Source organism: Devosia sp. Root105, assembly GCF_001424865.1.
Lineage (GTDB): Bacteria > Pseudomonadota > Alphaproteobacteria > Rhizobiales > Devosiaceae > Devosia_A.
In genome coordinates this window covers 1-226,694 of record NZ_LMCR01000015.1, presented here as the reverse complement: position 1 = coordinate 226,694, position 226,694 = coordinate 1, and the positions used below count along the sequence as shown (strand labels likewise).

Below are 226,694 nucleotides of genomic sequence, written 5' to 3'. Positions count from 1 at the left end.
CCGCCGCGCCGGCGACACCAGCCACCGAGCCCGAAGTTCCCTATGGCGGAGCCCACTCGGCGCACGGCGACATGCTGACGGTGGGCGCCGTCGACGACGCAGCCAACGGCTTCACCACGACTGAGCTGCTGACCGAGTGGGAGACCGGAACCGTCTCGACGCTGCCCGATGGACGGGTGCTGCGCAGTTTCGTCATCGAGGCGGTGGACAAGGAAATCGAGATCGCGCCGGGAGTGAAGTTCCCGGCCTGGACCTATAATGGCCGCGTCCCCGGTCCGGCGCTCCGGGCCAAGGAGGGCGAGCGGCTGCAGATCACCTTTCGCAACTTCGGCTCGCATCCTCACTCCATGCACTTCCACGGCATCCATGCGGCGCGGATGGATGGGGTGCCCGGGGCGGGGCTGATCAATCCGGGCGAGAGCTTCGTCTACGAGTTCGACGCTTTCCCGTTCGGCTGCCACCTCTACCATTGCCACGCGCTGCCGCTGCGGCGGCACATGCACAAGGGGATGTACGGCGCGTTCGTCATCGATCCCGATCCGGCGCTGCATCCGGAGGCGGCGGAGCTGGCCAGCGGGCGGCTGCTCGGCACGCCCGAGAATGCGCGCTGGCAGGAGCTCATCATGGTGATGAACGCCTTCGACACCAATTTCGACAGCGAGAACGAGTTCTACGCGGTCAACTCGATCGCCCACGCCTATGCCAAGGCGCCGATCCGCATCGAGAAGAGCCGACCGGTGCGGATCTACCTGATCAACGTGACCGAGTTCGATCCGATCAACTCCTTCCACCTGCACGCGAACTTCTTCGACTATTACGATACCGGCACGAACCTTTCGCCGACCCTGAAGACCGTCGACCTGATCATGCAGTGCCAGGCGCAGCGCGGCATCCTCGAGTTCAGCTACATCAGGCACGAGCCGGGCCTCTACATGTTCCACGCGCACCAGAGCGAGTTCACCGAGCTCGGCTGGATGGGCATGTTCGACGTGGTGGAGGCGTGAGATGAGCGACATTGCCGAGACCTCTGATGTCGAGCGGAAACTGTCGGGTTGGGGGCGGTTGCTCTGGGTGCTGCTGCCGCTGGCGGTGCTGGCAGCGGCGCTGGCCTGGGCGTTCGCGGCCAACCCGCTGCGCAACCTCGATATCGGCGCGCCGCCGGTCGAGGGGCTGACGATCGAGCGGACGGTGCTCGACAGCGCCGGGCTCAGGATGGAGGTGCGGGCCGGCGGCTCAACCGATATGCGGATCGCGCAGGTGCAGGTCGACGATGCCTATTGGCTGTTCACCCAGGAGCCGGCGGGGCCGCTGCCGCGCGGCGCGACAGCCTGGATTTCGATCGCCTATCCCTGGGTGCTGGGTGAGGCGCATGCAGTGCGGTTCGTCACTGACACGGGGGCGACGTTCGACCATGAGATCGCCGTGGCCGTGCCGACACCGCGACCGACCGAGGCGGCGCTGGGCGGGCAAGCGATCATCGGGCTGATCGTCGGGTTGCTGCCGGTCACGGTGGGGCTGATGTTCTATCCGGCGCTGCGCGGCATCGGTCGCGAGGGGATGAACTTCCTGCTGGCGCTGACGGTGGGGCTGTTGGCGTTCCTGCTCGTCGATATGACCGGCGAGGCGCTGGAACTGGCCGGCGAGGCGGCGGCGATGTTCCAGGGGCCAGTGCTGGTGGTGCTGGCAGCGGCGGCGAGTTTCCTGTTGCTGATGGCAGTGGGACGCTGGCGCGGCGTGCCGGGCGGGCTGCAGCTCGCCGGCTTCATCGCGCTGGGCATCGGGCTCCACAATTTCGGCGAAGGGCTGGCGATCGGCGCGGCCTTTGCCTCGGGAGCAGCCGGGCTGGGGTTGTTCCTGATCGCCGGGTTTGCGCTGCACAACGTCACCGAGGGGATTGGCATCGCCGCACCGATCCTCAAACAGAAGGTGCCGCTCTGGGCCTTTGCCGGGCTGGCCATGCTGGCCGGCGGGCCGGCGGTGGTTGGGCTGTGGATCGGCAGTCTCGCCACGGCGCCACAATGGACGGCTCTGGCGCTGGGCGTCGGAGCCGGCGCCATCCTGCAGGTGATCATCGAGGTCGGCGCGTATCTCACGCGCAGCAATGCCGGCAAGGCCGGAACCTGGTTTACGCCGGTGGTGATCGCCGGGCTGATTGCCGGCGGCGTGGTGATGTATGTCACCGGCGCGGTGGTGAAGATTTGAGGATGCCCCGATCTCTCAGTCGTCGCTTCCTTCCCCTTGAGGGAGGATTGAGGGAGGGGTGGTGCGGTGATCACCGATGGAACCCCACCCCCAACCCTCCCCTCAAGGGGGAGGGGAGCTCGTGCCCTGCGGCAGGCCGAGGCGGGTGAGGAGGGCGGTGAAGCGGGGCTCGGCGCGGAGGCTTCGGAATTCCGGCTCGACCAAGAGGCCAATGGTCTCGGCGCGCTCCACCGAGGTTTCGAGGTAGGTGAGGGCAAGCTGCTTGTCGCCGAGCAGGGCGGCAGTGGCGGCGACCTTGTAGGCTTTTTCGCGCTCGGCCAGGAACTGGCGCTGCTGTTCATCGAGCATGGCGCGCAGCATGGCCTCGCCACCTTGCGGCAGGGCGGCGCGAGCGGCCTTGGCGATCAACTGGCGGCCGACGCTGCTCTCGACACTGGCGGCAATCTCGTAGCTATCGAGGAAATCGGCGTAGCGGCGCTGGTCGAGGTAGATGGTGGCGAGATAGGCCGGGACGGCGAGATAGTCGGGGTTGGCCTGCCGCAGCTGCTCGAGCATCGCAATCGCGGCCTCGGTATCGCCGGCATAGTAGTGGATCAGCGCCGCATTGGCGCGAATGGAGCGCGAGTCCGGTTGCAGCACCAGGGCGCGGTCGATCAGCGCGAGCGGGCGCTCGAACTTGCCCATCTGCATCGAGGTCAGGGCATACCAGTGCAGGGCCTGGGCGTTGTCCGGAGCCAGAGCCAGCGCCTTGTCGAACAGCTCTGCGGAACGGGCGAACTCGTGGCTGCCGTAGAAGGCGTTGAAGCCGAGCGCCGCATAGGCCTCGCCCGATTGCGGATCGAGGCTGAGGGCCCGCTCGGCCGCCTGCCTGGCCTTGGCGTAGGACTCGGCGGCGGGGGCCAGCGTGTACTGGCTGATCAGGTTGTAGACATTGGCGCGGCCGACTTCGGCGCGGGCAAAGGCCGGTGCAAGGGCGAGGGCGGCATCGAACTTCTCGATGGCGGTGGCGAAACCAGAGGCAGTGCGGCTGGTCCAGGCGATGACGCCCTCGTCATAGAGGGCGCTGGCTTCGGCCGGGATCGCAGGGGTGGGCCGGGCTGGCGGCTGGGCCGTGGCGACGAGGCCAATGACCAGCAGCGCGAGGATGGCGATGGCCGCCGCCAGCGGGAGCAGCAGCGGGCGGCTGATCGGGGGCGCGGTGGCGTCGGCCGGCGGCGGGGCAGCTACCGGGCGCGGCGCGCTGAGCCAGGCCTCGAGCTCGCTGACATAGGCGAAAACCGAGGTGCGGGTGCCGCCGGGGACGCGCCGGACGGGCAGGCCGCGGATGCTTTCCCAGCGTTTGACCGTGCGCTCATCCTTGCCGAAGAAGGCAGCGATTTCCTTCCAGCTGTTGAGGCGCTGGCTCACCCCTTCGGGGCCAGTCTGGTCAGGCATCTGCAAGCCCCGAACTCCGTCGTCCACAGCGGTCGCTCCACTCGATTACGGTCGAAGGCGCGGGGGGAGTCAACTGCGTCGCGGGGCATTTGATCGGGCGACCTTCTTTGGTTTCCGGAAGCATCGGCAGATGACGCTGGAGCCAATATCGGCTATCAACGATAGAGGCGGACGCGTGGCATGAGCCGGCGGCGCCTGAACCTTTCCCCCGCCGGCGGCATTGTCCTGCCGGATACCAGACATCCCGATCTATCTCTCAGCGTCGATGGCGGCGCCCGGGTCGTCTCATCGTTCAGCTTTGGAGGCAGTAAATGGCAGCGGTTCCATCCATTAGACTTCGCGACGGCAATTCCATTCCGCAACTGGGACTGGGCGTCTGGCAGGTCGATCCGGCGATTACGGCGCGCGTCGTCTCCGACGCGATCGAGGTCGGTTACCGCTCGATCGATACGGCCGAGGGCTATCAGAACGAGGAAGGCGTCGGCGAGGCCATCAAGCGCGTCAGCGTGCCGCGAAGCGAACTGTTCATCACCTCGAAGCTGCGCAATGGCGGCCACGCCCGCGACCTGGCGCTCTCGAGCTTCGATGCAACGATGAAGGCGCTCGGGCTCGAGCAGCTCGACCTGTTCCTGATCCACTGGCCGGTGCCGAGCCAGGGCAAGTATGTCGAGGCGTGGAAGACACTGGTCGAGCTGAAGACGCAAGGGCGGATCCGCTCGATCGGCGTCTCCAACTTCAACCAGGATCACCTCGAGCGGATCATCGGCGAGACCGGTGAGACGCCGGTGGTCAACCAGATCGAACTGCACCCGCGGTTCCAGCAGCGCGACAAGCGCGCGTTCCACAAACAACACAACATCTTCATCGAGAGCTGGAGCCCGCTTGGCTCCGGCCGGATGCTCGACGATGCGACGGTCAGCGCGATTGCCAAAAAGCACGGCAAATCGATCGCCCAGGTGATCATCCGCTGGCACCTGCAGGACGGGCTGATCGTCATCCCCAAGACCACGCATCGTGAGCGCATGGTGGAGAATTTTGACGTCTTCGGCTTCGAACTCGACGCGGATGACATGGCCAAGATCAGCGGCCTCGACCAGCGCGACGGGCGCGTCGGCGCCAACCCGGCGACGGCGTCGTTCCTGTTCTGAGTCACCGAGAGATCAACGCCTCAAAAGGCCGGGAGCGATCCCGGCCTTTTTCTACTCGGCAGCAGCGGCAGAGCGCTGGCGGAATAGCAGGTCCTTGGCGGCCAGCACGGCGCCGGCGGTGATCAGGAGGCAGGCGATCAGGATCACGTGGCTGTAGCTGGCATAGCCGGTAAGGATGAGGATCAGCGTCGAAAGCAGCGGGGCGGAGTAGGACGCGGCGCCGAGCACCTGGATGTCGCCGCGTTTCACCCCGATGTCCCAGACGTAGAAGGCGAGGCCGACCGGACCGAGCCCGAGTCCGATCAAGGCGGCCCATTGCCAGAAGTCGGTGGGCCACACCGTTTGCTCGAGCAGCAGGTGGCAGATCGCGGCGAGGATGGCGGTGACGAGGCAAAAGCCGGCGATAGCGTCACTGCTGACCGCGGCGAAGCGGCGCGACAGCACGGAATAGCTGGCCCAGATGACGGCAGCGCACAGTGCGGTGGCGTAGCCGAGGCTGTACTGCGCATCAAAGCCAAAGCCCTGGCCGCGGGTGACGACGAGGACGGCACCGGTAAGCGCCAACGCGCAGCCGGCGATGTGTTGCCATTTGAGCCGCTCGCCGGGGAGCAGGGCGGAGAACACCACGATCAGCAGCGGCCAGAGATAGTTGATCAGCCCGGCTTCAACGGGTGGGGCGTTCCTGAGCGCGAAGAAATAGCAGAAGTGGTAGCCGAACAGCCCGCCGACGCCGAGCAGCCAGACCGGCAGCGGCTGGCGCATCGCCTTGATGGCACCCGGCCGGATCAGCAGCAGCGACAGCCCGCCGATGGCGAAAGTGATGGCGGTGAGTTGGAAGGCCGGCATGGTGCCGCTGGCGGCGGTGAGGAAAGCAAGCAGCGACCACAGCAGCACCGCGACGAAGCCGATGAAGGTAGCGGTGGAGCGGCTCAGGTGGCTGGTCATCAGACGCTTCTAGCGCGCGTCCGCCGACTGGAAAAGAGCGAGGGGTTGCAGCCGCTGATGGCGCTACCTAATTTCGGCGCATGAGCTTGAGCATCACCGACCTCGCCGAACTGCGCCAACGCCTGACCAGCGGCTTCGGCCCCATCGAAAGCGAGGTGATGGCCGAGAAGGCCGCCTCGCTCGGCTATCACGGGCGGCAGGTGGAGAAAGCGATGGCGGCGCTCAAGGCGTTCGACGCAGTGCCGGGCTCAGCCGATGAACGCTTGATCCTGGTCAAGGCCGCGGCGCGCGACGTGTGGAAGTTCTTCGTGCAGCGCGAAGCCTGCGGGATGCGAGACCAGCGCGACGCCATCCGCCACTACGGCATTCCGCCCGAAGTGCTGGCGCGGCTGGGGGCAATCGAGAAATGACGCAAGGCCTCTATGTAAGTCGATTGATCCGGGCGGGCGATTTCCCTAGAATTTGTGAGATCGATTACATGCCTCATCTGTGCGGGGGCGTCGCGCGCGGATGGGCCAGCCGTTTCGAGTTCGATTGATTCGGCCGGGGAAAGCCGATGCTGGGCGATAAGGTTCGCAAGTCCCTCAGGGATCTCGACAGGCCACTCTCGGCGCTGCGTCCGGCTGCCGACATGGTGCCCCCCTTCCACAAGCTTGCCATCGACGTGATCTGGGCAGGGTTCCGGATCAATCCCGATGCGGTGCGGCCGTTCCTGCCCGATGGCCTGGTGCTGTCGCCGGCCAGCATCGGGGTGCTCGGCATCTACCAGGCGCCCACTGGCTACGGCATCGCGCCCTATATGCGTGGGCTGGTCGGGGTGTCGGTGGAGGGGGTGCGAGGTTCCGACATCGGCGAGGGCATGTTCGTGATGGGCAACATCATGGATGAGCCGGGCGCCGCGACGATGCGGAAGTTCTATTCGGGCGCGACGGTCGAGGGCGTGGCGCGGACCTGGCGCGATGGGGAGCTGTTGCATGGCGTTGCCTCGGTCGGCGGGGTCGACTGGTTGCGGGCGACGATCCGGCCAGGTGAACTGCGGCCGGCGCTGTCGGGCGTCGACAACTTCCTCGGGCTGACCGATGCCGGGCTGATCAAGCATGCGGACTCGACCGTGGCGGACCTGGCGGACGCAGACATCGTGACGCTGGAGATCACCGACGCGGCGCCCGACTACATGCGGGCGCTGCGGCCGGTCGAGCACGTGTTCGCGCTCGATGCGGTGCGCGTGAATTCGATCTGGAGCGAGCCCCGGGTGGTGGGGCGAACCGCTTCGGGCAATGCCGCCTCGGTGTTTCTCGCGCTGATCGAGGATACCGGCCGGGCTGCTGCCGTGGTGCGGCAGGATGGGACGCTGATCGAAGCTAATGCCAGCGGGCGGGCCTTGCTCGGACCGGATGGTTCGCGGGCAGGGGAGCCACTGCTGAGCGGCGTGCCGGCCGAGAAGCACGCGCTTTGTCAGGCGCTGAAGATGAGTTGCGCGCGCAAGGGGCCGCGAGTATCGGAACCGATCGCACTGACCCGCCCCGGCGGTGGGCACCTGCTCGCTTATGTGATGCCGCTCGAGCATGGCGAGCATGGCGGCGATGCCGCGCTGGTGCTGCTGGCCGATCCGCGCGGGCCGGAGCGGCGCGATGCCGCACAGATGCTGCAACTGTTCGGGCTGACCGGGGCGGAAGCCAGGCTCGCCGCGCTGGTGGGCGTTGGCCATGCGCCGCGTGGGGCGGCGGCGGAACTCAGGATTTCCGAGCATACGGCGCGCTCGACGCTGAAGACGGTCTACGACAAGCTCGGGATCAACAAGCAATCCGAGCTCGGCCACCTCGTGGCGCGGCTGCAGTATCTCTAGAGCCAGGTCATCGGTTTGCTGAACCGACGTGGTGTCTGTAAGTCTTTGATTTATCTCGCTTTCAGCCAGAAAAGTTTGCAACTTTTCCTGAAAGCGCTGTGAAAGCAATGCTACCCATAGGCGGTTGAACCCCTCATTTGTGGGGTGCGGGTTTTGCCGTGTGCTGCGCACTGTCCGTTCGAGAATGCATCTCAGGACAGACCGCCGTGCTCGACCTTCTCGAAAAACGCCATGCACCCAAGGCCCCCGAGCTCGCCGGGCTGACCGTGGGCGACGTGATCGCCATGCTCGAGACGTTTGACCCCTCGGCGCCGCTGATGGTGCAGGGCGAGAGCGGTGGCTTCGAAGAAGTACTGGGGTTCCGCACCACCGGCGTGGTGCTGAATGTCAACACCGCGGAGGGTTTTGGCCCGCATGACCTGCCCGATGACGGCGCCCGGGCCGACCTGGTCGCGGTGGTGCTGCGGTCAACCGAGCGGTAGTCCAGAACACCAGGGACAGTGAGAGCGTCTCCCTCTCCCCAAACATGGGGAGGGAGACCAAAACACAGGCTTCCGGGTAAGCGCCCGCCCAGCGAAGCGGCTCATAGCGCCAGCTTGAAGCCCTCGTGACTCTTCTTGAAGCCCAGCCGCTCGTAGAAGCGATGGGCGTCCAGCCGCTGCTTGTTCGAGGTGAGCTGGACGAGGCCGCAGCCGCGGGTGCGGGCCTCTGCAACGGCCCAGCTGATCATCTCGCCGCCAAAACCCTTGTTGCGATGCGCGGGAGCGATGTGCACCGCCTCGATCAGGCAGCGCCATTCGCCAAGCCGGTTGATACCGGGGATGAAGCTGAGCTGCTCAGTGCCGACGGCCTCACCGTCAAGCTCGGCGATGATCAGCCGCTGGTTGGGGTCGGCGGTGATGGCCTTGAAGGCGGCGAGGTAGCGCGGGTGCTGCGGCTCGTCGGGGCGGTCGTCAGTGGCGACGACGCTGTCATCGACGATCAGCCGGACGATGAAGCCGAGATCGTCAGGGGTCGCGTCGCGAAAGCTCAGCCGGCTCATTCGGTTCGTCCTCGAATCCATCGATGTGGAGATCACGCGTACTGGTGATGATCGAGTCGAGGAAGCCGGGGAAGCGATGGTCGAGATCGTCGCGCCGCAGGGTGACGCGGCGGCGGGTGCCTTCGGGCGTGACATTGACCACGCCGGCCTCGCGCAGCTTGCTTACGTGGTAGGTAATCGACGTCTTGCTGGCGAGATCGGTAAACTGCCCGCAGGTCATGCCAGTGCCCTCGCAGCGCGACAAATGCCCGATGATCGCCAGCCGCGTCTGGTCGCCGAGCGCGGTGAGCACGGTGGGCAAGGTGATCTGGTCGGCGTCCGGATGGGGCAAAGGCGGCTGAGTGTTCATGGCTCTCACCTATGCCATTTTCCGTCAAATTTCAATGATCGTTGAACTAGGGCTTGACGGGGGCGCTGACGAGGTTCATTTGTTCAACAATCATTGAACTAAGGATCTTCACATGGACACGCGGCTCATCTGGCTCGCGCTCGGCACCTTTGCCGTCGGCGTCGAGGGCTTCGTCATCGCTACGCTTCTGCCGGCCATCGCGGCCGATAGCGGCGTGACGATCACCCAGGCCGGTTATCTGGTTTTCGCCTATGCCATCGCCTACGCGGTGGGGGCGCCGGTGCTTTCGGCGTTCACCGGCCGGTTCGACCGGCGTCCGCTGCTGGCGGTAGTGGCGCTGGTGTTCGCCGCCGGCGCGCTGCTCGCGGCCCTGTCGCAGGGTTACGTTATGTTGCTGGTGGCGCGGCTGATCATCGCTGCTTCGGCCGGGCTCTACGCGGCGACCGCACAGGCCGCGGCAGTGACGCTGGCGCCGGCTGAACGCCGGGCGAGGGCCGTGGCGACGGTGGTTGCCGGCACCACCATGGCAGTGGCGCTGGGGGCGCCGATCGGGGCGTTTCTCTCGGGCTTTGCCGGGTGGCGCGGCACCTATTTCGCCATTGCCGGGGTCGGCGTGCTGACCGCGGCGGCGATCTGGCTGATGTTGCCCAGGGGCATAGAGGGCGACCGGCGCGGGCTGGGCGAGCGGCTGGGCGTGCTCAGCGTGCCGGGCCTGTTGCCGGCGCTGCTGACGATCCTGCTCTACATGACGGGGCCATTTGCGGCGTTCATCTACCTCGGACCGGTGACCACCAGGCTGATGGGGCTCGATGCCGGGCTGCTGCCCTTCGTCATGCTGGCCTATGGGCTCGGCGCGGCGCTGGGCAATCCGCTCGGTGGACAGCTGTCGGATCGGATCGGCGCGCAGGCGACGGTCACCATCGCGGCGGTGCTCAATATCGGCTTCCTGCTGCTGCTCGGCGCCATCCCGATGCTGCCACAGGCGGCGATCACCCCGGCCTATTTCGCCTTCATGGTGGCCTGGGGCATTGCCGGCTGGATGTTCGTGCCGGGGCAGGTGAGCCGCGTCGTTGCCCTGTCGCCGAGTTCGGCTCCGCTGGCCTTGTCGCTCAACGCCTCGTTCCTTTATCTCGGCACGGCGCTGGGCGCACTGGTCGGCGGCCTGGTGCTCGAGCACCTGCCGATCAATGAACTCGGGTTGGTAGCGGCGATCTTCCCGGCGCTGGCGCTCGGGGTGCTGCTCCTCAGCCGGCCGCGCGCCATCGCCATGCCCCGGCTTGGCTAAAGTCGAGGCCGCCGGGCTCGGCTGAAAGGCTTAGACCCCGGCGGCTTGACCGGCGTCGGGGGCTCTCCTAACCATCGTCGGGCGAGGGGTTTCCGACGATGGACGTGCGACTGCTGTGGTTGGCGCTGGGGGCATTTGCCGGCAGCGTCGAGAGTTCGCTCATCGTCAGCGTGCTGCCCGCCATAGCGGCCGAAACCGGCGTCAGCCTGGCGCAGGCCGGCTACCTGATCTTCGGCTATTCCATCGCCTATGGCATCGGCACGCCGCTGCTCTCGACCCTGTTCGGGCACCTCGACCGGCGCTCGGTGGTCGCCGGAGCCGAGCTGCTGTTCGGGCTGATGTGCCTGTTGCTCGGGGTGCTGCCCGGCTTCCTGCTGCTGGTGCTGGCGCGAACCTGCATGGCGCTGGGCGCGGGGCTGTTCACCTCGACCGCGCAGGCGACCGCGGTGGCCCTGGCGGCGCCGGGCAAGCGCGGTTCGGCGATTTCGACCGTGGTGATGGGCGGCTCGATCGCGGTGGCGGTCGGCGTGCCGGCCTCGGCGCTGGTGGCGGAGTTCCTTGGCTGGCGCGTCGCTTATCTGGGGCTTGGCGTCCTCGCGATCATCGCTTCGGCGACGATGTGGCTGAAGCTGCCTGGCGATATCCACGGCGACCCTCGAACTATCCGCGAGCGGCTGAGCGTGCTGAAGGTGCCGGGGATGCCGCTGACGCTGCTCGCTTCCGGCGTGATGGTGATGGCGAGCTTTACCTTCTTCAACTACCTGGCGCCGGTGACCACGGACCTGCTCGGGCTCGACCGCGTGCTGCTGCCGCTGGTGATGTTTGCCTTCGGCGTCGGCGCGGTGTTCGGCAATTTCTTCGGTGGCCGGCTGGCCGACCGGATCGGGGGCAGGCAGACCATGCTGGTGATCGGCGGGCTAATGGTTGTGCTGCTGGCCGCCGTACCGCTGCTGGCGATGCTGCCGCGGCCCGCCGTGCTGCCGGCGTTCCTTTTCCACATGCTGCTCTACGGCGTGGTGTCGTGGGGCTTCTTTCCGCCACAGCTGCACCGCCTGGCCGCGCTGGCACCGGCGGCGGTGCCGCTCTCGGCGTCGCTGAACCTCACCTCGATGAATCTCGGGGGGGCGCTCTCGGCGCTGGTGGGCGGCCTGGTGCTCGAGAACCTTGATATTGGCTGGCTCGGGCCGATCGGGGCGGTTGTGGCGGTGGCGGCGCTGGTGATCGCCTACCTCGCACCCGATCATCGGTAGAATAAGGCGTCGCTTCTGATGCCGGTGTGCGCTGACCCCCACCCTTGATCCCTCCCCGCAAGGGGGAGGGAGACGATTGCCTCGGCGCCGGTGTGAGGGTCTCCCTCCCCCTTGCGGGGAGGGGACAGGGGTGGGGGACGGCTATCACCGGCGGCAGCGGTCAGCCAGCTAAACCCGTCTGCCCTTGGGGCTGAGGGCCCAGGCGACGATCAGCACGATGACGGCGAGCGCTGCCGGCAGCACGGCGAGCAACTGGTTGCCGGCGACGAGCACGGCGGTGCCGGCCCACATGATCGAGCTCAGCGCCTCGGAAATCGTTGCGGTGCGCGAAGCGACCTGGCGACGGCGGAACATGGCGCGGCGCATCGGCACGCGGAACCACAGCTGGATGGCGGTGGCAGAGCCGGTCGAGATGGCGACGAAGATGGCGGTGGTCCAGGCCAGGTCCCACGAGGCGATCGCGACGAACAGCAGTATCGGGGCGAATACCACGGCGATTGAACAGAGCACCGCCTCGATCTTGGCGATCAGCACGGCGCGGGGGTGGATCGGCGCGGTGACGACGAGATCGTGCGCGTCTTCGCCGGAGATGGCCAGCCAGGAAAGGCCGCCGGCGAGCTGGCCGGCCGCCATGACGATCACCGGGATCACCACGACATAGGTGCCGGCGCTCTGGCCGTAGGAGACCCACAGGAACAGCGCCGGCGGAAACAGGTAGAGGATCTGCATCAGCGTCTGGCTGAGCAGCCAGGGGTCACGCAGCAGCAGCCGCCATTCCTTGACCCGCAGCGCGTGGCGCTGTGAGGCCCTGCGGAAGGGCCGGGTGGAGGCGGTCTGCTGCACCCGGGTGGCGGAAACGCCGGCTGCAGCAATCGCGTGCTGCGCGAAGCCGCCGGAGGTGAGACGGATCACCAGCGCCAGGGCGCCGAGGCCGAGGCCGAGGACGATGAGCATGGCGCCGAGATCGCCCATGGCGGCGCGGGCCGGCAGCCAGAGCGGGTTGCCGAGGTCGGGCGTCCCGGCGACAAACTCCGGCGATTGCAGCACCGAGAAGCGGTTCATGTTGCCGAAGCTGAGGATGGCGACGGCCTGGATGCCGATGACGAAGCCGGCGCCGACGATGCCGGCAATGATCTGGGCGATCAGCCGCGTGCGGGCCGGGCCGATGCTGCGGAACAGCCCGACCGTCACCAGCACCGAGATCGCCGCGGCAAGGGCGCCGAAGCCGGCGAGGACGCCATAGGCGGCGAGCCATTTCGGCCCTTCATAGGCGATCATCACGTTGATGATCGGGCTCGCCAGAAGGCAGGCCAGCAGCACCGTGGCAAAGGCAGTGGCCGCTGTGCGGACGGCGAAGACGCTGGCCGAAGACGCCGGGGAGCTGAGGATCAGGTCGAGGTCGGAGCGCGCGTAATAGGCGCGGGTAACCGATTCCAGCGCCTGGCTCAGCATCACCGTCCAGAACAGGAAACCAGTGCCGGTGACCATCACCAGCGTCGCCTTGTCGGCAACGATGCCCTGGCTGACCCACGGCGCCAGCAGCACGTTGGCGAGCAGATGCAGACCCAGGTAGAACAGCCCGAGCACCAGGACCAGCACGACGCTGCGGACCTTGCGGCCGCCGGTGGTCATGGCAAGCCAGTCGCGCCAGGCGAGGCGGAACTCGTGGGCGGCGAACCAGGGGAGCGTCGCGGGCGTGGTCATCAGGCCACCGCCGCGAGGTCGGCTTCTTTCTGGGCCACCAGGTCGAGGAAGATTTCCTCGAGCGTGGTTTCGCGGCCGATGCGGGCGCGGAGTTCGGCGAGCGTGCCTTCGGCGACGAGGCGGCCGTGGTTGATGACGCCGATCCGTTCGGCCATGCGCTCGGCCACCTCGAGGATGTGGGTGGTCATGATGACGGTAACACCGGACGCCACCTTCTGCTTCAGCACATCCTTGACCTGCCGGGCGGAGCCGGCGTCGAGGCCGGTCAACGGCTCGTCGAGGATGATGAGGCGCGGGTTGTGCACCAGCGCACCGGCCAGCGCGACCTTCTGCAGCATGCCCTTGGAGAAGCCGCCGCAACGTTCGTTGGCATGCGGCCTGAGGCCGAGCCAGTCGATCAGTTCGTTGGACTGGCGCTCGGCCTCGCGCGCCTCGATGCGCCAGAGGCCGGCGACGAACTCGAGATATTCCAGCGGGGTCAGCCGGTCATAGACCATGGGCTCATCGGAGACCCAGGCAACGATGGATTTGGCGGCAATCGGGTCCGTCGCCGTGTCGATGCCGTAGACCGAGATCGCTCCGGCATCAGGCTTCAAGAGGCCTGCAACCATGCGGAGAATGGTGGTCTTGCCGGCGCCGTTCGGTCCGAGCAGGGCGTAGAATTCGCCGGCCTTCACCGTTAACTCGAGATCGACGACCACCGGCCGGTCGAAGCTCTTCCGGAGCCCGGAAATGGCGAGGGCAAAATCGGGGGACGGCATGCGAGGCTCCGCTATGTTCGCCTGGAGCCTATCCATCAGCCGTTGAGAGGCGCTGAACTGGGCCGGTAAACAAAGAGTAGTTCTCGCTTGGTCGCGTGATCGAACCGGAAAAGTCTGCAACTTTTCCTGATCACGCTCCTATTGCAGGCCCACGGCGTCGACGATGCCACCGATGCAGCCGCCATCGGTGGGGCGGGCGGCGCGGATCAGCTTGCCAAGATTGGGGCTCTCGCCCGGCGCGCCCCAGAGGCCGATGGTGATCTCGCTGACGATGCGGCGCTTGCCGTCGTCGTCGCAGGCGATGCGGACGCGCTTGCCGGCATCGCGGCCGAAAGCATCGTCGAAGGCTTCGCGGATCTGGTCGCGGGTCAGGGTCTTGCCGATATTGTCGGCGAAGAGGTCGCGCACCTTCGAGGCGTTGAGCGCAGCGAGCAACTGCGTGGCGACGCTGTAATAGCTCCCCTCATCGCCGCCGAAGCAGGTGCCGTGCTTGATCCACTCGTGCCGCTCGAGTTGCGAGCGCGTGCCGGGCATCGCTTCGTCGAGGGTTTTCTGCAGCGCGGTTGGAAGCTCGACCGGGGGCAGGGCCGACCAGCGGCCGTCGCGATCGAGCTGTTCGAGCTGGCTCGATACCTCGCAATACTCCCCGGTCGGCCAGAGCCCGTGCAGCGAGAAATGGTTGGCATCGAACCGGGTACGGCTCTGCTGGCGACATTCCGGCTTGCCGGCAGCGCCTTCGCAGAAGGCGGGCTGCCAGCTCGCAGCCAGAATCAGGAACTGCTCGGAAGCCCTGGAAGGTGTTGTGGGTTCCGGCCTTGGCGCGGGCTCGGCCGGGGCCGGGGGCGTGGCGACCACCGGCGGGGGATCCGCCGGCTTCAACCAGAGGTACACCGCCCCGCCGATGAGGAAAGCCAGCAGCAGGGCGGTAATGAACCTCGGGTTCATCCGCTCAACGCTGCGTCACGTAGCCGTCGGGCACGCCCCTTGTAGCGAGCACGAACTGCCAGACCTGCAGCACCTTGGCGCGGAAGCCGCCGGCGCAGCAGAGCAGGTAGTACTTCCACAGCCGGTAGAACCGCTCCTCCTCGGGGTTACGATCTTTCTTCCAGTTGCGCTCGAAGTTCTCGTACCAGGCGACCAGCGTCTTGTCGTAATGCGGGCCGATATTGTGCACGTCGATGACGCTGAACAGCCCGTCGATGGCCTTGCCGATCTGCGCGATCGAAGGGATGACGCCGCCGGGGAAGATGTACTTTTCCAGCCAGGCTTCGATGGTCTCGGTCGACCACTGGCTGCCGATGGTGTGCATCATGAACAGCCCGTCGTCTTTGATGACGCTGCGCGCCTTCTCGAAATAGGTGCGGTAGTTCTTGTGCCCGACATGCTCGAACATGCCCATCGAGACGGCATGGTCGGTCTTGCCCTCGAACTGGCGGTAATCCTGCACCCGGAACTCGACCGGCAAGTGCTTGTAGCGCTCGCGGCCATAGGCGGCCTGGTCGGGTGAGACGGTGACGCCGACGCAATTGGCGCCGTATTTCTCTGCCGCAAAGCCCATGAAGGCGCCCCAGCCGCAGCCGATATCCCACACGGTCTGCCCAGGCTGCACGCCGATCTTGCGACAGACCATGTCGAGCTTGGCTTCCTGTGCGTCATCGAGATTGGTGACGCCCTCCGGCCAATAGCCGCAGGAGCCGGTCATGCGCTTATCGAGCGAGGCCTTGTAGGCCTCGGTCTCGTTGTAGTGCATGGCAGCGACGCGCTGTGAGCGCGTGATGTTCTGCATGTTCATGAAGCGCGCCTGGACGATCTGCCAGACGAGGTTGGTGGTGACGCGCACGCCATCGGGAACGCGCGAGCGCAGAACCCGGTTGAAGAACTCCGCCATGTCGGCGACGTCCCAGATACCGTCCATATAGGCTTCGCCGAGGCCAAGGGTTCCCTGGCCGTATAGTCGTTTCCAGAACTCTTCGGAGTGGATCTGAGGGTCCCACGGGTTAGGACCGTTCAGCGTGATATCTGCCTCCTTGAGGAGGACTTCCATTTGTGGGGTGGCTCCCATCGAATCCCTGCTCGCTTAATAGACAAACGCGGGAGAGCCAATGCCCCTAAGGCAGGCAAGTCAAGGGCGGCAGGGGTGCCTGCCGCCCTCAATGGATCAGAGGGTGATGCGGTATTCGCCGAAGCCGTTTTCGCTGGTCTTGCCAGTGGCCTCGATCTTCACCGCGGTGACGTCGGCGAGATGCTCGGCGGCCTTGGGGCCGGTCTCGAACAGCACGGTGCCGCCAATCGGGGCGAGCGACCAGTTGCTGTCGGCCTTGGGCTCGATGGTCTTCTGCTCGATGATGTAGCGCACGATGATATCGCGGTTGGTATCGGGGCCCTTGAAGACGATCTTGTCGGGGCCGATGCCCGGGAAGGTGCCGCCGCCACCGGCGCGATAGTTGTTGGTGGCGACGACGAACTTCTGGGCCGGATCGATCGGCTTGCCGTCGAACATCAGGTCGATGATGCGGCTCTCGGTGTTGCCGATATCCTCACCCTTGGGGCCGTATTTCGATGGCTTGGTGACATCGATCTTGTAGCTGACGCCGTCGATGACATCGAAGTTGTAGGCCGGGAAATCGAGGTTGATCAGCGGCTGGTCGGCGCCGCCTGATGCCACCTGGTTGAAGATGCCGGCCGAGCGATCGAGCCAGTTCTGCACGTCCTGGCCGGTGATCACCACGGCCTGGATGGTGTTGGGATAGAGGTAGAGATCGGCGACGTTCTTGATCGCCACCGGCCCCACCGGCACATCGGTGTAATAGTCCGGACCGCCACGGCCACCGGCCTTGAACGGCGCGGCGGCAGAAAGGATCGGCAGGGCCTCGTACTCGGTGCCCTTCAGCATCTGCGTGAGGTACCACTTCTGGGCGATGTTGACGATCTGGACGCTCGGATCGTCGGCGACCAGCGCGAAGTAGGAGTGGAGCGGCGCGGCCGTCTCGCCGACCGGGCGGCGAATATAGGCGAGGGTCTCGTCGTGATCGTCCTGCGCGGCGGCGAGGATACCGGCGACGCTTTCGACCAGCGGCTTCACCTTGCCCTCGACGCGCTCGAAGATCGGGCGGGCTTCGGCGGTGTGGGAGACAACGCTCCACTTGCCGTCATCGGCCTTTTCGAGCAGCAGGTCGATCAGGCCCATATGCGAACCCCAGAAGCCGGCCATGACGGCGGGCTTGCCGGCGAGGGTGCCGGCAGTGAGGTCGGCGCCTTCGAGGCCCTCGAAATCCTTGGAGTTGGGGAACACCAAATGCTGGTGGCCGGTGACGATGACGTCGAGGCCTTCGACGGCCGCCAGTTGCAGCGCGGCGTTCTCGGCCTTGGGCTGGCCGGTGTCGGCAGCGATGCCGGTATGGGCCAGCGCGATGACGAGGTCGGCCCCTTCCTCACGCATTTTGGGAATATAGGCCTTGGCCGTCTCGACGATATCGCGGGTATCGACCTTGCCGGCGAGATGGGTGTTGTCCCAGGTCATGATCTGCGGCGGCAGGAAGCCGATGAAGCCCAGCTTGATGGTCTGCTTGGCGCCGGCGCCGTCAACCAGTTCCTTCTCGATAATCTTGTAGGGCGCGACATAGGTGGTGTCGGCCAGGGGATCGGCGCCGAGTTCGCCCTTGGCGAGGTTGGCCGAAACGATCGGGAAGTTGGCGGCGGCGATGGCGGCGTCGAGGAACTCGAGGCCGTAATTGAACTCGTGGTTGCCGAGCGTGCCGACCTCGTAGCCGAGGGTGTTCATGGCGGCGATGATCGGGTGCGGCTCGTTGGTCAGGCCCTTTTCATAGGCGATGTAATCGCCCATCGGGTTGCCCTGGATGACGTCGCCATTGTCGATGAGGACCGAGTTGCCGGCTTCGGCGCGGATGGCGTCGATGATCGCCGCGGTGCGGGCGAGGCCGAGCGTGTCGTTGGGCGCATCGGCGTAATAATCATAAGGGAAAACCGCGACATGCAGGTCAGTGGTTTCCATCAGGCGGAGGTGGGCCTGGCCGGCGGCAGCCTGCACCGCGAAGGGGTGCAGCACCACGGCGGCGCCAAGCGTCGCCGAGCCGGCGAGGAAGGCGCGGCGGGAAATTGAGTAATTGTAGTTCATTGACGTCTCCCACAACATTTGAAGAAAGCGCGACCAGACGGAACGTCGGCTCTCCTGGCCGGTTATCCCGCATGGCGATCTGGGCTCAGATGCCGCCGCGACGTGACGTTGCAATGACGACGGCAATTGTGACAGTGGCCTTTCTGGACCGTTTGGTCAAATTTGCTGTCGCAAGACGAATGGCAGTATTGTTACTGGGCTGGTCCCATGGAGATTCCGGATGAAGTGGCAAGGGCGTGAGCGCAGTTCGAACATCGAGGACCGGCGCGGCCAGGGTGGCGGCAACATGGGCGGCATGGGCGGCGGCCGTATTCCGATCCCGATGGGACGCGCCGGCGGCGGCGGCCTTGGGCTGGTCGGCATCATTATCGTCCTGGGCATCATCTGGTTCGCCACAGGGCAAAACCCGATCGACATTCTCACGGGGGGTGGTGGCGGTACGACGACGTCGCAGAGCCAGCAATGGGCGCCGCCTCCGAGCAATGCCGGCGAGGACGAACTCGCCAACTTCGTCGGCGTGGTGGTCAAGGACACCGAGACCCTTTGGGGTGAGGTGTTCCAGCAGAACAACCTGACCTACCAGCCGCCCAAGGTGGTGCTGTTCTCGGGCGCCACGCAATCGGCCTGCGGCACGGCGCAATCGGCTTCGGGGCCGTTTTATTGCCCGAACGACAAGAAGGTCTATATCGATCTCAGCTTCTACGATCAGCTGCGCCGCCAGTTCGGCGCGCCGGGCGATTTCGCCCAGGCCTATGTGATTGCGCACGAGATCGGCCATGCCGTGCAGGATCAGACCGGGGTGCTGCCGGAGTTCAATCGGGCCCGCGCCTCGATGAGCCAGGGGGAACAGAACGCTTACTCCGTGCGGGTCGAGCTGCAGGCCGACTGCTATGCCGGGGTGTGGGCGAACTACGTCAACCGCGAGAACCTGCTGGAACAGGGCGATACCGAGGAGGCGATCACCGCCGCCAATGCCATCGGCGACGACACGTTGACCCGCGGGCAGGTAGCCGAGCGCAATTTCACGCACGGCACCTCGGCGCAGCGCATGGCGTGGCTGAAGAAAGGCATGCAGACTGGCGACGTGACCCAGTGCGATACGTTCAAGGGTTCGATCTAGGAACAGCAAAGATGGGGCTGATCCCCGCGGGTGCACTGCCGCATGTGAAGCGGTTCGGCTGGTCCGGCGTCCTGGCGCTGGGCGTGGTGATCGTCATGCTGGCGGGGATCAATCCGATCACGCTGATCAGCGGCAAGGTTTCGCCGCCACCACCGCCGACCTCGATCACCGGCGTGCCGGCGAGCTCGGCCAGCCTCGAGCAGATCGCCGCCTATCCGCCGATCGTCGGCAGCGAGGCGGAGCTGATGTGGCGGCGCTTCTTCTGGCAGACGGCGATCCGTTTTCCGCGGGTGACGATGAGCGTGGTCGAGAGCTCGAGCGCCTTCGGCTGCGGCATGGCGGGCAAGGACCTGACGGTGTTCTACTGTCCCGACAATCGGCTGGTGTATGTGGACACCAGCGCCTACGAGCGGTTGCGCGCTAAATTCCCGCTCGGCGCCGACTACGCCATGGCCTACCTGGTGGCCGAGGCCTATGGGCATCACGTGCAATGGGCGCTCGGGGTGTTTACCGACCTGGTGGCGCTGCAATCGCTGAAGGGGGCCGACCGGATCGCTGCGCTGGAGCGGCAGATCGACCAGCAGGCAGCGTGCTATGCAGCAATGTGGACGATCACCGCCGGGATCGACGAGCTGAACAAGAACGCGGCGGTGATGGCGGCGGTGGGCGCGGTAGAGGCCAATCGCGGCAATGCCATCATCAACCTGCCCCTTGGCCGGGTGGTGCCCGAGGTGCTGCAGACCGCGACCCCCGAGGCGAGGGCCTTCTGGTACGACAAGGGCTACGCCATCCCGGCGCCGGGCAGCTGCAAGCTCGAAAAGATCGCCACTGAAGGGCTGGTGTGAGATGAGCGGCCGACTCGACGGATTGCGGGTCGAACGATTCTTCGACGACGGCACCTATCCCAACAGCGTGCTGCCCTTGCTGTTGTACGAGGAGGCGTTGCCGCGTGCCCAAGCCGATGCCGAGGCGATGGAGGCGCTGTTTGCCGCCAATGGCTGGCCGCCGGCTTGGCGCGCTTCGGTGTTCACCTACCACCACTACCATTCGACGGCGCACGAGACGCTGGGCGTGGTGCGCGGTTCGGCGCGGCTGCTGCTCGGCGGGCCGGAGGGCCGCGAGTTCGACGTCGAGCCGGGCGATGTGATCGTCATCCCCTCGGGCGTGGCGCATCGACGGCTCGATTCGAGTGGCGATTTCCTGGTCGTCGGCTGTTACCCGCCAGGGCAGAGCTGGGACCTGCTGCGCGGCGAGGCGGGCGATCGTCCCACTGCCGACCACAATATCGAGCGGGTGCCGCTTCCACGCACCGATCCGGTGGGTGGTGCAGACGGGCCGCTGGCGAAGCATTGGCGAGTGGGTTAATCGGGCTCGGAATAGGGTGCGCTTCGACACGCCCGGGGCCTATTCGATGTCGCTCGATCTCACCACGCTCTATCTGGTCTCCGCCATGGTGACCGGCATGTCGGGGCTGCTGTTTCTGCTCGACATGCGCGGACGGCCCGATCCTCGCCGCAGCGGTGAGCCGGTGCCTCGAGCGCGCGACCTGTTCTGCCGCTATGGCGGGAGGAGTTCGCGGCGTTGCTGCCGGGAGCGAGCCCTGATGTTGCCGGCGTGGTGGCCGAGCGGGTGCTGCGGGCGGTACGCGGCGTCACGGTGTGGACGCCGGCCGGTCCGCTGCGGCCGACCACCAGCATCGGCATCTCGGCAGCCAACGTCGAATCGATCGATCTGGGAGCGCTGATGCGGGTCGCCGACATTGCGCTTTATCGCGCCAAGCGGGGTGGGCGAGACCGCGCCGAGGGTGCCGGCGACGCGCCGGTAGCGTTGCCGAAAACCCTGCTAAACGCGTGAATCTTCAATCGGTTCCGCGTTCCCGTTGGGTTCCCATCGGCCCTCAAAATGACCAGCAAATGATCGCCACGACGCCGTGATCCAGCCGGTTTGCGAGCACAATCAGGCTTAGTCTCTGTCCTCGCCGACAGCATTAAGGTTGTCGGCCGGACCCGGGCCACCGGGTGCCGATTTGAACCTCACATGGAAGGACAAAACTCCATGAAGAAGCTCCTGATCACCATCGCAGCCATTGGCCTTTCCTCGGCGGCTTTCGCCCAGGCGGCGGCAGTCACCTTCACGTCGGTCGATGCCGACACCAGTGGCGGTGTGAGCCTTGCCGAGGCACAGGTTGCCTGGCCTGATCTGACCCAGGAGGCGTTCGACGCCGCCGATACGAGCAAGGACGGTTCGCTCGACCAGGCCGAGTTCGATGCCTATGTAGCGACGCTTCCGGCTCCGGCCGCGCAGTAATTCGGCCAGCCATGGCTGAGAGGGGTCGCCCGGCCACCGGCGGCCCCTTTTTCTTTGGGCTCGGCGATTACTCGCCGGGCTTCACCTGTTCCGGCTGCAGCGCCATGCCCTTCTGCGAGCGCACCAGGTTCAGGAACCGGGTGAACAGGTAGTGGCTGTCATGCGGGCCGGGGCTGGCTTCAGGGTGGTACTGCACCGAGAAGATCGGCTTGCCCTCGACTTCAAGGCCGGCATTGGAGCCGTCGAACAGCGAGACATGGGTCTGCTTTACATTGCCGGGGAGGCTCTCGGTGTCCACGGCAAAGCCATGGTTCATCGACGTGATCTCCACCTTGCCGGTGGTCAGGTCCTTGACCGGATGGTTCGCGCCGTGGTGGCCCTGATGCATCTTCTGCGTCTTGCCGCCCACCGCGAGGCCGAGCAGCTGGTGGCCTAGGCAGATGCCGAACATCGGCTTGCCGGTTTCCATCAGCGTCTTGATCGTCGGCACGGCATACTTGCCGGTCGCGGCCGGATCGCCCGGGCCGTTGGAGAGAAAGATGGCGTCGGGGTTATGCGACATCACATCCTTGGCGGTGGCAGTGGCCGGAACGACGGTCACCCGCGCACCCTGGTCGGCGAGCTGGCGGAGGATGTTGCGCTTGGCGCCATAGTCGATGGCGACGACGTGGAACTCGGGGTTCTCCACCCGGCCATAACCCTCGGTCCGGGTCCAGGAGGTCTGGTCCCAGTGGTAGGTCTGAGCGGTGGTGACTTCGCGGGCGAGATCGAGCCCTTCGAGGCCGGGGAAGTTCTTCAACTCAGCCTGCATCGAAGGCTCGTGGAAGTAGCCATCGGGGGCGTGGGCGATGACGCCGTTCGGCATGCCGTTCTCACGGATGCGGGCGGTGAGTGCCCGGGTGTCGACGCCGGCGATGCCGATGATGTTGCGCTTCTTCAGCCAGGCGTCGAGCTTCTCGACCGCCCGGTAGTTCGACGGGTTGGTGATGTCGGCGCGCAGCACGCAGCCGCGGATGCCCGACAGCGCGGCCATGTTGACCGTCTCGATATCCTCGTCGTTGGTGCCGACATTGCCGATATGCGGGAAGGTGAAGGTGATGATCTGCCCGGCATAGGAGGGATCGGTGAGGATCTCCTGGTAGCCGGTCATCGCGGTATTGAAGCAGACCTCGCCGGCCGCGTGGCCGATGGCGCCGATGCCGTGCCCTTCGAGGCGGGTGCCGTCCTCGAGCAGCAGGAGGGCGGTCGCAGGTTTTTGCTGCCAGCCGGTCATGGCGGGGCTCCAAGGGTTCGGGTCGATGTCGGTTGAGGGCTCTCCTTAGAAGGGGCCCGGCCCAAGCGCAAGTGGCGCACGGGTATTATTGCGCTATATGGGGTGCGGCATAGAGGGGACAAGTCGCGGTGAGTGCGATCGAGCGTGAGATCGGTGGGGTATTCGTTCCGGTGAGCGACATCGAGCGGGCGAGGGACTGGTATCGGGGCCTGTTCGGGCTCGAGCCGGGTGGCGAGATCTTCTTCGGGCACATCCATGTGCTGCCGATGGTCGAAGGCAGCGGCCTGGTGCTCGACAGCAAGGGATTCGCCGGACCGCATGACAAGAAGCCGGCGTTTCACTTCAATACTTCCGACGTGCACGCGGCGCGCCAACAGGCAGTCGCCGCCGGCGCAATGGAGGTGGGACCGGTGACCGATGGGGTGTTCTTCACCTTCAAGGACCCGGATGGAAATCTGTTGATGGTGGCCGACGTGCCGCCTGCACCAAGGAGCTAGTGAATGCGTGAAGCGATCAGCGAAGGCTACAAGACGGCGCTGAAGGCCGGTGACAAGCGGCGCACCGCGACGCTGCGCGCCATCAATGCGGCGATCAAGGACAAGGACATTGACGCGCGCGGGCAGGGCAAGGAGCCGCTGGGCGACCAGGACGTGTTGGCACTGCTGCAGAAGATGGTGAAGCAGCGCGAGGAATCGCTCGGCATTTACGAGAAGGCCGGCCGTGAGGACCTGGCGGTGGTCGAGCGCGAGGAGATCGCCATCCTCAACGAGTTCCTGCCCAAGGGGCTGAGCGAGGCGGAGGTCGAGGCGGCGATCATCGACGCGATCAACAAGACCGGCGCCGCCGGCGCCAAGGACATGGGCAAGGTGGTCGCCTCGCTCAAGGCCGACTTCCCGGGCCGGATCGATTTCGGCAAGGCCTCCGTCAAGATCAGGACAGCGCTCGGCGCCTGAGGTTGTTTGGCGTGCCGGATGCGGTGCGGCGTCGTCGAGCTGACGCACTACGATCACCCCAACTACGATGTCATCCCAGCGAAAGCTGGGACCCAACTCGCAGCTGGCGCAGGTGGATAGATGGGTCCCAGCTTTCGCTGGGATGACAGCCGGTGGGTAGGTCCAGCGTCGAGCCCAACCAGCTTCGTCGATGCAGCCCAATCGTGAACGATCTACGCCGCCAGCCGCAGCTCCGGGCCGTGAACGCGGTTGCGGCCGGCGTCCTTGGCCCGATAGAGCAGCTCGTCGGCGGCGCGGAGCAGTGCGTCGAAGGTCTCCGGGCGCGGCGAAGCGATAGCGATGCCGGCGCTGACCGTGGGTGGGCCGAAATCGCCCGGCAAGGGCTCGGTGCTGGCGAATTCCAGCCGGATGCCGTCGGCAAGAGTGTGGACGGCGGCGGCGCTGGTGGCGTGGACGAGCAGGCAGAATTCCTCGCCGCCGAGGCGTGCCGCCACGTCCTTTGGGCCGAGGGCGCGCGACAGGATCGCGGCAAAGCGCACCAGTACTTCGTCGCCGATGGCATGGCCGAAGCGATCGTTGATGGTCTTGAAATCATCCAGATCGAGCATGATCACCGCGGTGGCCGGCGCCACCGGGGCGTTGCCGGCAAAGGTGAACAGCGCGCGGCGGTTAAGCAGGCCGGTCAGCGCATCGGTCATCGCCAGGTGGCGATGTGCTTCGGTGATGCGAAACTGGTGCAGCGCCATGGTCACGGCGCCGGCGGCAGCGAGCGAGGCGAGCAGCGCGATCGAGTTCAGGTCTTCGGCCCAGTTGTGGGGCCGCTCGGTGAGCACCCATTGTCCGCCGGCAAACAGCACGACGGCGCAGAGGGCGAAGGTCACGGCGGTCGAGCCGTAGAGCGCAGATTTGGCGAGCATGGCGAGCGGCGTGTTGGTGCGCGCCAGCCAGTGTTCGCGGCCGGCAGCGAGGAAGAAGCCGGCGGCGGCGACGTTCATCACGATGGTGCCGATGCCGCTGAAGCCAACGACGAACAGCGCGCTCATGACCCCACAGGCCAGCACCCAGGCCACCATGGCCGAGCGCCAGGGCGTCCGGCCGGAGGAGAACTGCGTGCAGCCGATATAGATGAAGGCGAAGCCGGCGAGCAGCAGCGAGAAAGCGATGCACTGCATGGCCGGATCGTAGGTTTCGAACCAGCCGTAGAGCATCGAGCCGGGCGCCACGAAGCCGAGGCCGAGGCCCCAGCTCAAGAGATAATAGTCCGGCCGCGAGCCCAGCCAGGTGATGACCAGCGTCAGCATCAGGGCGGTGGCGGAAAAGCCGATGGCGATGAGCAGGGACGTCTGGTCGAGCACTGGCGGAGTTTGGGTCGGACGCGGGGAGTAGCTGCGGGGAAATGCGCCCGCCGATGGTAAAAAAATACCTAGGTAGGCGCTCCGGCTAGGCCTCGCTGGTCGCGGCAGCGGAACCGCGGCGCTCCAGCCACCATGAGAGACTGGCGGTTCCCGCGGCGCAGAGGCTGGTGACGACGCCGACCGCCGGGATATCGGCATAGCTGACGCCGGCGCTGAGCAGCATGGCGCCGATGAAGGCGCCGCCGGCGATACCGATATTGAAGGCAGTCGAGATCAGCGACGAGGCGAGGTTGGGGGCCGAGTGGGCCGCCGCGATGACGCGGGCCTGCAGCGGGGTGGAGAAGGCGAAGCCGAGGATCGAGGTGCCGAGCAGGTTGACCGTCATCCACACCTTGTCGTGCATGGCGAACAGCATGGTGAAGTAGAGCAGCGCCTGCAGCAGCAGCACGGTCAAGAGCGTCGGCATCGGTTTCCAGTCGGTGCCGCGGCCGCCCAGGTAAATGCCCAGCATCGAGCCGATACCGCCGACCAGCAGGTAGATCGGGATGATGTCGGGGTGGAGCCGGGTAACGTTGAGCATGATCGGCACCTGGAAGGTGCCGAAGGCGAGGGCGCCGATCATCACGAAGGTGATGGTCAGGTACGAGAGCCAGACCTCCTGGTGGCGCAGTTCGCGTACCTGCTCGCCGAAGGTGGCGTGACGGTCACCCTCCTGGCGCTTGTCGCGCGGCAGCTTCAGGAACAGCACGACGGCGGCGATGGCGCCAAGCGCCGCGACGGCGAGGAAGGGAACGCGCCAGCCGAAATGCAGCCCAATGGCGCTGCCGCCGGGGAGCCCGAGGAGGTTGGCGACGGTGATGCCGGAGATGAACAGCGAGAAGGCGGCGCCGCGCCGCTCCGGTGGCACGAGGCCGACGACCACCACGTTGCCGGCGCCGAAGAACACGCCATGGGCAGCGGCGGAGAGCAGCCGCGCCGCCAGCAGGAGACCGTAATCGGGGGCGATGGCGCACAGCACCTGGGCAATCGAGAAGACAATCATCAGGCCGATCAGCACGCTGCGCTGCGAGAAGCGCGAAGTGAAGACGGTCAGCACCGGCCCGCCGACAGCGACGCCGATGGCATAGGCGCTGACCAGCAGGCCGGCGACCGGAATGCTCACCGCCAGGTCCTCGGCGAGCGGCGGCAGGATGCCGGAAATGACGAACTCGGCCGAGCCGACTGCGAACGCGGCCAGCGCCAGAGCGTAAATGGCGATCGGCATGACTATCCTCAAAATATCCGGGGCGGTCAGACCACGCCATGCCGCAGGAAGCAAGCCGGATAAGCAGCGGTGCCTAAACCCCAGACAAGGCTTGGCGGGACGGCAAAAACAGCTAACCTCCTTGAGGCAAACAACATTGGAGGCGGACCGATGGCTGTATCAAGTGACACGAAAAAGCGCTGGGCGTGGATCACTGGGCTCAGAGGCCTGCTGATGCTGCTGGCGGGACTCTATGCGGTGTTCTTTCCGGCCCAGGCGTTGGCGATACTGGTGATCGCCGGCGGTGCATTGTTGCTGGTCGATGGGGTGCTGGGGCTGTGGAGCCTCACCTTTGGTGGCGCCAAGACCGGCAATTTCTGGTTCGACGTGATCCGCAACGTGCTGGCCATCATCACCGGCGTGCTGATCTTGTTGTCGCCGTTCTTTGCGACGTTGCTGACGGCGACTTTGCTGGTCTATCTCGTGGCATTCCAGTCGATCTTCGTCGGGGTCATGGAGATTTGGGTAATCATCCGGGAGCGCGAACAATATGCGCGCATCTGGCCGGTGCTATTGTCGGGAACGCTTTACGTGCTGTTCGGCATCGCGCTGCTGTTCTGGCCGGTGTTCAGCGCCCTGGTGTTCGTGACGCTCGCCGGCATCCTTGCCGTCATCTTCGCGATCGGCCTGTTCGGGCTGGCGTGGCGGATGTTCAAATCGGCTGGTGACGCTGCGGGTACCAAGTCCGTGTGACCGAGGAGGAGAGAATGGCTACCGATAGCGCTTTACCCTGGCCGAGCATTTTCGCGGGCGTCCGCGGCGTGCTGATGCTGGCGGGCGGCATTTTCGCACTGATCTCGCCGCAACTGGCGCTGGCGACCCTGGTGTGGGTCGGCGGCGTGATCGTCATCATCGATGGCGCGCTGGGCTTGTGGGGCCTGCTGTTCGGCGGCCGCACCAGCTCGCGGCTCGGCGTTGCGATCACCCGGCATATCCTCGCGATCCTTGCCGGCATCCTGATCGTGGCGTTCCCGGCGATGGCGGCGGCGATCGGCATCTCGACGCTGGTGATCGTGGTCGGGATCATGATGATCCTGATCGGGGCGTTCGCGCTCTATGTCACCATCGCCGGGCGGGCGCTGCTACGGCAGGGGACGTTCTGGCCTGAGGTGCTCAGCGCCTCTGCTTACCTGCTGTTCGGCGTGCTGCTGCTGGTGATGCCGCTCAGCAGTGCCCTGGTGCTGGTGAGCATCGTCGGCGTGCTGATGATCCTCTATGGGCTGTTCCAGCTCTACATCGCCTGGCAGTTGAGGAGCATCGAGGTGAAGGTCGCCTGACCTGGCAGCGCGGGCGCTGCCCGGATCAATGCAGGTGCTGATGGATCAGCGCGGGGGAGTCGGGCTGACCGCCTCCCTCCCATCCGTGGCGCGTTCGATCTCGGTGTTGAAGGCGGCTCCCAGCACCAGGATCTGGGCGGAGTTGTACAGCCACAGCAGCAGCACCACCGCGGCGGACACCGAGCCGAAGGTCGCTTCGTAGTTGCCCCAGTTCTCGACATAGATCGAGAAGATCGCCCCGGCGAGCAGCCAGAGCAGCGAGGCGAGGATGGCGCCCGGCCAGATGTGGCGGAACTTGCGCGGGTGGCGATCGGGGCCCCAGCGATAGAGCGCGGCAAGTACGAGAACGCTGAGCAGCAGCAATACCGGCCAGCGCAGCGCCAGCGCCACGACCTCTTCGCCGGACGGCCATGGGATCAGGGCGGGCAGGCCAGCCACCGCCAGCAAGGCGAGGACCACGAAGACGGCGCCGCCGATGCTGAGGCCGATCGCGTAAGCCAGCGACTTGAAGAAGCCGCGCCGGGGCGCCTCGTTGCGGATGCGCGACATCGCGTAGAGCAGGGAATCGACCCCACGCGAGCCGCTCCATAAGGCGAAGGGTACGGTGATCAGCAGCCCGAGGCCGAGCGTCACTGGCGGCTGGCTGGCGAGCATGGTCAGTTGCTCGGCAATGATGCCCTGAGCCATCTGCGGGACGACATCGCCGACGGTTTCGATAGTGTCGGCGACCATCTGGCGGTTGGCGACGATGCCATAGATCAGCGCGACGGTGGCAATGGCGGGAAAGAAGGAGAGGAAGCCGAAGAAGGCCACGGCTGCGCAGCGCGGCGCGTTGTCACGTTCGAAGAAGAACGAATGGAGCGTCGCCAGCACGATGGCGCGCCAGCGTCCGAACCAGTTGCTCCCAGCGGTTGCGTGGCTTGTTGTCATCGGTGCCTTCCGCATCAAACGACGCCCGGCCGCTGAGGGTTGCCCAGGGATGGCATCCAGGCGGGATGGCGGCGCGTGACCTGGTAACCGATCTCGGTTGAAGTTTAGCTATCCGATAAATCTAACCTGAATTTTGCTCGTGCAGTGTTTTTTACAGGCAGGGGCTCACATGCAAATACGTACAAAGACTTTTGGCGCGAGCCGGCTGGTTGCGGCCGGCCTTTTTATCTTCTTCGGAGCGATAGCAGCATCGATCTTTGCACCCGGAGTGGCAGACTATTTGGCGACCGGGAAAATTGTCGGGCCATTGCGGGTGGTTAACTCATTGGAGCCAGGGCATCGGTTGCTGCTGGCTCATGTGCTGGTCGGGATCTCGGCGCTTCTCGCCGTCTCCCACCTGCGACGGTTGATCGACAACACGGTGGTGGTGCTGGATCACGAAGGGATCGAGGTGCGGCATGCACTCTGGGTGAACCGGGCCATGTGGCGAGATTTCGACACCGTCTCCACGAGCCGATTCCTTGGCGCCAAGGACGTCAGCATTCTGTTTCTGCCCGGACGAGACGCCAGCGGCCGCAAATTGTCGCGCAAGGTACGACTGCCGAACCCGATCCTGGGGGTCGATGCCAAGGCCGTACTGATGGAGGCGCTCGTGCTTGTTGCTGTGGATCAAGCTATGGCGCCATCGCCGAACACCTCGATGAGGGGGCCCGGAGCGCCGCCGATGGTTGGCCCGAGGCGGGCGGTATTCGGCAAGCGGCAGTGAACAGCTAGAGATGGGCGATGACACGGCGGGCGCGCGTGCTTACTTAGGGGCATGCGCTTTTCCGACGGCTTCCTCGATGAGATCCGGCAGCGCCTGCCGATCTCGCAGGTGGTGGGCGAGCACGTCATCTGGGACAAGCGCAAGAGTCAGCCGCAGCGCGGCGATATGTGGGCCTGCTGCCCGTTCCATGGCGAGAAAAGCCCGAGCTTTCATGCCGATGACCGGCGCGGCATCTACCATTGCTTCGGCTGTGGGGTATCGGGCGATCACTTCCGCTTCCTGACCGAAAAGGCCGGGATGAGCTTTCCTGAGGCGGTGGAAAAACTCGCCGGGATGGCCGGGGTGCCGATGCCGGCGCGCGACGAGCGCGACGAGGCGCGGCAGGAAAGCCGGCGCTCGCTCTACGACGTGATGGAAGTCGCCACCCAGTATTTCGAGGCGGCGCTCAGCCACAATATCGGAGCACGGGCCCGTGGCTATCTGAACGAGCGCGGGGTGAGCGCGGCGGCGCAGACGAAGTTCCGGCTCGGTTATTCCCCTGATAGCGCCAATGGATTGAAGGAGCACCTCGCGGCGAACGGCGTCTCGGCGCAGGAGATGGTGGATGCGGGGCTGGTGGTGGTGCGCGAGGAGTCCCCGCTGCCCTACGACCGGTTCCGCAACCGGGTGATGTTTCCGATCATGGATCTGCGCGGCAAGGTCATCGCCTTCGGCGGGCGGGCCATGTCGGCAGATGTGCCGGCCAAGTACCTCAACTCGCCCGAGACCGAGCTCTTCAAGAAGCGCATGACGCTCTATAACGGGCAGACCGCCCGCGAGGCGGCGCGCTCCGGCAAATCGGTGATCGTGGTCGAGGGCTATCTCGATGTGATCGCGGCGGTGACGGCAGGGTTCGACGGCACGGTGGCGCCGCTCGGCACGGCGCTGACCGAAGAGCACCTGCAGATGCTGTGGCGGATGAGCGACGAGCCGGTGCTGTGCTTCGACGGCGATGGCGCTGGGCAGCGGGCGGCGGCCCGCGCCACCGATATCGTCCTGCCGCACCTGCAGCCGGGGCGGACGGTGCGGATCGCGACGCTCCCCGAGGGGCAGGACCCCGACGACCTGATCAAGGCGCAGGGGCGCGACGCTTTCGCCGATGTGATCGACCGGGCCCGCTCCCTGTCCGATGTGATCTGGAGCATCGAGACCGGTGGCATCGTGCCGGAGACGCCGGAGGCGCGGGCGGCGCTCGAGTCGCGCCTGCGCGCCCGGGCCAACGCCATCGGCGAAGCCTCGGTGAAGCGGCATTACCTGCAGGCCTTCGACGAAAAACTTTCGGCGTTCTTTGCGCCAGTGCGCAACCAGCGCTGGGAGCGGCGCGATGGCGGCGGGCAGCGTGGCGGCTTTGACCGGCGCAATCCGCGCGGCGGTAATGCCGCTCCGGTCGGCAGTCGGGGTAGTCCGCGAGTCGTGGTGTCGGACACTCTGCGCAACTCTCGATTGCTGAAGCCGGGCAGGGGAGTGGACGCCACGCCGCGCGAGGCGGCGATCCTCGTCTGCCTGGTGAACCACCCGGCGCTGGCCGACAGCCGGCTCGAATCACTTGCGTCGCTGGAGCTCAGTTCACCGACCTCAAGGAACCTCTTGGGCACCATGCTCGACCTCGTGACCAGGGATCACGATATTAGCGCCGAGGCGCTGAATGCCGCACTTGGGGCGCGTGGCTTCGGTGAAGCGATCGAGAAAATGCGGGATTTGCTGGCCCGCCAAGGGGTTTGGCAGACCGGGGCAGAAATCGCCGATCCGGACGCTGAGATCGGATTACGTCATGCCCTGGCCTTGCATTACAAATCCGTTGAGCTAAATAAGGCCCTGAAGGCAGCCGAATTGGCGCTGGGCGACGACCCGAGCGAGGAAACATTCGAACGGCTGCGGGACATCCAGAACCAGATCACCACCGTCGATGGCACAGAGGCATTGATCGAAGGGTTTGGTTCGTTATCGGGGCGCGCGACACGAAGCTTTTAGTTAAGGCTGCGGGTACGCGCGATTTCGCTTATGGGCGAATCAGCACCGGTGACGAACAAGTGACGGCATATCGGAAACCGTCGCGCCAGCCCGTCCCTTTACGATGTCTCAAGCCGTGACCACTTAACGACTATCGGCGCCCTCCCGATCGGGCACCCGGAGCAGCAAGCTAGATGGCCACCAAGGCAGCGACCCAGACCAAGACCAAAGACGCAGAGAAGCCGGAAGTTGCCGGCGCAGCCGGTGGGGCAGAAGCCCCTGATAGCCCGCTGCTCGACCTATCCGATGCCGCAGTAAAGAAGCTGATCAAGACCGCCAAGAAGCGCGGTTACGTCACCTATGAAGAACTGAATGCCGTTCTGCCCTCGGAGGAGGTCAACTCCGAGCAGATCGAGGACATCATGGCGATGTTCTCCGATATGGGCATCAACGTCGTCGACGAAGATGAGGTCGAAGAGGCCGAGCCCGATACCCCGGAAGAGGAATCGACCGAGCTCGCCGAACGGACCGGCACTGCCGTCGCCTCCAAGTCCAACACCCGCGAAGGCAGCGACCGCACCGATGATCCGGTGCGCATGTATCTGCGCGAGATGGGCTCGGTGGAACTGCTCAGCCGCGAAGGCGAAATCGCCATCGCCAAGCGCATCGAGGCCGGCCGCGAGACGATGATCGAGGGCCTGTGCGAGAGCCCGCTGACCTTCCAGGCCATCATTATCTGGCGCGACCAGCTGGCCAACGCCGAAATTCTGCTGCGCGACATTATCGACCTTGAAGCGACCTATGCCGGCCCCGACGCCAAGCAGGCGGCCCCGGTGATGCCGTCCGAGATCGAGCGTCCCTCCGCGGTCAAGGAAGAGATCAAGCCGGCTGCCAAGGCGAAGCCAGCACCGCGCTCGGGCGATGACGAGGACGACTACGTTCCCGACGAGCCGCAGGCGCCGCAGGATCCGGTCGAGGAAGAAGACGACGACTTCGAGAACTCGCTGTCGCTTTCAGCGATGGAAGCCGAGCTGAAGCCGCAGGTGGTCGAGACCTTCGACCGCATCGCCGAAGCCTATGGCAAGATGCGCAAGATGCAGGACCGGCATGCCGAGGACCGCATGGCGGGCAACGCCCCGGCGACCGCCGCCGATTTGAAGAAGCTCGAGGGCCTGCGCTCCGAAGTGATCACCGACGTGAAGTCGCTGTCGCTGAACCAGAGCCGTATCGAAAGCCTGGTCGAGCAGCTCTACGACATCAACAAGCGCCTGGTGCGCCTCGAGGGGCGCCTGTTGCGCCTCGCCGAGAGCTATGGCGTCAAGCGCGAGAACTTCCTCGAGGCCTATTATGGCAGCGAGCTCGAGCAGAACTGGATCGAAGGCGTCGCAACCCTCTCGGGCAGGGGCTGGGCGGAATTCGCCAAGCGCGAAGCGGACACGGCGAACGAGCTGCGCGGCGACATCCAGACGCTGGCGACGGAAACCGGCCTCGATATCGCCGAGTACCGCCGGATCGTGCACAAGGTGCAGAAGGGCGAGCGCGAAGCGGCGATCGCCAAGAAGGAAATGGTGGAAGCCAACCTTCGCCTGGTGATCTCGATCGCCAAGAAATACACCAACCGCGGCCTGCAGTTCCTCGATCTCATCCAGGAAGGCAATATCGGCCTGATGAAGGCGGTCGATAAGTTCGAGTACCGCCGCGGCTACAAGTTCTCGACCTATGCCACGTGGTGGATCCGCCAGGCGATCACCCGTTCGATCGCCGACCAGGCCCGCACCATCCGTATTCCGGTGCACATGATTGAGACGATCAACAAGATCGTCCGTACCTCGCGCCAGATGCTGCACGAGATCGGTCGCGAGCCGACCCCGGAAGAGCTGAGCGAAAAGCTGCAGATGCCGCTCGACAAGGTCCGTAAGGTCCTGAAGATCGCCAAGGAGCCGATCAGCCTCGAAACGCCGATCGGCGACGAAGAGGATTCGAACCTCGGCGATTTCATCCCGGATGTGAACGCGATCCAGCCGATCGACGCGGCGATCCAGAGCAACCTGCGCGAAACCACGACGCGCGTGCTGGCGTCGCTGACGCCGCGCGAGGAACGCGTGCTGCGCATGCGCTTCGGCATCGGCATGAACACCGACCATACGCTCGAGGAAGTCGGCCAGCAGTTCAGCGTGACGCGCGAGCGCATCCGCCAGATCGAGGCCAAGGCGCTGCGCAAGCTGAAGCATCCGAGCCGCAGCCGGAAGCTCCGCAGCTTCCTCGACAACTAAGAGGGCGAACCCATGTCGTTCTGGAAGAACCTCTTCGGTGGCGGTGGCAGCGGATCAGCGGGCAAGTCGATCGAGCCGGCGGTGGTGGCGGAGGAGGCCTATAAGGGCTTTACCGTGAAGTCGCTGATCATGCCGGTGGGGAGCGAGTACCAGCTCGCCGGGTTGATCGAAAAAGAGATCGACGGCGAGCTCAAGAGCTACAAGTTCGTGCGCGCCGACCGGTTCTCGTCCAAGGAGGACGTGGTCAGCTTCGCACTCGCCAAGGGCCGGCAGATCATCGACGAACAGGGCGACGGGATCTACCGCCCGTAACGGCTGCCTTACCAGACAACAATGGCGCCCTGGGGATGCGGTCGCACCTCCGGGGCGCTCATACGTTACCCCCACGAGATTGCTGCGAGCGCTGAATTGCGCCGCCAACAGGAGTTCCCAGAGATGGCAAAAAAGCCAACCGCCCGCACCGAGTTCGTGCTGTTCGACATCGTCTACGAGGATGGCAGCCAGCGCTCCAACCGCAAGGTCGATGCGAGTCTGCTCGGCGGCCTCGATGGCGATGAGGCGGCCCGCACCGCCATCATGGAGCAGGACCAGGCCATTGCCGAGAGATCCGGATTGCCGCCGCTGCAGATCAAGAGCATCAGGCGCAGCGGCAAGTAGGCACCGGCGCGTTGCGGGCGGCGGCTGGTCTGACGATGGACAAATTCTCCTGCGCCGCCTAAGTCGGTCGCAAACAGCAAGGGGAGCCAAGGGTGTCGATCTGGAAGTACCGCTTCATCGGCCGTGATGCCGCCAAGGCAAATCAATCGATTGGCGAAAGTTTCTGCTGATGGATGAAGTTCATATCGCGTTCGCCGTCGACCGCGGCTACTTCAATCAAGTTGCTGTCACCATTGCATCGATAGTCGCAAATGCGGCAGCACCTGACGCGTTGCGCTTCTACGTCTTGCACGCCGACGACGAAAGCTGGGTGGCAGAACAGATGGCGCGGTGGACGGTTCCACATGTTCAAGCCGTCCGTGTTGATAATCCTTTTGATCCAAACCGAAACGTCGTGAGCTACATTAGCGTGGCAGCCATGCTGCGCATCTTGCTTCCGTTGGCTTTGCCGCATCTCTCTCGAGTGATCTACCTTGATGCAGACATCGTGGTGCTGCACGACGTCGCCGAACTCTGGCGCGCGGATATTGGGGAGGCGCCAATGGGGGCTGTCGTCGATTTGGGAGTACACCTTAATGCGATGCGCGGCGACCTTCACAACAACCCGTTGCCTCGGGAGGGAGTGGTAGCGCTCGGCCTTGACCCCTCCAAGCCGCAGTATGTGAACTCTGGTTTGCTCGTGATGAATCTCGACAAGCTGCGCCAGACCGACTTCGTCGGGAAAGCGCGGGAGATGGATGCAGCCAGGGGGCGTACTCTACCATATGTCGATCAAGACATTATCAACGCCTTGATGAAGGGCCAGATGGCCCTCCTTGACCCTCGTTGGAATGTCCTTGCTGGGGTCTACACTGGCAATTGGTTGAGGCGCCACCACTACGCTACCGAGCCGTTTCGGCCTGCCTTTGCGCTGCAGAAGGCCGAACAATGGGCGATTCACTATACTGGTCTGGAGAAGCCCTGGAACAGTGCAGAAGCGTGGCGTGGCGGCGAGGAGTGGTGGCGCTACGCTGCCAACAGCGGCGTGCAGTGGCAGCGTCCGGCTGCTCCCGCCCGGACCTTTGCGACAACTGCGACAGAAGCTTGGCTAGACTTCAGAGAGAAGCTGTCGGTCCTGCGTTTTCGCATTCAGAAGCGAGCTGGGTAGCCTGAGATACCGACGTCAATCAACTGCGTCTGCCGTCAGCGGTTCAAAGCCGCGCGGTGAGACCTGGAACCCGTCTCGTGCACCCAATCGCCAGTCTATCAATGGCAATGGCCGGTTGAGCGCCGGCCAAGGAGCGCGGCCCAGGGAAGGGTTCCGGTATCTGTCCGACCTCCAGTTCATGAAATGGAGGTATAGCCTCTCTTGCCCGTCGTTCCGGTCCGAACGGAGTATCCCGTCTCTCCACGTCCACACCTGCGGGTGGTGCTCGGGCGGCTCCACAGTGGAGTCGACATTTGGGTGTAGATTCTCAAACCGCGCTTTGAGCCGTCTCAGCCGTTGGCCGATCCACGAGCGCGACATGTAGACGCGAGAGAACGCCCCCTCGTCAAACCCGATGTGATAGAAGCTGCTTGCGGCCTCTCGCCAGTGACGGCCACGTTGGTAGGCGAACCGGTTTTCGGGGGAGTTGCGAAAGACCGCAAGGTGTCCGGACAAGTGCCCCGCGAGCCCTGATATTGCGTCGTAGCGATCAAGAAGATCATCCGTATAGAAATGTCGAATGCGCCCGAAGATCACGTCCAGATCGGCGTATCCAAAGCTTCGATAGTTCGAAATCTCGCTCGCGAAAGCGTGCCCCAGCATGGGCTTAAGGTCGTTGAGCTTGTACGCATTCGGCGCGTTAATTGGCACGCCGATCGCTCGGCTGATGGTATCGCAGAACTCCGTCAAGCTGATCGGGATGAAGTGGACGTTGTCTGGGCGGTTCTCCGGCAGATCCTGATCGGTGTGAATTAGCCAGTCGACCTCGGAATTTCGGCGGCAACTCTCAAGGTAGAGATTGATCCATACCGGCCACGGTCCAAACCACGGCGTAAACAGGACTAAACGCTTCATCGGTAGTGCTCTTGTGCCCGCGCCGATGCTCGTAGGTCATGCGGGCTCGCTGCCCCGGCGAACGGAATAACCACCCGCGGTCCGCGCAAGGCGGGGAGATCGCGGACCGCTAATCGTGCGAGGCGGCCAACGTGGTCGAGGTGCAAGCCGAGCACGGCCGTCAGGTCGCGCGCGGGCCGACCAGCCGAGGGGGCCCGCGTCACCGCGATGTTGCTCTCGCCGACACGGTCGGCGGCGTCGAGCTTGTCGGTCTGGATGCAGGGGCTCGGAATGGCCTGCAGCACGCGGCTGCGCAGCAGGTGATAGCCGCCACGCCCGAACAGGAAGCGGTCGATCCCCATCTGATTGCGTAACGGACTGGCCAGCGAGTGCCGGGCAGCCTCGCGGGTGAGGATGTAAGCAGCGCCGCCCATCTGCGAAGAGCAGAGCTCGCGCAGCTCGGTCGTGCCGACACGCTGCGACGCGCTGCCCAGCTTTACCGGACTGTGGAACGTCTCGAGCTTCAGCAGGTCAGCTCGGAGCCGAGCCGGCAGCTCCGGATCGAGGAAATCGCGCACCGGTGCGGCGAGTTGCACATCGTCCTCGAGAACCAGGGCGGCCGGCGCGTCGCTCTCGAGCAGGCGCTCCCAGCTGCGCTGGTGGCTGAGGCCACAGGCGAGGTCGCCCTCGGCCAGCCGCCACAGGCTGTGGGTCGTTGCGTGCCACTCGACCAGGTTACGTGGCACTTCATCCATGCGCACCGCCTCGATGCGCTCGGCAGCAATGCCGAGCTCAGCGAACTGTCGCTCCATGAATGCCCGGCGATCCGGGCGGGAGCTGAGGTTGATGTAGTAGACGGGGATGGTCAGCATCGCGTCTCGGCATGCACGAAGCGGGCAGGGGTTGTCCAGTGTGCCGCCGCCACGCCTAGAGCAGTCTCTGCAGGTCGTCGGCCAGCGGCAGCCGGTATTGCCGGGCGCCCCAAAGCTCGCCGCTGGCGGCGAAGGTGGCGATGAGCCTCAGGTGGTGGGCCCAGTGGCGCGATGCTCGACGCCAGCGTGGCTCGCGACGGCTCGTCTCAGGTGACGCGAACAGGGCGCGGTGCTCGTCGAGGTCGCTGCGACCGGGACCACGGCGGCCGTCGCTCGTCTGGTCGAGCTGGATGGCGAGCGCCGGCACCGATTGAAAGATGCTTGCTTGATAGAACAGGCTGCCGGGGCGCCCGAACAACAGCATGTCGGGCGACAGCATGTCCGCCCGAGGATGCACCACCAACCGTTTGGCGAAGGCCTTCGTCATCACATAGGCAGCCGCACCCATGCTGGATGACATCAGGCGTCCGCGACCGATCCCGACGGCCGTGCTGGGCACCAGGCGGCCGACCATTGCCGAGGTCTGCCGCGTTTCCATCTGAATGGCATCGACGCCGGCCAGCAGGTTCGGATCGTCGAGCACCGCGGGAAGCTGTTCCGACAGCAACACGTCATCCTCGAGGATCAGCGCTGCCGCGATGTCCTGCTCGATCATCAATTGCCAGATCTTCTGGTGGCTGCGGCTGCAGGCAAGCTCGCCCGGGTTGAGCGGTGAGCCGGGGATACCAGCGCAGTCGGCGGCCGTGACCGCCTCGATCCGGGTTCCAGCCAGTCCCAGGGCGTCGAGCTGCCGCTCCACGTGATCGCGGCGATCCGGGCGTGACGCGAGATTGATGTAAAAGATCGGCAGCGGCATTGCGGTGGCATGACGAACGGCGGAGCCGTTCCCCAGCGTCCCCCTGTCTACATCAGCTTGCGCAGGTTTTCGGCAATCGGGAACTGGAGCTTGCGCGCCCCCCACAGTTCGCCGCTGGACCCAAAGGTCACGAGCACCCGCGTGTAGTGCCGCAACTGAATCTTGAGCCTGCGCCAGCGGACCGCGAGGCTCTTGCGTCGCAGAGCGCCGGTCAGCCGATTATCGTCAAGATCGCTCTTGCCGGCGCCACGCCGGCCGTCGACCGTCTGGTCAAGCTGGATGGCCAGTGCCGGGAGAGTCTGGAAGATGCGTGCGTCATAGCAAAGCTCGCCGGCCCAGCCGAACAGCAGGTGATCGAGCGCCAGCCGATCGACGTCGGGGCGGGCCAGCAGGCGGCGCGCCAGCTTGGCGGTCATGATGTAGGCGGCCGAACCAAGGCTGGACGACATCAGGCGGTTCCGGCTGACACCGGGCACGGCGGTCGCGACGGCAGGACCGAGCAGAGCCTTCGTGTTGCCGCGGGACTCGAACTGAATGGCTTCGACCCCGCCAGCCAGGAGGGTCCGGTCGGCCAGCAGCGCCGGGACCTCGTCGGCCAACAGCACGTCATCCTCGAGGATCAGTGCCGCCGCGATATCCTGCTCAACCATCAGGCGCCAGATCTTCTGATGGCTGCGGCTACAGCCAAGCTCACCTGAACTCAGCGGCGAGCCTGGCGGCTGCTGGAAGTCGGACGGTGTCACCGCGTCGACGCGAGTGCCGGTCAGGCCCAGTGCTGCAAGCTGCCGCTCGACATGATTCCGTCTATCCGGGCGGGCGGCCATATTGATGTAGAAAATCGGCAGCAACCGTTGGCCCCACTGTTGAATTCGGAGACCGTAATACCACTGACGCGTCGGGCGTCAACGGTTGCTCTGGCCGTCCAGTGCTTTGTTTACTGCCGGCTTCACCACGGTGCCAAAGAGTTCGATAGCCTTCATGACCTTGGCGTGGGGAAGGGTACCGACGCTCAGCTGCAGGCCGAAGCGATCGTGCTTGAACCACTCGTGCTGCATCAGGATCTTGTCGATCACCTGCTGCGGCGAGCCCATGAAGTAGGCGCCCGAGGGGCCGGCGCCGGCTTCGAACTGGGCGCGGGTGGTGGGCGGCCAGCCGCGTTCGCGGCCGATGCGGCTCATCGCCTCGTGATGGGCAGGGAAGGCAGTATCGAGCGCGTCCTGCGAGTTCTCGGCGATGAAGCCATGCGAGGAGATGCCGATGGGCAGCTTCGCCAGGTCGTGCCCGACCTTCTCGGCGGTGCGGCGGTATAGCTCGGTGAACTGGGTGAACGCTTCGGGATTGCCGCCGATGATGGCGAGCATCAGCGGCAGCCCGTAATAGGCCGCCCGGGCAACCGAGTTCGGCGTGCCACCAACCGCGACCCAGAGCGGCAGGGGCTCCTGGACCGGCTTGGGATAGATGGCGAGGCCGGGGATCGGCTTGGTGTGCTCAGACCCCTCCCAGAGCACCTTGCCGCCTTCGCGGATCTTCAGCAGCTCGGCGAGCTTTTCCTCGAACAGCGTGTCGTAGTCGTCGAGCTCGTAGCCGAACAGCGGGAAGCTCTCGATGAACGAGCCACGGCCGGCCATGATCTCGGCGCGGCCATTGGAGAGCAGGTCGAGCGTCGCGAACTGCTGCCAGACGCGGATCGGATCGTCCGAGCTCAGCACGGTAACGGCGGTGGAGAGCCGGATGCGCCTGGTGACGGCGGCGGCGGCGGCAAGGATGGTCACCGGCGCCGAGGCGACGAAATCTGGACGGTGGTGCTCGCCCAGCCCGTAGAAATCGAGCCCGACCTCGTCGGCGAGCTTGATCTCTTCGAGCAGGTCCTTCAGCCGCTCGGCCGGCGACTGCAGGTGGCCGCCATTCAGCGGATCAGGAGTGTTCTCGGCGAAAGAGTAGAGACCGATTTCCATGGCGCAATCCTCGTGTGGTGCGCCCTGGAGCGCTTCACCGTTTCATTGAAACGTCGAAGCGCTCGAGATCCTGGATTTTGTGGCGCCTCTGATCGCGCTCTACATGGCTGGGCGTTTTGAGCCGCGCAAGAACGCACAGCCTTGTAACTCAGACGCTGCTGGTTGGCACGTAGGACGCAGCCGAAGACGAAACCGGAGCCGGCGGAGTGTGCCCGGCCTGGCGGTGGATTTCGGCGACGAGGCCGGCGGGCAGCTTCAGCTTGAAGGCCAACGCTTCAAGATAAGCCCGCTCGGCGGGGGTATCGGGCTGCATGGCGACAAGCGAGGCGGCATAGATTTCGGAAGCGTGCTCGGGTGTGTCGGCGCGGGCGACGACGGCGTCGATATCGAGCGGGCTCGCCAATTCGTCAAAGACGAACGCCTTCTCCTCGGAGGAGAGCGGCATGATCTCGAGGCGCTTGAAGATGCGCTCCTTCTCCTCGGCGTCGATCTGGCCGTCGGCCTTGGCGGCGGCGATCATGGCGCGCACCAGGGTCTTGCCCAGCTCCTCGCCCTGATAGGCGGCCTGCGGCGGCGGCACGAAAGCATCCTGCGTCGGGGCAGGGGCGCCATCCGAGGCGGCGCCGGCCTGCTGCTGGTTCTTCTGGTAGGCCTGCCAGGCGGAGTAGGCGAGCCCGCCGACCGCCGCGACCGCGCCCACTTTGGCCACGTTGCCGACCATCTTGCCCAGCCCGCCGCCCGAGAGCAGCATGCCGGCGGCAAGCCCGGCGGCGCCCGTCATCGCAGTCCGCTGGGCATTGGGGTCGGTCTGCAGGGCTTTGATGATACCGTCGATGTTGAACATGGCCTTCTCCCAGCTTTTTGGTTCCGAACGGGAGTTAGGTAGCGCGGCGGGGCTGCGCAAGGATGACAAGTTCGCGCAGGGCCAATGGTTGCCTTTCTCGGCTCGGTGGGTAGGTTGAGGCGGCGTTCAGTTGGGGAGGGCCAAGAGCCGATGGCGAGCGGTCTCGACGATATCGATCACAAGCTGCTGGCTCTGTTGCAGGTAGACGATCGGGTGCCGGTGGCGGAGCTTGGCAAGACGCTTGGCGTCGCGCCCTCCACCCTCAACGATCGAATCCGCCGGTTGATCAAGCTGGGCGTGATCAGCGGCTTCCATGCACATGTCGATCCCGAGAAGGTCGGCCTGGACCTCCTCGCCTACGTGTTCGTCGGCTGGAGCGATCCGGCGACCGAGAAGCTGTTCCTCGCTGCTATCGCCAGGTCGCCGGAGGTGCTGGAGGCACATCACGTCACGGGATCGTGGAACTACCTGATGAAGGTGCGGCTCAGGACAACGCGGGATCTCGAGGGGTTCTTTGCCCAGGTGGTGAAGGAAGTGCCGGGGGTGCAGCGGACGGAGACGCTGATCGTCCTGTCGTCACCCAAGGAAACGACGCTGATCGTGCCGCCCGAGCTCAAAGCGTGAGATGGAAAAGCTCGACCTGAAGAAGCAGCACAAGGCGCTTTACAACCCGCCCAAGGGTGAGTTCGAGATCGTCGACGTGCCGCCGCTGCACTATGTGCAGATCGATGGTGCAGGCGATCCCAACAGCGCGGAGGCCTACAAGACGGGCGTCGCCTGGCTCTTTTCGGTGAGCTACGCGATGAAGTTCGCGGCGAAGGCGGAGCTCGGCCGCGACTACGTGGTCGGGCCGCTGGAGGCGCTGTGGTGGGCCGACGACATGTCGACGTTTCTCACCCGCCAGAAGAGCGACTGGCAGTGGACGATCATGATCCTCCAGCCGGATTTCGTCACGACCAGGCAGTTTGAGAAGGCCGTCGAGAAGACGGGCAAGAAGCTTGGCGCGGCGCCGGCGAGTCTCAGGCTCGAGACCTATCACGAGGGCCTGTCGGTGCAGACGCTGCATATCGGCAGCTATGACGACGAGGCGCCGACGCTGGCGCGGCTGCATCAGGAATTTGTGCCGGGGAACGGGCTCAAGGAGACCGGCCACCATCACGAGATCTATCTCAGCGATCCGCGCAAGGTCGCGCCGGACAAACTGAAGACCATCCTCAGGCAGCCGGTGCGGCGGCTCTGATCCGGCCGGTTCAGCCGCGGTTCAGGCGCAAACCCGCACAGGGCCGGCGTCCGAACCGAGGAGGAACCCCATGCTGGTCCGCAGTGCTCTTTTCATCGTCTTCGCCAGCCTCGCGGCTCCGGCGCTGGCCAATGGGGTGATCAGCGAATTTCCTGCCGGCGGGGTGGTATTCAAACAGGCCGCCAACATCGCCATTGCGCGCGAGGACCTCTACCTGAGCGTGCGCGAAGTGCGGGTGCGCTACGAATACCGCTCGGACGCTTCGGCCGCCGAAACCCACACCATCGGCTTTCCGATGCCGCCGGTGCCGCTCGATGGTGGGCCGAGCTATCTGGGCGGGGGCAGCATCGAGCAACTGGCGGATCCACGGAACTACATGGACTTCGCCGTGAAGGTGGACGGCAAGCCGATCACGGCCAAGCTGCATGAGTACGCCCAGCTCGAAGGCAGGGACATCACGGCAGAGATCGAGGCCGCCGGCCTTGAGCCATTGCTACTGGCCGAACAGTTCGACGCGACCCGGTTCGATCGCCAGACGCTCGAAGCCTTCGTGGCGAAAGGTTGGTTCGCCAGTGCGCCAGAGAGCGCCGAAGAACTGTGGTGGCCGAACTGGAGCTACCAGGCGGTCTACGAGTGGGAGCAGGCGTTCGTTCCGGGCGAGACGGTGGTCGAGATCAGTTACGCGCCGCTCAATGGGTACCCCAGCGACTACGGCCAGGTCTATGAGGGCGGCGGCGAGTACGACGACCCGGAAACGGTCGCGGCGACCAGGGCGGAGTATTGCATCGACGATGCAGTGCTCAGCGCGCTGCAGCGCTATAAGGCGAAGGGCGGTTATGAGGTAGTGACGCAGGGTTACGTGCTGACCACGGGCAACTTCTGGAAGGGGCCGATCGAGGAGTTCAACCTGGTGGTCGACAAGGCAGACCCGGCGGAAGGGATGAAGAACCTCGACCTGGTCGCCTTCTGCCCGCTCGAAGCCAAAAAGATCAGCGACACGCAGTTCGCTTGGCAGGCCTCGAACTTCGAGCCCGACCGTGACATGCGGGTGCTCTACTACAGCTTCTACGATATCGAGCAATGAAGGAACCCCGGCAGCGGAACTGCCGGGGTTGAGGGAGCTTCGGGGGAGGATCCGAAGCTCAAGCTCTGCTTATTGACCGAGCTTACTGCGCGGCCGGGGCCTCAGTCGCCGGGGCCGGAGCCTCGGTGGCGGGCGCTGCCGGAGCTTCAGTCGCCGGAGCGGCTTCAGCAGGGGCCGGAGCCGGCTCAGCGGCCGGAGCCATCGGCGTGGTCTCGGTGCCCGTGGCCGGAGCCTCGGTCATCGGAGCCGGGGCCGGAGTGGCCGGAGCTTCAACCGCGGGGGTGTTGTTCACGGTCGTCGAGGTCGACGGGCCGGAATTGGCCGAGAAGACCAGGTAGCCAATGGCGAGCAACGCCAAGGCGACGATGATGCCAACGAACCAGCCAGTCGCGCTCGACTCGCGGGTGTAGACAGTGCGGTTGGCGTCATCGCTCGAGTAGACGGTATCGCGTTCGGGGACAGCCATGATCAAGCTCCTTTGTTTGAGTACCGTATGGGCCAAAAACGCAGCAGCCGGCGGAATCGTTCCCGCAAACGTGAGCGAATGCGAGATTGATTCAGCGCGATGTCGCAACCCGCTGACGAATCTGGCGATTTTGCCGCGCCAGAGATGAAGAAAAGCTGTCGCGGACCGCTCAGCTTTCAGCCGATTTTGCCGCTTTTTCGTCGCCGCGGTTTGCCTTGCCGATCGATTTGGTCTGAGCGGAGACGCGATCGATGAAGGCAAGGAACAGCGCCGAAACGACAAAGGCCAGGTGGATCAGGGTGAACCACATCAGCTTGTCGGCGGTATAGCTCGACACGTTCAGGAACACCTGCAGCAGGTGGATCGAGGAGATGGCGACAATGGTCGAGGCGACCTTGATCTTGAGCGAGCCGGCGTCGATCTCACCCAGCCAATGCACCGCATCGCCGTCGTCGAAGCGCGAGACGTAGTTCTCGTAGCCCGAGATGATCACCATGACCACGAGGCTGGCGACCAGCGCCGCATCGATCAGGGCCAGCATCTTCAGGATCGCATCGGCTTCGTCGATAGTGAAGACGTGGCTGACAAAATCCCACAGCTTCACCCCGAAGGTCGCGGCGTAGACCGCCAGCGCCACCGCCAGCCCGAGATAGAACAGCACCAGCAGCCAGCGCGAGGCGAGGATAACCGCTTCGATGACGAGTTCGAGACGCTTGGGCATGGTGGCTCCGGCAAGGTTTAGCGAACGAGGGATAGCGGATTTTTGGGGTGAGGCAAGGGGCAGGGGTGACGCAGTGGGGGATGGCGCTTAGCGCGCAAAACCTAACGGGCCGGGGATTGCTCCCCGGCCCGTTCGTCAGTTCAGGCGATTGCCCTTAGTTGCGGTCGGCAACCGTGATCAGCGAGGTGATGCGCTTGATCGAGACGCGGCGGTTGAGCTTTTCGGCCTTCTCCGTCTTCACCTTCAGGTAGCGCTCGCCATAGCCCTGGGTGACCAGGTTCTCGGGCGGCACGTCGTAGAAGTCGGTCAGGATGCGGGCGACGGTCGAGGCGCGCTGGTCCGACAGGATCAGGTTGGCCTGGTCGCCGCCCACGGCGTCGGTGTGGCCTTCGATCAGGAAGGTCTCGCCCGGGTTGTCCTCGAGGATCGCCAGCATGCCGTTGGCGACCTTGCTGAGCGCCCCGACCTGGCTGCGGGCGATGGTCGCCGCACCCGAGTCGAAGGTCAGACCGCCGACTTCGACACGACGCACCGAGTCACGGATACGGGCCGAACGCTTCACTTCCTCGATGGTGTAGATCTTGCGGACCTGCTCCACCGGCGGTTCGCGGAAGAACAGCTCAACCTCTTCCTCGTCGGCGTCGTCGGCATCGAGGATATAGTCGCGGATCGGGATGGTCAGGCGCAGCGGGGGCAGGTCGTCGCCCGGGTCGCGCCAGTTGCCGAAATAGTCGTCATCCTGTTCGAAATCGTCCTCGTCCTGGTAGGCGAGGATGTACTCGCGGCCGTCCGGCATGATGCGCGAACGCTTCAGCACGTTGCCCCACTTGTCGCGGATGGTGACGATCTGCACGCCGTTCGGGCGTTCGATGGTCTCCTTCACGCGGCCTCCCGGCAGGCGCTGGTAGTAGACCTCGTCCTCATCGCTGTCGCGAATGCGGTCGAAATCCTGGGCCGGGTTCGAGATGATCAGGTTGACGCCGATCTGGAAGATGAAGCCCGAGTTAGTGAAGTTGTTGCCGGGCTTGCCGCCGCCCTGACCGCCACCGTTATTGTTGATAACGGTGTTGTTGTTCGTCACGTTGGTCGTGTTGTTCGTGATGTTGGTCACATTCGTCACGTTGGTGACGTTGTTGATGATGGTGACGTTCTGCGGCACCTCCATCACCGGCAGGGCGTCGACGGCGATCTTCTCGCCTTCCATCTTGGCCAGCGACTGCACCTCGACCGGTGCGATGTCGGCCTGAGCAGCCTTGTCGTCGGTCGGCGGCGGAGCGGTCGGTTCTTCGGCAACCGCCGGCTGTTCGGCCGGCGCCTGGCCATCGACCACCTGGGTGGCGAAGTCCTTGGCGCTGTCGAGCACCGGAGCCGCTTCTTCGGGGGCAACGGTTTCGGGCAGCACTTCGACGGCCTGCGGGGTCACGGCTTCCTGGGCGCCCGGCAGTTCGGAGATCGGCGGAGTGGTTTCCGCCGCCGGCTGCACTTCGGGAACCGGGGGCAGGGTGATGCCGTACTGCGCCAGGCACTGGGCAACATCGGCAACCCCTAGCGCGGCGCAGATGTCGGCGAACTGCTTGTTGGCAGCATCGATGGTCGACTGGCCGGAGGCGTCGCCGGCTTCGAGCTGGCCGACGCCGACGCTGTAGAGCTCGACGGCAGTGCCCAACTGGTCCTGCGCGGCGGCAACCGGGTCGGTGGCGTTGGCGTCTGCAGGCTGGTCGGTCGGGCCGGCTTCCGCAGGCTGTTCAGCCGCCGGCTGTTCGGCGGGCTGCTCGGCTGCCGGCTGTTCGGCGGGCTGCTCAGCCGCCGGCTGTTCGGCGGGTTGCTCGGCTGCCGGCTGTTCAGCCGCGGGCTGCTCGGCCGGCTGTTCGGCCGGCTGCTCCGCGGGCTGCTCAGCCGCGGGTTCGGGCAGCGGGGGCAGGTCCTGGCCGATGCAGGACTTGATGTCCTGGTAGCCGTTGGCGGTGCAGAGCTCCTGGATGCGCGCCGCGGCAGCATCGGCGAGGGGCTTGGCGCCGGCATAGTCGCCGGCAGCGGCCTGGTTGAGCGCCGCCTGATACTGGTCGAGCGCCGCCTGCAGGTCGGCAACGAACTGGGCCTGTGCATCCTCGGCAGCCTTGGCGTCCTCAGCGGCCTTAGCCTCTTCGGCAGCCTTGGCGTCGGCATCGGCTTGAGCCGCTGCTGCAGCTGCCGCTTCGGCGGCCTGGGCATCCTGAGCAGCCTTGGCATCAGCTTCGGCCTGAGCCGCAGCAGCTGCTTCGGCAGCCTTGGCATCCTCAGCTGCCTTTGCGTCAGCATCGGCCTGAGCCGCGGCCGCAGCGGCAGCTTCAGCGGCCTTGGCATCCTCAGCGGCCTTGGCATCAGCCTCAGCCTGAGCTGCGGCGGCGGCTGCTGCTTCAGCAGCCTTGGCCTCCTCGGCTGCCTGTGCGTCAGCTTCAGCTTGCGCCGCAGCGGCGGCGGCCTCTTCAGCGGCCTTGGCCTCTTCGGCGGCGCGCGCTTGTTCAGCTGCCTGTGCGTCGGCCTCGGCCTGTGCGGCGGCTGCGGCTGCTTCCTCGGCAGCCCTTGCTTCCTCAGCAGCCCTGGCCTCTTCCGCGGCGCGAGCTTCCTCGGCCGCCTGGGCCTCGGCATCCGCCTGCGGGTCGGCCGCCGGTTGGCCGCCGCCAGTGATGGCCGCGATGCATTCCTGGACACTCGAGTAGCCGTTCACGATGCAGGTGTCGGTCAGCGCCTGCTGGGCGTTATTGATCGCGTCTGCGTCGCCGGAAGCCTGCGCCTGCTGCAGGGCCTCATATTCGGCCTGCTGCGCGAACGCGGCGCCCGGCACCAATGCGAGAACGGCGAGACTGGTGCCGGTTAGGAGCCAGTTTCGAAAGCGCATGGGTTTTATCCTTGTTTTGGAGTCAGTTGTTCGAAAAATGACGCAGACCTGCTGAACCGAACCTGAACGGTTGGGAAACCTGCGGCGAGATGAATTAGCCCATCATGTGCCGAACGCCCCTGATGCGCGTGCGGTTCCGTACCGCGACAGGACCGGTCAATCGTGGCACCAGTTGGGCCGTCGCACCCTTGCGAGCAATGGACGGATTCGGTTGCGGCAGCCTAGGCTTGGCGCGCCTATTCGTGCGATCCGATAGGCATTGGTCTGTTGGAGTCGATCTTGGGCGAGCTTCTGAGCTACTGGCCGTTTGTCCTCGGGCTCCTGGCGACCGGGGTGATTTCCGGCATCGCGGCGGGGCTGCTGGGCATCGGGGGCGGCGCCATCATCGTGCCGGCGCTGGCCTCGGCCCTGGCGCTGCTCGGCTATGACAGCGACGTGGTGCAGCACATTGCGGTGGGCACCTCGCTCGCCATCATCATTCCAACCGGCATTGCCAGCGCCCGGGCGCATGACAAGCGCGGTGCGGTGGACCATCGCATCCTGAAACTCTGGGCGCCGGTGGTGGTGGTCGCCACCTTTGTCGGCGGGCTGATGGCCGGCCTCTATACCGGCGATGTGCTGCGCATCGTGTTCGGCGTCGTCGCGTTGTTCATCGCTGCAAATATCGTCCTGCCGTTCCAGGAGCGGCTGATGGGGCACTTGCGGGATTCGGCTCTGACGCATCGGATCTCGGCGGCGGTGGTCGGCTATATCTCGGCGCTGATGGGCGTAGGGGGCGGCTCGCTGAGCGTGCCGACCATCCACGCCTTCGGCGCCTCGATGCACAAGGCCGTGGGCACCGGGGCGGCGATCGGGGTGTTCATCGCGCTGTCGGGCACGCTCGGCTTCATCATCTCGGGCTGGAGCGTCGAAGGCCGCCCGCCGCTCAGCCTTGGCTATATAAACATCGTGGCGCTGGTGCTGATCGGCGTCACCGCGGCGCTCTGCGCGCCCCTGGGCGCAGCACTGGCGCACAAGCTGCAGCAGCGCACCCTGAAGATCGCCTTCGCAGTGTTCCTGACCCTGGTCGGGCTGAACATGATCTGGAAGGCGATCGCGGGGTAGGGGCTACTTCGCCGGGGCGAGGGCCCACTTGGCAGACACGGAGGCCTCGTAGGTCAGTTTCCCGGGCGCGATCGCCATGGGAGCTGTACTCGGGTCGAGCACAGCCAGATCCGCGTACCCCTCTAAGGCGGTATGAGCCATGGTGTCGGGGTTGTAGCCCGTTCCCTCTTTGACATTGAGCAGGTCACCGAGAGTACCGCCCAGCGATTGGGCGTAGACTTCGGCTCGGCTGCGAGCTTTATCGGCCGCGATTTTCCGGACCTGCTCGACATACTCGGCCTCGCGCGAGCTGGCGAACGTTACGGAGTCGACTTCAATACCGAGCGCGCTGGCGCTGCTCAGGACTTCACCGATCCTATCGGTCGTTGCCAGTGTGGCCACGGCGTCGTAGGTGGCGCGGAAGCCGTCGAACTTGTCGCGGTCGGGGTCGGCGAAACTGGAAACAGGTTCGCCCTTCTTGTCCTTGGCGATCAAATAGACCTTGGCAAACTGAAAGCTCTTGGTCTCGACCGAGCTGTCGGCGATGCCCAGTTGGGTCAGCGCGGCGCGAAGCTGGGCGATCTTGTCGGAGATAAGCTTGGTCGCCTCTTCGGGGGATTTCCGCTTTTCCGAGAGACTGATCGCGATTTTCGTCAGGTCCGCGGCGGTTTCGATACGTCCGCTGGCCTCAATGTAGATGTATGGGCGTCTGTCGATCTCCTGCCGGACAATGGTGGGGTCCTGTGCGAACGCACACGTCGGCAGCAGCGCCAGTGCAAGCACCAACGCGGAACGATACAGTTTCACGGTAAAATCCCCATTGCCCCAGTCAATGCGATGATCTGCGGTACACTTGGCGGCGCAATTGTGGCCAAGTTGAACGGGGTGCCACAAAAGTTTTGCCCCGGCACCGGGCCGGGGCAATTGGCAGCTTCTACGAAGCTGGTCAGTCGGCAAAGTCCCAGGTGACCTGGACGTTGATCGAGTAGCTGAGTTCGCCACCTTCGATCGGCACGGCGCCGGCCGCGACGGAATCGGCCGAGGCTTTCATCATGTAGGGCTGCGGCGTGCCCATGCCCTGCACTTCGCTGATATTGCGGATGCTGCCGAGCTCTTCACCGGCGACCCCGGCATAAAGCGCGGCCTTGGCTTTGGCATCGGCGAAGGCGGCCTTGCGGGCCTCGTCGTAGAGCTTGGACGGGTCGGCGACCGAGAAGCTGACGCCGTTGATGGTGTTGGCGCCGACAGTTACGGCCTTGTCGAGCACCGAGCCGAGCGTCGCCAGCTCACGCACCCGGACGTTGACGTTGTTATAGACCTGGTAGCCGGTGATCTTGGGCGGCAGCTGGTAGCCATTGGCGTCACGCGCGTCGGAATAGACGTAGTTCGGGCTGACGGAGAAGCCCGAGGTCTGGATGTCGCGCGCTTCGATGCCGGCGGCCTTCAGCGTCTCGATCAGCTCGCCCATCGCCTTGGTATTGGCATCGAGCGCTTCACGGGCGGTGGCGCCCTGGCTGGTGACACCGGAATTGACGAAGGCGGTATCGGGCGCCGCAGTGACTTCGCCGAGGCCGCTGATTGAAAGGGTGCCGTTCACGGGTGTCTCCTGCGCGAATACGGGGGTGGCAGTCAGCGCGGTGGCGAGGAACAGGGGAATGAGGGCGGCAGTAATGGGACGCATGCGTCTCTCCTATGTGGCCTTCGGTTGGGAAATATGTCCCAGCCGATCGGGGTGTTAGTGCGGCGAACCTGAACGGGATTTGAACGCCGCTTCCAGGAGATAAGACGCCGGAGGTTGCGTGAACCTTGGGTCGCGAACCGACGAAAGTTTGAGTTACGTGCCTCGACCGCTGCTGGACAGGCTTTGGGGCGGCGGGTTAGGTAGCCCGTCCGAAAAACCGGGGGGAGTGCCGTGGCCAATCCGATCGTTCCAAGCGAAGGCGTCCTTCTCGGTCGGGCGAGGGTGCCCGGATACGAGCATCCGCGGGTGATCACGGTGCGCGGCGAGGATATCGTCGATATCACCTCGAAGGCCGCGCCGACCTCGCGCGATATCGCCGAGCAGGCCGACCCCGCAGCCTACGTGGCCGCGGCCAAGGGCCCGGTGATCGGCAACCTCCATCAACTCCTCGCCAACTCCTGGTCGGGCAAGACCGACATTGCGGCGCCCTCGCTGCTATCGCCGATCGACCTGCAGGCGGTGAAGGCGGCGGGCGTCACGTTCGTGGTGTCGCTGCTGGAACGCGTCATCGAGGAGCAGGCGCGCGGCGACAAGGCCAAGGCCGACGAACTGCGCAAGGATATCCTGGGGCTGGTCGGCACCGATCTCAGCCAGCTCGAGCCGGGTTCGCCCGCCGCGATGGAAGTGAAAAAGACACTGATCGCGCGCGGCGTGTGGAGCCAGTATCTCGAAGTCGGCATCGGGCCGGACGCCGAGATCTTCACCAAGTGCCAGCCGATGGCTTCGGTCGGGTTCGGCGCCGATGTCGGCATCCTGCCGATCTCGGAGTGGAACAACCCGGAGCCGGAAGTGGCGATGGTGGTGAACTCCAAGGGCACCATTGTCGGCGCAACGCTCGGCAACGACGTGAACCTGCGTGATGTCGAGGGCCGTTCGGCACTGCTGCTCGGCAAGGCCAAGGACAATAACGCTTCGGCTTCGCTTGGGCCGTTCATCCGGCTGTTCGACGGCAAGTTCACTATCGAGACGGTGAAGGCCGCCGATATCGCGCTCAGCGTCACCGGCGAGGACAGGTTCGAACTGACCGGCGTTTCCAACATGAGCCAGATCTCGCGCTCGCCCGAAGCGATCGTCGCGGCCACCGTTGGCCGGCATCACCAGTATCCGGATGGGCTGGTGGTCTATCTCGGCACGATGTTCGCGCCGGTGAAGGATCGTGGCGGCGCCGGCAAGGGCTTCACCCACAAGCTGGGCGACGTGGTGTCGATCTCGACGCCGTCGCTCGGCACCCTATCTAACACTGTGCGCCTCGCCACCGAGGCCGCCCCCTGGACCTACGGCGCCAGCCACCTGCTGCGCGACCTGGCAAAGGCTGGGTTGTTGTAAATACTCGATGTCATCCCTCGCGAAAGCAGGGACCCAACTCGCCGTCAACGCCGGCGGAGAAATGGATCCCGGCTTTCGCCCGGATGACACCGGGGTTGGTTGAAACGAGGTGCTCTATGGCACCTGTGAAGAGGAACTCCCCATGACCGAACTGCACAAGAATCTCATCAACGGCGAATGGGTCGGCGGGGACGGGGTGAACAATATCAACCCCTCCAACACCAACGAGGTCGTCGGCGTCTATGCGCGCGCCAGCCAGCAGGACACGCTCGACGCCATCGCGGCGGCCAAGGCGGCGTTCCCGGCCTGGTCGCGCTCGGGCATCCTGCAGCGCTGGGAAATCCTGTCGAAGACCGCCCATGAGATCTTCGCCCGCAAGGCCGAACTCGGTGAGCTGTTGAGCCGCGAAGAAGGCAAGACTCTTGCCGAGGGCATCGGCGAAGTCACCCGCGCCGGGCAGATCTTCGAGTTCTTCGCTGGCGAGGCGTTGCGCCTTTCGGGTGAGAGCGTGCCGTCGGTGCGTCCGGGCGTCGGCGTCGAGATGACGCGCGAGGCCATGGGTGTCGTCGGCATCATTACGCCGTGGAATTTCCCGATCGCCATCCCGGCCTGGAAGATCGCGCCGGCGCTCTGCTACGGCAACACCGTGGTGTTCAAGCCGGCCGACCTGGTGCCGGGCTGCTCGTGGGCCATCGTCGATATCCTGCATCGCAACGGGCTGCCCAAGGGCGTGCTCAACCTGGTGATGGGCAAGGGCTCGGTGGTCGGCCAGGCGATGCTCGACAGCAAGGATATCGTGGCGCAGACCTTCACCGGCTCGGTGAATACCGGCCGCCGCGTCGCCGAGGCGAGCGTCAAGGTGATGCGCAAGTTCCAGCTCGAAATGGGCGGCAAGAACCCGACCATCGTGCTCGACGACGCCGACCTCAAGGTGGCGGTCGAGACCACGGCGCAGAGCGCCTTCTACTCGACCGGCCAGCGCTGCACGGCTTCATCGCGGCTGATCGTCACCGAGGGCATCCATGATGCGTTCGTCGCGGCGCTCACTGAGCGCATCCGCAACCTCCGGGTCGGCGACGCCATTGCCAAGGACACCGAGATCGGCCCGGTGGTCGATCCGGGCCAGCTCAAGCAGGACACCGACTATATCGAGATCGGCAAGGGCGAGGGCGCCAAGCTGGTGGTCGGCGGCGAGCTGGTGCAGCGCGACAACCCCGGCTACTTCCTGCAGCCGGCCTTGTTCACCGAGGCGACCAACCAGATGCGCATCGCCCGCGAGGAGATCTTCGGGCCGGTGGCCGCGGTGATCCGGGTGAAAGACTATGACGAGGCGCTCGCGGTCGCCAACGACACTGAGTTCGGCCTCTCGGCCGGCATCGTTACCACCTCGCTGAAATACGCCACGCACTTCAAGCGCAACGCCGAAGCCGGCATGGTGATGGTCAACGTGCCGACCGCCGGCGTCGATTTCCACGTGCCGTTCGGTGGCCGCAAGGGCTCGAGCTACGGCCCCAAGGAACAGGGCAAATACGCCGCGGAGTTCTTCACCCAGGTGAAGACGGCCTACACCGCCGCCGGCTAAGGCCAGCCGTTCCGAGTTGATTGAGCCCGCGCATCGCTCGATGCGCGGGCTTTGCATTCGTCAGGCGGGACGCAGGCCGTAGGTCACGACGACATTGCCCTTGCTGGTGATCGTCGAGCTTTTGAGCACGAGCTGGGTGATCGGGTCGGTAGCCTCGAAGATGCGCTTGCCCTTGCCGGCGATTACCGGATGGGTGATCAGCGTCAGCTCTTCGAGCAGTCCGGCAAAGAACAGCTGGCGTGCAACGTCGACGCCGGCCATGACGGCAATGTCGCCACCCTCGCGGTTCTTCAGGTCACGGGCGAAATCCAGCAGGTCGCCCTTGATCAGCGTGGTGTTCTTCCAGCTCAGTTGTTCCTGACTCAGGGTGCGGGAGGCCACGTATTTCGGCACTGCGTTGATGTAGTCGGCAAAGCCCTGGTCGGCCTCGGCGTTGGGCCAGTACCCGGCCCAGTCCTGGTAGCCGACCCGACCCATGATGACGGTGTCGGTCTTGCCCATCACCTCGCCGAGCAGCGCGCCCAGCTCGTTGTCGAAGGCGTCGCCCTGCCAGAGGTTGGGGGACTCGATGACACCATCGACCGAGTGAAAGAAGCCTGCAGTGATCTTACGCATTTGAAGTTCCTTGCGTTGTCGGCAGTCGGAAATGATGCCGCTTCGACAACACAACGAGTGGCAAAAGGCGCAATCGACAGGGGGAGTGAGAAAATTTTGAGGGAGGCCGAGATGGCGCGCGATCGGAGACGACGAGGCCCTCTCAGCGCGCCTTCGCCTCCGCTCGGTTCTTCAGAGATTCGTTGAGGTTCTCATGGTGGCGCTGTACCGGGCCGCCCATCACGAGCTCGAAGACGGGGGCGAGCCAGCCGCGAAGATCTTCGATGTGGGTGAAGCGCACCCGGTCGGCAGCGACTGGCTCGATCGCGAACTCGCGGTAGCCGGTGAACAGCACGTCTGTGCCAAGGTGGCCCCGCCAGGTGAGACGCCGGTTGGGGATGACCTCGAGGACATTGGCCTTGACGTTGAGGGGCGGACGCCCCGGCAGCGCCAGCGTCATCGACAGCACGCTGCCCGCGCGAAGCTCACCCGAGATGGCAGGCAGCGCAGGGTTCCACTCGGCGTAGCGATCGAGGTCGGCGAGCACGGCCCACACTTGCTCATCGGAGGCATTGATCTCGAAATCGGTGCGATGAAGAGCCATTGGCGTCTCCCAGATACGCTCAGGCAACTGTGCACCAGTGCCGGACGGGTGCAAGGGACTGCGAACGCGTATCGGGCAGCGCGGCGCTGCGGGGGCGATGGACGGAGAATGGTGGGCGGAAGCAAGGTCTTGCGACCTATGGCTTTGCTTCGCTGCCGCCTCTTGCTAAGGAGGCGGCGCTCCGTTCTCGGGGCAGGGGCCCATAGCTCAATGGTTAGAGCCGACCGCTCATAACGGTCTGGTTCCAGGTTCGAGTCCTGGTGGGCCCACCAACCTCTGTCACTCAGCCCGCACCACCTCGAACAGGTTGCCCTCGATCGTGGTGATATAGAGCTCGCCTTGGCTGTCGACACCGAACGAGGTGATGGCGCCGAGCGCGCCCAACTGTTCGTTCCAGTAGGTGATGTCGCCGTGCCGGCCGTTGGCGTAGGCGAAGGAGTGGACGCGGCTGTCGCAGAAATCGGCGAAGAAGTATTGGCCAGCGAGCTCGGGGATGGCCTTGCCGCGATAGACATAGCCGCCGGTGATCGAGCAGCCGCCGGTGTCGTGCGAGTAGCTGTAGGTGGGCGGCACGAGGCCTGCCTGGTCGCAGGTCTCGGCGCCGAAACAGGCCGGGCCTTCCATCACCTTCCAGCCGAGATTGGCGCCGGCATCCTCGGCGCCGATGACGGTAATCTCCTCATAGGCGTTCTGGCCGACATCGGCGATGTAGAAATCGGTGCCGTCGAAGGCCGGGCGCCAGGGGTTGCGGACGCCGAGCGCGAAGATCTCGGGACGACCGCCGCCATTGGCGAAGGGATTACCTGCTGGGATGGCGTAGGGCGTGCCGCCGTCGACATCGAGCCTGAGGATTTTGCCCAGCAGTTCGTCGGGGTTCTGTGCCCGGTTTTCGGGGTCGCCGCCCGAACCGCCATCGCCCATGCCGATATAGAGGTAGCCGTTGGGGCCGAAGCCGAGCCAGCCACCGTTGTGGTTGGCATAGGGCTGGTCGATGTGCAGCAGTTCGGCCGCCGAGTTGGGGTCGGCGACGGCGGGATCGGCGGAGACCTTGTAGCCGACGATGCGGGTGTCGCCGTCCTTGTCGGTGTAGTTGACGAAGAAGCGGCCATTGCTGGCGTAATCGGGGTGGAAAGCCAGACCGAGCAGGCCCCGTTCGCCGCCGCTGCTGACGCTGCCGCTGAGATCGAGGAATGGGGCTTTGGCGAGCTGGCCATCGACGAGGATGCGGATGCGCCCGGTTTGCTCGAGGACGAACAGCCGCGGATCGGCCGGCGGCGCGACCGCGTAGACCGGCTGGTCGAGCCCGTCGGTGAGCAGTCGGGCAATCAACGCCACCGGTTGGGCCAGGGCAGGTGCGGCGCTGAAGGCGACGAGGGCGGCGAGCAACAGGCGCATGTGATTCCTCCGCAATGACAGGTGCTTATCACCCACGCTGCGGCGGGTGATGTCCAGTCAATCGGAGGTCAAAGCGGCGCGAGTAGGGAGGTCAGGCGCTGGTGGTGCTGACGCTGTCCTTGAGGGCGGCCAGTTCGCCCTCGGCGCGCAAGGCGCGGTCGCGCCAATCCTCGATGGTGAGGCCGTCGATGCGGGCCGGTTCGGCAGCAGGCGCGGCTTCGACCTCGGGAAGCGGGGCGCCGCTGAGCTTGGCGTGCAGCGCCTCGATATAGGCGGCATCGTCCGCGTGCAGCGTACCGCCAGCGAACTCGGCCTGCCAGCGGTTCAGGTCGGCGGTGGTTTCCTCGTTCATGCTGCCGGTTGCCAGCAATTCCTTGATCAGCGCATCGACCGCCACGGGCATCTCCTGTTCAGTTCGGGCGCAACCTATCCAAAGCCGCCGCAAAGGGGAACCCGGTGCGACCACGGACCGCTGCTGATATCAAGTCGTGCGGAAGGCTTTGCTGAGAAAGGCCGAGCCGGCAATGCCGAAGCGCCAGGGCAGGTCGGCGGCCTTGGTGATACCGATGCGGGGGCCGATCACCACCGGGCGCTGAGCATCGGCAGGTCGGAAGCTGAAGGGCGGGCCGTCGACCATCAAGCCGTCATGTGCCCGGGTCACGGCGAGGGCCTGGCCGAGCTTGCCGGGACCGGAGCAGAGATCGCGGGTGTTGGCGAGGCCACGGCGCTCGGCCATTTTCTCGATCCCGGCGGTGGGTTCGATGGCGCGGATGAGGATGGCGGAGGCGTCGGCGCAGACGAAGTTGAAGCACCAGTGGATGCCGTAGGAGCGGTAGACATAGACATGGCCGGGGCCGAGGAACATCGAGGCGTTGCGCTCGGTGCGGCCGCGGTACGAGTGTGAGGCGGGATCGGTCGGGTGATAGGCTTCGGTCTCGACGATGAGGCCGCCGACGCCATCGACGAGGAACTCGGCGCCCAGCACTTCGCGGGCGACGAGGGTGACTTCGCGGTTGAAGAAGGCGATCGAGTCGAAGGCAGGCATGCGCCGAAACTGGGCAATACCCCCAGCCAATGCAACCCTTTAGACCTTCTTGGTGGTGCCGTTCTGCAGGCGGGCCGCGGCGATGCGCAGCGTCAGGTTGATCGATTCGCCGACACTCGAGGTGCCGCTGGAGATCAGGGCGGAGTTGTTGTTGGCGGACGTCGCAAGATCCGACTGGGCCTGGGCCCGGCGCTTCAGCCGGGCGCTTTCGGCCTCGTCGTAGAGCGAGGCGCGCGGCAGCCAGTTCATGGTGCGCTTCTGAATCTGCATGGCGGCGAGACTGAGGGCGCAAGATGAATGAAAGGTTAAGGATGCCTCGGCGCTTGCGGGAGCGGCCAAGGCCATGACAAAGCTCACGGGATAGGAGTGCGGCATGGCGGATTCACTGAAGTTTGGCACCAGCGGCCTGCGCGGCCTCGCGGTCGATCTCACCGGCGGCGCGGCGCGGCGCTATACGGCGGCGTTCCTCAAGCATATCGGGATGGTCGCCGGTGGGCGGGTCTATCTGGGGCGGGATCTGCGCGCCTCGAGCCCGGCGATCGTTGCCGATTGCGCCGTGGCGATCCGCGCGGCGGGGCTGGTGCCGGTCGATTGCGGCGTGCTGCCGACCCCGGCATTGGCGCTCCATGCCATGGCGCTGGGCGGGCCGGCGATCATGGTGACCGGCAGCCACATTCCGGCCGACCGCAACGGGCTCAAGTTCTACGTCGCGGCGGGCGAGATCACCAAGGCCGACGAGACGGGCATCGCCGCGGCGCTGAGTGATGCCGTTCCGGCAGGCGAGGGGGCGGCTGAGGATGGCAGCATAGCCGCCGGCGACCGCTATCGGCAGCGCTATCGCGGTCTGCTCGATCCGGCAGCGCTGAAGGGCTGGCGCATCGGGGTGTTCGAGCACTCCTCAGTGGCGCGCGACCTCCTGGTGTCGTTCCTCACCCGGGCCGGTGCCGACGTGGTGCGGCTCGGCCGTTCCGACAGTTTCGTTGCCGTCGATACCGAGGCGTTCTCGGATCCACTGTTCGAACCGCGCCTCGGCTGGATCCGGCAGCACCGGCTCGATGCCATCGTTTCGACCGATGGCGACGGCGATCGGCCGCTCTTGATCGACGGCGAGGGCAGTTTCGTGCGCGGCGACGTGCTGGGCATGCTGGCGGCGCGTTTCCTCGGGGCCGACCGGGTGGTGACCCCGGTCACCTCCAACTCGGCGATCGAAGGCGTCGGCTGGTTCGGCCGGGTCGATCGCACCAGGGTCGGCTCGCCCTATGTCATCACCGGCATGGAAGATGCGGCCGCCGGCTCGCCCGGCGCCGTGGTGGGGTTCGAGGCCAATGGTGGGTTGCTGCTGGGCAGCGCCGTGACGATCAACGGCCGCGTGCTGAGCCCGCTGCCGACCCGCGACGCGGTGCTGCCGATGCTGGCGGTACTCGGCACGGCGGCGAAGCTCGGCGAGAGCGTCGCCGGGCTGGTGCGGACCCTGCCGGTGCGCGCCGCGCTCAGCGACCGGCTGGCGCATGTGGCGAACGAACGCAGCGCCGCGCTGCTCAAGGGGCTGGTCGAGCAGCCCGGCTACGCCAAGGAGTTCTTCGCGCCGGTGGGCGAGGTGCAATCGGTCTCGACTATCGATGGTCCGCGCTTCTCGCTGGTTTCAGGCGACACGGTGCATTACCGCGCCTCCGGCAATGCGCCGGAGCTGCGCTGCTATGTCGAGGGCGTGACGCCGGAGCGGGCGAAAGAGCTGCTGGATTGGGGGCTGGCCGCCGCGAGCGCGGTGGTGCGGTAATACTCAATTGATTAAGTAAGTTTCAGGATCGCGCAGCGCGAGTACTCCCCGCGCCGCAGCTCGTTGCCATATTGAGTCCATTGAGTGCTGATGGGGCGAGTAATGGCGAATGGCATGCAGAGGCGACTTGCGGTGCTGATCGATGCGGACAACGCATCTACAAAGAGCAACGACAGGTTGTTCGAGGAAATCGCCAAGCTTGGGACAGCGACCGTGCGCCGCGCCTATGGCGATTTCAGCAAGGGGCAGGCGAAGAGTTGGGAGCCGGCACTCATCACGCATGCGATCGTTCCGCAGCAGCAGTTCGCAAACGTACCAGGCAAGAACGCAACTGACTTTGCTCTGGTGATTGATGCGATGGACTTGCTGCACGCCGGCGGACTTGACGCATTCTGCATCGTGTCCTCCGACAGCGATTTCACGAGGTTGGCAACGCGCATACGCGAGCACGGGCTGGAGGTCTTTGGCTTCGGTCGCGCCGACACCGCTGAGAGTTTTCGACGAGCTTGCCGGGAGTTCGTTGAGATTGGCACGCTCGTACCGAAGTCGGCACCCAAGTCGGTAAGAGCGATACCCGCCAAGCCGGCGAAAACACCCCCCGTCGAGCCGACGAAATCCGCGCCGTCCAGCGCCCTCAAACCAATTGTGGCCCATGCGCCGGTTGCGGAGGCCGAACGCCTGATTCTGCGTGCGCTTGGAGAGACAGGTGCCGGTGGCAAGTGGGTCGCAATTGCGACGGTCATTAGCGAGGTTCGCAAGCTTGATCCGGCTTTCAAGCCGCAGAACTATGGAAGCGGCTTGTTCAGCGAGCTTGTCGACAGGACCAGTTGCCTCGAGGGCAACCAAGAGGACGGTCGGTGCACGCAGATCAGAATGAAACCAAAGAAGGTGTCAAAGCCGTCTACCGAGGCGCAGCCGGTGGTCGCCGGGCCTACGGCCAGCTAGACTGCCTTACTCCCGCACCACCACGAACGCCGCGGCGCTGGCCATGATTACCCCAGCCGTGCGGTTGAGGATGCGGAGCGCCTTGCTCGATTTGAAGAAGTCCCGCGCCGCGGCGGCGAGGCCGGCATACGCGCAGCCGATGGCGAGCAGCACCACGACCACAATGCCGGTGAGTTCGGCGAAACCCAGTGCACTGATCGGCTTGTCGAGTGGGATGACGGTGGGGAGCAGTGCCAGGTAGAAGACGATGGTTTTGGGGTTGCCCATGGTGAGGGCGAAGCCGGAGAGGAAGGTCTTCCAGCGGTTCGCCTCGGTCTTGGCGCCGATCTGCTCGGAGCCGGGCTTGGCGCTCCAGAACTGCCAAGCGACATAGAGCAGGTAGAGCGCGCCGGCCCATTTCACCACGAAGAACACCGGGCCGAACCAGGTGGCGATGGCGGCGAGGCCGAACAGCGCGAACACCAGGTAGACCAGGTCGCCGGCGAGAATCCCCAGCACCATCGGGAAAGCCGAACGGAAGCCGCCGCCCAGCGCTCGTGCCACCACCGCCGCAACGCCGGGGCCCGGCACGATCACCGCGATGGCATAGGCGATGGTGAAGGCGGCGAGGGTGACGATATCCATGGCGGGCTCCGAAGCAGGCCGCCGTTCTAGCCCCGGCGGGGAGGGGCGGCAAGCTCAGCCGATGGGCGGCGGGCCCAGTTGCGGCGGGGCCAGTGGCAGTAGCTCCAGAGCAGCACCAGCGTCACCAGCGGCGCAATGGCCGCAGCGAGCGGCTGCAGTGGATCGGGGAACCAGGCTGCAGCGAGCGTCCAGGGCAGTCCGAGGACGACGAGGAAGACGCCGGCCAGCGGGGCGGGGGCGAAATCGAACCAGCCCGTGGCGCTGATGCCGGTAAAGGCGAGCGCTGCCAGATAGAGCAGGCCGAAGGCGCGAACGATCATGCGGCAAAGCCAGCGGGCAGCCTCCTGCCGGTAGAGCCGGCCCACCTGGCCCATGGAGTGGGGGGGCGCGCCAACGGCCACGACCTCGGGAGCCGTGGGCGGTTCGTGCCGGCGGCGGCGTGCGGGGTAGATGCTATGTGCTCGGCTGTCCCTCATCACAGCGACGAGGGTAAGAACCGGCAGGTTTCGGATTTGCTTAACTGGGGCCGGACGGGCCGGGCTGCTGCACGACATGGTTTCTCATGTCACAACGATTGACAGACTACCTACTGATAGGTAGACAAAATCATGGAACAGCAGACAGCAGAACAGATCCTGGCGACGGCGCGCCGACTGGTTATCGCCGGCGGCTATAATGGCTTCAGCTATGCCGATATCGCCGCGGTGGTCGGCATCCGCAAGCCGAGCATCCACCATCATTTCCCCAGTAAGGCCGATCTGGTGCAAGCGCTGGTTGCCGGCTACCGGGATGATCTCGCGGCCGGCCTCGCCCATTTCGAGAGCCTGTCGCCCGACGCTGCCGTGCAGCTGCAGAGCTACATCGCCACCTGGGAAGCCTGCATCACCGATGGCAGCATGCCATTCTGCCTCGGGGCGCAGCTCGCTGCCGAGTTGCCGGCGCTGCCACCGGAAGTGGCGGTGGAGGTCAAGGCACATTTCCGCTTGCTCGCCGCCTGGCTGACCGAGGTTCTCGCGCGCGGCGCGCAGCAGGGCAGGTTCAGGTTGACGGACAGTGCCGAACTCGAGGCGGAAACGATCATGGCGACCGTGCATGGCGCCATGCTGTCGGCGCGTGCCTATGGCACCCCGGCGACGTTCGGGTTGATCGTCGGCCCGCTGCTCCAACGCCTCATCATCTGAGATCACTGCCTGCCGACAGGCAAAAGTACACACCTCCGTAACCTACCTACTAGAAGGTCAGTCTTATGAACACGATCAACTCCGCACCGGCCAGTTGGCTGAGGACCTATGCCTTTATTCGTTTCGGTGTTTCCGCCGCCTGGGTGGCGGCAGCGTTGCTGCTGGCCCCATTCAACCCGGCCATCGCGGCGGTGCTGCTGGTGATCTATCCAGCCTGGGATGCAGCGGCGAACTTCGTCGATGCGCAGCGCAACGGTGGGCTCAGCCACAACCCGTTGCACCTGCTCAATGTCATCGTCAGCGTGATCACGACGATCGCCGTCATCGTGGCGCTCGGGCAGGGGATGGCGGCAGTGATCGTCGTGTTCGGCGTCTGGGCCATCCTCTCGGGGTTGCTGCAGCTGGTGACAGCGGTGCGGCGCTGGGCCTCGGGAGGGCAGTGGGCAATGGTGCTGAGCGGGGCCCAGTCGGCGCTGGCCGGCGGCTTCTTCGTTTTTTCTGCCGGCACGATGCCGAACCCCGGCATCACGCTGATCGCCGGGTACGCGGCGTTCGGCGCCGTGTATTTCCTGGTGACCGCGGTTTGGCTGAGCTTCAAGCGAGCGCGGCCGGCTGGCGCGCTGCGCGGTTCCTAAGTGACACCAGGATCGTTTGAGATTCTCCGAGTTAGGCACCCACCTTCCCCACCCACGATGTCACCCCGGCGAAGGCCGGGGTCACATCGTGAGTGGGGTGGGTGCGGTGACCAACAGGCCGCCGTCCCCGGCAGGCAACCCAAAGCCAGCGATTGGCGTCCACCGTCCTCAGGGCAGGCGGCTCAAGCGCTCCGTAAGCAGATCGTAGAAACCTTCTGCATTGCCCGAGCGCAGATAGGTGACGTTCTTCACCCGGCCGGTGACGCCCCAGTAGTCGGCGACGGTCATGCCGACGGTCAATTCGCTCGAGGTTTCGATCACCACGTTGATGTGGCGGCCCTCAAACAGTTCGGGTTTCAGCATATAGGCGATGACGCAAGGGTCGTGCAGCGGGGCGCCGGTCGAGCCGTATTTGTTGAGATCGAAACGCTCGGAAAAGCTCAGCATCTGGTAGACGGCTTCGCCGGCCTTGTTGCCGAGCCCACGGATCTTTGCGAGCCGCTCCGGCGTCGAGAGGATCATGTGAGTGACGTCGAGCGGCAGCATGGCGATGGGGACGCCCGAGCGCAGCACGACATCGGCGGCATCGGGGTCGACATAGATGTTGAACTCGGCCACCGGGGTGATGTTGCCACCCTCGAAATAGCCGCCACCCATCATGACGATTTCCTGGATGCGGCCGATGATGCGCGGCTCCTTGATCATGGCCATCGCGACATTGGTCAGCGGCCCCAAGGTGGCGAGCGTCACCGTGCCGGCCTCGTGCGCCAGGAGGGTTTCGATGATGAAATCGACACCGTGCTGATCTTCGATCTGCAGCTTGGGCACCGGCAGGTCGGGGCCATCGAGGCCGGTCTCGCCGTGCACGTGCTCGGCCGTTACGAGGGTGCGGCGCATCGGGCGCTCGCAGCCGGCATAGACAGCGATATCCTTGCGACCGGCGAGCTCGACCACCTTCAGGGCGTTGCGGGCGTTCTGCGCGAGGCCGACATTGCCGGCCACCGCGACGATGCCGAGGATATCGAAATCGGCCGGCGAGGCGAGCGCCATGAGGATGGCGACGGCGTCGTCCTGGCCCGGGTCGGTGTCGATAATGATCTTGCGTGCCATGGGTTTAGCGCGAGCCCCTGAGAAATTGATTCCGGCGGCATGATAGAGAGGGTTAGCGGCGGCGTCGACGCACGGAACCAGCTCTGAGGTCCCCGAGTTAGTGGTGTCGGAGGAACCTCACTTGGTCAAAAAAGTCCGTCGCGGCCCGTCCCCTCGGTTGCTAAGGGAAATCTCCAACACTCACTTTGAGCGCATCCTCTCAAACGCATCGCAACTGGCCATCGTGGCTATGGGCGCCTTTGTCATGCTCGTGGCGCTGAAGCTCGGGGAGGTAGTGTTGGCGCCGGTATTCCTGGCGATCACGGTGGGGCTGATGTTTGGTCCCGTGGCGGACATGTTGGACAAGCGAGGTGTCCCGGACGGTGTGTCCGCGGGCGTGGTGGTGCTGCTATTCCTTGGCCTGATCGCGGTGAGCGGGGTGCTCTTCGCGGGGCCGGTGAGCGACCTGATCGAACGCATGCCGGTCATCTGGGAGGCGTTCCGCACGGAACTCGCCAACTGGAAAGAGCCGCTCAGCGCAGTGGGTTCGCTGCAGGAGCAAGTGAAGCAGGTGTTCGGCGCCGACAGCTCCACGGTCACGGTAACCGTCGAGGACAGCAGCGCGGTGCAGAACGTGGCGCTGTCGGCGCCAGCGCTCTTGGCGGAGATGCTGATCTTCCTTGCGAGTCTCTATTTCTTTATGGCCACGCGCGACCAGATCCGGGTTTTCGTGCTGTCGCTGTGCGCAACGCGCCGTATGCGCTGGCGGATGGCGCACGTGTTTCGCGATGTAGAGGAAAAGGTCTCGCGGTTCCTGCTGACGGTCAGCGCCATCAATATCAGTATGGGTATCGCCGTGGCGGTGCTGATGGCGGCCATCGGCATGCCGACGCCGATCTTGTGGGGAGCGCTTGCGGCACTGCTGAACTTCATTCCATTCGTGGGACAGGCGGTGATGGCAGTGATCCTGTTCGCCGTCGGCCTCGGCACGCTGAACGGGCTAGAAGGGGCGTTACTGCCGGTGGGGCTCTATCTGGCGCTCAACTTCGTCGAGGGCAATTTCGTGACGCCCCACCTCCTTGGCCGGACGATGATGATCAACCCATTCCTGATCCTGTTCGCCATCACGTACTGGCTGTGGTCATGGGGGCCGATCGGCGGATTCATCGCGGTCCCGTCGCTGCTGGTGTTGGCCTCGATAGCGACGCACATCCTGCCGATACGGCAGCCGGTGCCGATGCATGTGCAGCGGAAGCTGGAGGCCGAGAAGGCGGCTGAGGTGAAACTGGCGGCCGCAGCGGCCGAGAAAGCGCTGCAGGAACCTGCAAAGGTCGGCAGCCGCCGAACCCGCGCCGCTAAGCCGGCGTCCGCCGCTTAGGCATCCCACCTGCCCACAAAGCCAGCCTTGACGCTGTTTGGCCGAGGCCTCAGGGTCGGATTTTCCGATTTGCATTGAGGTGAGCGATGGCCGGCGAAGTGGTGGCGCATGCAGCAGAGGTGGCTTCGCATGGCGGGGTCGACCTGGTGCAGGTGGTGGCGCTGCTTGGAGCCGGGGTCATCGCGGTGCCGCTGTTCCGCCGCCTGGGGCTCGGCTCGGTGCTGGGTTACCTTGCGGCAGGCCTCGCGGTCGGGCCGTTCGGCCTCGGGCTGGTGGGCGACCCGCAGGCCGTGCTGCACGCGGCCGAACTGGGTGTGGTGCTGTTCCTGTTCATCGTCGGGCTGGAGATGGAGCCGGCCAAGCTCTGGGGCCTGCGCAAGGAGATTTTCGGGCTCGGTGTGCTGCAGGTCGGCCTCTGCGGCCTGCTGTTGACACTGGCAGGGATCTTTCTGCTCGGCCTCGCGCCACCGGTGGCGTTTGTCGCTGGCATGGGGTTCGTCCTCACCTCGACGGCCATCGTCATGCAGATCCTCTCGGAGCGGGGCGAACTGCAGACACCGGCAGGGCAGAAGATCGTCTCGGTGCTGCTGCTCGAAGATCTCGCCATCGTGCCGCTGCTGGCGGTGGTGGCGTTCCTGTCGCCGGGCATCGATACCGATGCGAGCGCCATGCAGCGCTGGATCAGCGTCGGTGTCGCGGTAGCTTCGATCGTCGCAGTGATCTTTGCCGGCCGCTGGGTGCTGAACCCGGTGTTCAAGATCCTCGCCGAATCCAAGGCGCGCGAGGTGATGACCGCCGCGGCGCTGCTGGTGGTGCTCGGCGCGGCGCTGATCATGGAAGCGGGCGGCCTCTCGATGGCGATGGGGGCCTTCATGGCCGGTGTGCTGCTCTCGACCTCGACTTTCCGGCATCAGCTCGAGGCCGACGTCGAGCCGTTCCGCGGGCTTCTGCTGGGGCTGTTCTTCCTTGCAGTGGGGATGTCGCTCGATCTCACGGTGGTGGCGGCCAACTGGCAGTTCATCGCGCTCTCGGTGCTCATCTACATGGTGCTGAAGGGTGGCGCGATCTATGGGCTGGCGCGGGTGCTGGGCAGCGGCAACGCACCGGCGCTGGAGCGCGCCGTGCTGATGGCGCAGGGCGGCGAATTCGCCTTCGTGCTGTTCACCACCGCGACCGCGGGGGGCCTGCTGACCGGCGAGCTCAATGCCATCTTCACTGCCACCGTCATCATCTCGATGGTGCTGACGCCGTTCTCGACCATGCTGCTTAAGCTGGTGCCCAAGCCGGTGCAATCGCTGGCCGGGGTCGAGAAGCCCGATGGGCTGACCGGCAACGTACTGCTGATCGGTTTCGGCCGCTTCGGGCAGATCGCCAGCCAGCCGCTGATCGCCAAGGGGCAGCACTCGATCTCGATCATCGACAACGATGTCGAGATGATCGAGGTGGCGCAGACCTTCGGCTTCAAGATCTACTACGGCGACGGCACCCGGCTCGACATCCTGCATGCCGCCGGCGCCGGTACGGCCGACCTCGTGCTGATCTGCGTCGACAAGAAGGAATCGGCGACCCGGATCACCGAACTGGTGAAGTCGGAATTCCCGCTGGCCAAGATCATGGCGCGCGCCTTCGATCGCGGTCACGCACTCGAACTGGTGAAAGCCGGAGCGGATTACCAGCTGCGCGAGGTGTTCGAGAGCGCGCTCGAGTTCGGCGCCGAGACGCTGCGGCAACTCGATGTCGACATGGTCGAGGTGGGCGAGATCATCGAAGGGGTGCGCGAGCGCGACCGGCAGCGCTTCGCGGCGCAGATGGTCGGCGGCCTGATGGCGGGCAGGGACTTGCTCAGGTCGAACGCCGAGGACCAGGCCCGCGAAAGCGGCACCGTCGCCGGCCCGTCGACGCCCATCATTGCGCCCGAGGAAGAGGCGAAGGCTTAGCCAGGGGACAGCCGATGAGCGAGGCAACGGCAGCCGAAGTCGTCCGCACTGGCGGCTGTCTATGCGGCGCGGTCAGGTATGAGGTCCGGGGCGAACCGTACGTGTCCGGCCTCTGCCACTGCATGACCTGCCGGAAGCTGACGGGCTCGACCTTCTCCGCCACCGCCAACTGGCATCGTGCGCAATTTCGGATGACCGGGGAACTGGCGACTCACCAGCGCCGTCAGTTCTGCCCAACCTGCGGTTCCCGGCTGTTCTTCCTGTCCGACGAGGGAGTCGAGATCTTCCTTGGCACCCTGGATCAAGGCCCTAACGACATCGCGCCGACGCTTGAGGTCTGGACGATCCGCCGCGAGCACTGGCTTCCGCCCGTCGCTGGGGCTGCGCAACATGAAGGCAATCCGCCCAAGGCGTCGTGACGCGGGCGTGCGGGCAATAATCGTCTACCGATTAGGCAGCGTGCCTTAGAAGCGTTCTCAACAGGCCTTCCCAGGCGTGCGATTCAGTGCAAAGGTGGTGCTCTAGAGGGGAATACATCGCCATGATGCTGGATTGCGACAATGCCGCAAAAGCCCCTCGTATTGGATGCCCCGGTCCCGGAACGGCGCGCGCTCACCACTGAAGCGCTGCAATCGGAGATCCTTGAAAAACTCACCTATTCGGTCGGTAAGGACCCGATCGTCGCACGGCCGCATGACTGGCTGAAGGCGACGATCCTCACGGTTCGCGACCGGATCATCGACCAGTGGATGGAGTCGAGCCGCGAGACCTGGCGGACCTCGAACAAGCGCGTTTACTACCTCAGCCTCGAGTTCCTCATCGGCCGCCTGATGCGCGACGCGATGACCAATATCGGGGTGATGGAGCCGGTGCGCGCCGCGCTGAAGAACTTCAACGTCGATCTCGGCGACCTGATCAACCTCGAGCCGGATGCGGCGCTGGGCAACGGCGGCCTCGGCCGCCTCGCCGCCTGCTTCATGGAGTCGATGGCGACGGTCAATATCCCGGCCTATGGCTACGGCATCCGCTATGTGCACGGGCTGTTCCGGCAGGAAATGAGCGAGGGCTGGCAGGTCGAACTGCCCGAGGATTGGCTGGCGCACGGCAACCCCTGGGAGTTCGAGCGGCGCGAGTCGAGCTACGAGATCGGCTTCGGCGGGCATGTCGAGCCGGTGCAGGAACCGGATGGCTCGACCCGGCTCGAGTGGCGGCCGGCCGAGCACCTGCTCGCGGTGGCCTTCGATACGCCGATCGTCGGCTGGCGCGGCAAGCGGGTGAATACGCTGAGGCTCTGGTCGGCGCAGCCGATCGATCCGATCCTGCTCGATAAGTTCAATGCCGGCGACCACATCGGCGCGCTCGAGGAGAGCTCCCGGGCCGCTGCGGTGACGCGGGTGCTCTATCCGGCCGATTCGACCCCGTCGGGGCAGGAACTGCGGCTCAGGCAGGAGTTCTTCTTCTCCTCGGCGTCGCTGCAGGACATCGTTCGTCGTCACATGCAGGCCTATGGCGATCTCGGCTCGCTCTCCGACAAGGTGGCGATCCAGCTCAACGACACCCACCCGGCGATCTCGATTGCCGAGCTGATGCGCATCCTGATCGACATCCACGGCATGGCCTGGGCGCCGGCGTGGAAGCTGACCAAGGCGACGTTCGGCTATACCAACCACACGCTGCTGCCTGAAGCGCTGGAGACCTGGCCAGTGGGCCTGCTCGAGCGGATGCTGCCGCGCCAGATGCAGATCATCTACGCCATCAACGCCGAGGTGCTCGGCGAAGCGCGCAAGATGGGCGGCTTTACCGACAACCAGATCGCCAACCTGTCGCTGATCGACGAGCATGGCAGCCGGCGGGTTCGCATGGGGCAGCTGGCTTTTGTCGGCTCGCACTCGATCAACGGCGTGTCGGCGTTGCACTCTGAGCTGTTGAAGAAGACGCTGTTCGCCGATCTCGATCGGCTCTACCCCGAGCGGATCAACAACAAGACCAACGGGGTGACGCCGCGGCGCTGGCTGCTGCAATGCAACCCCGGGCTGACGCGGTTGATCAGCGATCGGATCGGGCCGGAATTCCAGGACGATTTCTCGCTGCTCGCTAAGCTCGACAAGCACGCCGATGATCCGAGTTTCCAGGATCAGTTCAAGGCGGTGAAGCGCGCCAACAAGGTGGCGCTGGCGCAGGTGATCAAGGATCGGCTGGGGATCGTCGTGTCGCCTGACGCGATGTTCGACGTGCAGGTGAAGCGCATCCACGAATATAAGCGCCAGCTGCTCAACGTCATCGAGGCGGTGGCGCAGTACTCGATGATGCGCTCACACCCCGAAAAGGACTGGGTCCCGCGGGTAAAAGTGTTCGCCGGCAAGGCGGCGCCGGGCTACTGGAACGCTAAGCTGATCATCAAGCTGATCAACGACGTCGCCAAGGTGATCAACAACGATCCGGCAGTGCGCGGCCTGCTCAAAGTGGTGTTCCTGCCTAACTACAACGTCTCGCTGGCCGAGCAGATCATCCCGGCGGCGGACCTGTCGGAACAGATCTCGACGGCCGGCATGGAAGCCTCGGGCACCGGCAACATGAAGTTCATGGCCAATGGCGCGCTCACCATCGGCACGCTGGACGGCGCCAATGTCGAGATGCTGGAGCAGGTCGGGCCGGAGAATATGGTGATCTTCGGGCTCACCGCCGACAAGGTCGCCGAGAAGCGGAGCCGCAGCGAAGTGCCGCGCAGCGCCATCGATGCCTCGCCGGCGCTGCGCGAGGCGCTGGAGGCGATTTCGTCGGGGGTGTTTTCGCCCGATGACCCGAACCGCTACCGCGACCTGATCGGCGGTCTCTATGACCACGACTGGTTCATGGTGGCGCGCGATTTCGACGCCTACGCGGCGGCGCAGCGGGACATCGATGAGCTCTGGAACAAGCCTCGCAAATGGTATTCGATGGCTATCCGGAACACTGCTCATGTCAGCTGGTTTTCTTCGGACCGTACGATTTCGCAGTACGCCAAGGAAATCTGGGGTGTCCCGGTTGTCGGGGGGTAGTGGGGTTTGACCAAGTCCAAGTGGCAGGCAGCTGACAGCGACGTCCGTTCGATCGTCGCCGGCCGTCATTCCGATCCGTTCGGCATCCTGGGCCTCCATGAGGTCGATGGCGCCTGGGTGGCTCGGACCTTCATTCCGCATGCCGAGTCCGTTTCGGCCCGCACGATGGATAACCGCATTCTCGGGGAGCTCGAGCCGCGCGGCGACGGCTTCTTCGAGGGCCTCGTCAAGCTCAACAAACTGCAGCCGGTGAACTACCACGCCCGCAACGACGGTGGGGAGTGGAACGTCCTCGACCCCTACAGCTTCGGGCCAGTGCTCGGGCCGATGGACGATTACTATATCGGCGAGGGCTCGCACCTCAGGCTGTTCGACAAACTCGGCGCCCATGCGATGGAGTTCGAGGGCGTCAACGGCACGCATTTTGCGGTGTGGGCGCCCAACGCCAAACGTGTCAGCGTGGTCGGGCCGTTCAACGAGTGGGATGGCCGGCGGCACCCGATGCGGGTGCGGATCAATACCGGCGTCTGGGAAGTGTTCGTGCCCAATGTCGGACCGGGCGAGGTCTACAAGTTCGAGATCGTCGGTCCGGACGGCAAGCTCAGGCCGCTGAAGGCCGATCCGTTCGCACGGCAATCGGAGCTGAGGCCCAAGACCGCCTCGATGATCGCCGATCCCAAGCCGTTCGAATGGACCGACGCCAAGTATATGAAAGAGCGCGCCAGGATCGACTGGCGGCGCAAGCCCGTGTCGATCTACGAGGTGCACCTGGGCTCCTGGCGGCGGCGCGCCGATGGCTCATTCATGAGCTATGAGCAGTTGGCCGAGCAGTTGATCCCCTACGCCGCCGATAGCGGTTTCACCCATATCGAACTGATGCCTATCACCGAGCATCCGTTCGATCCGAGCTGGGGCTACCAGCCGACCGGGCTCTATGCGCCGACGGCGCGGTTCGGCGACCCCAAGGGCTTTGCGCATTTCGTCGACAAGGCGCATGCCGCGGGGCTGGGGGTGATCCTCGACTGGGTGCCGGCGCATTTCCCCACCGACGAGCATGGGCTGGCCCGCTTCGACGGCACCGCGCTCTACGAGCACGCCGATCCGCGGCAGGGCTACCATCCGGACTGGAACACCGCGATCTACAATTTCGGGCGCAAGGAAGTGGTGAGCTTCCTCGTCAACAACGCGCTCTACTGGCTCGAGGCCTTCCACCTCGACGGGCTGCGGGTCGATGCGGTCGCCTCGATGCTTTACCTCGATTACTCGCGCCAGGCCGGGCAGTGGATCCCCAACCAGTTCGGCGGCAACCACAACCTCGAGGCAGTCGAGTTCCTGAAGCGCGTCAACCAGGAGGCCTACCGGCTGCATCCGGGGGTGATGATGATCGCCGAGGAATCGACCTCGTGGAGCGGCGTGAGCGCGCCGGTCGACAAGGGCGGGCTGGGCTTCGGCTTCAAGTGGAACATGGGGTTCATGAACGACACCCTGCGCTACATGAGCCGTAACCCGGTGCACCGGAAGTACCACCACAACGATATGACCTTCGCGGCGCTCTATGGTTACGCGGAGAACTTCATCCTGCCGCTGAGCCATGACGAAGTGGTGCATGGCAAGGGCTCGCTGCTCAGTAAGATGGGCGGCGATGACTGGGGCCAGTTCGCGGGCCTGCGCGCCTATTACGGCTTCATGTGGGGCTGGCCCGGCAAGAAGCTCCTGTTCATGGGCCAGGAATACGCGCAGCGCGAGGAATGGAACGAGGCCAAGGGGCTCGACTGGTGGCTGCTCGAAGCACCCGCGCACGAGGGCATCCGCCGGCTGGTCACCGACCTCAACGCGCTCTATCGGGAGTTGCCCTCGCTCTATGCCCGCGACAACGAGCCGGAAGGCTTTGAGTGGCTGATCGGCAATGACCAGAGCAACTCGGTGTTCGCCTGGACCCGCAAGGCGCCGGGCGAGCATCCGGTGGTGGTGATCTCGAATATGACGCCGACGCCGCGCGAGGGCTACCGCGTGCCGATGCCGCTGGCCGGACGGTGGGTGGAACGACTGAACACCGATGCCGGTTTTTACGGCGGAACCAATAAGGGGAACCAGGGCCGGGTGCTGGCCAAGGCGAGCGAAGTGGAAGGGCTCGGACCGTACGCCGACCTCTACCTGCCGCCAATGTCGACGCTTTACCTGAAGTATGACCCCGCCTAGGCGGGACTGACTGAATACGATCCCGCATAAACGGGACGTAAGAGTGCTTTGTGTGTGTCGCGTGATCGGAACAGCTGATCACGCCCCGAGGGGAGGGAAGCATGGCAGACTACCGGACACCATCGCCGCTGGCGCGTGAGGCGATGGCTTATGTGCTGGCGGGGGGACGAGGAACCCGCCTGTTCGAATTGACCGACCGGCGCGCCAAGCCGGCGGTGTATTTCGGCGGCAAGTCCCGCATCATCGATTTCGCGCTCAGTAACGCGCTGAACTCCGGCATCCGACGCATTTCGGTGGCGACGCAGTATCAGGCGCACTCGCTGATCCGGCACCTGCAGCGCGGCTGGAACTTCCTCAGGACCGAGCGAAACGAGAGTTTCGACGTGCTGCCGGCGTCGCAGCGCGTGTCGGAGACGCAGTGGTATGAGGGCACTGCCGATGCCGTGTACCAGAACATGGACATCATCGAGGATTACGGCCCGCGCTATATCGTGCTCCTGGCCGGCGACCACATCTACAAGATGGACTACGAAATCATGCTCCGGCAGCATGTGGACACCGGGGCCGATGTGACGATCGGCTGCCTCGAGGTGCCGCGCATGGAAGCCACGGGCTTCGGCGTGATGGCGGTGGACGGGCGCGACCGGATCGTTGATTTCGTCGAAAAACCCAAGGACCCGCCGGGGATCCCCGACAAGCCGGACTATGCGCTGGCCTCGATGGGCATCTATGTGTTCGAGACGCGCTTCCTGATGGAGCAGCTGCGCCGCGACGCCGCCACCGAAGGCTCGTCACGCGACTTCGGCAAGGACATCATCCCCTATATCGTCAAGAACGGCTCGGCCTGGGCGCATCGCTTCCCGCGCTCCTGCGTCCGTTCGGCTAACGAGGATGTGGCCTATTGGCGCGATGTGGGCACGGTCGATGCTTACTGGAAGGCCAATATCGACCTCTGCGATGTAACCCCGCAGCTCGATCTCTACGACCGCGACTGGCCGATCTGGACCTTTGCCGAGATCACCCCGCCGGCCAAGTTCGTGCACGATTTCGACGGCCGTCGCGGCTCGGCGGTGAACTCGCTGGTCTCCGGCGACTGCATCATCTCGGGTGGTGCGCTCGACCGCACGCTGCTCTCGACCGGCAGCCGGGTGCATTCGTACTCGGAACTGCACGAGGCGGTGGTGCTGCCTTACTGCACCATCGGACGCGGCGCGCGGCTGAAGAAGGTGGTGGTGGATCGCGGCGTGCACGTGCCCGAAGGGTTGGTGGTGGGCGAGGATCCGGCGTTCGACGCGCAGTGGTTCCGGCGCACTGCCGAGGGGGTGACGCTGGTCACCCAGCCGATGATCGACAAGTACGTCGCTAGCAAGTAACCGGCGAGCAAGTAACTGGCGGAGCCAATGATCGAAGTCCTGTCCGTCGCCTCGGAGGCCTACCCGTTGATCAAGACGGGGGGCCTGGCGGATGTCGTTGGTGCGCTGCCGGCAGCGTTGGCGCCGCACGGCGTATCCATGCGCGTGCTGCTGCCGGGCTATCCCAAGGTGATGACCGGGTTGGCGGACGGCCGACAGGTGCTGTGGTTCGACGATTTGTTCGGCGGCACGGCGCGGCTGGTGGCGGGGCGGGCCAACGGGCTCGATGTGATCGCCATCGACGCACCGCATCTCTACGATCGGCCGGGCAACCCCTATGTGGGGGCTGACGGCAAGGACTGGCCCGACAACTGGCAGCGCTTTGCGGCGCTGAGCTTTGTTGCCTACGAGCTGTCGCGCGGCGCCATCGAAGGCTACAAGCCGGATATCCTCCATTGCCACGACTGGCAGTCGGGGCTGGCGCCGGCCTATGTGGCGTTCAATGCGCCGACCCGGGTGAAGACGGTGATGACCGTCCACAACATCGCCTTCCAGGGGGTGTTCGGCTGGGACGTGTTCAACGGGCTGAGGCTCGACTTCCAGGCGGCCAATAGCGGGGCGATCGAGTATTTCGGCAATATCGGCTACCTCAAGGCCGGGCTGCAGGTGGCCGACGCCGTGACCACGGTGAGCCCGACCTATGCGCATGAGATGCGGACGGCGGCCTATGGCATGGGCCTCGAAGGCCTGCTGCAAAGCCGCGCAGACACCGTCACGGGTATCCTCAACGGCATCGATGCGAGCGAGTGGAACCCAGGCACCGACGCGGCGCTGGCGCAGGTTTACAACCCCAGCAACATTTTCGAGCGGGTCGCCAACAAGCGGGCGCTCGAGCAGCGGTTCGGGCTCGAGTCGGGCGATGGGCCGATCTTCTCAGTGGTCAGCCGGCTCACCTGGCAGAAGGGCCTCGACATGCTGCCGGGCGAGATCGACAGCCTCGTCGCGCATGGCGGGCGGCTGATCGTCCTCGGCTCGGGCGATGCGGCAATCGAGAATGGCCTTGCCGGCGCGGCGCTGCGGCACCCCGGCAAGGTCGGCGTAGTGATCGGCTATGACGAAACGCTCAGCCACCTGATCCAGGGCGGCGCCGACGCGATCCTCATTCCATCGCGGTTCGAACCCTGCGGGCTGACCCAGCTCTATGGCCTGCGCTATGGCTGCATCCCGGTGGTGAGCCGGGTGGGCGGGCTCGCCGACACGGTGATCGATGCCAACGAGGCAGCGGTTGAGGCCGGGGTGGCGACCGGGGTAGTATTCTCGCCGGCCACCGAGGAGGCGCTTGGCGAAGCCATCCGCCGGACCATCGCGCTCTATCAGCGGCCGAAGGTGTGGCACAAGATGCAGCGCCGGGGGATGAAGTCGGACGTCTCCTGGGAACTCAGCGCCGAAAAATATGCCGACCTCTACGCGTCACTCCTGGGGCACAAACTCGATGACGATTCTGACGATTGAGACGAAGCCGTTCGCGGACCAGAAACCCGGCACTTCCGGGCTCCGCAAGCGCGTGACCGTCTTCAGCCAGCCCAACTATGTCGAGAACTTCGTGCAGTCGATCTTCGACTGTCTCGAAGGGATCAAGGGCAAGACGCTGGTGCTGGGCGGCGACGGCCGCTTCTACAACGACGTCGCCATCCAGAAGATCATCAAGATCGCCTCGGCCAACGGGTTCGGCGCGGTGCTGGTGGGGCAGGGCGGGATCCTGTCGACGCCGGCAGCCAGCCACGTCATCCGTCACCACAAGGCGTTCGGCGGGCTGATCCTGTCGGCCAGCCACAATCCGGGCGGACCGGACGGCGATTTCGGCATCAAGTACAACGTCTCGAATGGCGGTCCGGCGCCCGAAAAGATCACCGATGCGGTGTTTGCACGCTCCAAGGAGATCGACCGCTACCTGATCGTCGATGCGCCCGATGTCGACCTCTCCCGCATCGGCACGCAGCATTCAGCTGGCATGGTGGTCGAGGTGATCGATCCGGTCGCCGACTATGCGGCGTTGATGGAGACGCTGTTCGATTTCGACAAGATCCGCGCCATGTTCGCCGCCGGCTTCACCATGCGGTTCGACGCCATGCACGCGGTCACCGGGCCTTACGCGCACAAGATCCTCGAGGGCATCCTCGGCGCGCCCAAGGGGACGGTAGTCAACGGCACGCCGTCGCCGGATTTCGGCGGTGGGCACCCCGACCCGAACCTGGTCTACGCCAAGGATCTCTACGACCTGATGATGAGCGACAACGCGCCGGATTTCGGCGCCGCGTCGGATGGCGACGGCGACCGCAACCTGATCATCGGCCGCAACCGCTTCGTCACCCCGTCGGATTCGCTCGCCATTCTCGCCGCCAACGCGCCGCATGCGCCGGGCTATGCCGCGGGGATCGCCGGCATTGCGCGCTCCATGCCGACCAGCGCGGCGGCCGATCGCGTCGCCGAGAAGCTCGGCATCGAGATGCACGAGACACCCACCGGCTGGAAGTTCTTCGGCAACCTGCTCGATGCCGGCCGCGTCACCATCTGCGGCGAGGAATCGGCCGGGACCGGCTCAAACCACGTGCGCGAAAAGGATGGGCTGTGGGCGGTGCTGCTCTGGCTCAATGTGCTCGCAGCGCGGCAGCAGAGCGTCGACATGATCGTCCAGGATCACTGGGCCACCTATGGCCGCAACTACTATACCCGGCACGACTACGAAGAGGTGGAGGCGGCGCCGGCCAATGCGCTGATGGACGACCTCAGGGCCAAGCTTCCGGGCCTCGTCGGACAGTCGCTCGAGGGGCGTCCGGTGGCCTATGCCGACGACTTCACCTATCACGACCCGGTGGATGGCTCGACCAGCGGCAAGCAGGGGGTGCGGATCGGCTTTGCCGATGGCAGCCGGATCGTCGTCCGGCTCAGTGGAACCGGGACGGTCGGCGCCACGTTGCGCTTGTACCTTGAACGGTATGAGCCCCCGCATGGACAGCACGATCTCGACACCCAGTCGGCGCTTTCGCCCCTCATTTCCATCGCCGACAGCGTTGCTGGCATCAAGGCCCGCACCGGCCGCGACGCGCCCAGCGTTATCACTTGAAGGCCCGGTAGCCGTGAAACCAGTGTTGGTGCCGGGCGCTGGCAGCCCGGAGAAGCTTGGCGCGACCCTCACCGCCGAGGGCGTGAACTTCGCCGTCTATTCAGAGACGGCGACGGTGATCTGGGTATCGATCTATGACGAGCTCGATCAGGAAACGGCGCGCATCGCGCTCGACGGGCACGAGAACCACATCTGGTTCGGGCTGATCGGCAATATCGGGGCAGGGGCCAAGTACGGGCTGCGCGCCGACGGCCGTTACGATCCCGACCAGGGCTATTTCTTTGATCCCAACAAGCTGCTGGTCGACCCCTATGCGCGGCGGCTCGACCGCCCCTTCGTGCGTTCGCCGCGGCTGCGCCTCAATCGCGATGAGGCGGTGGACACGGCGCCGCTGATCCCCAAGGCGATCGTGCTTGCCGCCGACAACAAGAACGCGGCGCCGCGCCGCAAGACGCCGGGGCTGTTCTATGAGCTCAACGTGCGCGGCTACACCATGCGCCACCCCTCGGTGCAGGGGCCGCTGCGCGGCACATTGGCGGGCCTGACCACCAAGCGAGTGGTGGATCACCTGCGCTATCTCGGCGTCGATACGGTCGAGCTGATGCCGATCGCAGCGTTCATCGACGATGGCCACCTGCCGGCGATGGGGCTCACCAACGCCTGGGGCTACAACCCGGTCAGCTATTTCGCGGTCGACCCGCGCCTCGCGCCACGCGGCCCGCAGGAGTTGCGCAACATGACCGATGTCTACCGCAAGGCGGGCATCTCGGTGATCCTCGACGTGGTCTACAACCACACCGGCGAGGGCGACGCCAACGGGCCGATGCTGAGCATGATGGGGCTCGACGCCATGACCTACTACCGGTTCGTCGACGCCGGCGGGAAAAAGGTGCTGGTGAACGATGCCGGCACCGGCAACACGCTGCGCGCCGATCACCCGGCGACGCAGCGGCTGGTGATCGAAAGCCTCCGCTACTGGGTGGAGGAAATGGGCGTTTCCGGCTTCCGCTTCGACCTTGCCCCGATCCTCGGGCGCGAGCCGGGGTTCAACCCGAACGCCCGGATGCTGCAGCTGATCAAGGCCGATCCGGTGCTCAGCAAGTCGATCCTCGTGGCCGAGCCGTGGGACCCGGGTCCAGGGGGTTACCAGCTCGGGCAGTTCGGCAAGGAATTCCGCGAGTGGAACGACAGCTACCGCGACGATGTCCGCTCGTTCTGGCGCGGCGACCAGGGCAAGATCGGGGCGCTTGCCGGCAAGGTTGCCGGTTCGGCCGAGATCTTCGACTTTGCGGGCAGGAAGCCCAGCGCTGGCGTCAACATGCTGGCGGTGCATGACGGCTTCACGCTCGCCGATCTCGTCTCCTATCTCGACAAGCACAACGAGGCGAATGGCGAGGGCAACCGCGACGGGCACAACAACAACCACTCGTGGAATTGCGGGCACGAAGGGCCGACCGACGACGAGAAGATCAACGCTGCACGCCGCCGTGACGTGCGAGCGCTGCTGGCGACGCTGTTTGTGAGCCGTGGCCTGCCGCTGATCCAGCAGGGCGACGAGTTCGGCCGCACCCAGCGCGGCAACAACAATGCCTATGCACAGGACAACGAAATCACCTGGGTCGACTGGGAGAACGCCGACGGCACGCTGGTGGATTTCGTCTCGGCGTTGGCCGAGTTCCGCCGCATGCATCCGGCGCTGACCCACGACCATTTCCTTTCGGGGCAGACCAAGCACGGCGTGCGCGATGTCGCGTGGCTCCATCCGGATGGGCGCGAGATGAACGAGGGTGACTGGAACGATGCCGGTGCCTCAGTGCTCGGCATGCGGTTGCAAACCGCCGAGGAGGATCTGATCGTCTGGTTCAACCGCCGGATCGACCCGGTGCTGGCGCGGCTGCCCGAGGGCTACTGGACCGTCGGCCTCGTTTCCGACGACCAGGCCGTGCTGCCGGTCGCCGACCGCGCGGCAACCCTGCCGCCCCGCTCGGTGGTGGTGCTGCTCAAGGGGCAGATCCCGCCGAGCAGACCCGAGGTCCCGGTGCCGCCGCAGGAGATCCCGGTACAGCCGGAAACGCCGCAACCGCCGCCGCAGCCCGACAACGTGCCGGGTGTGCCGCCGGAGGAGCTGCCGAACGACGAGCCGCCAGAGCAAACGCCGACGGAGTAGCGGTGGCGGTTTGGCCGCGGGCCGCCGATGTGACATTGATGGGTCGTTCCAGCATGTTGCACGAGGTTCCGCATGTCACCGTTGCTCGGGCTCATCCTCTTGGCGCTGCTGGTGGGCGCCAGTTCCATCATCTCGATGTCGGAGATTGCGTTTGCCGCGGCGCGCGAGGTGCGGATTCGGGCGCTGGCCGAGGGCGGTGACAGCCGGGCCATCCGCTTCACCGCGCTGCGCGCCGATGCGGGCAACATCATCACGGCGTTCCAGATCGCCATCAACTCGATCTCGATCCTTGCCGGCGTGATCGGCGACGGGCTGGTCGGGCCGATGTTCGCTGATGCGCTGGCCGGCGCCGGGGCAGGGAGCTTTGCCGGACCGGTCGGCTCGATCCTCGCCTTCTGCCTCACCACGACGCTGTTCATCCTGTTCGCTGACCTGATCCCGAAGCGCATCGGCATGCTGATCCCCGAGCAGGTGGCGCTGGCGCTGGTGTGGTTCCCGGAGGCCGCGGTCGCGGTACTGCGGCCGCTGGTCTGGCTGTTCAGCGGCATCTCGGACTGGCTGATCGCCCGGCTGCATCTGGCTCCATCGGGCCCAGCCGACGAGGTGACTACCGAGGATTTCCGCATGATCCTCGCCGGCGGCGAGAAATCCGGCGCCTTGATGAAGAAGGAACGCCGGCTGATCGAGAACGTGCTCGCGCTGGAACTGCGCAGCGTCACCTCGGTGATGACGGTGCGCGACGAGATCGTCTATCTCGACCTCAGCGATCCGCTGGAGGTGCAGCAGGAGAAGGTTCGCCGCCGGCCGTTCTCGCATTATCCGATCTGCGATGGCGGCATCGACGAGGTGATCGGCTGCGTGCGCGCCGAGGACGTGCTGGCGACGGTGATGGACCGCGACGCGCCGGTGGATTTCGCCAAGGCGAGGCGCGATGTGCTGTCGGTGCCGGACACGCTCAATGTCTGGGAGGTGCTGGCCGAATTTCAGGCCAAGGGCACCGGGTTTGCCGTGGTGGTCAGCGAGTATGCGCATGTCGTCGGCGTCGTCACCTTCAAGGACCTGATGGGTGCGCTGATGCAGGGACTGGCCAACCCGTTCGAGGAAGAGGCGATCATGCGCCGCGACGACGGCAGCTGGCTGGTCGACGGCGTCGCCCCGGTTGTGGATGTGGTGCGGGCCCTCAACATGAAGAGCTTTCCGCATGACGGGGCCTACGAGACCATTGGTGGTTTCATTGTCCACAACCTCCGCCGCGCCGCCCGCAAGGGCGACAAGGTGGAAGCCGGCGGCTACCTGTTTGAGGTGGTCGACGCCGACAAGCTGCGCCTCAACCAGTTGCTGGTGACCAAGCTCGGTTCGAAATCAGGACCACGTGTCGTCTCCTAGAGCGGTCTGCTCAGGCGACGAAGCCCAGCCGCTCATAGAGCCGCCGTGCTCCGGCGTTGGCCGTCACCACCTTCAGCTGCACGATGCTCGCCCCACGCTCCCGCAGCGCCGTCATTGCGGTCGCCAGCAGCGCCGCGCCGAGGCCTTGGCCTTGCCACTCCGGCGCGACCACCAGGTCTTTGACGAAGCTCGAGGTCCAGCAGAGGCAGAAGCCGACCACCTCGCCCTCCGCCTTGGCGACGAAGCAGAGGGCAGGCTCGAATTCGCTGTCGGCACGCAAAGCTTCCCACCAATCCAGCCAATCGGGCGTGACGCCGCCGAAGCCGTTGGCGTAGGCGCGTTGCAGCAGGGCGTGGATGGCTTTGACGTCGGCGACATCAAAGGCCGTGAGGCCGGCGCCATCGGGCCATGCCGGAGCAGGGATCGGGGTGGCGAGGTCGCGCTGCAGCGCGATGAAATCCGGGGTCGCCAAGCTTACCAAAATGATGCTCCGTCCATCTCTACAGCGGTTCCCGGCAATGCCTATTGTCCGGCGGCGATGAGCGGGCAGACATCACTGAGCCGCCCCGCCAGGTCGTCGCGCAACGCCTTGAGGTCACCGATGCGGGCATCGATGACGGCGATCTTGCCGCGGAGGATCGTTTCGACCCGCTCGGCAGTCAGCCCCTCGCCCTGCAGCAGTGGCAGCTCCGCCTCGATCTCGGCCAAGGTGAAGCCGAGGCGCTGCGCCGTGCGGACGTAATCGAGCAGGAACAGCGTGGCTTCCGGATAGTGGCGGTAGCCGTTGGGGCGCCGGCGGGCGCGGATCAGGCCGCGCTTCTCGTAGAAGCGCAACGCGTCGCGGCTCAGCCCCGAGCGTTCGGACAACTCGCCGATCTGCATCGCCATTTCTCCCTTGACCCTGGAGTGCACTCCACCCTCTAGAGCAGGTGCATCCCAAGCACAAAGGAGATTTCCATGCTGGATGCACAGGCCTATGCGCGGATCGTCCGCGCCAGCGCGCTCTACGACCTGATCGTAACTGCCCCCTTCGCCACGCCATGGACTTTCGCGCTGCTGGGCTCACTGCTCGCCGGTATCGATGCGGCACTTGGGCTGCCTGGCAGCATCGAGGCGCCACAAGGCCTCGCCATGCTGATGGGCAACCTGATGGGGTCGGTGGTCCTGGTGTGGTCGGTGGCGCGCTATCGCCTGGGCCTGCAGGTGCTCGGCCGCTACGATGCGGTAGCGCGCTTCCTGTTTGCCGCCTGGCAGATCCACGCCCTGGCGAGCGGCATGAGCTGGGTGGTGCTGCCATTTCTCGCGGTGGAAATCGGCATGGGGATAGCGCAGAGCCTCCCGGTACGGCGGACAATGCCGGCCTGAAGGGTGAACCGGGGGGGCACAACCGCCTGGCGCGCGCGCTTGCCTCCCAGCCAGGTGCGGGCCAAGTTCACGCGGCAACATTCGCGAGTCCCGCCCATGCTGATTGCGCAACTAAGTGACATCCACCTCGACGGCGTCTCCTCGCTGCAGCGCCTGGACCGGGTGCTGCAATGGGCCGCCGAGTTGAAGCCCGATGCCGTGGCGGTCAGCGGCGACCTCGCCAACAACACGCATGCCGCCAACTATGCCGTGCTGAAGACGCGTCTCGAGGCGCTCGGTGCGCCGGTGCTGGTGGTGCCGGGCAATGTCGATAGCCGCGGGGCGATGCGCGAGGTGTTCGGCGGGCCGGGCGAGGGGCCGCTCAACAGGGTCGTTCAGGTTGGCGATGTCAGGCTGATCGGGCTCGACGTGATCGTGTCGGGGGCGGCGCATGGCGACGCCGCTCCGGTGCTCGGCTGGCTCGAGGCGGAGCTCAATTCCGGTGGTGCGCCGGCGCTGATCTTTCTTCATCAGCATCCGTTCGATTGCGGCATGGACCAGTACGAGACCATCGACTGCCGCAACAAGGAGGGCCTCGCTGCGGTGATCGAGCAGGCCAAGGACACGGTGCTCGGTATCAGCTGCGGGCACCTGCACCGGCCGATGTTCACCCGCTTCGCCGGTGTGCCGGCGACGCTGGCGCCGGCGATTGCGCCGATGGGCGGGCTCGCCGCTGAGGGCCGCAAGATGCCGGCGACCGATCCGCCGGGTTTGCTGGTGCATCACATCAAGGGGGCGAACCTCGTCACCCATGTGATCTCGGTCGGCGGGTAGGGCACTTCACGCTGGAGCCAGGCGTACTGCCCCTTGCTCCTCAACGTGACACCGGCGGTGGGCACACGTCCCCTCTCCCCAAAGGGGCGAGGGGGCGGTTCGGCGCGGCCGGTGCTGATCCACGCGCTATTCGGCCGCCTGTGCCGCCACGAGCCCACCCTGCTGCTCGATGAAGCCGATGATCTCATCGAGGTTCTCGCGGCGCAGCAGGTCGGCGAAGACGTAGGGCCGGCCTTCGCGCACCTTGATGGTATCGGCTTCCATCACCTCGAGGCTGGCGTTCACATATTGCGCGATATCGGTGTGGGTGACGATCAACAGGTCCGAGCGCGTGATGGCCGGGCCGCCCTTGCGCGGGATTTTTTCGCCCTGCGCTACCGAGATCACGTAGAGCGTGATGTCGGCGAGATCGGGTGAGAAGGTCGCGGCGAGATTGTCGCCGCCGGACTCGATCAGGATGATGTCGAGATCGGGGAATTTGCGGTTGAGGTCGGCGATGGCCGCGAGGTTCAGCGAGGCATCTTCGCGGATGGCGGTGTGCGGGCAGCCCCCCGTTTCGACGCCGACGATGCGGTCCTCGGAGATCGCCTGCACCCGATTGAGGATCAGCGCGTCTTCCTTGGTGTAGATGTCGTTGGTGACCACCGCCATCGAGTAGCGGTCACGCATTGCCTTCAGCAGCATTTCGCAGAGCGTCGTCTTGCCCGAACCGACGGGGCCGCCGATGCCGACGCGGAGGGGGCCGTTGAGCGATTTCATATGAGCCTCATGATGACGAGGATGAGATAGCCGGCGCCGAGCGCCAGGCAGAGCGGGGAGTAGTTCTTGCGGTCGAGCGTGGCGAACGGCTCGACCGAAAAGCGGGCGCGCCAGCCTTCGGTATAGCCGATGGCGCCACGGCCGAGGAACACGGCGGCGAGCAGGACGCCGACCAGCGTCAGCCACCAGCCGCCGGCGCTGTGGTCGGCGAGCGACAGGGCCAGCACGCCGGCGGCGAGCACCAGCAGCGAGACGACGAACGAGGCCAGTTTGGGCACGCGGGTAACGCCGGGCTTGCCGATCACGGTGCGGGCCAAGAGCTCCGGATCGCGGATCGGCCAGCGGCTGCCGATCGACCACAGGAAGTGGGCAATCGCCACCGCTAGCAGCACGACGAAGATCAGGGCGGCAATCAGCATGCTCATGAACGGAAAATCCTCGGTTCCAGCGTCTCGTGGCGCATCTGCGCGATATCGGCGGCGTAGGCGATTGCGCCGAGGTCGGCAAGGGTTGCCGTGGCCGTGGAGGCAGCGAGTGCCGCGACACGAGGTTCGAGTGCGGCGAGGACGCTGAGGCCGTCGGACTGGCCGAGCGGCACGAGTCGGACGGCGACCGAGATCTGGCCATGCACGGTGGCGGTGAGCCAGGCGAGGAGGGTGTCAATGAGCTCGATATCGTGCGCAGCGGCGATAGCGCCGACGGCGATAGGGTAGGGGCAGGGTTGCGGCAGGCGGGCGAGGATGTCGGTCGGCCAGTGTTTTGCGGCGAGCACGTAATTGTCGCCGGTGATGGTGGTCTCCATCCAGCGCTCGCGGCTGGCGGTGAGGGCAAGGCTGAGATCGGCGAGGTCCTGAAGGCCTGCGCCTGCCTCGCCCCCCCTCCCAACCTCCCCCGCGAGGGGGGAGGTGCCCGCCGGTGCTTGTGGCTCGATCTCGCCTGAAACACTGGCCGGCACCCTCCCCCTCGCGGGGAGGGTTGGGGAGGGGGGAGAGGCGGGCTCGATTTCGCACACCACCCGCCACGCCTGCGCCAGCAGGATCGCGTCCGTGCGTATCCCCCCATGCGCCAGCGCGCCTTCGATCCAGTTCTGCAAGCGTTCGGAATCGGTTACGCGACGATCTGCAATTGCCGTCTCAAGTCCGGCCGACCAGGCAAAGGCCCCCACTGGAAAAGCGGGGGAGAGCCAGGTGATGAGCTTCTGCAGCGCAGCGGGATCGGTCATCGGTTGATGAGGGCGTGCTGCGGCTCGCCGTGGCTGTGCGCATAGGCGCCGTCCTCGGGGTGGAACGGTTCCGAGATATCGGTGACGGTGGCGCCGAGGCCGCGCAGCATGTCGCGGATCACGTGATCGCGCAGGATCAGCACCCGATCGGCCTCGATCTGCGTCTTGAGGTGGCGGTTGCCCAGGTGCCAGCAGAGCCGCATCAGGTGAATAGGGTCGCGGCCGCGAACATCGTAGAGCGGCTCCTCGCCGGCGATGATCTCGACCAGCCGGCCGTCGTCGAGCTTGAGCACCGAGCGGTCGGCGAGGGTGACGGGTTCGGGGAAATCGACCAGTACGGTGTCGCCATGCACCAGGGTCAGCATGCGGCGGCGCACGCGGCGCTCGTCATGCAGCAGGATGGCGAGATCAAAGGGAGTACCGGCGGCGCCTGTCGGCAAATAGCCAACCGCGCGAAAGGTTTGCGGCATCGTCAAACTACCAAGTCTTCGAGGCTTCCCAACCTTCAGCCGAGCTTAGCCGGTCAGCCGCGGGTTTCAAAGTAGAAGCCGATCGACCAGGCCTGATAAATCAGGTGCGTCACCACGAAGGCGAGGTGGTAGCGCCGGTTCGGCGTCCAGATGGCGATGGCCGAGAGCAGCAGCCCGACCGGGATCTGCGCGATGTAGAGCAGGTCCATCGCCTGGAAATACGGAGCGCCCTTGATCAGCGTGTCGGTCAGGTCGAGCAGGAAGGTCAGCCCGAAGATGCCGAAGAACCAGTGCCGGCGCTTGATGAAGAAATCTTCGTAGCCGTCATATTCGCTGAGGTTGTCGGGGAACAGCAGGGCGGCGAGCGCGAACAGCGTCACCGCATAGCCGATCAGGAAGATGAAGATGCCGAAGTTCCAGCTCGGCAGGCGCGCCAGATCGTATTCCCACCACCAGAACAGGATGAGCTCGACGCTCATCGACACCACCCAGAGCAGGTGGATGAGCGACAGCTTGGCGCGCTTGGGGTGCTGGATCAGGCCGGCCGCGCCCATCAGCAGGCGCGTCAGGCCGAGGCCAATGACCGTTCCCATGACGATGCGCACATGGATGAACACATCGTGGGCGGTGCCAGTGTCCATCGCGGCCTCAGGGGGTGTTGCTGACTTCCGAGCAGCTTACCGGGGTTTGCGGATCGGCCATCAGGTCGGTGAAGGTGGCCTCGCTGCCCTTGGTCCAGAACTCGTACTGGCCGGCGACATACTTGGCGCCCGAGGCAGCCATGACGTTGACGAAGACGAGCTTTTCCGGACCCACCGGCACGATGGCGATGAAGTTCGGCTTGGCGTTGATGAAATCCACCGCGAAGGGCTCGAGCCCCTCGCACTGATATTGGTGGGTGGTGCGCTCGAAATCGCCGGCGAGGTTCAGCACGACCTGGGCCGAGACATCGACGTTCTGCATCATGGCGGCAGTGGCTAGAGCTTCCATCGTCGGTCCTCCTCGGAACTGGCTGAGCCTAACCGATTCGCTGTGGCGGATTTCAGTCGGCTTCCGCCGGGGCCGGAGGGGCTGAGCTACGGCGATGCCGCAGCACCAGCAGTCCGAGGCTCAGCAGCGCGCTGAGCGACAGCCCCGCCGCTACCCACAGCGTGGCATAGCTGCCCGGGCCGGCGAGGATCGCGGCAAACAGCGGCGGCGCGCAGGCGAAGCTGAGGTTGAGCGGCAGCGCCAGCATCGAGGAAGCGCGGGCGTAGGCGGCAGGCGGGAACAGGTCGAGCGGCATGGTCGAACGGGCGACGGCCAAGACGCCGCTCGAAAGCCCATAGATCGCGACGAAGGCAGTGGCCGCCGGCGCGCCCGTGCCCACGATCAGCACGGCAAAGCTGAGCGGCAGCGCGGCTGCCGCCATGAGCCCGGTGGCGAGGCTGTTCCAGCGTTTGCCGGCAGCGAAATCGACCAGCCGCGCCAAGAGCGCCGTGACACCGATGAACGAGGCGACGAGTACCGCGGTGCCATGCTCGAGGCCGCGCCCTTCGAACAGGGTGATAATGGTGAGCGAAAAGCCCCAGGTGACGATGCCGTTGGCGGCGCTGGCGAAGGCAAGGAGTGCGAAGGCGACGCGGTCGAGCGATGGGATGGGGCCGGTGGCTGGCCGCTTCGCTGCTCCGCCCGGGCGCTTCGCCAGCAGCAGCCAGTAGATCGGCGCGGCGACGACGAGCAGCAGCGCTGCGCCGACCAGTGTCGCGGTGCGCCAGCCGAACACTGCCTGCAGCGCGCCGAGCAGCGGCCAGGACAGCGTGGTCGAAAGCCCTCCGAAGATCAGCAGCGCGCCGATCGCCTGCCGGGCCCGGGCGCCGGCCCATTCGGCGACGCCGATCTGCATGGCGGTGGTCAGCGTCCCCGCGCCGGCGAAGCCGACCAGCATCCAGCCGGCGAAGTAACTCCATGGCGCGGTCGCGCTGGCGATCACCGCCAGCCCAAGTGCCGCGACGGCGGTGCTCGAGGTCATCACCAGACGCGCGCCAAAGCGCTCGAACAGGCGAAGGAACGGTACCGCCGCGGCCGCCATCACCACCAGCATTACCGTCGGGCCGGCCATCACCGCCGGGTAGGGCAGGCCGAGCGTCTCGGCCATGGCGTTGCCGGTGATCGCCGGCAGGTTGAAGGTCATGCCCCAGCCCACGGCCTGGGCGAGGGCAAAGGCGGCAATCGCCAGCGGCAGGCGGGGAGGAGACTCGGACATCATTGGCTCAGCAGAAGCCGGCCACCAATCACGACGAGATTTCAGCCATGTGACAGGAGCCTAGACCGTCTCCAGTGTGTTCGGGCGGGGCTGGTAGCCGTCGATATCAGCGTAGCCATACTCGAGGGCGAGGTCGGCGCTGGTGAAAAAGCGGCCGGATTTCTGCAGCAGCGCCGGATCGGCGGCGAGGTGAGCGACGGCGCGGCCCTGGAACTCCGGGCTCTCGGAGTTCGACATGTCGAAATACTGGGCGTGCTTCAGCACCTCCTCGGTGCGGACGAGGCCGGGATAGAGCGCGATGGCGGCGACGTCGAACTCGCGCATCTGGTGGGCGACATCGGCCGCCAGCTTATCCATGGCAGCCTTGGAGACGCCATAGACGGCGTTCTGCATGAACTTCTGCGCCGCCCAGAACGAGATATTGACGATGAGCCCTGAGCGCTGCCGCGCCATCGCTTCGCTGGCGACGCGGATGGCGCACCAGGAGGAGCGCACGCCGACGCCGATCATGGCGTCCCAGCGCCACATCGGCTGCTGCCAGATCGGATCGACCCAGGTGAAGCGGTTGTCCTCCTCCATGCGCTCGTAACCGGGCCAGGCGGAGTTGACGAGGATGTCGAGCCTGCCCTCGTCGGCCAGCACGCGATGCACCACCGCCTCGGTTTCGACGTCATAGGCATGGTCGACCCGATGGGCGACACAGCGGCCGGGATATTTGCCGGATTCATCGAGGACAGCAGCCAACGATCCGGCCCGATCGAGGCCTTCGGGATGCTCGCCGTTCCGCACCGTGCGGCCGGTGATGTGCACGGTTGCGCCGGCTTCGAGCAACCCCAGCGCTACGCCGCGCCCGACGCCGCGGCTCGCTCCGGTAACAAGGCACACCTTGCCCGTGAGATCGACTGCCATGCTGTTCTCTCCGACTCAACCAAGAGAACGTAGCATGAACACAGGTGCGGAGCTAAGTTCGAGCTAGAACAGGAAGTAGCGCTGCGCCATCGGCAGTACCGTGGCCGGTTCGCAGGTCAGCAGCTCGCCGTCAGCCCGCACTTCATAGGTTTCCGGGTCGACGTCGATATGCGGGGTTGCCGAGTTGTGGATCATCGAGGCCTTGCTGATGCCGCTGCGGGTGTTTTCGACCGGCAGCATGCCCTTGGCGACGCCGAGGATCGCTTGCAGGCCATTGTCGTAGGCGGCCTGGCTGATGAAGGTCACCGAGGAGTTGGTCCTGAGTTTGCCATAAGCGCCGAACATCGGGCGGTAGTGCATCGGCTGCGGCGTGGGGATCGAGGCGTTGGGATCGCCCATCGGCGCCGCGGCGATCGAGCCGCCCATGATCACCATTTCGGGCTTCACGCCGAAAAAGGCGGGGGTCCACATCACGAGGTCGGCGCGCTTGCCCACTTCCACCGAGCCGATATGGCGGCTCAGGCCCTGCGCGATGGCCGGGTTGATGGTGTATTTGGCGATGAAGCGCTTGACCCGGAAATTGTCGTTGTCGCCGGTCTCCTCAGGCAGGCGCCCGCGCTGGCGCTTCATCTTGTCGGCGGTCTGCCAGGTGCGGATGATCACTTCGCCGACCCGGCCCATGGCCTGGCTGTCGGACGAGATCATCGAGAAGGCGCCGATATCGTGGAGGATATCCTCGGCCGCGATGGTCTCCTTGCGGATGCGGCTCTCGGCGAAGGCGACATCCTCGGCGATGGCCGGGCTCAGATGGTGGCAGACCATCAGCATGTCGAGATGCTCGGCCAGCGTATTTACCGTGTAGGGACGGGTGGGGTTGGTCGAGGAGGGAAGCACGTTGGGGAGGCTCGCCACCTTGATGATATCGGGGGCATGGCCGCCGCCGGCGCCTTCGGTGTGGAAGGCGTGGATGGTGCGGCCCTTGAAGGCGCGCACGGTATCCTCGACGAAGCCGGATTCGTTCAGCGTGTCGGTGTGGATCATCACCTGCACGTCGTAGGCGTCGGCGACGGCGAGGCAGTTGTCGATGGTCGCCGGCGTGGTGCCCCAGTCCTCGTGCAGCTTCATCGACGAGGCGCCGGCGAGGATCATCTCCTCGAGCGGAGCGGGAAGCGAGGCGTTACCCTTGCCGGCGAGGCCGAGGTTCATCGGGAAGGCGTCAAAGCTCTCGATCATCCGGTGGATGTGCCAGGCGCCGGTGCAGGTGGTGGCGAGCGTGCCATGCGCCGGACCGGTGCCGCCGCCGATCATCGTGGTGATGCCCGACATCAGGGCTTCTTCGATCTGCTGCGGGGCGATGAAATGGATATGTGCATCCATGCCGCCGGCGGTGATGATGCGGCCCTCCGAGGCGATCACCTCGGTCGATGGCCCGATAATGATGTCGACATTGGGCTGGGTGTCGGGGTTGCCGGCCTTGCCGATGGCGTGGATCCTGCCGTCGCGGAGGCCGATGTCGGCCTTGTAGATGCCGGTATGGTCGATGATCAGCGCGTTGGTGATCACCGTATCGACCGCACCGGCGGCGCGGGTGACCTGGCTTTGGCCCATGCCGTCGCGGATCACCTTGCCGCCGCCGAACTTCACCTCTTCGCCGTAGGTGGTGAGATCCTTTTCGACCTCGATGAACAGCTCCGTATCGGCCAGCCGCACCCGGTCGCCGGTGGTCGGCCCATACATCTGGGCGTAGGTCGAGCGGGAGATGCGAGCGGGCATGATGGTCCTTCCAGGCGAAGCGGAGGACGCATTTGAACCGCCTAATAGTTAGGCTGTCCAGCCATCTGACGCGAAAATCGGCAGGAATGCTGCTCTCAGCTTCGCCTTATGAGCCTGACCGTCATCAGCGGGTGCCATTCACTGCCGTCGCGTTGCTCCCAGCGTCCAGTCAGCGTGTCTCTGTCAGCGCTGAAACTGCCATCAAAGCGCTGGTGGCTGCCGGTGATGCACCACTGTTCACCGCTCAGCTCCGCGATGAAGTCACTTGTGCTGCCGTCGGCGTCGTAACTGCGCGTGGCATAGCCCGGGCCGCTGTCATCGAGCGCGATCACTTCCATCGACAGAATGTGCTGGCCGTCGATCTCGGCGTCGACGTCGTGCAGCAGGAAATGGCCGTTCGCCATCCAGCCGTAAGTGTCGGTTGCTTTCGAGATAGCGCCCTCTGTCCCGTCCTGGTCGAGCAGCGTGATTGTGGTGTCCCAGGTGCCGACGAACACGTCGAGGAGGCGCAGGCGCTCCTGCTTGGCGTTCTGCATATCACTGTCTCCGTATCATTTAACATATCCGTTATTTAACGTTTGCGTTAAATGGCGTTCGAGCGGAGTTGTCAAGGCAGTCCCTGACGGGGCAGACGTCTGGCAGCCGATCAGTTCGGCTTCGGCGCCGTCGCCTGCGCCTTGCGGTAGGCAGCGATGAGGAAGCCGAGCATCTCGTCGAGCAGGCCGTCGCCGGCGCGGATTTCGGGGTCGTTCTGGGTGCGGGCAATCAGCGAGATGGCGAGCACCTGGATGGCGTAGGCATGCTTGGCCTTGCCTTCCTTATGGAAGTCGTTGCCCTGCTTCTGGAAATCGCCGAGCAGCTTGTCGTAGGCCGCACGGCCCATATTCGCCTTGTAGGCGGCCCAGCCCGGCTGTTTGGCCCGGTCGACGAGGCGCGCCGCGAGGCTGCCGATCAGGAACATCGCCTCGGGATCTTTGCCGCCATTGCTGCGCAAGTCCTGCAGCACGGCCACGAAGCGCTCCTTGAAATCTTCTTCTTTGCTGGCCATCGCCGTCCTGCCCATTGAAAACGGCGCATCCCTAGCCGAAATCTCTGGCGATTGCCAAAGCTCTGTGGCGCTCTGTCCGGATTTTGCCACAGCCCGCTGTTCTATTGGCGCTACCTGTTTGGAGGCTCACATGAAATCCCGATTCGTCGCCGCGCTTGCCGTCACCTTGGCTGTGGCCGCGCCCCAGCTCGCCCACGCGCAGAACATGGATATCGTCCAGATCATCTCGGGGATTGGCGGAACCGAATTCTTGCACGATGCCGGCCGGGCCGACAGCGCCGCGGGTCTGCGCGTGGTGCGTCTCTCCAGCCTTGCCGGGGCGGAGATGAATGCGGACCTGTTGGCCCGGTCGCTCGAGATGAAGCAGCGCGACGTGGGCTACCTGCAGGGGAACCTCGTGATCAACCCGCTGGCGATGAGCGCCATCCGCAATTCCGGCGTGAGCCTCGGCCAGATCGTTTCGATCGATCTCGCGGGCGACGGCGGCGGGGTCCTCTACGCCGACGACCTCTGATCGTAAGGTTTCGCACGATCCCTGATCGTAAGGTTTCGCACGACCCCTGATCGTAAGGTTTCGCCCGATCCCTGAGGGCGGGTTCCCGTCCAGGACGCGCAAAATAGTGTGAACGGGCAGGGGGAAACCTCTGCCCGCTTCATGCGTATCCCCAGTGTGGTTTTATGACCAATGGAGATAAAAGATGTTGAATCTCAAGGCTATTGCCGTCGCCGCCGCCCTTACCCTTTCGACCGCCGGTCTGGCCGTGGCGGCCGAAGGCAGCGCAATGGATGCGTTGACCTCGGCGACGACGGTCAGCTTCAAGGCCGTGACCGCAGCCGAGCTCAATCCCCTGAGCCCGGGCTATCAGGAGGTCGATCTCGACTCGCTGAAGGCCCGTATCCAGGGCAGCCCGGCGCTACTCGCCCAGCTCGAGAGCTTCGGCGCGACGCTTAACGACGTCGTGGGCATCACCGGTACCGATGCGACCGACGTGACCATCCTGGTCCAGGGCTAACCACTTCCTGTTCCATACGAAGGGCCGGGCTCGATGCCCGGCCTTTTCGTGTCTGGATGCGCCGCGTTAGAGCGCTTTCAGGAAAAGTTGCAGACTTTTCCGGTTCGAAAGCGCGACAAAAACAATGACTTAAATCCTTTTCGCCGTTCCACTTGAACGGTGAAAAGGATCTAGAGCTTCCCCATCACCTTCTGCTGGAAGCCGTAGACAATGCGGTTGCCTGAGAGCGGCACCAGCCGCACCTCGCGGGCCTGTCCCGGCTCAAAGCGCACGGCGGTGCCGGCGGCGATATCGAGCCGCATGCCGCGGGCCTTTTCGCGGTCGAAGCTAAGGCCCGCATTGGTCTCGTAGAAGTGGTAGTGCGAGCCGACCTGGATCGGCCGATCGCCGGTGTTGGCGACCTCGAGGGTGACCTGCGGCGCGCCGACATTGAGCTCGATGTCGCCGGGGACGGTATAGATTTCGCCTGGAATGAGGGGCATTCGGCTCACCTGATCGGTTCGTGGACGGTGACCAGCTTGGTGCCGTCGGGGAAGGTGGCTTCGACCTGCACGTCGTGGATCATCTCGGCAATGCCTTCCATCACCTGGGCGCGGCTCACCACATGGGCGCCGGCTTCCATCAGGTCGGCAACCGAGCGGCCGTCGCGGGCGCCTTCGACGACATAGTCGGTGATCAGCGCGATGGCCTCGGGGTGGTTGAGCTTCACGCCACGCTCGAGGCGCTTGCGGGCCACAATGGCGGCCATGGCGATGAGCAGCTTGTCTTTCTCGCGGGGCGTCAGGTTCATGCGGAGGTTCCTACGGTAGTGTCGTGCGCGGGGCACTGGATCCCCGCTTCGCGGGGATGACGGCTGTGGTGCTAGCACAGGCTCGCGCCACAACCCCCGTGTCATTCCCGCGAAGGCGGGAATCCATGGCGCCGCCAGCGCCGGCGGAGAGATGGATCCCGGCCTGCGCCGGGATGACATCGGTGGTGAAGGAAGCCATGCGATTCATGCTCACAAATGCCAGAGGCGGGGCAGGGTGCCGGCGCCGGAGAGCTTTGCGATTATTGGGGTGATGATCCGGCGCAACGCAAGCCCGGAGGGCGCCGTGGCGCGGACGACGAGCCGCTCGCCGATGACGCTGGCGGCGGATTGACCGGTGCAGAGGGCGCGAACCGGCTCGAGCCTGCGCTCGGCATCGGCGCCGACATAGAGCAGGGTGGCGAAAGCGCCGGCGCCGGCCAGCAACGACAGGCCGTCGCGCTCGAGCGGGTCGGTGCTCAGCCGCGTCGCTTCGGCATGGAGCAGCCGGCCGCCGCGGCGAATGCGCCAGTTATCGGTGAGCCGGGCGCCACGAGCGGCTTCGCCCATGGCCTCGCGGCCGAGGATGATCGCCTCGATGGCGAAGAAACTGGCGTCGGGAGCGAGGTCGACCTCGAGGCTGCGGCTGAGCCGGCCGCCTTCGTAGAGGATGGTCTCCTGCGGCAGCCAGTCGAGATGCGCGCCGGCGCCGACCTCGAGCCGAGTGCTGACCGAGGCATCGTCGCCGAGCGAGCGATAGACCCGTTCGCAGGCCTGGGTGGTGAGCACCATCCTGGCGCCGGGCGCGGCTTTGGCTTCCCAGGCAACGTCATCGCCGCCGGTCAGCCCGCCGGCGGTGTTGATCAGTACGGCTTGCAGGCTCGGGTCATGCGTATGCGGCAGGCGGATCTTGGCGCAGCCCTCCTGGTACAGAGTGGTCAGACGGGTGCGGCCGTCGAGCACCTGGGTGGCGATGCGGCCGACACCGCGGGCGCGCTGGTGGCGGATGGTTGGGGAGACGGCGTTCATGGCTTGCCTCGGGAACCGGTGGCTGCGGCCCCCCACCCCTGCCTCCTCCCCCCAAGGGGGGAGGGGGACCAAAACACCAGCGCCCGTGCCGGCGTCTCCCTCCCCCTGTTTGGGGGGAGGGGACAGGGGTGGGGGGCAGCTCGCACCGGAAGTGAGGACACGCGTTCCCTACACCATCAGATGCCGGCGCACCTCGGGCAGGTCGAGGTCGGTAGCGGGGCCGGAATGCATGATTTCACCGCGATCCATGATGTAGATGTCGTCGGCGATCTCGCGGCAGAAGTCCAGGTACTGCTCGACCAGGAGGATGGTCATGCCCTTCTGGTCGCGCAGGAACTGCAGCGCCCGGCCGATATCCTTGATGATCGAGGGCTGAATGCCCTCGGTCGGCTCGTCGAGCACCAGCACCTTGGGCCGTGTCACCAGGGCACGGCCGATGGCGAGCTGCTGCTGCTGGCCGCCTGAGAGGTCGCCGCCGCGGCGGCCGAGCATCGATTTGAGGATCGGGAACAGCTCGTAGATGTAGTCCGGCACGTTGCGTTCGGCGGCTTTCAGCGGGGCGTAGCCGGTCTCGAGGTTCTCTTTCACCGTCAACAGCGGAAACACCTCGCGCCCCTGCGGCACGTAGCCGATGCCGAGCCTGGCCCGCTTGTAGGGCGGGGCCTTCTTCAGCACCTCGTCGTTGAAGACGATCTCGCCTGAGGAAATGTTGTTGATGCCGGTGACGGCGCGCAGCGTCGAGGATTTGCCGACGCCGTTGCGGCCGAGCACCGCGGTGATCCGTCCGGGCTTCGCCTCGATGCTGATGCCACGCAAGGCTTGCGCCGCGCCGTAGTGGAGGCCGATGTCACGGATGGAAAGGGCGGTGGTCATCGGTTCTGCTCCGGGCCCAAAGCTGTACGCAGCGTCACGAGAGTCAGCTTCTGGTTGTGGTCGTCGCCTTCGCCGAGACCGGCGATGGTCTCGGCCATGACGATGAGATCGGCGCGCTCTTCGCGTGTCAGCTTCTGCCGCCACAGCGGCTTGAAGCGGCGCACCACATCGCGTGCATCGGCGACGTCGCGGGCCGCCCATTGCGCGTAGGAGACGACCTCGTCGAGGTCGGTATCCGCGACGATCTGGCCGAGCTCTTCACGGATCCTCGGTTCGGCAAGATGCAGCGCGTCGCGCTTCTCGTTGGCGAGCGCGTGGAGGAACACCGCCGCAGCAAGCGCCGGGTCTTCGATCGAGGCGAGCGCCGAGCCCTCGGCCTTCTTTCTGAAATTGTTCATCCGGATGCGGCCCTGGACCCGGCCGACCACGCTTCCGACGTCGTCGACCACCTCCTTGGCCGCCTTGGCGCGCCAATACCACACACCCGCGGCAGCAATGATGCCGACGACAATTGCCAGAATATGCATTCCACTATCCCCAAGCCGCGCCTTCGGTCGCGTGATCGCCGGGGATATTGAAGAGGTACGGAGGTTACTGCAACCGATCATCATCGCCCGAGATACCGCTCGATGACGATCGGGTTGGCGCTCACCTGGTCGAGCGAGCCCTCGGCCAATACCGAGCCCTCGGCGAGGCAGGTGACGCGGGTGCCGAGTTCGCGCACGAAGCTCATGTCGTGTTCGACGACGACCACCGAGCGGGTCTTGGCGATCTGTTTGAGCAGCTTTGCCGTCTCGACCGTTTCGGCATCGGTCATGCCGGCGACCGGCTCGTCGACCAGCAGCAGCTTCGGGTCCTGCGCCAGCAGCATGCCGATCTCCAGCCACTGCTTCTGGCCGTGGCTAAGGTCGGCGGCGAGTTCGTCCTTGCGTGCAGTGAGGCGGACGGTGTCGAGGATTTCCTCGATGCGCGCCTTGTCCTCAGCGCTCTCGGAATAGAGCAGGGCGGCCAGCACGCTGCGCGGCCGCTTCAGCGCCAGCACCAGGTTATCCCAGATGGTGTGGCTCTCGAACACTGTCGGCTTCTGGAACTTGCGGCCGATGCCGAGATTGGCGATCTGCGCTTCGTCGAGCTTGGTGAGGTCGGTGCGGCCGTCGAAGTAGACTTCGCCGTCATCGGGGCGAGTCTTGCCGGTGATGATGTCCATCATGGTGGTCTTGCCGGCGCCGTTCGGGCCGATGATCGCCAGCATCTCGCCCGGGTGGACGATGATCGACAGATGGTTCAGCGCCTTGAAGCCGTCGAAGGAGACGGAGACGCCGTTGAGATAGAGCATGGTGCCGGATTTGTCGGTCATTCGGCGGGCTCCGGCACGGGCTTGGGCTGCGGCAGGGTGGATGGATCCTCGCCGGCTTCGGCGGCCGAGCTCGCTTCCTTGCCCTTGCGAGGCTTGAGTTTCTGGAACAGCCCGACAATGCCCTTGGGCATGAACAGGGTGACGAAGATGAAGAGGCCTCCGAGGCAATAGAGCCAGAAATCGGGGAAAGCGCCGGTGAACACCGACTTGCCGGCATTGACCAGCACCGCGCCGATGATCGGGCCGATCAGCGTGCCGCGGCCGCCGACGGCGACCCAGATCACCGCTTCGATCGAGTTGGCAGGGTCGAACTCGCCCGGGTTGATGATGCCGACCTGCGGCGTGTAGAGCGCGCCGGCTATGCCGGCCAGCACCGCTGACACGACGAAGGCGAAGAGTTTGACGTTCTCCGGGCGCCAGCCGAGGAAGCGGGTGCGGCTTTCGGCGTCGCGCACCGCGACCATGACTTTGCCGAGCTTCGAATTGACGATGGCCGAGCAGATGATCACCGCCAGCGCCAAAGCCAGTGCCGAGGCGGCGAACAGCCCGGCGCGGGTGGTCGCTGCCTGCACGTTGAAGCCGAGGATATCCTTGAAGTCGGTGAGCCCGTTATTGCCGCCGAGCCCGAGATCGTTGCGGAAGAAGGCGAGCAGCAGGGCATAGGTCATCGCCTGGGTGATGATCGAGAGGTAGACGCCGGTGACGCGGCTGCGGAAGGCGAACCAGCCGAAGGCGAAGGCCAGGAGGCCCGGCACGAACAGCACCATCAGGAAGGCGAACCACCACAGGTCGAACCCGTGCCAGAACCAGGGCAGGTCCTTGTAGTTGAGGAACACCATGAAGTCGGGCAGCACCGGATTGGCGTAGACGCCGCGCGCCCCGATCTGGCGCATCAGGTACATGCCCATGGCATAGGCGCCGAGCGCGAAGAACGCGGCGTGACCGAGCGAGAGGATGCCGCAATAGCCCCAGACCAGATCGAGGGCGAGCGCCAGCAGCGCATAGTTCAGATATTTGCCGAGCAGCGGCACCATGTAGTTGGGCAAGTGCAGCGGGTTGCCCTCGGGGATCACCAGGTTGGCGACCGGAATGGCGATGGCGATGAACACCAGCGCCGCGACCAGCCACATGGCCTTCTTGTCGAGGGCGCGAAACAGCATTTGGGTCAGCATTGGTCGGTACCCGTCAGAAGAAAGGCCCCCTCACCCGGCCTTCGGCCGACCTCTCCCCCAGAGGGAGAGGTGGCGCTGTGGCGCGATCTCGCCTCCACGCCACCTCTCCCTGAGGGACGCGGTAGCGCCCCGACGGGGAGAGGTCGGCGCGCAGCGCCGGGTGAGGGGGCCTTGTGCACGAAACTCACGACTCCACCGCCCGGCCCTTGAGGGCGAACAGCCCCCTTGGTCGCCGCTGGATGAACAGGATGATGAGGATCAGGATGGCGATCTTGGCCAGCACCGCCCCCGCATAGGGCTCGAGGAACTTGTTGGCGACGCCGAGCGATAGCGCGCCGATCAGCGTGCCCCACAGGTTCCCCACACCGCCGAACACCACCACCATGAAGCTGTCGATGATGTAGCCCTGGCCGAGATTGGGCGAGACGTTGTCTATCTGGCTCAGCGCCACACCGGCCATGCCGGCAATGCCGGAGCCCAGCCCGAAGGTCATGGCGTCGACGAACGGCGTGCGGATGCCCATGGCCGAGGCCATGCGGCGGTTCTGCGTCACTGCCCGCATCTGCAGGCCCAGCGGCGTGCGGTTGAGGATGATCTGCAGCGCGATGAACACGGCGATGGCGAAGACGATGATCCAGAGCCGGTTCCAGGTGAAGCTCAGGTTCCACAACTCGAACGTGCCGCTCATCCATTGCGGCGGCTGCACCAGCTTGTTGGTGGGGCCGAAAATGGTGCGGACCAGCTGCTGCAGCACCAGGGACAGACCCCAGGTGGCGAGCAGGGTTTCGAGCGGCCGGCCGTAGAGCCAACGAATGATGCCCCGCTCGATGCCGACGCCGACCAGCGCGGTGAACAGGAAGGCGGCGGGGACGGCGAAGGCGAGAGAATACTCCATCAGCCCCGGCGCCACCGACTGGATGACCAGCTGTGTGACGTAGGTGGTGTAGGCTCCCAGCATCACCATCTCGCCATGTGCCATGTTGATGACGCCCATCACGCCGAAGGTGATGGCGAGGCCGATGGCGGCGAGCAGCAGCACCGAACTCAGCGAGAGACCGTAGAGCAGGTTCTGGCCGACGTCCCAAACGGCGAGGGTGCGGCCGATCGAGTCGATGCCGATCTGGATCGTCGGCTTCAATTCGTCGGGCGCGGTGTCCAGCGTGTTGCGCAGCACGGTCTGCGCGGCCCGGTTGTTCTGCGCCACGACGAGGTCGACGGCAGCGCGCTTGTCTTCGAGCGAGGCATCGGTCTTCAAGACGATCACGGCGCGCGCCATCTGCATGGTGCTCTTGATGTCGGCGTCCGCCTCGGCTGATATCGCCTGGTCGAGCAGCTCGAGCATTGCCGGATCGGCGTTCTTCAGCACGCTTTGCGCCGCTGACAGCCGGGTTGGCTGGTCGGGGCTCAAGAGCGTCAGCTTGCCGATGGCGGTGCGGATCTTGCCGCGCAGGCCATTGTTGGTCTTGATTTTTTCGAGCTCGCCGCTCGGCAGGACGCCGAGATCGGCGCCATCGACCGGGTCGGTCACCGCCAGCCCGTCGGCGGCCTTGGCGGCAATCACCACCTTGCCGTCGGATTCGCGAATGTAGAGGTTGCCGTCGCTCAGCGCCTGCAGCACCGGCGGTACGCGTTCGTCGCCGGTGGCGACCAGCACATCCATGGCCTTGGTGCGGTCGGCAAAGCTGCCCGGCCCCAGCGCGTTGAGCTGAGCGGCGAAATCGTCCTGGGCGAGGGCGGGCAGGGGGGCGAGAGCTACAGCGAGCAGGAAGGCAATCAGAGTCAGGAATCGGGTGGCCATCGTGGTCGCTCTATCGCCGGAGAATTGGGGCGTCATCGAGTGGGGGCGACGGCGGGGAGCCGCCGTCGCCGGATTGTCGCGGATTACATGGCTGCCGGAGCAGCGCCGCAGGTCTTGGTGGCGGTGTCGAAATGGCCGCAACCGGTCAGCGGATCGGTCCAGTCGGCTTCGATGCCCTTGTCTTCCGGCAAGACGTCCGACCAGGCATCGCCCGGCACGTCGCCTTCGGTCTGCCACACGGTTTCGAACTGGCCGTCGGCCTGGATCTCACCGATCAGCACGGGCTTGGTCAGGTGGTGGTTGGGCAGGACCTTGGCGGTGCCACCGGTGAGGTTCGGCACTTCGAGCCCGACAATGGCCTTGAGCACCGCATCGGTATCGGTGGTGCCGGCCTTTTCGACCGCCTGCACCCAGAGCTGGAAGCCGAGATAGGCCGCTTCCATCGGATCGTTGGTGGTGCGCTTGTCGTTGCCGATATAGGCGTGCCAGTTCTTGATGAACTCGGCATTGGCCTCGTTCTCCACCGACTGGAAGTAGTTCCAGGCGGCGAGGTGACCGACGAGGGCCGAGGTGTCCATGCCGGCGAGCTCTTCTTCACCGACCGAGAAGGCAACGACCGGGATGTCCTCGGCCGAGATGCCCTGGTTGCCCAGTTCCTTATAGAACGGCACGTTGGCGTCGCCGTTGATGGTCGAGACCACGGCGGTCTTCTTGCCGGCCGAGCCGAACTCCTTGATGGCGGCGACTTCGGTCTGCCAGTCGGAGAAGCCGAACGGGGTGTAGTTGATCTTGATGTCTTCAGGCGCCACGCCCTTGTCCTTGAGGTACTGCTCGAGGATCTTGTTGGTGGTGCGCGGGTAGACGTAGTCGGTGGCTTCGAGCACCCAGCGCTTCACGGAGCCGCCTTCTTCGCTCATCAGGTAGTCGACGGCGGGGATGGCCTGCTGGTTGGGCGCGGCGCCGGTATAGATCACGTTCTTTTCGGATTCTTCGCCCTCGTACTGCACGGGGTAGAAGAGGATCGAGTTCAGTTCCTTGAACACCGGCAGGACCGATTTGCGCGATGATGAGGTCCAGCAGCCGAACACGGCGGCAACCCCGTTGACGGCGATCAGCTCACGGGCCTTCTCGGCGAACAGCGGCCAGTCGGACGCAGGATCGACCACGACGGCCTCGAGCTTCTTGCCCAAGACGCCGCCCTTCTTGTTCTGCTCATCGATGAGGAAGAGCATGGTATCCTTCAGGGTGGTCTCCGAGATCGCCATCGTCCCTGACAGCGAGTGGAGCACGCCCACCTTGATGGTGTCCTGCGCATAAGCAGTAAGAGGCGCGAGCGCCCCGGCAGTCATCGCGACCCCCAGGCCGATCCCGGCCATCATGCGATTGATACCTGTCATACTTACCTCCGACAGTTTGGTTGTTTGCACCGGGTAGGAAGTTGCAATCGCCGTGCCAGCGCCGAAAATCGCCGCCAAACCGCTGACTCTGCTGGGGTCTTTCGATGCCGGCCGGTTCCGTGCGATGGAACGAATGCATACCGGTCGGCTTGCTCTGCCGGTTCTCTGGGCAGCGTCGTTAGGGTCTGCTTAAGATTTGTGCAGCGGCTTTGGCTGCCGCAGAACTGGGCGGCCTCTGTTGGGCGCGAGGGACGACAGGCGTTGTCATGCACCCTGGCGTGACCGCGATTTGTAGTCCTGCTAAAAGACGGCCACCGGAAGTTCGCTTTCGGCAGAGGTTGTTTGCACCAACACCTCGGCCCCGCACCGGCAACGGCGCGGGGCTTTGCATTTTCGCAGCGTGCATCGTCATTGCCAGCCGCAACCATCCGCCCCGTTCGCCGTTAAGCCAGCAAGCCGCCGGCGAGCAGTTCCCGGTGCACAGATATCGGCCGATGTTGCGAGGGCTGACGCTCCCTCGTGGTTGACGCCGGTGGGGCGCGGAGCTTCGGCTTCGCGCCTTCTTTGTTGGTCGGATCGACGATCGCGTGGCGAATCTACGTATTCGTCGTGATCGCGCTAAGCAGCGCCACCTACCAATGTCGCAACCTGCCGTTTCGCCTGAATCGAAACGACGTGCGAGGGTGGTCTGGACCGGCGGCGGAGCGGGTCGCGCGGCGGGTATCGAGGCGACCTCAGTGCTTGTTCATAAGTTGCGAAAAGCTGTCAGCATCCTGTCATCTTGAGCCGGCAAGTTCCGACGCCGCCGCCGAAGAGGTTACCAAAACACTTCCAAGCATCGAAACGCCCGCTCCGCCTGCGGTTTTCATCCGCTGCAATATTCGCGGCAAGTGCTGGGGGTGGAACGGGTGTCTCCCGGCCTACGCGCTGGTGCGTAGGCCGGCAAGCAGCTTCCGGTGACATCTTGCATTGGACTCAAGCTTCAAGAAAATTGTCTGCACTCTACGTAGCAGTGCGTATAAGTATACGCAAACTATCAGTATAAGTGTCACTGCGTAATCTGTGCAATTGACCAAGATATCGAATATATTGGCCAACCAATCACAAGTTGATCAGCTTTCGCTCTGAAGCTTTACAACGGCCTCATACCTGCATATTCATCAGCCGACGGGCGGCGGATGTAGCGGAGAATGGTCATGAGAAGCAACGTTTTTGCGGCCCTGGCGACGTTCGCAATCGTCGCGGGTATGAGTGCAGCCCCTGCCAGTGCACTGGATCTGGGTGGCGCGCTTGGCGGCGTCGTGGGCGGGGTCACCGAAACGGTCGGCGGCGTCGTGGGCGGCGTGACCGAAACTGTCGGCGGGATAGCCGGTGGCGGCGGCGGCGGGGGGAGCGGGGGCGGTGGCACCAATGCCGGTGGCCTGCTGTCGCTCAACGACGACGACAATGACGCGCTGGTCAATCTCGACGTCGGTGGCGGCAACAACAACTTGCTGAATGCGGCTGTCGGCAAGGGCAACAACCCCCTGGTCAACGCCAACGTGTCGACGACCGGGCTGCTCAAGAGCACATCGATTTCGCTCGATCTCGCCGGGCTCGGGCTCGACCTCGATATCGACCTGGGGATTCTCGACCCCGACAATCCGAATAATCCCGGTGGCCCAAACAACCCGGGTGGCCGTCCCGTGCTGGTCGGCAGCCTCGGCGGCGGCGGCACCTTCGTGATCAACTGCACGGTCAACAACACCAAGCAGCTGCTGCAGGTGGCGGCGGCCGGCAAGATCAGCGGCGCCGAGATCAAAGCCTGGATGCGTGCCGCCAATGTGCAGGTGGTGCCGATCAAGCTCTGCCCGGCCGCCAAGAAGCAGGTCGCGGCGCTGCTCGCCAAGAGCCAGAAGATCAACCTGCTCCGCCGGGCGGTGATGTCCGATGCGCTGATCACAGCCTCGCTCGGCCGGACTCGCTACGACGCCAATGACGTCGTCGCTGTGCAGCGCAAGGGTGGCCAACTGGTCGTCTACGTTTACTGATACCAGCCATATCGTTGAACGGAACGAAGGGGCGTGACCTGCGGGTCGCGCCCCTTCCGATTCCGCTGTCTACGTATTCGATACGTAGCATATAAGTATTATCTGCTAATCGATGCAGCCTGATGGAATCTCGGAATGTTTTCGATAACTGTGCGCTCTGTCGCCAAAGCAACGTCGCACTAGTTGACAGCGTCCTGTCAGGTTGACGGGAGCACTGTCGCGTCATGTTTCGCAGAGGAGAAGCGTGATGCAATCCAAAAAGATTACAGTACTCGCGGCGATTGTGCTGATGGCCAGTACCAGTCTGGTTCCAGCAAATGCCGCCGGGCTGCTTGGTGGCCTTCTCGGAGGCGACGACGGTGGTGATTCGGCTGGGGTCGACGTCGGCGGCATCGTCAGCGTCGGCGGCGACGGCAGCTCGCTGGTCAATGTCGACCTCGGTGCCGATGTCGACGGCGGTAGCGATGGCTTGCTCGGCAACCTCGGCGTAACCGGGGACGATGGCGTACTCGACGACCTCACCGGCGACGAGGGACTGGTCGGGGGCCTGACCGGTGATGACGGCCTGCTCGGCGATGTAACAGGCGACGATGGTCTGCTCGGCGACGTGACAGGCGAGAACGGCCTGCTCGGTGACCTCGGCGTCACTGGCGAAGAAGGAGTGCTCGGTGACCTCGGCCTGACCGGCGGCGACGGTCTGCTCGACGATCTTGGGCTCGGCGGTGGCGATGATGGCCTCGTCGGTGGGCTGATCGACGACCTCGATCTTGGCGGCGACGATGGCCTGCTTGGCGATCTCGACCTCGGCCTCGGCGGGGACGATGGCCTGTTGGGCGATCTCGATCTCGGGCTTGGCGGCGATGATGGCCTCCTGGGCGATCTCGACCTCGGTCTCGGCGGTGACGATGGCCTGCTTGGCGATCTCGACCTCGGCCTAGGCGGGGACGATGGCCTGTTGGGCGATCTCGATCTCGGGCTTGGCGGCGATGATGGCCTCCTGGGCGATCTCGACCTCGGTCTCGGTGGCGACGATGGGCTGCTGGCCGATCTCGATCTCGGTCTCGGAGGCGATGATGGCCTGTTGGGCGATCTCGACCTCGGTCTCGGCGGCGATGATGGCCTCTTGGCCGATCTCGACCTCGGCCTCGGCGGCGATGATGGCCTCTTAGGCGATCTCGACCTCGGTCTCGGCGGCGACGATGGGCTGCTGGCCGATCTCGACCTCGGCCTCGGTGGTGACGATGGCCTGCTGGGTGACCTGAACCTCGGTCTGGGCGGCGATGATGGCCTGTTGGGCAACCTCGACCTCGGCCTCGGCGGCGGTGAAGGGCTGCTCGACGGCCTGAATCTCGCCGATCTGGGGCTCGGCGATATCACCGGAGACGTTCTTGGTGGTGACATTCTCGGAGGCGACCTGCTTGGCGGCGGCGTGCTCGGCGACAACCTGCTCGACCTGGGCGATCTTGGCCTGTTGGGCCTTGGTGACGTCACCGACCTCGTCGGTGATATCGGACTGGGTGGTGTCACCGATCTGGTCGGTGATATCGGACTGGGCGGCGTCACCGATCTCGTCGGTGATATCGGGCTGGGTGGTGTGACCGACCTGGTCGGCGATGTCGATCTACTGGATGCGCTCGAGTTGAACGACATCCTGAGCGGTACGGACCTCAGCGGCCTGCTCTCCGATCTCGACCTGAGCAACCTGCTCGACCTCAGCAGCCTGCTCAATATCGGTGACATCAACATCGACCTGGGCGGCGGCAACGGTCCTGGTGGCCCCGGCGGCCCTGGTGGTCCTGGTGGCCCTGGTGGTCCCGGCGGTCCTGGCGGTCGCGTGATCGTGGCCGGAGGTGGCGGCGGTGGGTTCGGCATGAACCGTGCCTGCAACCCGCAGGACGCCAAGCAGGTTATCGCGCAGGTCAAGCAGATGCAGCTGAACCGCGCCCTGTTGAGCAACGTTAATGGCGTCAAGGTGGTCAAGGTCCGCCTCTGCGCTGACCTCAAGGACAAGGTGGTGAACGCCGTTACAGCCAGCAAGAAGGTGCAGATCCTGCAGCGCGTACTGGGCGGTAGCGGCAAGCTGGTCGCCGAACTGCAGCGCTCTGGCGCCGGCGTGAACGACGTCTACGCTATCGGCCGCAGCGGCGGGCAGCTGACAGTCTACGCGTTCTGATCTCGCCCCGATCAGGACCCGAAGAAGGGCGCGGCCTGGATGGCTCCACCGCGCCCTTCGCCTTTTGGCGGTGAGCTGTGGAGCCACCGTGCCCCCCAATATCCCCTCTTGCGATCTCTAGGACTTAGCAAACGCTAAGCCCAAGAAGTCGCTTTCTCCCCCGCAAGGGGGGAGATGATCGGTGGCCACCATTCGCATCGGAGCATCAGTCGAGACTCTCCCCCTTGGCGGGGGAGAAAGCGAAAACTTGGGCTTAGCGCAGCTAAGTCCTTAGTTTTCGCCAGAGAGGGGGGCGTGGGGAGCCACGTGAGATGACCGAGAGAGCTATTCAGCCGGCGCAGGGTGCGCGTCGGTCTCGGCGGCACCTGCTGCCGCGAGTTCCCGCCTCAGCCGCTCTTCTTCAAACGCCTTGGGCTTCGAAAACCGGGCCAGCAGCAGATAGGCGACCGGCGTCAGGTAGAGCGTCGCGACGGCCGCGAGGCTCAGCCCACCGACCATGATCCAGCCGAGCGCGGCACGGGCTTCCGAGCCGGCGCCGCCGGCGATGATCAGCGGCACGCCGCCGAGCACGGTGGCGATCATGGTCATCACCACCGGCCTGAGCCGGATGTTGGCGGAGTTCTCCACCGCCTCGCGCACCGATTGGCCGCGATCGCGCAGCTGGTTGGCGAACTCGACGATCAGGATGCCGTTCTTGGCCATGATGCCCACCACCAGCACCAGGCCGATCTGGCTGTAGACGTTGAGCGTCACCCCGGTCAGCAGCATGGCGAACACCGCGCAGGCGAGACCGAACGGCACGGTCGCCATGACGATGATGGCGCTCCAGACACTCTCGAACTGCGCCGCCAGCACCAGGAGGATGACGATCAGCGCGAAGCCGAAGGTGATCAGCAGCCCGTTATTGCTCTCGCCCAGGGTCTTGGCCTCAGCCATCGGCACGATGGTCGCGCCGTCAGGCAAGAGCGGCTGGGCGATGTCCACCGCCTCGGTGTAGGCGTCGCCGAGGGTGAAGCCATCGCTGAGCGCTGCGGTAACGGTCACGGCGCGGCGCTGCTGTTCGCGACCGAGCGAGGGGGCGATCGGCGCTTCGGTGAGCGACGCGATGGTCGACATCGGCACGTAGCGGCCGTCGGTGGTTTTGATGAAGATCGACTCGAGGTCGCCGGGGTCGTTCACCGGGCTCGAGGTCGAGGTCATGCGGACCGAATAGCTGGAATCGTTGATGAACACGGTGCCGACATCGGAGCCATCGATCATGGCCTGCATGGTGGTGCCGAGCCCATTGATGTCGATGCCCAGTTGCGCCGCCTTCTCGCGATCGATGGTCAGCGTCATCTGCGGTTGGGTGGTCTCGTAGTTGACCGAGACGCGGCCCCATTTCTCGTCTTTTTCCAGCTCCGCCTTCACCTTGTTGGCGGCATCGGAGAGGGTCTGATAGTTGTCGCCGAGCAGGGCGAACTGCAGGCCGGAGCCGCCGCCGCGCACGCCCAGGCTGTTGCCCTGGCGGATATTGGCGCGGACACCCGGCACCTGCACCAGCTGCTGGGTGATCTCGGCGGCGATCTGCTGCTGGGTGCGGGTGCGGTGCTCCCAATCGGCCAGCGTCATGATGATGAAGCCCGAATTGGTGTTCGAGCCGAACCCCGAGATCGAGAAGATGCTCGTTGCCTCGCCGCTGTCCTTATAGGGCTGCAGCATGTCCTCGATCTTCTGCATCTGGGTGCGGGTGAAATCGAGGCTTACCGTTGCCGGGGCGCTGACGTTGATGGCAACCTGGGCGCGGTCTTCGGGCGGGGTGAGTTCCTGCTTCAGGGTGCCGAACACCGCCCAGGCGGCGCCGGCGAACAGTACGGCGATGACAATCACCACCAGCGAATTGTCGAGCGCCAGCTTCAGGGTGCGCCGGTAGAGCCCGGCCAGCACGCCGCCGAAGCGTTCGAGTGCGTTGGGCGGCCGTTCGACATGCGGCTTCAGCATGCGCGACGCCATCATCGGCGCCAGCGACAGCGCGACGACCGCCGACAAGCCCACCGAGATGGCGAGCGTGAAGCCGAACTCGCGGAACAACAGGCCGGTCTGGCCGGGGAGGAAGGAGATCGGGATGAACACGGCGGCCAGCGTCAGCGTGGTCGCGACCACCGCGAAGAACACCTCCTGGGTGCCCAGCACCGCTGCAGCGCGGGGCCCCAGGCCCATGCCGCGCCGTCGGGTAATATTCTCCAGCACCACGATCGCGTCGTCGACGACGAGCCCGGTGGCGATCACCAGCGCCAGCAAAGTCAGGATGTTGAGCGAGAATCCGAAAGCATAGATTCCGGCAACCGTGCCGATCAGCGCCACCGGCATGGTGACCGCCGGAATGATGGTGGCGCGCCAATCGAGCAGGAACAGGAAGATGATGACGATGACGCCGACCACGGCGATCAGCAGCGAGCGCTCGACCTCGTGCACGGCGCCGGCGATGAACACCGACTCGTCGGAGGAGATCTTGATGTCGACGCCCGGGGGCAGGGTGGTCTTCAGTTCGGCGACGGCGGCCTTCACCCCCTCGGAGATCTGCATGGTGTTGGATTGCGCCTGCCGCACGATGCCGAGCCCAATGCCCGACTTGCCGTCGCTGCGGAGGCCGGAATTGGCGGCGGCCGGCGAGAACACCACGCTCGCCACGTCGCCGAGCCGGGTGGTGCCCTTTACCACGATGTTCTCGAACGCCTCGGGGGTGTTGACCTCGGCGATGGCGCGGATGGCGATGTTCTGGTTGGTGCCGTTGAGCGAACCGGCGGGACTATCGAAGGCAATGGTCGAGAGCGCGTTGCGGATGTCGCCCACGGTCAGTCCGAGGCTCGCGAGCTTGATCTGATCGACATCGATCTCGAAGCTGCGGTTCTGCGTGCCGTTGACCTGCACGTCGGCGACGCCGGTCACCGCGGCAAGCCGCTCGGAGATGGTGTTTTCGACCAGCTCGGTCAGCTCGTCCTTGCTGAGCGTGTCCGAGGTCACCGCCAGCTGGATGATGGCCTGGGCGTTGGCGTCGGCCTTGACGATGGTCGGGGTCTCGGCGCCATCCGGCAGACGGTTGGTGATCCGGCCAAGCGCATCGCGGATATCGGAGGTGGCGTTATCGAGGTTGGTGCCGTCGTTGAAGGTCATCGAGACGCGGCTGCGACCATAGGACGAATCCGACGAGATCGACGCAACGCCCTGAATACGTGCCACGACGCCCTCGATGGCCGAAGTGATTTCGCGATCGACCGTCTCAGCCGCCGCGCCCGGAAAGCTGGTGGAGATCGAGAGGGTGGGGCGCTCGACGCTGGGCAATTCGCGGATCTCGACGCCGAAGAAGGCGGCGAGGCCGGCGACGATGATCAGGCAGCTGACGACAATCGCCAGCACCGGCCGCCGGACGAACAGCCCGGCAACGGCGCCACCGCGTTCGTTCTGGGTCTGGATGCTCATGCGGAGGCTCCCAGGTGGTGGTCAACTGAGAGAGACGGCCCCCTCCCGGCCTCCCCCATGAAGGGGGAGGTGAAGAGTCGAGGCTGTGGCTGGATCGTGCCAAACGCTCGGTGCGGCACCTCCCCCTTCATGGGGGAGGATGGGAGGGGGCCGTCTGCTTCAGTGATCCTCACGACGGATTTCCTTCCGTCGGCCGCTTTCGCCCTTCGCCCTGGCTGTCCGAGGGTTCATCCAGCAACCGCACGCTCGCCCCGGCGGTGAGCTGCTGCACGCCCTGCGTCACCACCTGGTCGCCTTCGGTGAGCTCGGCTTTCACCAGCACGCCATCGGAGTTGCGCTGGATGATCTCGACCGGCACGCGCTCCACCTTGCCTTCGACGAACTTCCACAAATAGCTGCCGGCGCTCGACCATTGGATGGCGAGCGGGTCGACGGAAGGGAACTGTTCGCCGGCAAAGCTCATCGAAACCGAGAACGACATACCGGGTTTCAACCGGCCTTCGTCATTGGGGATGGCGGCTTCCACCTTCAGCGTGCGGCTCGCCGGATCGATGCGGTTGTCGACGGCGCTGACTTCGCCGGCGATGGTCTGGCCGGGCAGCGCCACGGCCGCCGCGGTCAGCGGCATGCCGGTGGTGATGGCCGAGGCGTAGCGCTCAGGCACCCAGAAGCTGACGAGGATGTGCGAGGTATCCTCGATGGTGGTGACGACGCTCTGCGAGGTGACGGTGTTGCCGGCGCTGACCTGGAACAGGCCCACCGTGCCGGCGATCGGCGTCGAGATGGTGCGTTTGGCGAGCGCCAGGTCGGCGTTCTGCAGTTCCAGCCGGGCATTGTTGAATGCCAGTTGTGCCGCCGCGACCTGCACGGTGGTGGTGTTATTGGCCTTGGCCAGTTCGTTGGTGCGGTCGAGCGCCACCTGCGCGTCATCGAAAGCCAGCTTGGCGCGTTCCTGGGCGATCTGCTCGGCATCGGCGTCGAGCCGGCCGATCACCGCGCCCGCAGTCACTGCGTCGCCGGGGCGCACCGTCAATTCGGCGAGCGTGCCGCTGGCCGGCGACACCACGGTCACCGAGTGTGCCGCAGCGCCTTCGCCGATCGAGGTCAGCTTGTCGTTGATGGTGGCGAGCAGCACGGGAGCGGTGACCACCACCATGGTGCGATTGCCGCCGCGCCCGCCGCCCTGGCCACCACCACCGGGACCACGTTGGCCACCAGCCTGCTGCTGGCCCGGCGCGCCGCCAGCTGGGCCCGTCGCGGCTTCAGCCGGTTCGCCGAAGGGCAGGGTGATGCCGAAGCGGGCGAGCGTCTCCGAAGCGCCGGGCACGAAGAAGACGTAAGCGACCGCGGCCGCTCCTATGACGACGAGCGAAAGCAGCAATTGCCTGAACAAGCGACCGAATCCTAAACGAGATGTGCCCCAGCCGGATCAGGGGCAGAACGGCGCGAACGATAGCATCGGCACCCGGCGCTTCACATTAAATCGCCGTAACGTTGGGGTGATCCTCCCCCGCGTGGCGGGGTAACGGATGAGCGAAGGGCGCTCACCGTTTGGATGAGCGCTTCAGTGCGGCGAAAGCTGTTCCAGCCGCGCTGCCAGCCACTCGTGGCCGCCCTCGCGGGCATAGCTCGCCGCCGAGCCGTCCTTGGCGCTCAGCTGCCCCGGGTCAGCGCCGAACAGCAGCAGCAGCCCGACGATCGCGGCGTCGCCGTGCATGGCGGCGGCATGCAGCGGAGTGAAGCCATCCGCCTGTACCCGGTTGGGGTCGGCGCCGGCGCGCAGCAGTTTTTCGACCATTGCCGCGTTGCGCTTGGCGGTCGCGGCATGGATGGCGGCGACCTGCTGTGGGTTCTTCGCCGCTTCGTTGACGTCGCGGGTCAGCGGCAGCAGCAGCTCGAACGCCTCGGCATTGTCGAAGAAGGCGGCGAGCCCGAGCGGGGTAAAGCCATCGGCGGAGAGCGCGTTGGCGTCCCAGCCGCCGGCCAGCGCCACCTCCAGCCGCTCGCCATCGTTGAGGATGATCGCCTCGTGCGGATCGAGCTCGCCGACATGGGCCCGCACCGCCGAGATGGCGCCGACATTGCCCATATAGGCGGCCCAGGCCACCAGCGAAGCGCCGCTCGGATGCCGCGCATGCGCCAGCTCCGGGTCATGCGCCAGCTCGGCGCGGAGGCCATCGAGGTCATTGCTGGCGATGAGAACGAAGGGATCGCTCATCGGGAGAGCATAGCGCCGCTTGCCGAGCGGTTGAAGCCACCCGGTGGCGTGGGGAATCGGCGGAGGCAGTGGCGTTACGCTGGCCCAAGGATTCATCGGCGCTCTCCTGCAGCGACCCGGGGGTAACGCCGAAGGGGCTTGCGTGTTCCCTCAGCTAGTGCGAGCGCGCGGCGCTCGGCGGGGTCGGGTTGATGCGGCTCCAGGCCCGGCGCAGCTGGCGGGAGGAGGCGAAGCCGGTGCGTTCGGCGATGTGCTCCATGTCGAGGCGGGTTTCGCTGAGCAGTTGCTGGGCGAGCGCGACCCGCAGCCGGTTGACGTAATCGGGGATGCTCATTCCGGCATGCTCGTTGAACAGGCGCGAGACGTGGCGGGGGCTGGCAAAGGCGATTTCGGCCAGGGCGTCGAGCGACCAGTCGCGCGCCGGGTCGGCGGTGATGGCATCCTGTACCCGGTGGATGGCCGGGTGGATGTGGTTGCGACCTTCGAGCCAGGGCGAGAGCTGCGGGTCGGTGCCGGCGCGGCGCAGATAGACGACGAGGAAGCGCGCCACGGCTGCCGCCGTCGCCGGGCTCACCAGTTGGCCGATAATGTGCAGCATCAGGTCGATGCCGGCAGTGATGCCGGCGCTGGTATAGCGCTCGCGATCCTCGACATAGAGCCGGTTCTCCAGCACGCGGGCGGTGGGCGCGGTTTCGGCGAGCAGCGCGCAATCGGTGAAATGCGTGGTGCAGGCGTGGTCATCGAGCAAGCCGGCGCGGGCGGCGAGCAGGGCGCCCGAGCAGATCGACGCCAGCCGGATGCCCGGCCGGATATTGTGGCGCAGCCAGGCGACGATTTCGTCGGAGCCCTGCAGCGGCGCTTCGATCGCTCCCAGCCGCTCGGCGCCAAGGATCAGCTCGGTATCGCCTGAGAGCACCACCATGGCGTGGTCCTCGATCGCCTCGGGCAGCGGCGCGATGCCGCTGACCACGAGGCCGATCGAGCTGGTGACTTCGGGCAGGACCCCGACATAGCGGACATCGAACTGGACTTCCGACTGCAGCTGGTTGGCTTTGCGCAGGGCCTCCATCGGCCCTGCTACATCGAGCAGCAGCGTCCGCGCCGGCAGCACGACATAGACCGGGATTTTCCGCGGGACGGGGCTCACGCGGCAGCGGCTTTCGGCGCGCCGGCTAGTGCCTCGGCGATGCTGCAGACGCGGGCGAAGCGGCCATCGAGCACCGCGGCGGTGCGGGCCTTCAGCTCCTCGACGCTCCAGGTGCGGCCGGTCTTGTCGGTCAGCGCCATGGTGTGGGTCGCCTCGGTGACATAGTCGACCTGCCAGCCAAGGTCGGAGGCATGGCGCGTGGTGGTCTCGCAGCACTGCTCGGTGCGGATGCCCGAGACGATCAGTCGGCGGATGCCGTTTTCGGTAAGCCAGACATCGAGCCCCGAGCCGACCAAAGCCGAATGCCGGGTCTTATGGAATTCCGCATCGGGCGTCAGCTGCAGTTCGGCGAGCGGACGAACAAAGCCCGAGGCGAGCGAGAAGATGCCCTCAGGCTCGACATGCAGCACGCGGATGACGGCATGACCCTTGGCCCGCGCCCCATCGATCAGCGCCTGCTGATTCCTGAGGTAGGTGGCGTAGTCGGTCTCGAACCAGTTCTGGCGCTGCCGGAACGATTCCTGGGCATCGATGACGAGCACGGCGGTATCGGACATTTCTGGACCTCGTGGGGCTGGATGATGGCCGAAGGGTAGGGCGCTTCGAGGATGCCCGAAAGGCCGGGCCGGGACAAGGAGCGGACAGAAAAGGACATCACTTCGGCCGGTGGTGGCGACCCCCACCCCTGTCCCCTCCCCGCAAGGGGGAGGGAGACGTCAACTGAGATGCCGGTGTTTTGTTCTCCCTCCCCCTCGCGGGGAGGGGGGCGGCTTGCACCGGCGCTTTTTGCGTTCACCCGGCCATGCTAACCTCCGCCCAACGAGGATACTTCATGACTATCGACGACAGGCCGCGGATCGTTGGCGGCGGCCCCAAAAAGCTGCTCTACACAGTCGACACCATCCGCCGGATGGGCGTCGGCAAGGCCGCCAAGGCGCTGACCGCGCATAATACCTGCAAGGCCTGTGCCTATGGCATGGGCGGGCAGAAGGGCGGGATGACCAATGAGCTCGGCGAGTTTCCCTCGGTCTGCAACAAATCGGTGCAGGCGCAATCGACCGATATCCAGCCGGCCATCCCGAACGAAGCGTTCCTCCATCCGCTGAGCGACCTGCAGCAGCTCTCGGGCCGCGAGATGGAAAAGCTCGGCCGGCTCAACACGCCGCTGTTCAAGGCAGCCGGCGCCGACCGCTATGAGCCGGTGAACTGGGATTTCGCCATCGCCCACGCCGCGGCGCAGCTGAAGGTGACCGATCCCAACCGCAGCTTCTTTTATTCCTCCGGCCGCTCGTCCAACGAGGCCGGCTTCGTATTCCAGCTGCTGGCGCGGGTCTGGGGCACCAACAACGTCAATAACTGCTCGTATTACTGCCACCAGGCGACCAGCGAGGGCCTGGCCACCACCATCGGCAAGGGTACGGCAACCGTCGAGCTCGAGGACCTGACCGGCGCGGACCTGATCTTCGTCATCGGCGCCAACCCGTCGTCGAACCACCCGCGCTTCATCCACATGCTGAAGCATTGCCGCGACCGCGGTGGCGACGTGATCGTCATCAACCCGGCGAAGGAGCCGGGGCTGGTGAAGTTCGCGGTGCCGAAATCGCCGACCTCGATGCTGTCAGGGGGCACCGAGATCGCCTCGGACTACCTGCAGCCGCGCATCGGCTCCGATATCGCGCTGTTCAAGGGGCTGATGAAGGCAGTGCTGGCGATCGGCGCCGAGGATCGGAGCTTCATCGCGCAGCACACGGTCGATTTCGAGGCGCTGCGGGCTGACCTCGAGGCGGTTTCCTGGGAAGAGATCGAGACCATCACCGGCCTGCCTCAGGCCGCAATCGAGCGCGTCGCTACCCGCTACGCCAACCGGCAGAATGTGGTGTTCGCCTGGGGCATGGGGATGACGCACCACCTGCATGGGGTGGAAAATGTCGAAGCCATTGCCAACCTGGCGCTGCTTCGGGGGATGATCGGCAGGCGCTATTCCGGCCTCCTGCCGCTGCGCGGGCACTCGAACGTCCAGGGCATCGGTACCATAGGGGTGAAGCCGGTGGTCTCCGAGCAGGTCTTCGTTGCCATGGAACAGGCGTTCGGGGTCAAACTCGGCCGGTCCAAGGGGCTCGACACCATGGCCGGGCTCGAAGCCGCAGCGCGCGGCGAGATCGACAGCGCCGTGATCATGGGCGGGAACCTCTGGGGCGCCACGCCCGATACCGCCTTTGCCAGCCGCGCCATGGCAGCGATCGGCTTCAAGCTGTTTCTCACCACCACGCTGAACCGCGGCCATGTCCATGGCTTGGGCGCCGGGGAGGTGCTGATCCTCCCCGTCACTGCCCGCGACGAGGAGTGGTCGTCGACGACGCAGGAATCGATGTTCAACTTCGTCCGCCTGTCGGATGGCGGCATCGAGCGGCTCGATAATGTGCGGCCGGAAACGGTGATCCTCTGCGATCTCGCGAAGCTCCTGCTGCCGGATAGCCCGGTGCCCTTCGAACTATTCAAGGAACACCGGCAAGTCCGTGAAGTCATTGCGAAAGTCGTGCCGGGTCTGGAGCAACTGGCCGATATCGATGTGGCGAAGCGCGAGTTCCACATCAAGCACCGCGTCATGCACACGCCCGAGTTTGGCACGCGCGACGGCAAGGCGCATTTCGTCGTCACGCCACTGCCCAAAGCCGCCGCGCCGCTGACCCTCGCCACGGTGCGCTCGGAAGGGCAGTTCAACACCATCATCTATGAAGAGCAGGACAGCTACCGGCTGAAGGCCGGGCGCGACGCCATCTTCCTCAACCGCGAGGATATGGCGGCGTTCGGGGTGCGCGACGGGCAGCGGGTCACCATCGCCTCCGATACTGGGCGGATGGAGGGCACCGCGATGGCCTTCGACCTGCCGCGCGGTTCGGCCCTGGCCTATTATCCCGAAGCCAATGTGCTCTGCGGCACGGCGGTCGATCCGCGCTCGAAGACCCCGGCGTTCAAATCGGTGCCGGTTTGGATCGAGAGTTAGCGCTACCCACTGGGATAAGCCCACACGCTTGGCCCCCTCACCGGTGTCATCCCAGCGAAAGCTGGGACCCATTTCGCAGCCCGAGCCAGAGGTGAGTTGGGTCCCAGCTTTCGCTGGGATGACATCGAGTGGGTGGAGCCAACTGTGCCGGCATGGTGAAGTGTCGCGCCGAGCTTGCCGGCCCACTGAACTCGGATAATCTCCCCCTCGGGAGTTCGGGGACGAACAATGAGCGACGATAAGCAGGGACAGCCGGCGCCGGACGTGGATCGCCCCGGCGAACGGGCCCGGGCGTTCAACGCTGCCATGGCGACGCTGGGTATTGCGATCGTCGTCTTCATCGTTGGTGTCGTCGTCGGCTTCCCGCTGGCGACGTTCGGGGTGGAGTTCGTCACTGCCAATGGCGGGCTGGTGTTCGGGCTGCTGTTCGGTTTCCTCGTCCTGGTGCTGGTCATCACCGCGGTGTTGATGATCTTCCGGCGGCAGATCTGGGAGAGCCTGTTCAAACGCAGCGAAGTGGAGATGGAGCGCTTCGCCCGGCCGCTCTCGGAAGTCGCGCGCTTTGCCGCGCAGCAGAAGGTCGCCGAGGCAACCGATTCCGCCCGCGATCTCGCCGAGCTGGTGCTGGCCCGCTACGCTTGGGTGTCGACCCGGCGCTGGCTGATGGCGACGATCACCGCCTTCATCGCGGCCATCGCCGCGCTGGCGGGGTCGGCGCTGCTGTTCCAGCAGAACCAGCTGCTGCGCACCCAGATCGGGCTGATGCAGGACCAGAACGGGCGCATCGAAGAGCAGAACCGCTTCATCCAGAGCCAGATCGAGCTGGGCGAGGCGCAGCGCTCCACCTCGATCGTGCCGGAGATTCTGGAGATCGGCGCGCAGGTGGCGCAGGAAGTGGCAGGGTTCAACACCTTTGCCGGCGACCAGCCCGCCATCGCGCTGCTGAGCCCAGGGCTGCGGGCTCGCATTATCGCGGCGACCACGGCGGCGCGGCCCTACCGGTACCTGCGCAACCCGCTGACCGATCTCGACGAGAACCTCCTGATGTCGTCCGGCCTGCTGCGTCGGACCGACCTTGCTGCATCGGCGACGGTGCGCCAGGAGCTCGATGCGGCCAGCGGCGCGGTGCAGTTCGCGGGCGAGCAAAATGGCGTGATGTCGGATCGGCCGCTGTCGCCGGAGCGCGGCCAGATCATTGGACTCTTGATCTCCAACGGGCTCACCGATTTCTCTACCTTGAACGGCGCCGATTTCAGCTTTGCGGAGGTGCGGTCGGCGAGCAGCGGCAGCGCCATCCGCTTTCACTTCGCGGCGCTGCGCTTTGCCAATTTTGATCGGCAATTGCTGGTGGGCGCAGAGTTCGACGGGGCCTATCTCGAGCATGCGCGGTTCCGCAACGCCAACATCAACTACACGCGCTTCACGGCGGGCGAACTGCCCTCGATCAGCGGCGGCGCAGGGTTGAAGCAGTGGGCGCAACTGTCAGGGGCGGATTTCTCCGGCGCCATCCTGAAGCACGCCTCGTTCGACGGCAGCCGCGGTTTCGGCATCAATTTCGATGGCGGCGTGGTGCACAACACGACGTTTGCCGGGACCTCAATGGCCGGCAGCACGTTCCGCAACACCATCTTCGGGGTGGTGGATTTCAGCGGCGCCGACCTCAAGAGCGTCGATTTCGACGGCGCCATTGTGTTCGATGCCGGCTTCCTCGATACCGTCGCGCAGCAGGCGGCGCCGGAGAGTTTCGTGCGCGACCGGTTCGAGATTGCCCCGATTGCCGCCGAGGAGTTTGCCCGCCACCAGCGCTGGTCCGATGCGTGGCTGGACGGGCTCGAGGCCAAGCAGGCCTATCGGATTACACGTGTAGGAGCATTCGAGTGAGCGGCTTCCCTAAACAGACCTTCGAGTTTCTCGCGGGGATTGCAGCGCATAACGAGAAGGCGTGGTTTGATGCCAATCGGCCGCTCTACGAGGCGGGGTATGTGGAGCCGGGCAAGGCGTTCGTCGCCGAGATCGGGCCAAAGCTCAAGGCGATCTCGCCCGAGGTGCAGTTCGACCCCAAGGTCAACGGCTCGATCTCGCGCATCAATCGCGACATCCGCTTCAGTAAGGACAAGCGGCCCTACAAGCAGCACCTGGGCCTGTGGTTCTGGCATGGCGAGAAACGCAGCTGGGACCGGCCTGGGTATTACGTGCATGTCGAGGCGGAGCGGGTGTTCCTCGGCACCGGCATGTATGGCTTCGACAAGGAGACGCTCGACAGTTTTCGCCAGTCGATCATCCATCCGCGCTCCGGCAAGGCGCTGGTCGCAGCGGTGGCGGCGGTGAAAGCCAAGGGCGGCTACAACATCGGCGAGAAGACGCGAAAACTGATGCCACGGGGTTTTGAGACGGACCCGGAGCGCGCCGAGTTCCTGCTCTACGAGGGGCTGACCGCAGGGATCGAGCTGTCGGCGAGCGCGGCGGCGCAGCCGGACTTCGCGGAGGTCTGTGTCGAGCACTTTGCCAACACTGCGCCGATCACGCAGTGGTTGATCGCCGAGGTGGCGGGGTAGGGCGCGTTTCACTTGGCGACGATGGGTCCCCTCCCTCCCCTTTGAGGGGAGGGATTGAGGATGGGGGTGGTGCGGTGATCACCGATGGACCCCCACCCCCCACCTCTCCCCTCCTAGCGGACGCGTAGCGCCGCGGGGGGAGGGGAGCAGAAGGTGCGCCGCTCACCCATTCCGGAACGCATACCCATACCCATTCAGGGCAGGGGCGCCGCCGAGGTGGGCGTAGAGCACCTTGCTTCCATCAGGGAAGAAGCCCTTCTGCACCAGGTCGATCATCCCCTGCATGGATTTGCCCTCGTAGACCGGGTCGGTGATCATGCCCTCGAGCCGGCCGACGAGGCGGATCGCTTGTTTGGTTTCCTCCGACGGCACGCCGTAGATCGGATAGGCGTATTCTTCCAGCAGCACGACGTCGTCACCAACGATGGGCAAGCCGAGCTCGACCAGTTCGGCGGTGCGCTGGGCGATTTCCAGCACCTGGGCGCGGGTCTGCTGCGGCGTGCATGAGGCATCGATGCCGATGACGTTGCGGGCCCGACCATCGGCGGCAAAGCCCACCAGCATGCCGGCGTGAGTGGAACCGGTAACGGTGCAGACGACGATGTAGTCGAACTTGAAGCCGAGCTCGGCCTCCTGCGCCCGCACTTCCTCGGCAAAGCCGACATAGCCGAGGCCGCCGAACTTGTGCACCGAAGCGCCGGCGGGGATCGGGTAGGGCTTGTCGCCCGCTGCCTCGACCTCGGCGATGGCGTTCTTCCAGCTGTCGCGGATGCCGATATCGAAGCCGTCATCGACCAGCCGCACATCGGCGCCCATGATGCGGCTCAGCATGATGTTGCCGACCCGGTCATAGACGGCATCCTCGTGCGGCACCCAGCTCTCCTGCACCAGCCGGCACTTGAAGCCGATCTTGGCGGCCACCGCCGCGACCATGCGGGTGTGGTTGGACTGCACGCCACCGATCGACACCAGCGTGTCGGCGCCGGAAGCGATGGCATCGGGGACGATGTATTCGAGCTTGCGCAGCTTGTTGCCGCCGAAGGCGAGGCCGGAGTTGCAATCCTCGCGCTTGGCATAGAGCTCGACGCCGCCACCAAGATGAGCGCCGAGGCGGTCGAGCTTTTCGATCGGGGTGGGCCCGAAGGTGAGGGGATAGCGAGGGAATTTCGCGAGGTTCATGGCAGGGCTCCTTGAGCTCAAAGTCTGACTCGAGACTAGCAATTGTCTCGCGAAGGGTGCTTTCAATGTTGGTGTGTCGGTTGCTCCGGACGGCCGCCAGAGGCGACCCGCTGATGCGCTATCTGCCGACGATGAGGATCAGAATGAAAGAATCTTCCGCCACCGATCTCGACCGCATCGACCTCAAAATGCTGCGCGCGCTGCAGCGCGATGGCCGGATCAGCAATGCCGATCTCGCGGCGGAAGTCGGGGTCAGCGCCGCGACCTGCCACCGGCGAACGCAGCAGCTGATCGAGGCCGGCTATGTCTCCGGCTTCCGGGCGGTGGTGGCGCCGCAGAAGGTCGAGCTGGGCACGCTGGTGCTGGTCGGCGTGGTGCTCGACCGCTCGACGCCCGAGAGCTTTGCCGCCTTCGAGAGCGCCGCGGAGAGGCTGAAATTCGTGCTCGATTGCCACCTGGTGGCCGGCGACTTCGACTATTTCCTGAAGATCCGGGTGCGCGACATGGCCGATTTCAACCGCCTGCACGGCACGCAACTGATCGGGCTGCCAGGGGTAAGGCAGACCCGGACGTTCTTCGTGATGAAGGAAGTGGTGGATGGTCGGGCGCTGGAGTTTTGAGTGGACACCGGCCGTCTCCCTCCCCCTTGTGGGGAGAGATTTAGGGTGGGGGTGGCCACACGCGCCGTGCGTGGGGCATCCCCCMCCCAGCTACGCGACGGACTTGGCTGGCGCCAAGTCCTGCTTCGCTACCCTCCCCACAAGGGGGAGGGAGAGGGAGAGGGCCAGCGTCTGCCGGTCCCCGCAGGTACCCGGAAAGCACTATCCCACCGGATACGCCACATAAGCAAACCGCCGGCTGTCCGGCGCCCAGGAATTGACGTTGATCGTCCCCTGGCCGCCGTTGAAGCCGATGATGTCGCGGGTGCCGGTGCCGTCGGGGCGCATGAAGCGGAGGATCACGTCCTTGTCGGCGGGGTGGCCCTTGGTGCCGGGCGGGTAGCTCAGATAGGCGATCGACTGGCCGTCGGGTGAAAAATGCGGGAACCAGTTCACCCGCTCGTCGAAGGTGACCTGCGTGAGCTCCGAACCGTCGGTGCGCATCTTGAAGATCTGGGCGTGGCCGGGCGAGCCCTGCTCGGAGTTGAACCAGATCCATTGGCCATCGGGCGAATACTCGGCCCCATCATTGGGCACCAGCACGTCGGTCAGCTGGGTATCCGGGCCGCCGGCGGCCGGGATGGTCCAGATGTTGACCTTGGCCCACTGGTTATCGGCCACGGCGTTGATCCCGACATAGGACAGCGTTTTGCCGTCGGGCGAAATGCCATGGAGGTAATAGTGGTGGCGGTGCGGATAGCTGTTCGATACCCGCCGCGGCGTGCCGCCGGTGATCGGCAGGGCATAGAGGTGCCCGTCGTCGGAGCTCACATAGACCGTGGAGCCATCGGGCGACAGCACATGGTCGTTGTTGAGGTCGCTGAGGTGACCGGTGTCGAGCTTCTCGATCTCGCCGCTGCCGTCAGCGGCGATGGTCCAGAGCTCGCCGCCGGCGTTGAACACCAGGGTCTTGCCGTCGGGCGTCCAGTTCGGGGCTTCGATGATCTCGTCGGCGGTGAACAGCACCTGCCGGTTGCCGCCATCGCTGTCGATGATGGTCAGTTCCGACACCTGGCCGGGCAAGAGGCTACGGCCACGGCGGGCGAAGGTGGGTCTCTGCGGCACGTCGAATCCTCCCCTTGGTGTTCCGCGACTTTGTGACCCGTCGGCGGCAGCGGCGCAACACATCCACCCGGTGTTGCCCCGCGCGGCGGGTTCCCCTACATACGGCGCTCGATCTTCCAGGGTTTAGCGGCGGGAGCAGTGCCCTCATGGCGCGCCAGTTCATCTATCACATGCACGGAATGTCCAAGGCCTATGCCAGCGGCAAGAAGGTGCTCGATAATATCCACCTGAGTTTCTACCCCGACGCCAAGATCGGCGTCCTGGGTCCGAACGGCTCGGGTAAGTCGACGCTGTTGCGCATCATGGCCGGCATCGACACCGAGTTCACCGGCGAGGCCTGGGTGGCCGATGGCGCCAAGGTCGGCTACCTGGCGCAGGAGCCGCAGCTCGACCCGGCGCTCGACGTCAAGGGCAACGTCATGACCGGCGTCAAGGAGAAGAAGGACGTCATCGATCGCTACAACGAATTGATGATGAACTATTCCGACGAGACTGCCGACGAGGCGACGCGGCTGCAGGACATCATCGACAGCCAGAACCTCTGGGATCTCGATAGCCAGGTGGAAGTCGCCATGGAGGCACTGGGCTGCCCGCCGGGCGAGGCATCGGTCGATACGCTTTCGGGCGGCGAGAAGCGGCGCGTGGCGCTCTGTGCGCTGCTGTTGTCGAAGCCCGACCTGCTGCTGCTGGACGAACCGACCAACCATCTCGATGCCGAGACCACGGCGTGGCTCGAAAACCACCTGCGCGAATTCGCCGGCGCGGTGCTGATCATCACCCACGATCGCTACTTCCTCGACAACGTCACCGGCTGGATCCTCGAGCTCGATCGCGGCCGCGGCGTGCCCTACGAAGGCAACTACTCGGCCTACCTCAATGCCAAGGCCAAGCGCTTTGCGCAGGAGCAGTCGGAAGATGCGGCCCGCGCCAAGGTGCTGGAGCGCGAACGCGAGTGGATGGGGCAGAGCCCGCAGGCCCGCATGGCCAAATCCAAGGCGCGTATCCGCGCCTATGACGAGCTGGTGAAGGTCAACGAGGCGCGCACCCTGTCGAGCACCGCGCAGATCATCATCCCGCCGGGCGAGCGGCTCGGCCAGAACGTCATCGACATCGACGGGGTCACCAAGTCCTACGGCGACCGCGTGCTGATCGACAACCTGACCTTCAAGCTGCCGCCGGGCGGCATTGTCGGCATTATCGGCCCGAACGGGGTCGGCAAGTCGACGCTGTTCCGGATGATCACCGGGCAGGAGAAGCCGGATTCGGGCGCCATCACCGTCGCCGACAACGTCAACCTCGGCTATGTCGACCAGAGCCGCGATACGCTGGCGCCGAACAAGACGGTGTGGGAGGAAATCTCGGGCGGCAACGAGATCCTGATGCTGGGCAAACGCGAAATGAACTCGCGCGCCTATACCTCGGCGTTTAACTTCAAGGGCGCCGACCAGCAGCAGAAGGTAGGGAACCTCTCAGGCGGGCAGCGCAACCGCGTCCACCTCGCCAAGATGCTGAAATCGGGCGCCAACGTGCTGCTGCTCGACGAGCCGACCAACGACCTCGACACCGAAACCCTGGCGGCGCTCGAAGAAGCGCTGGAGGAATTCGCCGGTTGCGCCGTCATCATCAGCCACGATCGTATGTTCCTCGATCGGCTGGCCACGCACATGCTGGCCTATGAAGGCGACAGCCATTTCGAGTGGTTCGAAGGCAACTTCCAGGATTACGAGCAGGACAAGATTCGGCGCCTGGGCGCGGACTCGGTGAACAACCACAGGGTCACGTACAAGAAGCTGACGCGGTAGGTAGACCCGCGGGCGAGACGGGCCGCCTCTGCTGGCCCCGTCTCGTCCGTCACCGCCCTGGAATGCTGAAGGTGCAGTTCGTCCAAAGTTCTTCCACGTGCCGACGGTGCATCGATCTGTTGTGGGCTAGATCGAAATTGGTGCCGTTTAGCCAGAGGTAAAGCGCCTCAACGACCTGTTCGGTCTTTTCCAAAAGGACCTTCTCGTCACCATACTTAGCGGGCTCAACCACACCGCGTTGCTCGGCTCTCGTCTTGTCCAGGGCATGTGCTAGGTGCTTGTCCCGCACGTTCCTAACTCGTGACAAAATTGGCGATGACGCAACTTCTGCTATCTGGCGTCGGAGTTCGGTCAGGCTGCGACGCGCGTCGTCAACTTGCGCATTGCCGAACGGCCAATCGGACTGAATGGCTCTCAGATGTGTCTCGATTACTTCGTCGTCGTCAATTAGCGCGTGCACAGTCAAGACGCTGTTGTGATGGAGAGTGGCGTCCGGTCTGTCCCAGAATGTGCAGATCTGTACCAGTTCCATCCGCAACATGGATTGTTGCAGGGAATTGAAAGCGTTTGCGGCGAACGATCGGGGGATTTGTCCCGTTAGTGTCGGCGAGTAGACGATGAGCCGGTTGTGCTCCGACAAAACAATGAGATCACTAATTCGGTCTGCAAGCGCCTTGGTCTTATCTAGCGCCAAACGAAGACGCTGGTGGGCATCCAAACCGGACACCGCTCTGGCTGCATTCGAACGCTCTTTAGGTTCACTCATTGCGATTGCCTGCACGAATGGAAGCTAAGCATGCCCAAGTGGCCGCATAGCCCGACTCCCCCGCTGCCGGAGTGAGTGAAGGATTTAGTTCAGCCAAGGCCATCGGGGCCGCAGCGCAATAGCGCTATGCTGCGTCCTGTGTCGCCGCCCGGGCCCCTACTCCTTCTCCCCCTCGAGCCGAAGCATGTCCCCGCCTTCGCCCAGCGAGATCAGGCCCGTCTTGGCGTAAAGGTCGAGCTTGGCGCGGGTGTCGGCGATGTCGAGGTTGCGCATGGTCAGCTGGCCGATGCGGTCGGCGGGGCTGAACGGGGCATCCTCGACCTTTTCCATGCTCAGCCGCTCCGGCGCATAGGTGAGGTTCGGGCTTTCGGTGTTGAGGATCGAGTAGTCGTTGCCGCGGCGCAGTTCGAGCGTCACTTCGCCGGTGATGGCGTTGGCCACCCAGCGCTGCGCGGTCTCGCGCAGCATCAGGGCCTGCGAGTCGAACCAGCGGCCCTGGTAGAGCAGGCGCCCCAGGCGCATGCCGCTGATGCGGTACTGCTCGATGGTGTCCTCGTTGTGGATGCCGGTCACCAGGCGCTCATAGGCAATGTGCAGCAGCGCCATGCCCGGCGCCTCGTAGATGCCGCGGCTCTTGGCCTCGATGATGCGGTTCTCGATCTGGTCGCTCATGCCGAGGCCGTGGCGGCCGCCGATGGCATTGGCTTCGAGGAACAGCGCGACGGGATCGGCAAAAGTCTGGCCATTCAGCGCCACCGGCTGGCCCTCGGCGAAGCGCACCACCACCTTCTCGGCCGGAACGTTCACGTCGTCGCGCCAGAACGGTACGCCCATGATCGGGTTGACGATCTTGATGCCGCTGTCGAGGCTCTCGAGATCCTTGGCCTCATGGGTGGCGCCGAGGATATTGCTGTCGGTCGAGTAGGCCTTCTCGGCGCTCATCTTGTAGGCGAAGCCGTGCGCGGTGAGGAAGGCCGACATCTCGGAGCGGCCACCGAGCTCGTCGATGAACTGCTGGTCGAGCCAGGGCTTGTAGATGCGCAGGTTCGGGTTGGTCAGCAAGCCGTAGCGGTAGAAGCGCTCGATATCGTTGCCCTTGAAGGTCGAGCCGTCGCCCCAGATGTTGACGCCGTCTTCCTGCATGGCCGAGACCAGCATGGTGCCGGTGACGGCGCGCCCGAGCGGGGTGGTGTTGAAGTAGGTGATGCCGCCGGTCGAGATGTGGAAGGCGCCGGACTGGATGGCGGCGATGCCCTCGTGCACGAGCTGGGTGCGGCAATCGACGAGGCGCGCGTTCTCGGCGCCGAAATCCATCGCCTTCTTCGGGATCTCGTCATAGTCGGCCTCGTCCGGCTGGCCGAGATTGGCGGTGTAGGCATAGACCTTGGCGCCCTTCTGCTTCATCCACAGCAGGGCCGCACTGGTGTCGAGGCCGCCGGAGAAGGCGATGCCGACTTTTTCTCCCTTGGGCAGGCTTTTCAGGATCGTGCTCATCGGGGCTCCAGTCGGCTCGAAAGGTTGGCTAGGACGCAACTGCCGGGGCGAATAACAAATTTCGCATCGCTCGCATAGGAGCGGGGTGCATCGATTCTGCCGCCGGCTGGGCGTTGCGGATGTGCGACTTGACGGCGGCAACGCTGGGATCGAGAAGTCCGGGCAACAACACGGGGTGTACGCCATGGCTGACTGGTCGCCTTCCACTTACCTGAGGTTCGAGGACGAGCGGACGCGGCCGGCGCGGGACCTGCTGGCGCAGGTGCCATTGGTGGCGCCGGGACGGGTGGTCGACATGGGGTGCGGGCCGGGCAACTCGACAGAGCTGCTAGTGGAGCGGTTTCCAGATGCGCAGGTGATCGGGCTCGACAGTTCGCCCAACATGCTGGCCGAGGCGCGGCAGCGCGTGCCGCAAGCGAGGTTCGACGAGGCGGACGCCAATAGCTGGGTGCCGGAGCCGGAGACCGACCTCGTTTTCGCCAACGCCATCTACCAATGGGTGCCCAAGCATCTGGTGTCGCTCACCCGCGTCGCTGCCGCCCAGCCGGAGGGCGGTGTGCTGGCGGTGCAGATGCCCGACAATATGGCTGAGCCCTCGCACCAACTGATGCGGCAACTCGCCGCCGATGGCCCGTGGAGCGAGCGCTTGAAGCAGGCAGCCCGGGCGCCGCTGCTGCCGGTCCGCGTCTACTACGATGCCCTGCGTCCCACGGCGCGCCGCCTCGATATCTGGCACACCAACTACAACCACGTGCTCGACGGTCCCGAGGCGATCGTCGAGTGGGTCAAGGCGACGGGGCTCCGCCCCTTCATCGATCCGCTGGAGCCAGCCGAGCGCGAGGAGTTCCTCGCCCGCTACCTCGAGCTGATCGCCGTGGCCTATCCGAGGACGGGCGATGGCAAGGTGCTGCTGCGCTTCCCGCGGCTGTTCATCGTGGCGCTGAAGTAGGGGCGGCACGGCGGCCGCCCCCTGAGGCGGCTCAGGGGCTCCTGCGCCAGACGATCACCGGGCCATCTTCCGGGTCGACGCGCTCGCCGGCGCGGACAAAGCCGTTGGCGGTGAGCACCTTCTGGGAGGCGAGATTATCGAGCGCGGTCTCGGCCACGACAGTGCCGACGCGCGGGTCGGCCTTGGCCCAGGCGAGCAGGTCGGTCACGGCGCGGGTGGCAATGCCGCGGCCCTGGCTGGCCGGAGCGATGCCGTAGCCGATGGTGACGGCGTCCTCGTCCGGGGGCCGGATCAGCGAGAGGAGGCCGACGACGGTGTCGTCTTCGACCACCAGCCAGGCGGCAGGCGCAAAACTCGCGCGTATGGTGGCAGCAAGGTCGCCCAGCATGGCCAGCACCTCCGGCGGGGCGATGTCGGCGACAAGGCGCAGGTTTCGGGGGCCGCGGCCTCGTGTGAGGGCGGCAAAGTCGGAAGCAGTTGCTTCGATCAGCATGTTGGTTCTCGGCAATGACATGGGGTGGCGCCAGCAAGCTGGCGCGGCACGAGCCGAGCGACGGAAATCAGGCGTCAGCGAACACGTTCAGCTAAGGCCATCCTGCCGCGCGGCGGGGATGGGAAGCGTGGTCAAAGGCATTCTCCTGCGGTTGCCGGTGACTAGCAGCCTTGGCGCATGGCAGCAATCCGCCTTACGACGGCGCCGCGTTGACCTCGACGATGTTGCGGTCGGGATCGAGCACGTATAGCTGCGCAAAACCCGCCGCGCCGGTTCTTTTGACGAGGAGACGGCGCGGATCACCGTCCGCGGCATGCTCGCTGAACCCGCTCGCGGCCAGCGCGCTGACGACAGCGTCGAAGTCGTCGGTGTTGAGCGCGAAGTGCCCGTCATTGTTGTCGACGCTATCGCTGTCGCGAAACGTCTGCCCGTCGTGGACGACGAGATGAACCTGCCGGTCGCCGCAGGACAGCCATGCACCGCGCACCGGGAAATCCGGTCGAGGCAAAGGCTGCAGGCCCAGGATGTCGCGGTAGAAGGCCAGCGAGCGGTCGAGGTCGCGGACAACGATGGAGACGTGATGCAGGCGCGGGTTCAGCATGACAGACCCCCAGTGCAGGAACCGAGCCTAACGGCTCAGCCAATCTCAGGCTAGCTCGCGGTCTGGCCTAAGCGCAGCAGTGGTGCTAAGTGCCGCGCTTTCCTTTTCGAGGTGCCTGCCATGACCTCTCCCTTTGAAATCGACTTCGATGGTGCGCTGATCCGCGGCGAGGCCGCCGGCTTCGGCATCCCGGTGGTGTTCCTCCACTCCGGCGTCACCGACCGGCGCATGTGGGCCGAGCAGATGCGCCAGCTGGCGGCCGAGGGCTACCACGTCATCAGTTACGACCGGCGCGGTTATGGCGAGACCGAGACGGCCGATGTGCCGTTCAACCACCTGGTCGATCTCGAGACGGTGCTCGACCGGCTCAGCGTCCACGCCGCGATCCTGGTGGGCTCGTCGATGGGCGGTGCGCTGGCTGTCGATTTCGCGCTGGAGCATCCGAACCGGACGATCGCGCTGGCGCTGATGGGCACCGGGGTGACCGGGGCCGAGGGTTATGAGGTCGACGAGGAAGTCGAGCAGCTCGAAGAGGCGTTCGAATACGCGAAAGAGCGCGGCAATATCAGCACGGCCAACCGCATCCAGGCGCATCAGTGGCTCGATGGGCCGTATGGCGAAGCGGGCCGGGTGACCGGAGCGGTGCGCGACCTGTTCCTCGCGATGAACGAGATCCACCTCAACCATGCGCCGCTGACCCAGGAAGAACGGCCGGAGCCGGCGTTCCACAACCTGTCGGTGATCACCGCGCCGACGCTGCTGGTGGTGGGCGAGCTCGATTGCTCGGACGTCGTCGCGATCCACGAGGACCTCAGCGAGGAGCTGGAGAACGCCTTTGCGGTGGTACTCGAGGACACTGCGCATTTCCCCAGCCTCGAGCGGCCCGACCTGTTCGACCCGATCCTGTTCGAGTTTCTCGAAGCGGTGACCGGGCAGGGCGAGGACGATGGGGAAGAGAGCGACGAGGACTGAGGCGACGCTCTAGGGGAACACCACCCAAGTGGGTTTGCTCGGTCCTTGACCTTCTCACCGGATGTCATCCCTGCGAAAGCAGGGACCCATTTCGCCTCTCGTGCCAGCTGTGAGTTGGGTCCCTGCTTTCGCAGGGATGACATCGTTGGTGGGGCGAGCGTTGTGGGTCAGTACCGCTGCCCGGGCGCTACTCCGCCGCCACTCTACCAAAACTGCGCCTGAAGGCGCTGGGGCTGACGCCGGTGCGGTTGCGGAAGTGATGGCGCAGGGTTTCCTGGCTGCGGAAGCCGCTGGCTTCGGCGATGGCGTCGAGGCCGAAATCGGTGGTTTCCAGCAGTTCCTTAGTGCGCTCGACCCGTTCGGCGATCAGCCAGGTGAGCGGGCTGAGGCCGGTCGCGTCGTTGAAGTGACGAATCAAGGTGCGCTCGGAAAGCCTTGCCAGCTCAGCCATCCGGGCGATGCTCCAATCCTCGTTCAGGCGCTGGCGCAAGCTATCGAGTAGCGGGCCGATGCGGCCGCGGCGTTCTTTCGCCACCGGCAGGGCGACGAACTGCGCCTGGCCGCCATCGCGATGCGCCGGCAGCACCAGCCGGCGCGCCACGGTGTTGGCGATTTCGGCGCCGAAATCCTGGCGAACGATGTGGAGGCAAAGGTCGATGCCGGCGGCCGAGCCGGCCGCGGTAAGGAGAGCCCCGTCCTCGGAATAGAGGATATCGGGCAGAACCTCGATCGAAGGAAACTCGGCGCGGAGGATCTCGGCATAGCGCCAGTGGGTGGTGGCGCGCCGGCCCTCGAGCAGCCCGGAGCGGGCCGGAACGAACACGCCCGAGCAGAGCGTGGCGATGCGGGCGCCGCGGGCGTGCGCGGCCCGCAGCGCCGCGATCAGCGGTTCCGGCACCGGGGTCATGGCGCCGCGCCAGCCGGGGACCACGATCAACCCGGCCGCTGCGAGCCGGCCGAGGTCGTGATTGGCCGCCACGCTGATGCCGCCGCTGGCGCGATAGGGGCCGGGCTCGATGCCGACGATCTCGTGGGTGTACCAGTCGAGATGGGCGAACTCCGGCCGCGCCAGGCCGAAGACTTCGACGGCGATGCCGAACTCGAACATGCAGAGCTGATCGTAGGCGAGGATGGCGACGTGGCGGTTGGGCTCGTTCATGATGGCGGTATCTTACCGTATATTGGCATTCCCGCCACTGACCGATCGCGCCGTTTTCCGGCAGGTTCTGGCCATTACAATCCTGAAGCACTCCACGGAGGCCCGAATGACCAGCAATGTCGCCCTTGTCCCTGCCGCGGCGTCCGCCGAGGCGCTGGTGCATTTTTCCCGCAAGCTCGGTTTCGAGACCGATTGCTGGGATGTCCATGACGCGCTCAGCCGTGCGGTCAGTGACTTCGTGCTGCTCGATGTGAGGAGCCCGACGCTCTACGCACAGGGGCACGTGCCCGGTGCGATCAACCTGCCGCATGGCAAGATCACCGCGCGCAAGATGACCGAGTGGCCCGACGGCACCCTGTTCGTCACTTACTGTGCCGGGCCGCACTGCAACGGTGCGGACAAGGGGGCGCTGCGGCTGGCCCAACTCGGCCTGCCGGTGAAGTTGATGATCGGCGGTGTCACCGGCTGGCTGGACGAAGGTTTCGTGTTGGCAACAGGGGAAGCCGTCGTCGACCTCGCGCCCCGGCAGGCGGCAGAATAACTCCCGCCGTTGCTGCAAATGCGCTTGCCAGCGGCGCGGTGTCGGCGACAAGGTCCCCTCCGAAGTAATCCTTGGGAAGGGCTCGAAGAATGAACCGGATACTCCTCGGCGCCATCGCCTCGGCGGTGGTGCTCATCACGCCGGCGCTGGCGTGCGAAACCATCACCAGCGCGAAGGTGAAGCTCAGTGCCTGTGTCGACGCCACGGGCTGGGCGACGCAGACGCCATCCGGCGACCAGGAGTTTCTCTACTATTCCAGCGACGAGACCATCGGCTTCGCAGTGATCAACGAGAACGGCGCCTGGCCGGTCTCGCAGTTCCGCGAGGCCATCCTCAGCAATGCGGCAGCAGCGGCGCTCGATGCGAAGCCCGAGAACGTCTCGATCGTCAGCGAGCGGCTGGAGAATATCGGCGGCAAGGCCTGGAACGTGATCGAGTATCAGGTGCAGATCCCCGATGGATCGCTGCTGTTCCAGAATTTCTACTATGTGCAACCGGGCTTTGGCTCCAGCCAGTTCGTCTACTGGAGCGCGCCCGAGGGCGGCACGTCTGCGGCGTTCCGCGCCGGGCAGATGCTGGCGACGGTGCAATTCACCGAGTAAGCGAGAGGGGCGGCTCAAGGGCCGCCCCTCCATATTGGAATGGCATGTGGGCCTCAGATGGCCAGGAGACCGTCGAAATGCTGGCCAAGCTGGGCGGTCGGCAGATTGGTCAGGTCCTTGGGCAGCTCGGCGACGATCATATCGCGCAGGCCCTTGCTGAACACTGGGCGCAGGTCGCCCAGCGCCGTGGGCGCCGCGGCGACGATCAGCTGGTCGAAGGCGTGCTGCTGGTGCTTGCGCTCCAGTTCTTCGGCGACGTTCTCGACGAAGCGCCGCTCGCGCACCGCCACCGGATCCGAGGACGGCTCCATAGCGCTGCGGCCATGGCCGACTGAGGAGAAGCTGCGCCCCGGACGATCCGCCATGATCTCACCGGCCTTGAGGGGCGTCTGCTCGAACATCAGGTCGTCCACGGCGTGCAATCCCTTGCCGGGGCCGTTGTGCTCGAACACCTTGGCCGTCGCTCCATCGGCGATGAGGATCCAGGTGATCTTGGCTTTCATGGCGTGCTCCTTTGGTGGGTACAAGAAGGCTAACGCAGGACGTGGCGATTGGTTTGATCACCATCAAGGTGGGTTGTGCCGGCAATCACAAACTCTGATTTGTGCCGGGGCCATGGGCGCTGCTAAAAGGCGGCTCTCACACGGCCGTCTTCGGCCCGGAAGGACACGTATTGGCGTCCGTCACCAGCACCGACAATCAAGGTAGCGAAAGCGGTCTCGCCGCGGGCGTTGCGACCTACGTGCTGTGGGGCTTCCTGCCGTTGCTGTTCAACCTGCTGCATCATGTCGGCGCAGCGACGGTGGTCGCCAACCGGACGCTGTGGTCGCTGCTGGTGCTGGGCATCATCATGATCCTCGGCGGGCGGATGGCCGAGGTGCGGGCGGCGCTGCGCGACCCGCGCACCGTGACCTCCATGGCGCTGGCGGCGCTGATCCTCGGCGGCAACTGGCTGATCTACGTCTATGCGGTTGAGACCGGGCAGGTGCTGGAAGCGAGCTTCGGTTACTTCATCCTGCCGCTGGTGAATGTGGCGACCGGCGTGCTGCTGCTCGGTGAGCGGCTCAACCGCTGGCAGATGGTGTCCATCGCCATTGCGGCGGTGGCTATCGGCATCCAGGCGGTCGCCATCGGCGGCATCCCCTATGTGGCGCTCAGCCTGGCGCTGACCTTCGCGGTCTATGGGTATCTCCGCAAGACCGCCAAAGTCGGTTCCGCCCCGGGCCTGTTCGTCGAGACCACGGTACTGGCGCCGATCGCCCTAGGCTATCTGGGTTACACGTTCGTGCGCGACGGCGGCGTCGGCTGGCACGGCGATCCATACTCGCTGCTGCTCCTGGCGCTGACCGGACCGGCGACGGTGCTGCCGCTGCTGCTGTTCGCTTACGCGGTGCAGCGACTGAAGATGACGACCGTCGGCATGCTGCAATACATTGCCCCGTCGATCACCTTCCTCCTTGCCATCACGCTGTTCGGCGAGCACCTCAACGCGGTGCGGCTGGGCAGTTTTGCGCTGATCTGGGTGTCGCTGGTGGTCTACACGGCGGATTCGGTGGTGCGCCGCCGGCGGGCGATGGCATGACGGAAGCGATGCCGGCGCTGACGCTCGAGGGTCGGGTCGACGGCACGTTCGTCGTCGAGACGGCAGCGGTTGAATCGACGGCGCGGCCGGAGCTGATGCTGACCTATGCCGGCATTGTCGGGGATCGGCACGAGGGGCTGGTGCGGCCGAGTAATGCGCGCGAGCCGTGGTATCCGCGCGGCACGCCGATGCGCAACGAGCGGCAGCTCTCGATCCTCAGCACCGAAGAGCTGGCCGAGGTTGCGGCGGCGCTCAACCTGCCGCAGATCCTCGGGCAGTGGGTCGGCGCTAACCTGGTGATTTCCGGTATCCCGCACCTGACGCAGCTGCCGCCGCGCAGCCTGATGATGTTCCCCTCCGGCGCCACCATTCGCATCGACGGCGACAACGACCCGTGCCGCAAGACCGGCAAGACCATCGCGGCGCAGCATGAGGGCAGGGCGGATCTGGAGTTCGGCTTCGTCAAGGCAGCGATGGGCAAGCGCGGGCTGGTCGGCTGGGTCGAGCGCGAGGGCGCGATCCGGGCCGGCGACGCGGTGAAGGTGCGCACCTGGCGGCAGGCGGCTTATCCGGGGTAGGGCCCTATGCACGATGATGTGCTGGCGCAGGGTGAGCTGACGCGTTGCACGTGCTCCAAACTCGGTGTCATCCCAGCGAAAGCTGGGACCCATCTATTCTCTGGCAGGGGCTGCGCCGGACGAGGACAGAGCCCTCGCCGTGGGGGTCCCAGCTTTCGCTGGGATGACGGCCGGTGAGTGGTGCAGGATCGGGCCCAACCACTATCCCGACTAATCACCACTCGGGGCGCCCTCCCTACACCGTCGGCCGCGCCCGCCGGATCGTTTCGGCCACCTGTTCGAACACCGCGCCGAACGGCGTTGCCTCGCGCCAGACCAGTGACAGCAGGCGGCGCGCGCCGGGTGATTGCAGCCGGTGGATGCGGATACGGTCGCCGGTGGCTTCCTTCTTCAGCGCGATCTCGGGCAGCAGCGTGATGCCCTGGCCGTTGGCGACGAACTCGACGATGGTCGAGAGCGAGGTGGCGGCGAAGGTGCGCCGGGCCACGTCCGGATCGAGGGCGCAGGCAGCAATCGCCTGATCGCGGAAGCAGTGCCCCTCGTCGAGCAGCAGCACCCGGTCGGCGTCGATCTCGGCCAGCGGCACGGGATCCTCCGCCTCGTCGCCCGAGCCGGTGGCCAGCACGAACTCGTCGGCGAAGAGCGGGGCAGCGGCGAGGCGGGGGCCGCCCGCCTTTGGCTCGCTGGCGATCAGCGCGAGGTCGAGGCTGCCGTCGGCGAGGCCATCGACGAGCGCGTCGGTGCGGCTCTCTGAGACGGTGAAACTCAGCTCAGGCAAGTCGCGCTGCAGCGCCGGGAACACATGCGGTAGCAAATACGGCGCGACGGTGGGGATGACGCCCAGGCGCAACGGCCGCGCGGGGTTGCCGCGCTGGCCGCCGACGAAGGACATAAGCCCTTCGGTCTGCTCGAGAATCGGCCGAGCTCGCTCGATGAACTCGCGGCCCAGCGGCGTGAGTCGCACCGACTTGCCCAGCCGGTCGAACAGGGGGCCGCCACACAGGGCTTCGAGCTGCCGGATCTGCTGGCTGAGGCCAGGCTGGGTGACATGGTTGCGCTCGGCGGCGCGGCCGAAATGGCCGGTTTCCGCCAGCGCCACGGCATATTGCAGCTGTCGGAGCGTGATCATAACCCTGGGTTATCACAGCTAGAGGCGCAATCAATTGGCATTATGTGCCTGGCCCGAGGCACAATGGAACTATTCCAAAGTGTGGTGCGGGAACTCATCGCGACAAAGCGCGCGGTCACCGTCGCGTCACCCGGAAGCCCTATCGCAACAACAGAACTCGAGACGGACGGAGACGACCATGGACGCAGCGAACGAAGGTGGTGCGGGCAAGTGCCCGGTGCCGCATGGCAGCGCGAGCCGCAGCAACCGTGACTGGTGGCCGAACCAGCTGGACCTGTCGGTGCTGCATCAGCACACGGCGCTGTCCAACCCGATGGGCTCGGCTTTCGACTACGCCCAGGCGTTTGAGAAACTCGATCTCAAGGCGCTGAAGGCCGACCTCACGGCGCTGATGACCGATTCGCAGGATTGGTGGCCGGCCGATTTCGGCCATTACGGTCCGCTGTTCATCCGCATGGCCTGGCACAGCGCCGGCACCTATCGCACCGCCGATGGCCGCGGTGGTGGTGGCGGCGGGCAGCAGCGTTTCGCGCCGCTCAACAGCTGGCCCGATAACGTCAACCTCGACAAGGCGCGGCGCCTGCTGTGGCCGATCAAGCAGAAATACGGCTCGGCCATCTCCTGGGCCGATCTGATGATTCTCACCGGCAACGTCGCGCTGGAATCGATGGGCTTCAAGACCTTCGGTTTCGGCGGCGGCCGTGCCGACACCTGGGAGCCCGAGCTCGATATCTACTGGGGCAAGGAAGGCCAGTGGCTCTCCGACGAGGAGCGCTATGGCGGGGAGCGTGATCTCGAAAGCCCGCTGGCCGCGGTGCAGATGGGTCTCATCTACGTCAATCCCGAGGGGCCGGCCGGCAATCCGGATCCGCTCGCTTCGGCGCGCGATATCCGCGACACCTTTGCCCGCATGGCGATGAACGACGAAGAGACCGTGGCGCTGATCGCCGGCGGGCACACCTTCGGCAAGACCCATGGCGCGGGTGACGCCAAGCTCGTCGGCGTCGAGCCGGAAGCGGCGGGGATCGAAGAGCAGGGGCTCGGCTGGGTCAACAGCTTCGGCACCGGCAAGGGCGGCGACGCCATCGGCTCCGGGCTCGAAGTCACCTGGACCTCGACCCCGACCAAGTGGAGCAACAACTTCTTCTGGAACCTGTTCGGTTACGAGTGGGAGCTGACCAAGAGCCCGGCCGGCGCCCACCAGTGGACGCCCAAGCACGGCATGGGCGCCAACTCGGTGCCGGATGCGCATGACAAGGACAAGCGGCACGCCCCGTCGATGCTGACCTCCGACCTGGCGCTGCGTATCGACCCGGCCTACGAGAAGATTTCGCGCCGCTTCTTCGAGAATCCAGACCAGTTCGCCGACGCCTTCGCCCGCGCCTGGTTCAAGCTGACGCACCGCGACATGGGCCCGAAGGTTCGCTACCTCGGCCCGGAAGTGCCGGCGGAAGAGCTGATCTGGCAGGACCCGATCCCGGCGGTTATGTACGAGCTGGTCAACGACGCCGACATCGCGGCGCTCAAGGCAAAGATCCTTGCCACCGGTCTGACAGTCTCCGAGCTGGTGAGCACGGCCTGGGCCTCGGCCTCGACCTATCGTGGCTCGGACATGCGCGGCGGCGCCAATGGCGCCCGCATCCGTCTGGCGCCGCAGAAGGATTGGGCGGTCAATCAGCCCGAACAGCTCGGCAAGGTGCTCGGCCATCTCGAGGCGATCCAGTCGGAGTTCGGCAAGCCCGTATCGCTGGCCGACCTGATCGTTCTCGCCGGTTCGGTGGGGATCGAGACGGCGGCCAAGGATGCCGGGCTAGATCTCGTGGTGCCGTTCACCCCGGGTCGGGCCGATGCGACGGCTGAGCAGACCGATGCGGCCTCGTTCGCGCCGCTCGAGCTGACCGCCGATGGCTTCCGCAACTATTCGAACGGCCGGCAGCGCCTGTCACCGGAAGAGAACCTGGTCGATCGCGCCCAGCTGCTTGGCCTCACCGCGCCGGAAATGACCGTGCTGGTGGGCGGGCTTCGCGCCCTCAAGGCGGGCCAGCCGCAGCATGGTGTGCTGACCGACCGGCCGGAGACGCTGAGCAACGACTTCTTCGTCAACCTGCTCGACATGGGCACAAAGTGGCGGCCGGCGTCGGAGGATCACAGCGTCTACCAGGGCGTCGATCGGGTCACCGGCGAGCCCAAATGGACGGCCACCCGCGTCGACCTGATCTTCGGCTCGCACTCGCAGCTGCGGGCGATTGCCGAAGTCTACGGCCAGTCCGATGCGACCGAGAAGTTCGCGAAGGATTTCGTCGCGGCCTGGGTCAAGGTGATGAACGCCGATCGGTTTGATCTGGCGTAACTCGATCTCTCGTCATCTCCCCTCGACGGGGAGAAAGCGAAAACTGGGCTTAGCGCAGCTAAGTCCTTAGTTTTCGCCAGAGGGGGGATTGGGAGGCACGGTGCCCGAACGTCCCCCCTCTTGGAATTTCTAAGGCTTAGCGAAGGGCTAAGCCCAAGAAATTCCATTCTCCCCCACAAGGGGGGAGATGGCCGAGAGGCCGGTGGTCAACGACACCTCACCAAACTCCCTGCAATTTGAATCAAATTTCCGCTCTTACCTTCAGCGCGCGCACTTAACTGCCGGGCCAAATTGCTCCGGTACGGCAGAAGCCGGAGGGAAGTGACATGACTGAGATGGAAGAAGGCACCACCCGAGCGTTCTCGACGTTCAGGGTTCTCAACGGTGACTCCAACATCGTGGAACGCGATCAGCTGTTCCGCAACATGGCCCAGCTCTACTCCTACGTGTCGGATCGCTGCGATGACGAGCAGGTCGCGCAGTACGACGAGGTGTTGTGCCAGTTGGCCGAATTGGTGGAATCCGAGGCGCGGGCCCATGTGGCCAAGCTCCTCGCTCCGCTTGACCGCGCGCCGGGCAATGTGGTGGTCAAGCTCGCCAATGACGAGATCGAAGTGGCGCAGCCGCTGCTCGAGTTCTCCAATGTGCTGAGCGATGACGACCTGATCGAGATCATCGCCAACCAGACCGAGGAGCATCGCGTCGCCATTGCCGGCCGGACGCAGGTCCCCGAGCGGGTGGGCGAGGCGATCGTCGAACACGGCGAGACCGCGTCGGTGATCAAGCTGGTGCGCAATACCAATGCCGAGATCGGCCAGCAGGCGCTGGAGCGCCTCGCCGAGCGCGCCGCATCGGATGCCGCCATCGCCGCTGACCTTCGCGGCCGCGAAGACCTCGACTGGAAGAGCCTCGGCGGCAAGATCGAAGCGGTTGGCGACCGGGTCCGCGAGACCATGTCGCGCATCGACCCGCGCGTCGATCCGGTCACTGTCGGCAAGGTGCAGGCAGTGGTCTATAACCGCATGCGCAACCGCGCCGGCTTCTCCAGCCAGGAGTGGAAGGTCGCCTATAACCAGGTGAAGGCGCTGTCGGATCGGAAGCAGCTCGATGAGCGCGCGCTGATCCGCTTCGCCCGCTTCGGCTACGGCCATCACACCGCCGCCGCGCTCACCATGCTACTACGCGTCGGCCCCGAAGTTTTCGTCAAGTGGCTCGCCATGCAGGATTATGTGGCGATCACCGTGGCGCTGCGTGCCCTGGGCATCCAGCCCGACCTGTTCGAGGCGATGATCGCCTCGATGCCGTGGCGAGATCTGCCGAGCCAGGCCGACCTGCAGAATGTCCGCCGGCGCTTCGAAGCGCTGAGCAAGGACGAAGCGGTCGGCATCTTCGAGCTCTGGCGCACCCACGCCTTCCGCCGCCGGCTTCCCAACGAGGAAGTCGTCGGCGCTGCCTGAATACGCCGAACTCTGTCCAACTTCCTAAGGGCGATCCCGCAACGGATCGCCCTTTTTTCGTTTCGTCATTCGGTCAGCGCGGCGCGCACGGATTCGGGTTCGGCTGGAACGATCTCCACCGGGGCGTTCCAGTACTCAGCGAATGCCAGCATGTCGAAATACTGGTTGGCGACCGTGCCGGCTGCGGTGGCCTTTTCGAGGAAGGCCTCCATCATTTCGACGCTGAGCTCAAGCCGGCCGAGGTACCAGCCGAACAGCGCGGTGCCTTCGGTGTCGGGCATCCCCTGGCCGGCGCCGTAGCGCGCCACCGGCAGGTGGTTGAGAATCTTCACGCCTTCATCGGCCTGCATGTGCAGCCCGGCGATCCAGATATAGGCGCAGGCCGAGCGGCACTCGCCGACGGCGCGCGTCCACATATAGCGCTCGTGGATGATGACGCCGATGCGCACCGCGCTCAGCAGATCGCCACCGGGACCGCTCAGCTCGACGATCCGCGGCTGCTTGCGGTTCACCTCGGCAAGGAAGATGCCGCCATCGACCGGGGTGATCGGCCCGGACAGGCGAAGCACGAGGTCGCCATTGGCGTTGGTGCGGTAGTCGTAGTCGGCGGCGAGCGCGGGCAGGGTCAGGCCGGCGAGCGTCGTCGCGGCGCCGGCGAGCAGTTGAAGGGCGTGCATCTTGATCTCCTTGTCACCCCGCGGGGCAAGGGAGTGCCTCAGGTCGGCTGGCGCTGTCCTTTGGGCGCGATGAAATGTTCTTAAGAGGCAGTGCTTGGTTGGGCTTCGAGTGCTAATCGGTGAGCCCGTGCCCGGACAATGCCCCAAACTCGGTGTCATCCCAGTGAAAGCTGGGACCCATCCATCAGCTGGCGCGGGCGGCGCCGGACGAGGCATAGCCTCGCCGTGGGGTCCCAGCTTTCGCTGGGATGACAGCCGGTGGGTGGGGCCAGGATCGAGCCCAACCGCTGGGCCAATGCAGCAGATCGTGAAGCGGCGCTAACCCTCACGCAGCCCCGCGAGGCGCAGCCCCTCGACCAGCACGCGGTCGCGCCCGTCGGACTGGCCGGTTCGGCCGAGCAGACTCGCGATCGTGAGGCTCGGCCAGATGGCATGGGCGCGGGCCAGTTGCGCCTGCGCTTCGTCGAGGCGGCCGAGATGCGCATAGGCGGCGGCGACGATGCAGTGCGGGAAATCCACGCCTTCGGAGGCCTCAAGGCCGCGCAGCCCCCAGGCCAATGCCTCCTCGACCCGGCCGGCAGCGAGGTGGGCGCGGGCGATACCGTTGAGGCTCCAGAAGGTCTCGGCGAGGCCGGGCGACAGCTGCAGGAAGCGTTCATGGCTGGCGATCGCCCCGTCATAGTCGCCCATGAAGAAGTGGGCGTAGCCGGAGACGTTGGCGATCAACAGGCTGTTGGGGTTGGCCGCCTGGGCCCGCCGGATCAAGGCGAGTCCGGTTGCGTGCTCGCCCGATATGGTCAGCCGGACGATGCCGGCGACCAGCATCACGTTCGGATCGTTGCCGTCCGCCGCTAACCCACGCGCCGCCAGGGCCATCGCTTGCCTGGCGTCATCGACGCCGGGCGGCGCCGTGCCGCCACGGGTCAGCCGCATCTCGTGCGCCCAGGCGGCAAGGGCCAAAGCAGGGGCGAAATCCGGGTCGAGCGAAATGGCCCGCTCGAGCAACTCGATCGCCCGGTCGAAATCCTCGAGCTGGACGATCCGGACGCCCTGCATGAAGGGCAGTGCCTGCAGGTAGAGGTCGTAGGCGTCGAGGTTCTCGGGCCGCTTGCGGCGGGCCCGCTCGATCTCGGCGCGGCGAAGCTGCGGCTCGATCAGGCCGATCACCGCCTCGGTGATACGGTCCTGGAAATCGAGGATATCGCCGACCGCGCCGTCGAAGCTCTCGGCCCAGAGATGCGAGCCCGAGGCGCCGTCGATCAGTTGCGCCGTAACCCGCACCCGCGGGCCAGCGAGGCGAACGCTGCCCTCCAGCAGGTAGCGGGCGCCGAGGGCGCGCGCCACCTCGCGCACGTCCACGGCTCGGTCCTTGAAGGCCAAGGAAGAGTTGCGGGCGATGACCGCGAAGGACTTGAAGCGTGACAGCGCCGCGATCAATTCGGCGACGATGCCGTCGACGAAATAGTCCTCGGCGCGATCGCCGCTCAGGTTGGCGAAGGGCAGCACCGCGATGGCCGGGATGCCGGTCGTCGCGCCGCCGGCGTCGCGCACCAGCCGGTAACCGACACGCGCCACATTGCCGATCCATTCGGCGCCGTCGGGACGGGTGCCGAGGATCCTGCGCAGCGCCGCGACCTGCACCGCGAGGTTGCCTTCCTCGACGACGGTGTCGGGCCAGACCCGGTCCATCAGGTGCGACTTGCCGACGACCTCGCCATCGGCTTCGAGCAGGACCTGCAGCACGGTCGCGGCGCGACCGCCGAGCGATACGACATCGCCCCCGCGCAACAGCATCGCGCTGGCGGTGTCGAACAGGTAGGGGCCGAAGGCGATGCGCTCACCCATAGCGAAATGAGCCGTTTCGCGACCGATTGTGTCAAGCTCCGCCATGGGGCTGGACCTTGCGACACAAGGGATATAAAGATATCTTTATATCTCGTGAGGCGGAATGAACGATACGGCGGATTTGGTAGGGGTGCTGCGCGCGGCGGGGGAAACCACCCGGCTGCGGCTCCTGGCATTGCTGGCCGATGGCGAGCAGTCGGTCAAGGACCTCACCGAAATCCTCGGCCAGAGTCAGCCGCGGGTCTCACGTCATCTCAAACTGCTTGCCGACGCCGGGCTGATCACCCGTAATGCCGAGGGGGCCTGGGCCTATTACGGTCTGGCTCCCGACGGTCCGGGCGGCGATCTGGCGCGCTGGCTGATCGGCCGGCTGTCGGCCGATGATGCCGAGCGGCTGCGCGACCGGCAGCGGCTCGAGGCGGTGCGGCTCAACCAGGCGGAGCAGGCGGCGGCGTATTTTGCCAAGGTCGCTGACAGCTGGGATCTGCTGCGCTCGCTGCATGTGCCCGAGGAGGCGGTGGAGACCGCCATCGTCGAGGCGATGCGGGGCAGGGTGGTCGATACACTGATTGACCTGGGGACCGGCACCGGCCGGATGCTCGAGCTGCTGGCGGGGCACTATCGGCGCGGCATCGGCATCGATGCGAGCCGCGAGATGATCGCGGTAGCGCGGGCCAAGCTTGCCTCATGCTCGATCGGCCATGCCCAGGTGCGGCTTGGCGATATCGCCGATCTCGACGCCAGCGCCGGCCGCGCCGACGTGATCGTGATCCACCAGGTGCTGCACTATTTCGACGACCCGGGCCGGATGCTGGCGCAGGCGCGCCGGGCGCTGAAGCCGGGCGGCGAGATGCTGATCGTCGATTTCGCGCCGCACGGGCTCGAGTTCCTGCGCTCGCACCACGCGCATCGCCGGCTCGGCCTCAGCGAGGCGCAGATGGCCGGCTGGGCGCGTGCCGCCGACCTCCAGGTCACCGAGCTCAAATCCTTCCCACCCACCAATCCGACCGAGGGGCTCACCGTGTGCCTCTGGCGGCTCACCGACGAGACGGACAACCCGATATGAGTACTGACTACACCGACCGCCCGAGCCGCATGCGCCCGGACGTGCGGCCTAACTTCCAGGTCTCGTTCGAGTTCTTCCCGCCCAAGACCGACGTCATGGAGGAGCGGTTCTGGGACTCGATCCATAAGCTCGCCCCGTTGCACCCGCGCTTCGTCTCGGTGACCTATGGCGCCGGCGGGTCGACGCGCGAGCGCACGCTGCGGATGGTGAGCCGGGTGAAGGCCGACACCGGCGTCGATGCGGCGGCGCACCTCACCTGCGTCGGGGCGACTCGCGACGAGGTCGATACGGTGGTGCGCGGCTACCAGGAGGCTGGGATCAGCCGCATCGTGGCGCTGCGCGGCGACCCGGCCGAAGGGATCGGCAAGCCGTTCACGCCGCATCCCGAGGGCTACAAGAACGCCGCGGATCTGGTCGCCGGCATCCGCCGGATCGGTGAGTTCGACATCTCGGTTGCGGCCTATCCGGAAAAGCATCCGCAAAGCCCGAGCTGGGAAGCGGACATCGACAATCTGAAGCGCAAGCTCGATGCCGGCGCCACCCGCGCCATCACCCAGATGTTCTTCGACAACGACGACTATTTCCGCTTCGTCGAGCGGGCGCGGGCGGCGGGGATCACGGCGCCGATCGTGCCGGGCATCCAGCCGATCCACTCGTTCAAGCAGATCTCCGGCTTTGCGGCGCGCTGCGGTGCGTCGATCCCCGGCTGGGTGGCGGAGCGGTTCGAGGGGCTGGAGGAGGATCCCGAGACCCATGCGCTGGTTGCATCGGCGGTCGCCGCCGAACAGGTCTTGGAACTGGTCGACAATGGGATTACCGAGTTCCACTTCTATACGCTGAACCGCTCGAACCTGGTTCTGGCACTGGCGCGATTGTTGGGGGCAAGGCCTGACTGAGGGGCTGCTGGCAACGTGTTCAGCGTCCGTTCAGGTGGACTCGGGCACCGTCCATAGTGGGGCGATGCCTCGGCCATCCACAAAATGGCCACGTTAATTGGCTTCCGTCGGGCAGTGGGGACGGGGGCAAGTTGAAGGACAGCAGCCTATGAAACTCGATGGCAAGGTGAAGGGCGGACTGGCTTGGGCCGGTCTAGTCGTCATCCTCGCGGTGCCCGCCGCGAACATGGTCGTCGGCAACCCGACCAGCGGCACGGCGAACAGCGCCGTGACCACGGCAGACGCCAGCGCGACCAAGCCCCTGTTGAAGGTTCCTGCCGCAACAGGAAAGCCCGCCGCGACCGATCCGATCGAGACCGCCAGCGCCGCGACCGACCCGGTCGACAAGCTGCTCTCCAAGGGCAAGAAGCTGCCCTCGTATATTTCCGACGGCGACAGCGCGACGCCCGCAAAGCCGGCCGCATCGGTGACCGACAAGCCGGCTGCGCCGGTGAAGTTGAAGCCGATCTCGCCGACCACGCCGATCAAGACGCCCACCGAGGTGGCTACCGTCGCTCCGACCGAGACCCCGCCGGTGCCGCTGCCGCGCGACGCACGGCCGAAGGCCATTGCGGTTGCCTCGCTGCCGGCGGCAGAGAAGCCGCTGATCGTCGATGAGAACAAGGTGCGCCAGCAGGAGAATGCCGCGGTCGAGCCGTTCCCGCTGAGCGACGACGAGGTCGTCACCGGCGACCAGCTCGAGGAATGGGATTCGGGCTCGCTTGCCGACTACCTCGAGCGCAAGGGCCTGTTGTCGCAGACCTCGGCAGAGGAGGGCTACGACCCGGATGGGTTCTTCCTCGATGAGGGACCGAACAAGAAGAAGAAGCCCGTGCAGGACGACGACTTCTTCTTTTTCTGAAATCTGCGGCCGCCTCACCAGGCGGCCGAAACGTCATTAGTGCGCTTTCGCCGAAACGGCGAAATGCCTTAGGGGCCGACGATGCAATCCGCCGCATGTCTCATGGCTATGAAATTCCCGTTCGGCGGCTATTGTGCGCCGAGATCGGAGAGGCATATGTCGGTCTGGCAACGTCTTAGTGCCTTCATTGGGTCGCCCTCGGAACGCACGGGGCTGGTGGGCTCGATCATCAACGCCCTCGATCCCGACACCTGGCTGCCGGGTGGGCGGGATGCCGCGTTCACGCTGGCGCTGATTGCGCTCTCGGCCAAGATGGCGGTGTCGGATGGCGTGGTCACCGCCTCGGAACTGCGCGCCTTCCAGCGCACCGTGGAAATCCCGCCGGGCATCGAGGAGCAGGTCGACAAGCTGTTCAAGCTCGCCCAGCAGGATGTGGCCGGCTACGAGGCCTATGCCAAGAAGGTGCGCCGGTTCTTCATCGACAGCCCGGATACGCTGGAGCACGTGCTCGACAGCCTGTTCTTCATCGCCTCGGCCGACGGCATGATCCACGAAGCCGAGCTTGATTACCTGAAGAACGTCAGCGACATTTTCGGTTTCGACGATGCCCGGTTCGAGCAGCTGACCTCGCAGCACGTGCTGTTCGACAAGGGCGCCGACCCCTATATCGTCCTCGGCCTTGCTCCCAGCGCCGAGCGCGACGAGGTGAAGCGGGTCTACCGCCTGCTGGTGGCCGAGCACCACCCCGACCGGCTGATCGCCAAGGGCGTGCCCGAGGAACTGATCGACGTGGCGACCGCCCGCATGGCGGCGATCAACAACGCCTATAACCAGATCATGAAGCGCGCCGCCTGACGGCGCGCAAGCTGACTGTGCGCTTGACTGGAACCTGCCGCGTCCCCCATATGCGCCTCGCCAGTTGACCGGGTGGCCGCTCCTGTTTCCGTGGGAGAGGAAAGTCCGGGCTCCATCGAAATACGGTGACGGCTAACGGCCGCCGGGGGCGACCCCAGGGAAAGTGCCACAGAAAGCAAACCGCCTGTGCTTCGGCACGGGTAAGGATGAAAGGGTGCGGTAAGAGCGCACCGCGGACCTGGCAACAGGGACGGCACGGCAAACCCCACCGGGAGCAAGACCAAATAGGGATGACACGGGGATCGGGTGAAAGCCCTTTGCCCAGCCGGTTTTCGAGGCCTGTCATCCGGGTTGGTTGCATAAGGCCGGCAGTAATGCCGGTCAAAGATGAATGGTCACCACGTCAGCGTCGTGAGACGCAGGCCCTACAGAACCCGGCTTATAGGTCAACTGGCATTTCATTTTTCGGGGCCGCTCACGATGGGCTGCACGAACCCGTGGGGCTGGATTTGGCCTACCCACCGGCTGTCATCCCAGCGAAAGCTGGGACCATTCATCCACTTGTGCTGCGGCGAGTTGGGTCCCAGCTTTCGCTGGGATGACTCCGAGTTTAGGGAGCGATTGGCGCATCCCATCGTGAACCGAGGTGGTACGTTCGAGTCCTCTATTTACGACATTGTGTATGAAAAACTTGACACTATGTCGTGTTCATCTTACACACCCTCCCAACACTGAACCGGGGCTGGGAGGCCGAGATGAGTTTCAAGGAATGGGAAGCCGTGGTGAACATCATCGCGGCGATCGTGATCGGCGCCTGGGTGATCTTCGAGGCGCTGGCCAACCCGTCGGCGACGGTCGCGGCCGTGGCCGGCCGGCTGCTCTGGGCGATCCTCTACGGGGTGCTGTTCACCATCGCGGCGATGATCGTGATGTCGATCCTCGTCTCCATCGCGCGGCGCGAGGGGTTCAGGGATGAGAAGGCGGATGAACGCGACAAGCTGGTGGGCCTGCGCGCCATGCGCAACGGCTACGTCGTTGCCTCGATCGCCGGGGTCGCCAGCTTGTTCTATCTCGCCTTCGCGGCTGACCCCGCCGAGGCGGCGTACGTGCTGTTCTTCGGACTGATGCTGGCCGGCGTGGTCGATGCCGCCTCGCGGCTCGTCTACTACCGGATCGGCTGAGCGCCATGGGCAAGGGACAGGCACGGATCGACAACACCATCCGCACGCTTCGCTTCAATGCCGGCGAGATGACCCAGGCAGCGCTGGCCGAGAAGGTGGGCGTCACCCGCCAGACCATCGTCGCCATGGAGCAGGGGCGCTACTCGCCCTCGCTCGAAGTCGCCTTCCGGGTGGCACGGGCCTTCGGCGTGCCGCTCGAGCAGGTGTTCCAGTATCGTGGGGAGGGCGAGTGATGCTTGCCGCAATCGTCGAGCGCTATGGTGCTCCTGAAGCTCTGACGATCCGGGAGGTCCCGACGCCCGAGCCCGGACCCGAACAGGTGCTGGTGCAGATCCATGCCAGCGTCGTGACGCCCTCCGACGTGGCGTTCCGCAACGGCGAATTGTGGATCGCGCGGCTGTTCTCCGGCCCGTTCAAGCCGCGGCTGCCGATCCTCGGCGATGCCTTTGCTGGCATTGTAGTTCGCGTCGGAGCTGGGGTCACCGGCTTCGCCGTCGGCGATCGGGTTGCGGGCTCGACCGGTCCGGAGCTTGCCGCACACGCTCAGTTCGCCGTGGTCGATCAGGCTGGCGCGATCGTCAAACTGCCGGACGGAGTGGCGTTCGGCGCTGCCGCCGGGCTCTGCGACGGTGGACTCACGGCACTGCCGTTCCTGCGCGACCAGGGGCAGGTGCGGGCCGGCCAGCACGTGCTGGTCAACGGCGCGTCGGGCAGCATTGGCACCACGGCGGTGCAACTGGCACGGGCCATGGGAGCGGTGGTGACCGGGGTCACCAGTACGCGCAATGTCGAACTGGTCCGGGCTCTCGGCGCGGATCGGGTGATCGACTACACCAAGGAGGAGTTCACTGCCGCTGACGCGGCCTACGACGTGATCTTCGACACGGTCGGCAAATCCAGCTTCGCCCGCTGCCATGATGCGCTGAAGCCGGAGGGTATTTACCTGTCGCCGACGCCGATGCTGTCGCCCACCATGCTCAAGAGAACCGGCCGCCGGGCCCGCTTCGCCGCGACCGGCCTGAGGCGGCCGGTCGACAAGGCCAAGGACCTGATCCAGCTGTTCGACTGGGTGAGCCAAGAGAAACTCCGCACCGTCATCGAACGTGATTACGCGCTGGCCGAGATCGCCGCGGCGCATGCCCGGGTCGAGACCGGTCACAAGGTCGGATCCATCGTGGTGAACATGCCCGTAACCTCAATGGAACCTTAACCTCCCCGCCGCAAAGTGCGCCGATACCCAGTATGGGTGATTTTTCTTGTACCGGCGGCGCCGGCGTGGAGTTCGAGCGGGAATGAGTGAGCCCAAGGGCAGCGACAGCCAGGCGCCACATGTGCCGGTGCTGCTGGCCGAGGTGCTCGATGCGCTGGCCCCGCTCGAGGGTGCGCGTATCCTCGATGGCACGTTCGGGGCAGGGGGCTACTCCCGCGCCCTGCTGGAAGCCGGCGCTTCCGTGGTGGCGCTCGATCGCGACCCCTCGGTGCTGCCGCACGCTGAGCGCCTCAGCGCCGATTTCCCGAATCGCTTCAAGTTCGTGCCCGGCACCTTTTCCAATCTGGATGAGCTGGCCGAGGGCCCGGTCGATGGCGTGGTGCTCGATATTGGCGTCTCGTCGATGCAGCTCGACCAGGCGCAGCGCGGTTTCTCCTTCATGCAGGAAGGTCCGCTCGACATGCGGATGTCGTCGGATGGTGAGTCCGCTGCCGATCTGGTGAATAGTCTCGCCGAATCTGACCTCGCCAACCTGCTGTTCGCCTTCGGCGAGGAACGCAAGTCGCGCCGCATCGCCAGCGCCGTCGTCGCGGCGCGCGCCACCGCGCCGATCGCGACCACGACGCAACTGGCGCGGCTGATCGAAAAGACCATCGGCCGCAAGCCCGGCGATGCGCACCCGGCGACCCGCAGCTTCCAGGCGCTCCGCATCGCGGTGAATGGCGAGTTCGACCAGCTGGTCGGCGGGCTGTTCGCCAGCGAGCGGCTCTTGGCCGAGGGTGGGCGGCTCGCCGTCGTCACCTTCCATTCGCTCGAAGACCGGATCGTCAAACGCTTCTTCGACCCCGAGAAGGGTGCGCCGACGCAGTCCCGCCACCTGCCGCAGGTTATCCAGGAGGCGCCGCGCTGGGCCCGTTCGGGTAAGGCGCTGAAGGCCTCGTCCGCCGAGCTCGCGCGCAATCCGCGCTCCCGTTCCGCCACTTTGCGCGCGGGGACCAGGACCACCGCTCCGGCGCGCGTCATGAGTTACGCCGGGCTGGGCGTGCCGCTGTCGCGAGGTGCCGCATGATCAAGATGCTCAACGCCGTGATGGTCTGCACCAGCCTTGTCGGGCTGGTCGGCGTCTATGCGCTCAAGTACTCGGTCGAGGACATCGCCAGCGCCAAGGTGGCGCTCGAGCGCAAGATCGACCGGCAGGAAGGCGATCTCAGTCTGCTCAAGGCCGATTGGTCGTACCTCAACCAGCCTGCCCACGTCGCGCCGATCGTCGCCCGCCATCAGGAAGCGCTGGCTCTGGTGCCGACGGCGCAGGATCAGTTCGGCCGCATGGACAACCTGCCGATGCGACCGGCCGCACCCGACACGGTAGCGCTCGACGCGCTGCTTTCCTCGCTCGATGCGGGCATCGACCCGATCGAACAGCTGATCGAGGCCAACTAGATGGCGATCATCACCGAAGGCGCCGAGACCATTTCGCTTGATGGCGGGCGGAAGGCGCGCGGCAATCTCACCAAGGCGCGCATCCGCTGGGTCATCGTGGCGCTGGTGCTGGTGTTCGCCACGGTCGGCGGCCGGCTGATCCAACTCGGCGCCACCGTCACCGATTCCACCATCGAAGGCATCGAACGCGATGTCATTACCGCCAGCCGCCCGCCGGTGCTCGATCGCAACGGGCTCGAGATGGCGGTCGATATCCGCGTCCCCTCGCTGTTCGCCGAGCCGCGTCGCATCATCGATGTCGAAGAAGCGGTGCAAAAGCTCCGGACCGTGCTGCCCGACCTCAACGAGGATTGGCTGCGCAAGCGCCTCAGCGGCGACAAGGGCTTCGTCTGGGTGAAGCGCGAGCTGACCCCGGCAATCGAGGAGAAGATCTTTCAGCTCGGCATTCCCGGGCTCGATTTCGTCACCGAAAGCAAGCGTTTCTACCCCTCGGGGCAGGAGGCGTCGCACATCCTCGGCTCGGTCAATATCGACAACCAGGGCACCATGGGCATCGAAAAGCACATGGACGACGACAGCCTGGCGCTGCTGCAGTCGATCGGCCTCGCCCGCGGCAACGAGATGACGCCGGTGAACCTCGCCATCGACCTGCGCGTGCAGCACGTGATGTACGAGCAGTTGCAGGATGCGCTGGTCCGCTACAAGGCGATCGCCGCTGCCGGCGTGATGATGGACGTGAAGACCGGCGAGATCGTCGCGCTGGCGTCGTTGCCGGATTTCGACCCGAACAACCCCTCGACCCTGTTCCAGGACTATAACGGGGTGAAGAACGACCGCTTCAACCGGATCACCTCGGGCATCTACGAGCTCGGCTCGACCTTCAAGACGGTGACGCTGGCCGGGGCGCTGGATAGCGGCAAGGTGCGCATCACCGACCAGTTCGATGCCCGTTTCGGGGTGCGCTTCGGTCGCTTCACCATCGACGATTTCCACGGCAAGCACCGCGTGCTGAGCGTGCCCGAGGTCTACAAGTACTCGTCCAACATCGGCACCATCAAGATCATGCAGCAGCTGGGCAAGGACGATTTCCGCGCCTTCCTGGGCAAGATCGGCATGGACAAGCCGGTGCCGTTCGAGCTGCCCGAAATGCGCAAGCCCAAGGTGCCGGACAAGTTCTCCGAGATCGTCGCGGCGACCTCGAGCTTCGGGCACGGCCTGTCGGTGTCGCCGCTGCACATGGTTCGCGCCGTCGCAGCCTTCGTCAACGACGGCAACATGGTGCCGCCGACGCTCTACAAGCGCAGCGAAGCCGAGGCGCGCCAGCTCTACGAGCAGGTGATTTCGCCGGGCACCAGTGCCGAGGTCCGCTACCTGATGCGGCTCAATGCGCTCGAGGGCTCGGGCACGCAGATGAACAAGCTGGCCAACGGCTACCGGGTGGGCGGCAAGACCGGCACCGCCGAAAAGGTCGTGGGAAGGACATACTCTTCGGACAAGACCTTCGCGGTGTTCGCGTCGGCTTTCCCGCTCGACAATCCGCGTTACGCCATGGTGGTGATCGTTGACGAACCGCAGGACGAAAACGCCCAGTCCGGCCATACGGCCGGCTGGAACGCCGGCCAGGTGACCGGTCGTGTGGTGCAGAGGGTTGCGCCGATGCTTGGAATCGCGCCCGACTTCAGCGAAATGTTGGATACAAGCCTTGTCCCAGTCGAACTCCGCTGAAGCCATTCGAGAAGAAAGCGTGGACGTGCCTTTCGCGCTCACAGAACTGCTGAAAGGGGCAGGAGCCCCTGAGGTCCCAGCCATCGAGGTCGAGGGCATCAATGCCGACAGCCGCGCCATCGGGCGCGGCGAGGCGTTCTTCGCGCTGCCCGGCACGCGCGTGCATGGCGATGGCTTTGCGGCGCAGGCCGTCGGCCGTGGCGCCAGCGTGATGATCAGCGATCGCCAGCCGGACGCCGACCCCGGCGTTCCGGTAGTGCTGGTCGAGGACGTGCGCGCCGCCTATGCGCAGGCCGCGGCCCGGCAATTTGCGCCGCAGCCTGATGTCGCGGTCGCCGTCACCGGCACCAATGGCAAATCCTCGATCGTTTCGTTCGTGCGCCAGATCTGGGATGCCTGTGGCATCGCGGCGGCCAGCCTCGGCACCGTGGGCGTCGAGACCAGTGCCGGCATCCGGCCGCGCGAACTCACCACCTCGGACGCACTGTCGCTGCATCGCGACCTCGGCGAGCTCAAGGCCGAAGGCATCGGCCACATCGCCATGGAAGCTTCGAGCCAGGGGCTCGACCAGCGCCGGGTCGACGGCATCCGCTTCAACGCCGTGGCCTTCACCAATCTCAGTCGCGATCATCTCGACTATCACCGCGACATGGACACGTACCGGGACGCGAAACTCCGCTTGTTCACCGACCTGATCGCCGAGGGCGGCGCGGCGGTGGTCAATGCCGACGACCCCGAGCACATGCCATTCCTGTTCGCCGCGCTCGATCGTGGCGCGACGCTGATGACGGTGGGCAAGGAAGGCGCGTTCCTCGAACTCACCGAGATCCGCAACGAGGGCTATGGCCAGCGGGTCACCGGCCGCATGGTCGGCGAGCCGGTCAGTTTCCTCTTGCCGCTCACCGGTGCGTTCCAGGTCAACAATGCCGCAGTGGCACTGGCGCTGGCCGTCGCCACCGGCGCCTCCGCCGACAAGGCGGTGAAGGCGCTGGAGCACCTCAAGGGCGCCAAGGGGCGGCTCGAGCTGGTGGCCGAGCACAATGGCGCGGCGATCTTCGTCGATTACTCGCATAAGCCCGTAGCGCTCGAGACAGCACTCGAGTCGCTCAGGCCCTATGCCAGGAACCAGTTGCGGCTGGTGTTCGGCTGCGGCGGTGATCGCGACAAGGGCAAGCGCCCGATCATGGGCGACGTGGCCGAGCGGCTGGCCGACGATGTCATCGTCACCGACGACAACCCGCGCACCGAGGACGCGGCGACCATTCGCGCCGAAATCCTCGCTGCGGTGCCCAGGGCACTCGAGGTCAGCGATCGCCGCAAGGCCATCGAGACCGGCATTTCACGTTTAGAGCCGGGCGACGTGCTGCTGATTGCGGGCAAGGGCCACGAGGACTATCAGATCATCGGCACCACCAAGCACCATTTCTCCGACCACGAAGTGGTGCTGGAGACGCTGAAAGGACTGTAGCGCCGATGCGACCGCTCTGGACCGTCGCCGAGGTCGTCAAAGCCACCGGCGGCCGGCCCGAAGGCCTGTCGGACGGCCCGATCTCCTCGATCTCGATCGATTCCCGCGAAATCGCCCCGGAGGCGCTGTTCGTCGCGATCCGCGGCGACACCCATGACGGGCACGATTTCGTGGCGAAGGCGATCGAAGCCGGCGCCACCGCGGCGCTGGTGTCGGAGGCCTATCACGCCGCGCATGGCGGCAAGAACCTGATCGTCGTGCTCGATACCCTCAAGGCGCTGGAGCAGCTTGGCATCGCGGCGCGAGCCCGCAATCGCGGCCAGATCATCGCGGTGACCGGCAGTGCCGGCAAGACCACCACCAAGGAAGCGATCCGCACCGTGCTCGCCGCCTATGGTGAGACGCACTACTCGATCAAGAGTTTCAACAACCACTGGGGTGTGCCGCTGATGCTGGCGCGGCTGCCGCGCGAAGCGCAGTTCGGGGTGTTCGAGATCGGCATGAACCATGCCGGCGAGATCACGCCGCTGGTGCAGATGGTCCGCCCGCATATCGCTGTCATCACCACGGTGGCGGCGGCGCATCTCGAGTTCTTCGACTCGGTCGCCGACATCGCCGCAGCCAAGGCCGAGATCTTCCTCGGTCTCGAGCCCGGCGGCACGGCGCTGCTCAACGCCGACCACGATCACCTGCATATCCTGTTCGCCCACGCCCGGGCGGCTGGTGTCGGCAAAGTGGTGACCTATGGCTTCGACGAGAGCGCCGACTGGCATATCGGCCGGGTCGACACCTCGGCCTCGACGACACTGGCTGAGGTGACGCACGGCGCCGACCGATACGATCTGCGGCTGCAGGTGCCCGGCCGCCACATGGTGGCGAACGCCGTGGCGGCGCTGGCGGTGGCGCAGATTTCGGGCGAAGGCACCCGCGCTGCGGTGGCGGCGCTTGCCAAGTTCGGCGCGCCGGAGGGCAGGGGGCTGACCCTGCGGTTGGGCCCCAACGCCAAGCCGCTGCTGCTGGTCGATGAGAGCTACAACGCCAACGTCGCCTCGATGACCGCGGCGATGGACCTCTATGGCTCAGTGCGTCCGCCCGATGGCCGCAAGTTCCTGGTGCTCGGCGATATGCTGGAGATGGGACCGCAGGGCCCACAGCTGCATGCCGGGCTCGCCAACGCGGTGCTGAAGACCGGCGCCACCGAGATCTACCTGGTCGGCGCGGCGATGCGTTCGCTGGCCGATGAGCTCCGGCATCGGGCTGAGAACGACCGCGACATTCCCGCTGTGACGCATATGCCGAGCGCCGAGGAGATCAGTGATACCGTGCTCTCGGCGCTTGCCTATGGCGACGCAGTTATGGTCAAAGGGTCGAAAGGCGTCCGCCTCTCACCTCTGGTGCAGAAGATCCGCGAGCGCTTCCAGAACGCCTAAAGCGCTTTCAGTCCGACGGGTGGGACACCGACAGCATGCTGTATTTCCTCGGGCAGTTGGGCGATAGCCTCGCCGCCTTCAATGTGTTCCGTTACATCACCTTCAGGACGGCCGGCGCGGTGATGACCGCGCTGTTCTTCGTGTTCCTGTTCGGCCCCGGCATGATCGCGGCGCTCCGCATCCGGCAGGGCAAGGGCCAGCCGATCCGCGAGGATGGCCCGGCCGGGCATCTGTTGACCAAGAAGGGTACGCCCACCATGGGCGGGCTGATGATCCTGTCGGCGACGGTGATCTCGATCCTTTTGTGGTCCAACCTCTCGAACGGCTATGTCTGGGTGGTTCTCGGCGTCACGGTTTCGTTCGGCGCCATCGGCCTTTACGACGATTACCTCAAGGTCAAGCGCATGTCGCATGCCGGCTTTTCCGGCCGGCAGCGGCTGATCCTCGAGGCGATCATCGGCGCCGTCGCCTGCTATTTCATCTCGGTGCTGGGCGATCCCGCCACCTCGACCTCGCTGTTCTTCCCGTTCGTCAAAGGGCTGGCGATTAATCTTGGCTGGTTCTTCGTGCTGTTCGGCGCCTTCGTGGTCGTTGCGGCCGGCAATTCGGTGAACCTCACCGATGGCCTCGATGGCCTCGCCATCGTGCCGGTGATGGTCGCGGCCGCGTGCTTCGGCCTCATTGCCTATCTCGTCGGTTCGGCCACCTTCTCGGAATACCTGTTCCTCAACCCGGTTCCAGGCACCGCCGAACTCTCGGTGGTCTCAGGCGCGCTGATTGGCGCGGGCCTTGGCTTTCTGTGGTTCAATGCGCCGCCGGCGCAGATCTTCATGGGCGATACCGGCTCGCTCGCCCTGGGCGGCGCGCTCGGCACCATCGCAGTCGCCACCAAGCACGAAATCGTTCTTGCCATCATCGGCGGCCTGTTCGTGCTCGAGGCCGTCTCGGTGATCGTCCAGGTGGTCTCGTTCAAGCTCACCGGCAAGCGCGTGTTCAAGATGGCGCCGATCCACCACCATTTCGAAATGATGGGCTGGACCGAAAGCCAGGTGGTGATCCGCTTCTGGATCATCAGTTTTGTGCTGGCGCTGATCGGGTTGAGCTCGCTGAAGCTGCGCTAAGTCACACGAGCTACCGCCGCCTTCACCTCCCCACCGGTGTCATCCCAGCGAAAGCTGGGACCCAACTCTCAGCTGGTGCGGGCGACGAAGTGGGTCCCAGCTTTCGCTGGGATGACATCGAGTATGTGGGGGAAATGCTGCCATGCTTGAACGAGATATGTGGCCACGGCGCTGACAGCCCCCCGACTCGCAAAACGCGAGTGTCGTTGCGAAGTTGGTAACCAACCGGGCGCTACAATTTGCATCTAGTTGTGCGTACGGGAGGCCGTCCCGATCAGGCGGCGTCAAAGCATGTTTTCACGCGAGCGTAAGACCCCCATCGCCGAGTGGTGGTGGACGATCGACAAGTCACTGCTTGCGGCGTTGATCCTGCTGCTGCTGGTCGGTGTGCTGCTGAGCTTTGCGGCCAGCCCGCCGGTGGCCGAGCGGCTGGGCCTCGGGCCCTGGCACTTCATCATCCGCCAGGCGATCTTCGCGGCGCTTGCCGTGCCGGTGATGATTGCAGCGTCGATGCTGCCGCACCGGGCGGCGCGCATTGCGGCGCTGGCGGTGCTGGTGGTTTCCATCGTCATGCTGTGGCTGACCTTGCGCTTCGGCGTCGAGGTCAAAGGCGCAAAGCGCTGGATCTCCATCGCCGGCAACACGGTGCAGCCGTCCGAATTCGTCAAGCCGGCCTTTGCCGTCATCGGCGCCTGGCTGTTTGCCGAGAGCATGAAGCGGCCGGGTGTGCCGGCGCGCATCATCGCCACCGGCATCATGCTGATGATCGTCGGCGGGCTGCTGCTGCAGCCCGATATCGGGCAGACGGCGCTGGTGCTCGCCACCTGGGGCGTGCTGCTGTTCCTCTCCGGCATCTCGTGGTTCGTGATCATCGGGCTGGGAGCGGCCGGCGTTGGCCTGCTGTTCGCCGCCTATCTGTTCTTCCCGCACTTTGCCAAGCGCATCGACAGCTTCGTCAACCCGGAAGGCGGCAACACCTACCAGGTCGACAAGGCGCTGAGCTCGCTGCTCGAAGGCGGCTGGTTCGGGCGCGGTCCGGGCGAGTCGCTGGCCAACAAGGTGATCCCCGACGCCCATGCCGACTACGTGTTCTCGGCCGCGGCAGGGGAGTTCGGCATCCTGTTCTGCCTGTTCATCGTGGCGCTGGTCGGCTTCATCGTGGTCAAGGCGCTGATCGGGGCGCAGCAGCAGTCGAGCCTGTTCTCGCGTCTCGCGGCCTCGACCCTGGCGATCCAGTTCGGGCTGCAATGCGCCATCAACCTGGCGGTCAATCTCAGCCTGATCCCGCCCAAGGGCATGACCCTGCCGTTCGTCTCTTATGGCGGCACCTCGATGCTCGCCATTGCCTTCGCCATGGGGCTGATGCTGGCCCTGACCCGCAAGAAGCCGGAAGAGCGCCTCGCGACCGGGCTTCCCGTCTATCGCAGCGGAGTGCTATCCCCCGCCGAATGAGCAGATTCGTCCTAATGGCCGGCGGTACGGGAGGCCATCTCTTCCCGGCAATGGCGTTGGCGCAGGAATTGCGCCGGCGCGGTCACGATATCCAGTTGATGACCGATCACCGCGTCGCCTCCTATGGCGACGGCTTTCCGGCGAGCGCGACGCATATCGTGCCCTCGGCGACGCCCTCGGTCAGCAACCCGATCAAGTTCGTGACGGCGGGGTTCAAGATCCTCGGCGGCATCGGCGTCGCCCATGGCACGCTCGGCCGGGTGAAACCTGACGCGGTGATCGGCTTTGGTGGCTATCCGGTGTTCCCACCGTTCGTCGCGGCGAGCCTCCGCGGTATCCCGGGGATCCTGCACGAACAGAACGCGGTGATGGGGCGAGCCAACCGGGCGCTGGCCAAGATGGCCAAGCTAATCGCGCTGAGCTTTGCGCGCACTCTCAAGGCCGAGGCCTTTGCCGACAAGTCGGTGCTGGTCGGCAACCCGGTGCGCGACCGGGTGCGGAACGTCGCCAAGGTGCCATATCCCGATCTCGAGGCCGGTGGCTCGATCCGGCTCCTGGTGTTCGGCGGCAGCCAGGGCGCCCGGGTGTTTGCGGATCTGGTGCCTCCGGCGATCGCCGAACTGCCGCCCGAGATCCGCTCGCGGCTGCGCGTGGTGCAGCAATGCCGGGCCGAGGATCTCGACCGCGTCGCCGAGACCTACCGGCAAGCCAAGGTCAATGTCGAGCTCGCCTCGTTCTTCGACGACCTGCCGGAGCGCATGGCCGCTTCGCACCTCGTCGTCTCGCGCTCGGGCGCTTCGACCATTGCCGAACTTACCGCCATCGGCCGGCCGGCCATCCTCGTGCCGCTGCCCGGCGCCATCGATGCCGACCAGAAGAACAACGCACTGGTGATGGAGGCTGCCGGTGGCGGCTGGATCGCCGAGCAAGCCACGCTTACGCCACTATCGCTTGGCACTCGCTTGGCATCACTTCTGGGTGACCGGGATGTGCTGCAGCGGGCCGCAGCTGCGGCCAGATTGCTGGGCCAGCCCGACGCCGTCACCAAGCTCGCCGACGCGGCAGAACGCCTCGCGGCCAAGGGGAACAAACCACAATGAAGATGCCGCGCAACATCGGACCGGTGCACTTCGTCGGCATCGGCGGCATCGGCATGAGCGGCATCGCCGAGATCCTGCACAACCAGGGCTATAAGGTCCGCGGCTCGGACAGCGCCGAGAACCCCAACGTGCAGCGGTTGCGCAAGATGGGTATCGAGGTGGAGATCGGCCAGAGCGCCGACAACCTCAAGGATGCGGCCGTCGTCGTCATTTCCTCGGCGATCAAGAAGGGCAACCCGGAACTGGCCGCCGCCCGGGCGCGTGGCCTGCCGGTGGTGCGCCGCGCCGAGATGCTGGCCGAGATCATGCGGTTCAAGAACGCCATCGCCATCGGCGGTACGCACGGCAAGACCACTACGACGACGCTGGTGGCGACGCTGCTCGATGCGGCGAATTACGACCCCACCGTCATCAATGGCGGCATCATCAATGCCTATGGCACCAATGCCCGCCTCGGCGACGGCGAGTGGATGGTGGTCGAGGCCGACGAGTCTGATGGCACCTTCGTCAAGCTGCCGGCGGACGTGGCTATCGTCACCAATGTCGATCCCGAGCACCTCGACTATTACGGCGACTTCGACAAGGTGAAGCAGGCCTTCATCAACTTCGTCGAGAACGTGCCGTTCTACGGCTTTGCCGTGATGTGCCTCGATCACCCCGAAGTGCAGGCGCTGGTCGGGCAGATCCGCGATCGCCGCGTCATCACCTATGGCCGCAACCCGCAGGCCGACGTCCGGCTGGTCGATCTCGAAAACCATGACGGCGTGCAGCATTTTTCAGTCGAGATCCGCGACCGCATCCGGATGACGCATCTGAGGATCGACGGGCTCGAGCTGCCGATGCCGGGCGAGCACAACGCGCTCAACGCTACGGCGGCGATCGCCGTCGCCGACCAGTTGAAGGTGCCGGCCGAGGCGATCCGCAAGGGTCTCAAAAACTTCTCCGGCGTGAAGCGGCGCTTCACCAAGACCGGCACGGTCGGCGGCATCACCATCATCGACGATTACGGCCACCACCCGGTGGAGATCGGCGCGGTACTGAAGGCGGCCCGGCAATCGGCCCGGCGCGACGTCATCGCCGTGGTGCAGCCGCACCGCTACTCGCGCGTCCACGACCTGTTCAACGAATTCGCCACCTGCTTCAACGATGCCGACACGGTGATCGTCGCACCGATCTATGCGGCGGGCGAAACGCCGATCGACGGCGTGACGCACGAAGAGCTGGTCGCCCGCATCCGGGCCCGCGGTCACCGCGATGCGCGGGTCATCGATCGGCCGGAAGCCCTGGCGCCGCTGATCGCTTCGCGCGCCGCCGAGGGCGACTATGTCGTGCTGCTCGGCGCCGGCAACATCACGCAGTGGGCGGCCTCGCTGCCCGCCGAACTTGGCGCCCTGATCGGCAAGGAGCCTGAGCTCACATGAACGTTCATGTCCCCCAGTGGCCTGACCTGCTTCCGACGCTCGGCAGCTGGACCTCCGAGGTCCGCGGCCAGCTGATCGCCAACCAGCCGCTCGACGAGATGACGACGCTCAGGGTAGGGGGGCCGGCGCAGCTGTTCTTCCGCCCGGTCGACGAAGCCGACCTGGCGTTCTTCCTCAAGCACCTGCCGGCGGAGATCCGCGTCACCGTGGTCGGGCTCGGCTCGAACCTCCTGATCCGCGATGGCGGTCTCGATGGCGTGGTGATCCGGCTGCCGGCCAAGGGCTTTGGCGCCATCGATATCCTCGATGGCCACCGGGTGCGGGCCGGCGCCGCGGTGCCGGACGTGAAGGTCGCGACCGCTTCGGCCGAGGCGGGCATTGACGGGCTGTGGTTCTATCGCGGCATCCCCGGCGGCATCGGCGGGGCGCTCTACATGAATGCCGGCTGCTATGGCACCGAGACGCGCAACCGCATGGTCGAGCTGCGTGCCGTGACCCGGCAGGGCGAGATCATCACACTCACCAACGAGCAGATGGGCTACCTCTACCGCAAGTCGAACGGCCCGCGCGGCGCAGTGTTCACCTCGGCCACCTACCAGGGCTTTGCCGGCGACTCGGAGAAGATCCTCACCGAGATGCGCACCGTCACCGAGCGGCGCGAGAGCACGCAGCCGACCCGTGCCAAGACCGCCGGCTCGACCTTCAAGAACCCCGAGGGACATTCGAGCTGGAAGGTGATCGACGAGGCCGGTGGCCGCGGCTTCACCTTCGGGCGAGCGCAGATGAGCGAGATGCACTCCAACTTCCTCATCAACATGGGTGAAGCGGATGCGTTCGAGGTCGAAACCGTCGGCGAGTCGATCCGCCAGAAGGTGCGCGACAAGCACGGCATCGAGCTGAAGTGGGAAGTCCGCCGCATGGGGCATTTCGTGCCCGGGCGCGAAGTGCGCGAGTTCATGGACGGGGCGCCGTTCACGGGAGCGGTTTAGTGACCGCCGTTCTGCCGGTGCTCGCTGACCCCCACCCCTGTCCCCTCCCCGCAAGGGGGAGGGAGATGCTCCCGACCAATCATCATCGCCTCACCTACGGAGCATGCGGCTCCATCGTCCCCCTCCCCCTTGCGGGGAGGGGACAGGGGTGGGGGTCCACAGTCACCGGCGTCCGAGAGATCACTCCATGACCAAGCACGTCGCCGTCCTGATGGGCGGCATTTCGAATGAGCGGTCGGTGTCGATCGCCTCGGGCACCGGGTGCGCCCAGGCGCTGCGGAATGGCGGCTACCAGGTCACCGAGGTCGATGTCGGCTACGATATCGCCGAGGTCCTGCGCGAGCTGAAACCCGATGTCGCCTTCAACGCGCTGCACGGCCGCTATGGCGAGGATGGCACCATCCAGGGCGTGCTGGAATTCCTGCGCATTCCCTACACGCATTCGGGCGTGCTGGCTTCGGCGCTGGCGATGGATAAACACCAGGCCAAGATCATGTTCAAGGCGGCCGGCATCCCGGTCACCGATCACACCATTGCCAGCCGGGCGGAAGTCGCGCGCGCCCACGTCATGGCGCCACCCTATGTGGTGAAGCCGATCGCTGACGGTTCGAGTCTGGGCATCTTCATCGTCAAGGCCGACCAGTCGCACCCGCCGCAGGAGCTGCTGCGCGAGGACTGGAACTCGGGCGAAGAGGTGATGGTCGAGCGCTACATTCCCGGCCGCGAGCTCACCTGCGCGGTGATGGGCGACGTGGCGCTGGGGGTGACCGAGATCGTTACCGACCTCAGCTTCTACAATTATGAGGCAAAGTACGCCCATGGCGGCTCGCGGCACGTCATTCCGGCTGAAATTCAACCGAAAATTTACGACAAAGTGCAGAAGATGGCGCTTAAGGCGCATGCTGCGCTTGGGTGCCGGGGCGTGTCGCGGAGTGACTTCCGCTACAACGACCAGGCAGGGCCGGACGGCGAGCTCGTCTGCCTCGAGATCAACACCCAACCAGGCATGACCGAAACGTCACTGGTTCCCGAACAGGCCCGCCATGCCGGCCACTCGTTCGAGGAGCTGGTTGCCTGGATGGTGGAGGATGCGAGTTGCAACAGGTAGGGGCTAAGAGTTTCGCCAACGCCCAGCCTGTCGATCCCCGTCATTTTCCTGTTCCACTGCCCCGCACCGGCCGGCGTGCCTTGGTCAAGGCCAGCCATGTCTGGGTGCTGCACAAGCAGGTCATTACCCGCATCGTCGGGGCAGTCCTCGCGCTGCTCGTGGCGTTCGGCCTCTATGAAGCGCGCGATGTCATCGGCTCGGCCGGTCTCACCGCCTACCGGTTCGTGCAGGGCGAGTTCGCCCAGGCCGGCTTCGGCATCGATGCGATCGAGATCACCGGGCAGACGCTGACCGACGACAAGGACATCATCACGCTGTTGACCGTCGGCACCGGCAATTCGACGCTGACCTTCGATGCGCAGAAGGCGCAGGCGCGACTCGAATGGCTCCGCGCCGTGAAATCCGCCACCGTCCGCAAGGTCTATCCCAACCGGGTCATCGTCTCGATCGTCGAGAAGGTGCCGGTGGCGCGCTGGCGCATCGGCGACACCACCTGGCTGATCGACGAGACCGGCAAGAAGATCGGCACCGATATCAGCTCCTATACCGACCTGCCGCTGCTGATCGGGGAGGGGGCCGGCGATGACGGCGTCGCCATGGTGCGGGTGCTTGCCCGTCACGAAGGGCTCGACGACCAGCTCGCCGCGCTCAGCCGGATCGGCGATCGGCGCTGGGATCTGATCTATCGTAATGGCCTCCGCGTGCAGCTGCCCGAGAGCGGCGTAGCGCAGGCGCTCGACCAGCTCGAAATGTATCAGACCGATTATGCGCTGCTCGAGCGCGACGTGTCGGTGATCGACCTGCGCGTTCCCGGCATTGTCACCCTCAAGCCCGGTGAGATCGCTGCGGCGCAGATCGCCGAAGCGAAGGGCAGCAAGGGCAAGAAGCCCGCCAAGAAACCCGCGAGCGCCCCGGCGGCGACCGCTCCCGCTGCGGCGCCACAGGCCGCGGCTCCCGTCGTGCCTGTAACTCGGACTCAGTAAGACCATGATGACCGATGCCCTGACCGCGCGGCTCAAGCCCGTACAGCCCGGCCGCACTTCGCTGGTGACGGTGCTCGATATCGGTTCGACCAAGATCTGCTGCGTCATCGCGCGATTGGTGCCGCGCCCCGAGGGCAAGTCGCTCAGGGGCCGGACCCACAATGTCGAAGTGATCGGCTTCGGCTATGGCCCGTCGTCGGGCATCAAGAGCGGTGTCATCACCGACCTCGACAAGGCCGAGCAGGCGGTGCGCACCGTGGTCGGCATCGCCGAGCGCGCTGCCGGCGTCACCGTGCAGTCGGTGATCGTCAACGTCACCGCCGGCCGTCTCGGCTCCGAAACCTTCTCGGCGGGCGTCAACCTTGGCGGCCAGGAAGTGGAACGCGCCGATATCCAGCGCGTGCTGCGCGCGGTCAACGAGCGCTCCGTCCGCCCCGAGCGCTCGATCGTCCACGCGCTGCCGATCGGCTATGCCCTCGATGGCCAGAAGGGCATCAAGGATCCCAAGAACATGGTCGGCGAGAAGCTGTCGATCGATGTCGCGGTGGTCTCGGCCGAAACCCTCGCCATGCGCAATATCGAGCTGGTGCTGCACCGCTGCCACCTGCAGATCGAAGCGCTGATGGCGACCCCATATGCCTCGGGCCTTGCGACCCTCGTCGATGACGAGAGCTCGCTGGGCGTTGCCTGTATCGACTTCGGTGGCGCCACTACCACCGTTTCGGTGTTCTCCGAGGGGCAGCTGGTCTATGCCGACGCCATCGCCATTGGCGGGCATCACCTGACGCTCGATATCGCGCGCCAGCTCTCGGTCGGCATCGCCGACGCGGAGCGACTCAAGACCATGTACGGCTCGGTGCTGCCGGGCCAGACCGACGAGCGCGACATGATCGCCATCACCCCGGTCGGTGCGACTCGCGACGAGGCGCCGGGGCAGATTCCGCGTTCGCACATCACCCGCATCATCCGTCCGCGTGTCGAGGAAGTGCTCACCGCCATCAAGGATCGCATGCAGGCGACCGGCATGATGGATATCTGCGGCCGCCGATTCGTCCTGACCGGTGGCGCCAGCGAGCTCACCGGCCTGCCGGAAGTGGCGCGCCGGGTGCTGGCCCGTAACGTCCGCAATGGCCGCCCGATGGGGATTTCCGGCCTGCCCGAAATGGCCAAGGGCCCGGGATTCGCGACGGTTGCAGGGATGCTGATCTATCCGCAGGTATGCGCCCAGGAGTTCGTCGAACCGCATCGCGCCGCCCGGCTTACCGGCACCGACGGCTATTTCGCCCGGGTCGGCAACTGGCTCCGCACCAGCTTCTGAGTCTCGGGGCGCTCCCGGCCGCGACGCCGCCGGGCGCCCCTCACCTTCATGCTTAACGTAACGTATCCAAACGCTTAGCCTGGCTTGCAAATTGCCATCACGTTAACGGTTTTGAGGGCATTGTTAGGGTCTGGTTAACGAATTGGCGACTAATACTGGTCTCACACGCCACGCATGGGGCCATTCATGACCATCAACCTCACCATCCCGGACATTCAAGAACTGAAGCCGCGCATCACCGTGTTCGGTGTGGGCGGGGCTGGCGGCAACGCGGTCAACAACATGATCGCGTCGGGCCTTTCCGGAGTGGACTTCGTCTGCGCCAATACCGACGCACAAGCCCTGGCGCTCTCGAGCGCGCAGCGGATCATCCAGCTAGGCGTCTCGGTCACCGAGGGTCTCGGCGCCGGCTCCCACCCGGAAGTGGGCAGGGCGGCCGCTGAAGAGAGCTACGACGAGATCAACGATCACCTGAGCGGCGCGCATATGGTGTTCATCACCGCGGGCATGGGTGGCGGCACCGGCACCGGCGCTGCTCCCGTGGTGGCTCGCGCAGCCCGCGAGCAGGGGATCCTGACCGTCGGTGTGGTGACCAAGCCGTTCCAGTTCGAAGGCAACCGTCGTTCACGTCTGGCCGAAGACGGCATCGACGAGCTGCACCGGCATGTCGATACGCTGATCGTCATCCCGAACCAGAATCTCTTCCGCGTTGCCAACGAGAAGACCACCTTCGCCGACGCCTTCAAGATGGCGGACCAGGTGCTCTACTCCGGCGTCGCCTGCATCACCGACCTGATGGTCAAGGAAGGTCTGATCAACCTCGACTTCGCCGACGTGCGCGCCGTGATGCGCGGCATGGGCAAGGCGATGATGGGGACGGGCGAGGCTTCCGGCGAGGATCGGGCGCGGCACGCCGCCGAGGCGGCGATCGCCAACCCGCTGCTCGACGACGTGTCGATGCAGGGGGCGCGTGGCCTCCTGATCTCGATCACCGGTGGTCCGGACCTCACCCTTTACGAAGTCGACGAGGCGGCAAGCCGCATCCGCGAGGAAGTCGACTCGGATGCCAACATCATCCTCGGCGCCACGTTCGATCCGGATATGACCGGCACGATCCGTGTCTCGGTCGTCGCCACCGGCACCGACGCGACGATGGTCCAGGCGCTCGAGCCGATGAAGGCCAACCCGGCGCGCGTGCCGCTGCAGGCCGCGGTGATGCGCCAGGCCATGCCGGAGCGTGTTGCGATCGCCGAAGCTCAGCCGGAGCCCGAGTTCGAGACTCAGGTGGAGCAGGCCGTCGCCGAGGCGATCTCCTACGCCGAGCCGGCTTACCAGGAGTACCAGGAAGACGACGGCATCACCGTCGAGCCGTACATCCCGCAGGCCAGCCACACGCATCTCGAAGAAGCGCCGCGACTCATCGAGGCACCGATTCCCAGCGCCTATGTGCCCTCCAGTGCCGAGCGCCCCGACGGTCAGCGCCGGATGCCGCGCACCGAGGAGTTCCCGGCTGTTGCAAGGCAGTCACTCGCGGCGCAAGAAAAGCAGGAACCGGAGCCGCGCAATGCGCGTGCGCTGTTCAAGCGGCTGGCCTCCAATGTCGGCATTAGCCTTAAGTCGAACGAGCCGGCGCGGGCTGAGCCGGCGGTCGAGCCGAGCGCCGACGACGCCGCTGCCCGCAGCGCCATCGAGGCCGGAGGCGCCCGGAATTCGCGGGTTTCCGGTGGTGCTGAAGGCGCCCGCGGCAATGCCGACCAGTACGGTCGCGTACAGTCGCAGCCGGCTCAGAAAGAGCACATCGAGATCCCTGCCTTCCTCCGCAAACACGGCTAATAGCCGCGGGGGAAAGCCCGAATACACGCCCCCGGCGCGGCTTCCGCGCCGGGATTTTATTGTCTATGACTGCACCGGGTCGCAGACGGGGCTGGAGTCCTTAGAGCATGCATAAACTTTCGGCGCGGCAGCGGACTTTGGCCGATGCGCTCGAATTCAGCGGTTTCGGTGTTCATTCCGGCGCCCCTGTTACCCTCACTCTCGAGCCTGCTGCGCCCGATAGCGGTTATACCATCACGCGCCTGCTCGATGACGGCCGCCGTCACGGGCCCGTGCCGGTGCACTTTTCCCGCGTGACGCGGACGACGCTGTGCACCACGCTCGACCTTGGCGACAGCGTGTCGGTGGCGACCGTCGAGCATGTGGTTTCGGCGCTTTCCGGTATGGGCGTCGACAATGCCCACATGGTGCTGACCGGCGGCGAATGCCCGATCCTCGATGGCAGCGCCTGGCCGTTCGTCGAGGCCATCCAGCAGGTCGGCCTGATGGTGCAGCCGGCGCCGCGCCGCTACATCAAGATCATGCGCCAGGTGCTGGTACGCAACAACGAGGCCTCGGCCGCGCTTGAGCCCTATAACGGCCGGCTGCTGGACCTCGAGATCGACTTCGACAGCCGCGTCATCGGCCGCCAGCGGATGATCTTCGACTGGACGCCGCGCAAGTATTTCGAGGACGTGTCGCGGGCCCGCACCTTCGGGTTCGTGCGCGATGCCAAGATTCTCCGCCAGGCCGGCTATGCGCTCGGCTCCTCGATGGAAAATTCGATCACCGTGCACGAGGATCGGATTCTCAATCCGGGTGGCCTGCGCTACGAGGACGAGTTCGTCCGCCACAAGCTGCTCGACGCCATCGGCGACCTGGCGCTGTGCGGGCTGCCGATCTACGGTCGGTTCCGTTCCTACAAGGGTGGCCACGCCCTCAATGCCCTCGTGCTGCATGGGCTGTTCGCCAGCGAAGCCAACTACGAGATCGTCACGGCGGACCAGCTGCCGGCGGCGTTCGACGCGCTGGATGACATGCCCGAAGGGCTCAATGTACAATCGTACCTGCGGTCGGTCGGCTGACAGCCAGCGCCACAGTTTTGATTTCTTTTGTCAGTAGTTCGCCTGCCGTCTTAGGGTAGTGCGTTAAGGGATGGGGCAGGTCGTGACGATCTCTCAGCATGCAGGTATTTCGAGCCGGTTCGCACGTTTCGTGCTGATGGGCGCTGTCGTGGTGCTGCTCGCCGGCTGCAACCTGTTTGGCCAGCCCAAGATCAAGGAAGAGGCCATCGTCCCGCCCGAGACCCTGTACCAGCAGGCGCTCTCCGAAATGGATGCTCAGCGCTACGTCACTGCCGTCAAGACGCTGGAGAAGCTCGAGCGTCAGCACCCGTTCTCGGAGTTCAACGAGAAGGCCAAGCTGATGCAGGTCTACGGCAACTATCGCATCGGCAAGTTCGAGGAGGCGATTCTCGCAGCCGACCGCTATGTCGCGCTCTACCCGGGCTCCAAGGAGCTGCCTTACGTGCTCTACCTCAAGGGCAACTCGTATTTCGGCCAGATCAAGGACATCACCCGCGATCAGCAGATCTCGAAGAACGCCATCGAGACCTACTCGATGATCATCGCCAACTATCCTGACAGCAAGTACGCCAAGGACGCGCAGGAGAAGATGGTGGTCGGCGTCGACCAGCTTGCCGGCAAGGAGATGTCGGTCGGCCGCTACTACCTGGGCAACGGCAACTATCCGGCCGCGATCAACCGCTTCCGCGTGGTGGCCGAGCAGTTCCAGACCTCGACCCATATCGAAGAGGCGCTGTTCCGCCTGACCGAAGCGAACCTGGCGCTCGGCCTGATCTCCGAGGCGCAGACCGCGGCGGCCGTGCTTGGCCACAACTATCCGCAGAGCAGCTGGTACAAGCAGGCATTCGACCTGCTCGCCAAGCAGGGCATCTCGCCACAGGTGAACGCCGGCAGCAGCCTCGCGCAGCTGAAGAAGAGCTAAGGCGAAAACAAGCCTGTTGCCTGTTTGTTCCCCTTTGAGCTAAGCTGCAAAGCGCGAGTTTGTTCGGCCCCATCAGGCCGGTCGACCACCGAGGGGCCACTCCCGAATGCTCAATGCGCTTTCGGTTCGAAACATCGTACTGATCGACCAGCTCGATCTCACGCTCGAAGACGGCCTCACCGCGCTTACCGGTGAGACCGGTGCGGGCAAATCCATCCTGCTCGATGCGCTGACGCTGGCGCTTGGCGGCCGCGGCGATGCTTCGCTGGTGAGAGCTGGGGCCGAGAGCGGGCAGGTGGTGGCGGTGCTGCAGCTGCCGCGCAACCACCCGGCACGCGAGGCGCTGCGCGAGAACGCCATCGCCGACGACGAGGATATCATCCTGCGTCGCGTGCAGCTGGCCGACGGCCGCACCCGCGCCTTCATCAACGACCAGCCGGTCTCCGCCGGGCTGCTGCAGGCCGTCGGACGGCTGATCGTCGAAATCCATGGCCAGCATGACGATCGGGCGCTGATCGACGTTGCGACGCACCGCTCGGCCCTCGATGCGTTCGGCGGCCACGAATCGATGGTCAGCGCCGTATGGAGCACCTACGAAGCCCTGGTCGAGGCGGATGCCGCCGTCGCCGGGCAGCGCGCGGTGATTGCCGAGGCGATGGCGCGCGAGGAATATGCCCGTCACGTCGTTACGGAACTGGGCGAGATGCATCTCGAGGCGGGCGAGGAGGAAGTCCTCGCCGAGCGCCGGCAGCGGCTGATGACGCTGGAAAAGGCCGCCGAGGAAGTCCGCGACGCCGATGAAATCCTCAACGGTCCGACCGCCCCCGGTCCGGTGCTGGCCGGGCTGATGCGGCGGCTGGTGCGCAAGGCCGATGCCGGCGCGGCGGTGTTCCAGCCGATCGTCGAGGCGCTCGATACGGCTCTGGTGTCGCTCGACGCCACCTCCGACGCGCTCGAGGTGCTGAAGCGCGACATGGCGTTCGATCCCGCCGATCTTGAAAAGGTCGAGGAGCGGCTGTTCGCGCTGCGCGCCGCCGCCCGCAAGCACCACACGACCTGTGACGGGCTGAGTGAGGTGCTGGCCAAGTACCAGAACGATCTCGACATGCTGCAGAGCGGCGAGCAGTCGCTGAAGGCGCTCGAGATCGCCGCAGAGGCCGCGCGTGGCGCCTATTCCGCCGCCGCGTCTGCGCTCAGCACGGCGCGCGAAACGGCCGCTGGCGCCCTCACCAAGGCCGTGGAAGCCGAGTTGCCGGACCTGAAGCTCGGCGCCGCGAGGTTCATCGTCGACCGGCAGGTCGATCCGGCCCGGGTCGCCGCTTCCGGCCACGACCAGATCGCCTTCCACGTGCAGACCAATCCGGGCACCCAGCCGGGGCCGATCCTCAAGGTCGCCTCGGGCGGCGAGCTCAGCCGGTTCCTGCTGGCGCTCAAGGTGGTGCTGGCCGATCGCGGCTCGGCGCCGGTGCTGATCTTCGACGAAATCGACACCGGGGTGGGCGGCGCGGTCGCCGACGCTATCGGTCGTCGGCTGGCGCGACTCGCCGGCAAGGTGCAGGTGCTGACCGTCACCCACGCCCCGCAGGTTGCGGCGCGGGCGCAGAGCCACCTGCTGATCGAGAAGCAGGCGATCGAAGAGGGGGCGTTCGTACGCACCCATGTGCGCCGCCTCGACGGCAAGGCGCGGCAGGAAGAAGTGGCGCGCATGCTGGCGGGCGCCAAAGTCACCGACGAGGCGCGCGCCGCGGCCGGGAAGTTGATTTCGGAGGTATCGTGAGCGAGGCGGAACGTGAGATCGAGAGCTTCTCCGAGGCGGAGGCCAAGGCGGAGCTCGACCGGCTGCACGAGGTGCTGAGCGAAGCGGACCGCGCCTACTTCGAGAACGATGCCCCCGAGATCACCGACGCCGAGTATGACGGGCTGAAGCGCCGTTACCAGGCGTTCGAGATCGCCTTTCCGCAATTGAAGCGCGCCGACAGTCTCAGCGATAAGGTCGCCGGCGCGCCGGTCGAGGGTTTCTCCAAGGTCCGGCATGCTGTGCCGATGCTCAGCCTCGCCAAGGCCTATACCGATGAGGACGTGGTCGATTTCATCGAACGTGGCCGGCGGTTCTTCGAGCGCGACAAGGACTTGCAGCTGGTGTTCACCGCCGAGCCCAAGATCGACGGGCTATCGGCATCGCTGCGCTACGAGAACGGCGTGTTCGTGCAGGGCGCCACCCGCGGCGACGGCACAGTGGGTGAGGATATCACCGCCAATTTGAGGACCATCTCCGACATCCCGCATAAGCTCAAGGGCTCGGGCTGGCCTCAGACCATCGAGATCCGTGGCGAGGTCTATATGACCATGGCCGAGTTCGAGGCGCTGAAGGCGCGCTCGGCAGCGGTCGGCGGGCAGGAATATGTCAACCCGCGCAACACCGCGGCCGGTTCGCTCCGGCAGAAAGATCCATCGGTCACTGCCAGCCGCAACCTGAAATTCTTTGCCTATGCCTGGGGCGCCAGCTCGGCGGAGCCGGCGGCGACGCAATATGAGGCGGTGCAGAAGTTCGGCGAATGGGGCTTTGCCATCAGCCCGCTGATGGTGCGCGCCAGCTCGATCGAAGAGCTGATCGCCCAGTACAAGAAGATCGAGGAACTGCGCTCTTCGCTCGGCTACGACATCGACGGCGTCGTCTACAAGGTCGACAACCTCGAGCTGCAGCGCCGCTGGGGCTTTTCGAGCGGCGAGCCGCGCTGGGCCGTGGCCCACAAGTTCGCCGCCGAGCAGGCCTTCACCACCATCCGGGCCATCGACATCCAGGTCGGCCGCACCGGCACGCTGGCGCCGGTGGCGCGCCTCGCCCCGGTCGGCGTCGGCGGCGTGGTGGTGGAGAACGTCACGCTGCACAATGAGGACTATATCGCCGGCATCGACTCGACCGGCGCGCCGATCCGCGGCGACGAACCGATCGACGTGCGCATCGGCGATACGGTGGTGATCCAGCGGGCCGGCGACGTGATCCCGCAGATTGTCCGGGTAGTGCTGGAAAAGCGCCCGGCGGACGCCGTGCCCTATGTGTTCCCGCATGTTTGCCCGGTCTGCGGTTCGCCCGCGACGCGTGAGCTCAACGAGAAGACCGGCAAGGAAGATTCGCGCCGCCGCTGCACCGGCGAGCTGATCTGCGCGGCGCAGGCGGTCGAGCGGCTCCGGCATTTCGTGTCGCGTGGCGCCATGGATATCGAAGGGCTCGGCTCGGAGAATATCGACCTGTTCTTCAACTCGGGCCTCGTCAAGACCGCCGCAGACATCTTCACTTTGCGCGATCGCCGGCCGGAAGTGCAGCAGGCGTTTGCGGCGCGGCGTGACGAGCAGGCGCGACTCCGCGAAGAAGCGTCGGGCAAGACGCGCAAGAATGCCCGCAGTGTCGAGGACCGGAGCTTTGAAGGCCTCGAAAAGCTGTTCGCCGCCATCGACGCGAGGCGCGAGCCCGAGCTCGATCGGTTCATCTTCGCGCTCGGCATCCGCCATATCGGCGAGACCACGGCAGCGGTGCTGGCCAAGACCTTCTCGAGCATCGAGGAACTGATCCGCGTCGGCAAGGAAACGGCTGCGCATGCAGACGACCCGCATTCGGTATTTCCGTCGGTCGATGGCATCGGCGACACCGTCATCGAGGCACTGATCGATTTCTTCGGCAACGAGCGCAACGACGACGTGCTGGAGGCGCTGCTGCGGCAGGTGAGACCCAAGCCCTATGTGGTCACTGTCTCCGCCACCAGCGAAGTGGCGGGCAAGACTGTCGTGTTCACCGGCAGCCTCGAGAAGCTGACGCGCGGTGAAGCCAAGGCGATGGCGGAGCGGCTCGGCGCCAAGGTGGCGGGCTCGGTGTCCAAGAACACCGATATCCTCGTTGCCGGTCCGGGCGCCGGTTCCAAGCTCAAGGATGCGCAGGCGCTCGGCATCCTTATTCTCGACGAAGATCAATGGCTTGAGTTGGCTGCCAAATAGCCGCCTACGAGTCTTTTGTTTTGTCGCGCTTTCGAACCGGAAAGGTCTGCAACCTTTCCTGAAAACGCTCTAGGGGAGTACCGGGATGCTGAAACTGGCGACTGTCGTGTTGTGCGCGGCGCTGTCGTTCCCGGCGCTGTCCGGTCCGGTGCTCGCCGATGAGGCCGGGGATCTGGCGCGCAAGCACCTTTATGAGGGGACGATCGGGCAGGGGCTCACCGAGCTGAAGCCGTTCTACGAACGGCAGGACCTTGAGGGCCGCTTCGGCGTCGGGCTGCTGAGCTTCATCCAGGGCGTCGAGCACTTTGCCCAGGGGCTCTATCGGCACGGCTTCGCTTCGCCCGATGCCGGCCCGATCATGGGCGCGCCGCTGGCCATGCCGGTGCCGGTCAACCCCAACCCCGAGCCACTGGACTACGACAAGTTCCGCGCCATCCTGCAACTGCTGGTCGACGACATGGACGCGGCGCGCGATGCACTGCTGACAGCGGGCGAGACCGGCGACTACGTTGTCCCGGTCGAAGTGCTGAAAGTGCGGATCGATCTCGACGGCGACGGCAAGGGCAGCGAAACCGAGACCATCGGCAACGTGCTCAACGCCATGTTCGGCGCGGCAACCGTGCCCGGCCCGACCGACCCCGGCGCGCCGGCGCCGACACCGCCGACACCACCCGATTCCACCATCGGCTTCGATCGGGCCGATGCGATCTGGCTTGCCGGTTATTCGCAGGTGCTCGCGGCGCAGGCGGATTTCCTCCTCGCCCACGATTTCCGGGCGCTGTTCGACACCACCTTCCACCGGCTGTTCCCGCGCGCCGGCCTGCCGATGCAGGAGTACACCCGTTCCACCGGCACGCTGATGCTCGATCCGGAATCGGACAATGCTATCGCCGATGCGCTGGCGGCGATCCACCATCTCAACTGGCCGGTCGCCGATGCCGACCGGCTGAAGCGTGTGCTGGCGCGCTTCAAGGCGATTACCGGGCTTTCCCGTCGCAACTGGGAGGCGATCCTCGCCGAGACCGACGACAATCGCGAGCTGCTGCCGAGCCCGAAACAGACCGGCATCACGCCCGAAGCCAAGATCACCGACGCGCAGGTGAAGGCCTGGATGGCGACGCTCGACACCGCCGACCTGATCCTCGACGGCAAGCTGCTGCTGCCGCACTGGCGCTTCCAGAAAGGCTTCGATCTCAAGGCCTATTTCGAGACGGCCAAGAAGACCGACCTGGTGATGCTGATCACCGGCTATGACGCGCTGCCGTTCCTCAAGGACGGCCCGATCGCCAGCGCCGAGTCGTTCGCCGAGGCCAATGCGGTGTTCGGCGATGCGCTGATCGGCTATGCGTTCTGGTTCAACTGAGGGGGTGGCCATGCGCCTGTTGATCGCCGCCGCTGCGCTGTTGCTGCTGGGGCAGCCGGCCTTCGCGCAATCATTCGCCGATCCCAAGGCGCTGCTCGAAGCGCTCTATGCCGGCTACATGCCGCCCAATGACTATCCTCCCGACGAGACGGGGCTGCAGAGCGAGCGGCTAAATGGGCTGTTCGAAAAGGACCAGCAGGAAGCGAATGGCGAGATCGGCCGCATCGATTTCGCTCCCTACATCAACGGGCAGGATTACCAGATCAGCGACCTCGCCATCGGCGAGCCCTACCTGGCCGGTGGCAAGGCCGTGGTAAAGGTCACCTTCCGCAACTTCGACACGCCGCAGGAGCTGGGTTTCCTGCTGGTCAATGAGGATGGGTGGAAGATCGACGACGTGTGGGGCGGCAGCGCCGACTACAGCTACGACCTGCTCGATATCCTGCAGTCGCCGCTGCCTTGATTGCGGCACGGCGCAGCCCTCAATGCGCCCAAACGCCTTGCTAGTGGCGGATTGCGTTTCGTCGAAACGCACTCCACCACCGGGCCTTTGTTGGTCACGGGATCGAACCGGAAAAGTCTGCAACTTTTCCTGATCTCGCTCCGGCCGGGTGTAATCGAAACCGGGCACGACGGGGCGGTTATGCGTCGCATCATAGCAAGTCTTCTGCTGATCATCGGCTTTACCGGCGCGGCGAGCGCCTATGACAATCCCAAGGCGCTGGTCGAGGCGATCTACCAGCCTTACGGCGCCGGCGAGAAGCATGAGGGCGGGCTCGAGCAGTTCTACTCGGCGCGGCTCAAGGATCTTTATGCGGCCAACCTCGAGCGGCAGAGCGTCGACCAGAAGGGCGCCGCCGTCGATCCGGATGCGCCCGACATGCTGGCGTTCGACCCATTCATCGAGGGACAGAACTCGCTGCTGCTCGATGTGGTGATCGGCGAGCCGGTGCTGAACGGCGACCGGGCCGTCGCCACCGTCAGCTTCCACAATTTCGACCACCTGAGCCTGATCAGCGTCGCCATGGTGCGTGAGGCCGATGGCTGGAAGGTCGACGACGTCGCGTCCCTCGCCGGCAGCCAGAACTGGCTGCTGTCCTGGCTGCTGCAATATGATCCGTTCGGGGTGAACTGAGGCTAGGTTGCCCAAAAACCTGGGCCGGGGCGGGCTGACCCCCACCCCTGTCCCCTCCCCGCAAGGGGGAGGGAGACCCTCACACCAGCATCGCGGTTCCATCGTCTCCCTCCCCCTTGCGGGGAGGGATCAAGGGTGGGGGGCCACAGCCACCGCGTCGAGGATCAGATCTCCCGTGTCGCTTCCTTCAGCCAAGCCTTGGCCTCGCCCTTCAGCTGCGGGCCGATCTCCTTGAAGACGCGCTTGTGATAGGCGTTGAGCCAGGCCTTCTCGGGGCCGCTGAGCTGCTTTTCGTCGATCAGCCGCAGGTCGATCGGGGCGAGCGTCAGGGTTTCGAACTCGAGGAACTTGCCCTCGCCGCCAACGCTGCTCTCCTGCACGACGAGCAGGTTCTCGATGCGGATGCCATAGGCGCCGGCCTTGTAGTAGCCCGGCTCGTTGGAGGTGATCATTCCCGGCTCGAACGGCACTGAGTAGCGGGACGAAATGCCGATCGGCCCTTCATGCACCGAGAGGAAGGCGCCGACGCCATGGCCGGTGCCGTGGTTGTAGTTGACCCCGTCCTCCCACAGGAACTGCCGCGCCAGCACATCGAGCTGGGCGCCCGTGGTGCCCTTGGGAAAGCGGGTCATCGAGATCGCCATCATGCCGCGCAGCACGCGGGTGAAGCGGTCCTTCTGCTCGGCGGTGGCCTTGCCGGTGAACATGGTGCGGGTGATGTCGGTGGTGCCCGACAGGTACTGCGCGCCGGAATCGACCAGCATCAGTTCGCCGGGCTTCAGCTGCCGGTTGGTCTTTTCGTCGACGCGGTAGTGGATCACCGCGCCGTTCGGGCCGGCGCCGGAGATGGTGTCGAAGCTGACATCGACCAGCCCCGATTCCTCGCGCCGGAAACTCTCGAGCGCGGTGGCGATGCCGATTTCGTCGAGCTTGCCCTTGGGCGCTTCCTCATCGAACCAGTGGAGGAAGCGGGCCATCGCCACGCCGTCGATCTTGTGCGCTTCGCGCATACCGGCGAGCTCGGCCTCGTTCTTTCGCGCCTTGGGCAGCAGCACCGGGTCGCGCCGCTCGATCAACTTGGCCTCGCTGACCCCGCTGATTGCGTTGGCCACTGCGACCGGTACGGTCGCCGGGTCGAGCATCACCCGCTTGTCGCCGGCGCCGAGCTTGCGCAGCGCGGCGACCATGGTGGCGACATCGGCGACCTTGGCCAGGCCCTCGAGGCCGTGGCGCAGCTCGGGGGTGATCTTCTCCTTGTTGAAGAACAGCGTCGGCATGCCGGATTTCGGCACCAGCGCGAAGCACAGCACCACCGGGACATGCGGCACGTCGCGACCACGCAGGTTGAACAGCCAGTTGATCGATTCCGGCACCGTCAGCACCAGGGCGTCGGCATTGTCCTCGCCCATGGTGGCGCGAATCTCGGCGAGCTTGTCGGGCGCGGTCTTGCCGGCGCGGTTATGGCCGAGGAACTCGATGGCGGCATTGGGCGGGGCGGGGCGATCGGTCCAGGTCTGGTCGACGAGGTTGGCGACCGGCACCAGCGTCGCCTTGCCGGCCAGCTTCTTTTCGAGGTCGGCGAGTTCGCTGGGCGTATGCAGCCAGGGGTCGAACCCAAGCTTGCCGCCCTTGGGCACGAAATCAGCGAGTTTTGGCGACAGCCCGCCCTGACTGGCCTCCAGCACGGTGATCAGCTTGGTATCGGTTTCGGCCGGCGCCTGCAGGGTGTAGCGGCCATCGACGAACAGCGCGGCTTTCTTGGTGCCGACAATGGCGAGGCCGGCCGAGCCGGTGAAGCTCGTGACATAGGCGAGGCGCGCCTCGCTGTCGGGCACCATCTCGCCGCGATGCGCGTCGGTACGCGGCACCAGGAACGCATCGACCCCGGCCTCCCGCATTGCCGCGCGCAGCGCCTTGAGGCGCGGCGCCACGGTCTTGGGATCGGTGCGGATATCGAAGCTCTGGTAGACGGTCGGGGCGAAGTCGCTGTCGGTCATGATGATTTGCCGGAAAATGGAATGGCGCGGACCCTAACAGAGGCGGGTGGGGCGCAAAAGCCGCACCAGACCATTCATTCCTGGTTCAGCGGCCGGGTGGCATTGGCACGCCGGGGCTCCCGCAGGGAGAACAAAATGACTGAACGAAAGACCCTGTTCCGCCGGGTGTTCGAATCGATGATCGAAGGCCGCACCAGACAGGCGCAGCGTCACATCACCGAATACCTCCGGGCGAACCCGGTGCGGAACGAGTGGCGGCCTTGAGCCGATTCACCCGTTGTTAAGCCGCCCTGCACAATTGGCATGGCTGCCTTTCGCAACAATGACTTACCAGCGGGCTCTGTCCGCACTACATACCGAACGTCGAGAGAAGCTCGACCAAGTGAAGGAACCGGGAGAACAAGATGCCCGAGAGCAAGAACGATTTCCGCAAGGCGCTCGGCAGCGTCATCGAAGCGCGGGGCCGCGAGGCCACCCGCAGCGTCGGTCGCAGCCGTGAACACCTGCTGCTCGGCGCGCTGACCAAGCGCCCGAACTAAAACCGACGCGCGTCAGCGCGGGGTTTGGACTATCTGTTTTGACGAGTCCCCGGATCGTGAGGTCCGGGGACTTTGCTTTGCGTGGTGCCTGGACGCTGGTGGCTCCGCACCCCCACCCTCATTCCCTCCCCACAAGGGGGAGGGAGGCCGATCGAGGTCGCTGCACTGCCGCAGTTCTTGCGTCTCCCTCCCCCTTGTGGGGAGGGATCAAGGGTGGGGGTGGGGAGCCAGTGATGCTTCGGCCTAGACCCGCTCCAGCACCAGCGTCGTCCATTCCTTCTTGACGATGCGCTGGCGCAGCACGATGCCCTGCTGTGAATAGGCTGATATCACCCGGTTGGCCTGGGTGTTGAGGATGCCCGAGAGGATCACCGTGGCGCCGATGGCGGTGACCTTGCGCATGCCGGGCGCCAGCGCAACCAGCGGACCGGCGAGGATGTTGGCGACGATCATGTCATAGGGCGCGCCGGCGGCGATCTGCCGGTGGTCGAGCCCGGTCGCCTCGAAGGCGATGATGTAGCGGCCGACGCCGTTGTCGCGGGCGTTCTCCACCGTGGTGGTCACGGCGATCGGGTCGATGTCGCTGGCCAGCACCGGCAGGTGGGTGCGTTTGGCCAGGGCGATCGCCAGCACGCCCGTGCCGGTGCCCACATCGAGCATCGAGCGATAACGCTTGCGCTTCAGCGCCCGGTCGATGGCTTCGAGGCAGCCGGTGGTGGTCTCGTGATGGCCGGTGCCGAAGGCCTGGGCGGCGTCGATGCGGATGGCGGTGAGGCCGGCCGGGGGCGGGCTCTCCTCGTGGCTGCCATGCACGTAGAAGCCGCCGGCGACCACCGGCTGCAGGCCCTCAAGGGACTTCGCCACCCAGTTGACCGTCGGGTCGATCGCCTCGACGGCAAAGCTTACATTGCCGCCCAGCGTCTCGCGGGCAATCTGGTTGAAGGCCTCGACATCGGGTTCGCTGTCGCAGGTCGCTTCGAACACCCATTCGCCGGTGTCCTCGTTCTCGTGCGCCGAGGCGGTGATGGCGATATCCTCACGCGCCATCACGGCGTCGACCAGCGCATAGGCCTGATCCTTGGTCAGCGGGACGGAGAGTTGCGAGAGCGTCATGCGAAATGTCCTGTTCGCCGCTGTTTCGGGGCAGCGGCGCGCTAAGTCAATGGTCAGCCGTGACCAGCGTTAAGCGGCGGCTTCGGCGCGATCGAGCGACAGGCTGGCCCAGACCGGCAGGTGATCGGAGCCGGTGCGGGCCAAAGCGGAGCGATGCACCCCCGCCGATTCGAGCTTGAAATCGCGGCTGGTGATGATGCGGTCGAGCTGCAGCATGGGGCGGCGCGAGTGGAAGCTCGGCCCCAGCGGGATCACGTCGTGGTGCCTCGCAAAGGCGATGAGGCACTTGCCGTCCTCGGCCCATTGGTTGAGGTCGCCCATGATCACGGTCGGCATATGCTGCTCGAGCTTTTCAAGATGGGCGACGATGGCGTCGGCCTGCTTCATCCGCGAATTGCCGAGCAGCCCCAGGTGCATGCCGACGACGCGCATGGCGATGCCGCCGATCACCACATCGGCCATCACGGCGCCGCGCGGCTCGAACGCCGGGAGTTCGATGCGCTGCGGGTTGCGTACTTCGATGCCCTTTTTCACCAGCAGCACGTTGCCGTGCCAGCCGAGGCTCTGCTCGCGGATGCCGAAGCGCACCGGCATGTAGTTGGTATTGTCGACGATCAGGTCGGGCGACAGCGTGGTGGCGCGCTCGCCGAAGCGCCGGTCGACCTCCTGCAGCGCCACGATGTCGGCATCGATCTCGGCGAGGATCTTCATGATGCGCTCGGGCTGCCGGCGCCGGTCGGTGCCGATGCTCTTGCGGATATTGTATGAGGCGACTTTGATCATTGGTTCCTGAGGCGCACGGCTAAAGGATGGGCGAGAACAGGCGGGCGGCCTGCGAGATGAAGCGGGAGATCGGGTGGCGCTTGAGCACCTCTTCCTTGGTCATCTTGCGGCAGTTGGCGAAGTCGGCTTTCAGCATCTTCTCCACGGCGTCAACCACGCTGCGGTCGGGCATCCACACTGTCATCTCGAAGTTGATGGCGAACGAGCGGTTGTCGAAGTTGACCGTGCCGACAGTCGCGATCTTGTCGTCCATCAGCAGCACTTTCTGGTGCAGAAAGCCCTTCTGGTAGCGGTAGATGGCGATATCGTGTTCCACCATGGCGTCGGCATGGGCGTTGCTGGCGAGCCAGACCAGCAGGTGGTCGGGCTTGGCCGGCAGCATGACGCGCACATCGACGCCGCGCAGGATCGCCGCATAAAGTGCGGTGCGCATGTCGGTATCGGGCACGAAATAGGGGCTGACGATCCAGAGCCGTTGCTGCGCCTGGCCGATCACGTCGGCAAAGGCAATTGCACAGGCCTCGAGCTTGTCGGCGGGACCGGTCGCCATCACCAGCGCCGAGACGTGACCCGGCTCGTCCACCGGATCGGGCGGCGGCAGGTTGAGCACTTCGCCGGTGGCCCAGAGCCAATCTTCCTGGAAGATCAGCGCCACCGACGAGGCGGCCGGACCTTCGAGCTTCAGCTGCGTATCACGCCAGTGGCCGAAGCGCTCGTCCTCGCCCAGATACTCGACCCCGATATTGGCGCCGCCAGTCCAGGCGACCTTACCGTCCACCACCACGGATTTCCGGTGGTTGCGGTAGTTGATCCGCATCGGACCGAACAGCCTGAGGAACTTGTGCCGGTGATTGAAGCCGAAGATCCTGATGCCCTCGGCCCACATCCGGTCCTTGTACTCGCGGGAGAGGCCGCTGCTGCCGACATCGTCATAGAGCATGTAGACGGCCACCCCGGCGCGCGCCCGCTCCATCAGTGCGGCGGCCAGCCGTTGGCCCAGCGCATCGGCCTTCAGAATGTAGAACTGCACGAGGATGTAGGTTTTGGCAGCGGCGATGCCCTCGAAGATCGATTCGAACGTCGCATCGCCATCGACCAGCAGCTCCGCCGTGTTGCCGGCGAGGAACGGCATGCCGGCGGCGCGGCGCTGCACCGGCCAGCTTGCGCCGGCGTCGCGGTCGATCACCGCCAGGTCTTCGCTGCGGATCAGGCGGGAGGCGCGCACCTGCATGCGGGTCTGGGCGTAACTGTCAAAGTGCTTCCAGCCGAACACCAGGTAGATGATCGTGGTGGGGAAGGGGAGGAAGGCCAGCGACACCAGCCAGGCGATCGAACCCTGCGAGGTCCGCGACGCGCTGATCTCGCGCACTGCGCATATGAGTGCGAGCGCGTAGAAGCCGGCGAGCACCATCGCAATGATGGGGATGCTCTCGACGACGGTCTCGACCGCTCCAGTCATGTCGACGACGTCGTTCATTGTCGCTCCGCTGGTCTGAGCTAAGACTAATATCCGATGCGCCGGGAACGGCCACAGCCGAGTTCGGCGCGCAAGGAGGTTGCGCGTCGCGGCGAACCTCGCGAGACTAGCAGCCGGACCTTTCCGGTCCGTCTTCCCGTCTTCGAAAGTCCTGCCAGTGTCGCCGCAACCGCCAATGCTCCGTCAGAACGCCATGACGGGAATTGCGTTCAAGCTGAGCTCGGTCTGCGTTTTCCTGGGGATGTCGAGCCTGCTCAAGGCCTCCGAGGGCATACCGGCCGGGCAACTGGTGTTCTTCCGATCCTTTTTCGCCATCCTGCCGATCATTGCCTACCTGATCTGGAAGGGTGAGCTCGGCGTCGGCCTCACGACGAAGCACCCGCTGAGCCATTTGCTGCGTGGCCTTGTCGGCACCGGCGGCATGATGACCGGGTTCTTCGCGCTCACCCAGTTGCCGCTCGCCGAAGCGATCACCATCAGCTACGCCACGCCGCTGCTGATCGTGGTGTTCAGCGCCGTATTCTACCACGAACAGGTGCGGCTCTACCGCTGGAGCGCCGTGCTCGTCGGCCTCGTTGGTGTCATCATCATCATCTGGCCGCGCCTCACGGTGTTTTCGGGCGGCATCGCCGATATGAGCGGGGCGACACTGGGCGCCGCTTCGGCGCTGGTCGCGGCGGGTTTCGCCGCAACGGCGATGGTGCTGGTCCGCAAGCTCGTCGAAACCGAGCGCTCGGCCACCATCGTGCTCTACTTCTCGCTGACCTCGTCGGTGTTCGGCCTCGCCACCCTGCCATTCGGCTGGGTGATGCCGACAACCGAGCAGTTCGCCCTGTTGATCGGCGCGGGCATTTTCGGTGGGATCGGGCAGATCCTGCTCACCGAATCCTATCGCCATGCCGACATGTCGGTGGTCGCCCCGTTCGAATATGCCTCGCTGATCCTCTCGGTTTTGATCGGCTACGTGATCTTCCACGATGTCCCGAGCATCGAGATGCTGCTGGGAGGCGCGATCGTCGTCGGCTCCGGTCTGTTCATCATCTATCGCGAGCACAAGCTGGGCCTCGAGCGCAAGCGGGCGAGCGAAGTCAGCCCGCCGCAATAAGGAGCCGGAAATGGACATCGTCGCGCTCGATCGCTTCATCGTGCTGGCCAAGCGCCAGACCTATGTCGGCGACGGCGTGAAGGCCGCGGCAAGCCGCACTGGTGCGCACGACCTCACCTTTGCCGCTGGCGACTGGTCCTATCGTGACAGCTATTTCGGCGGCACCGACTTCCTCGGACAGGAAGCCGTGTGGTTACGCGATGAGCCGGTGTGGGCGATGAACTATTATGGCTACATCCTGCGGGCGGAGCTGATCGACGCCGGCCGCGCCGGTGCGACGATCAAGGCAGCGCTCTCCGCCATGTATGCCGAAGGCCGCTTCCTCGGTGGTTTCGAGTGGAGCGGTCCGCACGGTATCTATCGCGACACTTCGACGGGCGACGCGGCGCATTTTCACGGACGAGAAGCGATCGAGGTCGACGGGGTCGAGGCGTACGCGCTCGACTATTTCGGCGGACTGGTGAAGCCCTAGCGGCCGCCAACGGCAACACCATATCATCGGCAGACAGGAGAGCGCCGATGTACCATGCAATCGTTCGACGGGTTGTCGCCGGGCTGTTCGACGCCGTCAATCGTGGCGATGCCCAGCCCGTTCTCGATGGCTTCGCGCCGCGCTTCGAGCACATCTTCCTCGGCGCGAGCGCACTCGGCGGACGCCGCACGACGCTCGGCCAGACCAGCAGCTGGTACGCGCGGCTCTATCGGCTGTTGCCCGACATCCACTTCGATATCGATCGCATCACCGTCAGCGGTACGCCATGGAACACCCTCGCGGTGGTCGAGTGGCGGGAGCGCAACTCCGGCACCGACGGCGTGGTGACCACCAATCAGGGAATCCATGCCGTCCACATCCGCTGGGGCAAGATGACTCGCCTGATCATCTGCCCGGATACGACGCTGTCGGTCGCCACGCTCGACCGGCTCGCCCGTGCGGGCGTCGAAGAGGCCCATGCGCCGATGATCGAAGGCTAGGCTCTCGCGCTTGGGCTATGCCGGCCAGTGGTGGGCTCCAGCTTTCGCTGGGATGACATCGTGGGTGGCGTGGTCGCAGTGGGTCAGCTCGAACAGCGCCTGCCGACCAGCCACGTCTGTGAAGCGCTCCAGCTTCAAGCGGTTCAGATCTGCACTGCGAAGTCCGATAGCCGCCACTGGCCGCTGCTGAGCGTCAGGGTGATGACCAGGCTCGCCTCGCCGCTCGCGAACACGGCCGGACACTTCCAGCGGCTCCAGCCGCTCCAGTTCTCGATCTGCAGGCCCTCCATCACGCAGGCCCGGCTGGACTGCATGGCGCCCAGGATCTGCAGGTAGCGGGTGCTGTCATATTGCCCCTTGGCATGGGCGGTGACGAACTCGGTGGTCGCCAGCGGGTCGAATGTCGTCTTGCCCCAGTCTGCCGATACCGCAGCCACGACCTTGTCAGCCGCCGCGCGGGACTGGCCGACTTGCTGGTCCATGGAGGTGAAGAGGCTGACCGCCGCCCAGATGAGACCGACGATCACGACAGCGGCGACGACGATGATGATCGTCCTGAGGCCGCTCGAGGTCTTGGTTTTCATTGGTCCAGCCCACGGCATCGCCTACGCCCCCTGCAGCGAAACTCACCATCTGCTTAGCCGCCTTCTGCTCCAACGGCTAGGCGAGGAAGCGGTCGCGCTCGTCGGGCGCCGGCAGGTGGCAGGTATCGCGCCGGCCGAAGAGCTTCATGCGGTGGCGGGCGATCCAGAAATAGAGGCCATCGCGAACGGAGCGGGGCAGGGCGCCGGCTGCCGCGCCCGTCGACCACGGCAGGCCAAGCCGACGTCCGATCTCGATCACCGCATCGGATGCGAACCGCGGCAGGCCGTCGGCCAAGACGATGAAGGTCTCGTAGTCATGCGGATCGAGGCCGTAATGCCGATAGATCGAGGTCCCGAGTTCGCTCTGGGCCGCGATGAAGCGAAACACCCGGCTGCAGTCATGGCGAAGCACGAACTGCACGGCGCTTGAACAGAGCCCGCAATAACCATCGTAGATCATCACCGGATGATCGTCCGCGAACGCGACGACGCCTTTGTCGTGCCGATAGCTGTAGGCCGCGTGCCCGGTGCTCACGGCTTCTGTACGAAGCTTTCGAGCACTTTCTTGCGGCCGGCCTTCTCGAACTCGATGGTCAGCTTGTTGCCTTCGATCTGCTCGATCCGGCCATAGCCGAACTTCAGATGGAAGACGCGCTCGCCGACATCGTATTTCGAGCCGCGGCCGTCATCGACCGAGCGGGCGACGAGGTCGCCATCGATGGTCACCGGGCCGGCCGATTTGCGGGACGAGGCCTGAGCCCGGGCGCGCTGCCAGCCGGGGGTCTCGTAAAGCGAATCGAACGGGTCGCGGGTGTCGAAGCGCCCGCCCGCCGTCCGGCCGCCGTAGCCGTAGCCGCCATAGGCCGAGCCGGTGTCCTTCACCTCGACCGCCGCCGCCGGCAGTTCGTCGAGGAAGCGCGACGGGATCGCCGATTGCCAGAGGCCATGCGTCAGCCGGTTCTGCGCCACGGAGACGCGCAGGCGCTTACGGGCCCGGGTCAGGCCGACATAGGCGAGCCGGCGCTCCTCCTCGAGCCCGGCGCGGCCGCTCTCGTCGAGGGTGCGCTGGCTGGGGAACAGGCCTTCCTCCCAGCCGGGGAGGAACACGGTTTCGAACTCCAGACCCTTGGCGGAGTGGAGCGTCATGATCGACACGGCGTCGTCGGCTTCGCCGGTATCGCGGTCCATCACCAGCGAGACGTGCTCGAGGAAGCCGCCGAGCGAGTCGAACTCCTCCATCGAGTTGACCAGTTCCTTCAGGTTTTCCAGCCGGCCCTCGGCCTCGGCGGATTTGTCGTTCTGCCACATCTCGGTGTAGCCCGACTCGTCGAGCACCTGGCGGGCGAGATCGGCATGCGAGGTGTGGCGGCGGACGATGCCGGGCGCCAGCTCTTCGGTCTCGACGGCGTCTTCCGGGGGCACGGCTTGCGCCCGCTGCGCCCAATCGTCGAACTGATCCATCAGCTGGCGCAGTGTGGTGCGCTGCTTGGGCTTCAGCTCCTCAGTCTCTACGAGCGTGCGCACCGCGGTGGTCAGCGAAGTGCGCTGGCGGCGCGCCGCGTCGTAGAGAATCTGCAGGGTGGAATCGCCCAGCCCGCGCTTCGGCGTATTGACGATGCGCTCGAAGGCGAGGTCGTCGTTGGGATTAGACACCAGCCGCAGATAGGCCAGCGCGTCGCGGATTTCCTTGCGCTCATAAAAGCGCGGGCCGCCAATGACGCGGTAGTTGAGGCCGAGCGTGATGAAGCGCTCTTCGAAGGCGCGCATCTGGTGCGAAGCCCGCACCAGGATGGCCATCGAGTTCAACGCGTCGCCCTGGCGCTGGAACTGCTCGATTTCTTCCCCGACCTGCCGGGCCTCCTCGTCGGAGTCCCATACCGAGGTGACCATCACCAGCTCGCCCGGCTCGCCGACATCGGTCTGCAGGGTCTTGCCCAGCCGGCTCTCATTGTTGGCGATGAGGTGCGAGGCGGCCTTCAGGATGTTGGAGGTCGAGCGGTAGTTGCGCTCGAGCCGGATTACCTTGGCGCCCGGAAAATCCTTCTCGAAGCGCAGGATGTTGTCGACCTCGGCGCCGCGCCAGCCATAGATCGACTGGTCGTCGTCACCGACGACGCAAAGGTTGGCCTCCGACGCCGGCTTGCCCTGCGCCAAGAGGCGCAGCCATAGGTACTGGGCGACGTTCGAATCCTGGTACTCGTCGACGAGGATGTATTTGAAGCGCCGGTGATACTCGGCCAGCACGTCGGGGTTTTCGCGGAACAGCTTGATGCAGAGCAGCAGCAGGTCACCGAAATCGGTGGCGTTCAGCGTCTTCAGTCGATCCTGGTACTGCTGGTAGAGTTCGGGGATCCGGCCATTGGCGAAGGCCGAGCGGTCGGCCATCGATACGTCGCCGGGCAACTGGCCGCGGTTCTTCCAGTTGTCCATCATCCCGGCGAACTGGCGGGCCGGCCAGCGCTTTTCGTCGATGTTGGCGGCTTCCAGCAGCTGCTTGATCAGCCGGATCTGGTCGTCGGTATCGAGAATGGTGAAATCCGAGCGCAACCCGACCAGTTCAGCGTGCCGGCGCAGCAGCCGCGCACCGATCGAGTGGAAAGTGCCGAGCCACGGCATGCCTTCGACACCCGCGCCGACCAAGGCGCCGATGCGCTCCTTCATCTCGCGGGCGGCCTTGTTGGTGAAGGTGACCGACAGGATCTCGGACGGCCAGGCCTTCTTGGAATTGAGGATGTGGGCGATGCGGGTGGTCAGCACCCGGGTCTTGCCGGTGCCGGCGCCGGCGAGCACCAGCAGCGGGCCCTCGGTGGTCAGCACGGCGTCGCGCTGCTCCTCGTTGAGGCCCTTCAGGTAGTCGGGCGCCGCCGCTCCCCGGCCAAACTGGCTGGTGATCGAGCCCGCCTGCGGGCGGTCGAGGCGCTGCGGTTCTGCTGCCATCAGGGAAACGACGAATCCTGTTTCGTTCTCATCGCTAGATATAGGCAGTACAGGGCCCGATGTATATGCGGCGGGGCCTGTCACAGATCTGTCACCCCATTGTCATGTCGCCGTTGCGCGGCGTGCCTAAGCCGAAGCCCTCGATTTTCAGGGGCGCCAGCAATGCAGTTCAAATCCATTCTCCTCGGCCTCACCGCCGGCCTTCTCGCCACCTCGGCCTATGCCGCGCCGGTATTCAACCGGATCGCCAGCTTCCCGGTCGAACTGAACAACCCCGAAGCCAAGGCGACCTCGTCCGAAATCATCACTGCCTCGGAAGACGGCCTGACGCTGGTCTATTCCGACAGCCCGGCCGGCGGCATCGGCTTCATCGACATCACCGACGCCAAGGCCCCGAAGGCCGCCGGCTTCCTGTCGCTCGAGGGCGAGCCGACCTCGGTCACCATCATCGGCAACAAGGTCTATGCCGCGGTCAACACGTCGGAGAGCAAGGTCAACCCGTCGGGCAAGCTGGTGGTCGTCGACCTCGCCAGCAAGGCGATCGAGGCGAGCGTCGATCTCGGCGGCCAGCCGGACTCGATCACCCACAACGCCGCCGGCACGCTGATCGCCATCGCGATCGAGAACGAGCGCGATGAAGAGATCAACGACGGCGCCATCCCGCAGCTGCCGTCTGGCTACCTCGTGCTCCTCTCGCTCACCGGTGGGGCGCTCGATCCGGAAAGCCTCGCCAAGGTCGAGCTGGCCGGCCTTGCCGGCATCGCGCCGGAAGATGCCGAGGCCGAGTTCGTCTCGATCAACGGTCTCGATGAAGTCGCGGTGACGCTGCAGGAAAACAACGAGATCGTCATCATCGACGGCAAGACCGGGGCGGTGAAGTCGCACTTCTCGGCCGGCGCCGTCAGCCTCGAAGGCATCGATACCAAGAAGGACGGCGCGCTCAAGTTCACCGGCAAGCTGGAAGACGTGGCCCGTGAGCCCGACGCGGTGAAGTGGCTCGACGACAACCGCCTGGTCGTTGCCAACGAAGGCGATTGGAACGGCGGCTCGCGCAGCTTCACCATCTTCAACAAGGATGGCAGCGTCGCCTATGAGAGCGGCCCGTCGATGGAACTCGAAGCGGTCCGCATCGGCCACTATCCCGACGCACGCAACAAGAAGGGCGTCGAGCCCGAGGGCCTCGAGGCCGCGACGTTCGGCGAGGACAAGCTGTTCTTCGTCGCCCAGGAACGTTCCTCGCTCGTGGCCGTCTACAAGGATACGGGCGCCGAGCCCGAGTATCTGCAGTCGCTGCCGTCCGGCATTTCCCCTGAGGGCCTCGTTGCCATCCCCTCGCGTAACCTCCTGGCTACGGCCAACGAGGTCGACCTGCGTGAAGATGGGCTCGCCGGTTCGCACGTCATGCTCTACGAGCGCACCGAAGGCGAAGTCGCCTATCCGCAGCTGATCTCCGACCTGGACGCGGACGGCCAGCCGATCGGCTGGGCCGCCATCTCGGGCGCCGTGGGCGATGCCGAAAAGCCGGGGATCCTCTACGCCGTCAGCGACAGCGTGCTTTCGGCGCAGCCGGCGATCTACGAAATCGACGCCACTGCCAAGCCGGCCAGGATCGTCAAGAAGACCGTCATCACCCGTGGTGGCGACGCGGCACAGAAGCTGGATCTCGAGGGCATCACGCTCGATGGCGAAGGCGGCTTCTGGGTGGCCTCGGAAGGCCGCAGCGACCGCCTGACGCCGCATGCGCTCTATCGCGTCGATGCCGATGGCAAGATCACCGAGGAGGTGGCGTTCCCCGAGGCGCTGCTGCCCAATGAGATCCGCTATGGCGCCGAGGGCGTCACCAAGGTTGGAGACACCCTGTGGGTGGCGATCCAGCGCGAGTGGAAGGATGATCCGGCGGGGCAGGTGAAGCTCCTCGGCTACAACACCAAGGAGAAGACCTGGTCGGCGGTCCGCTATCCGCTCGAAGCCGCGGCTGAAGGCGCCTGGAACGGCCTCTCCGAAATCACCGCACACGGCGACTACGTCTACATCGTCGAGCGCGACAACCAGATCGCGCTCAAGGCGGCGCTGAAGAAGCTCTACCGCGTGCCGGTCTCGGCTCTCGTCGGCGCTGAAATCGGTGGCGAGCTGCCAGTGGTCACCAAGGAGGAAGTCCGCGACTTCATTCCCGACCTCGCGTCCAACAACGGCTATGTCGTCGACAAGGTCGAGAGCTTCGCCATCGGCGCCGACGGCGCCGGCTATGTCATCACCGACAATGACGGGGTCGCCGACTCCTCGGGCGAGACCTTCTTCTGGTCGGTTGGCACCATCCAGTAACCAGACAGCCTCCTGCTTGCGGGGCTCAGGGGCCGGTCCGAAAGGGCCGGCCCCGCTTGGTTTTGGGGGGGAACGTACTCCACACAGCTAACGCCAGTGCGCGGGGCACCTCCACCCTTGATCCCTCCCCACAAGGGGAGGGAGACGCAAGAGCTGAGACGGTGCAGCTATCGCCTCCCTCCCCCTTGTGGGGAGGGAATGAGGGTGGGGGTGGCCGTAGCTACGATGCTCGCCTTGCCACCATCCTGAACGCCCGCTGAATCGTTCGTGACGTTTTTGCAACAGCAAGGTTGAATCCCGATTTCGCCGCTTAGCGGTCAACGTTTTGCTGAGGATCGCCGCCACAATGTGACCCTAAAAGAAGCAGAGGACAAATCTCGGACGGGCAGCGACGAATGCGGAAGCCATTTGCTTTCGTACCGAACCATTCGTGTGCTCCCCGCCCTTGTGCCTTGTCAGGCCGAACCGCATAAACGGCGCCTTCTGAGGGGCGCCGGAGAACACCGGCCGGACAAGCGGGACCAGGAAATGGCATCGAACTACGTCGATAAATCGCGTCTTCCCAGCAGGCATGTGACAGAGGGTCCGGAGCGCGCTCCGCACCGCTCCTATCTTTACGCCATGGGCTTGACCACCGAGCAGATTCACCAGCCGCTGGTCGGCGTGGCGACGGCCTGGAACGAGGCGGCGCCGTGCAATATTTCGCTTGGTCGCCAGGCGCAGGCCGTGAAGAAGGGCGTCGCCGCCAACCACGGCACGCCGCGTGAATTCACCACCATCACCGTCACCGACGGCATCGCCATGGGCCATGCCGGCATGAAGTCGTCGCTGGCCTCGCGCGATGTGATCGCCGACTCGGTCGAATTGACGATGCGCGGCCATTCCTATGACGCGCTGGTCGCCATGGCCGGCTGCGACAAGTCGTTGCCCGGCATGATGATGGCGATGATCCGGCTCAACGTGCCGTCGATCTTCATCTATGGCGGCTCGATCCTGCCGGGCCGCTTCCGCGGCCGCGACGTCGTGGTGCAGGACCTGTTCGAGGCGGTCGGCCTCCACTCGGTCGGCAAGATGGACGACGAAACCCTCGACGAGCTCGAGCGCGTCGCCTGTCCGTCGGCCGGCTCCTGCGGCGGCCAGTACACGGCCAACACCATGGCCATGGTGGCCGAAGCAATCGGGCTTGCATTGCCGTATAGTTGCGGCGCTCCGGCCCCGTACGAAATTCGTGATGCGCTCTGCGCCGTGGCTGGCGAGCAGGTGATGGAACTGCTCAAGGTGCAGCTCCGTCCGCGCGACATCGTCACCCGCAAGGCGTTCGAGAACGCCGCCATGACCGTCGCCGCCACTGGCGGTTCGACCAATGCCGCGCTGCATCTGCCGGCAATGGCGCACGAGGCAGGCATCGACTTCGACCTGTTCGATGTCGGCGAGATCTTCAAGAAGACCCCGTACATCGGCGACCTGAAGCCGGGCGGCAAATACGTCGCCAAGGACCTGTTTGAAGCCGGCGGTATCCCGCTGGTGATGAAGGCGCTGCTCGAAGGCGGGTACCTGCATGGCGACTGCATGACAGTCACCGGCAAGACCATTGCCGAGAACCTCGAGAAGGTGAAGTTCAACACCGAGCAGGACGTGATCCGTTCGACCTCGAACCCAATCTCGCCCACCGGCGGTGTGGTGTCGCTGCGCGGCAACCTCGCTCCTGATGGCGCCATTGTGAAGGTCGCCGGCCTCAAGAACCTGCGTTTCGTCGGCCCGGCGCGCGTCTTCGACACCGAAGAGAAGTGCTTCGAGGCGGTCGAGAAGCGGACCTACAAGGAAGGCGACGTGCTCGTCATCCGCTACGAAGGTCCGAAGGGCGGCCCCGGCATGCGTGAAATGCTGTCGACCACGGCAGCGCTCTACGGCCAGGGCATGGGCGACAAGGTTGCGCTCATCACCGATGGTCGCTTCTCCGGCGCCACCCGCGGCTTCTGCATCGGCCATGTCGGCCCGGAAGCAGCGATCGGCGGCCCCATCGCCCACATTCAGGATGGTGACATCATCACCCTCGACGCCACGACCGGCGAGATCTCGGTCAACGTGTCGGAGGAAGAGTTTGCCCGGCGCAAGACGAGCTGGGCCCCGCGCGAGACCGAGTATGGCTCGGGCGCGATCTGGAAGTATGCCCAGCTGGTGGGACCGGCGCGTTACGGCGCGCTGACCAACCCCGGCGCCAAGGGCGAAAAGGAGCAGTATGCGGACATTTAGGGCAGGAGCCCTTGTTTCCGTTGCGTTTTGGGCTGCGCTCGCGATTGCGGGCGTAGCCACCCCGGCTGCCGCCCAGGTGAGTGGCGTGCTGCCCTCGCTGCCGGCTGCCCCAGAGACGGCCGCCGATGCGGCGCTGGCCATGGCCAACCAGCTCGACGGGGCAGGGGGCGGCATCTCCAGCGCCGACCTGATCGCCGCGCTCGAGGATGCGGCGCTGGCCGGCCAGCCGATGGCGCTGTTCCAGCTCGGGCTGATGTATGAAAGCGGCGAAGGCGTCGACAAGGATCCGGTCAAGGCATTCGGCTATTTCAGCCAGATCGCCGACGAGCATGCCGATACCGCCCCTAAGGGCGTCGAAGCCGATATCGTGGCGCAGTCGTTCCTCAAGATCGGTGAGTATTACCGCCAGGGCCTGCCGGAAGCCGGCATCCCGAAGAACGAAGCCTATTCCAACAAGCTGATCATGCACGCTGCGTCCTACTTCGGCGACGCCGATGCGCAGTACAAGGTCGGCGAGCTCTATCTTGACGACGCCGAGCTCGGCGACAACCCGCTGCAGAGCGCCCGCTGGCTCAACCTCGCGGCCCGCAAGGGCCATGCCGGGGCGCAGGCCAAGCTCGGGAGCATGCTGTTCAACGGCCAGGGCATCGATGCCGATCCGGTCGAGGGCCTGATGTGGCTCACCGTCGCCTCGCGCCGCGCCGCGGGCACGGTCGATGACGGCTGGATCCATGACCTGCTCACCAACGCGATGTCCGTCGCGACGCCCGAGCAGCGGAAGCATGCCGTCGAGCTCGCCGACTCGCTCGGCACCCGCTTCGGCGGGCTGTAAGCCATCACGGCGTGAGGGGAGTGGGCCTCACGGCCTAGCTGACAGCCCCGTTCAGCAGCAGTTCAGCCGCAAACTGGCAACCATCGGGACAGTTAGCCCGTTGGTGTCCATCATGCGTTTGCCGATCATTCTCGCCCTCATCGTCGTCATCACGCTGCCCAAGGATGTCCGCGGGTTCGTGGATGATGTTTCGGCCCAGGCCCGCGTCGCGACGGCCTCGATCAGCCACTTCCTCGATCGCAACAGGGATGATGGCACCGTCAAGGTTGCCGAGGCGAGCATCAGCAACGTGCTGAAGACCAAGCACGACACGGCCAAGAACTCGGTCGGCAATATCCGCTAGTTTGATGCAACCGCGTGGAGGTTGGGCTGGATCTGACCCTGCCCACCGGCTGTCATCCCAGCGAAAGCTGGGACCCCATGGCGAGGGCTTTGCCCTCGTCCGGCATCCACTTGCACTGCGGCGAGTTGGGTCCCTGCTTTCGCTGGGATGACATCGAGTGGGCGGAGCAAACTGTACCCAATCGCGAGAGGGCTAGTTTGCATCCTCACCAGCGAACTTCACCAGCATCAGCGCCGATGCCTTTGCCAGCGCCAGGTCACGCCGATCGCTGAGATCGACCTCGAACCGCTCGCAGAGTCGCTGATACACCGGAAAGAGCGGGTCGGCCCGATAGCGCGCCTCCATCCTGCTGACGGTGGCTTCGATCTCCGCCAGACCCGGTACGCTCGCCATGGCTCAGAACGCGAAGTAGCCTACCACCGGCACATGGTCGCTCGGCTTGTCCTTGCCGCGCTCGGCGGCATGCACCACTGCGTCCTCCAGCCGATCCGCAGCCTGCGGTGAGAGCAGCAGGTGGTCGATGCGGATGCCGTCCTTGCGCTCCCAGCCGAACGTACGGAAATCCCAGAAGGTCAGGGATGGCTCGTCGGTGATGGCGCGCACCGCATCGGTGAGCCCGAGATTGAGCAAAGCCCGCCACCTCTCGGCGCTCTCGGGGCGGAACGCGGCATCGCCTACCCACTTTTCGGGCACGGTCGCGTCGACATTGGCTGGGATGATGTTGAAGTCACCAAGCAGGATGAACGGCTCTTCGAGGGCCAGGCGGGATTCGACGAAGGTGTGCAGCCGATCCATCCAGCTGAGCTTATAGGTAAACTTGTCGGTGCCGACGGGGTTGCCGTTGGGCAGGTAGATGCAGCACACCCGCACCACTCCGCCTTCGACCGAAAACAGCCCCTCGATAAGGCGCGACTGCTCGTCGCCGTCATCGCCGGGCAGGCCGCGCGTCACTTCGTCGAAGCGATGCTTGGAGAGGATGGCGACGCCGTTCCAGCTCTTTTGTCCAAACGTCTCGACATTGTAGCCCATCGCCTCGATCTCCATGCGAGGGAAGGCCTCGTCGACCGATTTGATCTCCTGGAGGCAGACGATATCGGGCGATTCGTCTTCAAGCCATTTGAGAAGAGCGCCTTGCCGAGCCTTGACGCCATTGATGTTCCAGGTCGCTATGCGCATGAGTAGGCTCCCGTTCGAGACGGGAGGTTAGAGCAATTCGCCGTTTCGTTGAAACGCGGAATTGCTCCGGTCCCTCCCTTGGTCGCGCTTCCGGATCGGAAAAGTCTGCAACTTTTCCTGGAAGCGCTCCGCTAGCTCAGAGCGCCGCGTAAACCGCGTCGCGGATGTCCTCGCGGAACGGCCCGTTGCAGCCCTCGGGCGCGACGTTGGTGCAGACCACGATCGACAGCTTGTTGGTGCGGTCGATGATCCAGTTGTGCCCCCAGGCGCCGCCCCAGTCGAGCGTGCCGACCGGGCAGGGGCTGCGCGCCGCCTGTGGGTCGTCGATAATGGCGCCGAGCACCGTGAAGCGCTTGCCGGCATCGCCCTCGCGACGCGGCAGGTTGCCGATCTGGTTGGTGAAGGCCTCTTCGACGCTCGCCGGCCTAAGGAAACTACCGCCGTTATAGACCTCGAGCATCTTCATCGCGTCGTCGGCAGTGCCGCAGGAGCCGCCACCGCCCGATTGCGGGGCATCGGCGCGGAAGATGCGGCCGGTATCCCAAGGCGAGTTGTCCGGGCTGATGAGCACCGGCGGCACGATCGATGGCGCCGGCAGATCGCCATTGTGGTAGTTGGCCGTTACGCGCTTGGGGTCGGTTGGCGTGAAGCCCCAGTCGGCCATGCCCAGCGGATCGGCAGCGTATTTCTTCACCGCCGCTTCGAGGCTCGAGCCATTGATGACCGCGAGCGCGCCACCCACCACGTCGATGCTGGTGCCATAGGCCCAGCCGGTCCCCGGGGCGAACACCAGCGGCGCCCTGGCGAGCCGCCGCAGGTTTTCCTCAAGCGTAATGTAGGGGCCGGACATGCCGGGGGCGACGTCACTCGGCGTCGTCTCGTAGGACAGACCCGCGGTATGCGACAGCAACTGGCGGATGGTGATCGGCCGGACCACCCCATCGGGGCTCGCCGGAGTGAAATAGGGCAGGTACTTGCTGACCGGATCGTCGAGCTCAAGCAGGCCGGCTTCCATCATCTTGAGCGCGGCGGTGGCGACGATCGGCTTGGTTACCGAGGCGAGGCGGAAGATGGCGTTGCGCTCGAGCTTGCGGTTGGCCTCGCGATCGGCCAGCCCGGCGGTGCGGGCGTAAATCTCCTTGCCATCCTGGTTGACCAGGACGACGCAACCGACAATGCGGCTCACCAGCGCGGCGTCGATCGCCGCGTCGATATTCTTCTCAAGGCTCATGGAATCCTCCCAGACTTAGCAAGGACGCTAACGGTTCCCTGACAAGAAAGGCAAGCCGCCGAAAGGCTCAACCGACCAGCGGATCAGACGGGAGTGTCGCCGTAAACGGCATGCAGAATATCGTCGCGGAACCGGCCGTCCGATCCCTCGAGCCCGGTATTGCTCATGGAAACGACGCTGAGGCCGGCAGCGGGATCGATGAACCAGTTGTGCCCATAGATGCCGCCCCACCGCACCGTGCCGCGGGGAGCCGGCACGCCGGCGGCCGCGGGATCGTCGAGCCAGGCGCCAAACAGGCAGAATTGCCAGCCGGGCGAGACGGCCTGGCTCAACTGCGGCGTCTGGTTGGAAAGAGCAAGCTTTGCTGTCTCGGGCTCCAGGATCGACCCGCCAGTGCGCAATGCCTCCAGCAGACGCATGAAGTCGGGACCGCTGCCGGCCGCGCCGCCACCGCCCGATTGAAACGCAGCGGCATCGAAGATGCGCTCGGGGTCGTAGGTCGTGGTGCTGCCCCAGGGGTTCGGGATGGTGTGCACCGCGCCCATCAGCTCCGGGCCATTGGCGCCGTCGGCATAGGGGGCCGCCAGACGCGATGGGTCACGCACGGTGAAACCCGTGTCGGTCATGCCCAGCGGGCCGGTCACATAGTGCCGGATTGCGTCCTCCAGCCGGCCGCCGACCAGCCGCCCGGCGATATGCCCGAGAACGTCGATGGACGGCCCGTAAGTCCAGCCGGCGCCGGGCGCAAACAGCAGGGGCAGCGCGCCGACGCGCGCGATGCTGGCGTCGTCGCCAAGCCGCCAGCGATTTACGCCTGCCGTTGCTTCGGCTGGGGTGAGTATCGACGCAGTGGAAAGGCCGGAGGTGTGGGTGAGCAGTTGCCGGATGGTGATGGTCGGCTGGGCGCCGTCGGCCAGGCGCGGACGAAACTCCGGCAGGTAGTCGGTGACCGCCGCATCGAGACCGAGCTTTCCGTCCTCGATCAGGGCGAGGATGGTTGCCGCGACGATCGGCTTGGTGAGGGAGGAGAGACGAAAGATCGCGTCGAGGGTCATCGGACGGCGGTTTTCCCGGTCGGCGAGGCCGTGCGGGGCCTCGTAGACGAGTTCACCGTGCCGGCGGACGATGATGACCGAGCCGACGATGCGCCCTTCATCGATCGCACGCATCGCCGCAGCGTCGAGCCGCTCAGCCAAGTTCATGCTCTGCCTCCCCAATTCGGGGCGGACGCTAGCCTTGCGATGCTAGCGAGGCAAGGCTGGCAACAGCTCGAACGACGGGCTCAGGCGACGGCGAAGCTGGTGCCGCAGCCGCAGCCGGCGACCGCGTTGGGGTTCTTGATCTGGAAGCTCTGGCCGATCAGGTCATCGACATAGTCGATCTCGGCGCCGCCCATGAACTCGAGGCTGAGGGAATCGATCAGCACGGTGGCATTGTCCTTGGTCAGCACCAGGTCGTCGTTAGCAGGCGTTTCCTTGCCCAGCTTGTACTCGTACTGGAAGCCGGAACAGCCGCCGCCCGCCACCACGATGCGCAGCACCGTGCCTTCGCCCTGTTTGGCGAGGATGCGGCCAATCTTCTTGGCGGCGCGGTCTGTCAAAATGACATTGTTCGGTGCTAGAGCAGCTTCAGACATAAGGTACCTTTCGGCCGCCCGGCATGGGGCAGCGCTGGAAACCAAATCTAATATCGTTAGACGACGATGAAAAGGGTCTTGGCTGCATAATGGGTGAACGCGCCGCCTATGCTTCCGATCCCTCCGAGAGCCGCGGCCGGCTGTTTGCGCCGGGTTCGAGCCCAACACGCTCGGAATTTCAGAGGGATCGCGACCGGATCGTCCACTCCGCGGCGTTCCGCCGGCTGCAGCACAAGACCCAGGTGTTCCTGCACCACGAGGGCCAGCACTACCGCACCCGGCTGACCCACACGCTGGAAGTCAGCCAGATGGCGCGCTCGATCGCCCGCGCCCTGGCGCTGGATGAGGATCTGGCCGAAGCGGTGGCGCTGGCGCATGACCTTGGCCACACCCCGTTCGGCCATGCCGGCGAGCGCGTGCTGCATGACAAGATGGCCGAGTGGGGCGGGTTCGACCACAATATGCAGGCGATCCGAGTCGTCACCCGGCTGGAGAACCGCTATGCCGAGCATGACGGGCTGAACCTCAGCTGGGAGGCGCTCGAGGGTATCCTCAAGCATAATGGTCCGCTCACCGATCGGCAGGGCCGGCCGCTGCGCGCCGACAAGCCGCTGCCGCCTGGCCTGAACGATATCCCGGCCAGCGCCGACCTGATGACCTGGAGCTATGCCAGCCTCGAGGCACAGTCCGCCGCCATCGCCGACGACATCGCCTACAACTCGCACGACATCGACGATGCGCTGCGGGCCGGGCTGATCCGGCTGGCGGACCTCACGGATGTGCCGCTGGTCGGCCCGCTGGTGCGCGAGGTGCTGGAGCGCTGGCCCGACATCGAGCGCAGCCGGCAGGCGCATGAGGTGCAGCGGCGGCTGATCACGGTGCAGATCGAGGATGTGATCGCCGAAAGCAGCCGAGCGATCGCCGAAATTGCCCCGCAATCGGCCGACGACGTCCGCAATGCCGGACGCACGCTGATCCGCTTCTCACGACCGGTGCACGATGCCGAGCAGGGGCTGAAGCGCTTCCTGTTCGAGCGGGTCTATCGCAGCGAAGAGGTGATGGGCCCGGTGCGCCACAGCCAGACGGTGGTGGGCATGCTGTTCGACCACTATCTGGTCACCGGCGCCATGCCGGGGCGGTGGGGCGATGCAGTCCGCCACGCCGCCGATCGCGCCGCCCGGGCCCGTGTGGTCGCCGACTTCATTGCCGGGATGACCGACCCCTATGCGCTCGAGCAGCACGCCCGGCTGTTTGACGGTGCGGGCCAGTTGCGGTAGGGGCAGCGCAGCCCGCCCTAAGCGCCGGGTCATTCCCGCGAAAGCGGGAACCTCCGTTTCGGCTGTTGCCGAGCCGCCGCAAACAGAGAGTCCCGCTTTCGCGGGAATGACCTGGTGGGTAAGCCGACCCCGCCAATCATGGCACCCAAGAGACCAACATGAACGTCTTCGCGTTGTTTGCCGCCCGTGTCGCCGACGCCCTTACGGGGCTCTATCCCTCGATCACCGAGGAAGCTCTGTCGCGCATCGTGGTCGAGCCGCCGCGAGATGCGGCGCATGGAGACCTCTCCACCAACGCCGCGATGGTGGTGGCCAAGCCCCTGGGCAAGAACCCGCGCGAGGTGGCGACGGCGCTGGCCGAGCACTTCAAGGCCGACAAAGACGTGACCTCGGTGGAGGTCGCGGGACCCGGCTTCATCAATTTCCGGCTTGCCACCCCGGTGTGGCACGAGGTGCTGAAGTCGATCGGCGCGCAGCGGGGCGACTTCGGCAAGTCGAACGTCGGCGGCGGCGAGCGGGTGAATGTCGAATACGTCTCGGCCAACCCGACCGGGCCGATGCATGTGGGCCATACCCGCGGCGCCGTGTTCGGCGATGCGCTGGCCTCGCTGATGGCCTATTCGGGCTATGAGGTGACGCGCGAGTATTACATCAACGACGCCGGCAGCCAGATCGATACGCTGGCCAAATCCACCATGCTGCGCTACCGCGAAGCGCTGGGCGAAAGCATCGAGATCCCGTCCGGCTTCTATCCTGGCGATTACCTGATCCCGGTCGGCGAGGCGCTGAAGGCCGAATTCGGCGACAGCCTGCTCAAGCAGCCGGAGCCCGAAGCGCTGGCACTGGTCAAAGATCGGGTGCTGGCGGCGATGATGGACCTGATCCGGGCCGACCTCGCCCAGCTCAACATCCACCACGACGTGTTCTTTTCGGAACGCCAACTGCACGGGCAGGGCGGCGATATCGACACCACGCTCGACTGGCTGCGCTCGGAAGACATGATCTACCAGGGCCGGCTCGAGCCGCCCAAGGGCAAGACGCCCGAGGACTGGGAGGATCGCGAGCAGACGCTGTTCCGCGCCACCAATTATGGCGACGATGTCGATCGGCCGCTGGTCAAGTCGAACGGCGCCTACACCTATTTCGCCGCCGACATTGCCTACCACCGCAACAAGTACCTGCGCGGCTTCAAGCACATGGTCAACGTGCTGGGCGCCGACCACTCGGGCTATGTGTCGCGGCTGAAGGCGGCGGTGAAGGCGGTGTCGCATGGCGAGGCCGATATCGACGTGCGCATCTGCCAGCTGGTGCGGCTGATGAAGAACGGCGAGCCGTTCAAGATGTCGAAGCGCTCGGGCGACCTGGTGCTGCTGTCGGACGTGGTGGAGGAGGTGGGCTCGGACGCAACGCGCTTCATGCTGCTCTATCGGCGCAACGACGCGGCGATGGATTTCGATTTCGCGGTGGTCAAGGAACAGACGCGCGATAACCCGGTGTTCTACGTGCAGTACGCGCACGCCCGGACGTACTCGGTGTTCCGCAAGGTTGCCGAGGAAATGCCTGACCTCGATATTTCGGTCGAAGCGCTGGCCAAGGCAGATATTTCGCTCTTGGCTTCAGAGGCTGATCTCGAACTGATCAAAGCTCTGGCGCAGTGGCCGCGTATCGTTGCTTCGGCCGCAAGTGCCCATGAGCCGCACCGCGTGGCGTTCTACCTCTATGAACTTGCGGCGGCGTTTCACGGCTTCTGGGCGAGGGGTAACCAGGATGTTGCCTTACGCTTTGTTAACGCCGATGATTCAATGCTGACTTCGGCCCGACTCGCCCTTGTCGGTGCCGTGCGTCAGGTGCTCGTTAACGGCTTGACCCTGCTTGGTGTTAGTGCGCCGGAGGAGCTTTCATAATTCCGGCGCATTGGTTGCTAGAGTTGCCGGCTTGCTCGGCGGGGGTCAAGGCGAGCACCGGGACCACGAGTTTAGGGGGCGCTGCTTTCAATGACAGCGAGACCGCAGCAGATGCCTGATGGCCAGGATAAATCCGACGACCTGATCGCCGAGCTCGCCAAACTTATGGCGAACAACGCTCAGGGCGCCGAGCCGGAGGCCAAATCTGCGCCCAAGCTCGTCACGCTTGCCGATGCGCCCAAGCCCGAAGGGCAGGGGCCCGCAATGGTCCGCATCCCCGGTATGGATGCGCCGGTTGCCGCAACGCCGGCGCCCGCGCCGGCCGTCAGCACACCAGTGCCGCCGCCGGCCGATCGGCCCGCGCCGGTCGCCCCGGGTGTGCTGCGCATTCCCGGCATGGATCAACCCGTAGCCGCCACGCCGGCGCCTGCCGTGACGTCGCCGGTCCCTTCGGTGGAGCCCAAGCCTGCCGCGTCGTTCGATTTCGGTACGCTTCCCGCGGCTTCGACCAGCTTCAAGCCCGAGCCGATGGCCAACTGGCAGGATCGCGAGATCCCCAAGCCGGTGCCGATGCGGCCGGCGGCTACCGTTGAGACCTCCGCGCCGGTAGCGCGCCCGGTCGTGGCCGAGGTGCTGCCGCCGGCGCGCCCGGCGCCGTTCGAGCCCGCCAAGCCCACTCCATCGCAGCCTGATCCGATGGCTGAGCTCGAAGCCGAGCTGGCGCCCGCCGTGAGTGCAGACGCAACGGTCGAGCCGGAAGTAGAGGCGCCCGCGCCGCGGGTCGAGCCGAGCTTTGCCGCGCCGCGTCCGGCTGCGCCGGCGTCCGCGCCCACATCTCCACCTGCGGCATCGCCGATGGTTGCTGCCGCCAAGGCGTCGGCTACCGATGACAGCTTCGATTTCGATTTCGGCTTTGCTTCCGAGCCGCCGGCGCCGATTGCGGCTGCCGAGTCGCGCCCACCGGTCCGCCCGGCGGTCCCGTCGCCGGCAGCTGCCGCTCCGGTGATTCCCGCCGCGTCGACCGGCGACCCGATCGCCGACCTGATCGCGGCGGAACTGGATTCCGTCGAAGCCGAGGTCGTCGAGGAGGCGAAGGTCGAGCAGCGGCCCGCGCCGGTGCAGCCGGCCGCCCGCAGTTTCCCGCTGCCCGCATCGCGCCCTGCCTCGGGCCCGTCGCAGTTCCGTCCGCAGTCGACGCCGCTTTCCGCTGCGCCGGCCAACCCCGCACCGGTCTCGCGTCCCGAGGACCGCTTTGGTGTCGCCCCGGTGTTCGGGCCGACCAGCAAGGTGCAGGCGCCGCGCCCGCAGCCGCAGCCGGCCGCCGAGCGCGACCCGATGGACGAGATCGAGAGCCTGATCGGCGAAGCCGTTCGGGTGGAGCTTACCAGCGACAAGCCTGCCGCCCCGCCGCCACAAGCGGCCGTGCCGCAGTCCGCTCCGATCGTGCCGCCGCTCACCACCGGGTTTGCCCCGCGTCGCGCCGCGATCAAGGATGCTGAACCGCAGGTGCCGTCGGCCGAGGCCGCCATTCTTGCGGCCGCCGCTGCCAGCGGCGCCGAGGTTGGCCGTATCGATGGTGGTATGTCCGCCGAACAGCGGCAGAGCCCGTATAAGCGTCCGAAGGCCAAACCCGAGCGCCGCTCGGGTGGGATGCGCCAATATGTCGGCATGGCCGTCGCCGGCACGCTGCTGCTGGCAGCCGGTTTCGGCCTCTACTGGGTGCTCGGCATGGGCCGTGGCACCGACGCCGATGCGCCGGTGCTGCAGGCTGATGCGACCCCGGTAAAGCAGACACCGCCGCCGACCACCAGCACGACCAACCAGCAGGGTTCGGTGGTGTTCAATGAGCTCGACGGCAAATCCGCCGCGGCCGCTGCCAACGAGCAGTTGGTATCGCGCGACGATACCGCCGAAACCAGCGTTGCCGACGTGGCGCGCACGGTGGGCGAGGGCGATGATGCGGCCAGCGAGAGCGAACTCGCCAACCGCAAGGTTCGCACCGTGACGGTTCGCCCGGATGGCACGATCGTTTCGGGCGACGAGGCGGTGGCCGGCAATGAAGAGCTGCCGGTCGATCGGCCGGCCGTTCCGGATCTGCCGGGCGCCGACGTGCAGCCCTCCGAACTGCTGGCAGCCGTTCCCGACGCTGCGACCGATCCGATTGCCGCGGCGATCGACACCGGCACCGATCCGGCGGTCGATCCGACCCAGGTCTCGGCGCTGGCGCCGACCGGCCCGGCGCCGACCATCGATCCCAACATCGTGGCGCCGGTCCCGGTGGCCCGCCCGACGGATCGCTCGGTCCTTGGCGGTGGCTCGAACCAGCAGGTTGCTGCTACCCAGCCGTCGCAGCCGGTTGACCTGGTCGAGGCCCCCGCGGCCCAGGCGCCGCAGGCCAGTGGCAGCGGTCCTTATGTGCAGCTCAGCTCGCAGCCGACCGAAGGCGACGCGGCGTCGTCGCTGCGTTCGACGCAGAACCGGCTCTCCGGCCTGCTGAATGGGCGCAGCCTTGCCGTGCGGCAGGTCAACCTCGGCGCCAAGGGCACCTGGTACCGCGTGGTGCTGCCGGTCGATTCCTTCCAGGAAGCGACGCAGACCTGCGCCAGCCTCAAGGCCAACGGCGTTGATTGCGTGCCGATCGGCGGTTGATCGGCACCCGCTGTTCCTTGACCTCGGTCTCGGTTAGGGACCAAGCTCGCGCGAGCTGGAGCGTGTTACCGTTTCGTTGAACGACAGCATGCTCCAGCCTTGATTTGTCGCGCTATCGAAGCGGAAAAGTCTGCAATCCCGCCTTGGCGAGGGCAGGCATTTTCCTGATAGCGCTTTGGCGGGCAGGCGACTGTATGAGCGACACTTCCACTGACTGGTTCGCGGCGCCCGATGCGCCGCGCGACGACGAAGTGATGTATGTCGACGTTGCCGGCTATGAAGGCCCGCTCGACCTGCTGCTCGACCTGGCGCGCCGCCAGAAGGTCGACCTCTCCCGCATCTCCGTGCTGGCGCTGGCCGAGCAGTATCTCGGCTTCATCGAGACGGTGCGCGAGAAGCGCATCGAGATCGCCGCCGATTACCTGGTGATGGCGGCGTGGCTGGCCTATCTCAAGAGCCGGCTGATGGTGCCACAGGCACCCAGCGACGATGAGCCCTCCGGCGAGATGATGGCGGCCCTGCTGCAGTTCCGGCTGAAGCGGCTCGAAGCCATGCGCAAGGCCGCGATGCAGCTGATCAACCGGCCGCGGCTCGGGCGGCAGGTGCATGCGCGGGGCCAGCCCGAACCGGTGCTGGTGGAGCGACGCAACCTCTGGGAAGCCTCGCTCTACGATCTGCTCAAGGCCTATGCCACCGGCCGCGAACGCAATGTGCCGCAGGACTATCATCTGTTCGAGCGCAGCGTCTGGTCGCTGCAGGAGGCGCGCGAGATATTGACGCGGCTGATCGGCGACAGCATGGACTGGGTGCCGCTCGACGCGTATCTCGACCAGTATCTGAGCAACCCGGAGCAGCGGAAGACCGCGACGGCGTCGAGCTTCGCCTCGAGCCTTGAACTCGCCCGGCAGGGGCAAATAGAACTGCGCCAGACCTTGACCTTCGGCCCGCTGTTCATGCGACGGCGCCAGGATCCAAAGACACCCGGCGACGGAAAGAAGACCGAATGACGGATGAAGTTCCGGACGACCAGTTCGACGAGCATGGCGAGATCGCCGAGCGGAACCTCAGGGTGCTCGAAGCGATCCTGTTTGCCTCGGCCGAGCCGCTGTCACCGGCCGACATCGCGCCGTATCTGGGGGAGGGCGCCGACGTTCCCGAGCTGCTCGAACGGCTGGCGCTGCGCTATGCCGGTCATGGCGTGCAGCTGGTGCATCGCGGCGGCAAGTGGGCCTTCCGTACGGCCGACGACCTGTCGTTCCTGTTGCGCCGCGAGGAGACCGAGAGCCGGCAGCTGTCGCGCGCCGCACTCGAAACCCTCGCCATCATCGCTTACCACCAGCCGGCCACCCGAGCCGAGGTGGAGGAGGTGCGCGGCGTTGCCAGCGGCGGCGGTACGTTCGACGTGCTGATGCAAACTGGCTGGGTGCGCATGCGCGGCCGCCGGCGCACGCCGGGGCGACCGGTGACCTATGGCACGACCGAAGCCTTCCTCGACCATTTCGGTCTTGAGAGCCTTGCCGACCTGCCGGGGCTCGAAGAGCTGAAGGGCTCGGGGCTGCTGTCGAGCCGGTTGCCGCCGGCCTTCCAGGTGCCGTTGCCCTTTGATGGGCCGCTGCGCGATGACGAGGATCCGCTGGAGCCGGACGACCAGGGCGAGAGCGACCCGATCCAATGACCGATATCGAAGCAGTCGAGGACTGGGGCCCGCGCGGCACCGCCGGCGTCGCCTTTGCGGCGGCGCTGCGGTTCGACGCCGTCGACGTGACGCTGGGTGGGCGGCCGGTGCTCAGGAACTTCTCGCTGGCGCTGGTGCCGGGCGAGATCGTGTGCCTCCTCGGGGAGAGCGGCTCGGGCAAATCGACCATCCTCAGGGTGGCCGCCGGCATCCAGCGCATCGACGGCGGCACGGTGAAGATCAACGACCAGGTCGTGTCCGGTCCTGGCGTTCATGCCAAGCCGGACCGGCGCGGCATCGGCCTGATGTTCCAGGATTTCGCCCTGTTTCCGCACCTGACGCTGTTGCAGAACGTAACCTTCGGGCTACGCAAGCTGGGGCGGACCGCCGCGCTGGCGCAGGCGCGGCAGGCGCTGAAGCGCGTGGGTCTCGACGACCGCGAAGCGGACTATCCGCATCGGCTCTCCGGCGGCCAGCAGCAGCGATTGGCGCTGGCTCGCTCGATCGCGCCGCGCCCGGGCATCCTGATGCTCGACGAACCGTTCTCGAGCCTCGATGCGCGGTTGCGCGAGACGGTGCGCAACGAAACGCTGGCGGTGCTGCGGGAAACCCACGCCACGACCATCATCGTGACGCACGATCCGGAGGAGGCAATGCTGCTGGGCGACCGCATTGCGCTGCTCCGCCACGGCAAATTGGCGCAGATCGATACGGCGTCGGAGATCTACAACCGGCCGGTCGACCTCAACGCCGCCCGCTTCTTTTCGCCGCTGAGCGAGATCGAGGCACGGGTGCAAGCGGGCAGGGTGGAGACCCCGCTCGGGCCCGTTCCGGCGCCGAAGTATGCCGACGGCACCGCGGTGACGGTGGCGATCCGGCCGATCGGATCGCTCGACGTGGCAACCGAAGGGCCCGGCGTTCCCGGCCGTGTGCTGGCCAAGCGCGATGCCATCGGCATCGATCTGTGCGAAGTGAGCGTGACTGGCCTCGACCGCCCGATCCAGATCCGTCGCCGCGCCGATCGTAACCTTGTTGTCGGATCGGACGTATTCCTGACCCTCAACCCGGAACACGTCCTTGTGTTCGCCAAGGATTGAACCTATTTCTCTGCGCTAGTGTAAGCGTAGAGCATTCTTTCGGAGACCATCCATGCACGCGCCAGGGATTTGGGGCATCATCGTCGTCGCCATCGTGGTGATCCTGCTGTTCGGACGCGGCAAGATTGCCGGGCTGATGGGCGAAGTAGCCTCCGGCATCAAGTCCTTCCAGAAGGGCATGCGCGACGAAGAGCAGAAGCCTGCTGCGCAGATCGACGCTTCGACCACCGTCGAGCCGGCCCGCGAGACCGAAAAGGCCAAGGACGCCTGATCGTCTGACGGCCGCTCCCAGGAGCCAAAACTATGCTCGGCGTCGGCTGGACCGAAATGCTTGTGATCGGGGTCGTGGCCCTGATCGTCATCGGACCCAAAGAGCTTCCCGCTCTGATGCATCGGGTCGGCAAGTTTGCCGGCACGATCCGTCGCATGGGCTCGGACTTTCAGCGTGAGCTGAACAAGACCACTGGTCTCAACGAGATCACCAATCTCCGCCAGTCGGTGACGCAGCCGCTGAAGGCGACTGCCGAGGCGATCCGCAAGGAATTCAACACGACGACGGCAACCGGTGAGGTGAAGCCCTCAGGGGCGATCAAGCCGGCCGATCCCAAGGTCGAAAGCGTGGTCGACGAGATCAAGGCCGCCGCCGGCATTGCCACTCCTGCAGCGGCCGCGGCGCCGGTGATGACCCCGATCGTGCAGCCAGCCGAGACGCCCAAGGCACCGGTGAAGGCCGCCCGTCCGGTCAAGATCAAGGCGCCGACCGAGAGCAAGGTGGCAGCTGCCGACATCGCTCCGGCAAAAAAGGCTGCACCGAAAGCGAAGAAGCCGATCGACTCGCCGGCTCCGGTCGAGGCCATCGCACCAGCCAAGGCCACGCCTGCCAGGCAGGCGAAGGTCGAGGCCATCGCGCCGGCCAAGGCTTCGTCCGCCAGAAAGGCTACCGTCAAGGCCGCCAAGCCTGTCGCCAAAGTCGAGAGCGTCGCCGTCAAGCCGGCCGCGAAAGCCGCGCCGGCCAAGACCGTCAAGGCCGCCGTCGCTGAACCCGCCGCGGCCAAGAAACCCGCAGCCAAGAAACCGGCTGCTGCCGCCAAGAAGCCGTGACCATGGCCGAACAGACCAAGCTCGAAGCCCCCAAGGACGCCGCCGCGGTTGAACAGGATGAGCTCGCCGGCAGCGAAGCGCCGCTGCTCGACCACCTGATCGAACTGCGCAAGCGACTGATCCGCTCGGTGCTGGTGATCTTCGCGCTGCTGATCGTCTGCTTCTTTTTTGCCGGCACCATTTTCGATGTGCTGGTGCAGCCCTATCGCGAGGCGGTAGCGCCGGCGCCGGTGGAACTGATCTACACCGCGCCGCAGGAATTCTTCTTCACCCAGCTCAGCCTCGCCTTCTTCGGGGCGCTGTTCCTGGGTTTCCCGTATCTGGCCACCGAGGTTTACGGCTTCGTGGCGCCGGGGCTCTACAAGAAGGAGCGTCGGGCCTTCATCCCGTACCTGGTGGCGACGCCGGTGTTCTTCGTTCTGGGCGCGGCGATGGTGTATTTCGCGGTGCTGCCGCTCGCCATGCGCTTCTTCCACGCCATGGAGACCACCGAGATCACCATGCTGGTGAAGGTCTCGGAATATCTGGGCCTCGCCATGACGCTGATCCTCGCCTTCGGCATCTGCTTCCAGCTGCCGGTGGTGCTGACGCTGCTGGCGCAGATCGACCTTGTCTCCTCGGCGACGCTGAAGAAGGGCCGCCGCTACGCCATTGTCGGTATCCTGGTGTTCGCCGCGTTCATCACGCCGCCCGATCCAATCTCGCAGATCGGCCTCGCGCTGCCGATGTACCTGCTCTATGAGATTTCGATCCTCTCGGTTCGCTGGATCGAGAAACGCCGGGCTGCGGCGCTCGCGGCCGAGGGGGCCGAAGGTACCGACGTCGAGAAGGCCGAGTAGGCTCCAAAGCATCTTACGGACGAACTGACCACCCTGAGCGGGTGGTCGAGCCGACCCACGGCAATCACCCCATCTACGATGACACCGGTGAGTGGGTCGGGTCGGAGCCCACTCAGCATCGCCGGTGCTGGTCACTCGCGAAACGATCGGGCAGGGTGTCCCGTCAGGGACTTGCGCTCGCACCCCAATCCGGTAAAGCAGAGCCCTTCTCCCGCCGCAGGTCTCTCCATGCTCGATATCAACTGGATCAAAGCCAATCCCGCCGCGTTCGACGCTGCGCTCAGCGAGCGCAAGAACGTGCCGTTCAAGGCCTCCGAGCTGATCGCCATGGACGATTCCCGCCGCAGCGCCATCGCCGCCGTCGAGGACGCGCAGGCCAAGCGCAACGCGCTGTCGAAGCTGATTGGCCAGGCCAAGGCGCAGAAAGACGAGGCCAAGGCCAACGAGCTGATGGCCGAAGTCGCGAGCCTAAAGGACGCGATCCAGGCGGGTGAAGCCACCCGCAAGGAAGCGGAGGAGGGGCTGCGCAACGCGCTGCTGGTGATCCCCAACCTGCCGCTCGACGAGGTGCCGCGTGGCGCCGACGAGGCCGACAACAAAGAGTATTTTGGCCTCAACGGCTCGCCGGCTACCGCGGCCAAGGCGCGACCGGCCAAGCCGAGCTTCAGCTACAAGCCGAAGGAGCATTTCGAGACCGGCGAGGCCATGGGCCAGATGGATTTCGAAGTCGCCGCCAAGATCAGCGGCAGCCGCTTCGTCGTCTTGAAGAGCCATCTGGCGCGGCTCGAGCGTTCGATTGGCCAGTTCATGCTCGATCTGCATGTCGACCAGCATGGTTACACCGAGGTGCAGCCGCCGCTGCTGGTGAAGGACGACGCGCTCTACGGCACCAACCAGCTGCCAAAGTTCGCCGACGACCTGTTCTTCACCCCGCATGGCGAGAGCCGGCTGGCGCTGATCCCGACGGCAGAAGTGCCGCTGACCAATTTCGTGCGCGAGACGATCCTCGCTGAGGACGAGCTGCCGCTGCGAATGACGGCGCTGACCCCGTGCTTCCGTTCGGAAGCTGGGTCGGCTGGGCGGGATACCCGCGGCATGCTGCGCCAGCATCAGTTCAACAAGGTCGAGATGGTGGCGATCACCACGCCGGAAACCTCGGGCGATGAGCACGAGAAGATGCTGTCCGATGCCGAGGATGTGCTGAAGCAGCTCGGCATCCACTACCGGGTGATGATGCTGTCGACCGGCGACATGGGCTTTGGGGCGCAGAAGACCTACGACCTCGAGGCCTGGCTGCCGGGGCAGGACACCTATCGCGAGATCTCGTCGGTCTCGGTGTGCGGGGATTTCCAGGCGCGCCGCATGGATGCGCGTGTGAAGGGCAAGGACGGAAAAATCCGTCATGTTCATACGCTGAACGGCTCGGGTGTTGCCGTGGGCCGGGCGTTGATCGCGGTGATGGAAAACTACCAGCAGGAGGATGGCTCGATCGCCATCCCTGACGTGCTGCAGCCCTATATGAAGGGCCTCAAGTCGATCGGTGCGCGCTCGTGAGAATTCTCATCACCAACGATGACGGCGTGGACGCTCCCGGCATCGCGGTGATGCGCGAGATTGCGCTGACGCTCAGCGAAGACGTGTGGGTGGTGGCGCCGGATGGCAACCAGTCAGGTGCGGCGCATCGCTTCACTTTCGGGCGCGAGCTCGGGGTGGATAAGCGCGAGGATCGGGTGTTCTCGATCGTCGGCGGCTCGCCGGCCGACTGCGTCGTCGCCGGCATGACGCATATCTGTAAGGATCTGAGGCCCGATCTGGTGCTGTCCGGCATCAATAACGGCCAGAACCTGGGCGATATCCTCAACTGCTCGGGTACCGTCGCCGGGGCGCGCGAGGGAGCGCTGCATGGTGCGCTCGGCATCGGCATCAGCCAGGGCGTCGACTACGAGCGCGGCACCGAGATCGAATGGACCAACTCGCGCACCTACGCGGCGCGCGTGGTGAGCCAGCTGCTGCAGCAGGTGCAGAGCCGCGGCGACGTCTATTTCAACGTCAACATTCCGTTCTGCGCGCCCGAGGACGTCGCCGGCATCCGGGTGGTGCCGTTCCAGCGCTTTGCCCGCTCGCCGATGGCCTATTACCCGAGCGACAATGCCGGAAAGTTCTTCATCGCCATCCCCGAGACGCCCAAGCCGCTCGATGAAGAGCACGATTTCCGCCTCGCCATGCACGGCAATGCCATCACGGTGACCCCGCTGATGCTGCAGCACACGCATTATGAGATGGCTGGGCAGCTGGATGGGAAGCTGGGGCTGTAGCCCCTTCGCTCCTCGCTGACGCTCGGATCGGCGACACGTTGTGTCGCATCCGGCCTTCGGCCAGCGAGGGTTGCGCCCTCGTCCTCGACCTCAAGGGGAGAAGGCAGCGACTGAGGGATCGCGGTTCCATCACCTTCTCCCCTTGAGGGAGAAGGTGGCGCGCAGCGCCGGATGAGGGGTATCGCATCGCTGGCGATGCGCGCTTCGAGCGTTAGCGAGGAGCGATGTTGGTTGGCCCGCTCTCTTAACCCTACCGACTCCTGAATCCCCCGCCGGATGATTTGAGCAAATTGCTTCGCATTTAAATCACTCTTTACCTTAACGCCCTAATCTCACGTCCATTGAGTACCTGCGTAGAGTGGACTGATGAGTAACCGCGTGACCGGTAAGACGTTTAGAACCGCCGCGATTGTGGGCCTGTTCGCGGGCGCCACTGCGCTCTCGGGGTGCAGCTCGCTGGGTGGCCTTGGCTTCGACAGGACGGCGACCGGCTCGGTCAACGCCGCTGCGCCGATGAACACAGCGCAGGCCATGCCCAAGACGCTTGTTCCTCCAGAAAACATTGGCGGTGGGTCCGGTCCTATGCTGGTCGGCTCCAACAGCATGGGCACTCAGCCCATGGCCAGCCAGCCGCTTGGCTCAGTATCGACCGAAGACTTGCCTGTGCTCACTTCATCAGCCAACGGAAGCAATCAGATGATGCCCGCTGCCCAGCCCCTGAGCCCGGTTCCGGCCACTACCACTCTGGCGTCCGCCCCGGCTTCGAACTCCCTCGTCTCCGTTCCCTCCGATGCCTATGTCCACGTGATCGAAAGCGGCGAGAGCCTCTACACGGTGGCCCGCCGCTACAACGTCACGGCGCAGGCGATCATCCAGGCCAATGGTTTCTCGTCGCCCGACAAGATCTATGTCGGCCAGAAGATCGTCATTCCCGGCAAGGCCTCGACGCTGATGGCGCTGGGCCCCAAGGGCGGCGCCAAGCCGGAAACGACGCTCGGCGCGCCGCCGTCGAACCTCGCTGCACCCAAGCCCGTTGCCGTCGCTTCGATCGAGCCCGAGACCAGGATTCCGGCCGCGACCGTCAAGCCGCTGGCGCCGACCAGTGCAGCTCCGGCCGCCGTGGCTGAAGCACAGCCGCTGCAGCAGCCCAAGACCGAACCGGTGCTCTCCGGTGCTGACAAGTTCCGCTGGCCGATCTCGGGGCGGGTGATCACCGACTTCGCCAATTCCAAGGGCACCGGCATCAATATCGAAGCGCCGGAAGGCGCGGCGGTCCGCTCGGCCGAGAATGGCCAGGTGATCTATGCCGGCTCGGGCGTCGAGGGTTACGGCAACCTGATCCTGATCCGCCACCCGAACGGCTATGTGTCGGCGTATGCCCACCTCAAGGACATGAATGTCGCCAAAGGGACCGTGGTGAACCGCGGCGACAATATCGGCACCGCCGGCAAGACTGGCTCGGTGTCGAAGTCCCAGCTGCACTTCGAGCTGCGCAAGGGCGCGACGCCGGTGGATCCGCTGCCGCTGCTGGCGAGCTGAGGCTAAGCACAGATCTGAGAAAGGCCCCGGAGCGATCCGGGGCCTTTTGGCTTTCGGGGGACCTAGAAAGCTGGCGCGTGCTGACCCCCACCCCTGTCCCCTCCCCGCAAGGGGGAGGGAGACCCTCACACTGGCATCGCGGCTCGGTCGGCTTGAGCGGGCGCTTCAGTCAGACCGCAAACGCCCTGACCGAGTGCCTGATCTCCAGCGGTTTGGCCGGGTCGAGATCCACCCAGGTCTTGATGCCGCGCTGGTTGATCGGGTTGGGGCCGGTGGCGACGTCGGTGTGGAGGTCGAAGGCGGAGGCGAGGGGTTCGAGGCCGACGGCGCGGAACTGGCCGTTCCAGGGCTCGCCCTTGATGCCGCCATCGGTGTGCCAGATCATCAGCGTCGGCAACAGTTCGCGGTCCCAGTCGAGCTCGAAGCCCATGCCTTCGTCGAGATAGGTGCCGGTGAGGGGGCCGCGGGCGCCGCAGAGCTGCACGTTCTTGTCAGTGCGGGGCGACAGTGGAATGTGGGACATATCCACCCGGGCGCCGTTCTTTGGCACTGAGCTGAGGCTCTCGAACTCCTGCGGGTCGCCCTCGGCGGTCTGGCCGGGGTGAGTGAGGCCGAAGTCGAAATCGAGCTTCAGTTCGAGCCGGCCGGGATTTTCCGGCAGGCGGAAATTGGGGTGGAGGCCAGCCGAGATCGGCGCCTTGTGGCGGGCGAAGATGCGCATGACGAAATCCAGCGCCGGCGCGTCCTTACGGGCGGTGATGACGCGCTCGACCTTGCGCACCACGGAATCCGGATCGTAGTCGAGCGACAGCGTGACGCTCTCGTCGTCGCCGCCGACGATAGTCCACTCGCGATGCGCGACAGGGCCATGAATGGTGCCCGTGGCCGGCTGGCCGAGCAGGCTGCCCCATTCGGGCAGGTTCGGGCCGGCAGTGCGCCCACCAGTGCCGAAAGGCAGACCGACGAAATCGCCGGCCAGCACGCGCAGATGCCCGACGATCGCGGGATCGTCGACGGTGCCGAGCCACGGCGCGCGGGCGAACGGTTTGAACGGCTTACCGTCAACCAGGAAGGTGGCGTCGGCCAGCATGGCAGCCGTACTCAGGATGGTCGCCTCGCCGTGCGACCATCTCAACTTATGCGACAGGCTCATTATTCCCTCAGTCCTCGTCGTCGAAACGCGGGCGCATTCGTTGCAGCTACGAGGCTGCGCCGCAAGCCGCGGGGCTATGGATAAATGGTCTAGAGCGCTTCGCGATCTGCTCCACCGGCCTGGTGGCTGGGCTCGGCGGTGTGGCCTGACACCGGCCGTCATCCCAGCGAAAGCCGGGACCCATTTCACAGCCCGCGCGCGGGTGGGGTAATCGCCGTGGGTCAGCCCGACCTCCGCCCATCACGAGCATAGATTAGCCGACCAGCACCGGTCGGCTGCAGGTGACGCTGTAGACGCGCACGTCGGCCTCGCCGATGCCGACCCCAAGGACTTCGAGCACACCGAAGATGGTGCTGTCGAGGACCGGCGCCAGCGGCGCCACCAGCGTGCGCACGGCGGCCTCGATGACGGCGTCGGTGGAGAGGCCAATCCCCAGCACGTCGACATCGATATCGAGTTCGTCGAGCAGCGATTTCGACAGGCTGCCGACGATGGTGTGGTTGGTGGCGGTCTTGATGGTGCCCTGCGTCACATCCTCGCTCGAGAAATTGAGCAGGATCGGCGAGGTCTCTCCGATGACGATGGCGGCGCGCGCCTTGATCTTCAGCAGCAGGGCGGAAAGGATGGTGGCCTGGTTGACCACCGGGAAAGCGCTGAAATCGGTGAAGCTGGCGCCCGCGAGGTTGCCGATAGCGAGCCGTGCGACGCCAGGCAGCACCTCGACCACGGCGGTGCCGGCTTGCTTGCCCAAGCCAGGGCAGGTGAGCGAGCGGATTCGCGCTTCGGCGTAGGCGACTTCGATATAGATCGGCAGGGTGACGCCGGCGCCGAGCAAGATCGGGCCGCCGAGGAGCTTGACCGTCAGCTTGAGCCGGGTCTGCGCGGTGCGGGCGACGGCGCCCTTCTCGCCGATGCGATACCAGGCATGCTGCGGCGGCTCGCCGATGGCGACGCTGAGGGCGATGCTGGTGAGGCTGGGCAGGGTGGCGCCGACAGCGAGATCGATCTGCTTGCCGTTGCCGGCGATCACCGCAGCAGCGTTGAGCAGCTCGAGCGCCGAGAGGCCGGCGAAATAGCCGGATTCACTGCCCACCGGCAGGGTGGAGAGCGAGCCGATATCGAGCAGCTCGAGCAGCGGGATCGTGCCGGTGTCGGCAATGGTGGTGGAGAGCGTGGTGGCGGCGGTCTTGGCGGTGCCGGTGAGGACGCTCGCCAGGGCGGCGGCGATGGCGCCGCGGCTGGCCGAGGCCTTCAGCACGTCGCCATAGGTGGCGGCCGAGAGGTGAAGCTGCTGGTTCAATGCATCGAGGAAATCGAGCAGATCGACCTTGGCATCGAGCAAGGCGTCGTAGCTCATCACATCGAGCGTGGCCGAGGTGCCGAGCAGGCTTTTGAGCAGGGCGTTGGCGACGCCGCCGTTCAGCGAGGCGAGGCGGGAGCCCACCGAGAAGGCCGCCTGTGGGTTAGCCGTCGCCAGCGCCGCGACGGAGATCTCGGGCGGCGCCTGCCAGGGTCGGGCAAGCAGCAGTGTGCCGGTCTTGCGGTAAGTCACCTGCACGGCGTTGGGTGGCGAGCCGCCGGGCGAGAAGCGCGCCGCCACCGACAGCTCTGGCACCGCCTTGTAGTGGCCGGTGAACACCTGCACCGGGTGCGAGGAGCGGACCTGGATCGAGGGATCGTCGATGCTGAGAGTGCTGCCGATCAGCCCGTTCGCCTGAAAGGTCCTGAAGGCGGTATCGAGTGCCTTGCTGGGGTCGGTCACCGCCGCAATAGCGGCGAGGTCTGCTACCGATTGCGCCTGCCGCCGTTCGAGATAGAGCGAGCCTTCGTCCACGGCGAAGGCCCCGGCGAGCATGGCGACCGGCAGCAGCAGCGCGAACATCACCGCGATGTTGCCCCGTTCCTCGGCTCGGAAGCGGCGGAAGCCCTTCATATGCCGCCGAGCCGGATGGTCGAAGTGTAGCTGATGATCTTGTCCGGCAGCGGCACCGGCAGCACCCAGATCGGCAATTGCGAGGCGTCGTAGGTGATGGTGACCTTGTACTGGTTGGGATCGCTGGCATCGTCGCCGATGGTGAAATCCACCTCGTCCGGATCGATGAAGACGTAGCCGCCGGCATTGTTCTCGATGAATGCTGTAACCAGCGTGTTGCGTTCGGTGGGGCTGAGGCCGGCGATCGAGGTGCGGGCGGCGTCGGCGGCGATCTGCTGCACCGAGCTGGCGGCGCCGAAATAGATGCCGTAGGCGAGGACGCCGACAATCATCAGGATGAAGACCGGGGCGATAATGGCGAACTCGACCGCCGATGCCCCGTCGTGGTCGCCGGCGAAACGGCGCAGGCCACGAAGTGGCGGCACGCCGCGCGGCTGGCAGTCTCGGTGCCTCAGCATACGAGTACCCCACAAAATGGCCGCCACCCTCCTGGGTGGGATGCTCGGCCGGTCGTTTCAGGCGCCGGAAGACTGGCGCCCGAAACGACGAAATACGAGATTAGTCAAATAGAGATAAGTATAGGTAAGATAAGTGGAATTCCCGTGAGCAATGCGGAAACACCGTACTGGCAACATCTGCGCGGAGGGCGGCGCGGAGTCGCTTAGGGAAGTACGTGGCAGTACTTATGAGGTCGGAGTTTGGAATGGGCACGGCGGTGCCGGTTCCAAACTGCAGGAGCTAAATTGCTTTGCCCTGTTCACCGGCGAGCGCGCGGACGAACTGGATGGCGACGCGGCCGGAGCGGGCGCCACGGGTCATCGACCACTCGACGGCGCGGGCGCGCAGCGTTTCGTCGTCGATCACGAGGCCATACTCGTCGCAATAGCCGCGGATCATCGCCAGGTAAGTCGGCTGGTCGCAGTTGTGAAAGCCGAGCCAGAGCCCGAAGCGATCCGACAGCGACACCTTTTCGTCGACCGCCTCGCCCGGGGTGATGGCCGTGGAGCGCTCATTTTCCACCATATCGCGCGGCATCAGGTGGCGGCGGTTGGAGGTGGCGTAGAACAGCACGTTCTCCGGCCGGCCTTCGAGCCCGCCATCGAGGATGGTCTTCAGCGATTTGTAGCTGGTCTCGTCCTTGTCGAAGCTCAGGTCGTCGCAGAACACGATGAAGCGGGCGCTCTCCTCTTTCGAGATGAGCCGCATCAGGCGGGGCAGGGCCTCGATGTCTTCGCGGGCGATCTCGATCAGGATCAGCCGCTTGATACCGGGATCGCGAGAAGCGACCCGGGGATCGCCAGAGGTATTGATGTGGGCGTGCACGGCCTTGACCAGCGAGCTCTTGCCCATGCCGCGGGCGCCCCAGAGCAGCGCGTTGTTGGCGGCATAGCCACGCGCAAACTGCAGGCTGTTCTGCAAGAGGATCTCGCGCACGTCGTCGATGCCCTTAAGCATGGCGAGCGGCACCCGCGACACCTTGGGCACCGGGATGAGCGCATCGGTTGCAGCGTCCCAGTGGTAGGCGTTGGCATCGGTCAGGGCAGGGGCCGGAACGCCGGCGCCGGGCTTCATGGCTTCAAGCGTATCGGCGATGCGGGCGAGGGCCGCCGCGATGTCGGCGGAATAGTCGGTGGTCATATGGGCGAACTCCCGGGTACGCCCCCGTTTTGACGCAGCCCGATTGGCTTTGCAATCCTTGTGCACGGCCTCTATATTCCGGCCGATTTTTGCCGGGTTGGACTGTCCAGCGCCGGAGACCAGCCCTATATGGGTCAACAACGGCCATCCGACGTGCCGACAGCCACTATGCAAGGAGCTTCTTAATGTTCGTGACCCCCGCCTTCGCGCAAGCCGCAGGCGCTGCCCCCTCGATGGGCGCCGGTGATCTGCTGATCCAGTTCGCCCCGATCCTGCTGCTGGTCGTGATCTTCTGGCTGCTGATCTTCCGCCCGCAGCAGAAGCGCATGAAGGCGCACCAGGCGATGCTGACGTCGATCAGCCGCGGCGACACCGTGGTCACCTCGGGCGGCCTGGTGGGCAAAGTCACCAAGGCAGTCGATGGCGAAGACCTCGAGGTCGAGATCGCCCAGGGTACCCGCGTCAAGGTCACGCGCGCCGGTATCTCGGACGTCCGCTCCAAGTCGACGCCGGTCAACGACAACAAGGCTTCCTGAGCCATCTCCATTCCAGCCGGCCCAGCAAGTGGGCCGGCTGACGCATTTCTGACATAGACGCGGAGCCACTGGGCTCCGTTTGCTCCGGGGCGGCCTGCTGTCCCCGGGAGCACCATACAGGACCCAAGTTCCGACCATGCAGTCATCGCCATTCCGGTCAGCCATCATCGTCATCGTTGCGATACTTGGCATCCTGTTCACCATCCCGAGCTTCCTGCCCAAGGATATCCTCGCCAGCTGGCCGGGCTTCCTGCCCAAGCAGACCGTGGTGCTCGGCCTCGACCTGCAGGGCGGCTCGCACCTGTTGCTGCAGGTCAACCGCGAGTCGATCATCACCGAGCGGATCAAGACGCTGCGCCGCGACGTGCGCTCGGCGCTGGCCAATGACAACGGCATCGGCAACCTGATCACCACCGGCCCGGATTCGATCACCATCGAGCTGACCGACCCGACGCAGAAGGCTGCCGCGATGACAGCGGTGCAGAAGCTGCAGAACAACGTGTCGAGCAGTTTCGGTGTCGGTGGCGTGCCGGAGCTGGCCTTCTCCGAGACGACCGACGGCAAGATCGTGGTGTCGCTGACGCCCGACGGCGTCAAGGAACGGATGTCGTCGCTGGTCGCGCAGTCGATGGAAGTGATCCGCAACCGCGTCGACGAGGTGGGCACCACCGAGCCGACGATCCAGCGCCAGGGGCAGGACCGCGTCCTGCTGCAGGTACCGGGTTTTGAGGATTCCGAGCGGCTGAAGGACCTCGTCCAGCAGACGGCGCGCCTCACCTTCCACCTGGTTCATCCCTCGATGACCGCGGCGCAGGCCGAGGCACAGGGCATTCCGTCGGGTTATTTCATCCTGCCGAGCGCCGATGGCGGCAGCGAGCTGCTGAACGAGAACATCGAGCTCGGCGGTGAATCGCTGACCAACGCGCAGCCCGGCTTCGACCAGCAGACCTCGCGTTCGGTGGTGAGCTTCCAGTTCGACACTCGCGGCGCCATTACCTTCGGCGAAATCACTTCGAAGAATGTCGGCAAGCGCTTCGCCATCGTGCTCGACAACCAGGTGATCACCGCACCGGTCATCCAGCAGGCGATCACCGGCGGCTCAGGTCAGATCAGCGGCAATTTCACCCCGCAATCGGCCAACGATCTCGCCGTGCTGCTGCGCGCCGGCGCGCTGCCGGCCAGCCTCGACGTGGTCGAGGAGCGCTCGGTCGGCCCCAGCCTCGGTGCGGACTCGATCCGCGCCGGCATCACCGCGGGTGCGGTGGCCTCGGTCGCCGTGCTGGCGTTCATGGTTATCGCCTATGGCCTGTTCGGCGTGTTCGCCAACGTGGCGCTGGTGCTCAATATCTTCCTGATCCTCGGATCGCTCTCGGCGATCGGCGCAACGCTGACGCTGCCCGGTATCGCCGGTATCGTGCTCACCATCGGCGTGGCGGTCGACGCCAACGTTCTGATCTACGAGCGCATGCGAGAAGAGCAGCGGGCGGGCAAATCGATCCTCGCGGCGCTGGACGCGGGCTTCCACCGCGCCTGGGGCACCATTATCGACTCCCACCTGACGCAGCTGATTGCGGCCATTGTGCTGTACTTCCTCGGCTCAGGCCCGATCCAGGGCTTTGCCGTGACGCTGGCGCTGGGCATCCTGACCTCGCTGTTCACCGCCTATACGGTGACCCGCTTCTTTATCGGCATCTGGTACCACTGGAAGCGCCCCAAGACGCTGCGGATCCAGCACTTCCGGTTCATCCCGGACGGAACCAAGATCGACTTCATGAAGATGTCCCGCGCGGCGATCATCCTCTCGATCGTCCTGACCGTGCTCGCCATCGGCACGGCCTACTTCAAGGGCTTCAATCTCGGCATCGACTTTGTCGGCGGCTCCGCCATCGAAGTGCAGCACACCACGGGCGATGCCGACCCGGCGCGCGTGCGTGAATTGCTCGAGCCGCTGAACCTGGGCGAAGTGCAGGTGCAGAGCTTCGGCACGCCACAGGACCTGCTGGTGCGCATTCAGCTGCAGCCGGGCGGCGACGCCGAGCAGCAGGTGGCCGTGCAGGAAGTCACCAAGACGCTGGCGACCGAGGAGTACGAGGTTCGACGCACCGAGGCGGTGAGCGGCACGGTTTCTGGTGAACTGGCCGTCCACGGCACGATCGCCGTGCTGGTGACGCTGTTCGCCATCCTGATCTATGTCTGGTTCCGCTTCGAGTGGCAGTTCGGTCTCGCCGCCGTGACGACGACGCTGCACGACGTGATTATGACCGTCGGGTTGTTCTCGATCACCGGGCTGGAGTTCAACCTCTCCTCGATCGCGGCGGTGCTGACACTGGTCGGTCTGTCGCTCAACGAAACGGTGGTGATTTCCGATCGCGTCCGAGAGAACTTACGAAAATACAAGAAGATGTCGGTGCCCGAGATTATCAATCTCTCGATCAACCAGACGATCGTCCGTACCTCGCTGACGCAGTTCACCGTGCTCCTGGCGCTGTTCCCGCTGGTGTTCTTCGGCGGCGAGTCGATCCGTGGCTTCACCATCGCCATGACCTTCGGCTCGATCTTCGGCATGTACTCCTCGATCTTCATCGGCGGCCCGATCCTGATCTATTTCGGGCTCAAGCCGCGCAGCGAGATGGAAGAAGAGAAGGAAAAGAAGGCCAAGGCGAATAAGCGCGCCGACGGCGCCGCGGTTTAGCCCGTGGTTGAGCGGGGGGAGGGGTTCTATCCCCGGCAGGTCCCCATCGATGCCTACGGCAATGGCGGTTTCCGCTTTGCCGGCCTGTCGCATCGCGGCTCGCTGCTCTGTCTCCCCGGCGGCATGTTCGCCTGGGAGGCGACGCAGCCCAGCGAGGTGACGCTCGATAGCCTTCAGGCCGTGCTGGAGGCCGCCGATCAGCTCGATGTGCTGCTGATCGGGCTTGGCGGCGATATCGCCGGGCTCGACCCCGCGGTGCGCGCCGCGCTGAAGGAGCGCCGGGTGATCGTCGAGGCCATCGCTACAGGCGGGGCGGTGCGCACTTACAACGTGCTGCTGGCCGAGGATCGCGCGGTGGGCGCGGCGCTCCTTGCGGTCGAGAACGCCCGATGAGCGAAGACGCCGGGTACGTCGCGAGCTTCCTGCGCGATGCCGATCGCGATCGCTATTTTGCGACGCTGCTACTGAAAGAGCCGGAACGCACGGCGATCCAGTCGCTCTACGCCTTCAGCGCCGATGTGGCGTCGATCCGTGACCGGGCGCGCGAGCCGACTGCCGGAGAAATCCGCCTGCAATGGTGGGCCGACGCGCTGAAGGGGACGGGGCATGGCAATGTGCGCCAGAACCCACTGGCGGCGGCCCTGCTCGATGCGATGTCGCGCTATGGGCTGCCGAGCGGCCCCTTGCTCCGGCTGGTGGCAGCCCGGCGCTTCGACCTCTACCAGGACCCGATGCCTGATGTCGCGAGCTTCGAAGGCTATGCCGGCGAGACCGTTTCGGTGCTGTACCAGCTCGCGGCGATGGTGCTGAACGGCGGCACTGAAGTCGAGACTGGCGATGCGGCTGGGCATCTGGGCGTGGCGCAGGCGCTGGCCGGGCACCTGCGCGCCTTCGGCTTCAACGCCTCGCAGGGCCGCATCTTCCTGCCGATGAACATCTTTGCGGCCAATGGCGTGACCGATGGCGAGATCCTCGCTGGCGCGGCGAGCGAGGGGCTGTTCGCAGCGCTGGCGCAGGTGAACGACCTGGCGGTCGAGCATCTGGACAAGGCGCAGCGGGCGATAGCGGTGCTGCCCGGTGCGCTGCGACCGGCCTTCGCGCCGGCGGCGTTGCTCGGGCCAGAGCTGCGCCAGGCTGCCCGCAACCGCGCGCCGTTCGCCGCGACCGCCGCGACGGCGGACTGGCGCAAAATCCTCGCCATGTGGTGGTGGTCGGCACGTCGCGCCTGATGGACTGACAGTCGGTCTGAGAATCGCCATCATGACATCGCAGGCATTGCCTCGGGGGATGAGAGCAGCATGGGCTTCAGGGCGTGGTTGGAGAAGCAGGCTCCGGATTTCCTGCTCACCGGCCAGCGGTTTTGGTTGGCCATCCTCCTGGCGCTCGCCAACACGCTTGTTGTCATCGGGGCGCTGAACAGTGTCAGCTGGCTGCAGGATGAAGCGTGGATGCGCGCGGCGGCGGGGCTGGCGACCGGTGCAGTACTGGCCGTGGCCGGTGTCTACTTCACCGAAAGTCGTCCGACGGCGCGGATCGCCGGGCTGCTGCTGACCTACGCGCTGCCGCTGTTGGCGATCGGCGCGTTCCAGGTGACGGATACGGCCTGGATCGTGCCGTGGGCGCTGCCGGCGATAGCACTGCTCTGGCTGTCGGTGTCGCCATTCACCCGGATCGAGCGCGGGGCGCCGCGGGCCGAGCAGCAGGATCGTTTCTGGTGGACCAACCAGCAGGCCGTCGCCACGGCGGTGATCGCGGCTGCCGCGGCACTTATCATCGGGCTTGGCACCGCGGCGATCGAGCGCTCGCTGTCGATCCTGTTCGGCCTCGAGACCGGGCAGATCTTCTACAACACGGTGCTGCCGTTCGTCGGGCTGTTCCTCGCACCGGTCTACTGGCTGGCGACGCTGCCCAGACTGTCGGCCTATCGGGCTGGTGAGCTCGACCGGGTCGACTTCCTGCCGCTGTCGATCGGCTTCATCGGCCAGTTCATCCTGGTGCCGCTGCTGGTGATCTATGCGCTGATCCTGCTCGCCTACGCGGCACAGATCGCCATCACGCAGAAGCTGCCGCAGGGGATGATCGGCTGGATGGTGCTCGGGTTAGTGGTTACCGGGGCGGCGACCTGGCTGATCGTCCATCCGGCCTTCATGCGATCGCGACCGCTGGTTCGATTGTTCCGTGCCTGGTGGTTCTGGCTGACGCTGGCGCCGCTGGTACTGTTCTTCATCGCGGTGTGGGTGCGGGTGGATGCCTATGGCCTCACTGCGGAACGCATCCTGCTGCTGGCGGGCGGCGCCTGGGCCGCATTGCTGGCGTTGGTGTTCATCGTCGGGCGGGGCGACATCCGGCTGATCCCGGCGCTGGCCGGCCTCATCCTCATGGTGCTGTCGGTGGGGCCGTGGAATTACAGCTATCTGGCGCAAAGTACCCAGGCGATGCGGCTTGACGCACTGGTGATGAATGCCGGCGCCGACAAATCCGCCAGTCCGCCGCGCGGCGACTGGAGCGCCGAGGAGATCGCCGAGGCGCGAGGCATCATCGACTACCTCACCGGCTCGCGCGAAGGGCAGCGCGCGGTGCGCGAGGTGATGGGCAGGTATGGCGTGACCTGGGATCCGCTGCAGGATGGATCCTACGTGGTGCTGGAGGCGCTGGGGATCAGTCAGCCGACCACCGATGGCGAACAGCGCTTTGCGACGCTGTTCCGCGATTTCGATGGCGCGCCGATTGACGTGACGGCGACACCTTACCTGGTCCGCCCGGTCGGGCTCTACGGCGACACCGCGGTTGCTTTGCCGCCGCTGCGCTTCGTCATGTCGGGCGGCGCAGTTCGGGTCGGCCCGGCAGGCAGTACCGACGAGAATCTGCAACCGCTCGACCTCACCGCCTGGCTGGCCCAGCAGAGCGGTGGCTTCCTCGTCGCGCCGTGGATCGACTTCACGGTGGCGGGCACGAGCTACCGGTTGGTGCTGCAGTCGGCAAGCTTTGATCGCGGCGAGAACAATGACGGCCCCAATGTGCTGAGCAGTCTCGATGGTCAGCTATTCTCGGCCGTGGCCCAATAGCCTGCCAACTGCGCCGGAGCCCATACTGGATGCTGCCGCCTTCGGGCTAGGTTGGAGAGGCCTCAGGATGGGCCCCGGCCTGCGCCCATACGCGCCAAGTTACGATCGTGCCCACCCACCGGCTGTCATCCCTGCGAAAGCAGTGACCCATCTATCCACGTGCGCGGGCTGTGAGTTGGGTCCCTGCTTTCGCAGGGATGACACCGAGTATGGGGCGCTGCCGGGTGGCAAGTTCGCCGATGGGCGCGGCATAAGGGCAGCAGGTATCCTCTAACTTAGCGATATGGGCCTACGCCGGGGTGACCCGGTGGTTGGGGACGAATCCCGTCAGGCCCACGCCATGATGTCGTCGAGCGCCCGGGAGGTGATCGCTTCTTTCTTGGCGATGGTCTTCTCGGTCGATTTCCAGCGGCCGACATGGCCTTCGGGTTTGGCGATCGATACCGGCGGGAACAGGCCGAAATTGACGTTCATCGGCTGGAAGCTGCGCGCCCCGGAATAGGCCTCGGCCTCGAGATGGCCGCCGGTGATGTGGTTGATCAGAGCGCCCATCGCCGTAGTGGCCGGCGGGATCGCCAGTTGCTCGCCGCGCGCGTCGGCGGCGGCCATGCGGCCGGCCATCAGGCCGACGGCGGCGCTTTCGACATAGCCCTCAACGCCGGTGACCTGGCCGGCAAAGCGCAGCCGCGGCATCGCCTTAAGCCTCAAGTTTGCATCCAGCACCTTGGGGGAGTTGAGGAAGGTGTTGCGATGCAGTCCACCGAGCCGGGCGAACTGCGCATTCTCGAGACCGGGGATCATGCGGAAAATCTCGGCCTGGATGCCGTAGCGCATCTTGGTCTGGAAGCCGACCATGTTCCAGAGCGTGCCCAGCGCATTATCCTGGCGGAGTTGCACGATGGCGTGCGCCTTTACCGTCGGGTTGCGCGGGTTGGTGAGGCCGACCGGCTTCATCGGGCCCCAGCGCAGCGTGTCGCGGCCGCGCTCGGCCATCACTTCGATGGGCAGGCAGCCATCGAAATACGGCACCTTCTCCCAATCCTTGAACTCATGCAGCGGGGCGCTGACCAGCGCATCAACGAAGGCGTTGTATTGCGCTTCGTCCATCGGGCAGTTGAGGTAATCCTGGCCGTTGCCCATCGGCCCGACCTTGTCGTAGCGCGACTGCGCCCAGACGATGTCGTGGTTGATCGACTCATGGTGGACGATCGGCGCGATGGCGTCGAAGAAAGCGAGCGAGTCCTCGCCGGTCAGCTGCTGGATTGCCTCAGCAAGGGCAGGGGAGGTCAGCGGCCCGGTGGCGACGACGACGTTCTGCCACGCTTCGGGCGGCAGGCCCGCAACTTCACCGCGCTCGATCGTGATGTTCGGGTGGTTGTGGATGGCGGCGGTGACCGCATCGGAGAACGCGTCGCGATCGACCGCCAGCGCGCCACCGGCCGGCAGCTTGTGCGCATCGGCGGCACGCATGATCAGCGAGTTGCAGCGGCGCATCTCTTCATGCAGCAGGCCGACGGCGTTGTGCTGGTGATCGTCGGAGCGGAAGCTGTTGGAGCAGACCAGCTCGGCAAAGCCTTCGGTCTGGTGCGCGTCGGTCTTCTGGGTAGGCCGCATCTCGTGCAGCACCACCTTGGCGCCGGCTTCGGCGGCTTGCCAGGCGGCTTCCGAGCCCGCGAGCCCGCCGCCGATCACATGAATGGGTTCGAGGTGTTTTGACATGGGCGCCAGATAGCAATTGGGGCGCGGCTGCGCAACGTTGGGGGCGGCGCCTTCGCCATCACGCATCGGCGGGACAGAGCGATCCGGACGACACGGGGACGTGTGTTACCCGCCACGGCCCTCGGTGCTAGAACTTGGAGCGGCCGGGTCGCCCCCCTCGGCGACGCGTTTCCCGCTCTGTCACGGTCCGGTCCCGGACAGCGTGCACCAAGCTTAGGGAGGCCCACATGAAGAGATTGTTCGTTGGTTTTGTCGCCCTCGGAGCACTCGCCCTGGCAGTCTGGCCAGCGCTGGCGGATGACGCCGCAAACGAGGCGCTCGCCCGGCGGTTCTACACCGAGTTCAACGCTCGAAACTTCGATGCCTTTCCGGAGTTCATCGCTGCCGACATCGTCGATCACACTGGCGGCCCTGATATGGCTGCGGGTGTCGAGGCGCTGACCAAGGAGCTTCAGGGGTTCGCCACGGCGTTCTCCGACATGAAGATCGAGAACGACATGGTGCTGGTGAGTGGCGACTACGTGACCGTGGTTTCCACCGCCAAGGGCACCAATGACGGGAAGATGATGGAGATGCCCGCCACCAACAAGCCGGTGGACTTCAAAGCGATCGATGTCTGGCTGGTCCGCGACGGCAAGCTCGCCGAAGTCTGGCACGTCGAGCAACTCCTGCAGATGATGACCCAGTTGGGCGCCATGAAGCCCCCGGCGGCCAACTGAGACTACAGAGCAAGGCCACGGGCCCGCGAATGACGGTTTGCGGGCTCGGTCGGCCTGCCCTTGTTTTGCCATTGCGCGCCAGATAGTTAGCGAGTGGGAACCACGCAACTTTCTGGAGACGCCATGACCATCACGCTTTGGGGGCGCTTGAGCTCGGGGAATGTCCAGAAGGTGGTGTGGGCGCTGGAAGAGCTCGAGCTGCCTTACGAGCATGTGCCGTTGGGCGGCGGTTTCAAGGGCAACGACACGCCCGAGTATCTGGCGATGAACCCCAACGGGCTGGTGCCGACGCTGCGCGACGGCAACCTGACGATCTGGGAGAGTCACGCCATCGTCCGCTATCTGAGCGCCGAGTATGGCAGCGGGCTGCTGTTTCCGATGGAGGCGCGGGATCGGGCGATGGTGGACCAGTGGACCGACTGGACGGCGACGACATTCCAGCCGGCCTGGATCGGGCTGTTCTGGCTGAAGGTGCGCACGCCGGTGGCGCAACAGGACGCTGCGGCGATCGACAAGGCGCTGTCGGCTTCGATCAAGTGCTTCCGCATCCTGGAGGCGCGGCTGGCCGAGGCGCTGTACCTGGGCGGCAACGAACTCAGCTATGCCGATATCGTCGCTGGTGCGTCGCTGTTCCGCTGGTCGACCATGCCGATCGAGCGGCCATCGCTGCCGCATGTCGAGGCCTGGCATTCGAGGCTCAACGAGCGCGCGGCGTTCCGCAAGGCGATCAACGTGTCATACGAGGAACTGGTGGGGCGGCTGGCGTTTTGACCAGACTGATTCTTGGTCGCGCTGTCGAACCGGAAAAGTCTGCAACTTTTCCTGACAACGCTCCGAGCCCCAGAAAGGCTGAACGCCCGCTTCTATCAGGAAGCGAGCGTTCTAAGATGCCGGCGTCAGGCACGAACCAGAAAGCGAACCGTTAGATGGTGCGCGCATGGTCGCGGGCGATGCGCTGGATGTCGGTGCGAGTGATGCCGAGATCGCTCAGCTGACGGGTGTCGAGAGCATTGAGCTCACGGACGGTCTGCTGGTAGGCGGCCCACTTCTTCAGCGTAGTGCGAATACCCATTTGGAAGTCTCCTTTCGTTTACGAGAACATAGATAGTCTCGTTCGTGGGGGACGAGCAGATGGAGATGTATCAGAACCGTTATGCGTCTGGTGCATGGCGTTAACCGCTCACGTTCATTTGCGATTCAGGTTGGCGGCAGGCTCCGGGCAAGAAAATGGCCGCCGGGCACACGGCGGCCATTCTCGAATGGTTAGCGACAGATGAAGGGCTAGCGGTCGAACAGTCCGCGGGTCATCTTCTGGAAGTCGGGTCCCACAATCCCCAGAGCATCGCGGGTTGTGGGGACGTCCAGTTCCCGCAAGGTCTGCCTGATGTCGACCAGTCGCCGATGGCGCCAGACGGCACGAACAAACATGGCGTTCTCCTTTTGCGGATCACCACACCCGGAGCATGAGCCGATTTGCGCCAATGCGCATGCAGTGAGTTATCAGTGCCGACATGCATCAGATGCATGGCAATTTCACGCGACTGTCACAGATTTCGCGCAAAAGCGCCGACCCGCCCGGCCGGCGCCACAAAGGGCAGGGATCGGGGCCGAACAGTTTCATGTGGTCGCGCTTTCGAACCGGTAAAGTCTGCAACTTTTCCTGAAAACGCATCGGTTCAGCCGATCGTGCGTTCGAGCAACGACAGCCAATTGCTGCTAGCGATACGCTCGAGCAGCGGCCGGTCATAGCCATGGCGCTCGAGTGCCTCGACCAGCACTGGCAGGTCGGCTGCCGAGCCGATAGTCGACGGGATCATGGCGCCGTCGAAATCCGAGCCGATGCCGACATGGGTGTCGCCGGCGATCTCGATCAGGTGGTCGAGGTGGCGGACCATCAGTTCGATATCGGTCTCGGGGTTCATCTGGCCGTCGGGTCTCAAAAAGCCGGTGGCGAAGTTGAGCCCGACCATGCCGTTGCTGTCGCGGATGGCGCGCAACTGGTCGTCGGTGAGGTTGCGCGGCGTCGGGCAGAGGGCGTGGGCGTTGGAGTGGGTGGCGACCAGCGGGGCGCTCGACAGTTCCGCCACATCCCAGAAGCCGCGCTCGTTGAGGTGCGACAGGTCGATCAGCACGCCCAGCCGATTGCAGGCCGCGATCAGGCGCTTGCCGGCCTCGGTGAGGCCCGGGCCGATATCGGGCGAGCCGGGGAAGCGGAACGGCACTCCGTAGCCGAAGGCATTGTTGCGGCTCCACACTGGGCCGAGCGAGCGGAGCCCCGCGGCATAGAGCACTTCGAGGAAATCGAGCTCGGGATCGATGCACTCGACGCCCTCGATATGGAGGACAGCCGCCATCGCTCCACGCCCCATGGCGCTGCGGATATCGGCGGCGCTGCGGCATACTGCGAACTGGCCGGCGGAGGCGCGCTCGAGCTGGAACAGCAGCGAGATCATCCGCACGGCGCTCTGGCGGGCCGCGTCCATGGGGAGCGGCGGCGGCATCGGCACCTCGCCACCGGCGGCGCGCAGGGCGCCGAAATCGATCTTCTCAGGCGAAGGGCAGAACACCGCGAACAGGCCACCGGCGAGATGGCCGGCGCGCGCCTTGGGCAGGTCGATATGCCCGTCCTCGCCACCGGCAAGAAAGCCGGCGACCGGGTCCGCAGCAGTCGAATTGAACAGGCGCAGCAGCGCGTCGTTATGGCCGTCGAAGATGGGGAGGGGCGTGGTCAAGGTGAGGTCCATGCGCGAGAGAGTCTGGGCGAGAGAAGAGCAGGGGCCGGGGATCGGAACAAGAGCCCGCCGCCCGGTTCCGCGGGCGGTGTCACTTCGCCAAGCGGTTGGCGATAAGCTCGGCCTTCATCCAGTGCGTCTCGTCCTGAACGTGGCCCGCCCGCACATATTTGCCCATGCGAATCGGCATTTCCGCTTCCGGGAACGCAGCCGCGACGCGCACGACGAAGCCTTCCTGCCTTGTCCGATCCAGCGATGCGGCGAGGTTTTCGAACAGGCTTGTCGTGAAGGGTCCGCGATAGAGTGTTGGGACCGGCGTGACGCCGAGCTCTTCGAACCGCGCCAATGTGGCATCCCAGGGCTGGATCTCGTCATCGATGATCCAACCGAAGCCGAGGAAATAAGACGGCAGGTTGTCATAGCCCACTGAATGTCGGGCGTAGACGTTCTCGCCGACGATGCGTTCGCCATCGGCCAGTTGCGAGCTGATGCCGGCGGCAAAGGCCTTCAGCCAGTCACGGGATGGGTGGTATCGGCTATCGGGGCTGCGGGCGTGCGAACCCCCGTGATGGATGGTGGTGTTCTCGCCGTCCATCTTCTCGGTGACCACCAGATCGTCGGCCATCAGCCCGTCGAGCCCCAGCATCACCTTGTCGTCGCTGGTGGCGCCGGGCGAAATCGGCAGGTGGTAGGTCCGTCCGTATTTCTTCATGCTGCGCACCAAGCACGCCGTCGGGCTGCAAAGCAATCAGCCTGCCAGGCAAGGACCGCGCCGGCAGGCTGCCTGTCGGGTCGACCGCTTCGCCGATGCCTCGACGCCGGAAGTCATCCCGCAGCCAAGCGGCTTTACTCCGCCGCAGTCCGCTGCGGGCGGCGTTCCATGATTTCCTTGAGGAAGCGGCCGGTGTGCGAGCGCGGGTTGGCCGCGATGTCCTCGGGGGTGCCGATGCCGACCACCTCGCCGCCGCCATCGCCGCCTTCGGGGCCCATGTCGATGACCCAGTCGGCGGTCTTGATGACTTCGAGGTTGTGCTCGATCACCACCACGGTGTTGCCGGTGTCGACCAGCTCGTGCAGCACTTCAAGGAGCTTGGCGATGTCGTGGAAATGCAACCCGGTTGTCGGCTCGTCGAGCATGTAGAGCGTGCGCCCGGTGGCGCGGCGGCTGAGTTCCTTCGAAAGCTTGACGCGCTGCGCCTCGCCGCCCGAAAGGGTGGTGGCCGGCTGGCCGACCTTGACGTAGCCGAGGCCGACGCGCTGCAGGGTGAGGAACTTCTCGCGGATGGAGGGAACCGCGGCGAAGAACTCAACGGCTTCGTCGATGGTCATGTCGAGCACGTCGGCGATCGACTTGCCCTTGAACTGCACCTCGAGGGTCTCGCGGTTGTAGCGGTGGCCCTTGCACACTTCGCAGGTGACATAGACATCGGGCAGGAAGTGCATCTCGATCTTGATGACGCCGTCACCTTCGCACTTCTCGCAGCGGCCGCCCTTGACGTTGAACGAGAACCGGCCCGGGCCATAGCCACGCGCCTTGGCTTCCGGCAGGCCGGCGAACCATTCGCGCATCGGACCGAAGGCGCCGGTATAGGTGGCGGGGTTCGAGCGCGGCGTGCGGCCGATCGGCGACTGGTCGATGTCGATCACCTTGTCGAGGTGCTCGAGACCGGTGAGGTGGTTGTGCGGCGCCGGGTTGACGCGCGCGCCGTTCAGCCGGCGGGCGATCGCCTGATACATGGTGTCGATCATCAGCGTCGACTTGCCGCCGCCGGAGACGCCGGTGATGGCGACGAAGTTGCCCAGGGGTACGTCGACCGAGACGTTCTTCAGATTGTTGCCGGTCGCCCCGTCGATGTGGAGCTTCTTGGTCTTCGATTGCTTCCGCCGTTCGATCGGCATCGGAATGCTGAGCGCGCCCGACAGGTACTGGCCGGTGATGCTCTTGGGATTGCTGATCACCTGCTGCGGCGTGCCTTCGGCGACGATGTGGCCGCCATTGACGCCGGCGCCCGGGCCGATGTCGACGACATAGTCGGCGAGCAGGATCGCATCCTCGTCGTGCTCGACGACGATCACCGTGTTGCCGATGTCGCGCAGCCGTTGCAGCGTTTCGAGCAAGCGGGCATTGTCGCGCTGGTGCAGGCCGATCGAGGGCTCGTCGAGCACGTAGAGCACGCCGGTAAGGCCGGAGCCGATCTGGCTGGCAAGCCGGATGCGCTGGCTCTCGCCGCCTGAGAGCGAGCCGGAATTGCGGGCCAGCGTCAGATAGTCGAGGCCGACATCGTTGAGGAAGCCTAGGCGCTCGCGGATCTCCTTGAAGATGCGCTCGCCGATCTTGTTCTGCTGCTCGGTGAGCTTGGCTGGCAGGGTGGTGAACCACTCGGCTGCGGCCTTGATCGACTTCTCGCTGACCTGCGCGATGTGGAGGCCATCGATCTTTACCGCCAGCGCTTCGGGCTTCAGGCGGTAGCCGTTACAGGCGACGCAGGGCGCCTGCGACATGTACTTCTCGATTTCCTCGCGCATGCCGGCGCTCTCGGTCTCCTTGTAGCGCCGCTCGAGGTTGCCGATCACGCCCTCGAAGGGCTTGGTCGACTTGTAGGTACGAAGGCCATCGTCATAGACGAAGTTGATCGGCGTCGAGCCGGTGCCGAAGAGGATCGCGTGCTGCACCTCGAAGGAGAGCTCCTCCCAGGCGGTGCCGGTGGAGGCGCCATAGTGCTTGGCTACCGCCTGCAGGGTCTGCAGGTAGTAGGGCGCGCTGGTCTTCGACCATGGCAGAATAGCCCCGTCGCGCAGCGAAAGGCTGACATCGGGGACGATCAGGTTCGGATCGATCTTCTGCTCGGTACCGAGGCCATCACAGACCGGGCAGGCGCCGAACGGGTTGTTGAACGAGAACAGCCGCGGTTCGATCTCGGGGATGGTGAAGCCGGAGATCGGATCGGCGAATTTCTCGGAGAAGATCAGCCGTTTGGGCGCGCCGTTCTCATCGAGCTCGTCGGCGAACTCGGCGAAGGCGATGCCGTCGGCGAGCTTCAGCGCCGTCTCGAAGCTTTCGGCGAGGCGGGTGGCGATGTCGGGGCCGACGACCAGGCGGTCGACCACCACTTCGACGTCGTGCTTGATCTTCTTGTCGAGGTTAGGCGCGTCTTCGATGTCGTGGAACTCGCCGTCGATCTTGACGCGCTGAAAGCCCTTGCGCATCAGGTCATTGAGTTCGCGCTTATACTCGCCCTTACGGCCGCGGGCGATCGGCGCCAGCAGATAGAGCCGGGTTTCCGGCGGCTGCGACATGACGATGTCGACCATCTGGCTGACGGTCTGGCTCTGGATGGGGAGGCCGGTGACCGGCGAGTAGGGGATGCCGACGCGCGCGAATAAGAGGCGGAGGTAGTCGTAGATCTCGGTGACCGTGCCGACGGTCGAGCGCGGGTTGCGCGAGGTGGTCTTCTGCTCGATCGAGATGGCGGGCGAGAGGCCGTCGATCTGTTCGACATCGGGCTTCTGCATCATCTCGAGGAACTGGCGCGCATAGGCGCTCAGCGATTCCACGTAGCGGCGCTGGCCCTCGGCATAGATAGTGTCGAAGGCGAGCGACGACTTGCCCGAGCCACTCAACCCGGTCATCACGATGAGGCTGTCGCGCGGCAACCTCAGGTCGATGTTCTTGAGGTTGTGTTCCTTGGCGCCCCTGATGACGAGATCGCGGTTCGGGTTAGGTCTGTCGGCCATCAAAGACTTCCACTTGACGAGGGCAAGCGACCATAGTGCCGCTTTGTGCCAAATCGTGTCAGGGTTTCAAAAAAGAGGGGCTAGGCCGCACATCTGGGTATCCGGCGCCCGACTTGCAACTTAACCACGCCGCAACGGTTCCTGTCACCACGGCGGTTCACAGCTCTGCTCAAAACTTCACGTGAACATAAGAGGAACAACCCGAGAGTCGGTCAAGTGCTGTCGTGCGGTGGCACATTGCAGCCCACGCTTGACAAACCGCGGCGCGAGGAGAACATAAGAGGAACGACGACGCGCCGACGAAGCTGTGGGCTAAGGCCCTTTGGCGCGCGCGCCGGGCGGACGATAGCGGTAGGATACGCGCCGGAGTTTCTCCCGGGCGCGTCTCCGGGAAAAGTTGGAAAGGAAAGTGCCATGGCTGGCAGCGTGAACAAGGTCATCCTGGTGGGCAATCTCGGCAATGACCCCGAGGTGCGGAACCTGCCATCGGGTGGCAAGGTGGTGAACCTGAGCGTCGCGACCTCCGAACAGTGGCGCGACAAGAATTCCGGCGAGCGCAAGGAGCGTACCGAGTGGCACCGCGTGGTGATCTTCTCGGAAGGCCTGGTGCGCGTCGCCGAGCAGTACCTGCGGAAGGGTTCCAAGGTCTACATCGAGGGCCAGCTGCAGACCCGCAAGTGGCAGGACCAGTCGGGCCAGGACAAGTATTCGACCGAGGTGGTGCTGCAGGGCTTCAACTCGAACCTGACGATGCTCGATGGCCGCAATGACGGCGAAGGCGCCGGCGCCTCGGGTGGCGGTGGTTTCTCCAGCCCGCGCGAATCCAGCGGCGGCGGCTTCGGTGGCCCGCCGGCCCGGCAGGAGCGCCGCCCGAGCTCGGCCCCGGCCTTCGAATCCGGCTCGATGGATGACGACATCCCGTTCTGAGGCGGTAGCCGCATCGGACAACTGGGTTACGACGGGTCGCGCAAGCGGCCCGTTTTCGTTTGAGGTCGGGGGCAGCGCTGCGTTTTACCTTTGGAAGGCACAGATCGCCCCACCAACTCGGTGTCATCCCAGCGAAAGCTGGCAACTGTGTTGTTCAGGCTTTGAAGGGCTGTCCGGTCTTGAGGATGGCGTTGGCTGTGACGAGGAGCTTTCTAGCGAA

212 protein-coding genes, 1 tRNA gene and 1 other RNA gene (1 of these 214 running past the window's edge) are annotated in these 226,694 nt (G+C 65.4%); 121 read left to right on the top strand and 93 right to left on the bottom strand.

Features of this window, described 5'->3' with window-relative positions:
- Positions 1-1,004, top strand: the 3' portion of a protein-coding gene (locus ASC68_RS14415; RefSeq protein WP_082528214.1) for a multicopper oxidase domain-containing protein. The gene continues 34 nt to the left of window position 1, outside the view; the window shows 1,004 of its 1,038 coding nt (coding positions 35-1,038); its start codon lies off the left edge, out of view; its stop codon occupies positions 1,002-1,004.
- Position 1,005: 1 nt separating this feature from the next.
- On the top strand, positions 1,006-2,202 hold the full coding sequence (locus ASC68_RS14410) for a metal transporter (protein WP_055880486.1): 1,197 nt from the start codon (positions 1,006-1,008) through the stop codon (positions 2,200-2,202).
- A gap of 102 nt (positions 2,203-2,304) precedes the next feature.
- On the opposite strand, the gene ASC68_RS14405 is transcribed toward ASC68_RS14410, so the two are convergent.
- On the bottom strand, positions 2,305-3,636 hold the full coding sequence (locus ASC68_RS14405) for a tetratricopeptide repeat protein (protein WP_055880484.1): 1,332 nt from the start codon (positions 3,634-3,636) through the stop codon (positions 2,305-2,307).
- A 311-nt stretch (positions 3,637-3,947) separates the two neighbouring features.
- Between ASC68_RS14405 and ASC68_RS14400 the strand changes: the two genes are divergently transcribed.
- Positions 3,948-4,784, top strand: a complete 837-nt coding sequence (locus ASC68_RS14400; RefSeq protein WP_055880482.1) for an aldo/keto reductase — start codon at positions 3,948-3,950, stop codon at positions 4,782-4,784.
- A 51-nt stretch (positions 4,785-4,835) separates the two neighbouring features.
- Here ASC68_RS14400 and ASC68_RS14395 read toward each other — a convergent pair whose 3' ends face one another.
- Entirely contained in the window at positions 4,836-5,729 is an 894-nt protein-coding gene (locus ASC68_RS14395; protein ID WP_055880480.1) for an EamA family transporter, read from the bottom strand.
- 86 nt (positions 5,730-5,815) lie between these two features.
- Here ASC68_RS14395 and ASC68_RS14390 point away from each other — a divergent pair, with 86 nt between their 5' ends.
- The 3 genes from ASC68_RS14390 (at position 5,816) to ASC68_RS14380 (ending at position 8,057) form a co-directional block, all read left to right on the top strand.
- Positions 5,816-6,139, top strand: coding sequence for a DUF6665 family protein (locus ASC68_RS14390; RefSeq protein WP_248310543.1), 324 nt, complete (start codon positions 5,816-5,818; stop codon positions 6,137-6,139).
- 146 nt (positions 6,140-6,285) lie between these two features.
- Positions 6,286-7,575, top strand: coding sequence for a helix-turn-helix transcriptional regulator (locus tag ASC68_RS14385; RefSeq protein ID WP_055880474.1), 1,290 nt, complete (start codon positions 6,286-6,288; stop codon positions 7,573-7,575).
- Between the two features lie 206 nt (positions 7,576-7,781).
- Complete coding sequence (locus tag ASC68_RS14380) at positions 7,782-8,057, top strand: hypothetical protein (RefSeq protein ID WP_055880471.1); 276 nt, start codon at positions 7,782-7,784, stop codon at positions 8,055-8,057.
- Between the two features lie 101 nt (positions 8,058-8,158).
- Here ASC68_RS14380 and ASC68_RS14375 read toward each other — a convergent pair whose 3' ends face one another.
- Entirely contained in the window at positions 8,159-8,617 is a 459-nt protein-coding gene (locus ASC68_RS14375; RefSeq protein ID WP_055880467.1) for a GNAT family N-acetyltransferase, read from the bottom strand.
- A complete protein-coding gene (locus tag ASC68_RS14370) occupies positions 8,583-8,966 on the bottom strand; it encodes a helix-turn-helix transcriptional regulator (RefSeq protein ID WP_055880464.1) in 384 nt (127 codons plus the stop codon). Before ASC68_RS14370 ends, ASC68_RS14375 begins: the two co-directional genes overlap by 35 nt.
- Positions 8,967-9,078: 112 nt before the next feature.
- On the opposite strand from ASC68_RS14370, the gene ASC68_RS14365 reads away from it, so the two are divergent.
- Together ASC68_RS14365 and ASC68_RS14360 are read left to right on the top strand one after the other, a co-directional pair.
- Positions 9,079-10,251, top strand: a complete 1,173-nt coding sequence (locus ASC68_RS14365; RefSeq protein WP_055880461.1) for an MFS transporter — start codon at positions 9,079-9,081, stop codon at positions 10,249-10,251.
- Between the two features lie 98 nt (positions 10,252-10,349).
- Entirely contained in the window at positions 10,350-11,501 is a 1,152-nt protein-coding gene (locus tag ASC68_RS14360; protein ID WP_055880459.1) for an MFS transporter, read from the top strand.
- Between the two features lie 168 nt (positions 11,502-11,669).
- Here ASC68_RS14360 and ASC68_RS14355 read toward each other — a convergent pair whose 3' ends face one another.
- The 5 genes from ASC68_RS14355 to ASC68_RS14335 all read right to left on the bottom strand — a co-directional run bounded on the left by ASC68_RS14355 (position 11,670) and on the right by ASC68_RS14335 (position 18,101).
- Positions 11,670-13,205 (bottom strand): hypothetical protein, encoded by a 1,536-nt coding sequence (locus ASC68_RS14355; protein WP_055880456.1) that lies wholly within the window; start codon positions 13,203-13,205, stop codon positions 11,670-11,672.
- Positions 13,205-13,966 (bottom strand): ABC transporter ATP-binding protein, encoded by a 762-nt coding sequence (locus tag ASC68_RS14350; protein WP_082528175.1) that lies wholly within the window; start codon positions 13,964-13,966, stop codon positions 13,205-13,207. The genes ASC68_RS14355 and ASC68_RS14350 overlap by 1 nt, the downstream gene beginning before the upstream one ends.
- Before the next feature lie 138 nt (positions 13,967-14,104).
- On the bottom strand, positions 14,105-14,911 hold the full coding sequence (locus ASC68_RS14345) for a hypothetical protein (protein WP_082528174.1): 807 nt from the start codon (positions 14,909-14,911) through the stop codon (positions 14,105-14,107).
- Between the two features lie 4 nt (positions 14,912-14,915).
- A complete protein-coding gene (cfa, locus tag ASC68_RS14340) occupies positions 14,916-16,010 on the bottom strand; it encodes a cyclopropane fatty acyl phospholipid synthase (protein ID WP_055880450.1) in 1,095 nt (364 codons plus the stop codon).
- 114 nt (positions 16,011-16,124) lie between these two features.
- Positions 16,125-18,101, bottom strand: coding sequence for a bifunctional 2',3'-cyclic-nucleotide 2'-phosphodiesterase/3'-nucleotidase (locus ASC68_RS14335; RefSeq protein ID WP_055880447.1), 1,977 nt, complete (start codon positions 18,099-18,101; stop codon positions 16,125-16,127).
- A gap of 220 nt (positions 18,102-18,321) precedes the next feature.
- Between ASC68_RS14335 and ASC68_RS14330 the strand changes: the two genes are divergently transcribed.
- From ASC68_RS14330 to ASC68_RS14310, 5 genes are all read left to right on the top strand, one after another.
- Positions 18,322-19,221 carry a neutral zinc metallopeptidase gene (locus ASC68_RS14330; RefSeq protein WP_055880444.1) on the top strand — a complete coding sequence of 300 codons (900 nt, stop codon included), beginning with the start codon at positions 18,322-18,324 and terminating at the stop codon, positions 19,219-19,221.
- Positions 19,222-19,232: 11 nt separating this feature from the next.
- Complete coding sequence (locus ASC68_RS14325; RefSeq protein ID WP_055880441.1) at positions 19,233-20,066, top strand: neutral zinc metallopeptidase; 834 nt, start codon at positions 19,233-19,235, stop codon at positions 20,064-20,066.
- 1 nt (position 20,067) lies between these two features.
- Complete coding sequence (locus tag ASC68_RS14320; RefSeq protein WP_055880438.1) at positions 20,068-20,586, top strand: cupin domain-containing protein; 519 nt, start codon at positions 20,068-20,070, stop codon at positions 20,584-20,586.
- Positions 20,587-20,772: 186 nt separating this feature from the next.
- A complete protein-coding gene (locus ASC68_RS14315) occupies positions 20,773-21,075 on the top strand; it encodes a diguanylate cyclase (RefSeq protein ID WP_082528173.1) in 303 nt (100 codons plus the stop codon).
- 201 nt (positions 21,076-21,276) lie between these two features.
- Positions 21,277-21,528 (top strand): hypothetical protein, encoded by a 252-nt coding sequence (locus ASC68_RS14310; RefSeq protein ID WP_055880432.1) that lies wholly within the window; start codon positions 21,277-21,279, stop codon positions 21,526-21,528.
- A 67-nt stretch (positions 21,529-21,595) separates the two neighbouring features.
- Here ASC68_RS14310 and carA read toward each other — a convergent pair whose 3' ends face one another.
- A complete protein-coding gene (gene carA, locus ASC68_RS14305; protein ID WP_055880430.1) occupies positions 21,596-22,801 on the bottom strand; it encodes a glutamine-hydrolyzing carbamoyl-phosphate synthase small subunit in 1,206 nt (401 codons plus the stop codon).
- A gap of 128 nt (positions 22,802-22,929) precedes the next feature.
- Between carA and ASC68_RS14300 the strand changes: the two genes are divergently transcribed.
- The gene (locus tag ASC68_RS14300) at positions 22,930-23,298 is read left to right on the top strand and encodes a VOC family protein (RefSeq protein ID WP_055880427.1); all 369 of its coding nucleotides are present in this window, start codon (positions 22,930-22,932) and stop codon (positions 23,296-23,298) included.
- A 3-nt stretch (positions 23,299-23,301) separates the two neighbouring features.
- The gene (locus tag ASC68_RS14295; RefSeq protein WP_055880424.1) at positions 23,302-23,754 is read left to right on the top strand and encodes a GatB/YqeY domain-containing protein; all 453 of its coding nucleotides are present in this window, start codon (positions 23,302-23,304) and stop codon (positions 23,752-23,754) included.
- Between the two features lie 212 nt (positions 23,755-23,966).
- On the opposite strand, the gene ASC68_RS14290 is transcribed toward ASC68_RS14295, so the two are convergent.
- Together ASC68_RS14290 and ASC68_RS14285 are read right to left on the bottom strand one after the other, a co-directional pair.
- The gene (locus ASC68_RS14290) at positions 23,967-25,109 is read right to left on the bottom strand and encodes a GGDEF domain-containing protein (RefSeq protein ID WP_055880420.1); all 1,143 of its coding nucleotides are present in this window, start codon (positions 25,107-25,109) and stop codon (positions 23,967-23,969) included.
- An 85-nt stretch (positions 25,110-25,194) separates the two neighbouring features.
- The gene (locus tag ASC68_RS14285; RefSeq protein WP_055880419.1) at positions 25,195-26,373 is read right to left on the bottom strand and encodes an MFS transporter; all 1,179 of its coding nucleotides are present in this window, start codon (positions 26,371-26,373) and stop codon (positions 25,195-25,197) included.
- 150 nt (positions 26,374-26,523) lie between these two features.
- Here ASC68_RS14285 and ASC68_RS14280 point away from each other — a divergent pair, with 150 nt between their 5' ends.
- Together ASC68_RS14280 and ASC68_RS14275 are read left to right on the top strand one after the other, a co-directional pair.
- Positions 26,524-27,105, top strand: a complete 582-nt coding sequence (locus tag ASC68_RS14280; protein WP_082528171.1) for a DUF308 domain-containing protein — start codon at positions 26,524-26,526, stop codon at positions 27,103-27,105.
- A gap of 14 nt (positions 27,106-27,119) precedes the next feature.
- The gene (locus ASC68_RS14275; RefSeq protein ID WP_055880412.1) at positions 27,120-27,689 is read left to right on the top strand and encodes a DUF308 domain-containing protein; all 570 of its coding nucleotides are present in this window, start codon (positions 27,120-27,122) and stop codon (positions 27,687-27,689) included.
- 45 nt (positions 27,690-27,734) lie between these two features.
- Here the strand turns inward: ASC68_RS14275 and ASC68_RS14270 are convergent, their stop codons facing one another.
- A complete protein-coding gene (locus ASC68_RS14270) occupies positions 27,735-28,619 on the bottom strand; it encodes a YihY/virulence factor BrkB family protein (RefSeq protein WP_055880409.1) in 885 nt (294 codons plus the stop codon).
- 169 nt (positions 28,620-28,788) lie between these two features.
- On the opposite strand from ASC68_RS14270, the gene ASC68_RS14265 reads away from it, so the two are divergent.
- The 6 genes from ASC68_RS14265 to ASC68_RS14240 all read left to right on the top strand — a co-directional run bounded on the left by ASC68_RS14265 (position 28,789) and on the right by ASC68_RS14240 (position 35,451).
- Positions 28,789-29,385 carry a hypothetical protein gene (locus ASC68_RS14265; protein ID WP_055880408.1) on the top strand — a complete coding sequence of 199 codons (597 nt, stop codon included), beginning with the start codon at positions 28,789-28,791 and terminating at the stop codon, positions 29,383-29,385.
- 51 nt (positions 29,386-29,436) lie between these two features.
- Positions 29,437-31,395, top strand: coding sequence for a DNA primase (gene dnaG, locus ASC68_RS14260; RefSeq protein ID WP_055880405.1), 1,959 nt, complete (start codon positions 29,437-29,439; stop codon positions 31,393-31,395).
- Positions 31,396-31,568: 173 nt separating this feature from the next.
- On the top strand, positions 31,569-33,647 hold the full coding sequence (gene rpoD / locus ASC68_RS14255) for an RNA polymerase sigma factor RpoD (protein ID WP_082528169.1): 2,079 nt from the start codon (positions 31,569-31,571) through the stop codon (positions 33,645-33,647).
- 12 nt (positions 33,648-33,659) lie between these two features.
- Positions 33,660-33,959 (top strand): HlyU family transcriptional regulator, encoded by a 300-nt coding sequence (locus ASC68_RS14250; RefSeq protein ID WP_055880403.1) that lies wholly within the window; start codon positions 33,660-33,662, stop codon positions 33,957-33,959.
- A 123-nt stretch (positions 33,960-34,082) separates the two neighbouring features.
- A complete protein-coding gene (locus tag ASC68_RS14245; RefSeq protein WP_055880400.1) occupies positions 34,083-34,304 on the top strand; it encodes a hypothetical protein in 222 nt (73 codons plus the stop codon).
- Between the two features lie 169 nt (positions 34,305-34,473).
- Positions 34,474-35,451: a glycosyltransferase family 8 protein gene (locus ASC68_RS14240; RefSeq protein ID WP_055880398.1), complete on the top strand. Its 978-nt coding sequence runs from the start codon at positions 34,474-34,476 to the stop codon at positions 35,449-35,451.
- Between the two features lie 15 nt (positions 35,452-35,466).
- Here the strand turns inward: ASC68_RS14240 and ASC68_RS14235 are convergent, their stop codons facing one another.
- From ASC68_RS14235 to ASC68_RS14210, 6 genes are all read right to left on the bottom strand, one after another.
- A complete protein-coding gene (locus ASC68_RS14235; RefSeq protein ID WP_055880395.1) occupies positions 35,467-36,345 on the bottom strand; it encodes a DUF6625 family protein in 879 nt (292 codons plus the stop codon).
- Positions 36,342-37,196, bottom strand: coding sequence for a glycosyltransferase family 25 protein (locus tag ASC68_RS14230; protein WP_055880392.1), 855 nt, complete (start codon positions 37,194-37,196; stop codon positions 36,342-36,344). Before ASC68_RS14230 ends, ASC68_RS14235 begins: the two co-directional genes overlap by 4 nt.
- Positions 37,197-37,251: 55 nt before the next feature.
- Entirely contained in the window at positions 37,252-38,052 is an 801-nt protein-coding gene (locus ASC68_RS14225; RefSeq protein ID WP_055880390.1) for a glycosyltransferase family 25 protein, read from the bottom strand.
- A gap of 47 nt (positions 38,053-38,099) precedes the next feature.
- The gene (locus tag ASC68_RS14220) at positions 38,100-38,900 is read right to left on the bottom strand and encodes a glycosyltransferase family 25 protein (RefSeq protein ID WP_055880388.1); all 801 of its coding nucleotides are present in this window, start codon (positions 38,898-38,900) and stop codon (positions 38,100-38,102) included.
- A 54-nt stretch (positions 38,901-38,954) separates the two neighbouring features.
- Positions 38,955-40,007 (bottom strand): LLM class flavin-dependent oxidoreductase, encoded by a 1,053-nt coding sequence (locus ASC68_RS14215; protein WP_055880385.1) that lies wholly within the window; start codon positions 40,005-40,007, stop codon positions 38,955-38,957.
- 148 nt (positions 40,008-40,155) lie between these two features.
- Positions 40,156-40,851, bottom strand: coding sequence for a tellurite resistance TerB family protein (locus ASC68_RS14210; protein ID WP_082528168.1), 696 nt, complete (start codon positions 40,849-40,851; stop codon positions 40,156-40,158).
- A gap of 150 nt (positions 40,852-41,001) precedes the next feature.
- Here ASC68_RS14210 and ASC68_RS14205 point away from each other — a divergent pair, with 150 nt between their 5' ends.
- The 3 genes from ASC68_RS14205 to ASC68_RS14195 all read left to right on the top strand — a co-directional run bounded on the left by ASC68_RS14205 (position 41,002) and on the right by ASC68_RS14195 (position 43,175).
- Positions 41,002-41,475 carry an Lrp/AsnC family transcriptional regulator gene (locus ASC68_RS14205; RefSeq protein WP_055880382.1) on the top strand — a complete coding sequence of 158 codons (474 nt, stop codon included), beginning with the start codon at positions 41,002-41,004 and terminating at the stop codon, positions 41,473-41,475.
- A gap of 1 nt (position 41,476) precedes the next feature.
- Positions 41,477-42,091, top strand: a complete 615-nt coding sequence (locus tag ASC68_RS14200) for a GyrI-like domain-containing protein (protein ID WP_055880379.1) — start codon at positions 41,477-41,479, stop codon at positions 42,089-42,091.
- A 70-nt stretch (positions 42,092-42,161) separates the two neighbouring features.
- The gene (locus ASC68_RS14195; RefSeq protein WP_055880376.1) at positions 42,162-43,175 is read left to right on the top strand and encodes a DUF4424 family protein; all 1,014 of its coding nucleotides are present in this window, start codon (positions 42,162-42,164) and stop codon (positions 43,173-43,175) included.
- Between the two features lie 82 nt (positions 43,176-43,257).
- Here the strand turns inward: ASC68_RS14195 and ASC68_RS14190 are convergent, their stop codons facing one another.
- The 3 genes from ASC68_RS14190 to ASC68_RS14180 form a co-directional block, all read right to left on the bottom strand.
- Positions 43,258-43,641, bottom strand: coding sequence for a hypothetical protein (locus ASC68_RS14190; protein ID WP_055880373.1), 384 nt, complete (start codon positions 43,639-43,641; stop codon positions 43,258-43,260).
- A gap of 169 nt (positions 43,642-43,810) precedes the next feature.
- Positions 43,811-44,362 carry a TIGR00645 family protein gene (locus tag ASC68_RS14185; RefSeq protein ID WP_055880371.1) on the bottom strand — a complete coding sequence of 184 codons (552 nt, stop codon included), beginning with the start codon at positions 44,360-44,362 and terminating at the stop codon, positions 43,811-43,813.
- Positions 44,363-44,516: 154 nt separating this feature from the next.
- Positions 44,517-47,240, bottom strand: coding sequence for an OmpA family protein (locus tag ASC68_RS14180; protein WP_055880368.1), 2,724 nt, complete (start codon positions 47,238-47,240; stop codon positions 44,517-44,519).
- A 279-nt stretch (positions 47,241-47,519) separates the two neighbouring features.
- On the opposite strand from ASC68_RS14180, the gene ASC68_RS14175 reads away from it, so the two are divergent.
- A complete protein-coding gene (locus ASC68_RS14175) occupies positions 47,520-48,344 on the top strand; it encodes a sulfite exporter TauE/SafE family protein (protein ID WP_244488501.1) in 825 nt (274 codons plus the stop codon).
- 3 nt (positions 48,345-48,347) lie between these two features.
- On the opposite strand, the gene ASC68_RS14170 is transcribed toward ASC68_RS14175, so the two are convergent.
- The gene (locus ASC68_RS14170) at positions 48,348-49,130 is read right to left on the bottom strand and encodes an SIMPL domain-containing protein (protein WP_197421225.1); all 783 of its coding nucleotides are present in this window, start codon (positions 49,128-49,130) and stop codon (positions 48,348-48,350) included.
- A 139-nt stretch (positions 49,131-49,269) separates the two neighbouring features.
- Positions 49,270-50,004, bottom strand: a complete 735-nt coding sequence (locus ASC68_RS14165; protein WP_055880361.1) for an SIMPL domain-containing protein — start codon at positions 50,002-50,004, stop codon at positions 49,270-49,272.
- 231 nt (positions 50,005-50,235) lie between these two features.
- On the opposite strand from ASC68_RS14165, the gene ASC68_RS14160 reads away from it, so the two are divergent.
- Positions 50,236-51,390 (top strand): fumarylacetoacetate hydrolase family protein, encoded by a 1,155-nt coding sequence (locus ASC68_RS14160; protein WP_055880359.1) that lies wholly within the window; start codon positions 50,236-50,238, stop codon positions 51,388-51,390.
- Positions 51,391-51,532: 142 nt separating this feature from the next.
- Entirely contained in the window at positions 51,533-52,972 is a 1,440-nt protein-coding gene (locus tag ASC68_RS14155; protein WP_055880356.1) for an aldehyde dehydrogenase family protein, read from the top strand.
- A gap of 60 nt (positions 52,973-53,032) precedes the next feature.
- Here the strand turns inward: ASC68_RS14155 and ASC68_RS14150 are convergent, their stop codons facing one another.
- Both ASC68_RS14150 and ASC68_RS14145 read right to left on the bottom strand, forming a co-directional pair.
- On the bottom strand, positions 53,033-53,587 hold the full coding sequence (locus ASC68_RS14150) for a dihydrofolate reductase family protein (protein WP_055880354.1): 555 nt from the start codon (positions 53,585-53,587) through the stop codon (positions 53,033-53,035).
- Positions 53,588-53,729: 142 nt separating this feature from the next.
- Entirely contained in the window at positions 53,730-54,170 is a 441-nt protein-coding gene (locus ASC68_RS14145) for an SRPBCC domain-containing protein (RefSeq protein WP_055880352.1), read from the bottom strand.
- Between the two features lie 196 nt (positions 54,171-54,366).
- Between ASC68_RS14145 and ASC68_RS14140 the strand changes: the two genes are divergently transcribed.
- Positions 54,367-54,442, top strand: a tRNA-Ile gene (locus ASC68_RS14140).
- Positions 54,443-54,449: 7 nt separating this feature from the next.
- Here ASC68_RS14140 and ASC68_RS14135 read toward each other — a convergent pair.
- From ASC68_RS14135 to ASC68_RS14120, 4 genes are all read right to left on the bottom strand, one after another.
- A complete protein-coding gene (locus ASC68_RS14135) occupies positions 54,450-55,565 on the bottom strand; it encodes a PQQ-dependent sugar dehydrogenase (protein WP_055880349.1) in 1,116 nt (371 codons plus the stop codon).
- A gap of 91 nt (positions 55,566-55,656) precedes the next feature.
- Entirely contained in the window at positions 55,657-55,962 is a 306-nt protein-coding gene (locus ASC68_RS14130; RefSeq protein WP_156387336.1) for a hypothetical protein, read from the bottom strand.
- A gap of 84 nt (positions 55,963-56,046) precedes the next feature.
- The gene (locus ASC68_RS14125) at positions 56,047-56,610 is read right to left on the bottom strand and encodes a DNA-3-methyladenine glycosylase (protein ID WP_055880343.1); all 564 of its coding nucleotides are present in this window, start codon (positions 56,608-56,610) and stop codon (positions 56,047-56,049) included.
- Positions 56,611-56,649: 39 nt separating this feature from the next.
- Positions 56,650-56,880, bottom strand: coding sequence for a hypothetical protein (locus tag ASC68_RS14120; protein WP_055880340.1), 231 nt, complete (start codon positions 56,878-56,880; stop codon positions 56,650-56,652).
- Positions 56,881-56,983: 103 nt separating this feature from the next.
- On the opposite strand from ASC68_RS14120, the gene ASC68_RS14115 reads away from it, so the two are divergent.
- Both ASC68_RS14115 and ASC68_RS14110 read left to right on the top strand, forming a co-directional pair.
- Entirely contained in the window at positions 56,984-58,387 is a 1,404-nt protein-coding gene (locus tag ASC68_RS14115; RefSeq protein WP_055880337.1) for a phosphomannomutase, read from the top strand.
- 114 nt (positions 58,388-58,501) lie between these two features.
- A complete protein-coding gene (locus ASC68_RS14110) occupies positions 58,502-59,332 on the top strand; it encodes an NYN domain-containing protein (protein WP_055880334.1) in 831 nt (276 codons plus the stop codon).
- Between the two features lie 6 nt (positions 59,333-59,338).
- Here the strand turns inward: ASC68_RS14110 and ASC68_RS14105 are convergent, their stop codons facing one another.
- Positions 59,339-59,956: a LysE family translocator gene (locus ASC68_RS14105; RefSeq protein WP_055880333.1), complete on the bottom strand. Its 618-nt coding sequence runs from the start codon at positions 59,954-59,956 to the stop codon at positions 59,339-59,341.
- Positions 59,957-59,982: 26 nt separating this feature from the next.
- The gene (locus ASC68_RS14100; protein WP_156387335.1) at positions 59,983-60,276 is read right to left on the bottom strand and encodes a hypothetical protein; all 294 of its coding nucleotides are present in this window, start codon (positions 60,274-60,276) and stop codon (positions 59,983-59,985) included.
- A 288-nt stretch (positions 60,277-60,564) separates the two neighbouring features.
- Here ASC68_RS14100 and ASC68_RS14095 point away from each other — a divergent pair, with 288 nt between their 5' ends.
- A complete protein-coding gene (locus ASC68_RS14095; RefSeq protein WP_055880327.1) occupies positions 60,565-61,137 on the top strand; it encodes a TetR/AcrR family transcriptional regulator in 573 nt (190 codons plus the stop codon).
- A 65-nt stretch (positions 61,138-61,202) separates the two neighbouring features.
- Positions 61,203-61,772, top strand: coding sequence for a DUF308 domain-containing protein (locus tag ASC68_RS14090; RefSeq protein ID WP_055880324.1), 570 nt, complete (start codon positions 61,203-61,205; stop codon positions 61,770-61,772).
- A 168-nt stretch (positions 61,773-61,940) separates the two neighbouring features.
- Here ASC68_RS14090 and ASC68_RS14085 read toward each other — a convergent pair whose 3' ends face one another.
- Complete coding sequence (locus tag ASC68_RS14085; RefSeq protein ID WP_055880323.1) at positions 61,941-62,882, bottom strand: nucleoside hydrolase; 942 nt, start codon at positions 62,880-62,882, stop codon at positions 61,941-61,943.
- 121 nt (positions 62,883-63,003) lie between these two features.
- Between ASC68_RS14085 and ASC68_RS14080 the strand changes: the two genes are divergently transcribed.
- The 10 genes from ASC68_RS14080 to ASC68_RS14035 all read left to right on the top strand — a co-directional run bounded on the left by ASC68_RS14080 (position 63,004) and on the right by ASC68_RS14035 (position 79,442).
- Complete coding sequence (locus ASC68_RS14080) at positions 63,004-64,239, top strand: AI-2E family transporter (protein WP_156387334.1); 1,236 nt, start codon at positions 63,004-63,006, stop codon at positions 64,237-64,239.
- Between the two features lie 86 nt (positions 64,240-64,325).
- Positions 64,326-66,176, top strand: coding sequence for a monovalent cation:proton antiporter-2 (CPA2) family protein (locus tag ASC68_RS14075; protein ID WP_055880318.1), 1,851 nt, complete (start codon positions 64,326-64,328; stop codon positions 66,174-66,176).
- A gap of 14 nt (positions 66,177-66,190) precedes the next feature.
- Positions 66,191-66,595, top strand: a complete 405-nt coding sequence (locus ASC68_RS14070) for a GFA family protein (protein ID WP_055880316.1) — start codon at positions 66,191-66,193, stop codon at positions 66,593-66,595.
- A 141-nt stretch (positions 66,596-66,736) separates the two neighbouring features.
- Positions 66,737-69,214 carry a glycogen/starch/alpha-glucan phosphorylase gene (locus ASC68_RS14065; protein WP_055880314.1) on the top strand — a complete coding sequence of 826 codons (2,478 nt, stop codon included), beginning with the start codon at positions 66,737-66,739 and terminating at the stop codon, positions 69,212-69,214.
- Between the two features lie 6 nt (positions 69,215-69,220).
- Positions 69,221-71,413: a 1,4-alpha-glucan branching protein GlgB gene (gene glgB, locus ASC68_RS14060; RefSeq protein WP_055880311.1), complete on the top strand. Its 2,193-nt coding sequence runs from the start codon at positions 69,221-69,223 to the stop codon at positions 71,411-71,413.
- Between the two features lie 101 nt (positions 71,414-71,514).
- Positions 71,515-72,786, top strand: a complete 1,272-nt coding sequence (gene glgC / locus ASC68_RS14055; protein ID WP_055880309.1) for a glucose-1-phosphate adenylyltransferase — start codon at positions 71,515-71,517, stop codon at positions 72,784-72,786.
- 30 nt (positions 72,787-72,816) lie between these two features.
- Positions 72,817-74,277, top strand: coding sequence for a glycogen synthase GlgA (gene glgA / locus ASC68_RS14050; RefSeq protein ID WP_055881241.1), 1,461 nt, complete (start codon positions 72,817-72,819; stop codon positions 74,275-74,277).
- A complete protein-coding gene (locus ASC68_RS14045) occupies positions 74,258-75,889 on the top strand; it encodes an alpha-D-glucose phosphate-specific phosphoglucomutase (RefSeq protein WP_055880307.1) in 1,632 nt (543 codons plus the stop codon). The genes glgA and ASC68_RS14045 overlap by 20 nt, the downstream gene beginning before the upstream one ends.
- Positions 75,890-75,902: 13 nt before the next feature.
- Positions 75,903-78,056, top strand: a complete 2,154-nt coding sequence (gene glgX, locus ASC68_RS14040) for a glycogen debranching protein GlgX (RefSeq protein ID WP_248310542.1) — start codon at positions 75,903-75,905, stop codon at positions 78,054-78,056.
- 72 nt (positions 78,057-78,128) lie between these two features.
- On the top strand, positions 78,129-79,442 hold the full coding sequence (locus ASC68_RS14035; RefSeq protein WP_055880304.1) for a hemolysin family protein: 1,314 nt from the start codon (positions 78,129-78,131) through the stop codon (positions 79,440-79,442).
- Between the two features lie 10 nt (positions 79,443-79,452).
- On the opposite strand, the gene ASC68_RS14030 is transcribed toward ASC68_RS14035, so the two are convergent.
- Positions 79,453-79,923 carry a GNAT family N-acetyltransferase gene (locus tag ASC68_RS14030; RefSeq protein WP_197421222.1) on the bottom strand — a complete coding sequence of 157 codons (471 nt, stop codon included), beginning with the start codon at positions 79,921-79,923 and terminating at the stop codon, positions 79,453-79,455.
- 41 nt (positions 79,924-79,964) lie between these two features.
- The gene (locus tag ASC68_RS14025; protein WP_055880297.1) at positions 79,965-80,324 is read right to left on the bottom strand and encodes a MerR family transcriptional regulator; all 360 of its coding nucleotides are present in this window, start codon (positions 80,322-80,324) and stop codon (positions 79,965-79,967) included.
- A 75-nt stretch (positions 80,325-80,399) separates the two neighbouring features.
- Between ASC68_RS14025 and ASC68_RS14020 the strand changes: the two genes are divergently transcribed.
- Positions 80,400-80,807, top strand: coding sequence for a hypothetical protein (locus ASC68_RS14020; protein WP_055880295.1), 408 nt, complete (start codon positions 80,400-80,402; stop codon positions 80,805-80,807).
- A 96-nt stretch (positions 80,808-80,903) separates the two neighbouring features.
- Positions 80,904-81,620 (top strand): metallophosphoesterase, encoded by a 717-nt coding sequence (locus ASC68_RS14015; protein ID WP_055880293.1) that lies wholly within the window; start codon positions 80,904-80,906, stop codon positions 81,618-81,620.
- A gap of 126 nt (positions 81,621-81,746) precedes the next feature.
- On the opposite strand, the gene ureG is transcribed toward ASC68_RS14015, so the two are convergent.
- The 11 genes from ureG to ASC68_RS13960 form a co-directional block, all read right to left on the bottom strand.
- A complete protein-coding gene (gene ureG, locus ASC68_RS14010; protein WP_055880290.1) occupies positions 81,747-82,379 on the bottom strand; it encodes an urease accessory protein UreG in 633 nt (210 codons plus the stop codon).
- Positions 82,376-82,804, bottom strand: a complete 429-nt coding sequence (locus tag ASC68_RS14005; RefSeq protein ID WP_055880288.1) for a DUF3995 domain-containing protein — start codon at positions 82,802-82,804, stop codon at positions 82,376-82,378. The genes ureG and ASC68_RS14005 overlap by 4 nt, the downstream gene beginning before the upstream one ends.
- Positions 82,801-83,601: an urease accessory UreF family protein gene (locus ASC68_RS14000; protein WP_055880285.1), complete on the bottom strand. Its 801-nt coding sequence runs from the start codon at positions 83,599-83,601 to the stop codon at positions 82,801-82,803. The genes ASC68_RS14005 and ASC68_RS14000 overlap by 4 nt, the downstream gene beginning before the upstream one ends.
- A complete protein-coding gene (locus ASC68_RS13995) occupies positions 83,598-84,071 on the bottom strand; it encodes an urease accessory protein UreE (protein WP_055880282.1) in 474 nt (157 codons plus the stop codon). Before ASC68_RS13995 ends, ASC68_RS14000 begins: the two co-directional genes overlap by 4 nt.
- A 53-nt stretch (positions 84,072-84,124) precedes the next feature.
- Positions 84,125-84,712 carry a hypothetical protein gene (locus tag ASC68_RS13990; protein ID WP_055880280.1) on the bottom strand — a complete coding sequence of 196 codons (588 nt, stop codon included), beginning with the start codon at positions 84,710-84,712 and terminating at the stop codon, positions 84,125-84,127.
- 7 nt (positions 84,713-84,719) lie between these two features.
- Positions 84,720-85,061: an MliC family protein gene (locus ASC68_RS13985; protein WP_082528163.1), complete on the bottom strand. Its 342-nt coding sequence runs from the start codon at positions 85,059-85,061 to the stop codon at positions 84,720-84,722.
- Positions 85,062-85,113: 52 nt separating this feature from the next.
- Entirely contained in the window at positions 85,114-86,316 is a 1,203-nt protein-coding gene (locus ASC68_RS13980; RefSeq protein ID WP_055880275.1) for an MFS transporter, read from the bottom strand.
- Positions 86,317-86,376: 60 nt separating this feature from the next.
- On the bottom strand, positions 86,377-87,225 hold the full coding sequence (locus ASC68_RS13975) for an SDR family NAD(P)-dependent oxidoreductase (protein ID WP_055880272.1): 849 nt from the start codon (positions 87,223-87,225) through the stop codon (positions 86,377-86,379).
- A 63-nt stretch (positions 87,226-87,288) separates the two neighbouring features.
- Positions 87,289-88,998, bottom strand: a complete 1,710-nt coding sequence (gene ureC, locus ASC68_RS13970) for an urease subunit alpha (protein ID WP_055880269.1) — start codon at positions 88,996-88,998, stop codon at positions 87,289-87,291.
- 95 nt (positions 88,999-89,093) lie between these two features.
- Entirely contained in the window at positions 89,094-89,534 is a 441-nt protein-coding gene (locus ASC68_RS13965; protein WP_055880266.1) for a DUF1579 family protein, read from the bottom strand.
- A gap of 110 nt (positions 89,535-89,644) precedes the next feature.
- Positions 89,645-90,046, bottom strand: coding sequence for a hypothetical protein (locus ASC68_RS13960; protein ID WP_055880263.1), 402 nt, complete (start codon positions 90,044-90,046; stop codon positions 89,645-89,647).
- A gap of 130 nt (positions 90,047-90,176) precedes the next feature.
- Here ASC68_RS13960 and ASC68_RS13955 point away from each other — a divergent pair, with 130 nt between their 5' ends.
- On the top strand, positions 90,177-90,560 hold the full coding sequence (locus ASC68_RS13955; RefSeq protein WP_055880260.1) for a hypothetical protein: 384 nt from the start codon (positions 90,177-90,179) through the stop codon (positions 90,558-90,560).
- Between the two features lie 184 nt (positions 90,561-90,744).
- Entirely contained in the window at positions 90,745-91,059 is a 315-nt protein-coding gene (locus ASC68_RS13950; protein WP_055880258.1) for a hypothetical protein, read from the top strand.
- Between the two features lie 170 nt (positions 91,060-91,229).
- On the opposite strand, the gene ASC68_RS13945 is transcribed toward ASC68_RS13950, so the two are convergent.
- From ASC68_RS13945 to urtA, 9 genes are all read right to left on the bottom strand, one after another.
- Positions 91,230-91,541: an urease subunit beta gene (locus ASC68_RS13945; RefSeq protein WP_055880255.1), complete on the bottom strand. Its 312-nt coding sequence runs from the start codon at positions 91,539-91,541 to the stop codon at positions 91,230-91,232.
- Positions 91,542-91,546: 5 nt separating this feature from the next.
- Positions 91,547-91,849 (bottom strand): urease subunit gamma, encoded by a 303-nt coding sequence (locus tag ASC68_RS13940; RefSeq protein ID WP_055880252.1) that lies wholly within the window; start codon positions 91,847-91,849, stop codon positions 91,547-91,549.
- Between the two features lie 210 nt (positions 91,850-92,059).
- Positions 92,060-92,875: an urease accessory protein UreD gene (locus ASC68_RS13935; RefSeq protein ID WP_055880249.1), complete on the bottom strand. Its 816-nt coding sequence runs from the start codon at positions 92,873-92,875 to the stop codon at positions 92,060-92,062.
- 168 nt (positions 92,876-93,043) lie between these two features.
- Entirely contained in the window at positions 93,044-93,748 is a 705-nt protein-coding gene (gene urtE / locus ASC68_RS13930) for an urea ABC transporter ATP-binding subunit UrtE (protein WP_055880247.1), read from the bottom strand.
- A complete protein-coding gene (locus ASC68_RS13925; RefSeq protein ID WP_055880244.1) occupies positions 93,745-94,275 on the bottom strand; it encodes a hypothetical protein in 531 nt (176 codons plus the stop codon). The genes urtE and ASC68_RS13925 overlap by 4 nt, the downstream gene beginning before the upstream one ends.
- An 80-nt stretch (positions 94,276-94,355) precedes the next feature.
- The gene (gene urtD / locus ASC68_RS13920; RefSeq protein WP_055880241.1) at positions 94,356-95,105 is read right to left on the bottom strand and encodes an urea ABC transporter ATP-binding protein UrtD; all 750 of its coding nucleotides are present in this window, start codon (positions 95,103-95,105) and stop codon (positions 94,356-94,358) included.
- Entirely contained in the window at positions 95,102-96,277 is a 1,176-nt protein-coding gene (urtC, locus tag ASC68_RS13915; RefSeq protein WP_055880238.1) for an urea ABC transporter permease subunit UrtC, read from the bottom strand. The genes urtD and urtC overlap by 4 nt, the downstream gene beginning before the upstream one ends.
- Positions 96,278-96,461: 184 nt before the next feature.
- The gene (urtB, locus tag ASC68_RS13910; RefSeq protein ID WP_055880236.1) at positions 96,462-98,075 is read right to left on the bottom strand and encodes an urea ABC transporter permease subunit UrtB; all 1,614 of its coding nucleotides are present in this window, start codon (positions 98,073-98,075) and stop codon (positions 96,462-96,464) included.
- Positions 98,076-98,158: 83 nt separating this feature from the next.
- Positions 98,159-99,424: an urea ABC transporter substrate-binding protein gene (gene urtA, locus ASC68_RS13905; RefSeq protein WP_244488518.1), complete on the bottom strand. Its 1,266-nt coding sequence runs from the start codon at positions 99,422-99,424 to the stop codon at positions 98,159-98,161.
- 1,244 nt (positions 99,425-100,668) lie between these two features.
- Between urtA and ASC68_RS13900 the strand changes: the two genes are divergently transcribed.
- Positions 100,669-101,502 carry a hypothetical protein gene (locus tag ASC68_RS13900; protein WP_055880231.1) on the top strand — a complete coding sequence of 278 codons (834 nt, stop codon included), beginning with the start codon at positions 100,669-100,671 and terminating at the stop codon, positions 101,500-101,502.
- Between the two features lie 247 nt (positions 101,503-101,749).
- Positions 101,750-103,675 carry a hypothetical protein gene (locus ASC68_RS13895; protein ID WP_055880229.1) on the top strand — a complete coding sequence of 642 codons (1,926 nt, stop codon included), beginning with the start codon at positions 101,750-101,752 and terminating at the stop codon, positions 103,673-103,675.
- 324 nt (positions 103,676-103,999) lie between these two features.
- On the opposite strand, the gene ASC68_RS13890 is transcribed toward ASC68_RS13895, so the two are convergent.
- The 5 genes from ASC68_RS13890 to ASC68_RS13870 form a co-directional block, all read right to left on the bottom strand.
- Positions 104,000-107,134 (bottom strand): efflux RND transporter permease subunit, encoded by a 3,135-nt coding sequence (locus ASC68_RS13890; protein ID WP_055880226.1) that lies wholly within the window; start codon positions 107,132-107,134, stop codon positions 104,000-104,002.
- Between the two features lie 169 nt (positions 107,135-107,303).
- Complete coding sequence (locus ASC68_RS13885; RefSeq protein ID WP_082528162.1) at positions 107,304-108,527, bottom strand: efflux RND transporter periplasmic adaptor subunit; 1,224 nt, start codon at positions 108,525-108,527, stop codon at positions 107,304-107,306.
- Between the two features lie 171 nt (positions 108,528-108,698).
- Entirely contained in the window at positions 108,699-109,352 is a 654-nt protein-coding gene (locus ASC68_RS13880) for an ankyrin repeat domain-containing protein (RefSeq protein ID WP_197421220.1), read from the bottom strand.
- Positions 109,353-109,506: 154 nt separating this feature from the next.
- Positions 109,507-110,499, bottom strand: a complete 993-nt coding sequence (locus tag ASC68_RS13875) for a helix-turn-helix domain-containing protein (RefSeq protein ID WP_055880216.1) — start codon at positions 110,497-110,499, stop codon at positions 109,507-109,509.
- Positions 110,496-111,056, bottom strand: coding sequence for an isochorismatase family protein (locus tag ASC68_RS13870; protein WP_055880213.1), 561 nt, complete (start codon positions 111,054-111,056; stop codon positions 110,496-110,498). Before ASC68_RS13870 ends, ASC68_RS13875 begins: the two co-directional genes overlap by 4 nt.
- Before the next feature lie 275 nt (positions 111,057-111,331).
- Between ASC68_RS13870 and ASC68_RS13865 the strand changes: the two genes are divergently transcribed.
- The 3 genes from ASC68_RS13865 to ASC68_RS28980 all read left to right on the top strand — a co-directional run bounded on the left by ASC68_RS13865 (position 111,332) and on the right by ASC68_RS28980 (position 116,058).
- Complete coding sequence (locus tag ASC68_RS13865; RefSeq protein WP_055880210.1) at positions 111,332-113,503, top strand: FdhF/YdeP family oxidoreductase; 2,172 nt, start codon at positions 111,332-111,334, stop codon at positions 113,501-113,503.
- 228 nt (positions 113,504-113,731) lie between these two features.
- On the top strand, positions 113,732-115,384 hold the full coding sequence (locus ASC68_RS13860; RefSeq protein ID WP_055880209.1) for a pentapeptide repeat-containing protein: 1,653 nt from the start codon (positions 113,732-113,734) through the stop codon (positions 115,382-115,384).
- Positions 115,381-116,058 (top strand): DUF2461 domain-containing protein, encoded by a 678-nt coding sequence (locus ASC68_RS28980; RefSeq protein WP_055880206.1) that lies wholly within the window; start codon positions 115,381-115,383, stop codon positions 116,056-116,058. Before ASC68_RS13860 ends, ASC68_RS28980 begins: the two co-directional genes overlap by 4 nt.
- 162 nt (positions 116,059-116,220) lie before the next feature.
- Here ASC68_RS28980 and ASC68_RS13850 read toward each other — a convergent pair whose 3' ends face one another.
- Complete coding sequence (locus ASC68_RS13850) at positions 116,221-117,237, bottom strand: 1-aminocyclopropane-1-carboxylate deaminase (RefSeq protein ID WP_055880204.1); 1,017 nt, start codon at positions 117,235-117,237, stop codon at positions 116,221-116,223.
- A 143-nt stretch (positions 117,238-117,380) separates the two neighbouring features.
- Between ASC68_RS13850 and ASC68_RS13845 the strand changes: the two genes are divergently transcribed.
- On the top strand, positions 117,381-117,857 hold the full coding sequence (locus tag ASC68_RS13845; RefSeq protein WP_055880203.1) for an Lrp/AsnC ligand binding domain-containing protein: 477 nt from the start codon (positions 117,381-117,383) through the stop codon (positions 117,855-117,857).
- 201 nt (positions 117,858-118,058) lie between these two features.
- On the opposite strand, the gene ASC68_RS13840 is transcribed toward ASC68_RS13845, so the two are convergent.
- The gene (locus ASC68_RS13840; RefSeq protein ID WP_055880201.1) at positions 118,059-118,961 is read right to left on the bottom strand and encodes a PD40 domain-containing protein; all 903 of its coding nucleotides are present in this window, start codon (positions 118,959-118,961) and stop codon (positions 118,059-118,061) included.
- Between the two features lie 146 nt (positions 118,962-119,107).
- Between ASC68_RS13840 and ettA the strand changes: the two genes are divergently transcribed.
- Positions 119,108-120,763: an energy-dependent translational throttle protein EttA gene (gene ettA / locus ASC68_RS13835; RefSeq protein WP_055880198.1), complete on the top strand. Its 1,656-nt coding sequence runs from the start codon at positions 119,108-119,110 to the stop codon at positions 120,761-120,763.
- Between the two features lie 49 nt (positions 120,764-120,812).
- On the opposite strand, the gene ASC68_RS13830 is transcribed toward ettA, so the two are convergent.
- Together ASC68_RS13830 and argG are read right to left on the bottom strand one after the other, a co-directional pair.
- Positions 120,813-121,529: a hypothetical protein gene (locus tag ASC68_RS13830; protein WP_156387333.1), complete on the bottom strand. Its 717-nt coding sequence runs from the start codon at positions 121,527-121,529 to the stop codon at positions 120,813-120,815.
- 156 nt (positions 121,530-121,685) lie between these two features.
- Positions 121,686-123,023, bottom strand: a complete 1,338-nt coding sequence (gene argG / locus ASC68_RS13825) for an argininosuccinate synthase (protein WP_055880194.1) — start codon at positions 123,021-123,023, stop codon at positions 121,686-121,688.
- Positions 123,024-123,207: 184 nt separating this feature from the next.
- On the opposite strand from argG, the gene tam reads away from it, so the two are divergent.
- On the top strand, positions 123,208-123,972 hold the full coding sequence (gene tam, locus ASC68_RS13820; RefSeq protein WP_055880191.1) for a trans-aconitate 2-methyltransferase: 765 nt from the start codon (positions 123,208-123,210) through the stop codon (positions 123,970-123,972).
- A 31-nt stretch (positions 123,973-124,003) separates the two neighbouring features.
- On the opposite strand, the gene ASC68_RS13815 is transcribed toward tam, so the two are convergent.
- Together ASC68_RS13815 and ASC68_RS13810 are read right to left on the bottom strand one after the other, a co-directional pair.
- Positions 124,004-124,465, bottom strand: coding sequence for a GNAT family N-acetyltransferase (locus ASC68_RS13815; RefSeq protein ID WP_082528160.1), 462 nt, complete (start codon positions 124,463-124,465; stop codon positions 124,004-124,006).
- 193 nt (positions 124,466-124,658) lie between these two features.
- Entirely contained in the window at positions 124,659-125,066 is a 408-nt protein-coding gene (locus tag ASC68_RS13810; protein WP_055880188.1) for a VOC family protein, read from the bottom strand.
- Between the two features lie 120 nt (positions 125,067-125,186).
- On the opposite strand from ASC68_RS13810, the gene ASC68_RS13805 reads away from it, so the two are divergent.
- Complete coding sequence (locus ASC68_RS13805) at positions 125,187-126,038, top strand: alpha/beta hydrolase (RefSeq protein WP_055880186.1); 852 nt, start codon at positions 125,187-125,189, stop codon at positions 126,036-126,038.
- 187 nt (positions 126,039-126,225) lie between these two features.
- On the opposite strand, the gene ftrA is transcribed toward ASC68_RS13805, so the two are convergent.
- Positions 126,226-127,197, bottom strand: coding sequence for a transcriptional regulator FtrA (ftrA, locus tag ASC68_RS13800; RefSeq protein ID WP_055880183.1), 972 nt, complete (start codon positions 127,195-127,197; stop codon positions 126,226-126,228).
- A gap of 106 nt (positions 127,198-127,303) precedes the next feature.
- On the opposite strand from ftrA, the gene ASC68_RS13795 reads away from it, so the two are divergent.
- Together ASC68_RS13795 and ASC68_RS13790 are read left to right on the top strand one after the other, a co-directional pair.
- Positions 127,304-127,738 (top strand): rhodanese-like domain-containing protein, encoded by a 435-nt coding sequence (locus ASC68_RS13795; protein ID WP_055880181.1) that lies wholly within the window; start codon positions 127,304-127,306, stop codon positions 127,736-127,738.
- Between the two features lie 89 nt (positions 127,739-127,827).
- Positions 127,828-128,340 (top strand): hypothetical protein, encoded by a 513-nt coding sequence (locus tag ASC68_RS13790; protein ID WP_055880178.1) that lies wholly within the window; start codon positions 127,828-127,830, stop codon positions 128,338-128,340.
- A gap of 53 nt (positions 128,341-128,393) precedes the next feature.
- Here ASC68_RS13790 and ASC68_RS13785 read toward each other — a convergent pair whose 3' ends face one another.
- Positions 128,394-128,843: a host attachment protein gene (locus tag ASC68_RS13785; RefSeq protein ID WP_055880175.1), complete on the bottom strand. Its 450-nt coding sequence runs from the start codon at positions 128,841-128,843 to the stop codon at positions 128,394-128,396.
- Between the two features lie 170 nt (positions 128,844-129,013).
- On the opposite strand from ASC68_RS13785, the gene rarD reads away from it, so the two are divergent.
- Positions 129,014-129,922, top strand: coding sequence for an EamA family transporter RarD (gene rarD, locus ASC68_RS13780; RefSeq protein ID WP_055880173.1), 909 nt, complete (start codon positions 129,014-129,016; stop codon positions 129,920-129,922).
- Positions 129,919-130,500 (top strand): MOSC domain-containing protein, encoded by a 582-nt coding sequence (locus tag ASC68_RS13775; RefSeq protein WP_055880171.1) that lies wholly within the window; start codon positions 129,919-129,921, stop codon positions 130,498-130,500. The genes rarD and ASC68_RS13775 overlap by 4 nt, the downstream gene beginning before the upstream one ends.
- Before the next feature lie 235 nt (positions 130,501-130,735).
- On the opposite strand, the gene ASC68_RS13770 is transcribed toward ASC68_RS13775, so the two are convergent.
- The gene (locus ASC68_RS13770; RefSeq protein WP_055880169.1) at positions 130,736-131,629 is read right to left on the bottom strand and encodes a hydrogen peroxide-inducible genes activator; all 894 of its coding nucleotides are present in this window, start codon (positions 131,627-131,629) and stop codon (positions 130,736-130,738) included.
- A 178-nt stretch (positions 131,630-131,807) separates the two neighbouring features.
- Here ASC68_RS13770 and katG point away from each other — a divergent pair, with 178 nt between their 5' ends.
- Together katG and ASC68_RS13760 are read left to right on the top strand one after the other, a co-directional pair.
- On the top strand, positions 131,808-133,979 hold the full coding sequence (katG, locus tag ASC68_RS13765; protein ID WP_055880167.1) for a catalase/peroxidase HPI: 2,172 nt from the start codon (positions 131,808-131,810) through the stop codon (positions 133,977-133,979).
- A gap of 326 nt (positions 133,980-134,305) precedes the next feature.
- The gene (locus tag ASC68_RS13760; protein ID WP_055880165.1) at positions 134,306-135,436 is read left to right on the top strand and encodes a DUF2336 domain-containing protein; all 1,131 of its coding nucleotides are present in this window, start codon (positions 134,306-134,308) and stop codon (positions 135,434-135,436) included.
- A gap of 65 nt (positions 135,437-135,501) precedes the next feature.
- Here ASC68_RS13760 and ASC68_RS13755 read toward each other — a convergent pair whose 3' ends face one another.
- Positions 135,502-136,113, bottom strand: coding sequence for a hypothetical protein (locus ASC68_RS13755; RefSeq protein WP_055880164.1), 612 nt, complete (start codon positions 136,111-136,113; stop codon positions 135,502-135,504).
- A gap of 318 nt (positions 136,114-136,431) precedes the next feature.
- A complete protein-coding gene (locus ASC68_RS13750) occupies positions 136,432-138,003 on the bottom strand; it encodes a winged helix-turn-helix domain-containing protein (protein WP_082528158.1) in 1,572 nt (523 codons plus the stop codon).
- Positions 138,004-138,061: 58 nt separating this feature from the next.
- Here ASC68_RS13750 and ASC68_RS13745 point away from each other — a divergent pair, with 58 nt between their 5' ends.
- The 29 genes from ASC68_RS13745 to ASC68_RS13610 all read left to right on the top strand — a co-directional run bounded on the left by ASC68_RS13745 (position 138,062) and on the right by ASC68_RS13610 (position 169,929).
- Positions 138,062-139,024 (top strand): metalloregulator ArsR/SmtB family transcription factor, encoded by a 963-nt coding sequence (locus tag ASC68_RS13745; protein WP_055880162.1) that lies wholly within the window; start codon positions 138,062-138,064, stop codon positions 139,022-139,024.
- Positions 139,021-139,920 (top strand): methylenetetrahydrofolate reductase [NAD(P)H], encoded by a 900-nt coding sequence (gene metF / locus ASC68_RS13740; protein ID WP_082528157.1) that lies wholly within the window; start codon positions 139,021-139,023, stop codon positions 139,918-139,920. The genes ASC68_RS13745 and metF overlap by 4 nt, the downstream gene beginning before the upstream one ends.
- A 148-nt stretch (positions 139,921-140,068) precedes the next feature.
- A complete protein-coding gene (locus ASC68_RS13735; protein ID WP_055880161.1) occupies positions 140,069-140,821 on the top strand; it encodes a hypothetical protein in 753 nt (250 codons plus the stop codon).
- Positions 140,822-140,977: 156 nt separating this feature from the next.
- Positions 140,978-141,676 carry a DnaJ family molecular chaperone gene (locus tag ASC68_RS13730; protein WP_055880158.1) on the top strand — a complete coding sequence of 233 codons (699 nt, stop codon included), beginning with the start codon at positions 140,978-140,980 and terminating at the stop codon, positions 141,674-141,676.
- A 60-nt stretch (positions 141,677-141,736) separates the two neighbouring features.
- An RNA gene (gene rnpB / locus ASC68_RS16000) (RNase P RNA component class A) lies at positions 141,737-142,134 on the top strand.
- 297 nt (positions 142,135-142,431) lie between these two features.
- Positions 142,432-142,857, top strand: a complete 426-nt coding sequence (locus ASC68_RS13725; protein WP_055880156.1) for a hypothetical protein — start codon at positions 142,432-142,434, stop codon at positions 142,855-142,857.
- A 5-nt stretch (positions 142,858-142,862) separates the two neighbouring features.
- Positions 142,863-143,090: a helix-turn-helix transcriptional regulator gene (locus ASC68_RS13720; RefSeq protein ID WP_055880152.1), complete on the top strand. Its 228-nt coding sequence runs from the start codon at positions 142,863-142,865 to the stop codon at positions 143,088-143,090.
- Entirely contained in the window at positions 143,090-144,067 is a 978-nt protein-coding gene (locus ASC68_RS13715; RefSeq protein WP_055880149.1) for an NAD(P)-dependent alcohol dehydrogenase, read from the top strand. The genes ASC68_RS13720 and ASC68_RS13715 overlap by 1 nt, the downstream gene beginning before the upstream one ends.
- An 82-nt stretch (positions 144,068-144,149) precedes the next feature.
- Positions 144,150-145,136 carry a 16S rRNA (cytosine(1402)-N(4))-methyltransferase RsmH gene (gene rsmH, locus ASC68_RS13710; protein WP_055880146.1) on the top strand — a complete coding sequence of 329 codons (987 nt, stop codon included), beginning with the start codon at positions 144,150-144,152 and terminating at the stop codon, positions 145,134-145,136.
- On the top strand, positions 145,133-145,507 hold the full coding sequence (locus ASC68_RS13705; RefSeq protein WP_055880145.1) for a hypothetical protein: 375 nt from the start codon (positions 145,133-145,135) through the stop codon (positions 145,505-145,507). Before rsmH ends, ASC68_RS13705 begins: the two co-directional genes overlap by 4 nt.
- Positions 145,508-147,232: a penicillin-binding protein 2 gene (locus tag ASC68_RS13700; RefSeq protein ID WP_055880141.1), complete on the top strand. Its 1,725-nt coding sequence runs from the start codon at positions 145,508-145,510 to the stop codon at positions 147,230-147,232.
- A gap of 19 nt (positions 147,233-147,251) precedes the next feature.
- Positions 147,252-148,700 (top strand): UDP-N-acetylmuramoyl-L-alanyl-D-glutamate--2,6-diaminopimelate ligase, encoded by a 1,449-nt coding sequence (locus tag ASC68_RS13695; protein ID WP_349236242.1) that lies wholly within the window; start codon positions 147,252-147,254, stop codon positions 148,698-148,700.
- Between the two features lie 5 nt (positions 148,701-148,705).
- Positions 148,706-150,130 carry a UDP-N-acetylmuramoyl-tripeptide--D-alanyl-D-alanine ligase gene (gene murF, locus ASC68_RS13690; RefSeq protein ID WP_055880137.1) on the top strand — a complete coding sequence of 475 codons (1,425 nt, stop codon included), beginning with the start codon at positions 148,706-148,708 and terminating at the stop codon, positions 150,128-150,130.
- Between the two features lie 35 nt (positions 150,131-150,165).
- On the top strand, positions 150,166-151,251 hold the full coding sequence (gene mraY, locus ASC68_RS13685) for a phospho-N-acetylmuramoyl-pentapeptide-transferase (RefSeq protein ID WP_055880134.1): 1,086 nt from the start codon (positions 150,166-150,168) through the stop codon (positions 151,249-151,251).
- 291 nt (positions 151,252-151,542) lie between these two features.
- Entirely contained in the window at positions 151,543-152,703 is a 1,161-nt protein-coding gene (locus ASC68_RS13680) for a putative peptidoglycan glycosyltransferase FtsW (RefSeq protein ID WP_055880132.1), read from the top strand.
- Positions 152,700-153,803 (top strand): undecaprenyldiphospho-muramoylpentapeptide beta-N-acetylglucosaminyltransferase, encoded by a 1,104-nt coding sequence (gene murG, locus ASC68_RS13675; RefSeq protein ID WP_055880129.1) that lies wholly within the window; start codon positions 152,700-152,702, stop codon positions 153,801-153,803. The genes ASC68_RS13680 and murG overlap by 4 nt, the downstream gene beginning before the upstream one ends.
- Positions 153,800-155,224, top strand: a complete 1,425-nt coding sequence (murC, locus tag ASC68_RS13670; RefSeq protein ID WP_055880127.1) for a UDP-N-acetylmuramate--L-alanine ligase — start codon at positions 153,800-153,802, stop codon at positions 155,222-155,224. Before murG ends, murC begins: the two co-directional genes overlap by 4 nt.
- Positions 155,221-156,213 (top strand): UDP-N-acetylmuramate dehydrogenase, encoded by a 993-nt coding sequence (gene murB / locus ASC68_RS13665; RefSeq protein ID WP_055880124.1) that lies wholly within the window; start codon positions 155,221-155,223, stop codon positions 156,211-156,213. The genes murC and murB overlap by 4 nt, the downstream gene beginning before the upstream one ends.
- Before the next feature lie 187 nt (positions 156,214-156,400).
- Entirely contained in the window at positions 156,401-157,321 is a 921-nt protein-coding gene (locus tag ASC68_RS13660) for a D-alanine--D-alanine ligase (protein WP_055880122.1), read from the top strand.
- 80 nt (positions 157,322-157,401) lie between these two features.
- Positions 157,402-158,304, top strand: coding sequence for an FtsQ-type POTRA domain-containing protein (locus ASC68_RS13655; RefSeq protein ID WP_055880119.1), 903 nt, complete (start codon positions 157,402-157,404; stop codon positions 158,302-158,304).
- 4 nt (positions 158,305-158,308) lie between these two features.
- Complete coding sequence (ftsA, locus tag ASC68_RS13650) at positions 158,309-159,622, top strand: cell division protein FtsA (protein ID WP_055880115.1); 1,314 nt, start codon at positions 158,309-158,311, stop codon at positions 159,620-159,622.
- Between the two features lie 186 nt (positions 159,623-159,808).
- Positions 159,809-161,455: a cell division protein FtsZ gene (gene ftsZ, locus ASC68_RS13645; protein ID WP_055881230.1), complete on the top strand. Its 1,647-nt coding sequence runs from the start codon at positions 159,809-159,811 to the stop codon at positions 161,453-161,455.
- Between the two features lie 107 nt (positions 161,456-161,562).
- Positions 161,563-162,519, top strand: coding sequence for a UDP-3-O-acyl-N-acetylglucosamine deacetylase (gene lpxC / locus ASC68_RS13640; RefSeq protein ID WP_055880114.1), 957 nt, complete (start codon positions 161,563-161,565; stop codon positions 162,517-162,519).
- A gap of 82 nt (positions 162,520-162,601) precedes the next feature.
- The gene (locus ASC68_RS13635; protein WP_197421218.1) at positions 162,602-163,441 is read left to right on the top strand and encodes an outer membrane protein assembly factor BamD; all 840 of its coding nucleotides are present in this window, start codon (positions 162,602-162,604) and stop codon (positions 163,439-163,441) included.
- A gap of 106 nt (positions 163,442-163,547) precedes the next feature.
- Complete coding sequence (recN, locus tag ASC68_RS13630) at positions 163,548-165,218, top strand: DNA repair protein RecN (protein ID WP_055880111.1); 1,671 nt, start codon at positions 163,548-163,550, stop codon at positions 165,216-165,218.
- On the top strand, positions 165,215-167,431 hold the full coding sequence (gene ligA, locus ASC68_RS13625) for an NAD-dependent DNA ligase LigA (protein ID WP_055880106.1): 2,217 nt from the start codon (positions 165,215-165,217) through the stop codon (positions 167,429-167,431). The genes recN and ligA overlap by 4 nt, the downstream gene beginning before the upstream one ends.
- 85 nt (positions 167,432-167,516) lie before the next feature.
- A complete protein-coding gene (locus tag ASC68_RS13620; protein WP_055880104.1) occupies positions 167,517-168,794 on the top strand; it encodes a hypothetical protein in 1,278 nt (425 codons plus the stop codon).
- Between the two features lie 10 nt (positions 168,795-168,804).
- Positions 168,805-169,257, top strand: coding sequence for a DUF3828 domain-containing protein (locus ASC68_RS13615; RefSeq protein ID WP_055880101.1), 453 nt, complete (start codon positions 168,805-168,807; stop codon positions 169,255-169,257).
- 180 nt (positions 169,258-169,437) lie between these two features.
- Positions 169,438-169,929 carry a DUF3828 domain-containing protein gene (locus ASC68_RS13610; protein WP_055880098.1) on the top strand — a complete coding sequence of 164 codons (492 nt, stop codon included), beginning with the start codon at positions 169,438-169,440 and terminating at the stop codon, positions 169,927-169,929.
- Positions 169,930-170,093: 164 nt separating this feature from the next.
- On the opposite strand, the gene ASC68_RS13605 is transcribed toward ASC68_RS13610, so the two are convergent.
- Positions 170,094-171,926, bottom strand: a complete 1,833-nt coding sequence (locus ASC68_RS13605; RefSeq protein ID WP_055880097.1) for an aminopeptidase P family protein — start codon at positions 171,924-171,926, stop codon at positions 170,094-170,096.
- Positions 171,927-172,061: 135 nt separating this feature from the next.
- Between ASC68_RS13605 and ASC68_RS29365 the strand changes: the two genes are divergently transcribed.
- Positions 172,062-172,190: a hypothetical protein gene (locus ASC68_RS29365; RefSeq protein ID WP_274532716.1), complete on the top strand. Its 129-nt coding sequence runs from the start codon at positions 172,062-172,064 to the stop codon at positions 172,188-172,190.
- 140 nt (positions 172,191-172,330) lie between these two features.
- A complete protein-coding gene (locus ASC68_RS29360) occupies positions 172,331-172,465 on the top strand; it encodes a hypothetical protein (protein ID WP_257720968.1) in 135 nt (44 codons plus the stop codon).
- A gap of 243 nt (positions 172,466-172,708) precedes the next feature.
- Here ASC68_RS29360 and ASC68_RS13600 read toward each other — a convergent pair whose 3' ends face one another.
- The 3 genes from ASC68_RS13600 to cls all read right to left on the bottom strand — a co-directional run bounded on the left by ASC68_RS13600 (position 172,709) and on the right by cls (position 175,838).
- Positions 172,709-173,578 (bottom strand): 50S ribosomal protein L11 methyltransferase, encoded by an 870-nt coding sequence (locus ASC68_RS13600; RefSeq protein ID WP_055880094.1) that lies wholly within the window; start codon positions 173,576-173,578, stop codon positions 172,709-172,711.
- A 69-nt stretch (positions 173,579-173,647) separates the two neighbouring features.
- Complete coding sequence (locus ASC68_RS13595; RefSeq protein WP_055880091.1) at positions 173,648-174,361, bottom strand: endonuclease/exonuclease/phosphatase family protein; 714 nt, start codon at positions 174,359-174,361, stop codon at positions 173,648-173,650.
- 19 nt (positions 174,362-174,380) lie between these two features.
- Complete coding sequence (gene cls / locus ASC68_RS13590; protein WP_055880089.1) at positions 174,381-175,838, bottom strand: cardiolipin synthase; 1,458 nt, start codon at positions 175,836-175,838, stop codon at positions 174,381-174,383.
- Between the two features lie 175 nt (positions 175,839-176,013).
- Between cls and ASC68_RS13585 the strand changes: the two genes are divergently transcribed.
- Genes ASC68_RS13585 through ASC68_RS13575 form a run of 3 tightly spaced genes read left to right on the top strand, consistent with a single transcriptional unit; the run spans position 176,014 to position 177,915 of the window.
- A complete protein-coding gene (locus ASC68_RS13585; protein WP_055880086.1) occupies positions 176,014-176,943 on the top strand; it encodes a DMT family transporter in 930 nt (309 codons plus the stop codon).
- A 10-nt stretch (positions 176,944-176,953) separates the two neighbouring features.
- A complete protein-coding gene (locus ASC68_RS13580) occupies positions 176,954-177,415 on the top strand; it encodes a DUF5680 domain-containing protein (RefSeq protein WP_055880084.1) in 462 nt (153 codons plus the stop codon).
- Between the two features lie 47 nt (positions 177,416-177,462).
- Entirely contained in the window at positions 177,463-177,915 is a 453-nt protein-coding gene (locus tag ASC68_RS13575; RefSeq protein ID WP_055880080.1) for a nuclear transport factor 2 family protein, read from the top strand.
- Positions 177,916-178,058: 143 nt separating this feature from the next.
- On the opposite strand, the gene ASC68_RS13570 is transcribed toward ASC68_RS13575, so the two are convergent.
- The 3 genes from ASC68_RS13570 to ASC68_RS13560 form a co-directional block, all read right to left on the bottom strand.
- The gene (locus tag ASC68_RS13570) at positions 178,059-178,499 is read right to left on the bottom strand and encodes a hypothetical protein (protein ID WP_055880077.1); all 441 of its coding nucleotides are present in this window, start codon (positions 178,497-178,499) and stop codon (positions 178,059-178,061) included.
- Between the two features lie 76 nt (positions 178,500-178,575).
- Positions 178,576-179,034, bottom strand: a complete 459-nt coding sequence (locus tag ASC68_RS13565; protein ID WP_055880073.1) for a DCC1-like thiol-disulfide oxidoreductase family protein — start codon at positions 179,032-179,034, stop codon at positions 178,576-178,578.
- Entirely contained in the window at positions 179,031-181,436 is a 2,406-nt protein-coding gene (locus ASC68_RS13560) for a UvrD-helicase domain-containing protein (protein ID WP_055880071.1), read from the bottom strand. Before ASC68_RS13560 ends, ASC68_RS13565 begins: the two co-directional genes overlap by 4 nt.
- Positions 181,437-181,598: 162 nt before the next feature.
- On the opposite strand from ASC68_RS13560, the gene ASC68_RS13555 reads away from it, so the two are divergent.
- From ASC68_RS13555 to ASC68_RS13540, 4 genes are all read left to right on the top strand, one after another.
- On the top strand, positions 181,599-183,758 hold the full coding sequence (locus ASC68_RS13555; protein ID WP_055880068.1) for an esterase-like activity of phytase family protein: 2,160 nt from the start codon (positions 181,599-181,601) through the stop codon (positions 183,756-183,758).
- Positions 183,759-184,286: 528 nt separating this feature from the next.
- The gene (gene ilvD / locus ASC68_RS13550; RefSeq protein WP_055880066.1) at positions 184,287-186,011 is read left to right on the top strand and encodes a dihydroxy-acid dehydratase; all 1,725 of its coding nucleotides are present in this window, start codon (positions 184,287-184,289) and stop codon (positions 186,009-186,011) included.
- Positions 186,012-186,096: 85 nt separating this feature from the next.
- Positions 186,097-186,843, top strand: coding sequence for a tetratricopeptide repeat protein (locus ASC68_RS13545; protein ID WP_055880063.1), 747 nt, complete (start codon positions 186,097-186,099; stop codon positions 186,841-186,843).
- A gap of 112 nt (positions 186,844-186,955) precedes the next feature.
- Positions 186,956-187,186, top strand: coding sequence for a hypothetical protein (locus tag ASC68_RS13540; RefSeq protein ID WP_156384684.1), 231 nt, complete (start codon positions 186,956-186,958; stop codon positions 187,184-187,186).
- A 192-nt stretch (positions 187,187-187,378) separates the two neighbouring features.
- Here the strand turns inward: ASC68_RS13540 and ASC68_RS13535 are convergent, their stop codons facing one another.
- The 5 genes from ASC68_RS13535 to ASC68_RS13515 form a co-directional block, all read right to left on the bottom strand.
- Complete coding sequence (locus ASC68_RS13535) at positions 187,379-187,579, bottom strand: hypothetical protein (protein WP_055880054.1); 201 nt, start codon at positions 187,577-187,579, stop codon at positions 187,379-187,381.
- Between the two features lie 3 nt (positions 187,580-187,582).
- Positions 187,583-188,362, bottom strand: coding sequence for an exodeoxyribonuclease III (xth, locus tag ASC68_RS13530; RefSeq protein ID WP_055880053.1), 780 nt, complete (start codon positions 188,360-188,362; stop codon positions 187,583-187,585).
- Between the two features lie 136 nt (positions 188,363-188,498).
- Positions 188,499-189,593, bottom strand: coding sequence for a serine hydrolase domain-containing protein (locus tag ASC68_RS13525; protein ID WP_055880051.1), 1,095 nt, complete (start codon positions 189,591-189,593; stop codon positions 188,499-188,501).
- Positions 189,594-189,676: 83 nt separating this feature from the next.
- On the bottom strand, positions 189,677-190,795 hold the full coding sequence (locus tag ASC68_RS13520; protein WP_055880049.1) for a serine hydrolase domain-containing protein: 1,119 nt from the start codon (positions 190,793-190,795) through the stop codon (positions 189,677-189,679).
- Positions 190,796-190,875: 80 nt separating this feature from the next.
- Entirely contained in the window at positions 190,876-191,229 is a 354-nt protein-coding gene (locus ASC68_RS13515) for an iron-sulfur cluster assembly accessory protein (protein ID WP_055880047.1), read from the bottom strand.
- Positions 191,230-191,252: 23 nt separating this feature from the next.
- Here ASC68_RS13515 and ASC68_RS13510 point away from each other — a divergent pair, with 23 nt between their 5' ends.
- From ASC68_RS13510 to ASC68_RS13455, 12 genes are all read left to right on the top strand, one after another.
- Positions 191,253-192,506, top strand: coding sequence for a deoxyguanosinetriphosphate triphosphohydrolase (locus ASC68_RS13510; protein ID WP_082528152.1), 1,254 nt, complete (start codon positions 191,253-191,255; stop codon positions 192,504-192,506).
- Between the two features lie 158 nt (positions 192,507-192,664).
- Complete coding sequence (argS, locus tag ASC68_RS13505) at positions 192,665-194,410, top strand: arginine--tRNA ligase (RefSeq protein ID WP_055880041.1); 1,746 nt, start codon at positions 192,665-192,667, stop codon at positions 194,408-194,410.
- Positions 194,411-194,500: 90 nt separating this feature from the next.
- On the top strand, positions 194,501-197,059 hold the full coding sequence (locus ASC68_RS13500) for an SPOR domain-containing protein (protein WP_156387331.1): 2,559 nt from the start codon (positions 194,501-194,503) through the stop codon (positions 197,057-197,059).
- 194 nt (positions 197,060-197,253) lie between these two features.
- Positions 197,254-198,066: a ScpA family protein gene (locus ASC68_RS13495; RefSeq protein WP_055880036.1), complete on the top strand. Its 813-nt coding sequence runs from the start codon at positions 197,254-197,256 to the stop codon at positions 198,064-198,066.
- Entirely contained in the window at positions 198,063-198,734 is a 672-nt protein-coding gene (gene scpB / locus ASC68_RS13490) for an SMC-Scp complex subunit ScpB (protein WP_055880033.1), read from the top strand. Before ASC68_RS13495 ends, scpB begins: the two co-directional genes overlap by 4 nt.
- Positions 198,731-199,831 (top strand): ABC transporter ATP-binding protein, encoded by a 1,101-nt coding sequence (locus ASC68_RS13485; protein ID WP_055880032.1) that lies wholly within the window; start codon positions 198,731-198,733, stop codon positions 199,829-199,831. Before scpB ends, ASC68_RS13485 begins: the two co-directional genes overlap by 4 nt.
- Before the next feature lie 52 nt (positions 199,832-199,883).
- The gene (tatA, locus tag ASC68_RS13480) at positions 199,884-200,102 is read left to right on the top strand and encodes a twin-arginine translocase TatA/TatE family subunit (RefSeq protein WP_055048811.1); all 219 of its coding nucleotides are present in this window, start codon (positions 199,884-199,886) and stop codon (positions 200,100-200,102) included.
- Between the two features lie 32 nt (positions 200,103-200,134).
- Entirely contained in the window at positions 200,135-200,932 is a 798-nt protein-coding gene (tatB, locus tag ASC68_RS13475) for a Sec-independent protein translocase protein TatB (RefSeq protein ID WP_055880029.1), read from the top strand.
- A gap of 2 nt (positions 200,933-200,934) precedes the next feature.
- Positions 200,935-201,771 carry a twin-arginine translocase subunit TatC gene (tatC, locus tag ASC68_RS13470; protein ID WP_055880027.1) on the top strand — a complete coding sequence of 279 codons (837 nt, stop codon included), beginning with the start codon at positions 200,935-200,937 and terminating at the stop codon, positions 201,769-201,771.
- A gap of 228 nt (positions 201,772-201,999) precedes the next feature.
- A complete protein-coding gene (gene serS, locus ASC68_RS13465; RefSeq protein ID WP_055880024.1) occupies positions 202,000-203,325 on the top strand; it encodes a serine--tRNA ligase in 1,326 nt (441 codons plus the stop codon).
- Positions 203,322-204,086: a 5'/3'-nucleotidase SurE gene (gene surE / locus ASC68_RS13460; RefSeq protein WP_055880021.1), complete on the top strand. Its 765-nt coding sequence runs from the start codon at positions 203,322-203,324 to the stop codon at positions 204,084-204,086. The genes serS and surE overlap by 4 nt, the downstream gene beginning before the upstream one ends.
- 366 nt (positions 204,087-204,452) lie before the next feature.
- Positions 204,453-205,625 carry a M23 family metallopeptidase gene (locus tag ASC68_RS13455; RefSeq protein ID WP_055880017.1) on the top strand — a complete coding sequence of 391 codons (1,173 nt, stop codon included), beginning with the start codon at positions 204,453-204,455 and terminating at the stop codon, positions 205,623-205,625.
- Positions 205,626-205,794: 169 nt separating this feature from the next.
- Here the strand turns inward: ASC68_RS13455 and ASC68_RS13450 are convergent, their stop codons facing one another.
- The 4 genes from ASC68_RS13450 to ASC68_RS13435 form a co-directional block, all read right to left on the bottom strand.
- Positions 205,795-206,778 carry a hypothetical protein gene (locus ASC68_RS13450; protein ID WP_055880015.1) on the bottom strand — a complete coding sequence of 328 codons (984 nt, stop codon included), beginning with the start codon at positions 206,776-206,778 and terminating at the stop codon, positions 205,795-205,797.
- Positions 206,779-207,031: 253 nt separating this feature from the next.
- Positions 207,032-208,711, bottom strand: a complete 1,680-nt coding sequence (locus ASC68_RS13445; protein ID WP_055880013.1) for a pilus assembly protein TadG-related protein — start codon at positions 208,709-208,711, stop codon at positions 207,032-207,034.
- Positions 208,708-209,169: a TadE/TadG family type IV pilus assembly protein gene (locus ASC68_RS13440; RefSeq protein WP_055880010.1), complete on the bottom strand. Its 462-nt coding sequence runs from the start codon at positions 209,167-209,169 to the stop codon at positions 208,708-208,710. The genes ASC68_RS13445 and ASC68_RS13440 overlap by 4 nt, the downstream gene beginning before the upstream one ends.
- Before the next feature lie 280 nt (positions 209,170-209,449).
- Complete coding sequence (locus ASC68_RS13435) at positions 209,450-210,349, bottom strand: ATP-binding protein (RefSeq protein ID WP_055880009.1); 900 nt, start codon at positions 210,347-210,349, stop codon at positions 209,450-209,452.
- A 185-nt stretch (positions 210,350-210,534) separates the two neighbouring features.
- Here ASC68_RS13435 and yajC point away from each other — a divergent pair, with 185 nt between their 5' ends.
- The 5 genes from yajC to ASC68_RS13410 all read left to right on the top strand — a co-directional run bounded on the left by yajC (position 210,535) and on the right by ASC68_RS13410 (position 216,642).
- A complete protein-coding gene (gene yajC, locus ASC68_RS13430) occupies positions 210,535-210,885 on the top strand; it encodes a preprotein translocase subunit YajC (protein WP_055880006.1) in 351 nt (116 codons plus the stop codon).
- Between the two features lie 136 nt (positions 210,886-211,021).
- Positions 211,022-213,577, top strand: coding sequence for a protein translocase subunit SecD (gene secD / locus ASC68_RS13425; RefSeq protein WP_055880005.1), 2,556 nt, complete (start codon positions 211,022-211,024; stop codon positions 213,575-213,577).
- Between the two features lie 3 nt (positions 213,578-213,580).
- The gene (locus tag ASC68_RS13420) at positions 213,581-213,970 is read left to right on the top strand and encodes an MTH938/NDUFAF3 family protein (protein ID WP_055880002.1); all 390 of its coding nucleotides are present in this window, start codon (positions 213,581-213,583) and stop codon (positions 213,968-213,970) included.
- Positions 213,967-214,806: a phytoene/squalene synthase family protein gene (locus ASC68_RS13415; protein WP_055879999.1), complete on the top strand. Its 840-nt coding sequence runs from the start codon at positions 213,967-213,969 to the stop codon at positions 214,804-214,806. The genes ASC68_RS13420 and ASC68_RS13415 overlap by 4 nt, the downstream gene beginning before the upstream one ends.
- Positions 214,807-214,875: 69 nt before the next feature.
- Positions 214,876-216,642, top strand: coding sequence for a DUF4153 domain-containing protein (locus ASC68_RS13410; protein ID WP_055879998.1), 1,767 nt, complete (start codon positions 214,876-214,878; stop codon positions 216,640-216,642).
- A gap of 327 nt (positions 216,643-216,969) precedes the next feature.
- On the opposite strand, the gene trmFO is transcribed toward ASC68_RS13410, so the two are convergent.
- Positions 216,970-218,361, bottom strand: coding sequence for a methylenetetrahydrofolate--tRNA-(uracil(54)-C(5))-methyltransferase (FADH(2)-oxidizing) TrmFO (gene trmFO / locus ASC68_RS13405; protein WP_055881223.1), 1,392 nt, complete (start codon positions 218,359-218,361; stop codon positions 216,970-216,972).
- Between the two features lie 227 nt (positions 218,362-218,588).
- Between trmFO and ASC68_RS13400 the strand changes: the two genes are divergently transcribed.
- Together ASC68_RS13400 and ASC68_RS13395 are read left to right on the top strand one after the other, a co-directional pair.
- Positions 218,589-219,080 (top strand): ester cyclase, encoded by a 492-nt coding sequence (locus ASC68_RS13400; protein WP_055879995.1) that lies wholly within the window; start codon positions 218,589-218,591, stop codon positions 219,078-219,080.
- Positions 219,081-219,203: 123 nt separating this feature from the next.
- The gene (locus ASC68_RS13395; RefSeq protein ID WP_055879992.1) at positions 219,204-219,851 is read left to right on the top strand and encodes a glutathione S-transferase family protein; all 648 of its coding nucleotides are present in this window, start codon (positions 219,204-219,206) and stop codon (positions 219,849-219,851) included.
- A gap of 151 nt (positions 219,852-220,002) precedes the next feature.
- On the opposite strand, the gene ASC68_RS28335 is transcribed toward ASC68_RS13395, so the two are convergent.
- From ASC68_RS28335 to uvrA, 5 genes are all read right to left on the bottom strand, one after another.
- On the bottom strand, positions 220,003-220,152 hold the full coding sequence (locus ASC68_RS28335; RefSeq protein WP_082434573.1) for a DUF1127 domain-containing protein: 150 nt from the start codon (positions 220,150-220,152) through the stop codon (positions 220,003-220,005).
- 209 nt (positions 220,153-220,361) lie between these two features.
- Positions 220,362-220,508 (bottom strand): hypothetical protein, encoded by a 147-nt coding sequence (locus tag ASC68_RS28680; RefSeq protein WP_156384681.1) that lies wholly within the window; start codon positions 220,506-220,508, stop codon positions 220,362-220,364.
- A gap of 248 nt (positions 220,509-220,756) precedes the next feature.
- Entirely contained in the window at positions 220,757-221,824 is a 1,068-nt protein-coding gene (locus ASC68_RS13390) for a dipeptidase (protein WP_055879989.1), read from the bottom strand.
- Positions 221,825-221,903: 79 nt separating this feature from the next.
- A complete protein-coding gene (locus ASC68_RS13385) occupies positions 221,904-222,524 on the bottom strand; it encodes an RNA ligase family protein (RefSeq protein WP_055879987.1) in 621 nt (206 codons plus the stop codon).
- Between the two features lie 134 nt (positions 222,525-222,658).
- The gene (uvrA, locus tag ASC68_RS13380) at positions 222,659-225,547 is read right to left on the bottom strand and encodes an excinuclease ABC subunit UvrA (RefSeq protein WP_055879985.1); all 2,889 of its coding nucleotides are present in this window, start codon (positions 225,545-225,547) and stop codon (positions 222,659-222,661) included.
- A 414-nt stretch (positions 225,548-225,961) separates the two neighbouring features.
- On the opposite strand from uvrA, the gene ssb reads away from it, so the two are divergent.
- Positions 225,962-226,474, top strand: a complete 513-nt coding sequence (gene ssb / locus ASC68_RS13375; protein ID WP_055879983.1) for a single-stranded DNA-binding protein — start codon at positions 225,962-225,964, stop codon at positions 226,472-226,474.
- Positions 226,475-226,694 lie beyond the last annotated feature (220 nt).

Bases quoted from the DNA above. Each gene is read 5' to 3' on its own strand.
- urtA (WP_244488518.1), bottom strand. From the start codon at position 99,424: ATGACTGCCGGGGCGCTCGCGCCTCTTACTGCTTATGCGCAGGACACC.
- ASC68_RS14070 (WP_055880316.1), top strand. From the start codon at position 66,191: ATGAGCGAGGCAACGGCAGCCGAAGTCGTCCGCACTGGCGGCTGTCTA.
- ASC68_RS14200 (WP_055880379.1), top strand. From the start codon at position 41,477: ATGGAAAAGCTCGACCTGAAGAAGCAGCACAAGGCGCTTTACAACCCG.
- argS (WP_055880041.1), top strand. From the start codon at position 192,665: ATGAACGTCTTCGCGTTGTTTGCCGCCCGTGTCGCCGACGCCCTTACG.
- ASC68_RS28680 (WP_156384681.1), bottom strand. From the start codon at position 220,508: ATGTTTGTTCGTGCCGTCTGGCGCCATCGGCGACTGGTCGACATCAGG.
- ASC68_RS14190 (WP_055880373.1), bottom strand. From the start codon at position 43,641: ATGGCTGTCCCCGAACGCGATACCGTCTACTCGAGCGATGACGCCAAC.
- argG (WP_055880194.1), bottom strand. From the start codon at position 123,023: ATGAGCACGATCCTGAAAAGCCTGCCCAAGGGAGAAAAAGTCGGCATC.
- cls (WP_055880089.1), bottom strand. From the start codon at position 175,838: ATGAACGACGTCGTCGACATGACTGGAGCGGTCGAGACCGTCGTCGAG.
- ASC68_RS13440 (WP_055880010.1), bottom strand. From the start codon at position 209,169: ATGCTGAGGCACCGAGACTGCCAGCCGCGCGGCGTGCCGCCACTTCGT.
- ASC68_RS13435 (WP_055880009.1), bottom strand. From the start codon at position 210,349: ATGACCACCGACTATTCCGCCGACATCGCGGCGGCCCTCGCCCGCATC.
- ASC68_RS29365 (WP_274532716.1), top strand. From the start codon at position 172,062: ATGACTGAACGAAAGACCCTGTTCCGCCGGGTGTTCGAATCGATGATC.
- ASC68_RS14035 (WP_055880304.1), top strand. From the start codon at position 78,129: ATGTCACCGTTGCTCGGGCTCATCCTCTTGGCGCTGCTGGTGGGCGCC.
- ASC68_RS13510 (WP_082528152.1), top strand. From the start codon at position 191,253: ATGGGGCAGCGCTGGAAACCAAATCTAATATCGTTAGACGACGATGAA.
- ASC68_RS13785 (WP_055880175.1), bottom strand. From the start codon at position 128,843: ATGAAAGCCAAGATCACCTGGATCCTCATCGCCGATGGAGCGACGGCC.
- ssb (WP_055879983.1), top strand. From the start codon at position 225,962: ATGGCTGGCAGCGTGAACAAGGTCATCCTGGTGGGCAATCTCGGCAAT.
- ASC68_RS13610 (WP_055880098.1), top strand. From the start codon at position 169,438: ATGCGTCGCATCATAGCAAGTCTTCTGCTGATCATCGGCTTTACCGGC.
- ASC68_RS14385 (WP_055880474.1), top strand. From the start codon at position 6,286: ATGCTGGGCGATAAGGTTCGCAAGTCCCTCAGGGATCTCGACAGGCCA.
- ASC68_RS14280 (WP_082528171.1), top strand. From the start codon at position 26,524: ATGGCTGTATCAAGTGACACGAAAAAGCGCTGGGCGTGGATCACTGGG.
- ASC68_RS14110 (WP_055880334.1), top strand. From the start codon at position 58,502: ATGCAGAGGCGACTTGCGGTGCTGATCGATGCGGACAACGCATCTACA.
- glgC (WP_055880309.1), top strand. From the start codon at position 71,515: ATGGCAGACTACCGGACACCATCGCCGCTGGCGCGTGAGGCGATGGCT.
- ASC68_RS13760 (WP_055880165.1), top strand. From the start codon at position 134,306: ATGACTGAGATGGAAGAAGGCACCACCCGAGCGTTCTCGACGTTCAGG.
- ASC68_RS14185 (WP_055880371.1), bottom strand. From the start codon at position 44,362: ATGCCCAAGCGTCTCGAACTCGTCATCGAAGCGGTTATCCTCGCCTCG.
- ASC68_RS14275 (WP_055880412.1), top strand. From the start codon at position 27,120: ATGGCTACCGATAGCGCTTTACCCTGGCCGAGCATTTTCGCGGGCGTC.
- ASC68_RS13735 (WP_055880161.1), top strand. From the start codon at position 140,069: ATGAAACTCGATGGCAAGGTGAAGGGCGGACTGGCTTGGGCCGGTCTA.
- tam (WP_055880191.1), top strand. From the start codon at position 123,208: ATGGCTGACTGGTCGCCTTCCACTTACCTGAGGTTCGAGGACGAGCGG.
- ASC68_RS13965 (WP_055880266.1), bottom strand. From the start codon at position 89,534: ATGCAGAACGCCAAGCAGGAGCGCCTGCGCCTCCTCGACGTGTTCGTC.
- ASC68_RS13555 (WP_055880068.1), top strand. From the start codon at position 181,599: ATGCAGTTCAAATCCATTCTCCTCGGCCTCACCGCCGGCCTTCTCGCC.
- ASC68_RS13575 (WP_055880080.1), top strand. From the start codon at position 177,463: ATGTACCATGCAATCGTTCGACGGGTTGTCGCCGGGCTGTTCGACGCC.
- ASC68_RS14410 (WP_055880486.1), top strand. From the start codon at position 1,006: ATGAGCGACATTGCCGAGACCTCTGATGTCGAGCGGAAACTGTCGGGT.
- ASC68_RS13600 (WP_055880094.1), bottom strand. From the start codon at position 173,578: ATGACGCTCTCGCAACTCTCCGTCCCGCTGACCAAGGATCAGGCCTAT.
- ASC68_RS13790 (WP_055880178.1), top strand. From the start codon at position 127,828: ATGAACCGGATACTCCTCGGCGCCATCGCCTCGGCGGTGGTGCTCATC.
- ASC68_RS13500 (WP_156387331.1), top strand. From the start codon at position 194,501: ATGACAGCGAGACCGCAGCAGATGCCTGATGGCCAGGATAAATCCGAC.
- ASC68_RS13595 (WP_055880091.1), bottom strand. From the start codon at position 174,361: ATGATCAAAGTCGCCTCATACAATATCCGCAAGAGCATCGGCACCGAC.
- ASC68_RS14215 (WP_055880385.1), bottom strand. From the start codon at position 40,007: ATGGAAATCGGTCTCTACTCTTTCGCCGAGAACACTCCTGATCCGCTG.
- ASC68_RS13890 (WP_055880226.1), bottom strand. From the start codon at position 107,134: ATGAGCATCCAGACCCAGAACGAACGCGGTGGCGCCGTTGCCGGGCTG.
- ASC68_RS13900 (WP_055880231.1), top strand. From the start codon at position 100,669: ATGAGAAGCAACGTTTTTGCGGCCCTGGCGACGTTCGCAATCGTCGCG.
- xth (WP_055880053.1), bottom strand. From the start codon at position 188,362: ATGCGCATAGCGACCTGGAACATCAATGGCGTCAAGGCTCGGCAAGGC.
- ASC68_RS13615 (WP_055880101.1), top strand. From the start codon at position 168,805: ATGCGCCTGTTGATCGCCGCCGCTGCGCTGTTGCTGCTGGGGCAGCCG.
- ASC68_RS14100 (WP_156387335.1), bottom strand. From the start codon at position 60,276: ATGATCGTTCGCGCCTTCGGCCTGCTCTATCTGGCAGCGCTCGCCTTT.
- ASC68_RS14000 (WP_055880285.1), bottom strand. From the start codon at position 83,601: ATGACCGATCCCGCTGCGCTGCAGAAGCTCATCACCTGGCTCTCCCCC.
- ftrA (WP_055880183.1), bottom strand. From the start codon at position 127,197: ATGAACGAGCCCAACCGCCACGTCGCCATCCTCGCCTACGATCAGCTC.
- ASC68_RS14235 (WP_055880395.1), bottom strand. From the start codon at position 36,345: ATGAAGCGTTTAGTCCTGTTTACGCCGTGGTTTGGACCGTGGCCGGTA.
- ASC68_RS14195 (WP_055880376.1), top strand. From the start codon at position 42,162: ATGCTGGTCCGCAGTGCTCTTTTCATCGTCTTCGCCAGCCTCGCGGCT.
- ASC68_RS13745 (WP_055880162.1), top strand. From the start codon at position 138,062: ATGAACGATACGGCGGATTTGGTAGGGGTGCTGCGCGCGGCGGGGGAA.
- ASC68_RS14295 (WP_055880424.1), top strand. From the start codon at position 23,302: ATGCGTGAAGCGATCAGCGAAGGCTACAAGACGGCGCTGAAGGCCGGT.
- urtD (WP_055880241.1), bottom strand. From the start codon at position 95,105: ATGACCGACAAATCCGGCACCATGCTCTATCTCAACGGCGTCTCCGTC.
- ASC68_RS14120 (WP_055880340.1), bottom strand. From the start codon at position 56,880: ATGCAGATTCAGAAGCGCACCATGAACTGGCTGCCGCGCGCCTCGCTC.
- ASC68_RS13980 (WP_055880275.1), bottom strand. From the start codon at position 86,316: ATGTCCGAGTCTCCTCCCCGCCTGCCGCTGGCGATTGCCGCCTTTGCC.
- tatA (WP_055048811.1), top strand. From the start codon at position 199,884: ATGCACGCGCCAGGGATTTGGGGCATCATCGTCGTCGCCATCGTGGTG.
- ASC68_RS14205 (WP_055880382.1), top strand. From the start codon at position 41,002: ATGGCGAGCGGTCTCGACGATATCGATCACAAGCTGCTGGCTCTGTTG.
- metF (WP_082528157.1), top strand. From the start codon at position 139,021: ATGAGTACTGACTACACCGACCGCCCGAGCCGCATGCGCCCGGACGTG.
- murC (WP_055880127.1), top strand. From the start codon at position 153,800: ATGAAGATGCCGCGCAACATCGGACCGGTGCACTTCGTCGGCATCGGC.
- ASC68_RS13410 (WP_055879998.1), top strand. From the start codon at position 214,876: ATGGGCTTCAGGGCGTGGTTGGAGAAGCAGGCTCCGGATTTCCTGCTC.
- ASC68_RS13895 (WP_055880229.1), top strand. From the start codon at position 101,750: ATGCAATCCAAAAAGATTACAGTACTCGCGGCGATTGTGCTGATGGCC.
- ASC68_RS13400 (WP_055879995.1), top strand. From the start codon at position 218,589: ATGAAGAGATTGTTCGTTGGTTTTGTCGCCCTCGGAGCACTCGCCCTG.
- ASC68_RS14270 (WP_055880409.1), bottom strand. From the start codon at position 28,619: ATGACAACAAGCCACGCAACCGCTGGGAGCAACTGGTTCGGACGCTGG.
- ASC68_RS14015 (WP_055880293.1), top strand. From the start codon at position 80,904: ATGCTGATTGCGCAACTAAGTGACATCCACCTCGACGGCGTCTCCTCG.
- ASC68_RS13865 (WP_055880210.1), top strand. From the start codon at position 111,332: ATGACTATCGACGACAGGCCGCGGATCGTTGGCGGCGGCCCCAAAAAG.
- ASC68_RS14115 (WP_055880337.1), top strand. From the start codon at position 56,984: ATGGCGGATTCACTGAAGTTTGGCACCAGCGGCCTGCGCGGCCTCGCG.
- rsmH (WP_055880146.1), top strand. From the start codon at position 144,150: ATGAGTGAGCCCAAGGGCAGCGACAGCCAGGCGCCACATGTGCCGGTG.
- secD (WP_055880005.1), top strand. From the start codon at position 211,022: ATGCAGTCATCGCCATTCCGGTCAGCCATCATCGTCATCGTTGCGATA.
- ASC68_RS13535 (WP_055880054.1), bottom strand. From the start codon at position 187,579: ATGGCGAGCGTACCGGGTCTGGCGGAGATCGAAGCCACCGTCAGCAGG.
- ASC68_RS13485 (WP_055880032.1), top strand. From the start codon at position 198,731: ATGACCGATATCGAAGCAGTCGAGGACTGGGGCCCGCGCGGCACCGCC.
- ASC68_RS14310 (WP_055880432.1), top strand. From the start codon at position 21,277: ATGAAGAAGCTCCTGATCACCATCGCAGCCATTGGCCTTTCCTCGGCG.
- ASC68_RS13585 (WP_055880086.1), top strand. From the start codon at position 176,014: ATGCTCCGTCAGAACGCCATGACGGGAATTGCGTTCAAGCTGAGCTCG.
- urtC (WP_055880238.1), bottom strand. From the start codon at position 96,277: ATGCTGACCCAAATGCTGTTTCGCGCCCTCGACAAGAAGGCCATGTGG.
- ASC68_RS14085 (WP_055880323.1), bottom strand. From the start codon at position 62,882: ATGGCACGCAAGATCATTATCGACACCGACCCGGGCCAGGACGACGCC.
- ASC68_RS13950 (WP_055880258.1), top strand. From the start codon at position 90,745: ATGTTGAATCTCAAGGCTATTGCCGTCGCCGCCGCCCTTACCCTTTCG.
- ASC68_RS13940 (WP_055880252.1), bottom strand. From the start codon at position 91,849: ATGAACCTGACGCCCCGCGAGAAAGACAAGCTGCTCATCGCCATGGCC.
- scpB (WP_055880033.1), top strand. From the start codon at position 198,063: ATGACGGATGAAGTTCCGGACGACCAGTTCGACGAGCATGGCGAGATC.
- ASC68_RS14400 (WP_055880482.1), top strand. From the start codon at position 3,948: ATGGCAGCGGTTCCATCCATTAGACTTCGCGACGGCAATTCCATTCCG.
- ASC68_RS14245 (WP_055880400.1), top strand. From the start codon at position 34,083: ATGGCAAAAAAGCCAACCGCCCGCACCGAGTTCGTGCTGTTCGACATC.
- ASC68_RS13540 (WP_156384684.1), top strand. From the start codon at position 186,956: ATGCGTTTGCCGATCATTCTCGCCCTCATCGTCGTCATCACGCTGCCC.
- ASC68_RS14210 (WP_082528168.1), bottom strand. From the start codon at position 40,851: ATGTTCAACATCGACGGTATCATCAAAGCCCTGCAGACCGACCCCAAT.
- murG (WP_055880129.1), top strand. From the start codon at position 152,700: ATGAGCAGATTCGTCCTAATGGCCGGCGGTACGGGAGGCCATCTCTTC.
- ASC68_RS13445 (WP_055880013.1), bottom strand. From the start codon at position 208,711: ATGAAGGGCTTCCGCCGCTTCCGAGCCGAGGAACGGGGCAACATCGCG.
- ASC68_RS14075 (WP_055880318.1), top strand. From the start codon at position 64,326: ATGGCCGGCGAAGTGGTGGCGCATGCAGCAGAGGTGGCTTCGCATGGC.
- murB (WP_055880124.1), top strand. From the start codon at position 155,221: ATGAACGTTCATGTCCCCCAGTGGCCTGACCTGCTTCCGACGCTCGGC.
- ASC68_RS13700 (WP_055880141.1), top strand. From the start codon at position 145,508: ATGGCGATCATCACCGAAGGCGCCGAGACCATTTCGCTTGATGGCGGG.
- ASC68_RS13960 (WP_055880263.1), bottom strand. From the start codon at position 90,046: ATGGCCAGCAAAGAAGAAGATTTCAAGGAGCGCTTCGTGGCCGTGCTG.
- ASC68_RS14045 (WP_055880307.1), top strand. From the start codon at position 74,258: ATGACGATTCTGACGATTGAGACGAAGCCGTTCGCGGACCAGAAACCC.
- ASC68_RS14350 (WP_082528175.1), bottom strand. From the start codon at position 13,966: ATGCCGTCCCCCGATTTTGCCCTCGCCATTTCCGGGCTCCGGAAGAGC.
- ASC68_RS13850 (WP_055880204.1), bottom strand. From the start codon at position 117,237: ATGAACCTCGCGAAATTCCCTCGCTATCCCCTCACCTTCGGGCCCACC.
- ASC68_RS14285 (WP_055880419.1), bottom strand. From the start codon at position 26,373: ATGCCGATCGCCATTTACGCTCTGGCGCTGGCCGCGTTCGCAGTCGGC.
- ASC68_RS14095 (WP_055880327.1), top strand. From the start codon at position 60,565: ATGGAACAGCAGACAGCAGAACAGATCCTGGCGACGGCGCGCCGACTG.
- ASC68_RS14145 (WP_055880352.1), bottom strand. From the start codon at position 54,170: ATGGCTCTTCATCGCACCGATTTCGAGATCAATGCCTCCGATGAGCAA.
- ASC68_RS14065 (WP_055880314.1), top strand. From the start codon at position 66,737: ATGCCGCAAAAGCCCCTCGTATTGGATGCCCCGGTCCCGGAACGGCGC.
- ASC68_RS14090 (WP_055880324.1), top strand. From the start codon at position 61,203: ATGAACACGATCAACTCCGCACCGGCCAGTTGGCTGAGGACCTATGCC.
- ASC68_RS14355 (WP_055880456.1), bottom strand. From the start codon at position 13,205: ATGACCACGCCCGCGACGCTCCCCTGGTTCGCCGCCCACGAGTTCCGC.
- ASC68_RS14405 (WP_055880484.1), bottom strand. From the start codon at position 3,636: ATGCCTGACCAGACTGGCCCCGAAGGGGTGAGCCAGCGCCTCAACAGC.
- ASC68_RS13830 (WP_156387333.1), bottom strand. From the start codon at position 121,529: ATGAGTGAACCTAAAGAGCGTTCGAATGCAGCCAGAGCGGTGTCCGGT.
- ASC68_RS13560 (WP_055880071.1), bottom strand. From the start codon at position 181,436: ATGGCAGCAGAACCGCAGCGCCTCGACCGCCCGCAGGCGGGCTCGATC.
- ASC68_RS29360 (WP_257720968.1), top strand. From the start codon at position 172,331: ATGCCCGAGAGCAAGAACGATTTCCGCAAGGCGCTCGGCAGCGTCATC.
- urtB (WP_055880236.1), bottom strand. From the start codon at position 98,075: ATGGCCACCCGATTCCTGACTCTGATTGCCTTCCTGCTCGCTGTAGCT.
- ASC68_RS14335 (WP_055880447.1), bottom strand. From the start codon at position 18,101: ATGAACTACAATTACTCAATTTCCCGCCGCGCCTTCCTCGCCGGCTCG.
- ASC68_RS13495 (WP_055880036.1), top strand. From the start codon at position 197,254: ATGAGCGACACTTCCACTGACTGGTTCGCGGCGCCCGATGCGCCGCGC.
- ASC68_RS13870 (WP_055880213.1), bottom strand. From the start codon at position 111,056: ATGTCCGATACCGCCGTGCTCGTCATCGATGCCCAGGAATCGTTCCGG.
- ASC68_RS14135 (WP_055880349.1), bottom strand. From the start codon at position 55,565: ATGCGCCTGTTGCTCGCCGCCCTCGTCGCCTTCAGCGCCGCACCTGCC.
- ASC68_RS13515 (WP_055880047.1), bottom strand. From the start codon at position 191,229: ATGTCTGAAGCTGCTCTAGCACCGAACAATGTCATTTTGACAGACCGC.
- ftsA (WP_055880115.1), top strand. From the start codon at position 158,309: ATGATGACCGATGCCCTGACCGCGCGGCTCAAGCCCGTACAGCCCGGC.
- ASC68_RS13660 (WP_055880122.1), top strand. From the start codon at position 156,401: ATGACCAAGCACGTCGCCGTCCTGATGGGCGGCATTTCGAATGAGCGG.
- ASC68_RS14155 (WP_055880356.1), top strand. From the start codon at position 51,533: ATGACCGAACTGCACAAGAATCTCATCAACGGCGAATGGGTCGGCGGG.
- ASC68_RS13880 (WP_197421220.1), bottom strand. From the start codon at position 109,352: ATGAGCGATCCCTTCGTTCTCATCGCCAGCAATGACCTCGATGGCCTC.
- ASC68_RS14180 (WP_055880368.1), bottom strand. From the start codon at position 47,240: ATGCGCTTTCGAAACTGGCTCCTAACCGGCACCAGTCTCGCCGTTCTC.
- trmFO (WP_055881223.1), bottom strand. From the start codon at position 218,361: ATGTCAAAACACCTCGAACCCATTCATGTGATCGGCGGCGGGCTCGCG.
- katG (WP_055880167.1), top strand. From the start codon at position 131,808: ATGGACGCAGCGAACGAAGGTGGTGCGGGCAAGTGCCCGGTGCCGCAT.
- ASC68_RS13390 (WP_055879989.1), bottom strand. From the start codon at position 221,824: ATGGACCTCACCTTGACCACGCCCCTCCCCATCTTCGACGGCCATAAC.
- ASC68_RS13725 (WP_055880156.1), top strand. From the start codon at position 142,432: ATGAGTTTCAAGGAATGGGAAGCCGTGGTGAACATCATCGCGGCGATC.
- cfa (WP_055880450.1), bottom strand. From the start codon at position 16,010: ATGGAAGTCCTCCTCAAGGAGGCAGATATCACGCTGAACGGTCCTAAC.
- ASC68_RS13720 (WP_055880152.1), top strand. From the start codon at position 142,863: ATGGGCAAGGGACAGGCACGGATCGACAACACCATCCGCACGCTTCGC.
- ASC68_RS14005 (WP_055880288.1), bottom strand. From the start codon at position 82,804: ATGAGCATGCTGATTGCCGCCCTGATCTTCGTCGTGCTGCTAGCGGTG.
- ASC68_RS14345 (WP_082528174.1), bottom strand. From the start codon at position 14,911: ATGAACCCGAGGTTCATTACCGCCCTGCTGCTGGCTTTCCTCATCGGC.
- ASC68_RS13925 (WP_055880244.1), bottom strand. From the start codon at position 94,275: ATGCATATTCTGGCAATTGTCGTCGGCATCATTGCTGCCGCGGGTGTG.
- ilvD (WP_055880066.1), top strand. From the start codon at position 184,287: ATGGCATCGAACTACGTCGATAAATCGCGTCTTCCCAGCAGGCATGTG.
- ASC68_RS13680 (WP_055880132.1), top strand. From the start codon at position 151,543: ATGTTTTCACGCGAGCGTAAGACCCCCATCGCCGAGTGGTGGTGGACG.
- ASC68_RS13525 (WP_055880051.1), bottom strand. From the start codon at position 189,593: ATGAGCCTTGAGAAGAATATCGACGCGGCGATCGACGCCGCGCTGGTG.
- ASC68_RS14225 (WP_055880390.1), bottom strand. From the start codon at position 38,052: ATGCCGCTGCCGATCTTTTACATCAATCTCGCGTCACGCCCGGATCGC.
- ASC68_RS14105 (WP_055880333.1), bottom strand. From the start codon at position 59,956: ATGGATATCGTCACCCTCGCCGCCTTCACCATCGCCTATGCCATCGCG.
- ASC68_RS14325 (WP_055880441.1), top strand. From the start codon at position 19,233: ATGGGGCTGATCCCCGCGGGTGCACTGCCGCATGTGAAGCGGTTCGGC.
- ASC68_RS13520 (WP_055880049.1), bottom strand. From the start codon at position 190,795: ATGAACTTGGCTGAGCGGCTCGACGCTGCGGCGATGCGTGCGATCGAT.
- ASC68_RS14360 (WP_055880459.1), top strand. From the start codon at position 10,350: ATGGACGTGCGACTGCTGTGGTTGGCGCTGGGGGCATTTGCCGGCAGC.
- uvrA (WP_055879985.1), bottom strand. From the start codon at position 225,547: ATGGCCGACAGACCTAACCCGAACCGCGATCTCGTCATCAGGGGCGCC.
- murF (WP_055880137.1), top strand. From the start codon at position 148,706: ATGCGACCGCTCTGGACCGTCGCCGAGGTCGTCAAAGCCACCGGCGGC.
- rpoD (WP_082528169.1), top strand. From the start codon at position 31,569: ATGGCCACCAAGGCAGCGACCCAGACCAAGACCAAAGACGCAGAGAAG.
- ASC68_RS13755 (WP_055880164.1), bottom strand. From the start codon at position 136,113: ATGCACGCCCTTCAACTGCTCGCCGGCGCCGCGACGACGCTCGCCGGC.
- ASC68_RS14330 (WP_055880444.1), top strand. From the start codon at position 18,322: ATGAAGTGGCAAGGGCGTGAGCGCAGTTCGAACATCGAGGACCGGCGC.
- ASC68_RS14370 (WP_055880464.1), bottom strand. From the start codon at position 8,966: ATGAACACTCAGCCGCCTTTGCCCCATCCGGACGCCGACCAGATCACC.
- serS (WP_055880024.1), top strand. From the start codon at position 202,000: ATGCTCGATATCAACTGGATCAAAGCCAATCCCGCCGCGTTCGACGCT.
- ASC68_RS28335 (WP_082434573.1), bottom strand. From the start codon at position 220,152: ATGGGTATTCGCACTACGCTGAAGAAGTGGGCCGCCTACCAGCAGACC.
- ASC68_RS13705 (WP_055880145.1), top strand. From the start codon at position 145,133: ATGATCAAGATGCTCAACGCCGTGATGGTCTGCACCAGCCTTGTCGGG.
- ASC68_RS13570 (WP_055880077.1), bottom strand. From the start codon at position 178,499: ATGAAAACCAAGACCTCGAGCGGCCTCAGGACGATCATCATCGTCGTC.
- ASC68_RS13985 (WP_082528163.1), bottom strand. From the start codon at position 85,061: ATGGAAGCTCTAGCCACTGCCGCCATGATGCAGAACGTCGATGTCTCG.
- ASC68_RS13935 (WP_055880249.1), bottom strand. From the start codon at position 92,875: ATGAACGCCGTCTCCCCAACCATCCGCCACCAGCGCGCCCGCGGTGTC.
- urtE (WP_055880247.1), bottom strand. From the start codon at position 93,748: ATGACCACCGCCCTTTCCATCCGTGACATCGGCCTCCACTACGGCGCG.
- ASC68_RS13810 (WP_055880188.1), bottom strand. From the start codon at position 125,066: ATGCTGAACCCGCGCCTGCATCACGTCTCCATCGTTGTCCGCGACCTC.
- ASC68_RS13395 (WP_055879992.1), top strand. From the start codon at position 219,204: ATGACCATCACGCTTTGGGGGCGCTTGAGCTCGGGGAATGTCCAGAAG.
- mraY (WP_055880134.1), top strand. From the start codon at position 150,166: ATGCTGTATTTCCTCGGGCAGTTGGGCGATAGCCTCGCCGCCTTCAAT.
- ASC68_RS14375 (WP_055880467.1), bottom strand. From the start codon at position 8,617: ATGAGCCGGCTGAGCTTTCGCGACGCGACCCCTGACGATCTCGGCTTC.
- ASC68_RS14365 (WP_055880461.1), top strand. From the start codon at position 9,079: ATGGACACGCGGCTCATCTGGCTCGCGCTCGGCACCTTTGCCGTCGGC.
- ASC68_RS13995 (WP_055880282.1), bottom strand. From the start codon at position 84,071: ATGCCGCAAACCTTTCGCGCGGTTGGCTATTTGCCGACAGGCGCCGCC.
- ASC68_RS14150 (WP_055880354.1), bottom strand. From the start codon at position 53,587: ATGCGTAAGATCACTGCAGGCTTCTTTCACTCGGTCGATGGTGTCATC.
- ASC68_RS14125 (WP_055880343.1), bottom strand. From the start codon at position 56,610: ATGCCTGCCTTCGACTCGATCGCCTTCTTCAACCGCGAAGTCACCCTC.
- tatC (WP_055880027.1), top strand. From the start codon at position 200,935: ATGGCCGAACAGACCAAGCTCGAAGCCCCCAAGGACGCCGCCGCGGTT.
- ASC68_RS13990 (WP_055880280.1), bottom strand. From the start codon at position 84,712: ATGGACACTGGCACCGCCCACGATGTGTTCATCCATGTGCGCATCGTC.
- ASC68_RS13845 (WP_055880203.1), top strand. From the start codon at position 117,381: ATGAAAGAATCTTCCGCCACCGATCTCGACCGCATCGACCTCAAAATG.
- lpxC (WP_055880114.1), top strand. From the start codon at position 161,563: ATGCATAAACTTTCGGCGCGGCAGCGGACTTTGGCCGATGCGCTCGAA.
- ASC68_RS14240 (WP_055880398.1), top strand. From the start codon at position 34,474: ATGGATGAAGTTCATATCGCGTTCGCCGTCGACCGCGGCTACTTCAAT.
- ASC68_RS13730 (WP_055880158.1), top strand. From the start codon at position 140,978: ATGTCGGTCTGGCAACGTCTTAGTGCCTTCATTGGGTCGCCCTCGGAA.
- ASC68_RS13455 (WP_055880017.1), top strand. From the start codon at position 204,453: ATGAGTAACCGCGTGACCGGTAAGACGTTTAGAACCGCCGCGATTGTG.
- ASC68_RS13385 (WP_055879987.1), bottom strand. From the start codon at position 222,524: ATGAAGAAATACGGACGGACCTACCACCTGCCGATTTCGCCCGGCGCC.
- ASC68_RS13860 (WP_055880209.1), top strand. From the start codon at position 113,732: ATGAGCGACGATAAGCAGGGACAGCCGGCGCCGGACGTGGATCGCCCC.
- ASC68_RS13605 (WP_055880097.1), bottom strand. From the start codon at position 171,926: ATGACCGACAGCGACTTCGCCCCGACCGTCTACCAGAGCTTCGATATC.
- ASC68_RS13415 (WP_055879999.1), top strand. From the start codon at position 213,967: ATGAGCGAAGACGCCGGGTACGTCGCGAGCTTCCTGCGCGATGCCGAT.
- ASC68_RS14025 (WP_055880297.1), bottom strand. From the start codon at position 80,324: ATGCAGATCGGCGAGTTGTCCGAACGCTCGGGGCTGAGCCGCGACGCG.
- ettA (WP_055880198.1), top strand. From the start codon at position 119,108: ATGGCGCGCCAGTTCATCTATCACATGCACGGAATGTCCAAGGCCTAT.
- ASC68_RS14320 (WP_055880438.1), top strand. From the start codon at position 20,068: ATGAGCGGCCGACTCGACGGATTGCGGGTCGAACGATTCTTCGACGAC.
- ASC68_RS13815 (WP_082528160.1), bottom strand. From the start codon at position 124,465: ATGCTGATCGAAGCAACTGCTTCCGACTTTGCCGCCCTCACACGAGGC.
- ASC68_RS13715 (WP_055880149.1), top strand. From the start codon at position 143,090: ATGCTTGCCGCAATCGTCGAGCGCTATGGTGCTCCTGAAGCTCTGACG.
- ASC68_RS13750 (WP_082528158.1), bottom strand. From the start codon at position 138,003: ATGGCGGAGCTTGACACAATCGGTCGCGAAACGGCTCATTTCGCTATG.
- ASC68_RS14265 (WP_055880408.1), top strand. From the start codon at position 28,789: ATGCAAATACGTACAAAGACTTTTGGCGCGAGCCGGCTGGTTGCGGCC.
- ASC68_RS14230 (WP_055880392.1), bottom strand. From the start codon at position 37,196: ATGCTGACCATCCCCGTCTACTACATCAACCTCAGCTCCCGCCCGGAT.
- ASC68_RS14395 (WP_055880480.1), bottom strand. From the start codon at position 5,729: ATGACCAGCCACCTGAGCCGCTCCACCGCTACCTTCATCGGCTTCGTC.
- ASC68_RS13975 (WP_055880272.1), bottom strand. From the start codon at position 87,225: ATGGCAGTCGATCTCACGGGCAAGGTGTGCCTTGTTACCGGAGCGAGC.
- ureG (WP_055880290.1), bottom strand. From the start codon at position 82,379: ATGAAATCGCTCAACGGCCCCCTCCGCGTCGGCATCGGCGGCCCCGTC.
- yajC (WP_055880006.1), top strand. From the start codon at position 210,535: ATGTTCGTGACCCCCGCCTTCGCGCAAGCCGCAGGCGCTGCCCCCTCG.
- ASC68_RS13620 (WP_055880104.1), top strand. From the start codon at position 167,517: ATGCTGAAACTGGCGACTGTCGTGTTGTGCGCGGCGCTGTCGTTCCCG.
- ureC (WP_055880269.1), bottom strand. From the start codon at position 88,998: ATGCCCGCTCGCATCTCCCGCTCGACCTACGCCCAGATGTATGGGCCG.
- ASC68_RS13945 (WP_055880255.1), bottom strand. From the start codon at position 91,541: ATGCCCCTCATTCCAGGCGAAATCTATACCGTCCCCGGCGACATCGAG.
- ASC68_RS13955 (WP_055880260.1), top strand. From the start codon at position 90,177: ATGAAATCCCGATTCGTCGCCGCGCTTGCCGTCACCTTGGCTGTGGCC.
- ASC68_RS14250 (WP_055880403.1), top strand. From the start codon at position 33,660: ATGTCGTTCTGGAAGAACCTCTTCGGTGGCGGTGGCAGCGGATCAGCG.
- dnaG (WP_055880405.1), top strand. From the start codon at position 29,437: ATGCGCTTTTCCGACGGCTTCCTCGATGAGATCCGGCAGCGCCTGCCG.
- ASC68_RS14020 (WP_055880295.1), top strand. From the start codon at position 80,400: ATGCTGGATGCACAGGCCTATGCGCGGATCGTCCGCGCCAGCGCGCTC.
- tatB (WP_055880029.1), top strand. From the start codon at position 200,135: ATGCTCGGCGTCGGCTGGACCGAAATGCTTGTGATCGGGGTCGTGGCC.
- ASC68_RS14165 (WP_055880361.1), bottom strand. From the start codon at position 50,004: ATGCGTCCCATTACTGCCGCCCTCATTCCCCTGTTCCTCGCCACCGCG.
- ASC68_RS13450 (WP_055880015.1), bottom strand. From the start codon at position 206,778: ATGAGCCTGTCGCATAAGTTGAGATGGTCGCACGGCGAGGCGACCATC.
- ftsZ (WP_055881230.1), top strand. From the start codon at position 159,809: ATGACCATCAACCTCACCATCCCGGACATTCAAGAACTGAAGCCGCGC.
- ASC68_RS13805 (WP_055880186.1), top strand. From the start codon at position 125,187: ATGACCTCTCCCTTTGAAATCGACTTCGATGGTGCGCTGATCCGCGGC.
- ASC68_RS13775 (WP_055880171.1), top strand. From the start codon at position 129,919: ATGACGGAAGCGATGCCGGCGCTGACGCTCGAGGGTCGGGTCGACGGC.
- ASC68_RS13580 (WP_055880084.1), top strand. From the start codon at position 176,954: ATGGACATCGTCGCGCTCGATCGCTTCATCGTGCTGGCCAAGCGCCAG.
- carA (WP_055880430.1), bottom strand. From the start codon at position 22,801: ATGACCGGCTGGCAGCAAAAACCTGCGACCGCCCTCCTGCTGCTCGAG.
- recN (WP_055880111.1), top strand. From the start codon at position 163,548: ATGCTCAATGCGCTTTCGGTTCGAAACATCGTACTGATCGACCAGCTC.
- ASC68_RS13770 (WP_055880169.1), bottom strand. From the start codon at position 131,629: ATGATCACGCTCCGACAGCTGCAATATGCCGTGGCGCTGGCGGAAACC.
- ASC68_RS13795 (WP_055880181.1), top strand. From the start codon at position 127,304: ATGACCAGCAATGTCGCCCTTGTCCCTGCCGCGGCGTCCGCCGAGGCG.